At 72.1% G+C, this 220,549-nt stretch carries 209 protein-coding genes, 4 pseudogenes and 1 riboswitch (2 of these 214 only partly in view); of the genes and pseudogenes, 99 read left to right on the forward strand and 114 right to left on the reverse strand.

What is annotated here, in order from left to right:
* Nucleotides 1-941 carry the 5' portion of a cation:proton antiporter gene (locus ACIO9J_RS23045; protein WP_402002539.1) on the reverse strand. 337 nt of this gene lie to the left of the window's left edge, so 941 of the gene's 1,278 nt are visible here — the first part of the coding sequence; it begins with the start codon at nucleotides 939-941; its stop codon lies beyond the left edge, outside the window.
* A gap of 4 nt (nucleotides 942-945) precedes the next feature.
* Nucleotides 946-1,431 carry a cation:proton antiporter regulatory subunit gene (locus ACIO9J_RS23050; RefSeq protein WP_402002542.1) on the reverse strand — a complete coding sequence of 162 codons (486 nt, stop codon included), beginning with the start codon at nucleotides 1,429-1,431 and terminating at the stop codon, nucleotides 946-948.
* Between the two features lie 87 nt (nucleotides 1,432-1,518).
* Between ACIO9J_RS23050 and ACIO9J_RS23055 the strand changes: the two genes are divergently transcribed.
* Nucleotides 1,519-1,947, forward strand: coding sequence for a nuclear transport factor 2 family protein (locus ACIO9J_RS23055; RefSeq protein ID WP_402002545.1), 429 nt, complete (start codon nucleotides 1,519-1,521; stop codon nucleotides 1,945-1,947).
* A 262-nt stretch (nucleotides 1,948-2,209) separates the two neighbouring features.
* Entirely contained in the window at nucleotides 2,210-2,734 is a 525-nt protein-coding gene (locus ACIO9J_RS23060; protein ID WP_402002548.1) for a hypothetical protein, read from the forward strand.
* 4 nt (nucleotides 2,735-2,738) lie between these two features.
* Here the strand turns inward: ACIO9J_RS23060 and ACIO9J_RS23065 are convergent, their stop codons facing one another.
* Nucleotides 2,739-4,109: an AMP-binding protein gene (locus ACIO9J_RS23065; RefSeq protein WP_402002551.1), complete on the reverse strand. Its 1,371-nt coding sequence runs from the start codon at nucleotides 4,107-4,109 to the stop codon at nucleotides 2,739-2,741.
* 196 nt (nucleotides 4,110-4,305) lie between these two features.
* On the opposite strand from ACIO9J_RS23065, the gene ACIO9J_RS23070 reads away from it, so the two are divergent.
* Nucleotides 4,306-4,836 carry a GNAT family N-acetyltransferase gene (locus ACIO9J_RS23070; protein ID WP_402002554.1) on the forward strand — a complete coding sequence of 177 codons (531 nt, stop codon included), beginning with the start codon at nucleotides 4,306-4,308 and terminating at the stop codon, nucleotides 4,834-4,836.
* 25 nt (nucleotides 4,837-4,861) lie between these two features.
* Here ACIO9J_RS23070 and ACIO9J_RS23075 read toward each other — a convergent pair whose 3' ends face one another.
* The gene (locus ACIO9J_RS23075; RefSeq protein ID WP_402002557.1) at nucleotides 4,862-6,478 is read right to left on the reverse strand and encodes a sigma factor; all 1,617 of its coding nucleotides are present in this window, start codon (nucleotides 6,476-6,478) and stop codon (nucleotides 4,862-4,864) included.
* 247 nt (nucleotides 6,479-6,725) lie between these two features.
* Here ACIO9J_RS23075 and ACIO9J_RS23080 point away from each other — a divergent pair, with 247 nt between their 5' ends.
* Both ACIO9J_RS23080 and ACIO9J_RS23085 read left to right on the forward strand, forming a co-directional pair.
* Nucleotides 6,726-7,139, forward strand: coding sequence for an SsgA family sporulation/cell division regulator (locus tag ACIO9J_RS23080; RefSeq protein ID WP_402002560.1), 414 nt, complete (start codon nucleotides 6,726-6,728; stop codon nucleotides 7,137-7,139).
* A gap of 65 nt (nucleotides 7,140-7,204) precedes the next feature.
* Nucleotides 7,205-7,936, forward strand: coding sequence for a siderophore-interacting protein (locus ACIO9J_RS23085; RefSeq protein WP_402002563.1), 732 nt, complete (start codon nucleotides 7,205-7,207; stop codon nucleotides 7,934-7,936).
* 37 nt (nucleotides 7,937-7,973) lie between these two features.
* Here the strand turns inward: ACIO9J_RS23085 and ACIO9J_RS23090 are convergent, their stop codons facing one another.
* The 7 genes from ACIO9J_RS23090 to ACIO9J_RS23120 form a co-directional block, all read right to left on the reverse strand.
* On the reverse strand, nucleotides 7,974-8,987 hold the full coding sequence (locus ACIO9J_RS23090) for a Gfo/Idh/MocA family protein (RefSeq protein WP_402002566.1): 1,014 nt from the start codon (nucleotides 8,985-8,987) through the stop codon (nucleotides 7,974-7,976).
* A 15-nt stretch (nucleotides 8,988-9,002) separates the two neighbouring features.
* A complete protein-coding gene (locus ACIO9J_RS23095) occupies nucleotides 9,003-10,229 on the reverse strand; it encodes a D-alanyl-D-alanine carboxypeptidase family protein (protein ID WP_402002569.1) in 1,227 nt (408 codons plus the stop codon).
* On the reverse strand, nucleotides 10,230-11,375 hold the full coding sequence (locus tag ACIO9J_RS23100) for a DUF998 domain-containing protein (protein WP_402002572.1): 1,146 nt from the start codon (nucleotides 11,373-11,375) through the stop codon (nucleotides 10,230-10,232). It abuts the gene before it with no gap.
* Nucleotides 11,376-11,489: 114 nt separating this feature from the next.
* Complete coding sequence (locus ACIO9J_RS23105) at nucleotides 11,490-11,981, reverse strand: glutathione peroxidase (RefSeq protein WP_402002575.1); 492 nt, start codon at nucleotides 11,979-11,981, stop codon at nucleotides 11,490-11,492.
* A gap of 96 nt (nucleotides 11,982-12,077) precedes the next feature.
* Nucleotides 12,078-12,707: a hypothetical protein gene (locus ACIO9J_RS23110; protein WP_402002578.1), complete on the reverse strand. Its 630-nt coding sequence runs from the start codon at nucleotides 12,705-12,707 to the stop codon at nucleotides 12,078-12,080.
* Nucleotides 12,708-12,759: 52 nt separating this feature from the next.
* Entirely contained in the window at nucleotides 12,760-13,620 is an 861-nt protein-coding gene (locus tag ACIO9J_RS23115) for an ABC transporter permease (protein ID WP_402002581.1), read from the reverse strand.
* Nucleotides 13,617-14,519, reverse strand: a complete 903-nt coding sequence (locus ACIO9J_RS23120) for an ABC transporter ATP-binding protein (protein ID WP_402003576.1) — start codon at nucleotides 14,517-14,519, stop codon at nucleotides 13,617-13,619. The genes ACIO9J_RS23115 and ACIO9J_RS23120 overlap by 4 nt, the downstream gene beginning before the upstream one ends.
* A 186-nt stretch (nucleotides 14,520-14,705) precedes the next feature.
* Between ACIO9J_RS23120 and ACIO9J_RS23125 the strand changes: the two genes are divergently transcribed.
* From ACIO9J_RS23125 to ACIO9J_RS23135, 3 genes are read left to right on the forward strand one after another with little or no spacing between them, the layout of a single operon-like run.
* Nucleotides 14,706-15,707, forward strand: coding sequence for a helix-turn-helix domain-containing protein (locus tag ACIO9J_RS23125; RefSeq protein ID WP_402002584.1), 1,002 nt, complete (start codon nucleotides 14,706-14,708; stop codon nucleotides 15,705-15,707).
* Nucleotides 15,708-15,748: 41 nt separating this feature from the next.
* Nucleotides 15,749-16,009 carry a hypothetical protein gene (locus tag ACIO9J_RS23130; protein WP_402002587.1) on the forward strand — a complete coding sequence of 87 codons (261 nt, stop codon included), beginning with the start codon at nucleotides 15,749-15,751 and terminating at the stop codon, nucleotides 16,007-16,009.
* Nucleotides 16,003-16,200, forward strand: a complete 198-nt coding sequence (locus tag ACIO9J_RS23135; RefSeq protein ID WP_402002590.1) for a hypothetical protein — start codon at nucleotides 16,003-16,005, stop codon at nucleotides 16,198-16,200. Before ACIO9J_RS23130 ends, ACIO9J_RS23135 begins: the two co-directional genes overlap by 7 nt.
* 37 nt (nucleotides 16,201-16,237) lie before the next feature.
* Here the strand turns inward: ACIO9J_RS23135 and ACIO9J_RS23140 are convergent, their stop codons facing one another.
* On the reverse strand, nucleotides 16,238-17,470 hold the full coding sequence (locus tag ACIO9J_RS23140) for an FAD-dependent monooxygenase (protein WP_402002593.1): 1,233 nt from the start codon (nucleotides 17,468-17,470) through the stop codon (nucleotides 16,238-16,240).
* A gap of 132 nt (nucleotides 17,471-17,602) precedes the next feature.
* Here ACIO9J_RS23140 and ACIO9J_RS23145 point away from each other — a divergent pair, with 132 nt between their 5' ends.
* Nucleotides 17,603-18,244 carry a TetR/AcrR family transcriptional regulator gene (locus tag ACIO9J_RS23145; protein WP_402002596.1) on the forward strand — a complete coding sequence of 214 codons (642 nt, stop codon included), beginning with the start codon at nucleotides 17,603-17,605 and terminating at the stop codon, nucleotides 18,242-18,244.
* An 84-nt stretch (nucleotides 18,245-18,328) separates the two neighbouring features.
* Here ACIO9J_RS23145 and ACIO9J_RS23150 read toward each other — a convergent pair whose 3' ends face one another.
* Nucleotides 18,329-19,117: an ABC transporter permease gene (locus tag ACIO9J_RS23150; protein ID WP_402002599.1), complete on the reverse strand. Its 789-nt coding sequence runs from the start codon at nucleotides 19,115-19,117 to the stop codon at nucleotides 18,329-18,331.
* A 150-nt stretch (nucleotides 19,118-19,267) separates the two neighbouring features.
* Between ACIO9J_RS23150 and ACIO9J_RS23155 the strand changes: the two genes are divergently transcribed.
* The 3 genes from ACIO9J_RS23155 (at nucleotide 19,268) to ACIO9J_RS23165 (ending at nucleotide 21,868) form a co-directional block, all read left to right on the forward strand.
* Entirely contained in the window at nucleotides 19,268-20,353 is a 1,086-nt protein-coding gene (locus ACIO9J_RS23155; RefSeq protein ID WP_402002602.1) for an S-(hydroxymethyl)mycothiol dehydrogenase, read from the forward strand.
* Nucleotides 20,353-21,018 (forward strand): MBL fold metallo-hydrolase, encoded by a 666-nt coding sequence (locus tag ACIO9J_RS23160; RefSeq protein ID WP_402002605.1) that lies wholly within the window; start codon nucleotides 20,353-20,355, stop codon nucleotides 21,016-21,018. The genes ACIO9J_RS23155 and ACIO9J_RS23160 overlap by 1 nt, the downstream gene beginning before the upstream one ends.
* Nucleotides 21,019-21,157: 139 nt before the next feature.
* Complete coding sequence (locus ACIO9J_RS23165; protein ID WP_402002608.1) at nucleotides 21,158-21,868, forward strand: DUF2470 domain-containing protein; 711 nt, start codon at nucleotides 21,158-21,160, stop codon at nucleotides 21,866-21,868.
* On the opposite strand, the gene ACIO9J_RS23170 is transcribed toward ACIO9J_RS23165, so the two are convergent.
* The gene (locus ACIO9J_RS23170; RefSeq protein ID WP_402002611.1) at nucleotides 21,833-22,120 is read right to left on the reverse strand and encodes a DUF1232 domain-containing protein; all 288 of its coding nucleotides are present in this window, start codon (nucleotides 22,118-22,120) and stop codon (nucleotides 21,833-21,835) included. The two genes, ACIO9J_RS23165 and ACIO9J_RS23170, sit on opposite strands and share 36 nt — an antisense overlap.
* Before the next feature lie 153 nt (nucleotides 22,121-22,273).
* Between ACIO9J_RS23170 and ACIO9J_RS23175 the strand changes: the two genes are divergently transcribed.
* Entirely contained in the window at nucleotides 22,274-22,510 is a 237-nt protein-coding gene (locus tag ACIO9J_RS23175) for a DUF6479 family protein (RefSeq protein WP_402002613.1), read from the forward strand.
* A gap of 30 nt (nucleotides 22,511-22,540) precedes the next feature.
* Here the strand turns inward: ACIO9J_RS23175 and ACIO9J_RS23180 are convergent, their stop codons facing one another.
* From ACIO9J_RS23180 to ACIO9J_RS23190, 3 genes and pseudogenes are all read right to left on the reverse strand, one after another.
* Entirely contained in the window at nucleotides 22,541-23,119 is a 579-nt protein-coding gene (locus tag ACIO9J_RS23180; RefSeq protein ID WP_402002616.1) for a MepB family protein, read from the reverse strand.
* Between the two features lie 89 nt (nucleotides 23,120-23,208).
* Complete coding sequence (locus ACIO9J_RS23185) at nucleotides 23,209-24,435, reverse strand: lactonase family protein (RefSeq protein ID WP_402002619.1); 1,227 nt, start codon at nucleotides 24,433-24,435, stop codon at nucleotides 23,209-23,211.
* Between the two features lie 96 nt (nucleotides 24,436-24,531).
* A pseudogene (locus ACIO9J_RS23190) lies at nucleotides 24,532-24,972 on the reverse strand (GNAT family N-acetyltransferase).
* A gap of 45 nt (nucleotides 24,973-25,017) precedes the next feature.
* Here ACIO9J_RS23190 and ACIO9J_RS23195 point away from each other — a divergent pair.
* From ACIO9J_RS23195 to ACIO9J_RS23210, 4 genes are all read left to right on the forward strand, one after another.
* A complete protein-coding gene (locus tag ACIO9J_RS23195; protein ID WP_402002622.1) occupies nucleotides 25,018-25,365 on the forward strand; it encodes a hypothetical protein in 348 nt (115 codons plus the stop codon).
* Between the two features lie 167 nt (nucleotides 25,366-25,532).
* Nucleotides 25,533-26,213 (forward strand): TNT domain-containing protein, encoded by a 681-nt coding sequence (locus tag ACIO9J_RS23200; protein ID WP_402003579.1) that lies wholly within the window; start codon nucleotides 25,533-25,535, stop codon nucleotides 26,211-26,213.
* A gap of 22 nt (nucleotides 26,214-26,235) precedes the next feature.
* Nucleotides 26,236-26,469 (forward strand): hypothetical protein, encoded by a 234-nt coding sequence (locus ACIO9J_RS23205; protein WP_402002625.1) that lies wholly within the window; start codon nucleotides 26,236-26,238, stop codon nucleotides 26,467-26,469.
* A gap of 290 nt (nucleotides 26,470-26,759) precedes the next feature.
* A complete protein-coding gene (locus ACIO9J_RS23210; RefSeq protein ID WP_402002628.1) occupies nucleotides 26,760-27,980 on the forward strand; it encodes a glycosyltransferase in 1,221 nt (406 codons plus the stop codon).
* 34 nt (nucleotides 27,981-28,014) lie between these two features.
* Here the strand turns inward: ACIO9J_RS23210 and ACIO9J_RS23215 are convergent, their stop codons facing one another.
* Nucleotides 28,015-29,739, reverse strand: a complete 1,725-nt coding sequence (locus ACIO9J_RS23215; RefSeq protein WP_402002631.1) for an amidohydrolase — start codon at nucleotides 29,737-29,739, stop codon at nucleotides 28,015-28,017.
* Between the two features lie 53 nt (nucleotides 29,740-29,792).
* Nucleotides 29,793-31,250 carry a purine-cytosine permease family protein gene (locus ACIO9J_RS23220; RefSeq protein WP_402002634.1) on the reverse strand — a complete coding sequence of 486 codons (1,458 nt, stop codon included), beginning with the start codon at nucleotides 31,248-31,250 and terminating at the stop codon, nucleotides 29,793-29,795.
* Between the two features lie 234 nt (nucleotides 31,251-31,484).
* On the opposite strand from ACIO9J_RS23220, the gene ACIO9J_RS23225 reads away from it, so the two are divergent.
* The 3 genes from ACIO9J_RS23225 to ACIO9J_RS23235 all read left to right on the forward strand — a co-directional run bounded on the left by ACIO9J_RS23225 (nucleotide 31,485) and on the right by ACIO9J_RS23235 (nucleotide 33,084).
* Nucleotides 31,485-32,042 carry a TetR/AcrR family transcriptional regulator gene (locus ACIO9J_RS23225; protein WP_402003582.1) on the forward strand — a complete coding sequence of 186 codons (558 nt, stop codon included), beginning with the start codon at nucleotides 31,485-31,487 and terminating at the stop codon, nucleotides 32,040-32,042.
* Between the two features lie 56 nt (nucleotides 32,043-32,098).
* Complete coding sequence (locus ACIO9J_RS23230) at nucleotides 32,099-32,344, forward strand: hypothetical protein (RefSeq protein WP_055544170.1); 246 nt, start codon at nucleotides 32,099-32,101, stop codon at nucleotides 32,342-32,344.
* Nucleotides 32,345-32,511: 167 nt separating this feature from the next.
* The gene (locus tag ACIO9J_RS23235) at nucleotides 32,512-33,084 is read left to right on the forward strand and encodes a dihydrofolate reductase family protein (protein ID WP_402002637.1); all 573 of its coding nucleotides are present in this window, start codon (nucleotides 32,512-32,514) and stop codon (nucleotides 33,082-33,084) included.
* A gap of 57 nt (nucleotides 33,085-33,141) precedes the next feature.
* Here ACIO9J_RS23235 and ACIO9J_RS23240 read toward each other — a convergent pair whose 3' ends face one another.
* The 3 genes from ACIO9J_RS23240 to ACIO9J_RS23250 all read right to left on the reverse strand — a co-directional run bounded on the left by ACIO9J_RS23240 (nucleotide 33,142) and on the right by ACIO9J_RS23250 (nucleotide 36,072).
* The gene (locus tag ACIO9J_RS23240) at nucleotides 33,142-34,170 is read right to left on the reverse strand and encodes a glutathione S-transferase family protein (RefSeq protein ID WP_402002640.1); all 1,029 of its coding nucleotides are present in this window, start codon (nucleotides 34,168-34,170) and stop codon (nucleotides 33,142-33,144) included.
* A complete protein-coding gene (locus tag ACIO9J_RS23245) occupies nucleotides 34,167-34,484 on the reverse strand; it encodes a hypothetical protein (protein WP_402002643.1) in 318 nt (105 codons plus the stop codon). Before ACIO9J_RS23245 ends, ACIO9J_RS23240 begins: the two co-directional genes overlap by 4 nt.
* 88 nt (nucleotides 34,485-34,572) lie before the next feature.
* On the reverse strand, nucleotides 34,573-36,072 hold the full coding sequence (locus tag ACIO9J_RS23250) for a cytochrome P450 (protein WP_402002646.1): 1,500 nt from the start codon (nucleotides 36,070-36,072) through the stop codon (nucleotides 34,573-34,575).
* Nucleotides 36,073-36,180: 108 nt separating this feature from the next.
* Between ACIO9J_RS23250 and ACIO9J_RS23255 the strand changes: the two genes are divergently transcribed.
* Complete coding sequence (locus ACIO9J_RS23255; RefSeq protein ID WP_402002649.1) at nucleotides 36,181-36,789, forward strand: TetR/AcrR family transcriptional regulator; 609 nt, start codon at nucleotides 36,181-36,183, stop codon at nucleotides 36,787-36,789.
* On the opposite strand, the gene ACIO9J_RS23260 is transcribed toward ACIO9J_RS23255, so the two are convergent.
* Both ACIO9J_RS23260 and ACIO9J_RS23265 read right to left on the reverse strand, forming a co-directional pair.
* Nucleotides 36,779-37,423, reverse strand: a complete 645-nt coding sequence (locus tag ACIO9J_RS23260; protein ID WP_402002652.1) for an HAD family hydrolase — start codon at nucleotides 37,421-37,423, stop codon at nucleotides 36,779-36,781. The genes ACIO9J_RS23255 and ACIO9J_RS23260 overlap by 11 nt on opposite strands.
* Nucleotides 37,424-37,433: 10 nt before the next feature.
* Nucleotides 37,434-38,192, reverse strand: a complete 759-nt coding sequence (locus ACIO9J_RS23265) for a DeoR/GlpR family DNA-binding transcription regulator (protein ID WP_402002654.1) — start codon at nucleotides 38,190-38,192, stop codon at nucleotides 37,434-37,436.
* 121 nt (nucleotides 38,193-38,313) lie between these two features.
* Here ACIO9J_RS23265 and ACIO9J_RS23270 point away from each other — a divergent pair, with 121 nt between their 5' ends.
* Nucleotides 38,314-39,576 carry an MFS transporter gene (locus ACIO9J_RS23270; protein ID WP_402003585.1) on the forward strand — a complete coding sequence of 421 codons (1,263 nt, stop codon included), beginning with the start codon at nucleotides 38,314-38,316 and terminating at the stop codon, nucleotides 39,574-39,576.
* On the opposite strand, the gene ACIO9J_RS23275 is transcribed toward ACIO9J_RS23270, so the two are convergent.
* Entirely contained in the window at nucleotides 39,554-40,321 is a 768-nt protein-coding gene (locus ACIO9J_RS23275) for a class I SAM-dependent methyltransferase (protein WP_402002657.1), read from the reverse strand. The genes ACIO9J_RS23270 and ACIO9J_RS23275 overlap by 23 nt on opposite strands.
* An 86-nt stretch (nucleotides 40,322-40,407) precedes the next feature.
* Between ACIO9J_RS23275 and murJ the strand changes: the two genes are divergently transcribed.
* Nucleotides 40,408-42,000 (forward strand): murein biosynthesis integral membrane protein MurJ, encoded by a 1,593-nt coding sequence (gene murJ, locus ACIO9J_RS23280; RefSeq protein WP_402002660.1) that lies wholly within the window; start codon nucleotides 40,408-40,410, stop codon nucleotides 41,998-42,000.
* Here murJ and ACIO9J_RS23285 read toward each other — a convergent pair.
* From ACIO9J_RS23285 to ACIO9J_RS23300, 4 genes are all read right to left on the reverse strand, one after another.
* Nucleotides 41,943-43,322 carry a GH1 family beta-glucosidase gene (locus tag ACIO9J_RS23285; RefSeq protein WP_402003588.1) on the reverse strand — a complete coding sequence of 460 codons (1,380 nt, stop codon included), beginning with the start codon at nucleotides 43,320-43,322 and terminating at the stop codon, nucleotides 41,943-41,945. The genes murJ and ACIO9J_RS23285 overlap by 58 nt on opposite strands.
* 80 nt (nucleotides 43,323-43,402) lie before the next feature.
* Nucleotides 43,403-44,242: a carbohydrate ABC transporter permease gene (locus ACIO9J_RS23290; RefSeq protein WP_402003591.1), complete on the reverse strand. Its 840-nt coding sequence runs from the start codon at nucleotides 44,240-44,242 to the stop codon at nucleotides 43,403-43,405.
* A 46-nt stretch (nucleotides 44,243-44,288) separates the two neighbouring features.
* Nucleotides 44,289-45,305, reverse strand: a complete 1,017-nt coding sequence (locus ACIO9J_RS23295) for a carbohydrate ABC transporter permease (protein WP_402002663.1) — start codon at nucleotides 45,303-45,305, stop codon at nucleotides 44,289-44,291.
* Between the two features lie 10 nt (nucleotides 45,306-45,315).
* The gene (locus ACIO9J_RS23300; RefSeq protein ID WP_402002665.1) at nucleotides 45,316-46,635 is read right to left on the reverse strand and encodes an ABC transporter substrate-binding protein; all 1,320 of its coding nucleotides are present in this window, start codon (nucleotides 46,633-46,635) and stop codon (nucleotides 45,316-45,318) included.
* A gap of 187 nt (nucleotides 46,636-46,822) precedes the next feature.
* Here ACIO9J_RS23300 and ACIO9J_RS23305 point away from each other — a divergent pair, with 187 nt between their 5' ends.
* A complete protein-coding gene (locus tag ACIO9J_RS23305; protein ID WP_402002668.1) occupies nucleotides 46,823-48,154 on the forward strand; it encodes an ROK family protein in 1,332 nt (443 codons plus the stop codon).
* A 56-nt stretch (nucleotides 48,155-48,210) separates the two neighbouring features.
* Here ACIO9J_RS23305 and ACIO9J_RS23310 read toward each other — a convergent pair whose 3' ends face one another.
* A complete protein-coding gene (locus tag ACIO9J_RS23310; RefSeq protein ID WP_402002670.1) occupies nucleotides 48,211-50,976 on the reverse strand; it encodes an AAA family ATPase in 2,766 nt (921 codons plus the stop codon).
* 267 nt (nucleotides 50,977-51,243) lie between these two features.
* On the opposite strand from ACIO9J_RS23310, the gene ACIO9J_RS23315 reads away from it, so the two are divergent.
* The 4 genes from ACIO9J_RS23315 to ACIO9J_RS23330 all read left to right on the forward strand — a co-directional run bounded on the left by ACIO9J_RS23315 (nucleotide 51,244) and on the right by ACIO9J_RS23330 (nucleotide 56,947).
* Complete coding sequence (locus ACIO9J_RS23315; protein WP_402002673.1) at nucleotides 51,244-53,211, forward strand: ABC transporter ATP-binding protein; 1,968 nt, start codon at nucleotides 51,244-51,246, stop codon at nucleotides 53,209-53,211.
* A 239-nt stretch (nucleotides 53,212-53,450) separates the two neighbouring features.
* Nucleotides 53,451-54,263: a maleylpyruvate isomerase N-terminal domain-containing protein gene (locus ACIO9J_RS23320; protein WP_402002676.1), complete on the forward strand. Its 813-nt coding sequence runs from the start codon at nucleotides 53,451-53,453 to the stop codon at nucleotides 54,261-54,263.
* A gap of 295 nt (nucleotides 54,264-54,558) precedes the next feature.
* Nucleotides 54,559-55,806: a serine hydrolase domain-containing protein gene (locus tag ACIO9J_RS23325; RefSeq protein ID WP_402002679.1), complete on the forward strand. Its 1,248-nt coding sequence runs from the start codon at nucleotides 54,559-54,561 to the stop codon at nucleotides 55,804-55,806.
* Between the two features lie 277 nt (nucleotides 55,807-56,083).
* On the forward strand, nucleotides 56,084-56,947 hold the full coding sequence (locus tag ACIO9J_RS23330; protein WP_402002682.1) for an ABC transporter substrate-binding protein: 864 nt from the start codon (nucleotides 56,084-56,086) through the stop codon (nucleotides 56,945-56,947).
* Between the two features lie 27 nt (nucleotides 56,948-56,974).
* Here the strand turns inward: ACIO9J_RS23330 and ACIO9J_RS23335 are convergent, their stop codons facing one another.
* Nucleotides 56,975-58,273, reverse strand: coding sequence for an LCP family protein (locus ACIO9J_RS23335; RefSeq protein ID WP_402002685.1), 1,299 nt, complete (start codon nucleotides 58,271-58,273; stop codon nucleotides 56,975-56,977).
* Nucleotides 58,274-58,469: 196 nt separating this feature from the next.
* Here ACIO9J_RS23335 and ACIO9J_RS23340 point away from each other — a divergent pair, with 196 nt between their 5' ends.
* On the forward strand, nucleotides 58,470-59,144 hold the full coding sequence (locus ACIO9J_RS23340; RefSeq protein ID WP_402002688.1) for a M15 family metallopeptidase: 675 nt from the start codon (nucleotides 58,470-58,472) through the stop codon (nucleotides 59,142-59,144).
* Between the two features lie 32 nt (nucleotides 59,145-59,176).
* Here ACIO9J_RS23340 and ACIO9J_RS23345 read toward each other — a convergent pair whose 3' ends face one another.
* The gene (locus ACIO9J_RS23345; protein WP_402002691.1) at nucleotides 59,177-59,635 is read right to left on the reverse strand and encodes a hypothetical protein; all 459 of its coding nucleotides are present in this window, start codon (nucleotides 59,633-59,635) and stop codon (nucleotides 59,177-59,179) included.
* A gap of 312 nt (nucleotides 59,636-59,947) precedes the next feature.
* Between ACIO9J_RS23345 and ACIO9J_RS23350 the strand changes: the two are divergent.
* A pseudogene (locus tag ACIO9J_RS23350) lies at nucleotides 59,948-60,019 on the forward strand (hypothetical protein); the annotation flags it as partial.
* Nucleotides 60,020-60,107: 88 nt separating this feature from the next.
* Nucleotides 60,108-60,578: a serine hydrolase gene (locus ACIO9J_RS23355; RefSeq protein WP_402002694.1), complete on the forward strand. Its 471-nt coding sequence runs from the start codon at nucleotides 60,108-60,110 to the stop codon at nucleotides 60,576-60,578.
* 41 nt (nucleotides 60,579-60,619) lie between these two features.
* Here the strand turns inward: ACIO9J_RS23355 and ACIO9J_RS23360 are convergent, their stop codons facing one another.
* From ACIO9J_RS23360 to ACIO9J_RS23370, 3 genes are all read right to left on the reverse strand, one after another.
* Nucleotides 60,620-61,369, reverse strand: a complete 750-nt coding sequence (locus ACIO9J_RS23360; RefSeq protein ID WP_402002697.1) for a MerR family transcriptional regulator — start codon at nucleotides 61,367-61,369, stop codon at nucleotides 60,620-60,622.
* A 263-nt stretch (nucleotides 61,370-61,632) separates the two neighbouring features.
* Nucleotides 61,633-61,887, reverse strand: a complete 255-nt coding sequence (locus ACIO9J_RS23365; protein ID WP_402002700.1) for a Rho termination factor — start codon at nucleotides 61,885-61,887, stop codon at nucleotides 61,633-61,635.
* Nucleotides 61,888-61,987: 100 nt separating this feature from the next.
* A complete protein-coding gene (locus tag ACIO9J_RS23370) occupies nucleotides 61,988-62,590 on the reverse strand; it encodes a CGNR zinc finger domain-containing protein (RefSeq protein ID WP_402002703.1) in 603 nt (200 codons plus the stop codon).
* 77 nt (nucleotides 62,591-62,667) lie between these two features.
* Here ACIO9J_RS23370 and ACIO9J_RS23375 point away from each other — a divergent pair, with 77 nt between their 5' ends.
* A complete protein-coding gene (locus tag ACIO9J_RS23375) occupies nucleotides 62,668-63,054 on the forward strand; it encodes a PPOX class F420-dependent oxidoreductase (protein ID WP_402002706.1) in 387 nt (128 codons plus the stop codon).
* Here ACIO9J_RS23375 and ACIO9J_RS23380 read toward each other — a convergent pair.
* Both ACIO9J_RS23380 and ACIO9J_RS23385 read right to left on the reverse strand, forming a co-directional pair.
* Nucleotides 63,044-64,072: a tetratricopeptide repeat protein gene (locus ACIO9J_RS23380; RefSeq protein WP_402002709.1), complete on the reverse strand. Its 1,029-nt coding sequence runs from the start codon at nucleotides 64,070-64,072 to the stop codon at nucleotides 63,044-63,046. The genes ACIO9J_RS23375 and ACIO9J_RS23380 overlap by 11 nt on opposite strands.
* 166 nt (nucleotides 64,073-64,238) lie before the next feature.
* Nucleotides 64,239-65,390, reverse strand: a complete 1,152-nt coding sequence (locus ACIO9J_RS23385; RefSeq protein ID WP_402002712.1) for a hypothetical protein — start codon at nucleotides 65,388-65,390, stop codon at nucleotides 64,239-64,241.
* Nucleotides 65,391-65,762: 372 nt separating this feature from the next.
* On the opposite strand from ACIO9J_RS23385, the gene ACIO9J_RS23390 reads away from it, so the two are divergent.
* Entirely contained in the window at nucleotides 65,763-67,712 is a 1,950-nt protein-coding gene (locus tag ACIO9J_RS23390) for a collagenase (protein ID WP_402002715.1), read from the forward strand.
* 5 nt (nucleotides 67,713-67,717) lie between these two features.
* Here ACIO9J_RS23390 and ACIO9J_RS23395 read toward each other — a convergent pair whose 3' ends face one another.
* The 5 genes from ACIO9J_RS23395 to ACIO9J_RS23415 are packed head-to-tail and all read right to left on the reverse strand — an operon-like array spanning nucleotide 67,718 to nucleotide 75,068.
* On the reverse strand, nucleotides 67,718-69,907 hold the full coding sequence (locus ACIO9J_RS23395) for an MGH1-like glycoside hydrolase domain-containing protein (RefSeq protein ID WP_402002718.1): 2,190 nt from the start codon (nucleotides 69,905-69,907) through the stop codon (nucleotides 67,718-67,720).
* A complete protein-coding gene (locus ACIO9J_RS23400; protein ID WP_402002721.1) occupies nucleotides 69,904-71,940 on the reverse strand; it encodes a beta-galactosidase in 2,037 nt (678 codons plus the stop codon). The genes ACIO9J_RS23395 and ACIO9J_RS23400 overlap by 4 nt, the downstream gene beginning before the upstream one ends.
* Nucleotides 71,937-72,770, reverse strand: coding sequence for a carbohydrate ABC transporter permease (locus ACIO9J_RS23405; RefSeq protein ID WP_402002724.1), 834 nt, complete (start codon nucleotides 72,768-72,770; stop codon nucleotides 71,937-71,939). The genes ACIO9J_RS23400 and ACIO9J_RS23405 overlap by 4 nt, the downstream gene beginning before the upstream one ends.
* Nucleotides 72,767-73,699, reverse strand: coding sequence for a carbohydrate ABC transporter permease (locus tag ACIO9J_RS23410; RefSeq protein ID WP_402002727.1), 933 nt, complete (start codon nucleotides 73,697-73,699; stop codon nucleotides 72,767-72,769). Before ACIO9J_RS23410 ends, ACIO9J_RS23405 begins: the two co-directional genes overlap by 4 nt.
* A 4-nt stretch (nucleotides 73,700-73,703) precedes the next feature.
* Complete coding sequence (locus tag ACIO9J_RS23415; RefSeq protein ID WP_402002730.1) at nucleotides 73,704-75,068, reverse strand: ABC transporter substrate-binding protein; 1,365 nt, start codon at nucleotides 75,066-75,068, stop codon at nucleotides 73,704-73,706.
* A 176-nt stretch (nucleotides 75,069-75,244) separates the two neighbouring features.
* On the opposite strand from ACIO9J_RS23415, the gene gcvPA reads away from it, so the two are divergent.
* The 6 genes from gcvPA to ACIO9J_RS23445 all read left to right on the forward strand — a co-directional run bounded on the left by gcvPA (nucleotide 75,245) and on the right by ACIO9J_RS23445 (nucleotide 83,001).
* Nucleotides 75,245-76,630, forward strand: a complete 1,386-nt coding sequence (gene gcvPA / locus ACIO9J_RS23420; RefSeq protein ID WP_402002733.1) for an aminomethyl-transferring glycine dehydrogenase subunit GcvPA — start codon at nucleotides 75,245-75,247, stop codon at nucleotides 76,628-76,630.
* The gene (gcvPB, locus tag ACIO9J_RS23425) at nucleotides 76,627-78,216 is read left to right on the forward strand and encodes an aminomethyl-transferring glycine dehydrogenase subunit GcvPB (RefSeq protein WP_402002735.1); all 1,590 of its coding nucleotides are present in this window, start codon (nucleotides 76,627-76,629) and stop codon (nucleotides 78,214-78,216) included. Before gcvPA ends, gcvPB begins: the two co-directional genes overlap by 4 nt.
* Nucleotides 78,213-79,475: an ATP-NAD kinase family protein gene (locus tag ACIO9J_RS23430; protein WP_402002738.1), complete on the forward strand. Its 1,263-nt coding sequence runs from the start codon at nucleotides 78,213-78,215 to the stop codon at nucleotides 79,473-79,475. The genes gcvPB and ACIO9J_RS23430 overlap by 4 nt, the downstream gene beginning before the upstream one ends.
* Nucleotides 79,476-79,497: 22 nt before the next feature.
* Complete coding sequence (locus tag ACIO9J_RS23435; protein ID WP_402002741.1) at nucleotides 79,498-80,244, forward strand: SDR family NAD(P)-dependent oxidoreductase; 747 nt, start codon at nucleotides 79,498-79,500, stop codon at nucleotides 80,242-80,244.
* 50 nt (nucleotides 80,245-80,294) lie between these two features.
* The gene (locus ACIO9J_RS23440) at nucleotides 80,295-80,936 is read left to right on the forward strand and encodes a GntR family transcriptional regulator (protein ID WP_402002744.1); all 642 of its coding nucleotides are present in this window, start codon (nucleotides 80,295-80,297) and stop codon (nucleotides 80,934-80,936) included.
* Nucleotides 80,937-81,033: 97 nt separating this feature from the next.
* Nucleotides 81,034-83,001, forward strand: coding sequence for a M13 family metallopeptidase (locus tag ACIO9J_RS23445; RefSeq protein WP_402002747.1), 1,968 nt, complete (start codon nucleotides 81,034-81,036; stop codon nucleotides 82,999-83,001).
* A 67-nt stretch (nucleotides 83,002-83,068) separates the two neighbouring features.
* Here the strand turns inward: ACIO9J_RS23445 and ACIO9J_RS23450 are convergent, their stop codons facing one another.
* Nucleotides 83,069-83,932: an RNA polymerase sigma-70 factor gene (locus ACIO9J_RS23450; protein WP_402002750.1), complete on the reverse strand. Its 864-nt coding sequence runs from the start codon at nucleotides 83,930-83,932 to the stop codon at nucleotides 83,069-83,071.
* A gap of 313 nt (nucleotides 83,933-84,245) precedes the next feature.
* Between ACIO9J_RS23450 and ACIO9J_RS23455 the strand changes: the two genes are divergently transcribed.
* Nucleotides 84,246-84,731 carry a carboxymuconolactone decarboxylase family protein gene (locus tag ACIO9J_RS23455; protein WP_402002753.1) on the forward strand — a complete coding sequence of 162 codons (486 nt, stop codon included), beginning with the start codon at nucleotides 84,246-84,248 and terminating at the stop codon, nucleotides 84,729-84,731.
* Between the two features lie 39 nt (nucleotides 84,732-84,770).
* Here ACIO9J_RS23455 and ACIO9J_RS23460 read toward each other — a convergent pair whose 3' ends face one another.
* Nucleotides 84,771-85,235: a cupin domain-containing protein gene (locus tag ACIO9J_RS23460; protein WP_402002756.1), complete on the reverse strand. Its 465-nt coding sequence runs from the start codon at nucleotides 85,233-85,235 to the stop codon at nucleotides 84,771-84,773.
* Nucleotides 85,236-85,302: 67 nt separating this feature from the next.
* Between ACIO9J_RS23460 and ACIO9J_RS23465 the strand changes: the two genes are divergently transcribed.
* On the forward strand, nucleotides 85,303-85,854 hold the full coding sequence (locus ACIO9J_RS23465; protein ID WP_402002759.1) for a TetR/AcrR family transcriptional regulator: 552 nt from the start codon (nucleotides 85,303-85,305) through the stop codon (nucleotides 85,852-85,854).
* Nucleotides 85,855-86,027: 173 nt separating this feature from the next.
* Entirely contained in the window at nucleotides 86,028-87,677 is a 1,650-nt protein-coding gene (locus ACIO9J_RS23470; RefSeq protein ID WP_402002762.1) for a metallophosphoesterase, read from the forward strand.
* 85 nt (nucleotides 87,678-87,762) lie between these two features.
* On the opposite strand, the gene ACIO9J_RS23475 is transcribed toward ACIO9J_RS23470, so the two are convergent.
* A complete protein-coding gene (locus tag ACIO9J_RS23475) occupies nucleotides 87,763-88,350 on the reverse strand; it encodes a TetR/AcrR family transcriptional regulator (RefSeq protein ID WP_402002764.1) in 588 nt (195 codons plus the stop codon).
* A gap of 229 nt (nucleotides 88,351-88,579) precedes the next feature.
* On the opposite strand from ACIO9J_RS23475, the gene ACIO9J_RS23480 reads away from it, so the two are divergent.
* Nucleotides 88,580-89,137, forward strand: a complete 558-nt coding sequence (locus ACIO9J_RS23480; RefSeq protein ID WP_402002766.1) for an AAA family ATPase — start codon at nucleotides 88,580-88,582, stop codon at nucleotides 89,135-89,137.
* Nucleotides 89,138-89,193: 56 nt separating this feature from the next.
* Nucleotides 89,194-89,637: an NUDIX domain-containing protein gene (locus ACIO9J_RS23485; RefSeq protein ID WP_402002768.1), complete on the forward strand. Its 444-nt coding sequence runs from the start codon at nucleotides 89,194-89,196 to the stop codon at nucleotides 89,635-89,637.
* Here ACIO9J_RS23485 and ACIO9J_RS23490 read toward each other — a convergent pair.
* Together ACIO9J_RS23490 and ctaD are read right to left on the reverse strand one after the other, a co-directional pair.
* Nucleotides 89,634-90,002, reverse strand: coding sequence for a hypothetical protein (locus ACIO9J_RS23490; protein ID WP_402002770.1), 369 nt, complete (start codon nucleotides 90,000-90,002; stop codon nucleotides 89,634-89,636). The genes ACIO9J_RS23485 and ACIO9J_RS23490 overlap by 4 nt on opposite strands.
* Nucleotides 89,999-91,609 (reverse strand): annotated as a pseudogene (ctaD, locus tag ACIO9J_RS23495) (cytochrome c oxidase subunit I); the annotation flags it as partial. The pseudogene ctaD and the gene ACIO9J_RS23490, both read right to left, overlap by 4 nt.
* 184 nt (nucleotides 91,610-91,793) lie before the next feature.
* Here ctaD and ACIO9J_RS23500 point away from each other — a divergent pair.
* The 3 genes from ACIO9J_RS23500 to ACIO9J_RS23510 all read left to right on the forward strand — a co-directional run bounded on the left by ACIO9J_RS23500 (nucleotide 91,794) and on the right by ACIO9J_RS23510 (nucleotide 93,950).
* On the forward strand, nucleotides 91,794-92,366 hold the full coding sequence (locus ACIO9J_RS23500; protein WP_402002772.1) for an RNA polymerase sigma factor: 573 nt from the start codon (nucleotides 91,794-91,796) through the stop codon (nucleotides 92,364-92,366).
* A complete protein-coding gene (locus tag ACIO9J_RS23505; RefSeq protein WP_402002774.1) occupies nucleotides 92,356-93,390 on the forward strand; it encodes a CU044_5270 family protein in 1,035 nt (344 codons plus the stop codon). Before ACIO9J_RS23500 ends, ACIO9J_RS23505 begins: the two co-directional genes overlap by 11 nt.
* 65 nt (nucleotides 93,391-93,455) lie before the next feature.
* On the forward strand, nucleotides 93,456-93,950 hold the full coding sequence (locus tag ACIO9J_RS23510) for a hypothetical protein (RefSeq protein WP_402002782.1): 495 nt from the start codon (nucleotides 93,456-93,458) through the stop codon (nucleotides 93,948-93,950).
* A gap of 28 nt (nucleotides 93,951-93,978) precedes the next feature.
* On the opposite strand, the gene ACIO9J_RS23515 is transcribed toward ACIO9J_RS23510, so the two are convergent.
* Nucleotides 93,979-96,246 (reverse strand): FUSC family protein, encoded by a 2,268-nt coding sequence (locus ACIO9J_RS23515; RefSeq protein WP_402002785.1) that lies wholly within the window; start codon nucleotides 96,244-96,246, stop codon nucleotides 93,979-93,981.
* A gap of 262 nt (nucleotides 96,247-96,508) precedes the next feature.
* On the opposite strand from ACIO9J_RS23515, the gene ACIO9J_RS23520 reads away from it, so the two are divergent.
* On the forward strand, nucleotides 96,509-96,979 hold the full coding sequence (locus ACIO9J_RS23520) for a peroxiredoxin (RefSeq protein ID WP_402002788.1): 471 nt from the start codon (nucleotides 96,509-96,511) through the stop codon (nucleotides 96,977-96,979).
* A 48-nt stretch (nucleotides 96,980-97,027) separates the two neighbouring features.
* Here ACIO9J_RS23520 and ACIO9J_RS23525 read toward each other — a convergent pair whose 3' ends face one another.
* From ACIO9J_RS23525 to ACIO9J_RS23535, 3 genes are all read right to left on the reverse strand, one after another.
* Nucleotides 97,028-98,563 carry an aldehyde dehydrogenase family protein gene (locus ACIO9J_RS23525; RefSeq protein WP_402002791.1) on the reverse strand — a complete coding sequence of 512 codons (1,536 nt, stop codon included), beginning with the start codon at nucleotides 98,561-98,563 and terminating at the stop codon, nucleotides 97,028-97,030.
* 39 nt (nucleotides 98,564-98,602) lie between these two features.
* Nucleotides 98,603-100,000, reverse strand: coding sequence for a 2-oxoadipate dioxygenase/decarboxylase family protein (locus tag ACIO9J_RS23530; RefSeq protein ID WP_402002793.1), 1,398 nt, complete (start codon nucleotides 99,998-100,000; stop codon nucleotides 98,603-98,605).
* Between the two features lie 69 nt (nucleotides 100,001-100,069).
* The gene (locus tag ACIO9J_RS23535) at nucleotides 100,070-101,194 is read right to left on the reverse strand and encodes an NAD(P)/FAD-dependent oxidoreductase (RefSeq protein ID WP_402003594.1); all 1,125 of its coding nucleotides are present in this window, start codon (nucleotides 101,192-101,194) and stop codon (nucleotides 100,070-100,072) included.
* A gap of 301 nt (nucleotides 101,195-101,495) precedes the next feature.
* Here ACIO9J_RS23535 and ACIO9J_RS23540 point away from each other — a divergent pair, with 301 nt between their 5' ends.
* Nucleotides 101,496-102,413 carry a LysR substrate-binding domain-containing protein gene (locus ACIO9J_RS23540; RefSeq protein WP_402002796.1) on the forward strand — a complete coding sequence of 306 codons (918 nt, stop codon included), beginning with the start codon at nucleotides 101,496-101,498 and terminating at the stop codon, nucleotides 102,411-102,413.
* Between the two features lie 21 nt (nucleotides 102,414-102,434).
* Here the strand turns inward: ACIO9J_RS23540 and ACIO9J_RS23545 are convergent, their stop codons facing one another.
* Nucleotides 102,435-103,388, reverse strand: a complete 954-nt coding sequence (locus ACIO9J_RS23545; RefSeq protein WP_402002799.1) for a type II CAAX prenyl endopeptidase Rce1 family protein — start codon at nucleotides 103,386-103,388, stop codon at nucleotides 102,435-102,437.
* A gap of 153 nt (nucleotides 103,389-103,541) precedes the next feature.
* Nucleotides 103,542-104,891, reverse strand: coding sequence for a tetratricopeptide repeat protein (locus ACIO9J_RS23550; protein ID WP_402003597.1), 1,350 nt, complete (start codon nucleotides 104,889-104,891; stop codon nucleotides 103,542-103,544).
* A gap of 328 nt (nucleotides 104,892-105,219) precedes the next feature.
* Between ACIO9J_RS23550 and ACIO9J_RS23555 the strand changes: the two genes are divergently transcribed.
* Nucleotides 105,220-106,566: a M64 family metallopeptidase gene (locus tag ACIO9J_RS23555; RefSeq protein WP_402002802.1), complete on the forward strand. Its 1,347-nt coding sequence runs from the start codon at nucleotides 105,220-105,222 to the stop codon at nucleotides 106,564-106,566.
* Between the two features lie 366 nt (nucleotides 106,567-106,932).
* On the opposite strand, the gene ACIO9J_RS23560 is transcribed toward ACIO9J_RS23555, so the two are convergent.
* Nucleotides 106,933-107,985: a LacI family DNA-binding transcriptional regulator gene (locus ACIO9J_RS23560; RefSeq protein WP_402002805.1), complete on the reverse strand. Its 1,053-nt coding sequence runs from the start codon at nucleotides 107,983-107,985 to the stop codon at nucleotides 106,933-106,935.
* Between the two features lie 255 nt (nucleotides 107,986-108,240).
* On the opposite strand from ACIO9J_RS23560, the gene ACIO9J_RS23565 reads away from it, so the two are divergent.
* From ACIO9J_RS23565 to ACIO9J_RS23575, 3 genes are all read left to right on the forward strand, one after another.
* Entirely contained in the window at nucleotides 108,241-109,188 is a 948-nt protein-coding gene (locus ACIO9J_RS23565; RefSeq protein ID WP_402002808.1) for a nucleoside hydrolase, read from the forward strand.
* A complete protein-coding gene (locus ACIO9J_RS23570; protein WP_402002811.1) occupies nucleotides 109,185-110,636 on the forward strand; it encodes an MFS transporter in 1,452 nt (483 codons plus the stop codon). Before ACIO9J_RS23565 ends, ACIO9J_RS23570 begins: the two co-directional genes overlap by 4 nt.
* Nucleotides 110,637-110,885: 249 nt before the next feature.
* On the forward strand, nucleotides 110,886-111,476 hold the full coding sequence (locus ACIO9J_RS23575) for a lytic polysaccharide monooxygenase (RefSeq protein ID WP_402002814.1): 591 nt from the start codon (nucleotides 110,886-110,888) through the stop codon (nucleotides 111,474-111,476).
* A gap of 38 nt (nucleotides 111,477-111,514) precedes the next feature.
* On the opposite strand, the gene ACIO9J_RS23580 is transcribed toward ACIO9J_RS23575, so the two are convergent.
* Entirely contained in the window at nucleotides 111,515-112,441 is a 927-nt protein-coding gene (locus tag ACIO9J_RS23580) for an SMP-30/gluconolactonase/LRE family protein (RefSeq protein WP_402002817.1), read from the reverse strand.
* A gap of 85 nt (nucleotides 112,442-112,526) precedes the next feature.
* Between ACIO9J_RS23580 and ACIO9J_RS23585 the strand changes: the two genes are divergently transcribed.
* Entirely contained in the window at nucleotides 112,527-112,985 is a 459-nt protein-coding gene (locus ACIO9J_RS23585) for an Lrp/AsnC family transcriptional regulator (RefSeq protein ID WP_402003600.1), read from the forward strand.
* Between the two features lie 22 nt (nucleotides 112,986-113,007).
* Here the strand turns inward: ACIO9J_RS23585 and ACIO9J_RS23590 are convergent, their stop codons facing one another.
* The 4 genes from ACIO9J_RS23590 to ACIO9J_RS23605 form a co-directional block, all read right to left on the reverse strand.
* The gene (locus tag ACIO9J_RS23590) at nucleotides 113,008-113,883 is read right to left on the reverse strand and encodes a 4Fe-4S domain-containing protein (protein ID WP_402002820.1); all 876 of its coding nucleotides are present in this window, start codon (nucleotides 113,881-113,883) and stop codon (nucleotides 113,008-113,010) included.
* 231 nt (nucleotides 113,884-114,114) lie between these two features.
* A complete protein-coding gene (gene thrS, locus ACIO9J_RS23595; RefSeq protein ID WP_402003603.1) occupies nucleotides 114,115-115,524 on the reverse strand; it encodes a threonine--tRNA ligase in 1,410 nt (469 codons plus the stop codon).
* A gap of 48 nt (nucleotides 115,525-115,572) precedes the next feature.
* A complete protein-coding gene (locus tag ACIO9J_RS23600) occupies nucleotides 115,573-116,028 on the reverse strand; it encodes a hydrolase (RefSeq protein ID WP_402002823.1) in 456 nt (151 codons plus the stop codon).
* On the reverse strand, nucleotides 116,028-116,570 hold the full coding sequence (locus ACIO9J_RS23605; RefSeq protein ID WP_402002826.1) for an AAA family ATPase: 543 nt from the start codon (nucleotides 116,568-116,570) through the stop codon (nucleotides 116,028-116,030). The genes ACIO9J_RS23600 and ACIO9J_RS23605 overlap by 1 nt, the downstream gene beginning before the upstream one ends.
* Nucleotides 116,571-116,715: 145 nt before the next feature.
* Here ACIO9J_RS23605 and ACIO9J_RS23610 point away from each other — a divergent pair, with 145 nt between their 5' ends.
* The 3 genes from ACIO9J_RS23610 (at nucleotide 116,716) to ACIO9J_RS23620 (ending at nucleotide 118,852) form a co-directional block, all read left to right on the forward strand.
* On the forward strand, nucleotides 116,716-118,212 hold the full coding sequence (locus ACIO9J_RS23610) for an alpha/beta hydrolase (RefSeq protein WP_402002829.1): 1,497 nt from the start codon (nucleotides 116,716-116,718) through the stop codon (nucleotides 118,210-118,212).
* Between the two features lie 169 nt (nucleotides 118,213-118,381).
* Nucleotides 118,382-118,549, forward strand: a complete 168-nt coding sequence (locus ACIO9J_RS23615; protein WP_402002831.1) for a hypothetical protein — start codon at nucleotides 118,382-118,384, stop codon at nucleotides 118,547-118,549.
* 33 nt (nucleotides 118,550-118,582) lie between these two features.
* Nucleotides 118,583-118,852, forward strand: coding sequence for a hypothetical protein (locus ACIO9J_RS23620; RefSeq protein WP_402002834.1), 270 nt, complete (start codon nucleotides 118,583-118,585; stop codon nucleotides 118,850-118,852).
* Here ACIO9J_RS23620 and ACIO9J_RS23625 read toward each other — a convergent pair.
* The 3 genes from ACIO9J_RS23625 to bla form a co-directional block, all read right to left on the reverse strand.
* Complete coding sequence (locus tag ACIO9J_RS23625) at nucleotides 118,812-120,083, reverse strand: MFS transporter (RefSeq protein ID WP_402002837.1); 1,272 nt, start codon at nucleotides 120,081-120,083, stop codon at nucleotides 118,812-118,814. The genes ACIO9J_RS23620 and ACIO9J_RS23625 overlap by 41 nt on opposite strands.
* The gene (locus tag ACIO9J_RS23630) at nucleotides 120,064-121,035 is read right to left on the reverse strand and encodes a MerR family transcriptional regulator (RefSeq protein WP_402002840.1); all 972 of its coding nucleotides are present in this window, start codon (nucleotides 121,033-121,035) and stop codon (nucleotides 120,064-120,066) included. The genes ACIO9J_RS23625 and ACIO9J_RS23630 overlap by 20 nt, the downstream gene beginning before the upstream one ends.
* Before the next feature lie 78 nt (nucleotides 121,036-121,113).
* Nucleotides 121,114-122,058, reverse strand: coding sequence for a class A beta-lactamase (bla, locus tag ACIO9J_RS23635; protein ID WP_402002843.1), 945 nt, complete (start codon nucleotides 122,056-122,058; stop codon nucleotides 121,114-121,116).
* 295 nt (nucleotides 122,059-122,353) lie between these two features.
* Here bla and ACIO9J_RS23640 point away from each other — a divergent pair, with 295 nt between their 5' ends.
* Entirely contained in the window at nucleotides 122,354-123,238 is an 885-nt protein-coding gene (locus ACIO9J_RS23640) for an ABC transporter ATP-binding protein (RefSeq protein WP_402002846.1), read from the forward strand.
* Here ACIO9J_RS23640 and ACIO9J_RS23645 read toward each other — a convergent pair.
* Entirely contained in the window at nucleotides 123,162-123,728 is a 567-nt protein-coding gene (locus ACIO9J_RS23645; RefSeq protein WP_402002848.1) for a LuxR C-terminal-related transcriptional regulator, read from the reverse strand. The two genes, ACIO9J_RS23640 and ACIO9J_RS23645, sit on opposite strands and share 77 nt — an antisense overlap.
* Nucleotides 123,729-124,053: 325 nt before the next feature.
* The gene (gene argG, locus ACIO9J_RS23650) at nucleotides 124,054-125,502 is read right to left on the reverse strand and encodes an argininosuccinate synthase (RefSeq protein WP_402002851.1); all 1,449 of its coding nucleotides are present in this window, start codon (nucleotides 125,500-125,502) and stop codon (nucleotides 124,054-124,056) included.
* Nucleotides 125,503-125,606: 104 nt separating this feature from the next.
* Here argG and ACIO9J_RS23655 point away from each other — a divergent pair, with 104 nt between their 5' ends.
* The 5 genes from ACIO9J_RS23655 (at nucleotide 125,607) to ACIO9J_RS23675 (ending at nucleotide 129,379) form a co-directional block, all read left to right on the forward strand.
* A complete protein-coding gene (locus tag ACIO9J_RS23655) occupies nucleotides 125,607-126,224 on the forward strand; it encodes a TOPRIM nucleotidyl transferase/hydrolase domain-containing protein (protein WP_402002854.1) in 618 nt (205 codons plus the stop codon).
* Between the two features lie 66 nt (nucleotides 126,225-126,290).
* Nucleotides 126,291-127,109 carry a methyltransferase domain-containing protein gene (locus tag ACIO9J_RS23660; RefSeq protein ID WP_402002856.1) on the forward strand — a complete coding sequence of 273 codons (819 nt, stop codon included), beginning with the start codon at nucleotides 126,291-126,293 and terminating at the stop codon, nucleotides 127,107-127,109.
* 62 nt (nucleotides 127,110-127,171) lie between these two features.
* Nucleotides 127,172-127,492: a DUF6191 domain-containing protein gene (locus ACIO9J_RS23665; RefSeq protein ID WP_402002859.1), complete on the forward strand. Its 321-nt coding sequence runs from the start codon at nucleotides 127,172-127,174 to the stop codon at nucleotides 127,490-127,492.
* A gap of 175 nt (nucleotides 127,493-127,667) precedes the next feature.
* A complete protein-coding gene (locus ACIO9J_RS23670) occupies nucleotides 127,668-128,063 on the forward strand; it encodes a Dabb family protein (RefSeq protein WP_402002862.1) in 396 nt (131 codons plus the stop codon).
* Between the two features lie 113 nt (nucleotides 128,064-128,176).
* Nucleotides 128,177-129,379 (forward strand): serine hydrolase domain-containing protein, encoded by a 1,203-nt coding sequence (locus tag ACIO9J_RS23675; protein ID WP_402002865.1) that lies wholly within the window; start codon nucleotides 128,177-128,179, stop codon nucleotides 129,377-129,379.
* 78 nt (nucleotides 129,380-129,457) lie between these two features.
* On the opposite strand, the gene ACIO9J_RS23680 is transcribed toward ACIO9J_RS23675, so the two are convergent.
* Complete coding sequence (locus tag ACIO9J_RS23680) at nucleotides 129,458-129,934, reverse strand: (2Fe-2S)-binding protein (RefSeq protein WP_402002868.1); 477 nt, start codon at nucleotides 129,932-129,934, stop codon at nucleotides 129,458-129,460.
* Nucleotides 129,935-129,949: 15 nt separating this feature from the next.
* Nucleotides 129,950-131,929: a molybdopterin cofactor-binding domain-containing protein gene (locus ACIO9J_RS23685; protein WP_402002871.1), complete on the reverse strand. Its 1,980-nt coding sequence runs from the start codon at nucleotides 131,927-131,929 to the stop codon at nucleotides 129,950-129,952.
* Nucleotides 131,930-132,104: 175 nt separating this feature from the next.
* Between ACIO9J_RS23685 and ACIO9J_RS23690 the strand changes: the two genes are divergently transcribed.
* The gene (locus ACIO9J_RS23690) at nucleotides 132,105-132,578 is read left to right on the forward strand and encodes a pyridoxamine 5'-phosphate oxidase family protein (RefSeq protein WP_402002874.1); all 474 of its coding nucleotides are present in this window, start codon (nucleotides 132,105-132,107) and stop codon (nucleotides 132,576-132,578) included.
* On the opposite strand, the gene ACIO9J_RS23695 is transcribed toward ACIO9J_RS23690, so the two are convergent.
* The 3 genes from ACIO9J_RS23695 to ACIO9J_RS23705 form a co-directional block, all read right to left on the reverse strand.
* The gene (locus ACIO9J_RS23695; RefSeq protein ID WP_402002877.1) at nucleotides 132,538-133,437 is read right to left on the reverse strand and encodes a YihY/virulence factor BrkB family protein; all 900 of its coding nucleotides are present in this window, start codon (nucleotides 133,435-133,437) and stop codon (nucleotides 132,538-132,540) included. The two genes, ACIO9J_RS23690 and ACIO9J_RS23695, sit on opposite strands and share 41 nt — an antisense overlap.
* A 106-nt stretch (nucleotides 133,438-133,543) precedes the next feature.
* Nucleotides 133,544-133,804, reverse strand: a complete 261-nt coding sequence (locus tag ACIO9J_RS23700; protein ID WP_402002880.1) for a hypothetical protein — start codon at nucleotides 133,802-133,804, stop codon at nucleotides 133,544-133,546.
* 61 nt (nucleotides 133,805-133,865) lie between these two features.
* The gene (locus ACIO9J_RS23705; RefSeq protein WP_402002882.1) at nucleotides 133,866-134,519 is read right to left on the reverse strand and encodes a TetR/AcrR family transcriptional regulator; all 654 of its coding nucleotides are present in this window, start codon (nucleotides 134,517-134,519) and stop codon (nucleotides 133,866-133,868) included.
* 128 nt (nucleotides 134,520-134,647) lie between these two features.
* Here ACIO9J_RS23705 and ACIO9J_RS23710 point away from each other — a divergent pair, with 128 nt between their 5' ends.
* Nucleotides 134,648-135,619 (forward strand): alpha/beta hydrolase, encoded by a 972-nt coding sequence (locus ACIO9J_RS23710; RefSeq protein WP_402002885.1) that lies wholly within the window; start codon nucleotides 134,648-134,650, stop codon nucleotides 135,617-135,619.
* Here ACIO9J_RS23710 and ACIO9J_RS23715 read toward each other — a convergent pair.
* Nucleotides 135,588-136,145, reverse strand: coding sequence for a cupin domain-containing protein (locus tag ACIO9J_RS23715; RefSeq protein ID WP_402003606.1), 558 nt, complete (start codon nucleotides 136,143-136,145; stop codon nucleotides 135,588-135,590). The genes ACIO9J_RS23710 and ACIO9J_RS23715 overlap by 32 nt on opposite strands.
* 89 nt (nucleotides 136,146-136,234) lie before the next feature.
* On the opposite strand from ACIO9J_RS23715, the gene ACIO9J_RS23720 reads away from it, so the two are divergent.
* Nucleotides 136,235-137,086, forward strand: coding sequence for a LysR family transcriptional regulator (locus tag ACIO9J_RS23720; RefSeq protein ID WP_402002888.1), 852 nt, complete (start codon nucleotides 136,235-136,237; stop codon nucleotides 137,084-137,086).
* A gap of 54 nt (nucleotides 137,087-137,140) precedes the next feature.
* On the opposite strand, the gene ACIO9J_RS23725 is transcribed toward ACIO9J_RS23720, so the two are convergent.
* Nucleotides 137,141-138,016, reverse strand: a complete 876-nt coding sequence (locus ACIO9J_RS23725; protein WP_402002891.1) for a GAF and ANTAR domain-containing protein — start codon at nucleotides 138,014-138,016, stop codon at nucleotides 137,141-137,143.
* A 307-nt stretch (nucleotides 138,017-138,323) separates the two neighbouring features.
* Here ACIO9J_RS23725 and ACIO9J_RS23730 point away from each other — a divergent pair, with 307 nt between their 5' ends.
* Nucleotides 138,324-138,521 carry a hypothetical protein gene (locus ACIO9J_RS23730; RefSeq protein WP_402002894.1) on the forward strand — a complete coding sequence of 66 codons (198 nt, stop codon included), beginning with the start codon at nucleotides 138,324-138,326 and terminating at the stop codon, nucleotides 138,519-138,521.
* A 102-nt stretch (nucleotides 138,522-138,623) separates the two neighbouring features.
* Here the strand turns inward: ACIO9J_RS23730 and ACIO9J_RS23735 are convergent, their stop codons facing one another.
* Nucleotides 138,624-138,824, reverse strand: a complete 201-nt coding sequence (locus ACIO9J_RS23735; RefSeq protein WP_402003609.1) for a hypothetical protein — start codon at nucleotides 138,822-138,824, stop codon at nucleotides 138,624-138,626.
* A gap of 220 nt (nucleotides 138,825-139,044) precedes the next feature.
* On the opposite strand from ACIO9J_RS23735, the gene ACIO9J_RS23740 reads away from it, so the two are divergent.
* The gene (locus tag ACIO9J_RS23740) at nucleotides 139,045-140,061 is read left to right on the forward strand and encodes a Ppx/GppA family phosphatase (RefSeq protein ID WP_402002897.1); all 1,017 of its coding nucleotides are present in this window, start codon (nucleotides 139,045-139,047) and stop codon (nucleotides 140,059-140,061) included.
* Between the two features lie 71 nt (nucleotides 140,062-140,132).
* On the opposite strand, the gene ACIO9J_RS23745 is transcribed toward ACIO9J_RS23740, so the two are convergent.
* Nucleotides 140,133-143,141, reverse strand: a complete 3,009-nt coding sequence (locus ACIO9J_RS23745) for a CARDB domain-containing protein (protein WP_402002900.1) — start codon at nucleotides 143,139-143,141, stop codon at nucleotides 140,133-140,135.
* A gap of 85 nt (nucleotides 143,142-143,226) precedes the next feature.
* Nucleotides 143,227-145,443 carry a discoidin domain-containing protein gene (locus ACIO9J_RS23750; RefSeq protein ID WP_402003612.1) on the reverse strand — a complete coding sequence of 739 codons (2,217 nt, stop codon included), beginning with the start codon at nucleotides 145,441-145,443 and terminating at the stop codon, nucleotides 143,227-143,229.
* A 365-nt stretch (nucleotides 145,444-145,808) separates the two neighbouring features.
* Between ACIO9J_RS23750 and ACIO9J_RS23755 the strand changes: the two genes are divergently transcribed.
* The 5 genes from ACIO9J_RS23755 to ACIO9J_RS23775 all read left to right on the forward strand — a co-directional run bounded on the left by ACIO9J_RS23755 (nucleotide 145,809) and on the right by ACIO9J_RS23775 (nucleotide 151,863).
* A complete protein-coding gene (locus ACIO9J_RS23755) occupies nucleotides 145,809-147,140 on the forward strand; it encodes an ABC transporter substrate-binding protein (RefSeq protein WP_402002903.1) in 1,332 nt (443 codons plus the stop codon).
* A 39-nt stretch (nucleotides 147,141-147,179) separates the two neighbouring features.
* The gene (locus ACIO9J_RS23760) at nucleotides 147,180-148,139 is read left to right on the forward strand and encodes a carbohydrate ABC transporter permease (protein ID WP_402002905.1); all 960 of its coding nucleotides are present in this window, start codon (nucleotides 147,180-147,182) and stop codon (nucleotides 148,137-148,139) included.
* 4 nt (nucleotides 148,140-148,143) lie between these two features.
* On the forward strand, nucleotides 148,144-149,034 hold the full coding sequence (locus ACIO9J_RS23765; RefSeq protein WP_402002908.1) for a carbohydrate ABC transporter permease: 891 nt from the start codon (nucleotides 148,144-148,146) through the stop codon (nucleotides 149,032-149,034).
* A 98-nt stretch (nucleotides 149,035-149,132) separates the two neighbouring features.
* Nucleotides 149,133-150,737, forward strand: a complete 1,605-nt coding sequence (locus tag ACIO9J_RS23770; RefSeq protein ID WP_402002911.1) for a glycoside hydrolase family 13 protein — start codon at nucleotides 149,133-149,135, stop codon at nucleotides 150,735-150,737.
* Nucleotides 150,738-150,852: 115 nt separating this feature from the next.
* Nucleotides 150,853-151,863, forward strand: a complete 1,011-nt coding sequence (locus ACIO9J_RS23775; RefSeq protein WP_402002914.1) for a LacI family DNA-binding transcriptional regulator — start codon at nucleotides 150,853-150,855, stop codon at nucleotides 151,861-151,863.
* Between the two features lie 18 nt (nucleotides 151,864-151,881).
* Here ACIO9J_RS23775 and ACIO9J_RS23780 read toward each other — a convergent pair whose 3' ends face one another.
* From ACIO9J_RS23780 to ACIO9J_RS23795, 4 genes are all read right to left on the reverse strand, one after another.
* Nucleotides 151,882-152,286 (reverse strand): hypothetical protein, encoded by a 405-nt coding sequence (locus tag ACIO9J_RS23780; RefSeq protein WP_402002916.1) that lies wholly within the window; start codon nucleotides 152,284-152,286, stop codon nucleotides 151,882-151,884.
* A gap of 99 nt (nucleotides 152,287-152,385) precedes the next feature.
* A complete protein-coding gene (locus ACIO9J_RS23785) occupies nucleotides 152,386-153,123 on the reverse strand; it encodes a DJ-1/PfpI family protein (protein ID WP_402002919.1) in 738 nt (245 codons plus the stop codon).
* A gap of 96 nt (nucleotides 153,124-153,219) precedes the next feature.
* Nucleotides 153,220-154,401, reverse strand: a complete 1,182-nt coding sequence (locus ACIO9J_RS23790; protein WP_402002922.1) for a MalY/PatB family protein — start codon at nucleotides 154,399-154,401, stop codon at nucleotides 153,220-153,222.
* A gap of 25 nt (nucleotides 154,402-154,426) precedes the next feature.
* Complete coding sequence (locus tag ACIO9J_RS23795) at nucleotides 154,427-155,410, reverse strand: helix-turn-helix domain-containing protein (RefSeq protein WP_402002924.1); 984 nt, start codon at nucleotides 155,408-155,410, stop codon at nucleotides 154,427-154,429.
* Between the two features lie 150 nt (nucleotides 155,411-155,560).
* Here ACIO9J_RS23795 and ACIO9J_RS23800 point away from each other — a divergent pair, with 150 nt between their 5' ends.
* Nucleotides 155,561-156,973 (forward strand): aminopeptidase P family protein, encoded by a 1,413-nt coding sequence (locus tag ACIO9J_RS23800; RefSeq protein ID WP_402002927.1) that lies wholly within the window; start codon nucleotides 155,561-155,563, stop codon nucleotides 156,971-156,973.
* A gap of 71 nt (nucleotides 156,974-157,044) precedes the next feature.
* Here the strand turns inward: ACIO9J_RS23800 and ACIO9J_RS23805 are convergent, their stop codons facing one another.
* The 11 genes from ACIO9J_RS23805 to ACIO9J_RS23855 all read right to left on the reverse strand — a co-directional run bounded on the left by ACIO9J_RS23805 (nucleotide 157,045) and on the right by ACIO9J_RS23855 (nucleotide 167,008).
* Entirely contained in the window at nucleotides 157,045-157,398 is a 354-nt protein-coding gene (locus ACIO9J_RS23805; protein ID WP_402002930.1) for a hypothetical protein, read from the reverse strand.
* A 39-nt stretch (nucleotides 157,399-157,437) separates the two neighbouring features.
* Nucleotides 157,438-157,965: a hypothetical protein gene (locus tag ACIO9J_RS23810; protein WP_402002932.1), complete on the reverse strand. Its 528-nt coding sequence runs from the start codon at nucleotides 157,963-157,965 to the stop codon at nucleotides 157,438-157,440.
* A 222-nt stretch (nucleotides 157,966-158,187) separates the two neighbouring features.
* Nucleotides 158,188-159,282, reverse strand: a complete 1,095-nt coding sequence (locus ACIO9J_RS23815) for a sensor histidine kinase (protein ID WP_402002935.1) — start codon at nucleotides 159,280-159,282, stop codon at nucleotides 158,188-158,190.
* Nucleotides 159,283-159,284: 2 nt separating this feature from the next.
* Entirely contained in the window at nucleotides 159,285-160,019 is a 735-nt protein-coding gene (locus ACIO9J_RS23820; RefSeq protein WP_402003615.1) for a response regulator, read from the reverse strand.
* Between the two features lie 92 nt (nucleotides 160,020-160,111).
* The gene (locus ACIO9J_RS23825) at nucleotides 160,112-160,351 is read right to left on the reverse strand and encodes a hypothetical protein (RefSeq protein WP_402002938.1); all 240 of its coding nucleotides are present in this window, start codon (nucleotides 160,349-160,351) and stop codon (nucleotides 160,112-160,114) included.
* Between the two features lie 74 nt (nucleotides 160,352-160,425).
* Nucleotides 160,426-161,778, reverse strand: coding sequence for a TRAP transporter large permease subunit (locus tag ACIO9J_RS23830; RefSeq protein WP_402002941.1), 1,353 nt, complete (start codon nucleotides 161,776-161,778; stop codon nucleotides 160,426-160,428).
* A complete protein-coding gene (locus ACIO9J_RS23835) occupies nucleotides 161,775-163,112 on the reverse strand; it encodes a class II aldolase/adducin family protein (protein ID WP_402002944.1) in 1,338 nt (445 codons plus the stop codon). The genes ACIO9J_RS23830 and ACIO9J_RS23835 overlap by 4 nt, the downstream gene beginning before the upstream one ends.
* The gene (gene otnK / locus ACIO9J_RS23840; protein ID WP_402002947.1) at nucleotides 163,109-164,437 is read right to left on the reverse strand and encodes a 3-oxo-tetronate kinase; all 1,329 of its coding nucleotides are present in this window, start codon (nucleotides 164,435-164,437) and stop codon (nucleotides 163,109-163,111) included. Before otnK ends, ACIO9J_RS23835 begins: the two co-directional genes overlap by 4 nt.
* Nucleotides 164,425-165,102 carry a hypothetical protein gene (locus ACIO9J_RS23845; protein ID WP_402002950.1) on the reverse strand — a complete coding sequence of 226 codons (678 nt, stop codon included), beginning with the start codon at nucleotides 165,100-165,102 and terminating at the stop codon, nucleotides 164,425-164,427. The genes otnK and ACIO9J_RS23845 overlap by 13 nt, the downstream gene beginning before the upstream one ends.
* The gene (locus tag ACIO9J_RS23850; protein WP_402002953.1) at nucleotides 165,099-165,986 is read right to left on the reverse strand and encodes a hydroxypyruvate isomerase family protein; all 888 of its coding nucleotides are present in this window, start codon (nucleotides 165,984-165,986) and stop codon (nucleotides 165,099-165,101) included. Before ACIO9J_RS23850 ends, ACIO9J_RS23845 begins: the two co-directional genes overlap by 4 nt.
* The gene (locus ACIO9J_RS23855; protein ID WP_402002956.1) at nucleotides 165,986-167,008 is read right to left on the reverse strand and encodes a phosphoglycerate dehydrogenase; all 1,023 of its coding nucleotides are present in this window, start codon (nucleotides 167,006-167,008) and stop codon (nucleotides 165,986-165,988) included. The genes ACIO9J_RS23850 and ACIO9J_RS23855 overlap by 1 nt, the downstream gene beginning before the upstream one ends.
* Nucleotides 167,009-167,122: 114 nt before the next feature.
* On the opposite strand from ACIO9J_RS23855, the gene ACIO9J_RS23860 reads away from it, so the two are divergent.
* Nucleotides 167,123-167,806 (forward strand): GntR family transcriptional regulator, encoded by a 684-nt coding sequence (locus ACIO9J_RS23860; RefSeq protein ID WP_402002959.1) that lies wholly within the window; start codon nucleotides 167,123-167,125, stop codon nucleotides 167,804-167,806.
* Between the two features lie 16 nt (nucleotides 167,807-167,822).
* Here ACIO9J_RS23860 and ACIO9J_RS23865 read toward each other — a convergent pair whose 3' ends face one another.
* The 3 genes from ACIO9J_RS23865 to ACIO9J_RS23875 all read right to left on the reverse strand — a co-directional run bounded on the left by ACIO9J_RS23865 (nucleotide 167,823) and on the right by ACIO9J_RS23875 (nucleotide 171,096).
* On the reverse strand, nucleotides 167,823-169,235 hold the full coding sequence (locus tag ACIO9J_RS23865; RefSeq protein ID WP_402002962.1) for a DEAD/DEAH box helicase: 1,413 nt from the start codon (nucleotides 169,233-169,235) through the stop codon (nucleotides 167,823-167,825).
* A 177-nt stretch (nucleotides 169,236-169,412) separates the two neighbouring features.
* Nucleotides 169,413-170,351: a hypothetical protein gene (locus tag ACIO9J_RS23870; RefSeq protein ID WP_402002964.1), complete on the reverse strand. Its 939-nt coding sequence runs from the start codon at nucleotides 170,349-170,351 to the stop codon at nucleotides 169,413-169,415.
* Between the two features lie 193 nt (nucleotides 170,352-170,544).
* Entirely contained in the window at nucleotides 170,545-171,096 is a 552-nt protein-coding gene (locus tag ACIO9J_RS23875; RefSeq protein WP_402002967.1) for a tellurite resistance TerB family protein, read from the reverse strand.
* Between the two features lie 556 nt (nucleotides 171,097-171,652).
* Here ACIO9J_RS23875 and ACIO9J_RS23880 point away from each other — a divergent pair.
* On the forward strand, nucleotides 171,653-172,909 hold the full coding sequence (locus ACIO9J_RS23880) for a Bcr/CflA family efflux MFS transporter (RefSeq protein ID WP_402002970.1): 1,257 nt from the start codon (nucleotides 171,653-171,655) through the stop codon (nucleotides 172,907-172,909).
* Between the two features lie 82 nt (nucleotides 172,910-172,991).
* Here the strand turns inward: ACIO9J_RS23880 and cpt are convergent, their stop codons facing one another.
* Nucleotides 172,992-173,513: a chloramphenicol phosphotransferase CPT gene (gene cpt, locus ACIO9J_RS23885; protein ID WP_402003618.1), complete on the reverse strand. Its 522-nt coding sequence runs from the start codon at nucleotides 173,511-173,513 to the stop codon at nucleotides 172,992-172,994.
* Nucleotides 173,514-173,598: 85 nt separating this feature from the next.
* On the opposite strand from cpt, the gene cobF reads away from it, so the two are divergent.
* From cobF to ACIO9J_RS23900, 3 genes are all read left to right on the forward strand, one after another.
* Nucleotides 173,599-174,387 carry a precorrin-6A synthase (deacetylating) gene (cobF, locus tag ACIO9J_RS23890; protein ID WP_402002973.1) on the forward strand — a complete coding sequence of 263 codons (789 nt, stop codon included), beginning with the start codon at nucleotides 173,599-173,601 and terminating at the stop codon, nucleotides 174,385-174,387.
* Nucleotides 174,388-174,473: 86 nt separating this feature from the next.
* A riboswitch (cobalamin riboswitch) is annotated at nucleotides 174,474-174,627 on the forward strand.
* Nucleotides 174,628-174,675: 48 nt separating this feature from the next.
* On the forward strand, nucleotides 174,676-176,463 hold the full coding sequence (locus ACIO9J_RS23895; protein WP_402002975.1) for a ribonucleoside triphosphate reductase: 1,788 nt from the start codon (nucleotides 174,676-174,678) through the stop codon (nucleotides 176,461-176,463).
* A complete protein-coding gene (locus ACIO9J_RS23900; RefSeq protein WP_402002978.1) occupies nucleotides 176,460-177,074 on the forward strand; it encodes an anaerobic ribonucleoside-triphosphate reductase activating protein in 615 nt (204 codons plus the stop codon). Before ACIO9J_RS23895 ends, ACIO9J_RS23900 begins: the two co-directional genes overlap by 4 nt.
* Here ACIO9J_RS23900 and ACIO9J_RS23905 read toward each other — a convergent pair.
* From ACIO9J_RS23905 to ACIO9J_RS23930, 6 genes are all read right to left on the reverse strand, one after another.
* On the reverse strand, nucleotides 177,064-177,561 hold the full coding sequence (locus ACIO9J_RS23905) for a S26 family signal peptidase (RefSeq protein WP_402002979.1): 498 nt from the start codon (nucleotides 177,559-177,561) through the stop codon (nucleotides 177,064-177,066). The genes ACIO9J_RS23900 and ACIO9J_RS23905 overlap by 11 nt on opposite strands.
* 8 nt (nucleotides 177,562-177,569) lie before the next feature.
* On the reverse strand, nucleotides 177,570-179,537 hold the full coding sequence (locus tag ACIO9J_RS23910; protein WP_402002981.1) for an ABC transporter ATP-binding protein: 1,968 nt from the start codon (nucleotides 179,535-179,537) through the stop codon (nucleotides 177,570-177,572).
* On the reverse strand, nucleotides 179,534-180,073 hold the full coding sequence (locus tag ACIO9J_RS23915) for a TlpA family protein disulfide reductase (protein ID WP_402002984.1): 540 nt from the start codon (nucleotides 180,071-180,073) through the stop codon (nucleotides 179,534-179,536). Before ACIO9J_RS23915 ends, ACIO9J_RS23910 begins: the two co-directional genes overlap by 4 nt.
* A gap of 64 nt (nucleotides 180,074-180,137) precedes the next feature.
* Nucleotides 180,138-180,671, reverse strand: a complete 534-nt coding sequence (locus tag ACIO9J_RS23920) for a MauE/DoxX family redox-associated membrane protein (RefSeq protein ID WP_402002987.1) — start codon at nucleotides 180,669-180,671, stop codon at nucleotides 180,138-180,140.
* A 195-nt stretch (nucleotides 180,672-180,866) separates the two neighbouring features.
* Complete coding sequence (locus tag ACIO9J_RS23925) at nucleotides 180,867-181,082, reverse strand: hypothetical protein (protein WP_402002990.1); 216 nt, start codon at nucleotides 181,080-181,082, stop codon at nucleotides 180,867-180,869.
* A 137-nt stretch (nucleotides 181,083-181,219) separates the two neighbouring features.
* Nucleotides 181,220-182,071: a helix-turn-helix domain-containing protein gene (locus tag ACIO9J_RS23930; protein ID WP_402002993.1), complete on the reverse strand. Its 852-nt coding sequence runs from the start codon at nucleotides 182,069-182,071 to the stop codon at nucleotides 181,220-181,222.
* Between the two features lie 788 nt (nucleotides 182,072-182,859).
* Between ACIO9J_RS23930 and ACIO9J_RS23935 the strand changes: the two genes are divergently transcribed.
* Entirely contained in the window at nucleotides 182,860-184,362 is a 1,503-nt protein-coding gene (locus ACIO9J_RS23935) for a SulP family inorganic anion transporter (RefSeq protein ID WP_402002996.1), read from the forward strand.
* Nucleotides 184,363-184,418: 56 nt separating this feature from the next.
* On the opposite strand, the gene ACIO9J_RS23940 is transcribed toward ACIO9J_RS23935, so the two are convergent.
* Together ACIO9J_RS23940 and ACIO9J_RS23945 are read right to left on the reverse strand one after the other, a co-directional pair.
* Complete coding sequence (locus ACIO9J_RS23940) at nucleotides 184,419-186,317, reverse strand: ABC transporter ATP-binding protein (protein WP_402002999.1); 1,899 nt, start codon at nucleotides 186,315-186,317, stop codon at nucleotides 184,419-184,421.
* On the reverse strand, nucleotides 186,314-188,038 hold the full coding sequence (locus tag ACIO9J_RS23945; protein WP_402003002.1) for an ABC transporter ATP-binding protein: 1,725 nt from the start codon (nucleotides 188,036-188,038) through the stop codon (nucleotides 186,314-186,316). Before ACIO9J_RS23945 ends, ACIO9J_RS23940 begins: the two co-directional genes overlap by 4 nt.
* Nucleotides 188,039-188,199: 161 nt before the next feature.
* On the opposite strand from ACIO9J_RS23945, the gene ACIO9J_RS23950 reads away from it, so the two are divergent.
* From ACIO9J_RS23950 to ACIO9J_RS23970, 5 genes are all read left to right on the forward strand, one after another.
* Nucleotides 188,200-189,597 carry an ATP-binding protein gene (locus ACIO9J_RS23950; RefSeq protein ID WP_402003005.1) on the forward strand — a complete coding sequence of 466 codons (1,398 nt, stop codon included), beginning with the start codon at nucleotides 188,200-188,202 and terminating at the stop codon, nucleotides 189,595-189,597.
* Complete coding sequence (locus ACIO9J_RS23955) at nucleotides 189,594-190,715, forward strand: tetratricopeptide repeat protein (protein WP_402003007.1); 1,122 nt, start codon at nucleotides 189,594-189,596, stop codon at nucleotides 190,713-190,715. Before ACIO9J_RS23950 ends, ACIO9J_RS23955 begins: the two co-directional genes overlap by 4 nt.
* Before the next feature lie 104 nt (nucleotides 190,716-190,819).
* Nucleotides 190,820-190,999 (forward strand): hypothetical protein, encoded by a 180-nt coding sequence (locus ACIO9J_RS23960; protein ID WP_402003010.1) that lies wholly within the window; start codon nucleotides 190,820-190,822, stop codon nucleotides 190,997-190,999.
* A gap of 85 nt (nucleotides 191,000-191,084) precedes the next feature.
* Nucleotides 191,085-192,134, forward strand: coding sequence for a protein kinase family protein (locus ACIO9J_RS23965; RefSeq protein WP_402003013.1), 1,050 nt, complete (start codon nucleotides 191,085-191,087; stop codon nucleotides 192,132-192,134).
* Nucleotides 192,131-193,663 (forward strand): FGGY-family carbohydrate kinase, encoded by a 1,533-nt coding sequence (locus tag ACIO9J_RS23970; RefSeq protein ID WP_402003016.1) that lies wholly within the window; start codon nucleotides 192,131-192,133, stop codon nucleotides 193,661-193,663. Before ACIO9J_RS23965 ends, ACIO9J_RS23970 begins: the two co-directional genes overlap by 4 nt.
* 23 nt (nucleotides 193,664-193,686) lie before the next feature.
* On the opposite strand, the gene ACIO9J_RS23975 is transcribed toward ACIO9J_RS23970, so the two are convergent.
* From ACIO9J_RS23975 to ACIO9J_RS23990, 4 genes are all read right to left on the reverse strand, one after another.
* Complete coding sequence (locus ACIO9J_RS23975) at nucleotides 193,687-194,595, reverse strand: family 16 glycosylhydrolase (RefSeq protein WP_402003019.1); 909 nt, start codon at nucleotides 194,593-194,595, stop codon at nucleotides 193,687-193,689.
* A gap of 182 nt (nucleotides 194,596-194,777) precedes the next feature.
* Entirely contained in the window at nucleotides 194,778-195,251 is a 474-nt protein-coding gene (locus tag ACIO9J_RS23980) for a gamma-glutamylcyclotransferase family protein (protein ID WP_402003021.1), read from the reverse strand.
* 162 nt (nucleotides 195,252-195,413) lie between these two features.
* Nucleotides 195,414-195,899 (reverse strand): hypothetical protein, encoded by a 486-nt coding sequence (locus tag ACIO9J_RS23985; RefSeq protein ID WP_402003024.1) that lies wholly within the window; start codon nucleotides 195,897-195,899, stop codon nucleotides 195,414-195,416.
* A 137-nt stretch (nucleotides 195,900-196,036) separates the two neighbouring features.
* Nucleotides 196,037-196,468 (reverse strand): GNAT family N-acetyltransferase, encoded by a 432-nt coding sequence (locus ACIO9J_RS23990; RefSeq protein ID WP_402003027.1) that lies wholly within the window; start codon nucleotides 196,466-196,468, stop codon nucleotides 196,037-196,039.
* 139 nt (nucleotides 196,469-196,607) lie between these two features.
* Between ACIO9J_RS23990 and ACIO9J_RS23995 the strand changes: the two genes are divergently transcribed.
* From ACIO9J_RS23995 to ACIO9J_RS24010, 4 genes are all read left to right on the forward strand, one after another.
* Complete coding sequence (locus ACIO9J_RS23995; RefSeq protein ID WP_402003030.1) at nucleotides 196,608-197,582, forward strand: SMP-30/gluconolactonase/LRE family protein; 975 nt, start codon at nucleotides 196,608-196,610, stop codon at nucleotides 197,580-197,582.
* 81 nt (nucleotides 197,583-197,663) lie between these two features.
* On the forward strand, nucleotides 197,664-198,227 hold the full coding sequence (locus tag ACIO9J_RS24000) for a PadR family transcriptional regulator (RefSeq protein ID WP_402003033.1): 564 nt from the start codon (nucleotides 197,664-197,666) through the stop codon (nucleotides 198,225-198,227).
* An 87-nt stretch (nucleotides 198,228-198,314) separates the two neighbouring features.
* Entirely contained in the window at nucleotides 198,315-200,039 is a 1,725-nt protein-coding gene (locus tag ACIO9J_RS24005) for an acyl-CoA dehydrogenase family protein (protein ID WP_402003036.1), read from the forward strand.
* A gap of 133 nt (nucleotides 200,040-200,172) precedes the next feature.
* Nucleotides 200,173-201,393 carry a glycosyltransferase gene (locus ACIO9J_RS24010; RefSeq protein WP_402003039.1) on the forward strand — a complete coding sequence of 407 codons (1,221 nt, stop codon included), beginning with the start codon at nucleotides 200,173-200,175 and terminating at the stop codon, nucleotides 201,391-201,393.
* Nucleotides 201,394-201,413: 20 nt separating this feature from the next.
* Here the strand turns inward: ACIO9J_RS24010 and ACIO9J_RS24015 are convergent.
* Nucleotides 201,414-202,142, reverse strand: a pseudogene (locus ACIO9J_RS24015) (alpha/beta fold hydrolase); the annotation flags it as partial.
* A gap of 153 nt (nucleotides 202,143-202,295) precedes the next feature.
* On the reverse strand, nucleotides 202,296-203,249 hold the full coding sequence (locus ACIO9J_RS24020) for a LysR family transcriptional regulator (RefSeq protein WP_402003042.1): 954 nt from the start codon (nucleotides 203,247-203,249) through the stop codon (nucleotides 202,296-202,298).
* 176 nt (nucleotides 203,250-203,425) lie between these two features.
* On the opposite strand from ACIO9J_RS24020, the gene ACIO9J_RS24025 reads away from it, so the two are divergent.
* On the forward strand, nucleotides 203,426-204,391 hold the full coding sequence (locus ACIO9J_RS24025; protein WP_402003045.1) for an alcohol dehydrogenase catalytic domain-containing protein: 966 nt from the start codon (nucleotides 203,426-203,428) through the stop codon (nucleotides 204,389-204,391).
* Nucleotides 204,388-205,938, forward strand: coding sequence for a bifunctional 3-(3-hydroxy-phenyl)propionate/3-hydroxycinnamic acid hydroxylase (locus tag ACIO9J_RS24030; RefSeq protein ID WP_402003048.1), 1,551 nt, complete (start codon nucleotides 204,388-204,390; stop codon nucleotides 205,936-205,938). The genes ACIO9J_RS24025 and ACIO9J_RS24030 overlap by 4 nt, the downstream gene beginning before the upstream one ends.
* A gap of 83 nt (nucleotides 205,939-206,021) precedes the next feature.
* Here the strand turns inward: ACIO9J_RS24030 and ACIO9J_RS24035 are convergent, their stop codons facing one another.
* Entirely contained in the window at nucleotides 206,022-206,534 is a 513-nt protein-coding gene (locus ACIO9J_RS24035) for a winged helix-turn-helix transcriptional regulator (protein ID WP_402003051.1), read from the reverse strand.
* Nucleotides 206,535-206,710: 176 nt separating this feature from the next.
* Between ACIO9J_RS24035 and ACIO9J_RS24040 the strand changes: the two genes are divergently transcribed.
* Nucleotides 206,711-207,496 carry a class I SAM-dependent methyltransferase gene (locus tag ACIO9J_RS24040; RefSeq protein WP_402003054.1) on the forward strand — a complete coding sequence of 262 codons (786 nt, stop codon included), beginning with the start codon at nucleotides 206,711-206,713 and terminating at the stop codon, nucleotides 207,494-207,496.
* A gap of 46 nt (nucleotides 207,497-207,542) precedes the next feature.
* Here ACIO9J_RS24040 and ACIO9J_RS24045 read toward each other — a convergent pair whose 3' ends face one another.
* Nucleotides 207,543-208,736 (reverse strand): MFS transporter, encoded by a 1,194-nt coding sequence (locus tag ACIO9J_RS24045; protein WP_402003056.1) that lies wholly within the window; start codon nucleotides 208,734-208,736, stop codon nucleotides 207,543-207,545.
* 100 nt (nucleotides 208,737-208,836) lie between these two features.
* On the opposite strand from ACIO9J_RS24045, the gene ACIO9J_RS24050 reads away from it, so the two are divergent.
* Nucleotides 208,837-209,922 carry a DUF5937 family protein gene (locus tag ACIO9J_RS24050; protein WP_402003059.1) on the forward strand — a complete coding sequence of 362 codons (1,086 nt, stop codon included), beginning with the start codon at nucleotides 208,837-208,839 and terminating at the stop codon, nucleotides 209,920-209,922.
* Nucleotides 209,923-209,931: 9 nt separating this feature from the next.
* Here ACIO9J_RS24050 and ACIO9J_RS24055 read toward each other — a convergent pair whose 3' ends face one another.
* Genes ACIO9J_RS24055 through ACIO9J_RS24065 form a run of 3 tightly spaced genes read right to left on the reverse strand, consistent with a single transcriptional unit; the run spans nucleotide 209,932 to nucleotide 213,787 of the window.
* Entirely contained in the window at nucleotides 209,932-211,752 is a 1,821-nt protein-coding gene (locus tag ACIO9J_RS24055) for a discoidin domain-containing protein (protein ID WP_402003062.1), read from the reverse strand.
* Nucleotides 211,752-212,552, reverse strand: a complete 801-nt coding sequence (locus ACIO9J_RS24060) for a Tat pathway signal sequence domain protein (protein WP_402003065.1) — start codon at nucleotides 212,550-212,552, stop codon at nucleotides 211,752-211,754. Before ACIO9J_RS24060 ends, ACIO9J_RS24055 begins: the two co-directional genes overlap by 1 nt.
* Nucleotides 212,549-213,787 (reverse strand): glycoside hydrolase family 105 protein, encoded by a 1,239-nt coding sequence (locus ACIO9J_RS24065; RefSeq protein WP_402003068.1) that lies wholly within the window; start codon nucleotides 213,785-213,787, stop codon nucleotides 212,549-212,551. Before ACIO9J_RS24065 ends, ACIO9J_RS24060 begins: the two co-directional genes overlap by 4 nt.
* A 497-nt stretch (nucleotides 213,788-214,284) precedes the next feature.
* On the opposite strand from ACIO9J_RS24065, the gene ACIO9J_RS24070 reads away from it, so the two are divergent.
* From ACIO9J_RS24070 to ACIO9J_RS24085, 4 genes are read left to right on the forward strand one after another with little or no spacing between them, the layout of a single operon-like run.
* The gene (locus ACIO9J_RS24070) at nucleotides 214,285-214,695 is read left to right on the forward strand and encodes a VOC family protein (protein WP_402003070.1); all 411 of its coding nucleotides are present in this window, start codon (nucleotides 214,285-214,287) and stop codon (nucleotides 214,693-214,695) included.
* Between the two features lie 58 nt (nucleotides 214,696-214,753).
* Nucleotides 214,754-215,185, forward strand: coding sequence for a helix-turn-helix domain-containing protein (locus tag ACIO9J_RS24075; protein WP_402003072.1), 432 nt, complete (start codon nucleotides 214,754-214,756; stop codon nucleotides 215,183-215,185).
* Nucleotides 215,186-215,195: 10 nt separating this feature from the next.
* Nucleotides 215,196-215,831: a glyoxalase gene (locus ACIO9J_RS24080; RefSeq protein WP_402003075.1), complete on the forward strand. Its 636-nt coding sequence runs from the start codon at nucleotides 215,196-215,198 to the stop codon at nucleotides 215,829-215,831.
* 57 nt (nucleotides 215,832-215,888) lie between these two features.
* Nucleotides 215,889-216,344: a pyridoxamine 5'-phosphate oxidase family protein gene (locus tag ACIO9J_RS24085; protein WP_402003078.1), complete on the forward strand. Its 456-nt coding sequence runs from the start codon at nucleotides 215,889-215,891 to the stop codon at nucleotides 216,342-216,344.
* 24 nt (nucleotides 216,345-216,368) lie between these two features.
* Here ACIO9J_RS24085 and ACIO9J_RS24090 read toward each other — a convergent pair whose 3' ends face one another.
* Entirely contained in the window at nucleotides 216,369-217,142 is a 774-nt protein-coding gene (locus ACIO9J_RS24090; protein WP_402003081.1) for an SDR family NAD(P)-dependent oxidoreductase, read from the reverse strand.
* A gap of 99 nt (nucleotides 217,143-217,241) precedes the next feature.
* On the opposite strand from ACIO9J_RS24090, the gene ACIO9J_RS24095 reads away from it, so the two are divergent.
* Nucleotides 217,242-219,095, forward strand: coding sequence for an SMI1/KNR4 family protein (locus tag ACIO9J_RS24095; RefSeq protein WP_402003084.1), 1,854 nt, complete (start codon nucleotides 217,242-217,244; stop codon nucleotides 219,093-219,095).
* Entirely contained in the window at nucleotides 219,092-219,214 is a 123-nt protein-coding gene (locus tag ACIO9J_RS24100; protein ID WP_402003087.1) for a hypothetical protein, read from the forward strand. The genes ACIO9J_RS24095 and ACIO9J_RS24100 overlap by 4 nt, the downstream gene beginning before the upstream one ends.
* 12 nt (nucleotides 219,215-219,226) lie before the next feature.
* Here ACIO9J_RS24100 and ACIO9J_RS24105 read toward each other — a convergent pair whose 3' ends face one another.
* Nucleotides 219,227-220,549: the 3' portion of a GMC family oxidoreductase gene (locus ACIO9J_RS24105; protein WP_402003090.1), read on the reverse strand. 210 nt of this gene lie beyond the right edge of the window; 1,323 of the gene's 1,533 nt are visible here — the last part of the coding sequence; the start codon falls outside the window, past its right edge; the stop codon is at nucleotides 219,227-219,229.

The raw sequence follows: 220,549 nt of genomic DNA on the forward strand, positions 1-220,549 counted from the left end.
CGGCGGGCCGCCCAGTAACCGGTCGCGATCTTCGTGCAGGCCGTGACGACGGCGAGCGCGAGCGCGGGAAGCAGCACCGGCGGAATGCTCGCCGGATCGGTGTGCAGCCCGAAGAAGACGAAGAACACCGCGGCGAACAGGTCGCGCAGCGGCGAGAGCAGCGAGTGCGCGCCCTCGGCGACCTCTCCGGAGAGCGCGATGCCGACGAGGAACGCGCCGACGGCCGCGGAGACCTGGAGCTGCTGGGCGATGCCCGCGACCAGGATGGTCAGACCAAGTACCACCAGGAGCAGCTTCTCCGGGTCGTCACTGGAGACGAACCGCGAGATGAGCCGCCCGTACCGCACCGCGAGGAACAGCACGAGGCCGGCCGCGCCGAGCGCGATGGCGAGCGTGAGACTGCCCGCGGCCAGACCGACTCCGGCGAGCAGCGCGGTGATGATGGGCAGGTAGATCGCCATCGCCAGGTCCTCGAGGACGAGGATGCTGAGGATGACCGGCGTCTCGCGGTTGCCGACCCGCCCGAGGTCGTTGAGGACCTTGGCGATGACGCCCGACGAGGAGATCCAGGTGACGCCCGCGAGGACGACGGCGGCCACCGGGCCCCAGCCCATGAGCAGCGCGGCGATCGCGCCCGGCAGCGCGTTGAGGGTGCAGTCGACCAGACCGGCCGGGTACTGCGTCTTGAGATTGCTGACGAGGTCGTTGGCCGTGTATTCGAGGCCGAGCATCAACAGCAGCAGGATGACGCCGATCTCGGCGCCGATGGCGACGAACTCCTCGCTCGCGCCGAGCGGGAGGAGACCGCCCTCGCCGAACGCGAGCCCGGCGAGGAGGTAGAGGGGTATCGGCGAGAACTGGAAGCGCCCCGCGAACCGGCCGAGCAGGCCGAGGGCCAGGATGATCGCACCGAACTCGATCAGGAAGACAGCGGAATGCACGCGATCACTCCCGCCCGAGTATCGTCGCGGCCGTCTCCACGCCTTCGCGCGTGCCGATGACGATGAGGGTGTCGCCACCCGCCAGGCGGAAGTCGGGGGCGGGCGACGGGAAGGCGTCGGCCCTGCGCAGTACGGCCACGATCGAGACGCCGGTCTCGGTCCGCATCCTGGTCTCGCCGAGGAGCCGGCCGTTCCAGTGCGAGGTGGCGGAGAGCAGGACCCGCTCGGCGACCAGGCCCAGGTCGGTGGTGTGCAGCAGGTTCGGGCTGTGGTGCGAGGGCATCAACGCGTCGATCAGCGCGTCCGCCTCGCCGGAACTCAGCTTCAAGGACAGCGCGCACTCGTCCGGGTCGTCGGACCGGTAGGCGCTCAGCGTGCGGGCGCCGTCCCGGTGGGCGACCACGGAGAGACGGCGCTGTTCACGGGTCGTCAGGTCGTAACGTATGCCGATGCCTGGGAGCGGCGTACGACTGAGTCGTGATGCGGGCACAGCTTTCCCCTTGTGCAAATAGGTGATCTTTCGGGGAGTCACCCTATCGGGGCCAAGTATTGGCAAAATTCACGCGCGGAGGCCGTCATGCCCAGAACGCCGCAGGAGATCTTCGAGAGTTACGTCCGCGCCGGGACCGTGTCCCACGACGCGGACGCTCTGGCCCGGCAGTTCACCGAGGACGGCGTCTTCGAGGCGCCGCTCCTGCCCGCCGACGCCGCCTTCCCGAAGCGGTTGGTGGGCCGCGAACAGATCCGCGCCGGGATGGCTGAGTACTACGCGCGCCAGGCGAGCAGTGAACGCGGGCCGAACTTCGCGAAGTCCGGCTACGTCCTGCACACCACATCGGACCCCGACGTGTTCATCGCCGAGATCGACACGGTCTTCGACGGGGAGGGCGGCGACGGGGAGGGCGGCGCCGAGGACATCACCGTCTCACTCGTCCAGATCTTCCGCGTCAGGGACGGGAAGATCGCCCGGCTGCGGGACTACTTCGCGCCCGACCTCACGGGCTGAGGCGACGGTGGCGCCAGCCTGGTGCCAGATGTGGTGTCACGTTCTTTTCCGCGCGACGAGAAAGCCCCTGTCCCTCTGGCCAGGGGCTTTCTCGTACCCACCGACTGCTGGTGCCACTCGATGCGAACTCGGTGCCATAAATGGCTCCACAGTGGCGCCATAGATGTGCCATGATGATGCACGTACAGCGCACCCCGGCCGCACCGGCCGAGGTGCGCGTTTCGTGGAGCGGGTCATCACGAGTCATCAAAGGGGCGGGGTCATGGAGACAGCAGAGAGCCAGCGGCAGTCGGCACCCGGCGCCTTCGTCGCGTTCGCGCGCTTCGTGCTCTGCGGCGGCGGTGTCGGTCTCGCCTCCAGCTTCGCCGTGGCGGGTCTCGCCTCCTGGCTTCCCTGGGCCCTGGCCAACGCCCTGATCACCGTGGTCTCCACGCTGCTCGCCACCGAACTGCACGCCCGCTTCACCTTCGGCGCCGGCGGCCGCGCGACCTGGCGCCAGCACACGCAGTCGGGCGGCTCGGCGGCGGCCGCGTACGTGGTCACCTGCGCGGCGATGCTGGTCCTGCAGCAGCTCGTCGCGTCACCCGGAGCGGTCATCGAGCAGGTCGTCTACCTGTCGGCCTCCGCGCTCGCCGGCGTCGCGCGGTTCGCGGCGCTGCGCCTCGTCGTCTTCGCCCGGAACCGTTCGCAGTCCGTCGTCACCGGCCGCGCCGCGCGTCCCGTGACCGCGACCGTGGCCCGCGCCTCGGCCCCGGCCGACCCCGCGCGGCTCTGCCCCGCCGCCTGACCCGTCAGGCGGGGTCGGCGAGGTGGCCGGTCACGACCAGGTCCCCGGCCGGAGTGCGGCGCGCGAGCGCTCCGGTGCGGAAGTAGCCGTCGGGGGTGAAGGTGCGCGCGTCGTGGTCGGGCGCCCGGTAGTGACCGCGCGGGGTGTACGGTCCACGGCCGAGCAGCTCACCGGATGCGCCGTCGGGTACGTCCCTGCCGTCGGAGTCGACCAGGCGGATCTCATCATCCGGCGAAAGCGGGCGGCCCTGCGTGGTGCGTACGGTCTCGTCCGGATCGGTGGGGCGGGTGAACAGGAGCGGCCCCTCGGCCCCGCCGAACACCCGCTGCGGTCGGCAGCCCCACTCGGACCCCATCCGCTCGACGGTCGTACGTGCCAAGGCGCCGCCACCGCTGATCGGGCCGACCTCACTGATCTGTACGAGCCGCAGACTGCTCAAGTCGGCCTGGGCCGTGGGGAGTCCGTCGAGCCAGCGCTCGGCGTCGGCGGGTGTCACGGAGGTGAGAGTGACCTGCTCCCGTTCGACGAGCGGCAGGCAGGCGCCGGGTTCCGCGTTCTCGGCGAGGACGACGGTGCCGCCGACGGAGAGCGTCCCGACGATGCCAGGGCAGCCGAAGGCGAAGGGGGACCCGGCGGGCAGCGCGGCCAGATAGACGTCGTCCGCGGTGAGTGACACCAACTCGGCGGCGGCTCGCGCCTGATGGACGTAGTCGTTGTGCGTGCGCGGCACGAGACGGGGCTCCGTGGTGGGGGCCCCGTCGGCGGGCAGCAGGAACGCCACCTGGTCGGCGCTCTGGGCGACCGCCCGGTCGGGCGGCGCGTCGATGGAGGACAGCGGGAAGTAGTGGCAGCTCGACGCGTCGACCCTCATGCCTCCGAACGGGGACGAGGTGCCCGGCGCCTCGTAGCTGAACACCCGCCGCAGGAAAGGCCCTTCGGCCGCGATGTCCGCGGCCATCGCCGTGTGGTCGAAGCCCTGGTACGTCGAGGGGCCGACGTAGCCGACGGCCTGCGTGAGCCGGACGAGCGGGGACACCTCGGCCGTGCGGTGCGGGAGCGGGCAGAGGACGGGGACCGCGCCGACGCGCATCAGCGCGAAGACGGTGACGACGAACTCGGGCACGTTCGGCAGCTGGACGACGACCCGCTGCCCCGGCCGCAGCCCGCGCAGCCGGAACCCGGCGGCCACCCGGTCCACGCGCCGGTTCAGGTTCGCGTAGGTGAGGCGGGTGTCATCGTGCACGAGCGCGGTCCGCGGCCCGTACTCCAGGGCCCAGCCGCGCAGCAGATTGTCCAGCGTGTTGCCACTCCAGTGCCCGGCCGCCCAGTAGCGGTCGACGAACTCCTCGGGCCAGGGCGTACAGCCGTCGAGCATGAATGTCCTTCGCTTGCCGCGGTGTTGACCTTGGCCACCCAATCCGCCGAGGCCTCCGAACGGCAATGCGCGTTCCGGACCATGAGCGCCGACGCGCATCGGTGGAAACTCCAAGGGGCGTCGTTGACCTGGGGGAAAGCGTGCGCACCGGGGAGCCCGAGGGGGACCACGAGCGGTTGATCACTAGGCTGCTGCCGTGAACGACACCACGCCCCGCGTACGCATCCGTCCCGGCGGCATCGCCGACGCACCTGCCGTCCTCGGCATGCTCGACGCCGCCGTGGTCTGGATGAACGCACGCGGCAACACCGAACAGTGGGGTACGACTCCGTACTCGCGGAAGCCGGGCGGTACGGAGCGCGTCGAGCGGTATCTCACCGAGAACGCCCCGCACATCGCGGAGTCGGACGGCACGCCGGTCGGCGCGCTGGTGCTGGACTCGGGCCCCAGCCCGCAGCTGCCGATCGCGCCCGCCGGGGAACCCGAGCTGTACGTCCGGCTGCTCGTCTCCGACCGGCGCCGCGCGGGCCTCGGGATCGGCGCGGCGCTCCTGGCCCATGCCGAGGAGGAGGCCCGGCGGGCCGGCGTGGCGCTGCTGCGGCTCGACTGCTGGGCGGGTGGCGGTGGCGAACTCGTCGCGTTCTACGAGCGCAACGGGTTCACCCCCGTCGACAGCTTCGTCTCCGGCGACTGGCCTGGCCAGGTTCTCGCCAAGCGGGTCGCCTGACGGGCGGACGTCCGCATCTGCGCCCCTATGGCTGGTGGCAGATGTAGATCGGCCCGATCCAGGGCTCGCAGACCGGGGGCTCGGGTGTGGGTTCGACCGGTGTCGGGTCGACGGGTGTGGGCTCCACCGGCGTGGGGTCGACGGGCGTAGGCGTAGGGGTGGGTGTCGGCACCGTATCCGTGGGGGTGGGCGTGGGTGTAGGCGTCGGCGTCTCGACCGGTGGTGTCGCGGGAGCCTCTGTCGCAGGAGTCTGTGTCGCGGGAGGTCGCGTCGCCGGACCCTGGGTGTGCGGGGGCGGGGCGGGCGCGTCCGGCTTCTCGGCGGGATTCTCCGCCTCGGGGCGTTGCGCGGGCGGCCCCGCGGGCCGCTGTCCGGACGACTGCCCGGAACCCGTCTCGGACTTCGGCGCCGCACCTGGCTTCGGTGCGCTGCCCTGCTTCTGCTCAGGCGCCGCCTTTCCCGGCTCCGGCTCCGCGTCCGTGCCCTTACCCGTGCCCTTCTCCTGCTCTGTCCCCTTCTGCGGCTTCTCCGGCGCCTGCCATGGCGGCGGGGGCGGCTGCGGCACCCCGCTCTCCGCGGTGACGACCCGCTGCTGCGGCAGCGAAGGCTCGTCGGAGCCGGTGAGCACGAGCCCTGCGGCGACGGCCGCCCCGGCCACCGTCGTGGCGACCGCTCCCGCCGCCACGGCGGACATCTTGCCGCCGCCGGTGAGGACGTGCCGCATGCCGTGCAGCAGACCACCGCCGTGGCCCGCCGCGGCGCCCGTCGCCGAGCCCGCGGCGAGCGGCAACAGGAACTTGCCCGAGCCGCCGAGGACGAAGACCAGGAGCGCGGGCCCCGCGAGCGCGGGCAGCCGGGTGTTGGCGCGGGTGAGCAGCGCCAGCCGGGCGCGGCAGTCCGCGCAGTCGTCGAGGTGGTCGAGCAGCCGCTCCGACTGCCGGGGTGACGCCTCGCCACGGATGTGTCCTGGCATCCGGTCCCAGTGCGGCTCGCACGCGGGATTCTCCGGCGTGCCGGGATGTGCGCGCAGGAAGGCCTGGCGCATGCCTTCGCGCGCCCGGTGCAGCAGCACCGCGGTGGCGCCGCGCCCGGCGCCGATCCGGCGCCCGATCGCGTCGAGCGGCTGCCCCTCGGCCTCGGCGAGCCACAACGCCTTGACCCACCGCTCGGGCAGCTGCCCGAGCACCCGCGTCAGGAGATCGACGGAGGAGACACGGGCCGCGGGATCCTGTTCCGCGCTTCCCGTACCCACCGTGCCGAGCGCGCCGAACGGCGAGTCGGTGAGGCCCGAGATCCCGACGGTCTCCGGGGCCTGCGGATCACGCGGCGTCTCGCGCCCCGCGGCGCCCCGCCCCACCGTGGCGGCGAGGTGCCGCACGGTCGTCATCAGATACGCCGGTACGTTCTCGATCTCGTGCCAGCCGGACAGCCGCCGCCACACCCGGAAGTGCGCCTCGGCGACGAGGTCGTCGGCGACCCATGAGTTGCCGGTGAGGGAGCGCGCGTACGCGACGAGACGAGGCTGTTGTTCCTCGAAGACGCGTGTGTAGTCCGCCGTGGCGGGCACACGGGCAGGCGCGACGGCCGGATCGGCGCGTCCGGCGGATATGCCGGAGGGGGCGTCGGCGGGGACGTCGGTCATGACAGGACACACTCCCGTTCCCACTGCGAGGGACTCGGACTGCGGGGGATTCGGACTGCGGGGATTCGGCCGAGTTCGAAACTCTAGGCGACAAATGTCCGAGTCGTGCGAGGGGAGTGGCGCAGGTCACATGGATCTCTTGGCGTGTTGCCGTAATGACCGGGCTGCTCACGGGGTCTGCACAGTACGAGGGTCATGGTCACGGCCGTGACCCCGGGAACCGGAACCGCAGAAGTGGAGCTCGATCATGGCCGTCACCCTCGAACAGCCCGCCCGCGCCCGCCTCATCACGTCCGACGGCCGCGAGCGCGCCCTGCCCGTGGTCCTGCGCTACTCGGCGGCCGATCCGCTCGCCGTCCAGATGACCTTCCCCGCGCAGGCGGCGCTCGACGGCGTGGAGGTCACCTGGATCTTCGCCCGCCAGCTCCTGGGGGAGGGTCTCAGCGCTCCCGTCGGCACCGGGGACGTGCACGTCTGGCCGTGCGGCAGGGCCCGCACGGTCCTGGAGTTCCACGCGCCGCAGGGGCTCGCCCTGGTGCAGTTCGACACGCTCGTGCTGCGCCGCTTCCTGAACCGGTCGTACGCCGTGGTGCCCGCGGGCGGCGAGGTGGCCGACCTCGATCTCGACCTGGGGCTCTCGCGGCTGCTCGGGGGTGTCTGAGCGTATTTTCTTAGGTTAGGCTCCCCTAAGAAGATCACGGGGTTCGCTCAGGGGAGGGGTGTGCGGTGGGGCATGGCTGGGAGGGTGTGGTCCTCAAGCTGCTGCGCGGCAAGGACTTCAAGTTCACGGTGACGAGGACCGACGAGGTCACCGAGCACTACCGCCGCATCCACGTCACGGACGGCGGCATGCTCGCCCTGACCGGCGTGCACCCCACGATGTGGGTGCGCCTCTGGTTCGACGACGCGGGCAAGCCGCACCAGCGCGCGTACACCCTCGTCGACCCGGACCCGGAGACGGGCACCTTCACTCTGGAGTTCGCGCTGCACGACGGCGCCGCCAGCGAGTGGGCGCGCAAGGCCGCGCCCGGCGACACGATCGAGGCGACGGTCCAGGGCACCGGCTTCGAGACGCCGGACCCGGCGCCCGCGCGGCTCTTCGTCGTCGCCGACCCCGCCTCGCTCCCCGCGGTCAAGTCCCTGCTGGGCGCGCTGCCCAAGACGCCCGCGACGATCTGGTTCGAGACGCAGCACGCCACCGACGGCGATCTGGACCGCCTCGGCCTGCGCCTGGACGCCGGCCTGCACGACGTGCGCACCGTCGAACGGCGGACCTCCGGCGGGCACCTCGTCCAGGAGGTGAAGGCCGCGCTGCCCGACCTGCTCGGCGACCCCGAGGACGCCTACGTATGGATCACCTGCGACACGACGACGACCCGCGCCCTGGCCTCGTACGTCCGCAAGGAACTGTCCGTGCCCAGGCACCGCGTGCACGCGCTCGGCTACTGGCGCTCCTGACCCGGCGGCCCCACGAGCGCCACGAGCCCCACGGCTCTCAGCCGTACAGCGCGGGCCGTTCGGCCAGTTCCACCGTGCTGCGCGCGCCCTCGCGCAGCGCGCGGACCCCGGCCTCGGCGACGGCGGCCGCCGCGTAACCGTCCCAGGCGCTCGGCCCGGTGGCCCGTCCCGCGCGGGCCGCGGCCACCCAGGCCCGTACCTCACGGTCGTACGCGTCGGCGAACCGCACCACGTAGTCCTGGGCGACGTCCTGCCCCGCCCGGCCCGCGGAGCGGACGGTCATCGACCGGTCCTCGCCCACCGTCGCGCTGCCGCGCTCGCAGACCGCCTCGCACCGCACCTCGTACCCGAAGCCGCAGTTGACGAAGATCTCCACGTCGACCAGCGCGCCGCCGGACGTCTCGAAGAGCACCAACTGCGGGTCGAGCAGTCCGTACGGGGCGTCGCCGGACGGCGTCGGGCGCAGCACCGTCACCGCGGTGATCTCCTGGCCGAGCAGCCAGCGGGCCGCGTCGATCTCGTGCGAGACGGAGCTGCTGATCAGCATCGACGAGGTGAAGTACGGCGGAGAGGCGACGTTGCGGTGCCGGCAGTGCAGCATCAGGGGCCTGCCGAGGCCGCCGGAGTCGAGCAGTGCCTTCAGGTCGGCGTACTCGGCGTCGTACCGGCGCATGAACCCCACCTGTATCAGGCGGCGCCCCAGCCTCGCCTCCGCCTCCACGATCCTGAGCGAGGAGGCGGCGTCAGGGGTGAGGGGCTTCTCGCAGAGCACCGGGAGGCCGCGCGCGCAGGCCGCGAGCAGGGCCTCCTCGTGCGCGGCCTCCGGCGAGGCCACCAGGACGGCCTCCACACCGGGCGCGGCGAGGGCCGCGAGCGCATCGCCGTGCACGGACACCCCGGAACGGCCCGCCACCGCCGCCTCGGCCCGCGCCGTGTCCGGGTCGGCGACCGCCACCACGCGGGCCCCGCCCACCGTCGTGCCGATCCGCCGCACATGGTCGGCGCCCATGTGTCCCGCGCCGAGCACGGCCACCCCCAGCGGATCGCCCACGTCAGCTACTCCTCGTCAGCCCTCACGGCGGCCATGCGCCTTTTCGAACAGCTTCGCGCGCGCGGCCGCGCGCCGGGCCACCGTAGCCCGTCGCCGCGCGGCCACCACGACGCCCCCGAGCACGGCGAGCGCACCCGCGCCGACCATGAGCACCGCGGGCCAGTCGGAGCCCTCGTCCGGTGTGCCGAGGATGGCCTGGGCGGCGGCGTGCGCCGGGCCCGGTGCCGTGCCCGCCGTCTTGGCCGGCGGCAGCAGCGATCCCACGGGCCGCACGTGCCCGGCCGCCGCGAAGCCCCAGTCGAGCAGCGACCTCGCCTCCTCGTACACGGCGTGCCCGCCGCCCGCCTGAGGGTTCATCACTGTCACGACGAGCGTGCGGCCGTCCCGCCGGGCCGCGCTGATCAGGGTGGAGCCCGCGTTGGTGGTGTAGCCGTTCTTCACACCGAGCAGGCCGGGGTAGGGCGCCACGCCGTCCGCGCCCGTCAGGAGCCGGTTGGTGTTCTGGATCGGGTACGACCAGCCGCCCGCGGGGAACTTGGCCACGCGGGTCGAGCAGTAGCGGGCGAACTCGGGATCCGCGAGCCCGGCCTTGCCGAACACCGCGAGGTCGTACGCCGAGGAGACCTGCCCCGCCGCGTCGTAGCCGTCCGGCGACACCACATGGGTGTCGTTCGCGCCGAGCTCACGGGCCTTGGCGCGCATCTGCCGCACGGTCTTGGGCACGCCGCCGTTGAGCCCGGCGAGCACGTGCACGGCGTCGTTCCCGGAGTTGAGGAACACGCCGCGCCACAGATCGGCGACCCGGTAGCGGCGGCCCGGCGCGACGCCCACCAGGCTGCTGCCCTCGCCGACCTGGTCGAGTTCGTGCGCGCCGACCAGGTGCCGTTCGTCGGCGTCGAGGCGGGGGAGCGCCGTGAGCGCGAAGAGGGACTTGAGCGTGGAGGCGGGCGGCAGCGGGCGGTGCGCGTTCCTCGCGGCGAGCACTTCCCCCGTCTTGGCGTCGGCCACCAGCCACGACAGCGCGGAGACGTCCCCCGGCACCGAGGGCACGCCGGGGGCGGGCCGCACCTGGACGCCCGGCCGGTCGAGGAGTGCGGACGAATACGCGGGAAGCGGCCGCGGCGGCGCGGGTTCGGCGGGAACCTCGGTCGCGGCGACCGGAGTCGACAGGAGGACCAGAGCCCCGACGGTGAGGGCCGCGGTGCGTACGGAGGAGGAGCGCGGAAGGTACCTGATGACCATTCAGCCACCGTAGGAGCGCGGCCCGGACTCCGCAGATCGGCTTGGACCGGCTGGAGGTATCACTCCGTCATCCGGCCCGCCTGGCAGGGCTGGTGGGGTGATCTGCGTCGGGGGCGGGGGTACGGGAGCGGGGGCACCGGGCGGTACGCCTTGGGCTCGCGGCGCGCCGGGCGCGGGGTCCTCACGTGTGGCCGCCCAGGCCCGCTGGAGCACGGCCAGTGCGATGACCGCGCACACCGCGTTGCTCACCAGATCGGCCGTCAGCGAGCCACCGCTCTCCGGGCGTACCGGGAAGGCGGTCCACACGTAGGTGAGCAGCGCCCCCGCGGCGAGCGCGCACACGTGGCGCTGCCCCCAGCCCCGCATGCGCGACCACCGCAGGACGGCCCGCACACCGGCGACCGCCACCACGCACCACACCGCGACGCCGACCCATTCGTAGGCGTCGGAGGTGACGAGGACCGAGGGCCCCCAGTAGAGACCCGTCCCGGCGAATGCCGCGGCGCCGACCAGCCACGGCGCGGGCGCGGAACCGGCGAGCGGTGCCGGCCGCCACGACCGGACGCGGAACGCGAGGACGACGAGGGTGGCGATGACGACGCCCGCGAGGGCCAGTTGGGCGGGCGACGCGAGGAAGTGCTCCTCGGCGTAGTTCCCCCAGAAGACGAGCCCGGCGCCGAGCACGTACACCACGCAGGTGAGGGCGAAGCCGGTACGGCCCAGCCACGGCGTGCGCCCGCGCCCCTTGACCCAGCACTCCACCAGCGCGATCGGCACCAGGATGGACCACACGGTGTGCAGCGCGAGGATCGCCTGCGTCAGCTCGACGCTCATCCCGAGCCCCGGCAGGAACGAGGGACCGTGCAGCAGGTCCTGCCCCGCGTACGAGTCGTTCCACAGGAGCTGGTCGACGGGCCCTTCCTCGATCAGCGCGTACGCGGCGGCGAGCAGGGCCATCGTCGGCCAGCCGCCCCCGTACCGCCGGGCCGCCTCGCGCACGAGGAGCGCGCCGCAGCCGTACAGCGGCGCGAGGACGATCCCGAGCCCGGACTCGGCCACCGTCAGATTGCCCAGCAGGAACTCGCCGACCAACGGGGCCAGCAGGAAGAGCGCGATGACGGGGCCGAACCGCCTGGTGGAAGCCACGCTCCGACGCTAGGCGGCGCGGCCCCGTCGTCGGATCACCCGAAAGTCGACGGCGCGGAATCCAAAGTCGCCGATGCCGCCGAGGTCGGGGCCAGGGGCCTGATCAGGCAGCGGTCAGGCGGGAAGAACCCTCTCGATCGCGGCGATGACCTCGGGGGCGTCGGGCTCGGTCTGCGGAGCGAACCGGGCGACGACCGCGCCGGACCCGTCGACGAGGAACTTCTCGAAGTTCCAGCGAACGTCCCCGGTGTGGCCCTCCGCGTCCGGGGTGTCGACGAGACGCGTGTACAGCGCGTGCCGCCCGTCCCCGTTGACGTCGACCTTCTCGGTCATGGGGAACGTCACGCCGTACGTCGCCGAACAGAACTCGGCGATCTCCTCGGACGTCCCCGGCTCCTGCCCCATGAACTGGTTGCACGGCACCCCGAGCACGCTGAACCCACGTGCCGCGTACTGCTCGTGCAGCCGCTCGAGCCCCGCGTACTGCGGGGTGAGCCCGCACTTCGAGGCGACGTTGACGATGAGGACGGCCTTGCCCAGGTACTGGTCCAGGCCGGCGGAGCCGCCCTGAAGGCGGTCGATCTCTACTGCGTCGTAAACAGACATGGTGCGGAGCGTACGCCGCGCCGCCGTGGTGTGACGCACCCAGCCCTGGTCCGGTGCCGTACTGATCCGGGCAGCGGCATCCCTCTCAGTCTGGAGCTATTGAAACTGCACGCTTCCAACGGATTGCGCCGCGATGATGTGGCAGTCGCCGACCTCTGTATCGGACGGGACGTGCGTCGACCATGCGCCGTTGGACGGGGGAGTCCAGTAGGGCCGGTCGACCGCCACGCCTGTATCCGCCACCTTGCCGCGGATTATGCGACCTGTGGTGAGGTGCACGGCTATGCGGAGCCGCACTTTTTCCTCGTGTGGCCAGCCCAGTTCGACCGAGGGGAGCACGTGCATGTTGCCGCTCTTCACGATGACCGGAAAGCCCACGTCGGCGAAGGACTGGTTCTTGGCGAAGAAGAGCACCACGGGGAGCGGGAAGGACATGGTGCGTCGCGAGCGGAGCAGGCCGAGGCGGCGGATGGTGCGTAAGCGCCACAGTGCCTTTCTGACGTACATGCCTCGGGGCTCGATCCATACGCAATACCCTCGGATGGCCACATCCAGGCGTCCCACGTTGATGGCGGTGGCCCCTACGCGCGAACGTCCATCACTGGGATGCTGACTTGCTGTCAGCTGGATACGCCCGCCCGTCAGGCGGTGACTCCAAACCTGCCACAGCAATCCAGCAGTTCCGGTTACGGCGCCGAAAATGGCGAGTGCGTCAGTCAGCGACATGGCGAGCAAGCGTAGGCCGTTCAGCGGGCGGGTGGACCGACTATGGCCGGGCTCAACCCACCCGCCGCAACGCCCTCTCCCGCCGAGCGGCCACGTTCGACCCCGATTCGCGGCGGGCCGTCCTGCGCAGCACCAGGGGGGCCAGGGCGAAGCCGATCGCGGCCCAGGTGGTCAGCGTCCCGAGCGTTTCCCACTGGCGCCAGGACTCGCCGATCTCGATCGTGACCGCGCTGTCGGGCAGCAGCGCGGCGCGCATGCCGAGGCCGAGCCAGTAGACGGGGAACACCTGCGCGACGGACTGCAGCCACTCGGGGAGCGTGGTGATCGGGTAGAAGATGCCGGAGATCGCGATGAGGCCGAGGACTGGCAGCTGGATGATGCCCTGGGCGCGGGTGCTCGTGAAGACCGAACCCAGCACCGCGCCGAACGGCAGCGTCGCCAGCATGCCGAGCACCAGGACCCAGGACAGCGTGAGCCAGGAGCCGGCGCCGGTGATGGACAGGCCTTCTACGAGGAACAGTGCGGGGACAAGGAAGATCGCGAGGTCGGCGACGAGACCGCAGGACACCGTGATGATCTTGCCGATGAAGTACCCCTGCATGCCGTGCGGCGTCGCCTTGGCCCGCAGCAAGGTGCCGTCCTCGCGTTCGGCGGTGAGGACCTGGCTCATGGTGAGCATGCCCATGGCCGCGTTCATGCCCAGGATGCTCGGCAGCGCCAGTGTGCCGAGCAGCAGCCCTTCGGACCCGAAGGACGAGTCCCGCATGAAGTACATGACGGTCAGCATCAGGACGGGCCACAGGAAGTGGGAGAGCAGGTCCGCGCCGTTGGTGAAGGACTGGATCAGCTCGACACGGCCGCGGGTCCAGCCCGCGCGCAGGGCCGTGGCGGTGAGGCGGGGAGTCCGCGTCATCGGGCCGCCTCCGTGGTCCGGCGCACCCACGCCAGGTAGGTGTCCTCCAACGAGGTCCGGTGGACCTCCAGTTCATGGATCGCGTCGCCGTGCTCGTGGAAGAGCCGGTGCGCGAACCGTGTCGAGTCGGCGGTCATCGCCGCGAAGCGCCGCCCGTCGCGCACCCAGCGCACCTCGTCCTCACCCGCCATCCGGCGTGCGAGATCCTCCGCCGTGCCGTCCGCGACGATCCGGCCCTCAGCGAGAATCACGATGCGGTCGGCGAGTTTCTCCGCCTCGTGGAGGTCGTGCGTGGTCAGCAGGACCGTGGTCGCGTGGACGTCGGCGAGGCGGCGTACCAGGTCGTGGAACTCCTGGCGGGCGGCCGGGTCGAAGCCGGTCGTCGGCTCGTCGAGGAAGAGCAGCTCGGGACGGCCCACGATGCCGATCGCCACGTCCAGCCTGCGCCGTTGGCCGCCCGACAGGTGCTTGATCTTCTTGCCCGCGTGCGCGGTCAGCCCGACCGCCTCGATCAGTTCGCCGGTCTCCCACGGCCTGCGGATCAGTTCCGTGGAGTACGCGGCGTAGTACGCACCGAGGTGCGCGAGCAGTTCCCGCACCCGCCACTTGCCGTGATCGCGCCAGGACTGCAGGACGACGCCGATACGGGCCCGCCACCGTTCGTCACCGTGGGCGGGGTCCGTGCCGAGCACCTGGACACGGCCCGCCGACCTGGTGCGGAAGCCTTCCAGGATCTCGATCGTGGTGGTCTTGCCCGCGCCGTTCGGCCCGAGCAGCGCGACCACTTCCCCGTGGCGGGCCCGGAACGTCACGTCACGCAGCACGTCGTGCGTGCCGTAGCGCATCCGTAGTCCTTCGACATCGAGCGCGGTCGCACCGCGCGCCGTCGTCATCGCCATCGTCGTCATGCCGCTCTACTCCTGTCGCAGCTGTTCAATTCGCGGTGAAAGCTACGTTGCGTTTCAAGGCTCATCAATGCTGGAGAGCGGTAATTCGGCCTGTTGGCGCGGTAATTCGTGGAAATATTGCAATGAATATGGCAGTGAACGCAATTCTGGTCCGGAGGCTGTTGCAATGAACTGTCGATGAACGCAGACTGGGCGTCCCGGCCCGAGCGGGCCGCGTCGGAGCCGGAGGGGAAGGGGTGGGGGCGGATGCCCGGAGGCAGGCTGACCCATGACGAGCGCCGCCGCATCGCGACGGGCCTCGCCGACGGGCTCGGATACGCGGAGATCGCCCGTCACTTGGACCGGCCGACGTCGACCGTCAGTCGCGAGGTCGCCCGTAACGGCGGGCACGGCGGATACCGCGCGGACCACGCCCAGCACGCCACCGGACGCCGGGCCAGGAGGAGCGGGACCGTCGTCCCGCGCGAGGAGCCCGCGGCGTTCGACGAGCACGGCCGTGACGCCGAGGCCGTACGCGCGTACGCCGAGGAGTTCGCGGCGCTGATGGTGGCGACCGGGCTGCCGCGCATGGCGGCCCGCGTCCTGGCCCGCCTCGTCACCACCGATTCCGGCAGCCTGACGGCGTCCGAACTGGTGGCGGGACTACGGGTCAGCCCCGCCTCGGTGTCCAAGGCCGTCGGCTATCTGGAGGGCCTCGACGTGGTGCGGCGCGAGCGGGACGCGGGACGGCGGCGCGAGCGGTACGTCATCGACGACGACGTGTGGCTGCGCTCCTGGCTGACCAGTGCGCGGACGAACGCGATGTGGGCCGAGACCGCGCGCCGCGGCGCCGAGACGCTCGACGCGGCCACGCCCGCGGGGGCCCGGCTCGACCACATGCGCCAGTTCTTCACCGGGCTGAGCGACGACATGGCGGGCGGCACCACCGCGGAGGTCTTCGCCGACGTACTGACCGTCCTCGCCGCGCTCGTCCAGGCGGGGACGCCGCTCGCCGTGGACCCCCTGGCCGCCGCGCTCGGCTGGCCACGAGACCGCGTCGCCGACGCCCTGCGGGACGCCGAGCGGCACCCGGACATCGCGGGCCCCACGGCCCTCGCGCGCCTCGCACCGGACACGTACGCGGTCGTCGCCGCACCCGATCGCCTCACGGCGGAGCAGCGGGCGGCGCTCGGCGCGTAACGGCCGCCCCGAGCGGCGCGGACCCGCATACGCTGACACCCATGCCCGGTCTGGAGCAGGACCCCGCCCTGCACACCACCCCCCACCCCGACCAACACCCCAACATCGGGACCGCCATCCGCTACCACGAGGCCGTGGCGCGCGGTGCCGTCGGTGCCGAGCTGGCCGGGTTCTTCCACGAGGACCTGGTCCAACAGGAGTTCCCCAACGCGCTCTTTCCCGACGGCGTACGGCGTGATCTGGACGCCGTGTTGCGGAGCGGGGGCAGGGGCTGCTCGCCGAGCAGCGGTTCGAGGTGGTGAACGCCGTCGCGGCGGGGGAGCAGGTGGCGTTGGAAGTCACCTGGGCAGGGACGCTCGCCGTGGCGATGGGGGAGTTGCCCGTCGGGCACGTGCTGCGCGCCCGCATCGCCGTCTTCCTCGAATTCCGGGACGGCAGGATCCTCGCGCAGCGCAATTACGACTGTTACGACCCGCTGAACCGCGTGCGGTGAGCCGCGGGGCCGGTCAGACAGCCGGTCGGGAGGCCGGTCAGGTGGCCGTGCTCGGCAGGGGCGCTGCCGCCGGAGTGCCGGTGCGGCCGTGCTCGGATTCGGCGAAGGCCTTGCGGACGAGCGGGCGCGCCGCCTTCGACTGAATCGCGCGCATCGCCAGCGCGTTGACCCGGATGCCCAGCGCGGACTTGGGGGCCATGGACGCGACCCGGCCGGGCAGGAGTTCCTGTGCCGACGCGGCCCTGGGCCGCATCGCCCGCTCGAAGGCGGCCAGCGCGGCGGGCGTCCGCGCGGTGTCGCCGGGCGCGCCGACGTCGCGCAGCGCGGCCGTCAACTCGGCCGCGCCGCGCAGGGCGAGCGCGGTGCCGAGGCCGCTGAGCGGGCTCGCGCACCAGGCGCTGTCGCCGAGCAGGACGATCCGGCCGGTGCTCCACTGCGGCACGTGGATCTGGTCGAAGGTGTCCAGGGCGAAGTCGTCGGCCTGCCGGGCCGCGGCCAGGAATTCGGCGGCGCGCCAGCCGACGTCGGCGAACGTCCTGTCCAGCAGGGCGAGTTGGGCCTCGCGGTCGTGCCGCGGGGGCAGCTTCTCGGCGGCGAAGGTCAGGCCGACCTCCTGCTGTCCGGGGTGGCCGGGGCGGGCCTCGACGGCTCGGCGGCCGGGTGCGTTGTGGGTCAGGAACCAGCCGTCGATGGGCGGCGTGCCGGGCCGCTCGGTGAGGGTGAACCAGGCGTGCGCCAGGCCGAGGGGCTTGCGGTAGTCCTCCTCGGGGCCGAACCGCAGCGCGCGGACCCGTGAGTGCGCGCCGTCGGCGCCGACCACCAGGTCGAACGTCTCCTCCGTACCACTGCGGAAGTGGGCGAGCACTCCGGTCCCGGTGTCCTCAAGCGCCTCCACGGTCTCGCCGAACCGGTGCGTCACGCCCGGCCCCGTCGCCTCGTGGATGATCCGGGCGAGGTCGGTGCGAAGCAGCTCCTCACGGGACACGTAACCGCGCCCGTCGAACGCCTCCACCGGCATCTCGGCGAGACGCCGCTCCCTGGCGTCGATCCAGGCCGCGCCGCGCTGCGGCACCAGGCACTCAAGGGCCTGCGGGAGCAGTCCGGCGCTCTCCAGCACCTCCCGGCTGTCGCCGCGCAGGTCGACGGTCTGGCCGCCGGTGCGCAGGGCCGGCGCGATCTCCGCGACGGTGACCTGCCAGCCGTCCCTCTCCATGAGCAGCGCGAGGGTGTCCCCCGCGATTCCAGCGCCGACGACGAGTACGTGAGCCACGACATCCTCCGTTTTTGCTTCTGCTTCCGCTGCGATCGCAGGAAGCGTCCCGACACCCTCATGCGAATGTTTCGCATTTAGCTTAAGCACCTCGACCGCCCTAATGCAAGAGTTTCGCGATAGAGTGGCGTGGTGACGCAAGCATCAGGAACAGCCCGCCCCGGCGGACGCACCGCCCGCACCCGTGAGGCCGTGCACGCGGCCACCCGCGAGCTGCTGGCCGAATCGGCCGACGGCACCGTCGACATCGCGGAGGTGTCGGCCCGCTCGGGCGTCCACCTCGCCACCGTGTACCGCCGCTGGCGCAGCGCCGACGGCCTGATCATCGACGCGGTGGTGGACGAGCTGGGCAGCCGTTCGCCGCTGCCCGCCACCGGCGATCTGCGGGCCGATCTGTACGCCTGGATCACCAACCTGCTCACCGACCTGACCCGGCCGGGCCATCTGGCCTTCTTCCGCGCCCTGCTCCGGGCCGGCGGCGAGGGACAGGACACGCGGACCTTCGCCGAGCCTCGTATCCAGCAGATCCAGGCCACCCTGGACGCCGCCGGTACGACGGTGCTGACCTGGATGGACATCTTCGAGCTGGTGCTGGCACCGGCCTATGTACGCGCACTGCTGACCCTGCCGATGGACCCGGCGACCGAGGCGGAGCGGCTGGTCGGCAACGTGTTGGCGGTCCGGGCGGCGCGTGAACGCGAGGCGGGGAAGCGCGGAGCGGGGAAGCGCGAGGCGGGGGAGGGCGAGGCGGGGGAGCGCGGGGCGGCGGAGTGAGCGAACACGAGCGCCTTTACGGGCGGTCCGGCTCCTGGTTTTCAGGCTCCTGGTTTTCAGGTACCTGGCTTTCGGGTTCCTGATTCACGGACGGTCCGGTTCCGCCCGATGCAGCCGTCCCCGCGCGACGAGTTCCACCGTCAGCGCCACCGACACCGCCTGCACCGCCATCAGCGCGATGAGCACGAAGAGCTGGACCGCCCCGGCGAGCACGGGGGACGCGCCGCCCAGCAGCATGCCGACGAACGCGCCGGGCAGGGTGACGAGGCCCACCGTGCGGGTCTGGTCGAGGCCGGGCAGCAGGGCGTCGGACGCGGCCGGGCGGACCACTTCGAGACGGGCGTCGCGGTCGAGCAGGCCGAGGGCGAGGCCCGCCTCGAACTCCCCGTTGCGGGTGTGGAGTTCGTCGAGGGCGCGGCGGCCCGCGAGGACCGTCGCGGTGAGCGCGCCGCCGATCAGGATTCCCGTCACCGGCACCATCGCGATGCCCCGTACGGGCAGCAGCCCCGCCAGGGTCAGGCCCGTCACCACCGGTACGACGGGTCCCGCGATCGGCACCGCTGCCCACCACCAGGTGCCGTTCGGCGTGACGCGGCGCCCCGCCGTGCGGGTGGCCACGGCGAACATCAGCAGCAGGAAGGCGTACAGGGCCGCCGTGTGGTGCACCACCCAGCCGATGACCAGCGAGACCGCCGCCAGTTGGGCGGTCGCCCGCACCCCGGCGACGAGGATCTCCTTGGCGCGTCCCCGTGTGCCGTCGGGGGCGAGCCGGCACACGGCCGCGGTCGCCGCGGTGAGGAGCAGCAGGACGAGCAGGGCCACGGCGAGCGCCGTGTTGACCGGCAGGAGCGCCTGAGCGGCTAGATCACGCACGCGCTCACCCTAGGCCGCGCCCTGGCGACGACGTCACGGCGCGCGGCCGCGGGTTGCCGCGCCGCGCGTTCGTGCACCGCTGCGGACACCCGCCGCTCGACCTGTAACGATGGGTCGGGAAAGACGTGGAGAGAAAGAAGGGCTGAAGTCATGGCGCAGCAGGTGCAGGGCGTGATCGCACGCGCGAAGGGCGAGCCGGTACGGATCGAGACGATCACGGTGCCGGACCCGGGCCCGGGAGAAGCCGTGGTGAAGATCCAGGCGTGCGGGGTCTGTCACACCGACCTGCACTACCGGGAGGGCGGGATCAACGACGAGTTCCCGTTCCTGCTCGGGCACGAGGCGGCGGGCGTCGTCGAATCGGTGGGCGACGGCGTCACCGAGGTCGCCCCCGGCGACTATGTGATCCTCAACTGGCGCGCGGTGTGCGGCCAGTGCCGCGCCTGTCTGCGCGGCCGCCCCCAGTACTGCTTCGACACGCACAACGCGAAGCAGAAGATGACCCTCGCCGACGGCACCGAGCTGTCGCCCGCGCTCGGCATCGGCGCCTTCGCCGAGAAGACGCTGGTGGCCGCCGGGCAGTGCACCAAGGTCGACCCGGCCGCGTCGCCCGCCGCGGCGGGCCTCCTCGGCTGCGGCGTGATGGCGGGCATCGGCGCCGCCATCAACACCGGCGAGGTCGGCCGGGGCGACTCGGTCGCCGTCATCGGCTGCGGAGGCGTCGGCAACGCCGCCGTCGTGGGCGCCCGCCTCGCCGGCGCCGCGAAGATCATCGCCGTGGACATCGACGACAAGAAGCTGGCGACGGCGCGGAGCCTCGGCGCCACGCACACCGTCAACTCCCGCTCCGCCGATCCCGTCGAGGCCATCCGCGAGCTGACCGGCGGCAACGGCGCCGATGTCGTCATCGAGGCGGTCGGCCGCCCGGAGACGTACGAACAGGCCTTCTACGCCCGCGATCTGGCCGGCACGGTCGTCCTGGTGGGCGTCCCGACCCCGGAGATGAAGATCGAGCTGCCGCTCCTGGACGTCTTCGGGCGCGGCGGCGCGCTCAAGTCGAGCTGGTACGGGGACTGCCTGCCCTCGCGCGACTTCCCGATGCTCATCGACCTCTACCAGCAGGGCCGCCTGGACCTGGACGCGTTCGTCACCGAGACGATCGCCCTGGAGGACGTGGAGAAGGCCTTCGAGCGGATGCACCACGGCGACGTCCTGCGTTCGGTGGTGATCTTCTGATGGCGGCCGGGACCACCGCGAACGGACCCTCGGGGACCGGCGCCCGCGTCGACCACCTCGTCACGTCGGGGACGTTCTCCCTCGACGGCGGCACCTGGGAGGTCGACAACAACGTGTGGATCGTCGGCGACGACAGCGAGGCGATCGTCATCGACGCCGCGCACGACGCGGACGCCATCGCCGCGGCGGTGGGCGAGCGCCGTCTCGTCGCCATCGTCTGCACGCACGCGCACGACGACCACATCGACGCGGCCCCGGCGCTCGCCGCCCGTACCGGCGCGCCGATCCTGCTGCACCCGGCCGACACCGAGCTGTGGAAGCAGAAGCACCCCGACCGCGCCCCCGACGGCGAGCTCGCCGACGGGCAGGAACTGACCGTCGCGGGCACCACCCTGACGGTGCTGCACACGCCGGGCCACTGCCACGGTGCGGTCAGCCTGCACGCGCCCGCGCTCGGCACGGTCTTCACCGGCGACACGCTCTTCGCGGGCGGTCCCGGCGCGACGGGCCGCTCCTTCAGCGACTTCCCGACGATCGTGGAGTCCATCAAGGAGCGGCTCCTGACGCTGCCGGCCGAGACGGTGGTGCGCACCGGGCACGGCGACAGCACGACGATCGGCGCGGAGGCGCCGCATCTGGAGGAGTGGATCGCCCGGGGCCACTGACCCCGGCGACGGACGCGCAGCGCGTCAACTGACGTATGTGCCACGGCCCCGCGCGGTTCACCGCGCGGGGCTTCGGCGTACTGGCAGTGCCGCACGATCTCCGATAAGTTAGGCAAGGCTTACCTAATGGAGGTTGAGGATGGGTGTCCGTCACAGCAGCACGACCGTGCCCACAGCGGCAGCACGCGCACGATCCATGCTGGCCACCGCATGGTCCTGTGCCGTGACCACGGAGATCGGCAAGGACGAACTCGTCGGCGCGCACAGCGTCACGGACGACGGCAAACTGCGGCTGCACCCGCCCGAGGACAGCACGCTCGCCGCCGCCCTGATCTGCGCACCGCACGGCGAACCGTCCACGCTCATCGAGTTCGCCGACGTCTCGCCGGTGCCGGTCAGGGACCGGATCCGCGCGCGGCTGTGGCTCTCGGGATCGCTGATCCAGCGCGGGGACGAGCTGATCTTCGATACGACCTGTGCCGTGCTGCACGACTCCACCGGACGCGTCGGCGTCGAACTGGACGAACTCGCGCTGACCGTGCCCGACCCGCTGGCCGAGGCGGAGTCGCGCCTGCTCACCCATCTCGCCGACGCCCACCCGGACGCCGTCGAACAGCTCACCCGCCTCATCAGCCCCGACAGCCTCCAGGGCGTCGTGCGCGTACGCCCGCTCGCCATCGACCGGCACGGCATCACGCTGCGCCTCGAACGCACCAGCAGTCAGGCCGACGTGCGCCTCGCGTTCCACCAGACCGTGGAGGACGTCAGTCAGGTCACGGACTGCATGCACGCCCTGCTGACCCGGGCCAGGCTCTCAGCCATCCGGCGCGGACGGCCGGTCGGCGGCTGACCGCAGGGACCGCAGCGCCAGCAGGAGCACCCCGATGTCGTCGAGGAAGACGGGATCGGGCAACAGGTCCGCGGGCAGGACGAGATAGGCGATCGCGCCCCAGAACACCCACTGCCGCTCGACGGGAAGCCCGGCGTCACGCAGGAGGCGGCGGGTGCGGACGAGACGGACGAGCAGCAGCACGGCCGTCGCGAGCGTCGCGACCACGACGACGCCCGCGACGACGAGCAAGGCGGTCATCTCGGTGCTCATGGCGTCACGCCTCCGTTCACATCTCGGTCGTACGGGTCGAGCATCCTCCGAGTGCCCCGTATTTCCCGGTCAGTCCCACGGTTCATCTGGGCCGATCGAGTGGGATGTCGGAGGAAGGGGAGTCAGGACGGGGCTGCGAGGTACACGAGACAGATGACGCGATACTCGATGCCCCTGGCCGCGGGAAGCGCCGCCTCGGCGCTGCTCGTCATCGTCGGCCTCGCCGTGGTGGCCATGCTGCTCCTGCTCTTCTGGCGCGGCAGGCAACGCGTACGGCGGCGCCCCGAACCGCCGCGCCCCGGCCAGCCGCGCGGCGACTCGTGGGACACGCCCGACTCGTCCGATTCCCCGAACCCGCCCGACTCGCCCGGCCCGTCGGACCGGCGGTGACCGGACCCGGGGGCTGACGCGGCGGAATCCTCAGGCCGCTGCCGGTCGGTGGAGCGCCCGCGCCCTGACCGTGTCCACGCCCCCGTCCCCGCGCAGATCCAGGAAGTGTGCCAGCTGCCAGGCCTGCGTGCGGTCGGCCTGGCGGTTGGCGGTGGTCACCCAGGGCGGATAGACGCGGAAGGCGCGCTTCCCGCCGACGCCGTCCGTGGCGACGACCCCGTGGCGGCGGAGCGTGTCCACGGAGAACACGAACTGGCCGAAGCGGCCCTCGTCGCGGCAGCTGATGACGAAGAGATCGACGGGGTCCGAGCTGTCGTACGGCGCGATGGGGCCGCCCGGGGACCTCTTCCACACCGTGACGAACTGGCCGACCTTGGTGGGCGTCGTCCTCGCCGCGCGGAACCGGACGGCCAGGCCGTCCAGCGTGAACGCATGGGCCGCGTACTCGGCGCTCTCCGCCTCGGCGACCGGCTGCGAGCAGACGAAGCCGCAGGGGTCGTAGACGAGCTCCTTCGCCGCGAGCAGCTCGCCGTGCGGCCGGGTGGCGCTCGACCACGGGGTGAGGCCGGTGGGGCGGGGGTCCGCGGAGTCCTGGTGGTTCGTCGTCACCCGTCCACCCTGCCATGAAGCGCACAAGTGATCGAATCCGCTGGCGGGCGGGTGACCGGCGTGCGGGCGGGCCGCAAGGCGACGCGCGGCTAGAGGGGCAGCACGCACACCGCGATCGGCGCCGGGAACGGATCGCCCGCGCGGCGGAGTTCACCGGTGGTCCCGTCGACCTGGAACACGGTCACCGAACTCGACTTCTGGTTCGCGGCGAACAGCAGGCGCCCGGACGGGGAGAAGGCGAGCTGGCGCGGAAAGTCGCCGCCGACGTCCACGGTGTCCAGGAGCCGCAGCCGGGCACCGCCGCCCTCGATCGCGTACCGCGTGATGCTGTTGTGCCCGCGATTGGCGAGGAAGGCGAAGCGCCCCTCGGGCGTCACGAGGATCTGCGCGGGATAGGAGGTGCCTTCGCCGGTGCCCGTCGACTGCGGCTCGCCCGGCGTGAGGCGGCCGGTGGCGGGGTCGTACGCGCAGACGACGACCGTCTTGTCCAGTTCGTCGGCCAGGTACGCGAAGCGTCCTTCGGGGTGGAAGGTGAGGTGGCGCGGCCCGGCGCCGGGCCGCAGCCGAGCCTGCGACACCTCGGAGAGCCTGCCCGCGTCGAGGTCGAGGCGGTAGGTGTAGACGGTGTCGGTGCCGAGGTCGACGGCGAGGACGTGGCGGCCGTCCGGTGCCGTGCTGATCTGGTGGGCGTGCGGCCCGTCCTGGCCGGGGCCCGGCGCCGGGGTGGAGTGCGTGACCAGGTCGGTGCGCTCGCCGAGCGCGCCCGACGGTTCCACGGGGTGGACGCTCACGCTGCCGGAGCCGTAGTTGGCGCTGAGCAGCCAGCGGCCGCCGGGGTGCACGGAGAGGTGGCAGGGGCCTCCGCCGCCGGTCGCGCGGGTGTTGAGGACCTTCGGCGGGCGGCCCCCGTCGGCCGCGAGCGCCACGGCCGTCACCGCGCCCTCCGCCCGTTCGTCGACCGCGTACAGCGTCCGGCCCGAGGGGTGCAACGCCAGATAGGAGGGGTCGGGCACACCGGTCAGCGTCCCCGTGCCGGTGATCCGTCCTGTCACGTCGTCGTACGTCGCCAGGCCGATGCCCTTCCCGCCGCCCGCCTGCGAGGTGTACGTCCCGAGGAACAACTGCCGTGCGCGGCGCGGCCGGTGCGGGGGTGCGGCGGTGCGGCCCGCGGGCGCCACGTCCGGCGCCGCTGCCGTCGTACGGGCGGCCGCCGATGTCGTCGTGGCGCCCGCGGCCACCGCCGCGAGCGCCCCGATGAACCGCCGCCGCCCCAAGCCGCTCCCCGCGTGCCCTGCCGACCGTGCTCCGCTGCTCATACCTGCACCTCGTGTGTCGGTGGTGACGGACGTGGCAGACACGGTGCCGCTACGCGGCCGCGCGGACAAGTGCGGCTACGCCGGGTGCGCGGCTTTTCAGAGGGCCTGGTGCATGATGTGCAGTCCCACATATCCGTGCACCGGGTGGTGGAAGCCCTCGGGGAGGGTCCCGAGCACCGTGAAGCCGAGCGAGCGCCAGAGGGCGACGGCCCGCGTGTTGGTCTCCACGACGGCGTTGAACTGCATGACCCGGAACCCGTCGGCCCGCGCCTGTGCGAGCGCGTGCCGGCCGAGCGCCCGTCCCGCGCCCTGCCCGAAGTGCGCCGGATCGACCATGAAGCTGGCGCTCGCGATGTGGGCGGCGCCGCCTTCATGGTTGCGGACGCTGTTGGCGGTGCCGAGTATCTCGCCGTTGGGGCCGACGGCGACGAACGTGTGCCCCGGTGGCTCGGGAAACCACATCTACCGTGCCTGCTCCTCGGTGGTCGCGCGATCCCGGGAGAAGGTCTCCCCGGCCCGCACGATGCCTTTCACCATCCCCTGGCCCGCCGCGAGTCGTTGTCGCTGGAGGACCTGGCGCGGGTGAGGCTGCTGCGGCTGCCGGCGGGCGCGCCGGAATCCATGCGACGCGACCGCACGCCGGATGAGACCCCGGCCGGGCGCGTGATCGAGCACGGCCCCGAGGCCGCCACGTTCAACGAGGTGCTCACCCTTGTCGGCGCCGGTCAGGGCGGCGTCGTCGTCGGCGCGCAGACCCGGCGCTACTACGCGCGTCCCGATGTCGCCTACGTCCCGTTCAGTGACGCCCCGCCGCTGCTGTGGGCGCTGCACTGGCGCGCGGACGCCGCCACCTCCCGAGTCCAGGCCTTCGGCGCGGCGGCCGCCGCGCTGGTCGGGCACGACCGTACTCAACTCCCCTTCCCTGTCTGACTCGACCGTGCTTCCCGACCTCCGAAATCAGCCAACGGCGGTCCAAAACCGGCGGAGTTGACCACGTAGCGCCACCACTCTTATACGGTGTGCGAGCGAATCTTGCCGACCGCACGCACCAACATGCCCAGCCGTATGAGGAGTTGACGAGGGTGGACCGCAGTCCTGTGATCCGGATACGTACCGTCCTGGCCGCGCTCGGGGTCGCGACCGCCATGGCGGCCGCCCCCGCGGCGAGCGCCACGGCGTCCGCCGAGCCCGCGCCCCTGGCATCGAGCGGGGCACCGCACGAGCCGTGCACGGGCCAGCTCTCCGGCGACGCCAGACTCGGTCCTGCCTGGCTGCCCAAGAAGTGGCAGCGTCCCGTCGGTCCGCTTCTGAAGAACTGGAAGCGGACCGGCAAGCTGTCGCCGAATGCCTTCCTCAAGAAGTACTGGGAGGGGCCGGCGGACACCGGAACCTGGAAGTACCCGCCCAACGACGGCTTCGGCACGGTCAACGGTCAGGTCGACAAGCACCCCGAGCGCCTGGACGAGGGCGAACGGCTCGACCGGTTCGGCTCGGAGTTCGGCTCGTTCCTCGCGCCCGCGGGCGACTCCTACGCCGAGCGCGCGCTGCCGCCGCAGAATCTCAACACCAGGGACGCCGCGTTCCCCTGCGACTACCGCGTCTACGAGGTCAGCAAGCCGTTCTCCGTCTGGCAGGGCAGCATCGCCCCCTGGTTCGAGCAGCCCGGCGGCGGTCAGCAGATCAAACTCGACCCGGTCTTCCTCGACCCGGGCGAGGGCCAGCGCCTCAACGTGAAGTGGCTCATCGACCACGACTACCTCGAACCGGCCAACGGCTAGCGGCGCCGCAGGAGCGCGCCCCGTGGACGTCCGGGAACTGCACACCGCCCTGCGCGCCGCACACGTGGCCGACGGCTACTACTGGATCGAGGGCGTGCACGAACCGGTCCCTACGCCCCCCGATTTCCTCTACCTGCGCGGGAGCGAGCGCGGCGGCTGGGAGATCGGTGTCTTCGAGCGGGGCTCGCACCATCCCGTCGCGCGCCATGTCGATGAGGCGGCCGCCTGCGCGGACCTGCTGGGCCGACTGACCTGACGGCCGGGCGCCGGTCGGCCGCGCGGCGCCGACCCGCCCCGCATGTCGCCGGCTTGACCCTCACGTCACGTCAGGCTCCACGCTGTACGTCGACGAAAGGCGAGGTACATGAGTTGCACCGTCGGTCAGGTCACCGGTTTCGCGGGCGTCACGGTCCGCTCTGAGGGTCAGCGAGAGGAAGAGGCCGACTCCCTCGACTCTCACCCTAGACCTGAGAGTGAGAGTCGCGAGGGTGGCCTCTCCTCGACGGCTCGCGCGGCGGAGTGGATACGAGGGGCAGAGGGAGCGCGATGACCAGGATCCTGATCGCCGCCGCCGGTTCGTACGGGGACGTCGCGCCCTACACCGGTCTGGGCGCCCGGCTGCGCGAGGCCGGGCATGACGTCACCCTCGCCACACACGACACCTTCGCACCCCTCGTCACCGCCGCGGGCCTGAGGTTCCGGCCGCTGGCGGCAGGGCCCGAGCATCGGGGGCGCGCCGCCGGGCAGGGGCGCGGGGAACTCATGCGGACCGCTGCCGACTTCGTACGGAACCTGGGCGACGGCCTCGCCGACGCCGCACAAGAAGGCGCCGACCTCCTGCTCCTCTCTGCCACCACGGCGCCGCTCGGCTGGCAGCTCGCCGAGGCCATGGGCGTACCGGCCGTCGGCGCGTACCTCCAGCCGACGCATCCCACGCGGGACTTCCCGCCCGTCGTCGGCGGCACCCGGTCGCTCGGCGGCCTCGCGAACCGCGCCTTCGGGCGCCTCACCCTGCGCATGGTCGACCGGATCCACGCCGACGCCGTACGCGAGCTGCGTGCGCGCCTCGCGCTGCCCGCCGCGAAGCCGGGCGCGGTGCGGGACCGGCAGGAGCGGGAAGAGCGACCGGTCCTGTACGGCTTCAGCCCGGCCGTGGTGCCCCGGCCCGCTGACTGGAGACCCGGCCTCGACGTCGTCGGCAACTGGTGGCCGCACGTCGACCACGAGCGCCCCCTGCCACCCGAACTGGACGCGTTCCTGCGGGCCGGGCCGCCTCCGGTGTTCATCGGCTTCGGCAGCATGGCCGCCGGGGAGGGCGAGCGCCTGAGCGACATCGCGGTGACGGCGTTGCGCGCGGCGGGTCTGCGCGGAGTGCTTCAGTCCGGCCGTGCGGAGCTGGCCGCTTCCGGAGACGACGTCCTCACCATCGGGGAGGTGCCGCACGCCCGGCTCTTCCCCTGGGTCGAAGCCGTGGTGCACCACGCGGGCGCGGGCACCACGGCGGCGGCGCTGCGCGCGGGCGTCCCGGCCGTGCCGGTGCCGGTCATGGCCGATCAGCCGTTCTGGGCCGCGCGGCTCGCGGCCCTGGGCGCGGCGACCGGGCCCATCCCCTTCAAGGAGCTGACCGCGCCGCGCCTCGCGGACGCGCTCTGCCGCGCGGTCCGCGAGCCCGGCCACGCCGACGCCGCTGCCGGCCTCGCCCGCACGATGGCCGCGGAGGACGGGGCGGGCCAGGTACTGAAGGCGGTCGAGCGGATCGTCGGGTAGCGGCGGCCGGTCTCACACGACGGCCCGGTCGCTCTCACACGGCGGCCCGGCCGGACGCCTCCTCGCCGACGACGCTTTCGTCGCCCACGACGGCCTCCTCGTCCACGACCGTCTCCCCGCCGACCACGACCACCTCGGCGCGCGTCCCCGGGATGTCCTGCGGACGGATCCGCAGGATGTCCCGGGACAGTACGACGAAGTCGGCGAGCTTGCCCACGGTCAGCGAGCCCCGTTCGTCCTCAAGGAAGTTGGCGTACGCCGAGCCCATCGTGTAGCCGTGGACCGCCGTCTCCACGTCGAGGGTCTCGCCGGGCTGCCAGGGTTCGCCGCCGCCGAGCGGGCGCCGGGTGAGCGCCGTGTAGATCCCCGCCATCGGGTCCATCTCGGCGACGTTCCAGTCGCTGGAGAGGGCGAGCACCGCGCCCGCCTCGTGCAGGCTCCGCATGGGCCACGCCTTGTGCCAGCGGCCCGCGCCGACGTTCTCGGCCCAGTCCTTGCCGGGGCCCGCGATCTCGGGCGCGCAGTGCCGGGGCTGCATGCAGGCGACGACGCCGAGTTCGGCGAAGCGGGGCGTGTCGCGCGGGTCGAGGCATTCGACGTGGACGACCTGGTGGCGCGCGTCGCGCGGGCCGTTGACGGAGCGGGCGTGCTCGACCGCGTCGAGGACCGTGCGGATGCCGCGGTCGCCCGTCGCGTGCACGAAGCACTGGAAGCCGCGCCCGTCCAGCTCGGCGAGCAGGTCCGCGAACTCGTCGGCCGGGTAGAAGGTCTCGCCCCTGTGGTGCCCGCAGCCCGCGTACGGCTCCAGGAGCGCGGCCGTGCGCGGCTCCACCACGTCGTCGATGTACAGCTTCAGCGGACCCACGCGCAGCCGGTCGTCGGCGAAGCGCTCCGCGGCCGCGGCGAAGTCGTCCAGATCAGCCTCCGACGTACCGCGCGGGTGGAAGAGCGCCGCGACGATCCGCGACCGCAGCCGTCCCTCCGCCCTCGCCCGCTCGAACAGCGCCAGGTCGTCCAGGGAGTTCTGCGGCTCCACGACGGTGGTGATGCCGTAACCGATCGCGTCGTCCAGGCTCTTGGCCAGGCGTCCGTACTGCCGGTCCGGCGAGGCCCACGGCACACCGAGGTCGCGCAGCGCCCGGTGGCCGTCCCTGGAGAGGCCCTTGACCGCGAAGTCCTTGACGAATCCGGTGGGTTCGCCGGTCTCCGGGTCGGTCTGCGCCTGCCCGAACGGCAGCTCCGTGTGGTCGCGATCGATGCCGAGCCCGCGCAGCGCGGCCGTGTTGAGCCAGGCGGTGTGCACGTCGTAGCTCAGCACGAAGGCGGGGGTGTCGCCGGTGGCCGGGTCGAGGTCGGTGGCGTGCGGCATGCGGCCGCCGGGGATCGCGGAGTAGTCGAACGCCTCGGCCTCGATCCACTCGGCGCCGGGGTGCGCGGCGTGCCAGGCGCGGATCCGGGCGTGGATCTCGTCGAGGGTGCCGGCGCCCGCGAGCTGGACGCAGGCGTCGTCGGAGCCGAGCCGTACGTGATTGTGCGCGTCGATGAAGCCCGGCAGGACGAGCCGCCCGCGCCCGTCGAGCACCCGCGTCCCCTCGCCGGTCCACCGCCCGGCGTCCGCGTCCGCCCCCAGCCACACGATGCGGCCGTCCCGCACCGCGAGCGCCTCGGCGGCGGGCAGCGCGGGGTCGACGGTGTGGATGCGGGCGTCGCGCAGGACGAGGTCGGCGGGTGCGGGGGAGGAGGTGGTGGTGCTGGTCATGAGGGGTGAACTCCTGGGGTGGCGCGGGCGGTTCGGGTCGTACGGGTGGCGGCTCATGGCGTACGGGAGGTCGTCGATGTCGTACGGGACGGGGAAGGGCCCGGGGTGCGGACGGTGCGGCGGGCGAGTGCCCAGTAGGTGAGCGCGGCGACGGCCGAGCCGAGCAGGGTGAGGTCGCCGCCGCCGAGCGGTGCCACGAGCGGTCCCGTCCACAGCTCGGAGTCGCAGGTCAGCGCCGCGAAGACCATGCCGGTGAGGAGGGCGGTGAGGCCCGCGGGGTGGAATCCGGCGCGGTACCAGTACGCGCCGTCGCGCCCGGTCGTGTGCAGCGCTTCGGTGTCGTAGCGGCAGCGGCGCAGCAGCATGTCGGCGAGGAACACCCCGCCCCACGGCGCGAACACGATGATCAGTAGCGAGAGGAAGCCGAGCAGCGACTCGGTGAAGTCCGTCAGGAACAGCGCGCCGAGCGAGCCGAGCGCCGTCACGACGACGCTGATCACGATGGCTTTGGCGCGGCTCCAGGGGATGCCGAGCACCTGGAGGTTGAGGCTGGAGGAGTAGAGCGTGAGGATCGAGTTGGTGACCGAGCCGCCGAGGACGAGCAGCAGGAACACCGGGCGGAACCAGCCGGGCAGGAGTCCCTCGACACCGGCCACCGCGTCGGTCATGTCGGTCTGGCTCGCGGCCGCGACACCGGCGACGCCGAGCGCCACGGAGGAGAGCAGGCCGCCGAGCGCCCCGGAGACGGTGATCGAGCGCAGCGAGGTGTCGCGCGGCAGGTAGCGCGTGTAGTCGGCGGGCATCGGCAGATACGAGAAGGGGCCCGCGAGCATCACGACGAACGCGAGCGTCCAGCCGGAGAAGCCCGCACCGCCGCCCGTGCCGGACCCGCCGAACTCGGTGCCGGGCAGCAGCAGGAGCAGCAGCACGCCGAAGCCCACCGCGAGGACGTACGCGAGCCAGCGTTCGGCGAGCTGCACCGTGGCGTGCCCCCACATGGCGACGGCGAAGGTCATGGCGAGCGTCACCGTGAGCGCCAGGGCCCGTGCCGTGTCCCCGCCGGCCAGGCCGAGATCGGTGAGGAGGGCTTCGAGGGCGAGGGTGCCGACCACCGTGTTGACGATCGTGTAGCCGATGGAGACCACCCAGTTGAGCAGCCCCGCGGGGAAGTTCCCGAGGACACCGAAGGCCGCCCGGGAGATCACCAGCGTCGCCGTGCCCGTCCTGATGCCGCTCAGGCCCGCCGCGCTGATGACGAAGAAGGACAGACCGCCGATCACGACGACGGCCACGGCCTGCCAGAAGGTGAGGCCGAAGGAGACGGCGAGGGCGCCGTTGATGACGTACGTGAAGGTCAGATTGGAGCCGAACCAGAGCCAGAACAGGTCCTTGGCGCTGCCGTGCCGGTCCGCGTCGGGGATCGGGTCGATCCCGTGCGTCTCGACCCGGAAGACCTCGTCGCTGCTGACTCCCGTGCCCCTCCCGCCGGACTCCGGGACCTGTTGCGCCATGCGGGACCTCGCTCTCCGGCATCCAGAGTTTGAATGCCGTTCTATGAATTAGAACGGCATTCAAAGTGCGGCACGCGCCCCCGGGCCGTCAAGACCCCGGGGGAAATCTCCCGGTGGCAGGCGGGGATAGGGTCGACGCGGGACCGGGTGAGGAGCGGCGGCGAGGGTCGGCGCACAGGCGGGAGCGGAGCGGACGTGGCACGACGGCGGGACGGGCAGGTCGCGCGGGACCGGATGCTCGACGAGGCCATGACGGCCATCGCGGAGAACGGCCTCGCCGCGCTCACCATGTCCGCACTCGCCGACCGCCTCGGCACCAGCGGCGGCCACATCCTGTACTACTTCGGCAGCAAGGACCGGCTGCTCCTGGAGGCGCTGCGCTGGAGCGAGGCGGCGCTCACCGAGGAACGCCGTACGCTCCTCGCGGGCCGCACCGCGCCCGCCCGCAAGCTCGACCGCTTCCTCCAGCTGTACCTGCCGAAGGGGCCGCGCGATCCGCGCTGGACGCTGTGGCTCGAACTCTGGGCGCGCGCCGGGTCCAACGAGCCGCTGCGCACCGCCCAGGACGAGCTGGACCAGGGGTGGCGGGAGGACCTGGCGGCGCTGCTGGCCGAGGGGGGCGCGGCGGACGTCTTCGCGGTCGACGACGCCGCGGGCCGCGCCGACGAACTCCTCGCGCTGCTCGACGGGTTGAGCACACGTGTCGTGCTCGGTCAGCGCGGCGCGGACCGCAGGGGCGCGCTCGCCGCCGCGCGGTCGGCGGCCCGGCGTCTCGTGGGTGGTCCCGAGTAGCCCGAGCGGCCGACTGGCGAGGCGGTCTCCCCGGACACCGTGGAAGAGTTCACGACATGACAGAAAGCGCGTACCTGTACATGGCGAACCCCCGGATCACGGTCCTCGGAGTGCAGCCCGGCAGCCCGCCGTTCCGCATCGTGGAGATCGACGGGGAGGTCGTCGGCAAGGCCAAGACCGTCACGGACGTCCTGGACGCGGCCGTCATGGCGGGCATCACGGTGCACGATCTGGACGACCCGGACGCGGTGCGCTGGGTGGGCGGCGACAAGTTCACCTGGGACCTGTCCAGCGCCGTCTAGCCCCGGCCCGCGGCCCCTGCCCCGCACCCTCCTGCCGAGGCACCGATGAGTTTCCGCGGGCCCCGCGGTCTGAGATCCCGGTTGATGCGCGACGGCCGGACGTGTGGTCCAATCGCGCATCGACCGGATCTGCTGAGAGCCGGACACGAGATACCGAGGAACCCCAGATGCGTACGTTGATCAGCACCGCTTTCATGTCCCTCGACGGCGTCGTGGAGGCGCCGGGCGGCGAGCCCGGATACCGGAACTCCGGGTGGACGTTCAAGGACATCGAGTTCCTCCCCGAGGCCTTCGAGATCAAGGGCCGTGAGCAGCAGGAAGCCACGGCGATGATGATGGGCCGCACCAGCTACGAGGCGTTCAGCCCCGTGTGGCCCGACATGGCGGACTTCGCCGACTACAAGGTCATGCCGAAGTACGTCGTCTCCACCACCCTCGGCGAGGGCGACCTCGTGTCGAACTGGGGCGAGACCACGATCCTGCGCTCGCTCGACGAGGTCGCCGCGCTCAAGGAGACCGAGGGCGGCCCGATCATCGTGCACGGCAGCGCCTCCCTGAACCGGGACCTGTCGGACGCCGGCCTGATCGACCGCTACCACCTGCTCGTCTTCCCGCTGCTGCTCGGCGCGGGCAAGCGGCTCTTCAGCGGCACGGACAAGGACACCCAGAAGCTGAAGCTCGTCGAGCACGAGGCCTACGCCAACGGCCTGCAGAAGAACGTCTTCGACGTCATCCGCTGAACCGCCGCCACGTCAGGCGCCCGCCGGACGCGGACGAGAGCGGGGGCGGGGAGCAGGTCAGGGGCGGCCCGTGGCGGGTACCTCCTCGCCCTCGGGCACCGGACCGGGCGGCGTTCCCTCACCGAACGGCCGCCCGCCCAGCTGCTCCCGGTGATGCGGCGTCAGCCAGCCGCCCAGGTCGGGCCCGAGCGGCACGATCCCGGTCGGATTGATCCCCGCGTGCACCTGGTAGTAGTGCCGCTTGATGTGGTCGAAGTCGATGGTGTCGCCGAAGCCCGGCGTCTGGAAGAGGTCCCTGGCGTACGCCCACAGGACCGGGTCCTCGGCGACCTTCCAGCGGTTGCACTTGAAGTGGCCGTGGTAGACGGCGTCGAACCGCACCAGGGTGCAGAACAGGCGGACGTCCGCCTCGGTGATGGTGTCCCCGACGAGGTAGCGGCGCCCCGCGAGGCGCTCCGACGTCAGCTCCAGGCGGCGGAACACCTCGGTGCAGGCGGTCTCGTACTCGCTCTGCCGGGGTGCGAAACCGGCGCGGTACACGCCGTTGTTCACGTCCCGGTAGATGCCGTCCATGACGCCGTCGATCTCGTCGCGCAGCGGCTCGGGGTACAGATCGGGCGCCCCCTCCCGGTGCAGCGCCGTCCACTCGGTGGCGAGGTCGAGCGTGATCTGCTGGAAGTCGTTGGTGACGAGCCTCCCGCTGGGCACGTCCACGATCGCGGGCACGCTGACACCCCCCGGATAGCCGGTCTCCCTGGCCTCGTACGCCTCGCTCAGGAAGCGGATGCCGAGCACCGGATCGCGGTCGCCGGGATCCAGCGTGAAGCGCCAGCTCCGGTCGTCCTGGACGGGGTCGGTGACGGCGAGGGAGAGGGCGCCCTCCAGGCCGAGCAGCCGCCGCGCGATCATCGCCCGGCCCGCCCAGGGGCAGGCGCGGCTCACCACGAGGCGGTAGCGGCCCGCTTCGACCGGCCAGCCGTCCCGCCCGTCGGCGGTGACGCGGTCCGCGAAGTGGCTCTTGGAGCGCTTGAACTCCTTGTGGCCGTACGACTCGTTGCCCTCGGAGCTCTTCTCCGGCGCGCTCATGACGCGCTGCTCTCGCGCGCGCAGGAACGGAACACCTTGGCGGCCTCGCCCCGGGGCCTGCCCACGGTCCGCGGGGCCGGTGCCGGGGGTGGCGGCGGGGAGAGATCGTAGATCCGGTCGATGAGTGCCGCCTCGTTGCCCGCGAGGCCCGCGCGGCGCAGCGCCTCGTCGGCCTCCGCGATGGGCCCCGCGAGCAGCGAGGCGGCCGCCGCGGGGGAGACCGCGTCGGGATCGGACAGCGCGGCGCGCGCGGTGTGCAGGAGGCGCAAGCAGGCCTGGGCGGCGCGCAGTTCCTCGGACGTCGTGCCGGTCATGTCGAGTGACTCCTCTGCGCTGGGTGGCACGGACGGCATCGCACCGATGCCACCTCCACTCTCGCGTACGGGTCTGACATTCGGGCCCCTACGCGTCCCTGGCGCGGCGCCCGAGTCGCAGGGTGAGGCCGTCCGGCATCAGGGTGAGGCGCTCGGTGACCCGCAGCCGGTAGCCGGGATCGGCGTGCAGGTCGTACCTGCGAAGGAGCAGTCCGAGCACCAACGTGGCCTCGTGGAGCGCGAACTGACGGCCGATGCAGGCCCGTGCGCCGGTGCCGAACGGCTTGAAGACGTGCGCGGGCCTGGCCCGTACCGCCGAAGGGGCGAAGCGGTCGGGGTCGAACTCCGCCGCGTTCTCGCCCCACGCCTGCGGGTCGCGGTGCAGCATCGTCGCGAGGACGAGCGCCCACGCGCCCCTGCGCATCGGATGGACGCCGCCGAGCGTGGTGTCCTCGCGAGCCTCGCGGGCGAAGGCCGGTGCGGTGGGCCACAGCCGCAGCGATTCGTCGAGCACCCTGCGCAGGTAGCGCAGCTTGGCCACCTGCTCGTAGGCGGGCTCCCCGTCGGCTCCCCAGACCTCGTCGACCTCGGCACGCGCGCGTGCGAGGACATCGGGATGGCGCGACAAGTAGTGCAGCGCGAACGACAGCGCGCCGGACGTCGTCTCATGGCCCGCCACCAGGAAGGTGATGACCTGGCGGCGGATGTTCTCGGCGGAGAGCCGCTCCCCGGTGTCGGGGTGGGCGACCTCCAGCATCCGGTCGAGCAGGTCGCCCTGGCCTTCGCCGGAGCCCCCGGCGGCGCGGCGGGCCGCGACCACCTCGTCGACGGTGCGGTTGAGGTAGGCCATGTCGGCGTCGTTGCGCCGGTCCGCGTCGCGCAGCAGCAGCGGGCCGAGCAGCGGCGGCACCACGTTGCGGCGCTGGGCGAAGGAGAGCGTGCCGACCATGGCCGTCACGAAGGGGTGCGGGGTGGTCCGCTCGAACGAGCCGAAGTCGTGCCCGAAGCCGGTGCGGGCGATCGTCTCCAGGGTCAGCTTCGTCATGTCGCCCGGCACGTCCACCGCGTCGCCCGCGGCCTCGCGTTCGTCCCAGCGGTCGGTCAACTGCCGCGCGACGTCGAGCATCAGCGGGTGGTAGCCGGCCATCGCGTCCCGGCTGAACCCGGGGGCGAGGATGTCGTGCGCGAGCTGCCAGTTGGGCTCGTGGTTGTACGCGGTGAAGAGCCCGTCGCCCGCCATGGGGCGGAGGTTGGCGACGCCCAGGCCGACGTGCTTGGCGAACCGTGACTCGTCGGCGAGATCGGCGGCGAGCGCGGCCCCCCACACGAAGACGAACTCCTTGCCGAACGCCTTGCGCCGGAAGATCGGGCCGAGCTGGTCCGCGATCCGCATCGAATCCTGCAGCGGGGTGCGGACGTTGACGCCGAGCACGTCGCCGAGCAGCGGGACGCGGCGCGGCGGATGCGGGATGCGGCGCAGCTCGGGCCAGCCGTGCTCCGCGCTGCGGAAGCCCTTCGTATGCCCGGCCGGACGTGCTGGGCTTGCCGGACCCCTCTGGCCTGTCGCGGGCCGCGTCGACTGCGCCATGTGCCCATCTCCCTTGTCCGACGGACCCGTTGGGCCTGTTGTACGTGGATTCAATAGGAGGTTCCAGTCTGGTGCCGTTGTTGAATTCGCGTCAAGTAAGGTGCCTGCATGGCCGCGAACCCGCAGCAGCGCACGCGTCGCAGACTGACCACGCAGGAGCGCCGTGAGCAGCTGCTTTCGGTGGGGTCGCGGCTGTTCGCGCAGAAGCCGTACGACGATGTGTGGATCGAGCGCGTCGCGGAGATCGCCGGGGTGTCGCGCGGTCTCCTGTACCACTACTTCCCGACCAAAAGGGACTTCTTCGCCGCCGTCGTGCAGCGCGAGAGCGAGCGGATGCTGCGCCTGACGGCGGCCGTCCACGGGGTGCCGGTGCGCGAGCAGATCACCACCGGGCTCGACACGTTCCTCGGCTACGTGGAGACGCACGCGCACGGCTTCCGGGCCTTCCACCGGGCCGAGGCCGCGGGCGATCCGCTGGTGCGCGAGGTCTACCGCAGGGGCCTCGCCGCCCAGGAGCGGCAGATCCTCGCGGCCCTCGCCGCCGACCCGGGCGCGGGCGGGATCACCCAGGATCCGCCCGCGCTGCGCCTCGCCGTACGGGGCTGGCTCGCCTTCATGGTGGCCGTCTGCCTGGAGTGGCTCGACGAGCCCGTCCTGACCCGGGAACAGGTGCGCGACCTGTGCGCGAAGGCCCTGCTCGGCGCGATCACACGCTGAGGCCGAGCGCCTTCCGCAGGTCCGCGGGCGAGGTGAAGAGGTGCCCGCGCAGGCCGACCGCCTCGGCGGCCCGGATGTTCTCCTCGCGGTCGTCCACGAACAGGACGCCGCCCGGGGCCGCGTCCAGCGCGTCCAAGCACCAGAGATAGGCGCCGGGCTCGGGCTTGGCGTGGCCGATGCGGCAGGAGAAGGCACGCACCTGGAAGTGCTTGAGCCAGGAATGCCGCTCTTCGTAGTGGGCGGTCAGCTCCTCGGGGATGTTGGACAGGAGCGCGATCGGCCTGCCCGCGGCCGCGAGCTCCTCGATCAGCGCGACCATGGTCTCGTCGACGGCGCTCCAACTGGCGATGTCCGCCTCGACGAGCCGCGCGATCCGCTCCTCGTCGAAGTGCGTGCCGAGGGTCTCGGCCACCCGCCGCCAGTACGCGGCTCCTGCCACGTCCCCGCGGTCGTACGGCTGGCGCAGCCCCCAATAGGCGTCCCAGAAGGCCGTCTCGGGGGCGGCCGCGAGCGCGGCGAGCCGGTCCTTGCCGTCCTGCGACTGGTGGCGCGCGATGACACCGAACATGTCGAAGAGGAGGATCGCGGGCTCGGTGGGGGCGTCCGCGCCGGTGCTGTCGCTGATGTCGTTCATGGGGGTCGGGTCATACCTTTCGTACGGTCACGCCGGCCGTGGCCAGCGCTTCGGTCTCCTCGTCCCGTGCCGCGGTGTCCGTGACGACGGCGTGCAGGGCGGCGGCGGGCGCGACGAAGGCCAGGGCGGTACGGGAGAGCTTGGCCGCCTCCGCGACGGCGACGACCCGGCGGGCCGAGCCGATCGCGGCGCGTTTGACGGCGGCGTCGTCCAGGTCGTAGGCGGTCAGTCCGTCCGCGGCGGTGAGCCCGCAGCAGCCGATGACGGCCGTGTCGAAACGCAGGGCCGCCAGGGACGCCGTGGTCAGCGGCCCCGTCAGGGCGAGCTCGCCGGGCCGGGGCCGGCCGCCGGGTACGAGCAGCGTCAGCTGCGGCGCCCCGGTCAGCGCGTTCACCGCGTGCAGGGACAGCGGCATGACGGTCAGCCTGCGATGGGCCAGCGCGCGGGCGACCTCCAGGCAGGTCGTGCCGCTGTCGACGACGACGGACTCGCCGTCGGCGATCAGCCCCGCGACCTCGGCGGCGATGCGCCGCTTGGTCTCGGTGCCGTCCTGCTCCCGGAGCGCGAAGGGCGGCTCCTCGCCGCGCAGCAGCAGGCTGCGGGCGCCGCCCCGGTAGCGCTCCAGGACACCCTGGTCGGCGAGCGTCTCCAGGTCGCGCCGGATGGTCATCTCCGAGGCGCCGGTGAGCCCGGCGAGCTCCGCGACACCGATCCGGCCCGCCTCGCGCACCGCGTCCATGATCTGCCGAAGTCGATCTGTACTGGCCACTCCCACATGAAACATCAGCCCTGTTCGAAAATCAAACTTCCGCACATGAATGTTGTTCGTTATGTTCGTTCAGGTGAAGCGAGCGGAGAGACGGGCGAAGTCGATGGATCAGCAGGAGACCATGGAACGCGGGGAGAACGGCGTGGGCAGCGCACTGCGGGCGGCCCGGCGGGCCACCTTCGGCTACTTCGCCCTGAACGGCTTCCTCATGGGGATGTGGATCGTCCACATCCCCGCGATCGAGGACCGCGCGGGGATCAGCCACGCCGTGCTCGGTTGGCTCCTGCTGCTGCTCGGGGCGGGTGCGTTCGTGGGGATGCAGATCGTCGGCCCGCTCACGGACCGGATCGGCGCCAGGACCGTCGTACCGGTGAGCGCGGCGCTGTGCAGTGCGGCTCTGGTGCTGCCCGGGATCGCCACGAACGTCTGGGCGCTCGGCGCCGCGCTCCTCGCGCTCGGCCTCGGCAACGGCTGCCTCGACGTCAGCATGAACGCCCACGCCGTCCAGGTCGAGCACGGCTACCGACGGCCCGTCATGTCCGCCTTCCACGCCACGTTCTCCATCGGCGGCGTCCTCGCCGCCCTGGTCGGGGCCCGGACGCTCAGCTGGGGCTGGAGCCCGGCGGCGACCCTCGGCGCGATCGCCGTGGCGGGTCTCGCGGCCGCGGGTCTCGCGGCTCCGGCGCTGCTCCGCGCCGAGCGGGCGGCGGGCGACGACGCGAACCGGGAAGCCGGTGCGAACCGGGATAGCGACGCGAACCTCGAAGGGGAGGCGGACCCGGTGGCCGCGACGGCCAAGCGCCGCACTCCCCGCCGGATCTGGTTCCTCGCCGCCCTCGCGCTGATGCTGATGCTCTGCGAAGGCGTCGCCAACGACTGGAGCGTGCTGCACCTGCGCGACGTCCTCGACGCACCCGCGGCCACCGCGGCGCTCGCCTACGGAGCCTTCGCCACCGCCATGACGGTGGGCCGTTTCCTCGCCGACCGCGTGGCCGCACGCTTCGGCCCGGTCGCCATCCTGCGCTACGGCGCGAGCGTGGCCGCGGTCGGCCTCACCGTGGCGGCGCTCTCCCCGTGGACCCCGCTCGCCCTGACCGGCTGGACCGTGTTCGGCGCGGGCCTCTCCGGCTGCATACCCCAGCTCTTCAGCGCGGCGGGCCACGCCGACAGGGATGCGGCGGGCGTCAACGTCTCGCGCGTCGCGGGGCTCGGCTACCTCGGGATGCTCGCGGGCCCCGCCGTCATCGGACCGCTGACCCACTTCATGCCGCTCAACGTGACGTTCTTCCTGCCGGTGGCCTTCTGCGTGGTCGCCGCCTGCACGGCGGGCGTCCTGCGCCCGAGCCCGGCGCGGGGCGAGGTCAGACCCGCCGCGCGACCGTGACGATCTCGCGGCTGCCCGCGACGACCGGCCCGCGCTCCCAGTCCCCGTACTGGGCCTCGACGGTGAACCCGGCCTCGGCGAGGAAGTCCCCGAGGGCCGGGACGTCCAGGAAGCGCAGCCGCGTGCGGTCGACGCGCAGCACGCCGCCGTCGGCACCGACGTCAGCACCGACGTCGGTGCGGCCGACGGACTCGGTGAACGTCACCACGTCCCCGGCCACTTCCACCACCTCGTGCCACACCCGTACGGCACGCCCCGCCCCGTCCACCAGTTCCCGCGCGTGCGACGGATTCCACTCCTCCCAAGCCCTGGCCCGCGGATGCCGGGTCTCGAAGGCGAAGCGGCCGCCGTCGCGCAGCGCGGCCCGCACGGCGGCGAGCGACGCGCGCAGTTCGTCGTCGCCGACCAGGCACTGGAACGCGTGGCTCGCCATCGTCGCGAGATCGAACTCCCTTTCCCAGCGGGCGTCCTGGGCCGTACCCCGCACCCACTCGATGTCGGTGCGCCGCCGCGCCCGGTCGAGCATGGCGGTGGACGGGTCGAGTCCGACGAGCCGCCCGGCATGCCCACGCGCGCGTGCCGCGTGCAGCATGACTCCGGTCCCGCAGCCGACATCGAGGACGGCGTCCGCCCGCATGACGAGGCCGTTGTAGAAGGCGTCGGAGCGATGACGCGTGCCGTCCCAGGGGTTGAGCAGGTCGTAGAGGGCTGCGGTGTCGGCGTCGGAGTACGTCTCGGAGTACATCGCGGCAGTATCGGCGAGGAACCGGCTCCGGCCCACCGATTTCTTCGGGGGCGAGCAGGCTGACTGTGCATGCCAAGATCAAGTGCATGAAATCCCTTGCCCGTTCCTCCCTCCTCATGGCCTTCGGCACCGTCGTCTCCCGGGCCACCGGGCTGATCAGGCAGGTGCTCCAGGGGGCCGCCCTCGGCACCGGGCTGCTCGCCAGTACGTACAACACGGCCAACACCGTGCCCACCAGCCTCTACACCCTCCTCATCGGTGGGGCGCTGAACGCCGTGCTGGTGCCTCAGTTGGTGCGGGCGCGGGCCAACGACCCCGATGGAGGGCGTGCCTTCGAGCAGCGGCTGATCACGCTCGTCGTGTGCGTGCTCGGCGTCGGCACCGCCCTCGCCGTGTGGGCCGCGCCGCAGATCGTCGGTCTGTACATGCGGGACAGTCCCGCCAACCACGAGGCGTTCCAACTCACCGTCGTCTTCGCCCGGTTCCTGCTGCCTCAGATCTTCTTCTACGGTCTGTTCGGCATGCTCGGCCAAGTCCTCAACGCCCGCGAGAAGTTCGGCGCGATGATGTGGACCCCCGTGCTGAACAACGTCGTGCTCGTCACCATGTTCGGCCTCTACCTGGGCCTGATGACCGTGCCGGAGAGCGTGCACGACATCACCGGCGAGCAGGTCGTACTCCTCGGGGTCGGCACCACCCTGGGCATCGCCGTGCAGGCCCTCGCGCTCGTGCCGTTCGTGCGCGCGGCGGGTGTGCCCTTCCGGCCCCGGTTCGACTGGCGCGGCACCGGTCTCGGCAAGAGCGCGCGGGTCGCCCGCTGGACCCTGCTCCTCGTGTTCGCCAACCAGGTCGCGCTGACCGTCGTCTCGAACTACGCCAACGCCGCCGACCAGCGCCTGCCGCACGCGGGCGCCGGATACACGGCGTACACGTACGCGCAGACCATCTGGCTGCTCCCGCAGTCCATCGTCACCGTCTCCCTGGTGACCGCGCTGCTGCCCCGGATGAGCAAGGCGGCCGCCGAGGGACGCACCGCCGATCTGCGCGGTGAGCTGTCCCGTGCGCTGCGCGTCACCGGCACCGTGATCGTGCCCGCCGGATTCTTCTTCCTCGCCTTCGGACCGCAGACCGCCGAACTCCTCTTCGCCCACGGCGCGTCCGACGCCCAGGCCACCGAACCGCTCGGCCACATGCTCCAGGCGTTCGGACTCGGCCTGATCCCGTTCTCCGCCCAGTACCTCCTCCTGCGCGGCTTCTACGCCTACGAGGACACCCGCACCCCGTTCTGGATGGCGGTGTGGGTGGCGGGCATGAACATAGCCCTGGCCAGCGCCTGTCACTTCCTGCTGCCCACCCGCTGGGCGGTCACCGGGATGGCCGCCGCCTACACCCTCTCGTACGCCGTGGGCCTGCTGCTCACCGCGCGGCTGCTGCGCCGGCGGCTCGGCGGGTATCTGGACGGGCACCGACTCGCCCGCACCTACGGCAAGTTGTTCCTCGCGTCGGCCCTGGCAGGGGCGCTGGGCTGGGCCGCCGCCCGCGCCGGGGCCGAGGTGTCGCTCACCGGTACGGCGGCGACCGGCCTGGCCCTCGCGGCGGGCGGCGTGACCATGGTGGCGGGCTACCTCGTGCTGGCGCGGCTGCTGAGGATAGGGGAGCTCGGACTGCTGCGGCGGTGAGCGCGGATCAGGTCCGCGTAGTGGTGGCCGCTCGCCTTGATCGTGCGGCGCTGGGTGGCGTAGTCGACGTGGACGAGCCCGAAACGCTTGTCGTAGCCGTACGCCCACTCGAAGTTGTCAAGGAGCGACCAGGCGTAGTACCCGGCGAGCGGGGCGCCGCGACCGGTGGCGCGGGCGCACGCCGCCAGGTGTTCGCGCAGGTAGCGGGCGCGCTCCGCGTCGTCGATCGAGCCGTCGGCGCGGACGACGTCCGGGTAGGACGAGCCGTTCTCGGTGACGTACAGCCTGCGCGCCCCGTACTCCTCGGTCAGGCGCATCAGCAGGGTCTCGATGCCGGACGCGTCGATCTCCCAGTCCATGCCGGTGTGCGGGACGTCGGGGCGGTGGATCTGGCGGGCGAAGGGTGCGGGACCCGTCGGGTCGTCGGTGACGACGGCGGGGAAGTAGTAGTTGAGGCCCAGCCAGTCCAGGGGCTGCGCGATGGTCGCCAAGTCGCCAGCGCGCTCCGGGAGTTCCACGCCGTAGACCTCCCGCATGTCGGCGGGGAAGCCCAGACCGTGCAGCGGGTCGAGCCACCAGCGGTTGGTGTGGCCGTCCGCGCGCCGGGCCGCGGCGACGTCCTCGGGGCGGTCGGAGGCGGGCCGCACCGGCGAGAGGTTGTTGACGACGCCGACCTGCGCGCCGGGCGCCGCGGCGCGGATCGCCTGGGCGGCCAGGCCGTGCCCGAGCAGCAGGTGGTAGGAGGCGCGCACGGCGGCGCCCAGGTCGGTGAGGCCCGGCGCCATGCGGCCCTCCAGGTGACCGATCCACGCCGAGCAGAGCGGCTCGTTGAGCGTGGCCCAGTGGTGCACCCGGTCGCCGAGGCGCTCGGCGACCAGCGAGGCGTACGCGGCGAAGTGCTCGGCGGTCTCCCGCTCGGGCCAGCCCCCGCGGTCCTGCAGCGCCTGCGGCAGGTCCCAGTGGTAGGCGGTCGCGTTCGGGGTGATGCCCGCGTCGAGGAGGGCGTCGACAAGCCGGTCGTAGAAGTCGAGACCTGCCGCGTTCACCGCACCCGAGCCGTCGGGGACGATGCGCGGCCAGGCCAGCGAGAAGCGGTAGGAGTCGACGCCGAGCTCCCGCATCAGCGCGATGTCCTCGGGCCAGCGGTGGTAGTGGTCGCAGGCGACGTCGCCGGTGTCGTCGCCGTCGACGCGGCCCGGCGTGTGCGCGTAGGTGTCCCAGATCGAAGGCGCGCGGCCGTCCTCGGCGACGGCTCCCTCGATCTGGTACGCGGAGGTGGCCACGCCCCACACGAAGTCCCGGGGGAGTGCGGAGAGGTCCATGGCGGAGGGGTGGATCACGGAAGTCCTTTCTGGAAGGGGCAGTTGACCGCGTTCGCGCGGTGTTCGACGGCTTCCGCGGGTCACTTGACCGCGCCCGCGGTGAGTCCGGCGACGAGATAGCGCTGGAGGAGCAGGAAGCCGGCGACGACGGGCACGCTGACGACCAGCGATGCGGCCATGACCTGGTTCCAGTACACGTCGTTCTGTGTGGCGTAGCCCTGGAGCCCGACGGCGAGCGTGCGGGTGGTGTCGTTGGTCATGACGGAGGCGAAGAGCACTTCTCCCCACGCGGTCATGAAGGCGTAGACGGCGACCGCGACGATGCCGGGGATCGCGGCGGGCACCACGACGCGGAAGAGCGCGCCGAGCGGCCCGCACCCGTCGACGAGCGCCGCCTCGTCCAGCTCCTTGGGCACCGAGTCGAAGTATCCGATCAGCATCCAGATGGAGAACGGCAGCGAGAAGGTGAGATAGGTGAGGATGAGCCCGGCGCGCGAGCCGAACAGGGCGATGCCCGTGGCGTTGCCGAGGTTGACGTAGATCAGGAAGAGCGGCAGCAGGAACAGGATGCCGGGGAACATCTGCGTGGACAGCACGGTCACCGTGAAGACGCGCTTGCCGCGGAACGCGTAGCGGCTGACCGCGTACGCGGCGAACACCGCGATGACCACCGAGCAGACGGTCGCCGCGCCCGCCACGATGAGCGAGTTCATGAAGTAGTCGGCGAGCGGGACGGTCGTCCAGATGTCGAGGTAGGGGCGGACGGTGAACCCGCTGGGCAGCCAGCGGAACGACCCCGACACATCCTCTAGGGGCTTCAGGGAGCTGCTGATCATCACGTACACCGGGAGCAGTACGAACCCGGTGAGCAGCGTCAGGAAGATCCGCCGCGTCCACAGGAACGAACGCGGCGCCGCCATGGGGGAGCGGCCCGTCACCGGGATGCGCTCGGGCAGGGGCGTGCGGCTAGACATCGGCGGTCCTCCGTCCCCGCGAGGTCACGAGCAGATAGCAGGCGGTCACCAGGAGCAGGAAGAGCAGCAGCAGGACCGACATCGCCGAGCCCGTGCCGAAGTTCCAGGTGACGAACGACGACTGGTAGATGTGGATCGAGATGAGGTCGGCGGCCTCGGGCGCGGACTTGCCGAACAGGACGTACGGCGTGTTGAAGTCGTTGAAGGTCCAGAGGAAGAGGACCAGGACCAGCACCTGGTTGACCGGGCGGAGCGAGGGCAGCGTTATCCGGCGCAGCTGCTGCCAGATCCCCGCGCCGTCGATCGCGGCCGCCTCGTACAGCTCCTTTGGGATGTTCTGCAGACCGGCCATGATGATGAGGAAGGCGAACGGCCAGCCCTTCCACACCGACACGGTCAGGAGTGCGACGAAGCTGTTGTCGCCGATCAGCCAGAACGTCCGGCTGTCGGTCAGACCCAGCTGGTCGTACAGGACGTGGTTGATCAGGCCCGTGTCGCGCTGGAACATGAACGACCAGGTGATCACGGCGGCGTAGACCGGCAGCGCGTACGGCGTGAGGAAGATCGCCCGCAGCAGGCCGCGGCCCCGGAAGTTCTCCTGCATGAACACCGCGGCCGCCGTGCCGATCAGCCAGCACAGGCCCACGGACAGCACCGTGAACACGACGGTCACGACGAACGAGTGCAGCAGCGCCTCGCCGACCGGGGCGTCGAAGTCGACCGCGAGCGCGTAGTTGTCCAGGCCCGTCCACGGCGCGGCGCCCCAGTCGCGGATGAAGAACTGGGTGAGCTCCTTGAAGCTCATGAAGATGCCGACCGCCATCGGCACGAGGTGCACGAGGAGTTCGAGCAGCAGCGCGGGAAGCAGCAGGAGGTAAGGGAGCGAGACGCGGCGCAGCCGGGCGGGGAGACGGTCGCGCAGACCGCGCGCCGCGGTGGGCGGGCCCGCCTTCCCGCCCTCGTGCTGCGTCCCTTCGCGCGGCCCGCGCGGTGAGGTGAGCGTGCTCATCGGGCGGCACTCAGCTCTTCGGCATCTGCTGCTGGGCCTTGGCCAGTTCGGCCTTCACCGCGTCCCTCGTCACGGTCCTGCCCGCCGCCGCGTCGGCGAAGAGCTTCTTGATGGCAGTGCCCACCGACGTCTCGAACTGCGACTCGTCGGGCACCTGCGGCAGCGGCGCCGCGCTCTTGAGGAGCGTGTCCCGCAGTACGGCGGTGTCCGCGCGGTCGAACGCGGCGTTCTTCTGCGCCGACTTGACCGGCGGGATCGAACCGTACGCCTTGTTGAGGTGCGCCTGCTCGGCGTCGCTCGTCATGAACTTCACGAACTTGCGCGCGCCGTCGATGTTGTCGGTGTTCTTGAAGACGGCCAGATTGATGCCCGCCACCATCGAGTTGACCTTCTTGCCCGCGCCGGGCAGGCCGGACGCCACGGGCACGGGCGCCACCCCCCACTCGTCCGGCTTCATCCCCTGCGCCTCGAACGTGGTCGCCGCGGCCTGCCAGAGCACCATCGCCGTCTTGCCCTGCGCGAAGTCCCGAAGCGACTGGTTCTGCGCGTACTCCGCGTTGCCCGGCGCGATGATCTTGTCCTTGGCCATGAAGTCGACGTACTGCTGCACGGCCGCGACGGCGCCGTCGGAGGTGAACGTCGGCTTCCCGTCCGCGTCGAAGAAGTCGGCGCCGTGCTGCTTGCCGAGCGCGAAGGCCTGGTGGATGTTGTTCACGAGGTTCGAACCCTCGGCGCCGAGCGCCCACTTGCCGCCCTTGGACAGCTTCTTGCCGTCGGCGACCAGTTCGTCCCAGGTGGCAGGGGGCCCGTCGATCCCGGCGTCCTTGAACATCGCCTTGTTGTAGTAGAGCGCGTACGACAGGGAGTACAGCGGCACGGCCGCCGGGTCCTTGCCGGTGGCGCCCGTCGAACCCAGCGCGGCGGGCACGAACCGGTCGCGTCCGCCGATCGCCGCGAAGTTCTTCGCGTCCCAGGGCAGCAGGGCGCCGGTCGCCTGGAGCGAGGACGACCAGGTGTTGCCGATGTTGAGGACGTCGGGGCCCTGGCCCGACGTGGTCGCCGCCAGGATCCGGTTGAGCAGGTCGGACCAGGGGATCACCTCCAGCTTGACCTCGATGCCCGTCTGCTCCTCGAACTTCTTCAGCTCGGGCGTCAGGATCTTCTTGTCCGCGGCGATGTTCGGCCCCTGGTTGGACGCCCAGTAGGTGAGCGTCTTGGGCGACGCGTTGCTGCCTGCGCCCCCTGTGCTGCTCCCGCCGCCGCACGCCGCGGCGGTGCCGGTGAGGGCGGTGACGGTGAGGAGCGCGGCCGCGGCTCGGATTCTGCGCATGACGGATCCGTACCTTTCGTGGTGTTCGACTCTTGATGATCGACTTCGGTGATCAACGGGCATGGGGGCGCACCGAGTTAAGCGCCTGAATGAATTCACGGCTTAATTTAGGACGTGAGTTAAAACCTGAGAGATAGTCGCGTCAAGGGGTCGCGCACGGGTATGTTGCGGACCGGAGAGGAGCCACATGGCCGAGCGGAGCAGTCGAACGGTGCGCGACCTGCGCGTGGGCAATCGCGCCACGGTGCTGCGGCGGCTGTACTTCGGCGGGCCGATGAGCCGACAGGCGCTCGGCCCCGCGACCGGGCTCAGTTCGGGATCCGTGAGCAACGTCGTCGCCGAACTCGCCGCGGACGGCCTCCTGGAGGAGGCGGGCATCGTCGAGTCCGACGGCGGCCGCCCGCGCACGCTGCTGCGCGTCGCCCCGTCCAGCGGCCGCCTCATCGGCGTCGACGTGGGGGAGACCCGGGTGCGCGTGGAGGCGTTCGACCTGGCGCTCTCCGAACTGGCCCGTACGGAGCGGCCGTTGACGGACTCGGGCCACGACGTCGAGCTGATCGTGCGTCATGTCCGGGATGGTGTCGCGGAGGTAGTCGAGGGCCTCTCGGGCGGCGGTGGCTCCGCCGGTACCGGTGCCGGTGAGCTGATCGGTGTGGGCGTCGGCGTGCCGGGGATCGTCGACCAAGACGCGTCCGGCGGCACCGTGGTGCACGGCCAGACCATCGGCTGGGACGCCGTCCCGCTGGAGGCGATGCTGCGCGAAGCCGTCGAACTCCCCACCGACACCGCCTACTTCGTCGACAACGGCGCACGGGCGCTAGGCCAGGCCGAGATGTGGTTCGGCGGCGGCCGCGGCGCACGGGACGCGGCGATCGTCCTGTTCGGCTCCGGGGTCGGCGCGTGCGTCGTCACCGACGGGGTCATCCACGGCGGCGTGCGCGGCGGTCCCGCCGAGTGGGGCCACCTCACCGTGAGCGTCCGCGGCCGCAGGTGCCGCTGCGGGGCTCGCGGCTGCCTGGAGGCGTACGCGGGGGCGGAGGCCCTCCTCGAACGGTGGCAGGAAGCCGGCGGTCAACTGCCCCCGGGCGCCGACGAGGAGACCGGAGTCAGTGCGCTGCTCGCCGCCGCGCACCCGCAGGACGGGGGCGCGCCCGACCCGGTCGCGGTGGCCGTCCTCGACGAGACCGCCGAGTACCTCGGCGCGGGCATCTCCGACCTCGTCAACCTCTTCGGCCCCGAACGCGTCCTGGTCGGCGGCTGGGCGGGCCTCCAGCTCGGCCCCCGACTGCTGCCCGCCGTACGGGAGTACGCCGACGCGTACGCCCTGCGCCACCCCGCCGCCCGCGTCACCATCGAGCTGGGCCAACTCGGCCCCGACGCCGTCACGGTGGGCGCCGCGACGCTCCCCCTCGCGGACTTCTTCACCCGCGGCGGGCGCCGTCGTACGACACCGTCCCGTACGGAGTCGGAGACGGCGGCCGCGCCCGACTGGCGGACGGTGCTGGCCCGGCGGGGCTGAGCGCGGCCGGCGGGGGGTGTCCTGTCCGCGCCCGTCGCTCGCGCGTACCCGCCCCGTCAGACGGACGGTGCGGGCCCCGCCTCGATGTCCGCGATCAGCTGATGGATGAGCGCGGCACCTGGCGGCCCCGCCACGGTGGCGATCGCCGGGGCGCCGACGGATCCCGTCGCGCCGGTGGTGCCGTCGCTCCCGCACGCCGTGGTGGTGCGCGCGGCGCCCGCCACCCCGACCGCCCCCGCGAGCGCCTTGTGCGCACGGCGCCAGGCGCGGCTGCGGCGCCCGCGCAGATGGTCGACGACGGCCTGCGCGTACTGCGTCATGGACCGTGTCCACAGATCGTGCCGGGGCTGCGGTTCCGCCGACGCGCGGCGGATGCTGCGCCGGGCGTCGGCGGGCCGCACCCTCGCCTGCGCCACGGCGAGCAGCGCCCAGCTGACGGCGACGGCCGGACCGTGCTCCGCGTGCACGGGAATCGTGTCGGCAGCCTCGCGCAGGTGGGCGATGGCCCGCTCCGTCCTGCCCTCCTCCAGGGCGACCGCGCCCAGCACGTGCGACACGCGACCGATCGTGGCGTCGTCGCCGGCGAGCATGCCCACGCGCCAGGCCTGGCCCAGGAGTTCGGCGGCGTCGGGCGCGTCTACGCATACGGCGAGCCAGCCCGCGAGCCACAGCGCCTGACCGCACAGCCGGCTGTCGACGCGGCCCTGCGGCAGCAGACGCCGCAGATGCTCGCGCCCCTCGGCCGCGTGACCGCAGACCGCCCACCAGAACCACAGGTCCACGGCCACGGTGAGCGCCCCGGCGGCCTCGTCGGCGGACCGGGGCTGCCGGGCCAGCGCGGCGCGCAGGTTGTCCTCCTCCTCGCGGACCAGTGACGTGGCCCTTTCGTGCAGGCCCGTGCTCCACAAGTGGTGGGCGCTGGCCGCGATGTTCGCGTACCAGTACAGGTGACGGCTCACCGCGGCGGCCGTCTCGCCGGCCGACTGGAGCCTTTCGGCGCCGAAGCCGCGGGCGGCCTCCGTCATCCGGTAGCGCGGCGGCAGCACGCCGCCCGGGTCGCGGACCGGGGTCAGGACCGAGGCGAGCACGAGACGGGCCAGACAGACCGGCACCTCCTCCGCGCCGAGTCCGCCGCCGGAGCACACGAACACCGCGGCGTCCTCGTCGAAGTCCCCCGCGAAGACACTGAGCCGCGCCCACGTGGTGCGCTCCGTGGGATCGCAGAGCGCATAGCCCGCCCCCACGGCGGCCCGCAGCGACCGGTGCCTGCGCAACGGCGCGTCCGCCACCCCGAGCCACCCCTGCCCGGCGTCCAGCATCCGCACGATCTGCACCATCGAATACTCGGCCACCTGAGCGGCCGCCAACTCGATGGCCAGCGGGATTCCTTCGAGACGGCGGCAGATGTGGAGGGCGATGCGGAGTTCGTCGTCGGTGGGGGTGGCTGGGGCGGTACTCGTCCTTGCGGCGGGGGCCGTGTCTTCGGACACGGGGAGGCGAGCTTCGGCGCGTACGGGGGGTTGGGTGACTGGTCGTACGTCGGGCTGCGCGTTTGCGGGGGCGGCCGGGTCGCTACTCGCCCGTGCGGCGGGAGCCGTGTCTTCGGGTACGGGGAGTCGAGTCTCCGCGCGTACGGGAGGTTCGGGGTCCGGTCGTACGTCAAGCTCCACGTCCGCGGGTGCGGCCGGGTCCGTACTCGCCCCCGCGGCGAGGGCCGCGTCCTCGGGCGCGGGGAGACGCGCCTCCGTGACGGCGGGTCGTACGTCAGGCTCCAGGGACGTTCGCACGGCTGGGTCCGCGCTTGTTCCGGGCGCCGGGTCGCTGTCCGTTCGCACGGCTGGATCCGCACTCGTTCCCGCCGCCGTGTCCCCGCCCGCCCGCACGACCCACTCCGCCTCGCCGCCGCAGGGAGGCTCGACGTCACAGGAGACCGGCGAGGGCATCGTGTCGTCCCCGGTGAGACGTCCCGTGCCGCCGCTCACCGGCGCGTCCGCGTCACCCTCCGCCGGACCCGGCCCACCCACCGTCGCCGCGTCCTCGTCACCCGCGGACGCGCCCCGCACGCGCCGGTTCGCGATCACCCACGCGGCGCGTCCCCGGCGCGCCCGCGCCACCGCGCCCCGGAGTCGTCGTACGCCCGCGCCGCCATCGTTGTCGGCGGTGCCGGCGGGGCCGTCGGTCGGCTCCGGGGCACAGGGCTGTCGACCGGTCGCGGCGACGCGGCGTCGCGCGGCCCGTACCCGGTCGAGGAACAGGGCGACAGCGGGGCCGTGGTCCGTGGGTTCGGGGCCGGGCGCCGTGACGGCGAGTGGGCCCAGGCGCAGGACCGCCTCGTCGCCGAGGCCGAGCGGATGGCGGCCCGCGGCCAGGACCCGGACGCCCGGAGCGCCTTCGAGGAGCGCGTGGACCAGGTGGACGCAGTCGACGCGCACCGGATCGAAGTCGTCGAGCACCACCAGCATCCGGCGCGACCGCAGCCGCGCCACCACCTCGTCGACGCCGACCGCCGTGCCGGTGCCTTCGGCCTCGGCGTCCAGCGCCTCCGCGACCGCCTGCGCGACGGTCCGCCGTCGCGTGGCCCCGCCGTCCCACCACCGCACGCGCACCACGCCGTCGGCCAGCGAGCCGCCGACCGCGGCGGCCGCATGCGCGGCGAGGAGGCTCTTGCCGACGCCCGCGCCGCCCACCACGGTGACGAGGCGGCGCTGTGCGAGGAGGCGGCGCAGCACCCCCAGTTCCTCGGCCCTGCCGACCAGACCGCCGGCCCCCGGACCGCGCCGCTCGGGCCGGGCACCTCCGGCCCCGTTTCCCCGTACTCGCACGTCGCTCCACTCTCACTCGCGTCCTTCGCCGCCGCGAGCCGCTGCCCGCCCCGTGCCGCCGTCGCCGTTACCGTGCGGAAACTGCTGTGCAGAATCGTCACTGCACCGGTTTCGGCAGACCGTCTAACTCTCCGTCGACGTCCGGGGTAGTGAAACGTCGAGCCGAATCATGCGGGACAGCTAATCGTCGTAACCCTGTACGAGCGCGGTCATGAGACGCGAGCCGGACGAGTCAGGTGGATCATCGGCCAGCGCGTCCTGCCAGATGTGACCGACGCAGCCCCGGACTCCGCGAGAGCCGACACCGATCCCGAGACCCGCACGCCCCGACCCGCCGAACGCCTGCCCGCGAGGGAGACCTGGCGGGCGCTGTACCGCCATTTCCGGCCGCACCGCGCGGCCGTCGCCCTGGGCGCGCTCTTCACGCTGATCGGCGCGGCGTCCGGGCTCGCCCAGCCGCTGGCGGCCAAGTCGCTGGTGGAGCGGCTCGGCACCGACGAGTCGATCACCGGCATCCTGCTGCTCCTCACCGGGCTCGTGCTCGTGGGCACCGCGATCGAGTCCGTCGGTGCGTACGTCCTGGAACGCACCGCCGAGTCCGTGGTGCTCGCGGCCCGGCGCACCCTCATCGGGCGGCTGCTGCGGCTGCGGCTCGGCGAGGTGGAGCGCACTCAGCCGGGCGACCTGATGTCCCGGGTCACCTCGGACACGACGCTGCTGCGCGCGGTGACCACCCAGTCCGTGGTGTCCGCGGCCTCCGGCGGCCTCACGTTCATCGCGACCATCGTGATGGTGGCGCTGATGGATCCGGTCCTGCTCGGCGTCACGCTGGGCGTGATCGTGCTCATCGGCGGCATGACCGCCCTGGTCATGCCGAAGATCGCGCAGGCGACCCAGCGCGCCCAGGAGTCGGTCGGCACGATCTCGACCGCTCTGGAGCGGGCGTTCGGCGCCTTCCGCACCCTCAAGGCCTCCGGCGCCGAACGCCGCGAGGCCGCCGCCGTGGAGGAGGCCGCCCAGGAGGCGTGGCGGCACGGCGTCAGGTCGGCCAAGTGGCAGTCGGTGGCGTGGAGTTCGGTAGGTCTCGCCGTGCAGGTGTCGTTCCTCGCGGTGCTCGGCATCGGCGGCGCGCGGGTCGCGTCCGGCGCCATATCCGTGGCGACGCTGGTGGCCTTCCTGCTCTTCCTCTTCTACCTGATCGACCCGGTCTCGCGCCTGGTCGAGGCGGCATCGCAGTACCAGGTCGGCTCGGCGGCCGTCGCCCGGATCGTGCAGGCGGAGCGGCTCGAGACGGAGGACGTGGACGGTCCCGAGGACGTGGACGCTCCCGAGGGGGGCATGGAGGGCGGGGGTGCCGTGGACGTCCCGCTGGAGTCGGCACCGTCCGCGTCGCGCGCCGCCGCCTCCGTCGTCTTCGACGAGGTCCGTTTCCGCTACCGCGACGACCTGCCGTACGTCCATCACGGCGTGAGCTTCGAGGTGCCTGGCCCCGGCATGACCGCGTTCGTCGGCCCTTCCGGCGCGGGCAAGACCACCGTGTTCGGGCTGATCGAACGGTTCTACGACGCGTCGGGCGGCCGCGTCCTGGTCGACGGCAGGGACGTCCAGGAGTGGTCGCTCGCCGAACTCAGGTCGGCCATCGGATACGTCGAGCAGGACGCGCCCGTCCTCGCGGGCACGCTGCGCGAGAACCTGCTCTTCGGGGCGCCCGGTGCCACCGACGCCGAGATCGACGACGTGCTCGTACGCGCCCGTCTCGACGGCGTGGTCGAGCGGCTGCCGGACGGCCTGGAGACGGTCGTCGGGCACCGTGGCTCCAAGCTGTCGGGCGGCGAGCGGCAGCGGGTGGCGATCGCCAGGGCCCTGCTCAGGAAACCGCGGCTGCTCCTGCTCGACGAGGCGACCTCGCAGTTGGACGCGGTCAACGAACTGGCCCTGCGCGACGTCGTGGCCGAGGTGGCCCGCGAGGTGACGGTCCTGGTGGTGGCGCACCGGCTGTCGACGGTGACGCTGGCCGACCGGATCGTGGTGATGGACGGGGGACGGGTCCGCGCGACGGGCACGCACGCGGAACTCGTGGCGGCGGATCCGCTGTACGGGGAGCTGGCGGCGACCCAGTTCCTGGCGACGTCGGCGGGAGCGGTGGCATCACCGGCGGCGCCGGAATCACCGGAGTCAGAAGCATCAGGGGCATCAGAGACTTCAGCGGCATCTACGGGAGCGGTGGCGCCATGAGCTTTCCGGCACGTCGGTTCACGGGCCCCGACGATGAATCGGGATCAGGATCAGGACCGGGTCTGGGCGAGGGTCGGGACCCGGGCCCGGCGCCGGATCCGATGCGGTCACCCGGCCGGACACCGAGACGGGAACCGGGGCGGACACCGGGACGGGAGTCGGCGCGGGCCCTCTCCGCCGTCCTCAACAGCCCCTGGTTCGTGCCCAGTAGCCTGCAATCCGTGGTTTATCGTGACGCCATGACGCGTCCGACACCGAGTCCGGTCCATGACCTCTACGCCGCCCGCATCCTCGACCAGACCGCCCTGCTGACCTCCGCGGTGGCAGGCGCCGACCGTGCCGCGCCCGTGCCGGGGTGTCCCGGCTGGACCCTCGCCCATCTGCTGCGCCACGTCGGCGGCGCGCACCGCTGGGCCGAGACGATCGTGCGGACCAAGGCCACCGCGCCCGTCTCGGACGAGCAGGTCAACGACGTGACTCCCGACGAGGACGACGATCTCGCCACCCTGGCCGACTGGCTGAACGAGGGGGCCCAGCGCTTCGCGCAGACGCTGCGGGCCACCGACGAGGACGTCCCCGTCTGGACCGTGGCGCCGGGCGGGACACCCCGGTTCTGGGCGCGCCGCATGACGTTCGAGACGGTCGTGCACCGCTTCGACGCGACGGCCGCCGTCGGCGCGAAGTACACCCTCGACGCGGACGTCGCCATCGACGGGCTCGACGAGTGGATCGAGTTCAGCACCCTGCCGCAGGCCTACGAGTCGGCGGACGTGCGGCGAGCGTTGACCGGGTCCGGCAAGGGCCTGCACGTCCACGCCACCGACGCGCCCGAGGGCACGGGGGAGTGGCTGATCGACCTCTCGGGCGAACCGTTCACCTGGCGGCACGCGCACGAGAAGACGACCACCGCCGTACGCGGCCCGCTCACGGATCTGCTGCTCCTGCTCTACCAGCGCCGTTCGCCGGTCCCCGCCGACGGCATCGAAGTCCTCGGCGACGAGGCGCTGTTCGCCGACTGGCTGACCGGCGCGGGGCACTGGCTGCGCAAGTGAGCCACGCGCACCCGGCGCGCCGACGAAGTGCCGCTCGTCCCGGGCGGCACTCCTGCCGGCACTCCTGCCGGTAGGGCGTACTCCTGCTCGTACTGCCGAACGCACCCCCATGAGGGTGGTGTTATCCATACCCCCTGGCCGGGGGGTCTCGTCATGGCTTCGCGGTGCCCTTCCATGAGGCAATTGATCTTGGAAGGCCGCACCGCGCGGCCCGCCCGTCCGATGGAGCAACTCCCTGTACCAATAGGTGAGTTGCGCTCGGTCGGGCGTCCGACGAGCGAGATGAGACCCCCTCGTGACACACATACGAAACGCCGCCCCCGCCGCCCGCCGCAGCGCCTCCCCGGTACGCCGCAGAGTCGCCTTCGGCGCGGTCGCCGCCGCCACCCTCGCCGCGAGCCTGGCGATGCCGCTCTCCACGGCCTGGGCGGCCCAGCAGGACACCGCGGCGGCGAGTTCGGGGCGGGCCGCGGACTCCCGGAAGGCCGCTCTGCAGCGGAACCTGGACGACGTCGTCCGCAAGGACGGCGTCGTCGGTGCGCAGGCCGCGCTCGTCGACGGCAAGCACCGCGTCTCCGTACGCAGCGGCACTGCCGAACTCGGCACCGACAAGGCCGTCCCGCACAACGGCTACTTCAGGATGGGCAGCAACACCAAGACCTTCGTCGCCACCGTGCTGCTCCAGTTGGAGTCCGAGGGCCGGCTGCGCCTGAGTGACACCGTCGACCACTGGCTGCCCGGTCTGATCGAGGGGAACGGCAACGACGGGAAGCGCATCACCGTAAGGCAGTTGCTGCAACACACCAGCGGGCTGCCCGACTACGCGGCGCGGCTGCCCGGCATCTCCGACGAGAAGAAGTTCCAGAAGCACCGCTTCGACAGCTACCAGCCGCGCGACCTGGTCGAGCTCGCCCTGCGGGACGAGCCCACGTTCGAGCCCGGCAAGGGCTGGAGCTACTCCAACACCGGTTACGTCGTCGCCGGGATGATCATCGAGAAGGCCACGGGCCGGACGTGGAGCGACGAGGTCAGGTCCAGGATCATCGAGCCGCTCGGCCTCAAGCACACCTTCGCCGCGGGTGACGAGCGCCTCGGCCTGCCCGAGCCGCATGCCAAGAGCTATATGCAGTTCAAGGCCGGCGGCCCGCTGGTCGAGAGCACCGAGGTCAACATGACCTGGGGCGACGCGGCCGGCTCGCTCGTCACCACTTCCAAGGACCTCACGCGCTTCTGGCAGAAGCTGCTCGGCGGCCAGTTGCTCGGGCCGAAGCAGCTGAAGCAGATGCGGACGACGGTGCCGATCGTCGTGGACGGGCAGGACACGGGGGAGCGGGCCGGGCTCGGCGTCCTGTGGCGGCCGTTGAGCTGCGGCGGTGGCTACTGGGGGCATGGCGGGACCACCCTCGGCCACCTCAACGCCAACGGCTTCGTCGGCAAGGGTGAGCGGGGCGTGATCGCCATGCGCTCCACCAACCTCGCCGCGGAGGACCGCGACGTACGCACGGACAAGCTCGTCGACGACGCTCTGTGCAGGCGGAAGTGACGGAGACTCAGGCCGACTAGCAGGACGACCAGGACGACCAGGACGACCAGGACGACCAGGCGGCACCCGGGCCCGCCGCCCGGCCGACCCGCGTGCCCGGCTCGGAGGACGCGCTCGACGGCGCGTTCCGGCCGAACCGGGCACGGTTCGGGTCCAACGCGCCGTGGCGTGCCCGGTCTCGTGTACCGGGGCGCGCGCCAGGGCAGGTAGCACCGGTACGGCCACGGCGGGGCAGGCCGCGGCGCGGGAGCAGCGGGAGCAGGAGGAGTCGGACACCATGGCACACGACACGGCCCGGTACTGGGAGTTCACCGACGACCGGGATCACCTGGTGAGGGCCGCGGCACGACCGGTCAGGCCGGTCGCCTACCTACCCACGGGCGCGGCCCTGTACGACCACGGCATACGCCCGGCGGGCGTCTTCGGCTCCGCGCACGACGACCCCGCCGTACCGGATCCCGCCAAGGCGGGCGACCTTCCGCTGGACGGCCTCGGCTACTTCGGCGCCGGTTCCGCACTGGATCTGGACGCCCTGCTCGCCGCGGGGCCCGACCTCGTCGTCGCCGTCACCTACGGCGGCGGACAGGTCTACGGCATCGACCCGGACGCCGCCAAGCACCTGGAGGAGCAGCTGCCGGTCGTCGTGTTCGACATCGGGCACGGCCGCAGCCTCGCCGGGATCAGGGAGCGCCTCACGGCCCTCGCGCGGAGCCTGGGTGCCGCCGAGCGGCCCGAGGCGGACGCCGAACTCGCCACGGCAGAGAGCCGGTTGACCGAGGCGGCGAGCGGACCCGTACGGCCGAGGGTGCTCGCGCTCTCCCCCGCGGGCCCCGACTCCGTCCACCTGGCGCGGCCGCACGCCTGGCCCGACCTGGCCGCGCTCGCCGGACTGGGCGTCGGACTCGTCGACCCCCCGCCCGGACAGGGCGCCAACTGGTCCACGACCACCTGGGCCGAGGCGGCCGCCCTCGAAGCCGACCTGGTCCTGACCGATGTGCGCTCCAACGCCACACCGCTCGGCGACGCCCTGGGGCAGGGCGTGCGGACGCTGCCGTGGAACCCCGAACTGCCGCCCAGCGCACGGCAGCACGCCCGCTTCGCCACCTCGCTCGCCGAGGCGCTCGAAGGCACCGGCCCCTGAGCTCCGTACGCGCCGGGCGGGACGGGGTCAGCCGCAGCGCAGCCGGTCGCCGGTGACGGGCGCGCCCTCCACCATGCTCCGGTCGTAGATCACCTTCGCCACACGCTGCTCGGCCGCGCCCACCGTGACCCGGAAGACCGGTCCTTGACCGGCGACCGGGCGCAGCTGGGCGCCGGGCAGCGCGGCCGCCAGCGTGTCGACGTAGCGGGCCCGGCTCGGGTCGTAGGTGATGACCGTCGGGCCCGCGGCCCGGCCTCCTGCGGGCGGCTCGGCCGCGGTCACGTCGAAGCCGTTCGCCCGCAGCGCCTCCGTGGTCACCGGATCGTCCACGCGCACCTGGACGGTCTCCGGCCGCATGCCCACGGGCACGCCCTGCGCCGTGCGGCCCTCGACCAGCGACCGGTCCTCGCGCACGGCGTCGAACAGGGCCTTCGCGCGCGGCTCGTCCCACAGCAGCGTCGAACCCCAGTCGGGCACCCGGTGGTCGAAGTCGGACATCGGGACGGTCGCGAACTCGGTGTGCGCGAGGTCGAGATGGCGAAGCGAGCGGGCCAGCTCGTACAGCGTGCGCGCCGAGGTGTGCGCGTCGGTGCGCACGCTCCGCGCGAGTGCGTAGGCCGCGCGGCCGGTGGCCAGCGGATCGGTGAACGCGCCCGCCTCGGAGAGCCGGGCCAGCATGCCGAGGACGAGGCGCTGCTGGCGGCGGACCCGGCCGAGGTCGCCGGGCGGCGGAACGTGGCGGGCCCGCACGTAGCGCAGCGCCTGCGCCCCGTCGACGGCGTGCCTGCCGGAGGGCAGCTCCAGGCCGGAGTTGATGTCCTTGAGCGGTGTCGCCGTGCACACCTCGGCGCCGCCGAGCCGGTCGACGGCCTCGACGAAGCCGGGGAAGTCGGCCTCCAGATAGTGGTCGACGTGGACGCCGGTGGCCTTCTCGACCGTCCGTACGGCGAGGTCGGGGCCGCCCTCAGCGAAGGCGCCGTTGATCTTCCCGCTGTGTGCCTCATGACCCTCGTGCGCCGCGAACGGCACGTACGAATCACGGGGAATGGACACGACGCCGAGGCGCCGCCCGCCCGGGGAGATGTGGACCAGCATCATCACGTCGGTGCAGTCGCACTCCTTGCCGCCGACGTGCAGCCGCTGGATCTCGGCACGGGACATGCCGGATCTGCGGTCGATGCCGACGACGAGCAGGTTGGTGCCGCCCCGCTCCGCCGACGGGCCGGGTGCCGTCGGGCGCGGGGCGGGGGACGGCGCGGCGGAGACGAGCGACGCGGTGAGCAGGGCCGTGAGCGCGAGGCGGCGCAGCACGCGGCTGGACGGCAAGAATGCCTCCCTTGAGCAGGTGACCTCCCTGGGGCAGGTGAGATCCATGGCCGCAGGCTAGGCCGCCGCCGGGCGCATTCCCCGCGTTGACCACGCACGTTGGGCAGGGTGGGTGAGAAGGGAGGGCGATTCCCGGGGAGTTGCCCCTGCGCGGGCCGCCGCGCGGGCTCCTTCCCGCCGAGGGGATGATCTCTCCATGAGCACGCACACGAACGACATCGTCCTGATGGCGGACCCGAGGGTCGCCGCCGTCCCCGTACGGGAGTGCGGGGAGCGCCTCGTCGACGTACGCACGCAGAGCTCGCTGCTGGTCGACGCGCGCCAACAGGCGGGCCCCGATGCCGCCTTCGCGTTCCTGCGGGAGGGCGTGGTGCGGCGCCTCGAACACGCGGGGACGCTGCTCCCCGACGGCCTGCGGCTGCTGTTCGTGGAGGGCTACCGGCCGCCGTCGCTGCAACGCGCGTACTTCGAGGAGTACGCGGATCAGTTGCGGGCCCTCCACCCCGACCTGCCCGCCGCGCGGATCCACGAGGCGGCCAGCCGTTACGTCTCCCCGCCCGACATCGCCCCGCACAGCGCGGGCTCGGCCGTGGACCTGACGCTCGCCGACGCCGAAGGCCGCGAACTGGACCTGGGCACCAGGATGAACGCCGACCCGGAGGAAAGCGCGGGCGCCTGCTACACGGCCGCGCACAACATCGGCCCCGAGGCACGCGCCCACCGAGACATCCTCGGCGCCGCGCTGACCGGGGCGGGCCTGGTCAACTACCCCACCGAGTGGTGGCACTGGTCGTACGGCGACCGCTACTGGGCGCTCTCGTCGGGCGCCGAGTGCGCGCTGTACGGGCCGCGTGAACTGGACCGGGGGTAGGAACGGCCTGGTCGGAGCCGCTGGGCCGGACGTCAGGGCTGCGTCTGCGCGGACCCCACCGCCTGCTCCTCCTCCACGGTGGACGTGGCGAGCGTCGCCGCGCCCGCGCCGACGAGGAGCGCGCAGGCCGCCGCGATGCCGACGACCGCGAGCCGCAGGCGCGGCAGACGCCGTCGAGGGGGCCGCGCCCGCTCCACGGCAGGAGGTGCCGCTGCGCCCACCGCGAGTTCCCTGCGGACGGACACCCACCGCCGGGTGTCGTCGGCGCCGAGGCCGCACGCGACGACGAACGCCACGAGCAGGGCCTCGCGCGGCAGCCGGTCCCGGCCGAGCATGGTCGCCGCCGTCGAGTACGGCAGCACCTCGCCCGCCGCTGTCGCCGCGCGCTCCAACTCCCGGTAGCTCAGGCCCGACCAGGCCTTGAGGCGGCGCAGCTCGGCCATGAACGCGGCCTCTCCGGCGGTGGGGGTCGGTGTGGGCGGTGGTGTCATGTGGGTTCCTCCGGTTCGCGCGTACCCCCGCCGACCTGGGCATACGGAAACTCGCACAAGCTCGAACAACTCATCCGTTGAGCGAGCCAGGGCGTTGCGGTCAGCCTCGGCGACACATCTGTCGTCTGCCCTAGGGAGGCCCGCGTGGTCCGCCTCGGTTCCCTCGCGCTGCTGCTCGCGCTCACCCTCGCCACCGCCGGCTGCTCGGACGCCCACGTCATGTCAGGGGCGGGGGCAAAGGGCCCGGCGAGCGTCGCGGCGTCGGCGCGCCACGACCCCGTCGACCCGGCGGTCGACCGCTACCTCGACACGATGCGGGCCCGGCTGCGGTCGGCGCCCGGCGAGGAGTTCCACTACTCGAACGTCGGCTACAGCGTCCTCGCCGCGATCGTCGAGAAGGTCGCGGGCCGGAGCTATGAACACTTCCTGGCGGAGCGGCTGTTCGGGCCCGCGGGGATGACCAACCGGCTATGTGCTGCCGTCCTGGAACCGTGCGCGGGTCGCCGTCGAGCACGACAGGCACGGCCGCGCCCAGGGACGGCCGATGGACCACCCCTGGGCGTCCGACGGGCCCTCCTGGAACCTGCGCGGCAACGGCGGGCTGCTCTCCACCGCCCGCGACATGTTCCGCTGGCACCGCGCCCTCGTCGGCGACACCGTCCTGTCCGAAGCCGCCAAGCGGAAGCTGTTCGCCCCGCAGGTGCGGGTGCCCGAGCTCGACGGGTCCTACGGCTACGGCTGGGTCGTCGTCGACTCGGACGACGGCCGGATCGCCTGGCACGACGGGGGAAACGACTGGTCACTGGCGACGGTCGCGGAGTTCCGCCGCGACGACATCATGGTGTTCTGGGTGAGCAACCACGCCTATCAGAAGGGCAAGTGGAACCTTGAGGACGATCAGCTGGAGCTGACCCGGGGAGTGGGCGCGCGGCTCGCGCGGTAGCCCCGAGGCCGCTCGCCCGGTAGCCCCGAGGCCGCCCGGCCCTATTCCGCGACGTCCGCTTCGGTGTCGGTGACGTACCGGTGCAGCCGCCCCGCTCCCTCCAGCATCGCCAGCGTGCGCTGGTCAAGGGCCTCCGCGCGGCGCGCCACGGCCGTGCGCAGCGCCTCGACGCCGCCGCTCTGGCGCAGGTCGTCGAGGACCGCGCGGATCTGGGGGAGCGGGTAGTGGCTCTGCCGGAGCATGGTGATCACGCGCGCGTCGCGGACGTCGGCCGGCAGGTACGAGCGGTAGTGCGTGACCGGATCGCGGGTCGGCGTCAGGAGCCCCGCCGCCTCCCACACGCGCAGCGCCGAGGTGCGCAGCCCCAAGTGCGCGGCGACCTCTCCGATGCGCATGCGGGAGCGCGGCGGGGCCGGTGCGCCGGGATCCTCGTCGGCGAGTGCTTCCAGGGCCTCGCCGGTGGTCCGCAGGGCGACGCGCTGCGCGTGCAGCTCGGCGTGGCAGGTGTCGACGAGGGCGAGCGCCCGCGGCACCTCCGCCGCGTGCACGGCCCGCATGATCCCCTGCGCAGGCCCCGGGCCGAAGCCGCGGATCAGCGCCCGGTAGGTGAGCAGGGCCTGCCGGTGCCGGGCGTCGAACCTGCGGTATCCGGCGGGGGAGCGGGGCGTGGGCGGCAGGATGCCCGCGTCGGCGTAGTTGCGGATCTGCTGGGTCGAGATGCCCGCGGCCCGCGCGAGATCGACCGGGCGCAGACCGGGGGACCCCTCGACGCGGCTGTCCTGACGGCTCATCGGCGGCCCCTCCGGAGGCATGGCGGGGAAAGGCCCCCACAGGTACTTCAAGGAAACACTTGAAGGTACCGATGCGGTCGGAGGAAAGCACCGAGGGCGGGCGGCTCACCCGGGGCGCGGGGCAGCGGCCACCTGATCGAACGCGAGCCGCCCGCAGGCCGCACGCGAAGCTTGCGCCGCAGTCTCCGGCCGCCCGTGAACCGTCCGCCGCGCTCTCCGGCCGCCCGTGAACCGTCCGCCGCGGTTCTCCGGTCGCCCGCCGGTCAGTGGTGGCGCAGCGCGTCGATCAGCTGGGGCTTGGTCATCTTGGAGCGGCCCTCGATGCCGACCTTCTTGGCCTCGCGGTACAGGTCCTGCTTGGAGCGGTCCTCGTACGCGCCCGCCTTGCCGCCCTTGCGGCCGGTCGCGGCGGCCGAGCCGCCGGAGTCGTTGGCGATGCGGGCCGCCTTCTCCTTGCTCGCGCCCTCGCGGCGCAGCGCCTGGTAGGTCTTCTCGTTCTTGATCTGTGCCCTGGGCACGGGGATCACCTGATTCCGTCGGGAGATCGGCCTTCCCCTCATGCGTACCCCGGACAGCGGAACCATGCCAGACGAGCCGCCCGGAGCGGGCGGCGGGCGCTCACCCCGTCTCGGAGCGTCGGGCGCGCAGCGTGCGCACCTTGTGGAGGTTGCCGCAGTGCTCCATCGAGCACCAGCGGCGGCGGCCGGGGCGCGAGGTGTCGACGTACAGCAGCGCGCAGTTGTCGGACGCGCACATGCGGATCCGGTGCGCGTAGGGGCCCGTCAGCAGGTCCACGGCGTCATGGGCGACGGTGGCGAGGAGCCGGGTGCCGTCGGCGGTCCCGGCCCAGCGGCGTTCGTCGCCGGGGCCGATGAGGGGTGCCAGCGGCGGATGCGCGGCCGCCTCGTTGAGGACGGCGACGTCCTCGGGGGGCTTGGCCTCGGCGAGGACGTGGGCGGTGGTCACCCGGAACAGCGCGTCCCGCAGCCGCCGCGCGTCGGCCACCTCGGCCTCGGTGACCCGCAGCTCGGGCGTCGGCGTCAGGCGCGAGCGGCCCGCCCAGGCCACCAGGTCGGCGGGCGCGTGCAGCGTCTCGAACCGCCGGAACTCGCCGGGACCCCCGGTGGTCAGGAGCTCCAGGCTGAGGGCCCCCGGGTCGAACCGGTAGGTGGATCCGCTGAAGGAGCGCATCGGGATGCCGGGGGACGCGGACGGTTCCATGTAACTAATATAAGCGGTTACGTAGAGGGTGCGGGCGGCGGGCGGATGCCGGGGAGCCCGCGGCCTAGACTCCCCGCATGGACGACGAAGTGGTGACCCGGCTCAGCTCGGGAAAGTACCTGCTGGTCAGCAGCTACCGGAAGGACGGCACCCTGGTGCCGAGCCCGGTCTGGGTCGTCAAGGACGGTGACGCGCTCGGCATCTGGACGGTCGCGGACTCGTGGAAGGTCAAGAGGATCAGGCGCCGCGCCGACGTCATGGTGGGCCCGTGCGACCTGCGGGGAAATCCGACGGGGGAGCAGATTCCCGCCACCGCCGAGATCGTCACGCCGGACGTGACCGCGCGCTACCGCACGCTCATCACCCGCAAGTACAACGTCGTCGGCTTCTTCACGCTGCTCGGCAGCAGGATCCGCCGCGGTCTCGACGGCACGGTGGGCATCCGCATCACGCTCACGCGCTGAGGGCCGGCTCCGTCGTCTCGGCACGGAAGGCGACCACCATGTCGCGGGCGTGCCGCAGCCCCATGCGGGCGAAGTCGTCCTCCAGGACGGCCAGTTCGGCGAGGATGGCCGCCCGGTCGCGGCCGAGCCGCGCGCGGCACTTGGCGAGCCCGAGCCGGGACAGGGCGGCGCCGCGCGGCTCGCGCATCTCCGTGAACTCGTCGAGGGCCACGGCGTACATCTCGCGGGCCGCCGCCCAACGCCCGTCGCGGTAGAGGACGTTGCCGCGCATCTTGTGGTTGTAGGCGAGCGCGCTCGCCAGGTCCATGGCGCGGCAGACCTGCTCGGCCTCGGAGAGCAGCTCAAGGGCCCGGTCCGGTTCGCCGCGCAGGGAGCGGACGTCGGCCACGCCGCGCAGCGACCAGGCGCGGCCGCGCGCGTCGTCCGCGTCGGTGGCGATCCGCACGGACTCCTCGAACAGTTCGAGGGCCTTGGCGTGGTCGCCGGTGTTGCGGTGCATCTGCGCGATGCCGGTCATCGCCCAGACCATGTGCCTGGCCTCACCGTGCGCACGCCCCTGGGCCAGCAACTCCTCGTGGAGGGCCGCGACGGCGGCGTAGTCGCCCTGGATGCGGCCGGTCTCCGCGAGACCCGCGAGCGCGTAGCCGTGCGCGAGCCGGTCGCCGCTGCCCGCGGCGAGGTCCACGGAGCGGGCGAGCAGCCGCCGGGCGAGCGGCAGCGCGCCGCACTGGCGTGCCAGCGTGCCGCCGCTCCACAGGGCCCAGGCCATGGCCCCCGAGTCCCCGGCGCTCCGTGCGCTGCGGTAGCTCTGCCGCCAGGCGGCGCCCGCGTCGTCCACCCGGCCGAGGCGCCGGTTCGCCTCGGCCACCGCGAGGGCGGCGCGGGCCCGTTCGGCCGCGCCGCCCGCACGGTCGAGTGCGCGGCCCGCCGTAGCGAGGACGTCCTCGTAGGAGGAGTTCACACTCAGCTCCGAGCCCAACTCGCCCTGGTACTCGGGTGCGAATGCCTTCACGTACATAGCGCGGCAGCCTCTCGATCGTTCTGTCAGATGACGTGATCAAGAAGCTATGAGCTGGACCCGGGTGGACGAATCCGTCCCGATAGTGGTCATCGCGTACGACTCGAGTGCTACGGACGGGGCCGTGGTCAACCTAGGGACGTACGGGGTGACGCGGGGGAGAGGCTCAGGAAGAGCCGTCCCAAGTGTTCTCCTCCAGCTCGGCGTTCGCCTCCGGCGCGGGCGACACGGGCGGCGTGGGCGACGCGGGCGGGACCGCCCCGGGAGCCGTCGCCGTCTGGAGCGCCGTGATGCACGCGCCGATCGCCTGCTGGAGGTCTTCGAGGCGCTTGACCATGTCGTCCTCGTAGATGTCGTCGATGTCGTCGACGTCGTCGAAGGTCAGCTCCTCGAAGACCTTCGTCGCCTTCTGGAGGCTGCTGTAGAACTTCGCGCGGCGCTCCTGCACCCGCAGCTGCGGGTCGCTCTGCACGGTCTGGGCGACCAGGTCGCGCACCGTGTCGTACGCCTCGCGGGCCCACTCGCCCGACTCCTCGCCGTCGTCGAGCTCGTCGATGAGCGACAGGTGCCGCTCGGCCTCCTCGCGCAGCTCGGGCGATGCGTCGATCATCTGCCCCGCGGGCGTCTTGACCTGACCCTTCTCCACGATCTGGCGGACGTAGTCGACGCGGTCGCCCGCCTTCGCCTCGGCGCTCACGGCCTTCTTGAGGTCGTCGGTGCGCACGATGTCGCGGACCAGCTCCGTGCGGAGCGCGGGGTCCTCCTCGATGCGGTCCATCAGCGCCTTGCGGGCGGCCTCGGCGGTGCCGGGGTCGGCGAGGATCGCGGCACGCAGCGCGGTCGGGTTCTCGGCGACCTCCAGGGCCTTGGTGGGGCGGATGCCCTCGGCCTCGGCGGCCTCCGTGATCGCCTCGCCGCGCGAGGTGAGTGCGCTGGAGCGCGAGGCGTAGTACGACAACCAGACGTCGGCGTCCGGGAGTTCGATGTCCTGACCGGGCTCAAGTACCTCGAAGTGCGGCACGAGACCGTCGTCGGCGGCCTTGTCCCAGGCCTTGTAGTAGCGCATGACGCGGTCGGCCGAGCAGCCCGCGAGCTCGCTGAACTCCTTGGCCGAGACCTTCGGCGTCTCGCCGGAGCCCTGCCCGCCGGGGCGCACGCTGCGCGCCACCTTGAGGGCGAAGGTCCAGCCGCCGGTCCGCGCGTAGGCCCCGAAGACGCGGGCGTCCTCGGCCACCAGGTCCGCCACGTCGGCGGCCGGGGCGACGGCCTCCTCGGCGGGGGCGGTGACTTCCTCGGTCGGGGCGATGGCTACGGTCACAGATGTTCTCCTGGGTGTCGCGGGGGGACGAGGGTTGACGCGATACTTTATCGCTCTTATCGGGGCGTTTCGCACGTACGTCGACCGCGCGCCTCCGCGCCGTCCCGCCGCCGGTCATCCGCGGCCCGCCGTCGCCCGTCCCTGTCCCGTTCCCGGCCTTCGTCGGCCCGTGGGCTCGTCGGGCCCTTCGTCCGGTGAATCTCAACTGCCTTGATTCCGGAGCCTGTTCAAGCCATGTGACGTGTGCAATGGTACATGTCACACATCGAACGTGTGCATGACATGGGTGGTGTCCGCCGCCCATCCGCCATGGCCCGTTACATCCCCCCACTGCCGTGCCCGCGCACGGCAGCGACCGGCCTGGAGGCCGCCTTGAAACCAAGATCCTCCGCACTGAGAGAGCGCGCACGCATCCTCATAGCCGCCCTGATCGCCTGCCTCGGCATGGCGCTGATCGCCCCCGCGAGCCCCGCGGGCGCCGCCACCGGCGCGCGGCCCGAGCGAACCGCGCCCGGCAGCTCCGCCCCGGCACCCGACCCCGCCCCGCTGCCCGCCACGCCCAGCCGGGCCACCGCCGAGGCGCAGCGCGCCGACGAGCCGGCCGAGGACGTGGCCAACCGCCCGCCGATGCAGGCCGCCCCGGACAAGAGCCGCCTCGGCAAGGGCAGGATCAAGGCCGCCGAGTGCCGCGTCTCCGACTTCACGTCGAAGACCGGCGCCGCCCTGGTCCAGCAGATCAAGTCGGTGGACGTCACCTGCGTGAACACGCTGTTCTCCGTGACGGGTCCCGACGCCAGGGCCCTGTTCCGTGAGGCGCAGATGGTCACGGTGGCCGACGCGCTGCGCGACACGGCCGCCGGCTACCCCGGTGACAACAGCACCTCGGCCGAACAGGTCGTCCTCTACCTGCGCGCCGGGTACTACGTGCAGTGGGGCGACCCGGACGGCGTCGGCGCGTACGGCCCCGCCCTCAAGAGCGCGATCCAGGGCGGCCTCGACGCCTTCTACGCCTCGTCCCACGCCTTCGACGTCACCGAGGCCAACGGCAACACCCTGAACGAGGCGGTCATCCTGATCGACAGCGCCCAGGAGAACGACCGCTACCTCAACGTCACCAAGCGCCTGCTGACCGACTACGACGCCTCCTACGACGAGTTCTGGGGCATGGTCGCGGCCGTCAACAGCACCTTCACCGTCTACTTCCGCGGCCACCAGGTCCCGGCGTTCCTCGCCGCGGTCAAGGCCGACCGGAGCCACCTGACGGTCTTGCGCGACTTCGCCGTCCAGCACGACGACCTGCTCGGCACCGACCGGTCCTACCTCGTCTACAACGCGGGCCGCGAACTCGGCCGCTTCCTCCAGTACGCCGATCTCAAGAACGTCGTCCGGCCGTTGGCCAAGGAGCTCCTGGACCGCAGCCAGATGACGGGCCGCACCGCGCGCCTGTGGGTCGGCGTGGCCGAGATGACGGACGCGTACGACAAGGACAACTGCTCCCAGTACGGCACCTGCGACCTGGCGAACCGCGTGCGCGACGCCGTGCTCACCGTCAAGCACACCTGCGGCGACACCCTCAGGATCGTCGCCCAGCAGATGACCGCGGCCGAACTCGCCTCCTCCTGCGAGAGCCTGCGCGAGCAGGACGACTTCTTCCACGGGGTGGCCAAGGACCAGGGACCGGTCGCCGACGACCACAACACCACCCTCGAAGTGGTCGCCTTCGACTCCAGCACCGACTACCAGACCTACGCGGGGGTCGTCTTCGGCATCGACACCAACAACGGCGGCATGTACCTGGAGGGCGACCCGGCACAGCAGGGGAACCTGCCGCGCTTCATCGCCTACGAGGCCGAATGGGTGCGCCCCGAGTTCCAGATCTGGAACCTCAACCACGAGTACACGCACTACCTCGACGGCCGCTTCAACATGTACGGCGACTTCGCGGCCGGACAGAGCACGCCGACCGTGATGTGGGTGGAGGGCTTCGCCGAGTACATCTCCTACTCGTACCTGGACATCCCCTACGAGCAGGCGATCGAGGAGGCGGGGAAGAAGACGTACAAGCTCAGCACGCTCTTCGACACCACCTACGAGAACACCGACCAGACCCGCACCTACCAGTGGGGCTACCTGGCGGTCCGCTATCTGCTCCAGTCCCACCCGCAGGACGTGGCCGCACTGCTCGGCCACTACCGCGCGGGCGACTGGGACGCCGCCCGCACCCTGCTCACCAGCACCATCGGCAACCGCTACGACGCCGACTTCGACGCCTGGCTCGACCGGTGCGCCGCGGGCGACTGCGGCACACCGGCCAAGCGGTGAACGGCTCATAGCCCGCCGAGCATCGGCAGCAGCAACGCCGCCGACCAGCTGAAGTTCGGCGAGTTGAGGGGGGCTCCGGTCAGGGGGTTGTAGTTCTCCATGACCGGGGTCTTCCCCGACAGGCCCGACGCCCGGTCGACGAGACGGTCCGTGAGGGCGTCCGCGTCCCGGTCGTAGCCGTAGCGGCGCAGGCCTTCGAGGGAGAAGTACGCCTGGTCGAGCCAGACCGGGCCGCGCCAGTACCGGGTCGCGGAGAAGTACGGGGACGACTTGGCGACGGTCGGGAAGGGCACCTGCGTCGCGAACTCGCCCGGATCGGTGAGCCTGGCCCGCACCGCCCGCGCCTGCTCGCGCGACGCGGTGCCGGTCCACAGCGGCACCGCGCCCTCGATGCCGCGGCCGCGTGCGGTGAGCCGGGCGCCGGTGGCGAGGTCGACGTCGTGGAACCAGCCGTCGCCCGGGTCGTACATCTTCGCCCGTACGGCCGCGTGGGTGGCATCGGCCTTCCGCTGCCAGCGCGCCGCCTCTCCGTGCTTGCCGAGCGCTCGCGCGATGCGGGCCAAGTAGGCCTGGTCCTGGGCGAGATAGGCGTTCAGGTCGACCGACTCCTGAGTGAGGGAGTAGCCGACGAGGGTGCCGTCGGGCGCGTGGTTGGCGACCACCGACGTGCCGAGGTCGGCGTCAAAGCGGGGTGCGTTGTCCATGCCGCTCTCCCAGGCGGCGGCCAGACGGCGCTGCTCGGCGGAGTCGTTGGCCGGATCGACGGTGGCGCCGTACTCGGCGAGTCCGTCACGGTCGTGGTCGCGATTGCGGTACCACCAGGCCTGATAGGCGGCGAGCTTCGGGTACATCTCGCGCAGGAAGCCCCGGTCGCCACTCTTGCGGTACACCTCCCACACCGACCAACTCGCCAGCGGTGGCTTGGAGTTGCGCTCGTTCCAGTTGCCGCCGCCGCGCTCCGGGTCGTTGTAGAAGAGAGCGTCGGGGATCATCCCCGCGTCCTGCGGCCGGGTCGTGGAGTCCGCGGTGATCTGCCGGTCGAACATCGACCTGATCTGCGTCTGGGCGAGCCGCGGGTCGAACCGGGCGGTGCCCACGGCCTGCTTCCAGGTGTCCCACGACCACAGACCGCCGGCGAACCACTTGTACGAGATGGACGGCGTGATGCCGTCGTGCTTCAACTGACCCGCTGCGGAGCGCCAGTTGGTGACCAGGGTCGCCAGGGACTTGACGGCGGTCCTGCGCCGCTCGGCGGGCACGCCGCGCGTCACCCCCGCCACATAGCCGCGCCAGCGGTCGTCAGTGGCCGACGCGGACGCCGCGGGACGGTCGAGGACCGCGCGGACCCGCCGTTCCTCACGGGCGCGCTCGGCCTCGGTGAAGGTGTACGACTCGGTCCAGTCGTAGTGGTGCGTGGCGCCCGGCGCGAGGGAGACGGGCGCGGTGGTCCGCGTGCGGTAGGAGTCGCCGTCGACCTCGGTGCGCACCGGCCCCTTGTGGGTGATCTCGAAGCGCTCGGTGCCGTCGGTGAGGTAGTCCCAGGTCTCGCGGACCTTCGCGAAGTCGACGCCGACGCCGGAGCCGGTGGCCTTGAGCTTCGGCGCGTCCCGCATCGGCGCGTCGGCGGGCCGCAGCAGGCTGCCCGTCCAGTCCGCGCCCAGCGAGCGGCGCGCCTTCCCCGTGTTGTGGACCTCGGCACGCACCAGCGCGCTGCGGTTCGTGGCGAAGCGCAGCGTCAGGGTGAGGCGCAGGCCGCGCCCCAGGTCGTAGGACTGGACGAGCCTGCCGGGGTGCGAGGTGAGGCGCGGGGCGCCGCCGGCGGCGAGGCCGAGGGCGCGGCCGCCCTCGGTGAGCCGGATGCGGCTGAACGACTTGCTCAGCCACCAGGGGTACTCCTGGGCCATGTAGAGGGGTCCGCTGAATCCGCCGTAGGCGGCCTTGTCTCCGGCTTCGGGGAGCGCGTACGCGTGCCAGGCGCCCCGGTCGGCGAAGACGTTGACGCGGTTGACGTCGTCGGCGTCACCCGGCAGCGCGGCGGCGGGGGTGCCGTGCAGGTCGAGGACGTCGGCGTAGTCGGCGGGCCGGTCCCTGCCGGGTGCGGGGGCGGCGCCCGCCTGGGGCGCCGCGAGGGTCGCGCTGCCCGCGAGCAGCAGGGCAGCGAGCAGCGCGGCGCGGGAGGTACGGGGTCGGGTCACGGGCGCTTGTCTCCAAGGGGATCGGGGGAGCCGGGGGAGTGGGGCGTGCGGAGGACGGCCGCGCCGAGCGGCGCGAGCCGGACGGCGCCGCGCACCGGGGCGCCGGTGAGCAGATCGCTGCCGTCGGCGTCGACCGAGACGGGCCCGTCCGTGTGGTTGAGGAGGAAGAGGTAGGAGGCGTCGGCGCCGTGGCGGACGGTGGCCTCGACGCCCTCGGGGACCGGTGCGCACGGGGTGACGCCCGCCTCGTCGAGCGCCGGGCCGAGCACGTCCCCGATGTCGTCGGGCAGGTGGCAGCTCACGTACCGTGCGACGCCCGCGCCGTGGACGTGGCGCGTCACGGCGGGCTGCCCGGCGAGCGGCCCCGCGGCATACGTGTCGACCGTCTCGGCGCCCGCCGTCTCGACCCACTCGCTCCACACCGTGGCCGTGGCGCCGGAGGCGAGCGGCACCCCGGCGCCGTCCGGCACCGGCCAGAACTCGTCGACGGACACCCCGAGCACCTCCCTGAGCGGGCCGGGCGCGCCCCCGTCTTGCAGGTGGTCGTGCGCGTCGACGACGCCGCTGAACGGGCCGATGACGAGATGGCCGCCCTCGTGTACGTATGCCGTGAGGCGCCGGGCGTCGGCCGTGCGCAGCAGGTGCAGATTGGGCGCGAGTACGGCCCGGTAGGCGGTGAGGCCGGCGTGCGGGGGCACGAAGTCGGCGGTGATGCCGCGCGCGTGCAGCGCCGCGTACCAGGGGCGCAGCAGATCGGGCCAGCGCATCCGGGCCGACGGATGGTCGGCGCCTTCGAGGGCCCACCAGGAGTCCCAGTCCAGCACGATCGCCACGGACGCGGTGACGCGGCTGCCCGCGACCTCGGCGAGCCGCGCGATCTCGGCACCGAAGCGGACGGTCTCGCGCCAGCCGCGCGACGCGGTGCCCCGGTGCGGGAGCAGGGCGCTGTGGTACTTCTCGGCGCCGGCCCGCGAGGCACGCCACTGGAAGTACATGACGCCGTCGGCGCCCCTGGCCACCGCCTGGAGCGACCAGAGGCGTTGCAGCCCCGGCTTCTTGGGGACGTTGACCGGACGCCAGCTCACGGCGGAGGGCGCCTGTTCCATGAGCAGCCAGGGCCTGCCGCCCTTGAGGGAGCGCATCAGGTCATAGTTCAGCGAGGCGTTGACGTGGGCGCGCGGGTCGGCGGGGTCGGGGTAGGCGTCGTCGGAGACCAGGTCCTCGTGCTCGGCCCACCGCCAGTAGTCGAGTTCCCTCATCATCGACATGAAGTTGGTGGTGGCGGGGACGTCCGGGCTCGCCTCCCGGAGGACCTCCCGCTCGGCGCGGTGCAGGGCGAGCAGGGCGTCGGAGCAGAAGCGCCGCCAGTCCAGGAGCTGGGTCGGGTTGACCGGGCCCGGTGCGGTGCGCGGCGGCTCGATCTCGTCGTACGTGCCGTAGCGCTGGGACCAGAAGGCCGTGCCCCAGGCGTGGTTGAGGGCGTCGACGGTGTCGTACCGCTCGCGCAGCCAGGAGCGGAAGTGCTCCGCCGAGCGCGGGCAGAAGCACTCGGTGACGTGGTCGCCGTACTCGTTGTGGATGTGCCACAGGGCGAGCGCCGGATGGCTGGCGTAGCGCTCGGCGAGCGCGCGGGTCAGGCGCAGCGCCGCCTGCCGGTACGTCTCGGACGAGGGGCAGTAGTGCTGCCGAGAGCCGAATTCCAGGCGCACGCCGTCGGCGGTGACCGGCAGGATCTCCGGGTGGGCGCGCACCAGCCAGGCGGGCGGTGACGCGGTGGCGGTCGCCAGGTCGACGGCGACGCCGTGCGCGTGCAGCAGGTCCATCAGCCGGTCCAGCCAGCCGAAGTCCCAGGTGTCGGGGCCGGGTTGGAGTCCCGCCCAGGAGAAGACGCCGACGGTGACCATGGTGACCCCGGCCTCCCGCATCAGCTTCACGTCCTCGGCCCAGACCTCCTCGGGCCACTGCTCGGGGTTGTAGTCCCCGCCGTAGAGCAGTCCGGGCACGGACGTCAGGTGTGCGTGCCGCGCGCTCATCCCTTCACCGCCCCGCCGAGCAGCCCGGCCACGAACTGCCGCTGGAACAGGAGGAAGAGCGCCATCAGCGGCAGCGTCGCGAGCAGCGAGCCGAGCATCAGGCCGGAGTAGTCGACGCGGGAGAGTCCGGTGAGGGTGTTGAGGGCGACGGGTACGGTGTATTTGTCCTCGGTGTTGAGCATCAGAAGGGGCCAGATGAAGCTGTTCCAGGCCGCCATGAACGTGAAGATCACCAGCGCGCCGAGCTGGGGGCGCACACACGGCAGCACGACGCGGTAGAAGGTGCGCAGCTCGCCGCAGCCGTCCATGCGGGCCGACTCGATGAGTTCGTCGGGGAAGCCGACGAAGCTCTGGCGCATCAGCAGGATGCCGAAGGAGTTCGCGAGGAACGGCAGGATCACCGCCTGGTAGGAGTCGATCCAGCCGATGCTTGCCATCATCTGGAAGAGCGGCACCAGCAGCACCTGGAAGGGGATCATCATCGTCGCGAGCACGGCGGCGAGCACGAGACCACGGCCCCGGAAGCGGTACTTGGCCAGGCCGTAGCCGCACATCGCCGAGACGAGCGAGCTGAGCACGGTCTGTACGACGGCGATGCCGACGCTGTTGAGCATGACCCGGCCGAAGCCGATGGTCTCCTGGAGCCGTGAGAGGTTGTCGAGCAGCCGTCCGCCGGGCAGGAACGGCGGCGGCGAGTGGAACAGGTCGGCCGAGGAGTGGGTGGCGGCGATCGCCATCCACAGGAACGGCACGAGGCTCACGATCCCGCCGGCCACGAGCACGGCGCGTACGACGAGCCGGCCGACGAAGGATGCCGGGCTGCGGCTCATCGGCGGCGCTCCCGTCCGAAGGCGAGGTACTGGACCGCGGAGATCACGGCGATCAGGGCGACGACCACCCAGGCGATGGCGGCGGCGTAGCCGAAGTCGAACTGCTGGAAGCCGACTTTGTAGAGGTAGACGACCGGGGTGAGGGTCGCGTCGTCCGGGCCGCCCCGGGTCAGCACGTAGTTCTCGTCGAAGAGCTGGAGCGTGCCGATCGTGGAGGTGATGACGCAGAACAGGACCACGGGCCGCAGCTGCGGAAGGATCACCCGGGTGTACGTGGTGAAGGTGGACGCGCCGTCCAGCGCGGCGGCCTCGTACTGCTCCTTGCCGATGGACTGGAGTCCGGCGAGCAGGATGACGGCGTTGTAGCCGGTCCAGCGCCAGGTCAGCGTGAGGATCAGGGAGACGCGCGCCCAGGTCGGGTCGTTGAGCCAGTCGATCGGGCCCATGCCGACGGTGCCGAGCAGCTGGTTGACGAGTCCGTTGTCGGTCTTGAGGAGCACTTGGAACACCACGGCGTAGGCGACGAGCGTGGTCACCGCGGGCAGGAAGTGCACGGCGCGCCAGGTGCCGCGGAACCGCAGCCACGACTGGTTGAGCAGGGCCGCGAGGAGCAGCGCGAGACCGACCATCACCGGGACCTGCACGACGAGGATCAGCCCCGTGTTGACCAGCGCGTCGGCGAACGCCGGGTCGTGCAGCAGGCGTTGGTACTGGTCGAGGCCCACCCAGCGCAGCGCGCCCGCGTCCTCCGCGGTGAACGACTGCAGCAGGCTGGCGCCGAGCGGATAGGCGAAGAAGAGGGCGAAGAGCGCGGTGGCGGGGCCCGCGAAGACCCAGCCCGCTCCCCGACGGCGCCGCGGGCGGCGGCGTGCCGCGCCGGGCGGACGGGCGGGTACGGCGGTGTGTTTCCCGGAGTCCAGGGCGACCATGGGGTTACGCCACTCTCTCTCGTCCGGTCGCGTCGGCGAGCCGCTGGGCGGCCGACGCGAGAGCGGCGCGCGGGTCCTTGCCGCGCAGGAGCACGCTGTTGACGGCGGAGACCGTGATGTCCCTCTCCTTGGCGTCGTCCTTCGTGTACTCGATGGGCGGGATGGTGCGGGCGAGTCGCGCGAACACGGCGTTGGTGCGCTGCCCGCCGAAGTACTCCTGACGCACGCTCAGATACGGGTCGTCGAGCGCGGGCAGATAGGCGGGGAAGAGCCCCTCGCGCTTGAGCATGGCGACCTGGTTGCCCGCGTCGGTCAGGACGAAGCGGATGAACTCCCAGGCCGCTTCGGCGTCTTTGCTCTGCGCGGGGACGCAGAGCGTGGAGCCGCCGATGTTGGACGTGCGCACCCCGTCGGCGGTGAACCCGGGCAGCGGCACCACACCGAACTTGCCCTTCAGCTCCGGCATTTCACCGGTGAGCGTGCCCGTCCACCAGGCCGCGACCGGGTGGGTGGCGACCTTGCCGTCCTTGTGGGCGGTGACCAGACCGTCCCAGTTCTTCTCGTAGGCGAGCAGGCCGTGGTCGGCCAGGCGCTTCATCAGCGTGAGGGCCCGCACGGCCGCCGGGGTCTCCAGGGCGATGCGGCCGCCGATGAACGAGGACTGGCCCTGCTGCTGGAGCAGCATCGGGAACATCCCCGACGAGGTCGGATCGTGGACCAGCAGCTTGTGTCCTGTGGCCTCCTTGACGCGGACACCGGCGCGCACGTAGTCGGCCCAGGTCCGCAGGGACTTCGGGTCGACGTCCGCGGCGCGCAGCTGGTCGGCGCGGTAGTAGAGCGCACACGGGCCGATGTCCCACGGGAGCCCGAACACCTTCCGGTGGCCCGCGCCACCGGTGACCGTGCGCCACGCGGCCCGGTCGAAGTCACCGCCGAAACGGCCGCCGCGCCGCGCCACGTCGTAGAAGCCGGTGGGGAAGTTGGCGGTGTAGCGGGGCAGGTAGCTGCCCTCCATGGTGAGGACGTCGGGGAGTCCCGTGCCGCCGCGCAGACCCACCGTGATCTTGTCGTACGCGTTGTCGTAGCCGATGTCGACGACGTCGACGGTGACGCCGGGATGGCGTTCCTCGAAAGGGCCGCGGAGCCGCTTCAGCGCGACGGCCGCCACGTCCCACGACCAGACGGTGATCTTCCCGGTGAGCTTCGCGGCCCGCTGTCCCGCCGAGCCGTCCGCCGCCTCGCCGCCCAGCTCGTGCGGGCCGCCGCCCGCACCGCCCGCGCCTCCCATGGCGCAGGAGCCGAGCAGTAAGGACGCCGATGCGGCGAGTCCGGCGGCCACAACGCGCCGCCGGGATGGTCGTGTTGACACTCTTGCCTCCCGAGGAGTGAATGCCTAATGCTGTATTCAGAACACTGAATGACAGGACCGGACGTCAAGGGTCCTGCACACATAGACCTCTGACCTCGGGGCCCACCCAGGGGTCCCGCTTCCTCGTGCCCCGTCCCCCGCAAACTCGTGCCCTCTGCTCACGCGAAAGGTGCGGCATGACGTCGTCCCAGGCCCAGCCCGCTGCCCACCCCTACATCCCGAACACGGTGCCCGCCGTCCGGCAGGCGATGCTCGACGAGATCGGCGCGGCGAGCGTCGAGGAGTTCTACGCCGACATCCCCGACGCGATCCGCCTGCACCGCCCCCTGAACCTCCCGGACCCGCTGCGCTCCGAGGCCGAACTCGCCCGGCACATGGAGGAGTTGCTCGCCAGCAACACCAGCACCCGGGAGGCCCTGAGCTTCCTCGGCTCCGGCTGCTACCAGCACCACGTCCCCGCCGTGGTCGACGAGATCGTCAACCGCGGCGAGTTCCTCACCGCGTACGCGGGTGAGCCCTACGAGGACCACGGGCGCTTCCAGGCGCTGTGGGAGTACCAGTCGATGATGGCCGAACTGCTCGACGTCGAGGTCGTCAACGTCCCCGTCTACGACGGCTTCCAGGCCGCGGGCACCGCACTGCGCATGGCGGGCCGGATCACCGGGCGCCGAAGGCTCGTGGTGGCGACGGCGACCGACGCGGACAAGCTCTCGCGCATCCGCGACTACGTGCGGCCCGACCACGACGTGACCGTCGTCCCTGTGGACCGTACGACCGGCCGCGCCGACCTCGACGCGGTGCGCGAGGCGCTCGCCGCGGGCGACACGGCCGCCGTGTACGCGGAGTCCCCCTCGGCCGCTGGGCTCGTGGACGAGAGCCTGCCGGAACTCGCCGAACTCGCCCACGCGGCAGGCGCGTTGTACGTGGTCGGCTGTAATGCGCTCACCCTCGGCGTGCTCGCGCCCCCGTCCTCGTACGGCGCGGACATCGCCTGCGGTGACATCCAGCCGCTCGGCATCCACCAGAGCTTCGGCGGCGGCAACGCGGGATTCATCGCCACCCGCGACGAGGAACGGCTCGTCGCCGAGTTCCCCTCGCGGCTGTTCGGCCTGGTGCCCACCACCGTCGACGGCGAGTACGGCTTCGGCGACGTCGCCTTCGAGCGCACCTCCTTCGCGCGGCGCGAGGAGGGCAAGGAATGGGTCGGCACCGCGTCCGCGCTGCACGGCATCGGCGCCGGGGTGTATCTGGCGCTGATGGGCCCGCAGGGCATGCGCGAGATCGGCGAGACCATCCTCGCGCTCACCGCCTACGCGCGCCGGCGCCTCGCCCAAGTCCCCGGCGTGGACGTGCCGTTCGGCGACGCGCTGCACTTCGCCGACTTCACCGTGCGCTACTCGGGCGCCCGCACGGCCGCCGAGATCGGCGCCGCGCTCAAGGAACGGGGCATCTTCGGCGGCGTGCCCGTCGGGGAGCGCGAGGCCGTCTACTGCGTCACCGAAGTCCACACCAAGGCCGACATCGACCGGCTCGCCACGACCCTGGAGGAGATCGTCAAGTGAGCGACCACCACATGCCCGTGTCGGTGACCGCGGAGGAAGCGCGCATCGCGCCGAAGCCCCGGCTGCGCCGGTTCCACCAGGCGTCCTGGGACGAGAAGCTCCTCTTCGAGCTGGGCACGCCGGGGGAGCGGGGCGTGTCCGTACCCGCCCCCGACCCCTCGCTCGACGTCCCGGAGATCCCCGAAGGCCTGCGCCGCGCGGCGCCGCCCGCACTGCCCGAACTCTCCCAACAGCAGGTTCTGCGCCACTACATGAGGCTCTCCCAGGAGAACCTGGGCGCCGACCTGAACATCGACGTCGGCCAGGGCACCTGCACCATGAAGTACAGCCCGAAGATCAACGACCAGTTCGTGCGCGACCCGCGCATCGCCGCGCTCCACCCGCTCCAGGACGACGACACCGTCCAGGGCGTACTGCGTGTCATCCACGACCTGGAGCAGCTCCTGAAGGAGATCTCCGGCATGGACCGGGTCTCGCTCCAGCCCGCCGCGGGCTCCGCCGCGATCTACACCAACGTCGCCATGATCCGCGCCTACTTCACGGCCCGCGGCGAACTGGACACGCGCGACGAGGTCATCACCACGGTCTTCTCGCACCCCTCGAACGCGGCCTGCGCCAAGACCGCGGGCTTCAAGGTCATCACGCTGCACCCGGACGCGGACGGCTACCCCGACATCGAGGCCCTGAAGGCGGCGGTCGGGCCGCGCACCGCGGCCCTCCTGATCACCAACCCGGAGGACACCGGGATCTACAACCCGCGCATCGAGGAGTTCGTGCGGATCGTGCACGACGCGGGCGGCCTGTGCTCCTACGACCAGGCCAACGCCAACGGCATCCTCGGCATCACCCGCGCCCGCGACGCGGGCTTCGACCTGTGCCACTTCAATCTGCACAAGACGTTCTCCACACCGCACGCGTGCGGCGGCCCGGCGGCGGGCGCGTGCGCGGTCACCGCCGATCTCGCTCCCTATCTCCCTTACCCCACGGTCGAGTTCGACGGAACCCGGCACTTCCTCGACCACGACAGGCCCGAGTCGGTCGGGAAGATGCGCCCGTTCCACGGCGTCGTGCCGAACCTCGTGCGCGCCTACGCCTGGATCATGTCGCTCGGCGCCGAAGGGCTGCGGGCGGCGGCCGAGACGGCGGTCCTCAACAACAACTACCTGCTGCACAAGGTCCGGCAGATCCCCGGCGTCTCCGTCCCCTACGCCGAGGGGCGGCCGCGCGTCGAACAGGTCCGCTACAGCTGGCAGAAGCTGTACGAGGACACCGGCGTGCACTCCGAGGACATCGGCCTGCGCGCCGCCGACTTCGGCACCCACTACTGGACCAGCCACCACCCGTACCTGGTGCCCGAACCGATGACCCTGGAGCCGACCGAGTCCTACTCCCGTGCGGACCTCGACGAGTACGCGGAGATCCTCGCGGAGGTGGCGAGGGAGGCGTACGAGGACCCGGAGACCGTCCGCACGGCACCGCACCGCTCCACCATCCACCGGGTACGGCCCGAGGCGCTCGACGACCCGAAGACCTGGGCCGTGTCCTGGCGCGCCTACCGCCGCAAGATCCTGGGCGAGTCCGTATGACCTCCGGGCGGCGCCCCCGCGTGGGCCTGGTCGTCAACCCTGTCGCCGGCCTCGGCGGCCGGGTCGGCCTGGGCGGCACGGACGGGCCCGAACGGGTCCGGCGCGCCTTGGAGTTGGGGGCACGCCCGCTGGCCGGGGAACGCGCGGCGCAGGCGCTGCGGGCGCTGCGCGACCGGGTTCCCGCACCGGGCCCGGTGGTGGTGACCGTGCCCGGGGCGATGGGGGAGGACGCGGTGCGGGCGGCGGGGCTGCTGCCGGAGGTGGTGTCGGTACGGGTACCGGTGCCGGTGCTCATGGGAGGGGCGTCTGTGGGAGGGGCGTCTGTGGTGAGTGGGGTGTCAGGGGGTACGGGGGAGTGGGGCAGGCCCACCGACCCCACCAGCCCCGCCGACACCCTCTCCGCCGTACAGGCCCTAGTCACCGCCGGCGTCGACCTCCTCCTCTTCGCCGGAGGCGACGGCACCGCCCGTGACGTGCTCCGGTCCCTGTCGGACCACGGCGCGCCCGACGGCGACCCGTGTCCCGTCCTCGGCATCCCGACCGGCGTCAAGATGCACTCCGCCGTCTTCGCCGTCGGCCCCGGCGCGGCGGGCGAGGTCGCGGCCGCCTGGCTGGCGGGCGGCGGTGGCGTACGGCTGCGGGACGCGGAGGTCATGGACCGTGACGAGGGCGCGCTGCGGGACGGGCGGGTGGCCTCGCGCCTCTTCGGGTGGCTGCCCGTGCCGGACGTGCCCGCGCGGGTTCAGCAGCGCAAGACCGGCAGCACGGCCACCACGGGCGACGCGGCAATCGGCATCGCGGCGGAAGTCGCGGGGCGCGTCGGCGAAGGACGGCTCGTGCTGGGCCCCGGCACCACCACCCGCGCCGTGGCCAGGGCCCTCGGCGCCGACTCCTCCCTCGCGGGCGTCGACGTGCTCGCCCTGCGCGCGGGGCGGGCCGAGGCCGTGGCACGCGACACAGGCGAGGCGGAGCTGCTCGCCGGGATCGGCGACGGCCCCTGCTGGATCGGGCTCTCCCCGATCGGCGGCCAGGGCTTCCTGCTCGGCCGGGGCAACCAGCAGATCTCACCGCGCGTCCTGCGTGCCGCGGGCGGTCGCGCACGGCTGCTCGTGCTCTGCCCGGAACACAAGCTGGCCGCGCTCGGCGGGCGCCCGCTGCTCCTGGACACCGGCGACCCGGAGCTGGACGCCGAGTTGAGCGGATACTTGCCCGTGCTCACCGGACACCGGCGCATCTCCCTCTACCCCGCCACCCATTGAGCCACCGAACAAGGAGTCCACGATGATCTCTCTCGACGGCAAGCGCGCGATCGTCACCGGCGCGGCCGCGGGCATCGGCCGCGCGACCGCACAGGTCCTCGCCGAACTCGGGGCCCGCGTCGTGCTCGCCGACATCGACGCCGAACGGGGCGAGCAGGCCGCGAAGGACACCGGCGGCACCTTCGTACGCTGCGACGTCGCGCGGCGCGAGGACTGCGAGGCGGTGGCGGCCGCCGCGCGGGACCGGTTCGGCGGCGTCGACGTCCTCTTCAACAACGCGGGCATCATCCGCCGCTCCACGGTCTGCGACATCACCGAGGACGACTGGGACCTGGTGATGGCGGTGAACGTCCGCTCCGTGCTGCTGCTCAGCCGGCTCGTCATCCCCGGCATGGCGGCCCAGGGCGGCGGCTCGATCGTCAACACCGGGTCAGGATGGGGGATATCGGGCGGCGCCCGCGCGGTGTCGTACTGCGCGTCGAAGGGCGCCGTCGTCAACATGACCCGCGCGATGGCCATCGACCACGGTCCCGACAACATCCGCGTCAACTGCGTGTGCCCCGGTGACACCGCCACCGGCATGCTCGCCGAGGAGGCCCGGCAGCTGGGCGAGAGCGCGGACGGGTTCTACGCCGACGCCGCCGACCGGCCGCTCGGCAGGATCGGGCAGCCCCGCGACATCGCGCAGACCGTGGCGTTCCTGGCATCCGACGCATCCGCGTTCATCAGTGGAGCGATCATCCCCGTCGACGGCGCAGGTACCGCGTGACCAGCCCGTAACGGATAATCGAGCAGACCTAAGGGGAGGGCCGTCGCCAGATGCCAATCGAGAACCGTCCGCTGCGCGAGCAGGTGAAGGAGGAGCTGCTCAGGCGCCTCGGCAGCGGCACGATCGCGACGAGCGAGACCATCAACGAGGTGCAGCTCGCCACCGAACTCGGCGTCAGCCGCACCCCGTTGCGCGAGGCGCTCATCACGCTGGAGCGCGAGGGCGTCATCACCAGCGAGCGGGGCAGGGGTTTCCGCTTCACCCCCCTGAGCGCGCGGGAGTTCCGCGACCTGACGGCGATCGTCGCGACGCTGGAAGCGCTCGCCCTGCGGTCCAGCAGCCCCGAGCACCTCGCGGAGATCGCCCCGCGCCTGCTTGAGGAGGCACACGCCTTCGCCGTGCCGCAGGCCCCGCACGAGGTGATAGAGCGGTACGACGACGCCTGGCACGACCTGCTCCTCTCGGGCTGTACCAACGACCGCCTGATGAAGCTGATCACCTCCCTGAAGGTCACGATGCACCGCTACGAACGGGTGGCCCTCGGCGACCAGGACGTCCTGGAGCGTTCGGCGGCGGAGCACGAGCGGATCGCGCTGTGCCTGCGGCGCGGTGATCTGGACGCGGCGGTCGCCGCGCTCGAGGAGAACTGGACCAGCGGCATGGACCGCATCCTGGAGCGCTTCACCGACTGACGCGGCGGGCCGCCCGCGGAAGGTTCCGCGGGTCTGTCCGCCCTCGGCGGACAGCGGGTCCGTCGTGCCGGCCTGATCGCTCGCATAGGCTGCTTGGATGAGCATTCTGGATGACGCCCGCGCGGGCATGAACCCCGATATCCGACCGCAGGACGACCTCTTCGGACATGTGAACGGCCGCTGGCTGGACACCGAGAAGATCCCCGAGGACCGCTCCAGCTGGGGCCCCTTCGTGCAGCTGGCCGACACCGCCGAGCAGCAGGTCAAGACGATCATCCAGGAGCTGGCCGAGCGGGCGGACGCAGAGGGGGGCACGGCCTCCGAGGACGCCCGCAAGATCGCCGCGCTGTACGCGTCCTTCATGGACGAGGAGGCCATCGCCGCGCGCGGTCTCGCCCCTGCGCAACCGCTGCTCGACGAGGCGGCGGGCCTGCGCGGCACGCAGGAGCTCGCCGGGTTCCTCGGCCGGTTCGAGCGGATCGGCGGCTCCGGTCTCTTCGGTTCGTACATCGACTCCGACGACCGCGACTCCGACCGCTACCTCTTCAACATCCTCCAGGGCGGCCTCGGCCTGCCCGACGAGTCGTACTACCGCGAGGAGAAGTTCGCCGAGGTCCGCGACAAGTACGTCGCCCACCTCACCGAGCTGCTCACCCTCGGCAAGCACGCCGACCCCGAGGCCGCCGCGCGCACCGTCCTCGCCCTGGAGACCAAGCTCGCCGCGGGTCACTGGGAGCGGGCCGAGACCCGTGACGTCCTCAAGACGTACAACCTCACCACTCTGGACGAACTCACCGCGCTCGCCCCGGAGTTCGACTGGCGCGCCTTCGCCGAGGGGATCGGCGGCTCGGACGCCACGATCGCCGAGACCTGCGTCCGCCAGCCCTCCTACCTCGCGCACCTGTCCGCGGTCCTCGCCGAGGTGCCGGTCGAGCAGTGGCGCGACTGGGCGATGACGCGGGTCCTGCGCGCCTGCTCGCCGTACCTCTCGGACGAGTTCGTCCGGAACAACTTCGAGTTCTACGGCCGCACCCTCAACGGCACCCCGGAGCTGCGTGCCCGCTGGAAGCGCGCCGTCTCGCTCGTCGAGGGAGCCATGGGCGAGGCCGTCGGCAAGGAGTACGTCGCGCGGCACTTCCCGCCGTCCTCCAAGGCGATGATGGACGAACTGGTCGCCAACCTCCTGGAGGCCTACCGCCAGTCGATCGCCCGCCTGGACTGGATGACCGACGAGACGAAGGAACGGGCGTACGAGAAGCTCGCCACGTTCCGGCCCAAGATCGGCTACCCGGACACCTTCCGCGACTACTCGGCGCTCCAGGTCACCCCCGACGACCTGCTCGGCAACGCGCAGGCGGCCGCCGCGTTCGAGACCGACCGCGAGTTGCGCAAGATCGGCTCGCCGGTCGACCGCGACGAGTGGTTCATGCTGCCGCAGACCGTCAACGCGTACTACAACCCGGGCACCAACGAGATCTGCTTCCCCGCGGGCATCCTGCAGAAGCCGTTCTTCTCGCCCGAGGCCGACGCCGCGGAGAACTACGGCGGCATCGGCGCGGTCATCGGCCACGAGATCGGCCACGGCTTCGACGACCAGGGCGCGCAGTACGACGGCGCGGGCAACCTCAACGACTGGTGGACCGCCGACGACAAGACGGCGTTCGAGGCCAAGTCGAAGGCGCTCGTCAAGCAGTACGACGGGTTCTCGCCGCGCAACCTGCCCGGCGAGTTCGTCAACGGTTCGCTGACCGTCGGCGAGAACATCGGCGACCTGGGCGGCCTCACCATCGGCCACACGGCGTACCTGATCGCGCTCGGCGGCGCGGAGCTCCCCGAGGCGGACGGCCTCACCGGGACCCAGCGGCTCTTCATGAACTGGTCGTACTGCTGGCGGACCAAGCGCCGCACGGAGCAGGAGCAGCAGTACCTGACCATCGACCCGCACTCGCCCCCGGAGTTCCGGGCCAACATCGTGCGCAACCTCGACGAGTTCCACCAGGCGTTCGCCACGGCGGAGGGCGACGGCCTCTGGCTGGACCCGGCGGAGCGCGTGCGCATCTGGTGACGTGAGCGCGCGGACCGGGCGAGGGCCGAGCCGCCTTCGCCCGGACCGCGCGCCGTGCGTCCGGGGCTCACCGGCTCACGAGGGTCTCCCGCCCGATGCGCACGAGCTTCTCGGGGTTGCGCACGGCGTAGAGGCCGCAGATCAGGCCGTCGTCGAGGTGCACGGCCATGACGGTGTCGACCTTGCCCGCGCGCCGGACGAGCAGCGCCGGATAGCCGTTGACCTGGGCCGCCTCCAGGACCACGCCGTCGAGCCTGCCCAGGACGTCGGCCACCTGACGGGCGCCCACGACGGGCGTGAGCGCCGCTTGGACGACTCCGCCGCCGTCCGTCAGGAGCACCACGTCCGGCGCGATCAGGTCGAGCAGGCGTCGCAGGTCGCCCGTCTCCACCGCCTGCCGGAACGCGGCGAGCGCGCCCCGGGTCTGGGCCGGCGAGACCACCTCGCGGGGCCGCCGCGCCGCCACGTGGGCCCGTGCCCGGTGGGCGATCTGGCGGACCGCGGCCGGGCTCTTGCCGACGGCGTCCGCGATCTCGGCGTACTCCAGACCGAACACCTCGCGCAGCACGAACACCGCGCGCTCGGTCGGCGCGAGCGTCTCCAGGACCAGCAGCATCGCCATCGAGACGCTGTCGGCCAGTTCGACGTCCTCGGCCACGTCCGGCGCGGTCAGCAGGGGCTCGGGCAGCCACGGCCCGACGTACGACTCCTTGCGGCGCCGGAGCGTCCGCAGCCGGGTCAGCGCCTGGCGCGTGGTCATCCTGACCAGGAAGGCGCGCGGGTCCCGCACCGTGCCGAGGTCGACGCCCGCCCAGCGCAGCCACGTCTCCTGAAGGACGTCCTCGGCGTCCGCCGCGGAACCGAGCATCTCGTAGGCGACGGTGAAGAGCAGGTTCCGGTGGGTGAGGAACGCGTCGGTCGCGGTGTCCAACCGGCCGTCCCTGTGGTCATTGAGGTGTTCATTCCCCTGGCCGCCCGCGTGGTCGCGTCCCGTCGTCCCCGCCGGTCGTCCGCCGTTCTCGTCCACAACCCGCTCCCGCCTCTCCCCGTCCGACCGTGTCACGCACAAGACGCCGGTCGCTGCCGCCCTGTGACAGCCGGACCGGGTGGTCCACGTCACATCGCCGTGCCGTCACAGGAGGGGGCCCGGCGGCATCTCGTGTTCGTCAAGTCGCCGCGTGGGCCGGGCAATCGGATGCCGGACCACGCGGCGCGTCACGCACGACGTCACGAAGGACATAGCCATGGAACCCCGTATGAACCTGTTCGACCACGAGATCGGCGCCAGGATCGGCAAGCGGATCTACGCAGTCAGCCAGGTGATCCAGGAGTCGCCGCTGCCCAAGGAGACCCAGGAACTGGTACAGCTGCGGGCCAGCCAGATCAACGGCTGCGGTTTCTGCGCCGACATCCACGCGAAGGACGCCGCCGCGGCGGGGGAGTCCCCGGCCCGGCTCGCGCTGGTCGCCGCCTGGCGCCACTCCACGGTCTTCACCGATGCCGAGCGCGCCGCACTGGCCCTCGTCGAGGAGGGCACCCGCGTCGCCGACGCGTCGCCGGGGGTCTGCGACGAGACCTGGGCCCGGGTGCGCGAACACTTCGACGAGGGGCAGGCCATCGCGCTGGTCTCGCTGATCGCCATGATCAACGCGACTAACCGGATCGGCGTGATCCTGAACAACCAGGGTGGCTCCTACGAGCCGGGCAACCTCGCAACCGTCGCGGGGTGACGCCCCGCGAGTCGCCGCCGCCCCGTACGTCCCGGCCGCTCAGGCGGATTCCTCGTACGTGATGTCGTACTTGGCCGCTATCCGGTTGAGCGCCACGGGGTCCAGCTGACCCTGTCGGCTGATCCCCGCACGGCTCTCGATCATGTCCTCCAGGAAGCACTCCCAGCCGCCGGGCGAGGAGGCCTGGAGGACGCGGGGCGGCGGCGTCGACGCGGGGCGCAGCGCGTGCGGGACGCCGTGCGGAAGCAGCACGAACTGGCCCGCGCCGACCGTCCGCACCCGGTCGTCGAACTCCACGGTGAGGTCGCCGTCGAGCACGTAGACGCACTCGTCGGCGACGTGATGGACGTGCCGGGGGATGGTCTGCGCGACGACGACCTCCATCAGCGAGAACCGGCCCTCGGTGTCGTCGGTCCCGGCCTTGACGGTCATAGAGGGCGGCAGCGGAACCCGGGTCGGGCGTGAAGCGCCTGCTTCCAGCAGGATGAAACGGTCCTCGGGCATGGGCTATCCTTCCTTAACGGATGCGGAATCCGATTCCGTTTAAGAGCTCAGCAGAGGACGCAGCCAGATGTCAAGACCGTCAAGGGCCGACGCGGAGCGCAATCGGCTCCGGGTGCTCGACGTCGCCGAGGAGCAGTTCGCCGAGCGCGGGGACGCGGTGCAGATGGCGGAGGTGGCTCGCGCGGCCGGGGTCGGGGTCGGGACCGTCTACCGGCACTTTCCCAACCGGCAGGCGCTGGTCGAGGCCATCACCGAGCGGCGGTTCGCGCGCATCCTCACGTTCGTCGAGGAGCGGTGCCTGCCCCAGCCGGACACCCGCGGGGCACTGCTCTGCTTCCTGACCCACGTGGGCGAGGTGCACGAACAGGGGCGCGGTCTCTCCGGAGTGATCGAGGCGACCTTCGGCTCCACCGCTCCCCGGGGCGAGGTCGGCGCCGCCCTGCTGGCCGTCGGCGAGACGCTGGTGAGCCGGGGCAGGGCGGACGGGGCCCTGCGCGACGACGTGACCGTCGCCGACCTCTACATGACCGTCGGCGCGGTCGCGATCCTCAGCCGGGACTCCATCGGTGACTGGCGCCGGTTCGTCGACATCACCCTGGACGGGCTGCGGCCCCGGTAGCGCGAACGGCACAGTGGGGCGCGCCCGTTCGCCGCGGCGCCTGGCATTCATGATCAAGTCACCGTGAGGTAACTGGTATCGCCTCGTTACCTCACCAACGCGGCCTAGCCTCACGCGGGTTCACGCCGGGCGACATGCTCCGACGGCCCGGCCAGAGGCAAGGAACCTCCCCCGTGCGACACGTACCGTTCGCCCTCGGCGCCGTTTGTCTGGCGCTGCTCCTCCCGATCTCCGCCCACGCGGTGGCCGTCCCCGCGACCCCGCCGGCCGCCGCGCCGGACGCGGCCCCCGCCACCCCCGCCGCCCCGGCCTTCAGCAGACCGGGCGGACGCTACGAGCGTCCGGTCTCCCTGGCACTGCGCGCCGGACGCGGGACCACGGTCCACTACACGCTGGACGGCACGACGCCCACCCGCGCGAGCCGCGCCTACGTCCCGGGCCGGCCGCTGCGCATCACCAAGGACACCAACGTCACCGCGGTCGCCTTCCGCGGCGCCCGCGCGAGCCTGCCGGTGTCCGCCGGATACCTGGTCAAGACGGCGGAGAAGCCGCTGGCGCGCCTCGTCGTGATGTCCGACGTGCACATCGGCGACCACAAGAACAACGACAAGAAGTACGAGAGCTTCTTCGACACCATCGGATCGGTCTTCCCGAAGCCCGACGCGATCCTGTCGAACGGCGACATGATCAATGACAACGGCGACGGCCGGGGCGCCGACCACCGGATCGTCTCCGAGATCTTCCAGGCCAACCTGAAGCGCAAGAAGATGGACGGCACCCAGGTCCTGCTCTCCAACGGCAACCACGACGCGAGCCTCGCCGACATCCGTGCGCACTACCCGCGCGGCTGGTTCCCCGACTCGGGCGGCGGCTACTACGAGTCGAAGGTCAAGGGCCTGCACGTTTTCACCGTGAACACGGAGACCTACAACTCCGACACCGCCCAGCGCACCTGGCTGAAGAAGCGGCTCGCCGAGCTCACCGCGGACCCGGCGGCCGCGCGCACCCCCATCCTCGTCCAGGGCCACCGGCCCGCGCCCGGCACGGCGATGGACGGACAGCAGGCGTCCAACCCCCTCCTCACCGCTGACCTCGGAGCCTTCCCGCAGGTCATGTACTTCTCCGGCCACTCCCACCTGAACATCAACGACGAACGCTCCGTCCACCAGCGGGACTTCACGGCCGTCAACGACGGTTCGATGTCGTACGTCGAGATGGACCACGGCTATCAGGCCGTCACCGAGAAGGGCCTCGCCGACCGCTTCGAGGCACCGACGGCGCAGGCGCTCTTCGTCGAGGTCTACCGCGACCGTACGGAGATCGCGCGCGTCAACATGGCCGCGGACAAGCACGACATCTACACCGGCGGCCAGTGGTCGGCCAACTGGCAGCCCCCGTACGCCAGCGCGGGCACGCTCAGCGGGCCGACCTGGACGGTCCGGCTGAAGGGCAGGACCCCGCAGGAGATCAAGGACGGCTTCACCTACACCGACGCGCGGCGCAACACCACGGCGCCGAGGTTCACGTCCGCCCGCCCGCTGACCCTCGTCGGCCGGGGCAAGGAGGCGCGGACCCTGCGGATCCGCCAGGCGAGCGACGACCAGATGGTGCATCACTACCGCGTCGACATCCGAGACAAGGCAACCGGCGCCGGACTGCTGTCCTCGAAGGTGCTCGCCGAGTACTACTTCATGCCCCGGCCCCGCGCCCTGGACATCCCGGTGCCCGTCACCAGGAAGGGCACGCGCTACGTCGCACGCGTGAGCGCGGTGGACGCGTACGGGAACGCGTCGCGCGAGGCGAAGGTCGAGTTCACCGGCTGACCGGCTGACCGGCTGACCGGCTGACCGGACGGCAGGATCGCCCGTTCCGTATCCCCGTTGCCCATCCCCGTTCCCCGTTCCCCGGTCAGGCGGGACCGGCGAGCACCGCGCGGGCGAGCGCGGCCACCCCGTCGTGGATCTCCTCGGGCGGGGTGGCGTTCGCGCAGAGGTGTTCGACGAGGTCGCCGCGCACGGCGGCCAGCAGGGCGTGCGCGAGGAAATCGGCGTTGCGGGCACCGCGGGTCTCGGTGAGCAGGGCGGTCAGCTCGGCGTGCCAGAGCGCGTAGGTGTCGTTCTGATACGGGCTGCCGCTGCCCGCGCTCTCCAGGGCGAGCATGAGCGGGCGCGTGTCCAGCTTCAGCCGCAGCATGGCGTCGAGCAGCGCGAGCGCGCGTTCGTCGGCGGGGGCGCCGGGGCCCAGCGGCGGCGGTCCTGAGACCACATCGGCCCGCAACTGCTCGGTGCGCCGCTCGACGAGCTCCTTGATCAGACCGACGCGGTCGCCGAAGCGGCGGAACAGCGTCCCCTTGCCGACCCCGGCGGCCGCCGCGATGTCGTCCATCGAGACCCGGTCGGGCTCGCCCCGCTCGGCGAAGAGCCGCTCGGCGGCGGCCAGTACGGCCTCGCGGTTGCGCTGTGCGTCGGCCCGCACCTTGCGCGGGGGTGCTGTCACGGTGCCTCCGGCGGAAGAACGGACCCGTGGCCCGTACGGTCGATGCGGACTGTCGGTCCGCATTCTAGCGCGGGCCGCGCCCGGCCGGGGGAGGCCAGGCGCGGCACCGGGCGAGCACGGCGGGTCTGGCAGGTCTGGCAGGTCAGGCGGGTCCGGCGGAAAACGGGATGCGCGGCCGCCGCCACCTCCGCGACACTGCCTGCCCTACGGGCGACCGAAGGGGTACGACGTGAGCGGTACGAGTCGGCGGGATCCGGGATGTCTGATCATCACGGGCGTACCGGCCGCGGGTAAGTCGACCGTCTCGCACCTCGTGTCCCTGAACCACCCACGCGCCGCCCGCATCGACGGCGACGTGCTGTCCTACATGGTCACCAGCGGCAGGGCGGGCCCCGTCAGCAGCCCCGGACCCGAGGCCGACCGGCAGGCACGGCTCTGTGCCAGGAACATCTGCGCCCTCGCGGGCAACTTCGCAGACGAGGGCTTCGTGCCGGTCGTCGACACCGTCGTCGCGGACCGGGAGACGCTGGACTTCTTCGTCGCGCAGCTGCGCCCCAGGCCCGTCCTGCTCGTGGTCCTCGCCCCGCCGCTCGACGTCTGCCACCGCCGCGACGCGGCGCGCGGCGAGCGGGAACGGGTCGGCATCGACCTCGGCCCGCTGCGCCGCGCGATGCTCGACGAACTGGGCGACGCCGGCTGGTGGTTGGACAACGCCGACCTCACCCCGGAGGAGACCGCGGCCGCCATCACGTCGCACGCGTACGACAAGGCGGTCGTCGCGGGCTGAACGGCACTGCCGTACGGCGCGCGGGCCGTGATCAGGAGGCTGCGAGAATCGCGTGCATGCAGCACGAGAACGTACCGATGTCCCCACGCGAGCCGCTGGTCGTCGTGGCGGCCGCGATCGTCCAGGAGGGCCGCCTCCTTGTCGTCAGCAAGAAGGCGGCGCCCGAGGTCTTCTACCTGCCCGGCGGCAAGCCCGACGCGGGTGAGGGCCCGATGGAGGCTCTCACCCGGGAGCTGGACGAGGAGCTGGGGGTGGCGCCCCTGGAGCCGCGGTTCCTCGCCGAGGTCGAGGCGGTGGCGGCCCTGGAGGGCGTCCCCATGCGGATGACGGTCTTCGAGGCCGGGCTCGGCCGGACGCCCGTGCCCTCGGCCGAACTGGCGGCGCTGCGCTGGACGTCCGGGCGCGAGGACGGTCTGACGCTCGCGCCCGCCGTGCGGGACCAGGTACTGCCCCTGCTGCGCGAGCGCGGCGCACTCGCCTCCCGGCCCCCTGTTTCCTAGCGGGCCGCCAGCCCGAGCATCAGGGCTACCGCCAGCAGACAGCCGAAGGCGACCTGGCACCGGACGAGGAGGCGCCGCCGCAGCAGCCGGAACGTCTCCTCGTACTCGGCGCCCAGCTGCCGGGTCCGCCGGGCGATGTGCTGCCAGCCGCGCCGGGTGAGCTCCAGGTGCTCCTCGGCGTAGCACCGCTCCACCTCCACGCGTTGAGCCTCCGTCAGCCAGGGGAGGTGTCCCGTGAACCGCTCGGCCGCGGTGCGGCCCTCGGCGCGGGCCGCCTCGACGAGGAGATGCCCCTCGACCTCGTTGACCAGGGCGCGCGCGTCCACCGCGCACGCGTCCAGCGCGCCGTCGCCGGCCGCCGTCACCGCAGGGCCTCGCGCTCGGCCGCCGCGATCTCGGGGTGGTGCAGGTCGAACGCCGGGGATTCGCTGCGAATGCGCGGCAGGGTGCGGTAGTTGTGCCGAGGCGGCGGACAGGACGTCGTCCACTCCAGCGAACGGCCCCATCCCCAGGGGTCGTCGACCTCGATCTTCTTGCCGTACTTGGCGGTCTTCCAGACGTTGTAGATGAACGGCAGGAACGAGAGGCCGAGCAGGAAGGAGAAGATGGTCGAGACCGTGTTGAGGGTCGTCAGTCCCTCCGCGGCCAGATAGTCGGGCACCCGGCGCAGCATTCCGTTGGTGCCCAGCCAGTGCTGCACCAGGAACGTGCCGTGGAAGCCCACGAACAGCGTCCAGAACGTGATCTTTCCGAGCCGCTCGTCCAGCATCTTGCCGGTGAACTTCGGCCACCAGAAGTGGAATCCGGAGAACATCGCGAACACCACGGTGCCGAAGATGACGTAGTGGAAGTGCGCGACCACGAAGTACGACTCGGAGACGTGGAAGTCCATCGGCGGCGCGGCCAGGATGACACCGGTCAGACCGCCGAAAAGGAACGTGATGAGAAAGCCGACGGCCCAGAGCATCGGGGTCTCGAAGCTGAGCGACCCCTGCCACATCGTGCCGACCCAGTTGAAGAACTTCACGCCGGTCGGCACCGCGATCAGAAACGTCATGAAGGAGAAGAACGGCAGGAGCACACCGCCTGTGACGTACATGTGGTGGGCCCACACCGTGACGGAAAGACCCGCGATGGCGATGGTCGCGCCCACCAGACCCATGTAGCCGAACATCGGCTTTCGGGAGAAGACCGGAATGACCTCGGAAATGATGCCGAAGAACGGCAACGCGATGATGTACACCTCTGGATGGCCGAAGAACCAGAAGAGGTGTTGCCACAGCAGCGAGCCGCCGTTGGACGCATCGAAGATGTGCGCACCGAATTTGCGGTCCGCCTCCAGGGCGAACAGCGCGGCGGCGAGCACCGGGAAGGCCAGCAGCACCAGGACACCGGTGAGCAGCACGTTCCACACGAAGATCGGCATGCGGAACATGGTCATGCCCGGTGCGCGCATGCAGATGATCGTGGTGATGAAGTTGACCGAGCCGAGGATCGTGCCGAAGCCGGAGAAGGCCAGACCCATGATCCACATGTCGGCGCCGACGCCCGGCGACCGCACCGCGTCCGTCAGCGGACTGTTGGCGAACCAGCCGAAGTCGGCCGCGCCGTTCGGCGTGAGGAAACCGCCGACCGCGATCAGCGAGCCGAACAGGTACAGCCAGTAGGCGAACATGTTCAGCCGCGGGAAGGCGACGTCGGGCGCGCCGATCTGCAGCGGCATGATCCAGTTCGCGAAGCCCGCGAACAGCGGCGTCGCGAACATCAGCAGCATGATCGTGCCGTGCATCGTGAACGCCTGGTTGAACTGCTCGTTCGACATGATCTGCGTGCCGGGGCGGGCGAGCTCGGCGCGCATGAAGAGCGCCATCACACCGCCGATGCAGAAGAACGCGAACGACGTGACCAGATAGAGCGTGCCGATCGTCTTGTGGTCAGTGGTGGTGAACCACTTGATGACGGCCCGTCCGGGAGCGGAACCGGTGCCCGCTCCCGGAACGGCTTCCGCGGTGGTCGCGGGCGGTGATGGGTTGACGGTGATGCTGTCCATGCCCCGCCTGTGTCCGGCGAACGCGCTTCTGTGACAGGCGGCGAGAGCGACATGGATCACACCCGTGGGTGTGACGACCGGGGCCGTGCCGGACACTTACTGAACTGTGAGCGACGACGAAAACTTCGCCGCTGCCTATCGCGAGCACTACTGGGCGGTCAGCCGCTACGTGGCACGACGGCACGGCGGCCCGACGAGTGACACCGAGGAGGTGGTGGCCGACGTGTTCGCCGTGGCCTGGCGCCGCCGCGCCGACCTGCCGTCGTTCGCCCTGCCCTGGCTGTACGGGGTGGCACGGCACTGCCTGGCCAACGCCGTACGCGGCTACGGCCGTCGCAGGCGCCTGGTCGAACGGCTCGGCAACGACGAGGCCAGGCACCGCAGGGACGTCGTGGCGGGACCCGAGGCCGACCGTCCCGGCGACTGGGTGCACGAGGCCCTGAACCTCCTCTCCGCCGCCGACCAGGAAGTCCTGCGCCTGACCGCCTGGGAGGAACTGGACACCGAGGAGCTCGCGGTCGCGCTCGGCTGCGGCAACCGGGCCGCCGCGATGCGCCTGCACCGCGCCCGCCGACGGCTGAGAACCGAGATAGACCGCATGCGGCCCGCACCTGCCCGAAGGCCCGCCCCCGAAGAGACCCGCGCCACCGTCCCGGAGGATCACGGCCATGGCACCTGACGACGAACTCGCCCTGCTGCGCGGCGCCAACCCGGTGCCCCACGACGACCCCCGCCTCCACGACAGGCCCGACGGGACCCTGCCCCCGCACGCCGAACGGCAGTTGAACCTGCTCCTGCACAGCGCCCGCACCTCGCGCGGCCGGGCGGCGCGCCCGCGCCCGGTGCGTCAGGTGCGCCGCCTCGTCTGGGGCATCGAGATGGCGGGTGCCGCCGCCGCGGTCGCCCTCGCGCTCGTCCTCGCCGGGCCCACCAGCGCACCGGCCGTCGCGGCCCCCCACCCCCTGAGCCTGCGCGCGGGGTCCACGCCGCTGCCGCTGGAACGTCTCGCCGACCGGGCGGCCGACGCCGCCGCGGCCGACGACGCGCCCCGGCTGCGCCGCGGCACCCACGTCCAGACGTGGAACCTGGCCCTGGAGTCGAAGCCCGGCGCCGCCCGGCCCATCACCCTGCCCGAGGAGCGCGTCACCCGCTGGAAGGCCGACGGCAGCCACACCGAACTGGTCGTGGCCTCCGACCCGCGCCACCCCGGCGAGTCCGTCGTCGCCGACGGGGACGGCGGCCTGCGCAGCGTCTCCGACGGCAAGGTGCTCAGCGACCGCACCTACCCGCCGAGCTGGGGGAGCGCCCCTCCGCAGTCCCGGCCCCCGCACACGCCCGAGGCCCTGCGCGCTTACCTCGCGGAACTCGGCCACCCCGACGGCACCCCGCTCTCCGGCACCGGCGAACTCCTGGACGCGGTGGCCGCGTTCCTCGGCCACTGGACTCCGGGCGCGCCCGAGTCCGCCGCCCTCGCCCGGATCCTCGCCGACGCCCAAGACCTCCGCCCGGCCGGCGCGATCACCGACCGCCTCGGCCGCCAGGGCCAGGCGTACGTGTACCAGGCCGACGGCCTGCGCCGCATGCTGATCCTGGACCCTGCCACCGGCTCTGTCCTGGGCCTTGAGGACACCTACACCAAGGACGACCCGGAGTACGGGGTGCGGGCGGGGGACGTCATGTCGTACAGCGCGTGGGTGAGATGAGCGCGGAGAGCGATTGAGCGCGGGTGCCCGACGCTTTCCGCGCAGTGATCGTTAACATGTGCCAGATGGGCGTAAACAATAGGGAATCGGACGAACGGGTCGAAGTGTCCGTGGAGCAGGTCGCCGAGGCCAAGGCGCGGGCGGCCCGGCTGCTGCTCGCCTTCCGGCACGGCAATCAACTCGCGTACGACGCCCTGGTCGAGGAGTTCGGCGCCGGCGAACAGAGCACCGATCTGGTGTCCGCGCTGTGCTGGATCGCCAACGAAGGCGTACGCAAGGCGTATCTGCCCGAGGCCGGGGACCAGGTGCTGCGGCACATGGCGCGCAGGGCCGACTTCGGCGACCGGTCCGTGCTCACCGAGGAGGGCGCGGGGCCGGACGTCGGCGACCTCATCGAGGCCGTCGCGGCCGAGGACGTGAACACCGTGCAGGACATCGTCCGCAGGACGCCGGACACCACGTTCCTGCTCGGCCGCTTCGTGCTGGCCTTCGCGATGCTGCTGCCGGACATTCCCCGTCCCGTGCTGCGCGAGGTGCTGGCGGAGCTGCGCGGCGAGTGACGGGCGCCGCCGGGCGCCGCGCCCGCGCTCAGTCCTTGGCCAGGCCCGCCGCCTTCTCCTCGCGCACCGGGAGCGGCACTCCCAGCGGCCGGGCGAGACCCACGATCCCCTCGTCGAGCCGCTGGAGATGCCGCAGCACGCGGCCCGCCACCGAACCGGTCCGCAGCACCTCGTGACGGCCGCTGTCCAGCATGGAGGCGATGCTGGCGCCGGACTCGATGGTGCCCTCGGACTCCTCCTCGCGCACGTGCGCGGCGATCAGATCGATGTTGTGCGTGATGCGCCGCCCCGCGAGCGCGAGCCGGGCGTCGGCGGCGACGCTCTTGCTGGACGGCACCAGCTCCGCGGTCGCCGCCAGGGACCGCGCGTGATAGGCGCACGTCTCCAGGAGCGCCACCACGTAGCGGGCGGTCTGCCTACGGGCCCGCAGCGGGGCGATCGGATGCGTCAACGGCTTGGTGGAGCTGCGCAGATCGTCCAGGGCGGTGTCCAGGTCCCGCGCCAGATCGACGAGATCGACCGCGGGCCCGCCACTGAGCTGGGCGACCGCCGCGGACACGACGTCGCGCAGCCGGGCCAGGACGGTGCCGAGTTCCTCGTCGGTGCGGTGCGAGGTGCGCACCGGCAGGACGAGGACCGCGGCGATGATCCCGCAGGCCGCGCCGAGCGCCGTCTCCTCGATGCGCAGCACGAGCACGTCGAGGCTGTAGGTGTTCAGGAGGGTGTAGAGCAGGCCCAGCATGGCCGTGACGAAGAACGACATCATCGCGTACGACAACGGGGCCGTGAAGAACATCCCGAAGACGCAGAGCAGCACCAGCGCGAACGCGATCCAGGTGTGGTTCCCGACGGCGCCCGCGAGCGCCACCCCCGCCACCACGCCGAGCACCGTGCCCACCAGGCGCCGGTAGCCCTTGACCACGATCTCGCCGGTGGACGCGGTGTTGAGGAAGACCACCCAGCAGGTCAGGACCGCCCAGTACCAGCGCTGCGTGGACAGGAACTCGCCGCCGACGATGGCCAGCGCCGAACCCACCGAGACCTGCACGGCCGCCCTGGTCGTGGGCCGCCGCAGGCCGGTCCGCTCCTCCTCGTCGGCCCCCGCCGCCTCACCGGCGATGGAGATCTCCTCCGCCGCGAACTCCTCGCGGGAACGGGCGGCTTCCGGGGTGTCGTACTCCTCGTCCTTCGATCCGTCGACGGCCAGGCGCAGCCCCAGGATGGCGCGGGCCGCCTCGCCGACCGCGCGGAAGCAGTCCTGGATGGCGGGCGAGCCCTGCGGCAGGCCGCGTTCCTCGCGGTAGCCGAGCAGCCTGTTGCGCACGTAGGGCAGCGCGGTGCCGCGGTCGTCGGGCACCAGGCGCACCACGAGGAGGTGCAGCGCGTTGAGGTCCCTGCGCAGCGCGGTGCCCGCGTCGTCGGCGATCTTGGCGCGGGGCGGCATGGGCGTGGCCGCGTTCGGCAGATGCAGCGTGAGGGTTTCCACGCGCTCCGCACTGCGGGCGTTGAGCAGCAGGACGCCGAGGCGCTCCGCGGCGATCTCCGCGTCGGCGACCCTGCGTTGCAGGAGCGCGGCCGCCGCGGCGTCCCGGGTGCCCTCCTCAAGTCGGCCCTGGATCATCAGGGCCGCCTCGTGCAGCCGGGCGGTGCTGCGCCGCAGATCGTCAAGGACGCCGTCCACGGCGTCGGCGTCGGCGTCGAGCAGTTCGATCTGGTGCGCGACGAGCTGGGCGAGCCGCGCCCGGAACGCCTCGCGCAGCCGCTGGAGCGTGCGCTCGGGCGTCTCGGGGACCACCGCGAACCGGACCACCGCGCTGCACGCGAAGGCGACGGCGAGCGTCAGGAAGAGGCCGGGCAGCGTCGAGACCTCGGCGCTGACGAAGAGCGAGACGAAGTAGACCTGGAAGCCGATCAGGCCGAGCGCGGTGCCGCGGTCGCCGAACCTGCGCGAGTAGACCGCGCCGAAGATCAGCAGGACGAAGAACACGTCCCCCGCGATGACGAGGGAGTTGAGCAGCGCGCCCAGGGATATCGCCGCGAACGCCACGGGGACGCCGAGCAGTAGCGTGATCGCCTGGCCGCGCACCTCCTTCTCCTGGATCGCGAAGGTGGCGACCATGGCGGTCATCGCCCCTGCGACCAGATGGTTCACCGAGGTGCCGAACAGGGCCAGTACGGCCAGGGCGAGGAGGATGGCCCCGACCGTGCGCAGCCCCGCCATGAGACGCAGGAGTCCCGGGTCGGACGCCGAGAAACGGTCCCAGACGCCCTTCGCTGTCCTTCGTGCCGCTGCCATCGCGATGCCGTTCTCTCCCTCGCCGTTCCGCCCGGACGCCGTCCGGGGCCGCGCGCGACCACCGCCTTCGGTCGCACGCGTGCCCCAGCATCGCATGAGGGTGCATCCGATATCAGGCCTGGTCGGGACGGGAATCGTGGCCGGCGGCGAGACCCGCCAACGGCCCGCGCCTACCATCGAGTAGGGTTTCGCTCCCGCGATCCGACCCCCCATGAGGAGGCACCGTGCAGCGCTCCGACCGTACGTCGCAGGAGAGCAGGACATGACGGCGCGCGTGGCGGTCGGTGACACCGTCGAGGACTTCACGCTGCCCGACGAGACCGGCACCCCGAGGCAGCTGAGCACGCTCCTCGCGGACGGCCCGGTGGTGCTCTTCTTCTACCCGGCGGCCCTCACCCCCGGCTGTACGGCGGAGGCGTGCCACTTCCGCGATCTGGCGGCCGAGTTCGCGGCGGCGGGCGCGCGTCCCGTCGGCGTCAGCGGTGACGAGGTCGAGCGGCAGCGCGAGTTCGTGGGCAAGCACACCCTGGGCTTCCCCCTCCTCTCCGACCCCGAGGGCACGGTCCGCGGCCGGTTCGGCGTGACGCGCGGCTTCTCGCTCGCGCCGACCAAGCGCGTCACGTACGTCATCGCCCAGGACCGCACCGTCGCCGAAGTGGTCCGCAGCGAACTGCGGATGAGCGCCCACGCCGACCGCGCCCTCGAAGCCGTGCGCCGTCTCGCCACGAAGTGACGGGACGGGCCCGGCATCGTCGGATCGGAACCAGCGGAACCAGGCGAATCAGAGGAAGCTGACGTTCTGCGCGAGCGTCAGCTGCCCCGAGTAGTTGACGGTGTTGGTGGCCGCCCGCATGTAGGCGCGCCAGGCGTCGGAGCCGGACTCGCGGCCGCCACCCGTCTCCTTCTCGCCGCCGAAGGCACCGCCGATCTCCGCCCCGGAGGTGCCGATGTTGACGTTGGCGATGCCGCAGTCGGAGCCTTCCGCGGACAGGAACAGTTCGGCCTCGCGCTGGTCGCGCGTGAAGATGCTGGACGACAGGCCCTGCGGGACGTCGTTGTGCAGGGCGATCGCCTCGTCGAGGGTGTCGTACGTCATGACGTACAGGAGCGGCGCGAACGTCTCCTCGCGTACGACGTCGGTCTGCCCGGTCATGCGGACGACGGCGGGTTCCACGTAGGCGGCGCGCGGCGCCGATGATCCCGCGGGACGCCGCTCGCCGCCCACGACCAGCTCGCCGCCCTCGTCGCGTGACCGGTCGAGCGCGGTCCGCATGCCGTCGAGCGCCGTCGTGGAGATGAGCGGGCCGACGAGCGTGGACCGGTCGAACGGGTCGCCGATGGGCAGCTTCTGGTAGGCGGCGGCCAGCCGGTCCACCAGCGGTTCCGCGATGTCGCGGTGCACGATGAGGCGCCGCAGCGTCGTACAGCGCTGCCCTGCCGTGCCCACCGCGGCGAACACGATGCCCCGCACGGCGAGCTCGGGGTCGGCGGACGGCGCGACGACGGCGGCGTTGTTCCCGCCGAGTTCCAGCAGGCTGCGGCCGAAGCGGGCGGCGACACGGGGACCGACCTCGCGGCCCATGCGGGTGGAGCCCGTGGCGCTGACGAGCGCCACCCGCGGATCGTCCACGAGCCGTTCCCCGACGGCGCGGTCGCCGAGCAGCAGCCGGTGCACGTCGCGCGGCGCCCCCACGTCGTCGGCGGCCCGCGCGAGCAGCCGGTCGCAGGCCAGTGAGATCAGCGGGGTCAGCTCGGACGGCTTCCATACGACGGTGTCGCCGCAGGCCAGGGCGACGGCGGTGTTCCACGACCACACGGCGGCGGGGAAGTTGAACGCCGAGATCACGCCGACGACGCCGAGCGGATGCCAGCTCTCCGAAAGGCGGTGCCCCGGGCGCTCCGACGCGATGGTGCGACCGTAGAGCTGACGGGACAGGCCCACGGCGAAGTCGCAGACGTCGATCATCTCCTGGACCTCGCCGAGCGCCTCCGAGCGGATCTTGCCCGCCTCGATGGTGATGAGGTCGGCGAGGTCCTCCTGGTGCTCGCGCAGCACCTCGCCCAGCCGCCTGACCAGTTCACCGCGGCGCGGCGCGGGGGTGGTGCGCCACTCCAGGAACGCCGCGCGGGCCGCGGCGATCGCCTCCTCGGTGTCGTCCGCACCGGCCGCCGCCACGGCGAACAGGTCGTCGCCGGTGATGGGGGTACGGGCCCGCAGGCCGGTGGCGAGGTCAGGGACGGCGACACCGACGCGCCCGAGTGCGGCACGGGCGCGGGCGCGCAGGTCGTCGGTGGAGGGGAGAGCGATGCCGTTCATGAAGCTCCCTGGGAGAGGCGGACGTGACGGAAGGAGAATTCAGCCGGGTGATGGCGTGGTGGCCAGGCCCAGCGCGTCGGCGACCTGGGCGAGGGACCGGTCACGCGGCCCCTCGTACAGGGCGAACGGATCAAGCACGTCGCGGTCCACCGCACCGGCCAGCCAGTCGGCGTCGTACGAACCGCTGTGCGGCCCGCTGTTCCGCGACCCGCTGTCGCCGAGGTTGGACTGGAAGATGCCCGCCGCCGAGCGGGGCAGGAAGTCCTCGTACACGAGAGGCTCGGCCCGCACCCACCCCCGGCTCAGGAGCGTGCCGATGTCGGCGGGCGGGGTGCTGCCGTCCCCCGGCCTGTCGGGCACCGCGTGATAGGTGAAGAACCCGAGCCCCTGGGCGGCGAGTTCGCGCTCGGTGGCGGGCAGGTGAGCCGCCCACAGGGCGCGCGCGACGTCCTCGCGTTCGGCGGGCGGACGCTGGGCGGCGCCCTCGTCGGCGAGGGCGAGGACCCGGTCGTAGCGCGCCCGGCCCTCGCGGGTCAGCGCGATGCCCCGCGCCTCGACCTCGCCGAAGCGGACCCGCAGCGAGCCGCGGGTCACGCTGCCGTCGGGGGCGCGCATCGCGCGCGGTTCGGCGAGGGCGCGGAACGAGGTCTGCCGCAGCAGCACGTCGGCGCCGGGGCGGTGCGGCGGCCCCTGAATGGTGTCGATCATCTCGATGCCGCGCGCGGTCATGCGCCGGTACAGCTCGTCGATGTCCAGGACGCGCGGGGTGAGGTGATTGATGTGCGTACTGCGCACACCGCCGATGTCGGCGGCGACGGCGGAGACCCGCGCCAGCGTCTCGTACCAGGCCCGGTCGACGGGCTCGGCGGACAGCTCGAAGGCGGCCACGGCCAGCTGGAGGAAGCGCTCGGCCAGCTCGTCGGGCAGCTCACGCTCGGCCTCGGCGCGGTCCGCGAGGGCGAGCAGCTCGGGCGGGAACAGCGAGCGCCCCGCGAGGAATTCGGTGAGGCGGGAGCGCAGGTCCGCGTTGAAGAAGCGGGGGTCATCGACGGTGAGCACGGAGGTGAAGACGCGGAACGGATTGCGGGCGAGCTCGTCCTCGGTGACCGGCCGGAACGCCGTCGATACGACGGGCAGCGCGCTCCCCGCCGTGTCGCGCAGGTCGTAGTGGCCCACCGGACGCATGCCGAGGGAGCCGAAGACGCGGGCGACCTGCCGCAGTTCGCCCGGCGTGCCGACCCGGATGGCGCCGTGCCGTTCCGCGGTGACCCTGCCGATGGAGCCCAGGCGTTCGGCGTCGGCGCCGCGTGCGCGCAGGACGTCCTCGTTGACCTCGCGGGAGACGTCCACGAGCGTCGTGTAGGCGGGGACCTCGCGTCCGTACATCTCCGAGAGCCGCGCGGCGAACGCGGCACGCAGCTGCCACTGCCGGATCATCGGCACGTCGTCCTTTCGATCGGTCGGGAAGGTCCGGCCCCGGTCAACAGGGCCGGGCAGTAGAGGTGTTCAGACCACATGGGCTTCGGGGCGGCTCGCGGCGGCCCCCGTGCCGAAGCGGTCGGCGCCGAGGGGTGTGACGTCGACGAAGGGCCTGCGTCCCAGATGCAGATCGCGGACGATCTCTCCGACGGCGGGGGCCTGGAGGAAGCCGTGGCCGGAGAACCCGGTGGCGTAGAGGAAGTTGGGGACGGCGTCGGAGCGGCCGATGAGCGCGTTGTGGTCCGGCGTGACCTCGTACAGGCCCGCCCAGCCGCCCACCGTCCGCAGGTCCGCGAGCGCGGGCGCCCGCTGCCGTGCGACCTCGCGGAACAGGTCGAGCCACTCCGGCGTCCACGTCGTGTCGAACCCGTCGGCCTGCGCCGGGTCGGCGAGGCCGAGCAGCAACCCGTCGTCGCTGTTGTGGAAGTACGCCGACGAAGCGAAGTCGATGGTGAAGGGGATGCGGGGCGCGGCGGGCACCAGCGGTTCGGTGAAGGCGAGTTGACGCCGTACGGGCCGCACCGGCAGCTCGACCCCCACCATGGCGCCGACCCGCGCGGACCAGGCCCCCGCGGCGCACACCACCGCCCCGCAGGTGAGCGAGCCGCGGTCGGTGTGCACGACGCCGATCCGGTCACCGACGGTGTCCATGCCGAGCACCGTGGTGTGGGTCGCGAGGACGACACCGGCACGGGCGGCGGCGCTCGCATAGCCGCGGACGACGAGAGAGGGGCGGGCGTGGCCGTCGGCGGGGGAGTAGCAGGCGGCGACGAGGCCCTCCGTACGGAGGTAGGGGCACAGGTCCCGGGCCTCGCGGGCACCGATCATGCGGCTGGGGACGCCCAGTCCGTTCTGGGTGCGCACGGCGGCCTCGAAGTCCGCGGCCTGCTCCTGGCCGGTCAGCAGGAACAGATAGCCGACCGTGTCGAGGCCGATGCCCGCTCCCGGGCGGCGCGGAAAGTCCTCGTAGGCGCGCAGACTGCGCAGGCCGAGCTCGATGTTGAGCGGATCGGAGAACTGCGCGCGGACCCCGCCGATCGGCTTGCCCGAACTGCCCTGCCCCAGCTCGTCGCGCTCGACGACGACGATGTCGCGCACCCCCGCCTCGGCCAGATGGAAGGCGATGCTGGTGCCCATCACCCCGCCCCCGATGACGACGACGTCGGCGGCGGACGGGAGGTCGGGCGAGAGTGAGGGTGAGGGCGAGGCGGAGGACGAGGGTGAGGGCGATGATCCGGGCCAGGGGGACGAGGAGGCCAAGGGGCCGCTCCCTTCCAGGGGCCGTCACCCGAGGCGCGTCGCGAGCCGCGAAGGGCCGCTGTCCGCAAGGGTGTTGGCCGGGCTGTCATGGCGTGGCGCGAAACGCTGAACAGCTTGCTGCCCGTCATGGTGCAGCACCGCGGCCTTCGCCGTCCATGAACACTTCGTGCGGTCGATCGATTACGATCGCCATATGTTCGGGGCGAGCGCCCAGTTGAGATCCCTGGTGGAACTGACCAGGCGGGGAACCATCACGGCCGTCGCCGACGCCCTGGGCTACACACCGGGTGGCATCTCGCAGCAACTCGCCGCGCTGGAGCGGACCACGGGCGTGCGGCTGCTGCGACGCGTGGGCCGCAGGGTCGAGCTGACCGACGAGGGCCTGACCCTGGCGCGGTACGCCGAGCGGATCCTCAGCACCGAGGCGGAGGCACTGGAAGCACTCGCGCACGGCGGCGGGGACGTCAGCGGCGAGCTGCGCGTCGGCCTCTTCGCCACGGTGGCCGCCGAGATACTCCCGCTCGCCCTGCGCAGGACCGGCGAGTCGCTGCCGGGCCTCAGGGTGCGCAGCCGCGACATGGACGTCGACGAGGTGTACGACGCGGTCTCCTCCGGCGGCGTCGACCTGGCCATCGGCCTCGACTACCCCGACGTACCCATCCCGCGCGACCCCGAGCTGCGGATGCTGCGCCTGTACCGCGAACGGTTCGCGCTCGCGGTGCCCACGGGCTCGATGGCGGGCCGTGACGCCGTCTCGCTCGCGGAGACGGCGGACCTCGGATGGATCCTGCCGCCCGGCGACAGCTACTACGGCCGCGCCGTGCGCACCGCCTGCCGCCGTGCGGGCGTCGAGCCGCTCGTGGAACACGAGGTGACGGACACCGCGGCCACGCTCGCCCTGGTCGAGGCGGGGGTCGGGGTGAGCACGGTGACGGGTCTGATGCTGCGCCTGCGCCGCTCCCGCTTCGACGTGGTGGCGCTGCGCGAGACGGTGGAGCGGCACGTCGTGGTGGTGTACCGCACGCGGGCCGAGCACCGGCCGACGGTGGCGGCGCTGGTGGAGATCCTGCGGGCGGTGGCCTCCCCTCCGGGAGAAGGGGAGGCGGAGTAGGTCACCGGCCCGCAAGGACGGTCAGTGCGGCGCCGAGGCCCGCACGGCGGCCGGTTCACGCTCACCGCTCGTGGTCGCCGCGGTCCCGCGCGAGCTCACTTTCCGCCACACCGCGAACCCGGCCATGGCGACCAACAGGTAGATCGGCACGAGGAGTTCGGCGCCCGGGTCCAGGAGTTCGGCGTGCCATCCGGCGTCGCGCTTCTCGCCCTCGAACGTGACGCGGTTGACGGTCAGGAAGGTCAGATGGGTGCCGATGGCCGCGTACAGCGGGGCTTCGCGCACCGCCGTACGGGCCGCCACGAGCGTCAGTCCGAAGACCGTCAGGAGGATCAGGTAGTCGGCGGCGTTCTGGCCGCCCGGCGCCCATCCCACGGGGCCCGGGTCACCGCCGACGAGCCGCGCGGTCCAGGACGCCACCACCGTCGAGAAGCCCGGCACGACCAGGAACACGGCCGTGGTGCCGAACGCCGTGACCAGGCCGCCGAACCGGCCGCGCAGCGCGGTCCAGGTGTAACCGCGCAGCGTCGTCTCCTCGGGCAGCGCCTCCAGGAGCAGGGCGACCACGCCGTTCGTCACGAGGAACGCGGCGAGCGCGAGCGGATCGGGACGCGACCAGCTGAGCATGCCCCCGGCCGTGCCCGCCCCGAGGACGAGTGCGGCGGCCGCCGCCGTCACGCCCGCACCGATGAGCAGCGCACGCAGACCGGCCTTCGGGGTGCCGAGCCCGACGGACCCGAGCGAGCGCCCCCTGCGCCGCAGCGCCGCCCCGACGAGCGGCACGGCCACCGCGCTGACTATCAGGGCGGGGACGAGCCTGGCCGCGAACCCGGAGAGCCCGAGCGCGTCGGCGGCCTCCGGCCCCGCCGCCGTGCCCACGCCGAGGGCCACGCCCATGACGAGACCGCCGCCCACGGCCCTGACCAGCGTGCCGACCAAGGAAGGTACGGGTGGGACGGTCGTCGGTTCGGTCATGTGCCTCTCCTCGTGCGCCTGTCGCAGGTGGTGATCACCATCCTGGGCGCCCTCGCGGGCACGGGAGTCGTAGCCCCGGAGGAATTCGCACTACATCCTTTGATGCAGTCGGCGGGCGGGAGTGATGCAGTCGGCGGGCGCGGGCGGGAGACGTCACATCGGCGGTGCGGCCGGCGCGGGACCCAGCGTCGTCGTGCCGGGCGCGGCCCGGTGCCCGAGCCCCGTGCGGTACGCGTCCATCGCGGCCTCCACCCGTCCGGAGCGGCGCAGCAGATCGCCCAGGAGACGGCACAGATCCGCCAGGTCCCCCGCCGCGCTGGACCGTTCGAGCAACGAGAGGGCCGCGCAGTAGTGCTCCTCTGCGCGTTCGGTGTCGCCCCGCTCCTCGGCGATGAGCCCGAGCAGCCGGTGCGCGCCGCCCGCGTGCACGGCGCCCCGGCCCGCCCCGAGCGACCCCGGCTCGTCCTCGGGGGCATCGGCACCGGACATCAGGAGCGGCCGCAGCAGCGCCTCCGCCTCCTCGGCCCTGCCGCGCCGCCGCAGCACGTCGGCCAGCTCCACCTCGACCTGCTCGGTGAAGAGCGCGGCGCGCTTGGAGGAGAGGATGGCGCGGGCCGTGCGCAGTTCGCTCTCCGCGTGCTCCAGATCGCCGTCCTGGGCGTGGACGTAGCCGCGCATCCAGTGGCAGTGGGCGAGTTCGGTGCGGATGTGCAGTTGCCGGTAGAGCTCCTGGGCCTTGGCGAGCGAGGCGTCGGCCTCGGCGATGCGTCCCTCCGCGATGAGCGTGCGGGCCACCCCGCGGTGCATGCCGGCGACCAGCGCGGGATCGCCGACGCCGGGGGCGAGCGCGAGCGCCAGTTCGGCGGCGTGCGCGGCCCTGGCGTGCGCGCCCATGTCCATGTAGGGCGCGATGGACGCCGTATAGAGGAGAAGCAGCGCCTCCGGGTCGTGCAGACCGCCCGCGTTGAGCTCGTCGAGGGTGCTCTCCAGGAGGTAACAGGCGTACCGCAGCTCGCCGGTGAGGAGATGGGCGGTGGCGCGGCCCCGGATCGCGGGGACGCGGCGGGGCAGCGGATCGTCGGCGAGGAGGTGTTCTGCGGCGGCGAAGCAGTCGCGGGCGTCGGTGAGTTCACCGGACTCCAGCAGGCAGTCGCCGAGCCCGAGGAGCGCGTCGGCCTGCTCCGGGGCGAGTCCGTGCGTGACGGCCTCTTCGTGCAGGGCGCGGAAGAGGACGGCGGCGTCGCCCGGCGCGCCGGTGGCCAGGGCGCGCCGCGCGTCGGTGAGCCGCAGGCGCAGCCCCGCGGCGAGCCGGGCGGGGCGGCCGGTGGAGAGCTCCTCGTAGCTGACGCCGAGGCGCTCGGCGAGGTGCCGCAGGGCCGCCTCGGAGGGCCGCACCTTGCCCGCCTCCAGCGTGGAGACGTACGCGGGAGTGTAGGCGGGCTCGGCCAACTGGCGCTGGGTGAGCCCGAGTTCACCGCGCAGCCGCTGTACGCGCCGCCCGATCTCGGCCGGTTCGTCGGCCCGCGCGCCCTCGCCGGGTGCGCCCGCACCCCGTACGCCGTCGGAAGTGTTCCGCTCCACCGCTGCCTCTCCGTATGCCGCCTCGCCCGCACCGCGTGGGTCGCCTCGCGTGCGGCGCCTCTCGCCCGGCCTGCGGACCGTGCGTGCCGCACGCATTGTCACCCGCCGGGCCGTGGGCGGCGTGAACTAGTGCAACCCATGGGTGACTTGAGGCACAGCCATTGCCTGACGTCCCACGAGCCTCTACGTTGAGCCGCGCCTTAACCCCGCTTAACCCGCCATTTATATCGCGGACTTCGAGAGGACGCCCATGCCCCCCACGGGACGAATACCGGCCGGGACCCCCGGCCATGCCAGACGCGCGCCCCTGCGCATCGCCCTCGCCACCGGCATCGCGCTCGCCGCGGGCCTCGCCGCCACCGGACCCGCGGGCACGGCCACGGCGGCGGGACCGGACCCGGCCGCCCAACAGGCCCAGCGCGTCGAGTACTTCACGTCACCCGGCGGCCACCCCCGGCACGCCGAGGTGCCCGCGCCCGACGCGCTCTCCTCGAAGGAGCGCGCGGAGATCAAGGGCGACGGCGACGTCGTTCCCATCGTGCAGGCCGGTCCGACCGCGTCCAAGCTCGACGTCGTCTTCATCGGCGACGGCTACACCGCCGCGCAGCAGGAGGACTTCCACGCCGACGTGCGCACCAAGTGGGCGAAGATCTCCGCCGTCGAGCCGTACGCCTCGTACAAGGGCCTCTTCAACGTCTGGGCCGTGGACGCGGTGTCCCGGCAGTCCGGCGTCTCCGGCGATCCGACCACCGGCACCGTCAAGGACACCGCGCTCGGCTCGGCCTTCTTCTGCGACGGCATCGAGCGCCTGCTCTGCGTGGACACCAACAAGGTCGAGTCGTACGCCAAGAAGGCCGCCGACCCCGACCTCGTCATCGTCCTCGCCAACTCCACCAAGTACGGCGGCGCGGGCTACAACGACATCACCTCGCCGTCCGGCTACGACGGCATCGCCACCGCGTCCTCGGACAACGCCCAGTCCGACCAGGTCGCCGTCCACGAGACCGGCCACTCGCTGGGCAAGCTCGCCGACGAGTACTGGTACGACGAGTACGGCACCTACACGGGCGCCGAGCCCTGGGAAGCCAACACCAGCAAGCTCACGGCCGCGCAGCTGACCGCCCAGAAGAAGAAGTGGTACCGGTGGATCGGCCAGACCTCGCCGGACGGCGGCAAGGTCGGCGCGTACGAGGGCGGCGGCTACTACCCGCGCGGCCTGTACCGCCCCACCAGCGACTCGATCATGCGCACGCTCGGCCGCGAGTTCAACCTGCCGGGGAACGAGGCCATGATCGCGGGCTTCCACCGGCACGCGTCCGTCGTCACGGCGGTCACGGGCACCGACCGCGCGGTACGGCGAGACGCCAAGGTCCGGGTGAGCGCGGCGGAGGGCGTGCGGCTGCGCTGGAGCGTGGACGGACGTGAGGTCCGCTCGGCGCGGGGCGACGCCGTCGTGTCGCCGCGCGCCCTCGGGGTCCCGGCCGACGGACGCGCCCACACCCTGTCGGTGCGCGCCACGGACCCGACGAAGTCGGTCCGCGACCCGGCCCTGCGCGGCCTCCTGACGAACACGCTCACCTGGCGGGTGACGCGCTGACCGCCTGAGCGGCCGCGCCCCTTAGGGGCGCGGGGAACTGCGCGGCCAGCCACGACGAACCGTCAGATGTCCGACGGCATGGCGCGGCACGTCCAGCGGAGTGCTCAGGCGCGAGCTACGCGCCGAGCCCTCCGCTCCCGCGCCCCTTAGGGGCGCGGGGAACTGCGCGACCAGCCACGACGAACCGTCAGATGTCCGACGGCATGGCGCGGCACGTCCAGCGGGGCGCTCAGGCGCGAGCTACGCGCCGAGCCCTCCGCTCCCGCGCCCCTTAGGGGCGCGGGGAACTGCGCGACCAGCCACGACGAACCAGCAGACGCCCGACAGCATGGCGCAGCACATCCAGCGGGGCGCTCAGCACGCGGGCTACGCGCCGAGCCCCCCGCCCCCGCTCCCGCCCGGCGCGCAGCCGCCCGCGCAGCCGCTCACGCTGGACTCGCGTACGACAAGGCCCGGCGCGAGCCGTATCGCCCGCTGCGGTCCTTCGCCGCCGCCGGAGAGGCGCCGTTCGAGCAGGCGCGCCGCCTCCGCGGCCAGTTCGGCGACGGGCTGGCGGACCGTGGTGACGCCGGGGGCGGACAGTGCCGCCATCGGGATGTCGTCGAAGCCGGTCACGGCGACCTCGCCGGGGACGTCGGCGCCGAGCTGCTGGAGGCGCTGGAGCGCGCCGATCGCGATGAGGTCGTTGGCGCAGACCAGGGCGTCGGGCCTGGTGTCCCACACCTCGTCGACGGCGGCCCTGCCCCACTCCACGGAGAAATCGCCGAGGGCGACCCGCTCCGGTGCGCCGGGATCGAGGGCGCCCGCCTCCGCCGCGTAGGCCTGGCGCCGCTCGATGGCGGTCGACGCCGTCCCCGCCGCGCCCAGGAAGCAGACGCGGCGGCGGCCCGTGGCCGCCAGGTGATCGAGCACGAGCGCCATGCCCGCGGTGTTGTCGACCGCGACGGAGTCGGCGATCGCGGGCCCGCAGCCCCGGTCCATCAGGACCAGCGGAACCCGGGCGGCCGCCGCGGCCACCGCCTCCCTGCTGTGGTCCTCGTGCGCGGGGATCACGAGCAGGGCGTCGACCTGCCGGCTCAGCAGGTCCCCGATCCGCTCCGCCTCGGCCACCGGGTCGTCGTCGCAGTCGGCGAGGAGCACGGCCCGCCCGTCCGCGTGCAGCGCATGGGTCAACTCCCGCACCAGGGCCGGGTAGAAGGGGTTCGTGATCTGCGGCAGGACGAGGCCGACCGTGCCGGTGCTGCGGCTGCGCAGGGCGCGGGCCGCGTGATTGGGCCGGTAGCCGAGGGCTTCGGCGGCCTCGCGGACCCGGCGAGCGGTCTCGGCCCCGACCGGGCGGGTGCCCGCGAGGACCCGGGAGACCGTGGCGACGGAGCAGCCGGAGACCCGGGCCACGTCTCGCAGTGTCACGTCAGCCACGCCCCGCCCGCCTCTCGCTGAGTTTCGGCAAACGTTATCAGCGGGTTTCCGGGGCGACCAGAGCCAATTTTCCGGCCGGCTTGGCCGGTTTAAGGTGTTTCTGTCCCGGACTGAACTGTGTCCGATCCGGGCGAGTTTGCCGGGGTGTGTCGTCGGCCATTGACATAATTCGCACCTGTGCACAGAGTCTTGGGAGAACGTTTTCCCGAGCTGCCGCCCCCCAGCGGCAACTCAGCCGAACAAAGAGGTTCCGCGATGCCCCGAAAGATCATCCTGGACTGCGACCCCGGACATGACGACGCGATCGCCATGCTCCTGGCGCACGGCAACCCGGATGTGGATCTTGTCGCCGTCACCACCGTGGTGGGCAACCAGACCCTGGAGAAGGTCACCCGTAACGCCCTGTCGGTGGCCCGCATCGCGAACATCACCGGCGTCCCCTTCGCCGCGGGCTGCCCCCGCCCCCTCGTCCGCGAGGTCGAGACCGCCCCTGACATCCACGGCGAGAGCGGCATCGACGGCCCGGTCATGCCCGAGCCGACGCTGACGCTCGACGAGCGGCACGCCGTCGACCTCATCATCGACACGGTCATGGCGCACGAGCCCGGCGAGATCACCATCGTCCCCACCGCGGGCCTGACCAACATCGCGCTGGCCGCGCGCAAGGAGCCCCGCATCGTCGAGCGGGTCCGCGAGGTCGTCCTGATGGGCGGCGGCTACCACACGGGCAACTGGAGCCCGGTCGCCGAGTTCAACATCAAGATCGACCCCGAGGCCGCGCACATCGTCTTCAACGAGAGCTGGCCGGTCACCATGGTCGGTCTCGACCTGACCCACCAGGCCCTCGCCACCCCCGAGGTCGTCGAGCGCATCGCGAAGGTCGGCACCGAGCCCGCCGTCTTCGTCAACGAGCTGCTCGACTTCTTCGGCGCCATGTACCTGGAGGCCCAGGGCTTCGACGCGCCGCCGGTCCACGATCCGTGCGCCGTCGCGTACGTCATCGACCCCGACGTCATGACGGTCCGCAAGGCCCCGGTCGACATCGAGCTCACCGGCACCCTCACGCTCGGCATGACCGTCACGGACTTCCGCGCGCCCGCCCCCGACGACTGCCACACCCAGGTCGCCGTCGACCTGGACCACGCGCGGTTCTGGGACCTGATCGTGGACGCCCTCGAGCGGATCGGTGACGTCCGCGCATGAACGCCTCCTCCACCGCGCCCGCCGCCGTGCCCGGCGGCGCCAAGGGTTCCCGCCCGGTGCGCGTCGGCGTCCTGGTCGCCGCGCTCCTCGCGGCCTGCTTCGCCTTCCAGCTCAACGCGAGCATGCTCAGCCCCGCCCTGAAGAACATCGAGGACTCCCTCGGCGCGACCTCGGCGGAGATCGGCCTCACTCAGACCGCGTTCTTCACCTCGGCCGCGCTCTTCTCCCTCTTCCTGCCGCGCCTCGGCGACCTCGTCGGCCGCCGCAAGGTGCTCGCCGGAATGCTGACGCTCATGGTCGTCGGCTGTGTGGTCGCCGCGCTCGCCGAGAGCGTGCCGATGCTCTTCGCGGGCCGGGTCATCCAGGGCGTCTCGGGCCCCACCGTGCCGCTCTGCCTGATCATGCTGCGCCACGAGGTCCACGAGCCGAAGAAGTACGGCACGCTGCTCGGCGTCATCACCGCGGTCAACGGCGGCATCGCGGGCGTCGACTCCCTGGCGGGCGGCTACCTCGCCGATCACCACGGGTTCCAGTCGGTGTTCTGGGCGATGGCCGTCGTGGCCGCGCTCGCCGCGCTCCTGGTCGCCACCCTCACCCCGGAGTCCAAGGCCACAGACACCACCGACAGCCGCATGGACTGGCCCGGCGTCACCCTCCTGGTCATCTCCGTCGGCGCGGCCCTCATCGCCCTGAACGAGGCGGGCAAGCTCGGCGACGCCAATTGGCCGCTCGTCGCGGGCCTCTTCGTGGTCACCGGCATCGCCTTCGCACTGTTCTGGCGCACCGAGGACCGCAGCAGCCACCCCCTGGTCGCCACCCGGCATCTGCGCCAGCGCTCCACCTGGGCGCTGCTGCTCACCACGGTGCTCACCATGACCGGCGTCTTCGCCGTCATGAACGGCATGATCCCCGCCTTCGCCCAGGACGCGCAGGCCGGTTTCGGCATGAGCGCGGAGCAATCGGCCTGGTGGACCCTGACGCCGTACGCCCTCGCGGGCCTGGCCATGGGCCCGCTCGCGGGCCGGCTCGCCGCCACGTACGGCTACGGCCGCATCCTGCGCCTCGGCCTGATCGGCTCGGCGGTGACGGTCGCCCTGATGCTGTTCACGCTGCACGCCGACTCGCGGCTGCTGCTCCTGCTCGCGTCGGTCCTGATCGGCGTCACCTACGCGGGCGTGGGCAACATCGTGCTCAACGGGCTCGGCATCGTGCTGTCCCCGAAGGAGAACCCGGGCTTCCTGCCCGGTCTGAACGCGGGCGCCTTCAACCTCGGCGCCGGGCTCAGCTTCGCCGTCCTGTACGCCGTGCAGACCGCGGCGGCACCGGCCGACAAGACGTCCGCCGCCGGATACACGGCGGGCATGATCGCCGGAGTCGCCCTCATCGCGGCGGCGCTCGCGACGTCCTTCCTCATCCCCAAGCCGGTGGAGGCGGAAGCCACGCAGTGATGACCTGCCACCCGGCAGATCGTCCGGCGGCGAGGGGTCGGCCGGCCCCTCGCCGCCGCGTTCCGGCGGATCTCCATTGGTATGGACATGCCCAAGTCCCGGGGCTAGTCTCAGTCTTGGTCTAGACCGCGTCGGACGTGTGCCCTCCGGTTGTTCCCGTGCTGCCGTCTTGCTGCTCGCCGTTCGATTCGGCAGTGCGTCAGGGGTGTACGTCCGTCCCACCCGCACCTCGGACCACGGGAGCACACCATGCGGAAGAAGCTCACCTCGTTACTCCTGGGCCTCGGTCTCGCCGGGTCGGCCATGCTGGCCACCAGCGGCGCCGCCCAGGCCCACGGCTACACCGACTCACCCGTCAGCCGCCAGCAGCTCTGCGGCAACGGCACCGTACGGAACTGCGGCCAGATCCAGTGGGAGCCGCCGAGCGTGGAGGGGCCCAAGGGGTTCCCGGCGCGGGGGCCCGTCGACGGGCACATCTGCTCCGGCGGCATCGGGCGCTTCTCCGAGCTGGACGACCCGCGCGGCGGGAACTGGCCGGCCACCCAGCTGACCGCGGGCGCGAGCCACACCTTCGTCTGGCGCATCACCGCCCGCCACGCCACCACGGACTTCCGCTACTACATCACCAAGGACGGCTGGGACCCCACCAAGCCGCTGACCAGGGCCGACCTGGAGCTACAGCCGTTCCTCGCGGTGCCCTTCGGCGGCCGTCAGCCCGGCTCCACGGTCACCCACGCCGGCGTGCTGCCCCAGAAGACGGGGCGGCACATCATCCTCGGCGTCTGGACCATCGCGGACACCGGCAACGCCTTCTACGCCTGCTCCGACGTGCGTTTCTGACGCGTCACCTTCCCCGGGGCGGCCGTGGGTCCAGCAGCTCAGCGGAGCACGCGCGGCAGCCCGGTGACGGCCATGACCAGTGAGTACAGCGAACTGGTCGCGGTGATGAAGAGCCGGTTGTTCTTCGGCCCGCCGAAGGCGATGTTGGACACCGGCTCCGGCACCCGCAGGCGCCCGATGAGGGTGCCGTCGGGGTCGTAGCAGTGCACCCCGCCCTCGATGGCGGCCGCCCACAGGTGGCCGCCGTCGTCGAAGCGGAGGTTGTCGAACCGGCTGAGGTCGTCCTTCGCCTCGGCGAACACCCGGCCCGCCGAGAGCGTGCCGTCCTCGCGTACGTCGAAGACCCGGATGCAGCCGCCCCGGGTGTCGGAGACGTACAACTGCCGCTCGTCGGGCGAGAAGACGAGGCCGTTCGGCGCCCCGAAACAGTCCGCGACAAGGTGCACCTCGCCGCTGGCCGGGTCGATCCGGTAGACGTGGCAGCCGTCGATCTCGGGCTCGGCGCGGAACCCCTCGTAGTCGCTGGTGATGCCGAAGTCCGGGTCCGAGAACCACACCGAGCCGTCGGAGCGCACCACCGCGTCGTTGGGGCTGTTGAGCCGCTTGCCCGCGTACCGGTCGGCGAGCACGGTGATCCGGCCGTCGGGCTCGGTGCGGGTGACGCGGCGGTTGCCCTGCTCGCAGCTGATGAGCCGGCCCTCGCGGTCCAGGGTGTTGCCGTTGACGTGCCCGGCGGGGGAGCGGAAGACGGAGACGGCGCCGGTGGTCTCGTCCCAGCGCAGCAGCCGGTCGTTGGGGATGTCGCTCCAGACGAGCTGGCGCCAGGCCGGCAGGTAGAGCGGCCCTTCGGCCCAGCGGCAGCCGTCGTACAGCGTCTCCAGGCGGTTGTCCCCGTTGGCGCACCTGCCGGTACGGAACCGCTCGTCCAGGATCTCGTACACCGAGGTGTTGTCGGTGGTGGACATCATTACCCCTTAGCGCTACGCAACTGAATGCTGTTCGGTGGATCGAGACTATGCCAGAACGAGATATGGTTGCGCCATGGTGACTGTGGATGACGTGGACCGGCGGCTGATCGCTCTCCTCCAGGAGGACGCGACGACCTCGTACGCGGTGCTCGGCAAGGAGGTCGGCCTCTCCGCCGGCGCCGCCCATGAGCGCGTGCGCAAGCTGCGCGAGCGCGGCGTCATCCGGCGCACGACCGTCGAGGTGGACCCCGCGGCCCTGGACCGCGGGGTGCTCGCCTTCGTGATGGTCGAATCGACGGCGTGGATGGGGGAGTCGGCGGCCGCGTTCGCGGCGATCCCCGAGATCCAGGAGGCGCACGTCATCGCGGGCAGCGCGTCGGTCCTGGTGAAGGTCCGCACGGCGACGACCGCTCAACTACAGGACGTGCTGCGCAGGTTGTACGCGATCGAGGGCGTGAGCGGGACCCAGGCGACGGTCTCCCTGGAGACGTTCTTCGAGCGGCCGGTGGGCCCGCTGCCCGCGCTGCCCGCGGACGGCTGACGCGCGCCTAGGCGGCCCTCGCTCACCAGCGGACGGCGGTGAAGTCGATGGGGCGCGGTCGCAGCGCGCGGGTGCGGGCCGTCAACTCCCGCATGCGCGCGGCCATCTCGTCGGCCGGGAGCTGCTTGCGGTCGCCGTGCCCCGGCAGCAGCCACTCGAAGCGGAGGTCTCCGGCGGTGCGGGCCAGCGAGGCCGCGAGCTCCTCGACCGAGTACCAGGTGACGCTGTCGGCCACCTCGATGTCCTGCGTCGTACGCGACCAGTAGAAGCTGTCCCCGCTGAAGCAGTACCGCTCGTCGGCGACGTACAACACGCTCCCCTCGGTGTGGCCCGGCAGCGGATGGGCGAGCACGCCGTCGGCGATCTCGATGCTGCCGGTGCCGCGCAGCACGCAGTCCGCGTCGGGCGCGGCGGCGAGGTCGCCCTCGTGGACCCAGAGCCTGGCCTGGAAACGGTCGGCGTACCTGCGGCCGTGCGCGGCGTGGTCGCGGTGGGTCAGGAGCACGTCGGTGACCGGCCCGAGCGTCTCGAACCGGGCGGCGAGCGGCTCGCTCCAGCGGGGCGTGTCCACCATCAGCAGATTCCCCGAAGGGCGCCGCAGCAGATAGGAGTTGGCGGCCGCGGTCTGCTGGGAGTTGTGGCCGCAGAATAAGACGGTGTCGTCGAGGGGGATGGGGTAGAGGTCGCGCTCCGGGTCGATCCGGCCGGAGGAGGGCCGGATCGAGCGGGTGTGGCAGGCGAAGGCCGCGGCGTACATCAGGTCCTCCTCCGCCGTGTCGAGCGGCTGGCGCAGGATCTCGGAGCGGCCGTTCGCCTCGACGATCAGATCCGGCGCGAGCTGCCGGGCGACGTCGCAGTTCGTGCAGCGTTCGTCCACGTACCAACCGGAGTCGTTCACGGTGTGACTCACTTCCTGCGGGGGTTCGCTGTCACCTCAGGGGTATCGCGGCGGCGGACGGAAGTGGAAGGGGGTCTCACTCTTGTTTCTCCTGGTGAGGGCGTATCTCGCGAGGGCTTGTGGCGTGTGGTGCGCATGACAAGACGTGTGTGCGTGACGGTGACGGCCAGGGGGGGGCGGCGCTGGTCGTCGAGGCGCTCCGAGGCGGGCGCCGCCCCCTCTCCTGGCTCGCTACTCGGCGGAGTCCGCGTCCCACAGGGCGGTGCCGTGCGCCGAGACCAGCGCCTCGACGCGGGCGAGCACCTCGGCCGCGGGCAGGGCGTCGATGCGGCGCCCGTCGCGCAGCCGCAGCGCGACCCGGTCGTCGACGGCCTCCTTCGCCCCGATCACCGCCTGGTAAGGCACGAGGCGGGCCGCCCGGACGCGTGCCCCGAGGCTGCCCTGTTCGGGACCGGCGAGCTCGGCCCGCAGCCCCCGCTCGACGCACCGCCGCACGAACGCGTCGGCGCCGGGCACCTCGGCGTCGGAGACCGGCATGACCACCACCTGGACCGGGGCGAGCCAGGCGGGAAACGCGCCGCCGTGCTCCTCGATGAGGTGGGCGACGGCCCGCTCCACGCTGCCGATGATGCTGCGGTGGACCATCACGGGGCGGTGCCGCGCGCCGTCGGGGCCCACGTAGCGCAGGTCGAACCGCTCGGGCTGGTGGAAGTCGACCTGCACGGTGGAGAGGGTGGACTCGCGGCCCGCCGCGTCGGCGACCTGGACGTCGATCTTCGGACCGTAGAACGCGGCCTCGCCCTCCGCGGCCTCGTACGGCAGCCCCGAGCGGTCCAGCACGTCGGTCAGTACGGCGACGGCCCGGCGCCAGTGCTCGGGCGCGGCCACGTACTTGCCGCCCGGCGCGGGCAGGGAGAGCCGGAAGCGGGCCGCGCGGATGCCGAGCGCGGCGTACGCGCGGCGGATCATCGCCAGGGCCGCGCTCGCCTCGTCGGCGACCTGGTCCAGGGTGCAGAAAATGTGCGCGTCGTTCAGCTGGATGGCCCGCACCCGGTTCAACCCGCCGACCACGCCCGAGAGTTCGGCCCGGTACATGCCGCCGAGCTCGGCCATCCGCAGCGGCAGTTCACGGTAACTGCGTGCGCGGGAACGGAAGATCAGCGCGTGGTGCGGACAGAGGCTCGGCCGCAGGACGACCTCCTCGCCGCCCATCTCCATCGGCGGGAACATGTCGTCGCGGTAGTGCGACCAGTGCCCGGAGATCTCGTACAGCTCGCGCTTGCCGAGCACCGGCGAGTACACGTGCCGGTAGCCCGCGAGCCGTTCGGCGTCGCGGATGTACTCCTCCAGGGCGTGGCGCACGGCGGCACCGTCGGGCAGCCAGTAGGGCAGCCCCGCGCCGATCAGCGGATCGGTGCCGAACAGGCCGAGATCGCGGCCGAGTCTGCGGTGGTCGTACATGGCGGTCTCCTCGCGTACATGAGGCGAGTGACCAGCGCGAAGCCCCGGGGCACTCGCCCCGGGGCTTCGGACTCGAACATCGGTCAGCGCGCCGGGACACTCTCCGGCGTCGTCGTCATCTCGGCGCGCTTCATGCGGCGAACGTAGCAGCGGTCGCGATCGCCGGGCGACCGGATTAATCGGTGGCGGGTGGGGAGCGCGGGCCCGGTCGGGGCCGGCGTCAGGCGGTCAGGTCGCCCGCGGTGCGGGCCCGGCGCGCTTGATGCCGACCAGGACCCGGTACCGCGCCCGCGCCGCGAAGTCCGCGAGTCCCCATACGGCGGGGCGGCCGGCCTCCGCGCAGAGGTGCAGCACCGCGTCGTCGGCCATCCATACGCCGACATGCGCGCCGTACGCGTCGGCGGTCGCGTTGAACAGGAGGATATCGAGCGGGCGGGCGTCGCCGATGTCGTCGACGCGGTGCGTGGCGTCCGTGTCGGCCCACAGGTCGCTGGAGCGCAGGGCGGGCAGGCGGGCCGCGCCGAAGTGGGCGAGGACTTCGTACGCGAACACCTGGCAGTTGCCGCCCGCCGCGAGATCGGGGCGCTCGGCCACGGCGGCGGAGCCGGGGAAGCGGGCCGCGACGTACGGCACCTGCCAGAAGACGGCGGGGAGCCGGGGGAGCAGCGGTCCGCGTCCTGTCATCAGCCGCTGGCCGGGCGGCCGGTGGACTCGACCGCGGTGGCGATCCGCTGTGCCACGAGGGCGGGCGGGAGTTCCGTCGTATCGATCACCCGGGCCGCCTCGCGGAGCCAGGGGAGGGCCTCCTCGTACAGGGTGAGGTGGTCGCGGCGCCACCTCCGTGCCGGGATGCTGTCGGGCTTCATGTCGGTGGCGATGCGGCGGGCGAGCGTGGCGCGATCGGCGTGGAGCACGAAGTGGTGGACCGGGATGCCCGCGGCCAGGAGGCCCTCGTGGATCTCCTGCCAGTAGGGGTGCAGCAGCACCGTCTGCGGGACGACGAGCGTCCCGCCGAGATGGTCGAGGAGCTGGGACGCGGTGGCCACGACCAGGCCGCGCCACGGCTTGAGGTCCTGGAAGTCGCCCTGGGCGAGACCGGGCACGTGCCGCAGCATGTACCCGACCTGTTCGGCGTCGAAGATCCGTGACTCCGGCAGCAGCGCGGTGAGTTCGTGCGCGGTGGTCGTCTTGCCCGCGCCGAAGGTTCCGTTCAGCCAGATGATCATGGCGGCCGAGCATACCCGTTCGTGGGGAGGCGTCGGGCGGATACGGCGGATGACTCCCCCTAGGTGGTCCGTGAGGGTAAACCCCCATCAGCTGTTGCCAGTTGGGACGATGCGGGAGGAGGGGGCGCGCGGTGAGGCTGAGCGCATGACGAAGACCAAGCGCAACCCGGCCCTGCTCGCCGCCGCCACGGCGGTCCTCGCGCTCACCGCTCCGCTCACCGCGACGGCGTCGGCCACCGCCGCGCCCGCCGCCGGTCCCGCGCCCCTCGACTGGAAGAAGTGCGAGGGGCCCGTCGCCGACCCCCGTCAGCGGTGCGCGACCCTCGACGTGCCGATGGACTACGCCGACCCGCGGGGTGCGCGGACCGAGATCGCCGTCTCCCGCATCCCCGCCGAGAAGCGCTCGGCCCGGCGCGGCGCCCTCTTCCTCATCCCCGGCGGACCGGGCGGCTCCGGCCTGGACAGCCCCTCGACCAAGGGCCAGCGGCTGCCCCAGGAGGTGCGGGACGCCTACGACCTGATCGGCTTCGATCCCCGCGGGCTAGGCGCCTCGACCCAGGTCAGCTGCGGCCTCGAACACGGCGACCTCGCCACCTCGAAGCTGCGGCCCTGGCCCGGCCCCGACGGCTCCGTCACGGAGAACATGGCGACGGCCCGGCGCACGTCGGACGCCTGCGCGCGCAACGGCGGCGAACTGATCCGCCACCTCAGCACCGCCAACGGGGCCCGCGACATCGACCGCGTCCGGGCGGCACTCGGTGAGCGCAGGATCTCCGCCTGGGGCGTCTCGTACGGGACGTACGTCGGCGCCGTCTACAGCCAGCTGTTCTCGGGGCGCACCGACCGGATCGTCCTGGACAGCGTCGACAACCCCGACCCCACCCGTGTCTCCCGCGCCTGGATCGCCGGGCACGAGACCGGTGTGGAGGACACCTTCCCCGAATTCGCCAAGTGGGCCTCCGCGCCCGGCAATCCGGACCGCGTGGCGCGGAGTGCGGCAGAGGTCCGCCCGCTCTTCCTGCGGCTCGCGAAGCGGCTCGACCGCGAGCCGATCCCCTGGCCCGGCGCCAACCCCGAGGAACTGAACGGCAACGTGCTGCGCCAGTCCATGCTCGACGCGTTCTACGACCCCGACCGCTTCGCGGGCCTCGCCCAGCTGATCAAGGCCGCCGAACGGGGCGAGGTCCCGGCCGTGCCCGAGGCGCCGCCGGAGGAGATGCTCCAGAACGTCACCGCGGTCGGCGCGGGCACGCTCTGCAACGACGTCGCGTGGCCCACGACGGCCGCCGCGTACGAGAAGGACGTCGCCCGGAGCCGCGCCGCCCACCCGCTCACGGCTGGCATGCCCCGCAACGCGATGCTCTGCGCCGCCTGGCCCTTCGCGCCCCGGGAGGCGCCGGTGCGGATCACCGACAAGGGCCCGTCCGACATCCTGCTCGTCCAGAACGAGCGCGACGTGGCGACCCCGCTGAAGGGCGCACTCAAGATGCGCGAGGCACTCGGCGGCCGGGCCACGATGGTGACCGTCAACTCCACGGGCCACGATGCCTACCTCGCCAACGGGAACGAGTGCGGCGACCGGACGGTTTCCCGTTTCCTGGCGACCGGGGAACGCCCCGACCAGGACACCTACTGCGCCTGACCTTCCGGCCCCGTGACCTCTGTGACCTCGTTCACAGAGGTCACGCGGTCGTACGGGCATGATCGGGGCCGGGTGTGGAGCACGTGCCGGATTCGCGTAAGGTCGCGGATCGGCCGACTGCGGCCGACCTGATGAACACATGATGTCCCCGAACAAGGAGCCGCTGGTCATGCCGGCCAATGACGCCACCCAGGCGCCGATCTACCACACCCTGGTCCAGGAACACGGCGACGTACTCGCCACCGCGCGCCGCGCGGCTGAGGAGACCAAGCAGACCGCCGAGGACGTACTGGACTTCAGCCTGCCGACCCGGACGGTCGCCGCCGACCCGGCTTAGCGTCGGCGGCGGTGCATCGGCCAGGATGGCGGGATGGACTACGAGTTCTGGAAAGACATCCACGCCCGCGGCGGCATCCCCGCGGTGCAGAGCGCCCTCGCGGCCCTGCCCGACGACATGAACGAGGACGAGGCGGGCGCCGCGGCCGAGGTGGCCCTCAAGGTCATCGAGGAGGACATCGCCCGCATCAACGCCCGCGCCGACCGCGCCGAGGCCCGCGCCCGCGAGCTGGCCGAACAGACCCGCGAGGTGAACGATCAGCTCACGGAGCATGCGGCGGGGCGGTCGAGGGACGGGGAGTAGCGCTGGAGTGCTTGCTCCGGGCGCCGACGCGTCCGCCGAGGAGCGCGACGGGGGTGACCACCGCGGGCACGAACAGCAGGGTCGTCCTGCTGCCCTCGGCATCCGCGAGGTACGCGAACAGCGCGGCTCCCGCCGCGCCTCCGGCCAGGTCGAGGCTGCTGAGCCACGACATGGTCTCGGTCACGCGTCCCCGCGGGGCGAGATCGCCCGCGATGGTGCGCAGCGCCCCGAACGCGGAGCCGATCGCGAGTCCGGCGACGGGACACACCAGAAGAACGACTGTCGGCGACACCCAACAGGCCACGGCCAGCGCCCCGGCCCCCGCCGCGAACACCCCGAGCAGAGCCCCGAGCCCGGGACCGCCGGACCGCCCCGAAGGCAGCGCACCCAGGGCGAGACTGCCCAGCACACTGCCGATCGACAGGGCGCCCAGGTAAAGCCCCGCGTACGCGGCCGCGCCGTACTCCTGGGCGTAGACCGGCAGCAGCACATCGATGCCGGTCACCGAAGCCACGAACAGCGCGTCCACGGCCAGCAGACGACGCAAGGACGCGCAGGTGAGCGGCCCCAGGAGGCGTCCGGCTCCGGCCGGGCGCGGCGGTACGCACGGCGGGCCGACCACGCCGACCAGGAGCGCGACGGCACCGGATATCAGCAGCGCCACGGCGACGAACGGTGCCACGGGCGAGACCGACAGACTCAGCCAACTCGCCAGCAGCGGACCGGTGATGAGCGCGGTGCCCGTCATGGCGGAGTCGAGAGCCATCGCCGTACCCGCCGTACGGGGACCGGCGGCGCCGTGCCAGGCCGAGCGCATCATCACGGCAACGGGCGGCGTGGTGACGCCCAGCGCGACGGCGAGGACGAGCAGGACCGCGACGGACGCGTGGCCGCGCGCGACCGTCACCAGCGCGGTGACGGTCGCGAGGTGGGCGGCCAGCGAACCGAGCAGGACCGGGCGTGGCGCGCACCGGTCGACGAGACGGCCGCGCAGGGGCGCGGTGAGCGCCTGCCCGAGGGCCGAACCGCTCACGGCGAGGCCCGCCGTGCCGTACCCGTGGTCGCGGCCGACCAGGAGCAGCAGCCCCAGTCCCACCATGCCCGCGGGCAGCTTCGACGCCAGACCCACCGAGGCGAGCCGCCCGAAGGACGGTGAGGCCAGCAGGTCCCGGTAGCCGTCGAGCCGCCGACGCGGTGGTGCCCCGACCGGTTCAGTGGGTGTGCCGGGCATGGCGCGCGTGTCGCTCGCGGGGCAGGCGGGAGTGCAGGGCGCGGACCGACCACTGGAGCGGCCGGGAGAGGTCCTCCGGGGCGGGCCAGGCGTTGATCACCGCGAGGAGGCGCAGGTACTGGTCCCTGCGGGGGTCGTCCATGCTGTGCAGGCGGGCCGCGAGGAGGGTGCGGAGTTCGATGTCGTCGGGGCGGTCGAGGATCCGTGCGTAGTGGGCGGTGATCGCGGTGACGGCGGGCTCGGCCTGGGGCGAGGCGGGGTCGATGCCCGCCGCGAGAGCGGGGACGACCTGGGCGCGGACCGTCTCGGCGAGGACGCGGGGAAGCGCCGAGGCGCTCTCGGGGGTCCGGTCTTCGGCCAGCTGCCCGGCCATCCGCCGCATGGTCGCCCGGAAGTCCTCGTCCTGGAAGAGCTCGGCCAGTTCCACCCATGCCTCGACCTGTTCGGGGTCGGGGTCGTCGGGCAGTTGGGGAGTCATCGAGCGTACGACCGCGGCGAAGGCGGGATGGGTGCGCAGTCCGTCGAAGACGGTGCCGAGGAAGTCGTCGATCAGACGTCGGCGTTCGTCGGCGGAGAGCTTGGCGAGCTTGTGCATGAGGTCCAACTCCTCAGGGGTGGAGCCGCGTCTGGCCACCGCCGTCAGCACCGCGCGCCGCAGCCGCAGCACGCGGATCTGCACGTCGAGCGCCTCGGCGTGCGCCGCGGCGACCTCGGGGAGCGGGACCTCGCGGTCGACGACCCTGCGGATCGTGGGGAGGTCGAGTCCCAGTTCGCGCAGCGTCCGCACGAGATCGAGGCGGGCGACGGCCGCGGTGCCGTACAGGCGGTAGCCGGCCGGGGTGCGGTCGGTGGGTGGCACGATCCCCGCGTCGGAGTAGAACCTGACGGTCTTGACCGTCAGGCCGGTCCGCCGCGCCAGATCACCGATCGAGAAGAGCGTGTCGCCGTTCATGTCCCCACCCTCACGTCTCCCCCTGCTGGAGACTCAAGCCCTGAGCCGAGGCCCCGAAGGACCCCGGATTCCGGACCGTCAGGTTAGGGCGGTGACGATCTCCTCCGTGGCCTCGGCGATCAGCGCGTCCACGGGACGGGCGTCCCGCTCGGGGCGGTCGGACATGACGGCCAGGACGAGGGGCGCGCCCGTCTTCGGCCAGATGATGCCGACGTCGTTGGCCCTGCCGTAGCGCCCGGTGCCCGTCTTCTCCGCCACGGTCCACCCCTTGGGCACGCCTGCCCGGATCCGCTGGTCCCCGGTGGTGCTGCGGACCAGCCAGTCCTTGAGCAGGGCGCGCTTCTCGGCGGGCAGCGCGTCGCCCAGCACGGTCTTTCGGTAGTCGGCGGCGATGGCCCTCGGCGTGGTGGTGTCGCGCGGGTCACCGGGCCGGGCCCTGTTGAGTTCGGGCTCGTACTGGTCCATGCGGCTCACGGTGTCCCCGAGGCCGCGGAGATAGTCGGTCAAGTGGTCCGGGCCGCCGAGGTCGCGCATCAGGAGGTTGCCCGCGGTGCCGTCGCTGTAGCGGACGGCGGCGTCGCAGAGCTGCTTGATGGTCATGCCGGTCGCGACGTGGTCCTCGGTGACCGGCGAGATGGAATTGACCTGGTCCCGCGTGTACGTCACGCGCGTGCCCAGGTGGCCGAGCGGATTGCGGTCCAGGACCGCCGCCGCGGCAAGCGCCTTGAACGTCGAGCAGAACGCGAAGCGCTCGTCGGCGCGGTGGGCGAGCGTCGCGCCGGTCCCGGTCGCGACGGCGTACACGCCGAGCCGGGCGTCGTGCTTGCGCTCCAGGGCCTTGAGCCGCGACGGGTCCAACGGGGAAGGGGCGGGGCTCGACCCAGGGCTCGCGGACCGGTCGGCGTCTCCTGTGGGGTCCGTGCCGGAGGACGATCCCGCACTCGCGCCGCAGCCCGCCAGGGGCACGGCGGTCGCCGCCAGGAGGAAGAGGCGACGGGAGGGGCCCGTCCGCTCGGAGGACATGCGGTACCTGCTTTCACTCACCGAGGGCCCATGGGCGGGGACCGGACCGTGACCGGCGGCACCGTGGCCGACGCCGCCACGTTCCAGGACTCCGGAAGTCCGGTCCACCACGATCATCGTCGATGAAGATCGCAGCGGCTGACAACTGTCGCCGCTTTCATGACGGAGGTCATCCGCGGCACGACCAGGCCCTGGATCGCGGCAGGGCCGACCTAACGTCGTGCGTGCCCGGCGGCTCCCGCGCGGGCCCCGGCGTCGCGGGGTGCGCGGCGGTCAGGATCATGGAGCGAGCCCGGTGACAGCGGTGACGGCGGAGCGCCTGCGCAAGAGGTACGGACGGCAGGAGGCGCTGCGCGGCGTCGACTTCACGGTCGCCGAGGGGGAGATCTTCGCTCTGCTCGGGCCGAACGGCGCGGGCAAGACGACCACGCTGGAGATACTGGAGGGCTTCCGCGGCCGGGACGGCGGCCGGGTCGACGTACTCGGCCTCGACCCCTCGGACCGCAGGGATGCCCGCCTCCTGCGGGAACAAATCGGCCTGGTCCTCCAGGACATCGCGGTCGAGCCCTACCTCACGGTCCGCGAGACGCTGCGACGCAACGCCGGGTACTACCCCGCTCCCCGGGGCGTCGACGAGGTCATCGACCTGGTCGGCCTCGCGGAGAAGCGGACCGCCCGGGTCAAGGACCTCTCCGGCGGCCAGAAGCGGCGCCTCGACCTCGCACTCGGCGTGATCGGCGACCCCCGGCTGCTCTTCCTCGACGAGCCCACCACGGGATTCGACCCCAGTGCCCGGCGCGGCGCCTGGGACGTGGTGCGCGACCTGCGTGACACCGGCACCACCGTCGTACTGACCACCCACTACATGGACGAGGTGCAGGCACTCGCCGACTCGGTCGCCGTGATCGCGGGCGGCAGGATCGTCGACTCGGGCACGCCCGCGACGCTGGGCGGCCGCGACAGCGCGTACACCCGCATCCGGTTCCTGCTGCCCGAGGGCCGCACGCCGGGCGACGTGCCCTGGCCCGGCGCGACCGTCGACGACACGCGCCGCGTGACGGTCGAGGCGACGGCCGGCGAGACGACCGCGGCCCTGCACCGGCTCACCGGCTGGGCGCTCGACCTGGGCGCGGAGCTGAGCGGCCTGCGTCGTACCTGTTCCGCGCCTCCAGCTTCTTGATCGCGGCCGAGGCCAGATTGCGGATGGTCCCCGCCGACAGGAACAGGTTCTGGGACATCTCCTTCACCGAGGCGCCCGAAGCGGTCAGTCGCAGGACGTCCGCCTCCCGTTCGGTCAACGGCCCGCCGGGGCCGCCCGCGAGCAGTCGCGGATCCATGATCACGTGTCCTGCCGCGGCCGCCCGCACCGATTCCACGAGCGTCCGCAGGCCCGCCGACTTCGGCACGATGCTCAGCACGCCGGCCTTGAGCGCCCGGTCGACGAAGACCCGGGTCGGCATGTCAACGGTCAAGGCCACACCGCACGTTGGGCGTACGCGGCGTACCTCGGCGGCCAGCGCGACGGCGTCCTCGTCGAGTCTCTCGGTGTCCACGAGGGCGAGTGCGGGCGCCCGGTCCGCGACGGCGCTGATGAAGTCGTCGTGACCGCCCACCACGGGCAGCACGCTCAACCCGGCCGCATGCCGCAGGGACTCGGCAAGTGTCTCCACGGTCAACTGACACCGACCGGTGATGACGACCTGACTGTCCACTGTGCTGCCCCCGTTGAACTGTGGTGAGTATGAGCCGTCGTGCGTGCCTGGGGCTTATGAAGCCCCGAATGGTTACGCACGCAAATACACCTTATGTCGCAAAGGAGCGACCCCCGGTGGCCAAAATTCTACAACAGTGTAGATTTTGCGAACATCGGTCGGGGTCAATGGTGTTGAAAACGAAACGACCCCGTGCCCGATGTGCGGGCACGGGGTCGTCGCCGTGGGGACGGGACGGTGGGGCCGATCCTGAAGGATGTGCTTCTGGTCGGTCCGCTGCTGGTCAGTCCGTTCCGGACTCCATCGCGGCGCGGTCGAGGAGTTCGTCGTCGCCGGAGACCTCGCCGCGCGAGGCGATCGCCTCGGCGCCGCCCTCGGGCATCGTGCCGATCAGGCCGGTCGCCGCGGCCTGGGCGGCGCCGATCAGTTCGGGGTGGTTCGTGCCGACGATGCCGAGCCCGGCGTACTGCTCCAGGCGGGCGCGCGAGTCGGCGATGTCGAGGTTGCGCATGGTGAGCTGGCCGATCCGGTCCACCGGGCCGAACGCCGAGTCCTCGGTGCGCTCCATCGACAGCTTGTCCGGGTGGTAGCTGAACGCGGGGCCCGTGGTGTCGAGGAGTGAGTAGTCCTCGCCGCGCCGCAGCCGCAGCGTCACCTCGCCGGTGACCGCCGAGCCGACCCACCGCTGGATCGACTCGCGGACCATCAGCGCCTGCGGGTCCAGCCAGCGGCCCTCGTACATCAGCCGGCCGAGACGCCGGCCCTCGTTGTGGTACTGGGCGAGCGTGTCCTCGTTGTGGATCGCGTTGACCAGCCGCTCGTACGCGGCGTGCAGCAGCGCCATGCCGGGCGCCTCGTAGATGCCGCGGCTCTTCGCCTCGATGATCCGGTTCTCGATCTGGTCCGACATGCCGAGGCCGTGCCGGCCGCCGATCGCGTTCGCCTCCATCACCAGGTCGACCGCGGTGGCGAACTTCGCGCCGTTGATCGTCACCGGGCGGCCCTGCTCGAAGCCGATGGTGACGTCCTCGGTGGCGATCTCCACCGACGGGTCCCAGAACCGCACGCCCATGATCGGGTTCACGGTCTCCACGCCGGTGTCCAGGTGCTCCAGCGTCTTGGCCTCGTGCGTGGCGCCCCAGATGTTGGCGTCGGTGGAGTACGCCTTCTCGGTGCTGTCCCGGTAGGGCAGGTCATGCGCGACCAGCCACTCCGACATCTCCTTGCGCCCGCCGAGCTCGGTCACGAAGTCGGCGTCCAGCCACGGCTTGTAGATCCGCAGCTGAGGGTTGGCGAGCAGCCCGTAGCGGTAGAACCGCTCGATGTCGTTGCCCTTGAAGGTCGAGCCGTCGCCCCAGATCTGGACGTCGTCCTCGAGCATCGCCCGGACCAGCAGGGTGCCGGTGACGGCGCGGCCCAGGGGAGTGGTGTTGAAGTAGGCACGGCCGCCCGAGCGGATGTGGAACGCGCCGCAGGACAGTGCGGCAAGGCCCTCCTCGACCAGCGCCGCCCGGCAGTCGACCAGGCGCGCGACCTCGGCGCCGTAGGACTTGGCACGGCCGGGCACCGACGCGATGTCGGGCTCGTCGTACTGGCCGATGTCGGCGGTGTAGGTGCACGGAACGGCACCCTTGTCGCGCATCCACGCGACCGCGACGGAAGTGTCGAGGCCTCCGGAGAAGGCGATGCCGACGCGCTCGCCGGTGGGCAGTGAGGTGAGAACCTTTGACATAGGAAGAGTATGTATCGAAACGCATGATTATGCAAAACCCCTGGCGGGACGGTGGTGCCGAAAAGCCCGTGACCCGCATGTCGGGAGCGGTGCAGACTCGCCCCATGGCGGACATGGGCGCGTTCAGGGACGAGATCACCGACTGGGCGGCGGGTGGTGCGGGCGGGCAGGCACGCGAACTGGCCGAGCGGCTCGGCGTACGCACGGCGGTGCTGCTGGAAGGTCCCAGCGACCTCGCGGCCGTCGAGACGCTCGCCGCCCGGCGCGGCCGTGACCTGGCGGCCGAGGGCGTGTGCGTGATCTCGATGGGCGGCGCGATGAGCGTCGGCCGCTTCGCCGGACTCCTGGGATCGACCGGCCTCGGGCTGCGCCTCACGGGTCTGTGCGACGTCCGCGAGCAGCCCTTCTACGACCGGGGCTTCGAGCGGGCGGAGGCGCCGCGCCAGGACATCTACGTCTGCGCGGCGGACCTGGAGGACGAGCTGATCCGCGCCCTCGGCGTGGCGCGGGTCGAGGACGTCGTCGCCGGCGAGGGCGATCTGCGGGCCTGGCAGACGCTGCTGCACCAGCCCGCGCACCAGGGCCGCACCAGGGAGCGGCTGATGCGGCGTTTCCTCGGTACGAAGAAGGGGCGCAAGATCCGCTACGGCCACCTCCTCGTCGAGGCGCTGGAGCCCGAGCAGGTCCCGGGGCCTCTCGACGACCTCTTCGCCTGTCTGTGAGTCTCGCCCGTCTGTGAGCCTCGCCTGCCCGTGAGCCGGGTCTGGCCCGTGCGGCACAATCGCCCCATGGGCGAGCACGGCACGGACCACGGCGCGGATCACGGATACCTGTTGGACAACCGGCAGTCGGAGGCCGGGGTACGGTTCGACGCCCTGAGCGAGCTGTTCGACCCCGTGACGTTCCGGCACGTCGACCGGCTCGGGATCCTCCCGGGCATGCGGTGCTGGGAGATCGGCGCCGGCGGCCCCTCCGTGCCGCTCGGACTCGCCGAACGCGTCGGCCCCAACGGGACGGTGGTCGCCACCGACATCGACGTCTCCTGGACCCGGGGCGTCGCCGGTGGCGTGATCGAGGTGCTGCGCCACGACGTGGCCGCCGATCCCGCGCCGCCCGGCGGCTTCGACCTCGTCCACGCCCGGCTCGTCCTGGTGCACGTCGCCGAGCGGGCCGAGGCGCTGCGCCGCATGGTCGGGGCGCTGCGGCCCGGCGGGTGGCTGCTCCTGGAGGACGCCGACCCGGGCCTGCAACCGCTGCTGTGCCCCGACGAGTCGGGTCCCGAACAGCGGCTCGCCAACCGGTTGCGGTCCGGCTTCCGTGCGCTGATGGCGGAACGGGGCGCGGACCTCACGTACGGGCGGACCCTGCCGAGGGCGCTGCGCGAAGCGGGCCTCGACGACGTCCAGGCCGACGCGTACTTCCCGATCACCTCGCCCGCGTGCTCCGTGCTCGAAGCCGCGACCGTACGGCAGATCCGCGCCCGCCTCGTCGCGGAGGGGCTCGCCACCGACGAGGAGATCGACCGCCACCTGGGCAACGTCGCGACCGGCCGTCTCGACCTGGCCACCGCCCCGCTGATCTCGGCGTGGGGGCGCAGGGCGGCGTAACGCCCTCGGTGAACTCGACGGCGACTCTGGATCGTTCCCGCCCTGGCGCGGACACTGAGGCCATGGAATTCGCCGTCTTCGCGACCCTGCCGGGGCTCGTCATCCTGCTGACCGGGATCGCCTTCGTCGACCAACTGCTGCTGCGCGCGGGGCGGGCCGGGCTGTTGCCGTGGCGGAACAGCGCCCGGCAGGGGCAGATATCGGCGACCGGTTTCGAACAGCTGCACGCGAGCTTCTCGCCGGGTAAGCAGAACGAGCTGAAGGAGCGCCAGTCCGCGCTGGTCCTGCGCGACGACGAGGAGGACGGCGCGCCACCGAACCGGACCTCCGTCGACCTCGACGGGGGCGTCGCGGTCGTCCGGCTGCCGCAGAACGACGACTGACGAGCGCCCTGCCCAAGGGTGAGCGCCCCGCCCAAGGGTGACCGACCAGTACCGCTGTATCGAGCCCTGGGTTTTGCTTGACGTTTTTGAACTGGCTGGTTCATTCTGAACTACCGAGCTGGCAATTGATATGAACCAGCCAGCTCAACGTATACATGCAAGGGAACGGAAACCCGTGATCGTTCACACGCTGAGGTTCGCCTTCAAGGACGGGACGACCGAGCAGCAGAAGGACCGTGTGCTCGCCGTGATGCGGCGTACGGCGGCCCTCGAATCGGCCTCGTTCGCCACGGTCGGGCAGAGCCTGTCCGGCCCGGCCGACGGCTTCACCCACGCCTACTGCGTGGGCATCGAGGACATGGCGGCCCTGGAGCGGTACATGTACGACCCGGTGCACCTGGCGGGCGACCCCGAGATCCTGCCGCACCTGGCCAGGATGGCCATCGGTCCCGACCTCGCCGACGACATGGACCCGACGCTCGCCGACCGGGTCATGGCGCTGCACGAGGAGAAGGCCGCGCGCTACCCGGAGTGGGCGGCGCAGATCGAACCGCTGCTCGTGGCCGGATAACGGCAGCCCGCATCCGCTCTCAACCACTCCGTCCCCTTTCGCGGTCCTGGTACACATACGGCCTCCCCGGCCGTATGGGACCACGGTCGTAGGGCTACGCAGAGGAGTACGGAATGGTGTTACGCAAGAGAGCGAAGGCCGGCGTCGTCGGGATCGCGGCGGCCGCACTCGCGGCCGCCGCGTTCACGGTGCCCGCCCAGGCGGAACCGGGCACGGACGCACCGGCCACCCAGACACCGGACGCACGCGGTCCGGCCGAGCGGCCCGCCGCCTCGGACCACCGGGCCACCCAGCGCGCGATGGACGCGGCCGTGCGGGCCGGTGTCCCCGGCATCACCGCCCAGGCGCGGGACCGCCACGGCGTCTGGAAGGCGTCGTCGGGCGTGGGCGACCTGAAGTCCGGTGCGCCGCGCGGCAAGAACGACAAGTTCCGCGTCGGCAGCATCACCAAGACCTTCGTGTCGACAGTCCTGCTCCAGATGGAGGCGGAGGGCAGGCTCGACCTCGACGACACCGTGGAGACCCATCTGCCGGGCCTGGTGCGGGGCAACGGCAACGACGGCAACGCGATAACCGTCCGTCAACTCCTCGGCCACACCAGCGGCCTCTTCGACTACCTGGCCGACGAGGACTACGTCAGGAAGTACCTGCGGGACGGCTACCTCAAGCACCGCTACGACACCCTGCCGCCCCAGAAGCACGTCAAGGTGGCCCTCTCGCACGCGCCCCTCTTCGAGCCCGGCAGCAAGTTCTCGTACTCCAACACGAATTACATCCTCGCGGGGCTGATCGTCGAGAAGGTGGGCGGGCGGACGTACGAGGCCGAGGTCCGCGACCGGATCATCAAGCCGCTCGGCCTCAGGAACACCACCAACCCCGGCAACAGCGTCCACCTGCCGAGGCCCAGCAGCCGCGGCTACTCCAAGCTCTTCGAATCCGCCCCCGACCGGATCGACGACATCACCGAGATGAACGGTTCGCAGGGCTGGGCCGACGGCGACGTCATCTCCACCGCGGGCGACCTGACCCGGTTCTACGGCGCCCTCCTGGGCGGCAAGCTGCTGCCGCCGCAGCAGTTGAAGGCGATGAAGACGATGGGCGCCCCCGGCTCCGACGTGGTCTACGGGCTCGGCCTCCAGCGGTTCGAGACGAGCTGCGGCACCACGCTGTGGGGCCACGGCGGCGGCATGGTCGGCTGGCTCTCCCTGGCCGTGACCACCGAGGACGGCCGCCACCGACTCGCCTTCAACCTCAACGAGGACTGGGACGGGTCCGGCATAGGGAAGATCATCGACGCCGAGTACTGCGGCGCGTGACCGAGTACCGCGGGGACCGGCACCGCCGAGTGCCGCCCGCCTGACGAGGCGGGCGCGGGGACGGCCGTGACGGACGCGTCACATCTTCTCCGCGCCCGCCCTGATCGCCTCCCGGATGCGGAAGTACGTGCCGCAGCGGCAGATGTTGCGGATGCCGTCGAGGTCCTCATCGGTGACCTTGCGGCCGTCCTCGGCGACGCGGCGCACCAGCGCGACGGCGGCCATGATCTGGCCGGGCTGGCAGTAGCCGCACTGGGCGACGTCCTGCTCCAGCCACGCCTCCTGCATCGGGTGCAGGTCCGCGCCGACGGTTGCGGGGAGCCCTTCGATGGTGGTGATCTCGTCGGTGGGCTTCAGGTCCTTGACCGGGATCGCGCAGGGGTTGGCGGCCCTGCCGTTGAGGTGGCTGGTGCAGGCCTTGCAGACGTTGATGCCGCAGCCGTACTTGGGTCCTGTCACGCCGAGGATGTCGCGCAGGACCCACAGCAGGCGCTCGTCGTCCGCCGCGTCCACGGTGACCTGTTCGCCGTTGAGTCGGAAGGTGTGCTCGGGCACGGGTGCTCCAGGAGGTCAGCGGACGTGGTCCAGGCCGTCGGTGGGGGACGGCGGGACGGGCGGGACGGTCGGCTTGGGCTCGAAGGAGAGCGTGCCGTGGTTGATGGGAAAGGTGGTCGGCATGGTGCCGGTGGCCCGGCCGTAGGCGCAGGCGACCGCGGCCAGGGACGCGGCGACACCGAGCTCTCCGGCCCCGCCGGGCTTCCCCGTGGTGGTCGGCATGACGATGATCCGCAGCTCGGGCGGCGAGTTCCACTGCCGGGTGCAGAAGTAGTTGTCCCAGCTCGCTTCGAGGAAGTGGCCGTCCCGCAGGTGCAGGCTGGAGGTCAGGGCCAGCGCGATGCCGTCCATGACACAGCCCATCATCTGGGCCTCCAGACCGCGCGGATTGACGGCGAGCCCCACGTCAACGGCGAAGACGGCCTTGGTGACGCGAGGCCCCGCGACGCCGTCGCGGATGGGCCTTTCGACCGTCTCGGGACGGCAGTCGATCTCCACGAGCACCGCGCTGACCGCGCTGTACTCGGAGTGGAAGGCGATGCCCTGCGCGGTGCCCGCGGGCATGGCCCTGCCCCAGTCCCCGGCCTCGGCGACCTTGTCGAGCACCGCGCGGGAACGGTCGTCGCGCAGGGATTCGCGCCGGAAGCGGTACGGCTCCTTGCCCATCTTCCCGGCGAGCCGGTCGACGATCAGCTCACGGGCGCAGGTGACGTCGGGGGAGTACACGTTGCGCATGCTGCCGGTGTTGAAGCCCTTGTCGGTCTCGCTGAGCAGCCGGCTGTGCAGGCCGAAGGCGTACGGCATCGACTGGGTGAGGTGGAAGAACGTCTGCGAGAACCCGACGTCGCCCACCGGCAGCTTCGCCGCGAGGGCGGTGAACACCTCGCCGAGCCCGTGGCTGAAGTCGGTGGCGACGCTGGTGTGCCGCTGCTTGTAGGCGAGCACGGAGCCGCCCACGTAGTCGGCGCGCACCCGTGAGGTGGCCATGGGGTGCGCGCGGCCCTGCCGGGAGTCGTCGGCGCGGTGCCACATGAGCTTCACGGGCTTGCCGATCTTCTGCGAGATCTCGGCGGCCTCCAGGGCGGCGTCGAAGAACAGCTTGCGCCCGAACGAGCCGCCGCCCTCCACGACATGGACCTTGACGGCGCTCTGCGGCAGGCCGAGCCGCGCGGCGATGGTCTGCTGGGCGACGATCGGCGCCTTGAGGCCGCTCCAGATCTCCGCCCGGTCGGGACGCACGTCGGCGATCGCGCAGTTGGGCTCCAGCGCGCTGTTGCTGCGGAAGTGGAAGGTGAACCGCGCCTCCACCGACGGGGTCACCGCGGGCAGCCCGAGCGGCAGTTCGGCCTTGCGCAGCTCCGCCAGTACGGACGCGTCGTCCTTGCCCTCCGCGCTGCCGCCCCGCCACGACACGTCGAGGGCGCGTACGGCGTCGATGCACAGGCCGAAGGTCCGCGCGCGCACCGCGACGCCGGTGGACATCACCACGACGTCGGTGACCCCGGGCATGCCGCGCACCTGGTCGAGATTGGCGACCGACCCCACCGTGCCGTTGATGGTCGGCAGGGCGTCGGGGACCGCGAGGTCCATGGCGAACTTCTTGCGTCCGGTGACGGCGGCGCGGGCGTCGACGCGGTTCTGCGGCGTCCCGATGACGGTGAACCGCTCGCGGTCCTTGAGCTCGACGGAGACCCGCAGCGCCGTGCCGCTCGCGGCCTTCTCGGCGAGCGCGCCGATGCCGACGGCGCGGCCCGCGCGGTCGGTGACGACCCCGGCCTCGAGGGTCAGATCGCGGACCGCGGAGCCGAGTTCGACGGCCGCGGCCTCCAGGAGGCGACCCCGTGCGACGGCGGCGGCCACCCGGATCGGCGTGTACGTCGAGATGGTCGTGTTCGAGGCGCCGGTGAGCTGGTTGAACGCCAGCTCCGGGCGGGCGTCGGCCAGGGTGACGCGCACCCGGTCGAGCGGCACGTCCAGCTCCTCGGCGATGAGCATGGCCGTCGACGGAGAGTCTGTCGCCTCGGGAGTCGCCCGGTCGACCAGAAACCAAGATCACCTTACCGGTATGGGCCATGCTCACGTCACGCCCGGTGATCAGCCACCGACAGGTCCGGGGACGTAGGACCCGAGCCCCATGCGCGAGCGGCACGTCCCGGCTAGATTCGCGATCATGCAGAACACGGAAACCGCAGGTCGCGACGGATTCGAGCGCAGGCGCGACACCCTGGAACGCCTCGCGGAGGAACGGGACATCTGGGTGTCCACGGCTCACCCGGACCACGGCCCGCACCAGGTGCCGCTCTGGTTCGTGTGGCACGAGGACGCGCTGTGGATGTGTACGTCCGCGGCCTCCGCGACCGTCCGCAACGTCCGCGCCGAACCGCGGGTGCGCCTGGCGCTGCCCGACACCGCCGATGTGGTGCTCCTCCAGGGCGAGGCCCGGTGCTTCCCCGCCGACGAGGTGCCCGCGGCCGCGGCGGACGCCTTCGCCGCCAAGTTCGGCTGGGATCCGCGCGAGGAGGAAGGCCCCTACGCGTACGTGTGCGTGGTGCCGAGGACCGTGCGCGCCTGGCGCGGCGAGGCGGAGCTGCGGGGCAGGGTCGTCATGCGGGAGGGCAGCTGGGTGCCGGGGCCTGCGGCGTGAGGGTCCGGGTGGCCCGCACGCGGTCCAGTTCCACGGTGTACTGCGCCCCGGCGAGCAGCGCCAGGTTCGACACCCACAGCCATACCAGGAAGACGACGACACCCGCGAGCGAGCCGTACAGCTTGCCGTACGTCCCGAACCCGGAGGCGTACAGCGTGAAGAGGCCCGAGGAGAGCAGCCAGAGCAGCGCGGCCACCAGGCCGCCCGGCAGGATCTTGCGCCAACTGCGCTCGGCGGGCGGCGCGTTGCGGAACAGTACGAGGACCAGCAGCCCGACCAGACAGACCAGGGCGGGCCACTTCAGGATCGACCAGGCGGTCTGCCCCGCGTCACCGAAGCCGAGGCTGCGGCCCACGGTCTCGGCGAGCGAACCGCTGATGACCAGCAGGAGCGCGCTGGCGACGAGCAGCGCGAGCAGCATCAGCGCGGTCATCAGCACCCGGTGCGCCTTGCGCCAGACGGGCCGTGAGTCCTCCACCCCGTGCATCGCGTGCAGCGCCCGCCGGAAGACGGCCGAGTAGCTGGACGCCGACCACAGCGCGCTGACCCCGCCGGCGATCACCACGGTGAGCGCCGCGGACTTGGCGTCCGCCATCTCGCTGAGCGCGGCGTGCAGCGAACGGCCCGACTCGGCGGGCGCCCAGTCCGTCACCTCGGTGATCAGCGACTGCGTCGTACCGGGGCTCACCAGGCTGATCAGGCTCACCGTGACCAGCATGGCCGGGAGCAGGGCGAGTATCGCGTAGTACGTCAGGGCCGCCGCCCAGTCCGAGATGTCGTCGTTCCACATCGACACGGGTGTGCGGCGCAGCGCGGTGAGCCGCGCGGATCCGTGCGCGGCGGGTGGTGAACTGACCATGGGCTGTTGCTCCTTCTCGCACTGCGCGGCACACCGGGCCGCCCTCTCGTCCCCCTCCTTGGACACACGGCGTACGGATCCGTGACGCGTGTGCCCCGGCGACCGGCTACTCGTGCTGCTCGGCCTCGTTGCGGTTGAGGCCGTGGGCGAGGGCCTGGAGCACCTCGTGCTGGGTCTTGCCGGTCATCTCGGCGATCTGGAGGAGCAGCGCGGCACACAGCGCCGTCGCGCCGTCGGCGACGTGGTCGAGGTTGCCGTCCTCGGCACGCCTGCGCGCCACGTACTCGTCCATCGCCGGTTCCCCGGACACGTATGCCGTCATGGCCTCGATACCGGCGCGCACCCGGTCGTAGTCGTTGGTCGTCATGTCCCCAGACTTTCATGCCGGACGAACGGCTCCTACCAGGGCATAGTCGCGCTCCGCGGCTTCAGGGGAGCCGGGTCCCGATCTCCGCGAGGTGGGTGGCGAGGATCTCCACGAACGCGGCGCGCCGGTCCGCTCCCAGCGGACGGACCTCGCGCGCGAAGTGGGCCAGGGCGGGGAAGCGCTCGGGGTCGGCGCCGAGCACCGCGACCCGGAAGTGCTCCAGGCCCTGCTCGTACTCCTCTGCCGTGATGCTGCCGATCCCGGCCTCGGCGGAGATCAGCGCGGCGACGAGGATCACGATGCGGTGGTAGCGCACCGGGATCTCCTCATCGGGCAGGCCGGAGGCGCGCAGTGCCTGGAGCAACTCCTCCATGACCAGCCGGGACCCGGTGCCGCCGGACGCGTAGCGCCCCCAGACCGCGGCGAGTTGCGGGTGCTCGCCGAAGGCCTCGCGCAGGCGCAGGGCCAGGGCGGTGACGCGCTGCTTCCAGTCGCCCTCGGGGCGGTGGTCCGCCATGGCGGACAGCAGGATCCGGTCGGCCACCGCGCGCAGCAGCTCGGTCTTGTTGCGGAAGTGCCGGTAGAGGCTGGAGGAGTCGGTCCCGAGCGCCGCAGCGAGCTTGCGCACGCTGAACGACTCGGCGTCGCCCGTGCGCAGCAGTTCCGCGGCCGTGTCGAGGATCTCCTCGGTCGACCATCGCCTTCGGCCCGTCATCTCGCCCCTCTCGTCAGGGCTCACCCTACCGATGCACTTGCTGTTGCACGCACCGCGTGCATAATCGGTGCAACGCATGGACGGCCACGACGCAGGCCCGGCATCCGGCCGGGAGGGGAGAGGGGCACATGAGCGGGACCAGTACCGTGGAGCGGCCGCAGGAACCGGACTTCTCGGTGATCACGAGCGAGGAACTGCGCGTCTACCGCGAGGCGGAGAACCGCTTCCGGGCCTCCGCCCCGGCGCGGGCGGTCCTCGGCGAACCGCACCCCGGTACCGCGATCGACTGGCAGGAGCTGGCGCTGCCCGGCCGCGATCTGCCGGTGCGCGTCTACCGGCCGGCCCCGGGCGGGGACGTGGGACACGAGGGAGCTGCGGACCGGACCGGCCTGCCGCTCGTCGTCCACGTCCACGGCGGCGGGTTCGTCGGCACGGCGGTGCAGTGCGACTGGACCAGCAGCCACGTCGCCGCCCTGCTGCCCGCCGTCGTCGTCTCGGTCGAGCACCGCCTCCTCGCCTTCGACAGCCCACTGGCGTACGCAGCCGACGACGGCTGGGACGTGCTCGACCACGTGGTGCGCGACGCCGCGCGGTGGGGCGTCGACCCGGCGCGCACGGCCGTCTTCGGCGAGAGCTGCGGCGGGCTGATCAGTGCGCTGACGGCGATCCGGGCCCGCGAGGCCGGGCTCGAACTCAGGGCGCAGGTGCTGGTCAACCCGGCGGTCGACGTGACCGGGACCATGTTCGACCACGCCTCGATGGCCGAGTACGCCGAGAGCCCGAGCCGCGCCGAACCGCAACTACGCCTCGTCCAGCGGCTCGCCGTCCCGCCGGGCGCGGACGCCCGCGCGGTCTCGCCGTTGTACGCGGAGGACCTGGGCGGCCTCGCCCCCGCGCTCGTGGTGGTGCCCACCCAGGACGCCCTCGCCGACCACGGCCGCCGCTACGCCGAGCGGCTGCGCGCGGCGGGCACACCGGTCCGGCTCACCGAATACCCGGGCGCCAAGCACGCGTTCCTCACCCTGCCGGCGCTGGAACCGCAGGCCGAGGCTGCCCAGGCGGAGATCGTCAGCTTCCTCCGCGCGGCCCTGACGGAGTGACCTCCTGCCCGGCGGGCTCGGTCGCGTACCGGCGCATCGTGTCCAAGGTGCCCTGAGGCGTCATCGGCCCGCCGTCCGCGAAGGTGTCCCGCAGATCGCGGAAGTACTGCACGTACAGGTCGGGCGTGAACGTGCTGAGCATGACGGCCGGTTGGTCGGTCGTGTTGGCGAAGGTGTGCGGGGCGCCGGGCGGGACCAGGAGGAACGTGCCCGCGGACACGTCGTGGTCCGTGTCGCCGACCGTGAACCGCACCGTGCCGGAGAGCACGTAGAAACCCTCGTCGTGCCGGGAGTGACGGTGCTGTGGCGGGCCCGGCGTGTGCGGCGCGAGGACGGACTCGGTCATTCCGAGCCGGTGTCCGGTGTTGCTGCCGTCCTCCAGGACACGCATACGTGTGGTGCCGAGGACGATCGTCTCGCCCTCACCGGGGCGGACCACCGACACGGTGGGAGAGGCGGCGGGCGCGACGTCCGACGAGGTGTGTGCGGCGGTGTGCGCGGAGATGTTCGCGCTGTTCTCGGTCATGTCTGTCATGCCTCGATTGCACCGCCGAGGACCCATGAGCGTCCAAGACCCGTCCCGTGACACCGATACCCCCCGGGTATCGTCGCAGAATGGAGCTACGTACGCTGCGCTATTTCGTGGCGGTCGCCGAAGAACTCCACTTCGGCCGGGCCGCCACGCGGCTGCACATGAGCCAGCCGCCGCTGAGCCGGGCGATCAAGCAACTGGAGACGGAGATCGGCGCCGCCCTCCTCGACCGGACACCCTCCGGCGTCCGGCTCACCCCGGTGGGCGCTGTGCTCTTCGACGAGGCGCGCGAACTGCTCGGGCGGGCCGAGCGGATGAGGGAACGGGTGGCCGCGGCGGCCGGTGCCGCGGTCCTCACCGTCGGCATCCTGGGCGACAGCACCGACGCGGACGCGACCCGGCTCGCCGCCGCCTACCGACGACGGCACCCGCACGTCGAGATCCGTGTCCGCGAGACCGATCTGACCGATCCCACCTGCGGGTTGCACGCCGGACTGGTCGATGTCGCCCTGACCAGGGGGCCGTTCGACGGGACCGGCCTGACCGTGCGCGAGCTGCGCGCCGACCCGGTGGGCGCGCTGCTGCGCGACGACGATCCGCTGGCGGACCGCGAAACCCTGCGCCTGCCCGACCTGTCGGGCCGCCGCTGGTTCGTCTTCCCCGCGGGCACCGACCCCGCCTGGCAGTCGTACTGGAACGGCGGCGAGCCCCGGGAGGGCCCGGTGGTGCGCGCCGTCCAGGAGTGCAGGCAGGCAGTGGTCTGGAACGGCACGATCGGCATGATGCCCCTGGGACACGAGGCGGGCGAAGGGCTGACGGCGGTGCCGCTGCTCGACATGGCACCGAGCCCGGTGGTGGTGGCGTGGCACGGGGGCGACACGAATCCGCTGATCCGTTCGTTCGTGAGGATCGCGACGGCCGTCTACCGGAGCTGACCGCGTCACCGCGTCACCGTGGCCCAGGGGCCCGGCGCGTACGGCGCGGTACGCCTAGCCGTCGGAGTCGAGCGCAAGGCGGTGGAGGTCTTCCAGGGCGTCGAGGATGACGGTCTCCTGATGCCACTTGATCCAGCCGCCGATGGTCCTGCTGGTCTGGTGCAGCTCCCTCAACTGGGCCTGGGTGAAGCCGATCAGGGGCCTGGCGTGGTGCGAGGAGATCACGCCGTGGACGTTGTTCCCCTCGTCGACGAGGGGAACGCTGTGGCAGCCGCGGCTGCCGGCCGTGAGGATCACGCGCCGCGACTCGTCGTCGAACCCGGCCGACGACGCCACGTCCTTCACGGTGACCTGACGGCTCGCGGTGGCGGCGCGCGAGCACGAGGTGGAGCCCGACACGAACGCGAAGTGGTCGGTGAACTGCCGGGGGAGTCCCGCGTGTTTGGCCATGCGCAGGACGCCGTCCTCCAGGAGCTGCACATTGCCCATGTCCGTGCCGGTCAGGGTCAGTACGTGGCGCAGCGCCGCGCCGAGCACCTCCCCCTGGTTGGTCGGGTCGAGCGGGCCGGCTTCGAGCGGCTCCAGGTCGAGGACCGGCTGGGGGGTGCGGCCAGGGAACCACAGGCCGGTGCCGGGCGCCGGTCCCGGCGTGCGCACCACGGCGGCGGCGAGCTGGTGCAGTTTGACGTTGGCCCGCTGGGACGCCTGGCGCAACAGGTCGAACGCGTCCTGCCGGTCGCCCAGTTGGTACCGCTCGACGAGGATGCCCTCGGCCAGCGCGACCCTGGGCCGCGCCTGGACCTGTACCGCCAGATCGGAGACCTGCTCACGCAGGCGCGCCGCGGCGGCTCTGAGCCGCTCCGCCTCCTCCTCGGGAGAGAGCGGGGTCGGCGAGGAGGATTCCTCCTCCGGCGGGGGTGTTGGCTGCATGTCCGTCATCGTGTCTCCCCACGCTCCGCGGCCCGACTCGCCGGGCGGGGCATATTCCCCGAGCACGGTGGTGACCGTACCCCGAGGGACCCGGCGCCGCCATGAATACCCGCGATCAGGCCCCTTCCCACCAGGAAGAACGGCGGATCGTTACCTCAACCACGTACGGGTGATAAGGGGCGTACCGGCCGAGGCGGGCGGGCAGCCACGGAATGGTTCGAACCGGCCACCGAGTCGACAAGTCCACCGTCGACGAATTCGCTTACGTGAAAGTCGACGAACTCGCTCACACAAAAGGAGAGAACACATGCGCCGCTCCGCCGTACTCGCCCTCATGGCCGTCTCGCTGCTGGGGGCCCTCGCGGCTCCGGCCGCCGCGGTTCCCGACCCGGTCGGGACCGTCGACTGCCTGGCGCAGTCCGCCGGTGACGTCACCTCACTCGTCGACCCCACGAGCCCCGAGGTACCGAGCGAGGTCCCGGGAGCGTCCTGCCTCGCCCCGTGAAACGCATCGCCGTGCCGCCAACGCCCATGACGTGCACGGTCTGACGTGACCACCCCGTCGCTCCCCGCGAACGCGCGGGAAGCGACGGGGCGTTCGGCGCCGTCACTCCCACCGGTAGCCGTCCCCGAAGTTCAGGGTGTGCTCCAGGACGTCCTCCAGCGGGTCGTCGATCTGGCCGGTGCTGATCAGGCTGACGTTGGGACCGTTGTGCGAGTCGGTGTGCGTCTCGTCGGCGTGCGCGGTGCCGGAGCACAGGGCGGCGGGCAGCACCGCCACCGCCGTGACCAGCATCCAACGGGACATGGTGGGTACCCAACTGCCGTTCACTGCAGCCTCCTTGAAGCCGTGCGGCGACGGGCCGTCCGGTGCGGCCCGCTCCCCGTGTGTAACCGCACCCTGATCAAGAGGTCACCGACGATCATACGAACGGGTCGTCCGACGCCGTTGACTAGTGCTCGGGGTACGAGCGAGGGTCGGTCGATCACCTGGGGTGACAGGACGAACACCGGGCCGGGAGGGACCTATGAGACTGAGCGTGCTGGACATCGGATCGAGAACGGTGCGTCTGGTGGTGGCCGACGCCGAGGGAGGCGTGCCGCTGCCGGTGCACACGGCCAAGTGGAAGCTGCGCCTCTCCGACCAGCTGCACCCGTGCGGCCGGATCGGCCCCGAGTCCGTCGACCAGCTGGCAGAGGCGGTCGCGCAGGCACGGCGGGAGGCGCGCCGCAGAGGCGCCGAGGAGCCGCTCGCCTTCGCCACCGCCGTGGTCAGGGACGCGGCGAACCGGGACGAGGTCCTGGCGAGGGTGTACGAGAAGACCGGCGTGCGGCCGCGCATCATGTCGGGGGAGACCGAGGCGGAGCTGACGTTCCTCGGCGCCCGGCGGTGGATGGGCTGGCAGGCGGGCCCGCTCGCCCTCCTCGACATCGGCGGCGGTTCGCTGGAGGTCGCCTTCGGCCGTGGCCGCCTGCCGAGCTTCGTCATGTCGCTGCCGCTCGGCGCAGGCCGCCTCACGCGTGAGTTCGGCACCGGGCACACCGAGCCGCCGACCAGGGGCCAGGTCAAGTTGCTGCGCAGGGCCGTACGGCATCACCTGCGGGACGTGGCCGCCCGGATCCGCTGGGAGGGTCCCCGCACGGTCGTCGCCACCTCCCGTACGTTCCAGCAGCTGGGGCGGCTGTGCGGGGCGCTGCCCGGACGCCACGGCCCGTTCGTGACGAGGACGCTGCGCCGCTCCGACCTGCGCGTCGCCCAGCGGCGCCTGGCCGAACTGCCCAGGGCCGACCGGGCCCAGCTGCCCGGGATCTCCGCGCCGCGCGCCGCGCAGAGCCTGGCGGGGGCGGTGGTCGGCCACACCGCGATGAAGCTGATGGACCTGGACGCCGTCACGATCTGCCCGTGGGCGATCCGCGAGGGCATCCTGCTGCGCCGCATCGAGGACGGCCCCGGCTGGTGGGCCGCGGTCGGCGAGCACGAGGGCGCCGACGGTGAAGTGCCGGACAACGCCGTGCCGTTGCGGGTCGCGGGCCTGACGGGCTGAGGCCGCCCGGACCCGGCACCCGGATCCGGGCGGCCCGCCGCACGGGGTGTTCCCCGCCGCGGCTCGCGCCGCTACAGCCCCTGCCGGGTGCCCGGCACTCCGGTGGCGGCCCGCGCGACCCCACCGTTGATCACGAACTGCGAGCCCGGCTCGACGAGGATGTCCCCGTCCCGCGAGCCGGTCACCTTCACGTTCGTGAGCGTCGCACTGCCGCGCGCGCCGCCCATGGCGAGGATGCCGGAGCCGTTGTTGGACTTGGAGATCGTCACATCACTGATGCGCACGCCCGGCATGGCCCCGCCGCCGGTCTTGAACTGGATGCCGTCGTACGTCGAGTCGTGGATGTCGGTGTCGCGGATCGTGACACCGGGGATGTCGGGCCCCTGTGCGAACAGCGTGATGGCGCCGAACTCCTGGTCCTCGTTCCAGAACGCGCCGCCCGTGCGGTAGAGGCCGTTGTTCGCGATCAGCGTCTGCCCGCTGAAGGGGATCGGGTCGTGGTCGGTCGCGAGCATGATGCCGGGGTAGTTCATCGTGTCGTACACGAGATTGTTCTCGATCTTGTTGCCGTAACCGCCGTACACAGCGATGCCGTTGGCCCGCCAGGGCAGCTGCACGGTGTTGTTCCGGAACACGTTGTCGTGGCCGACGTCGACCGACGTGTCCTTCACGTACTTGCTGGCCCACACGGCGAGCGCGTCGTCGCCGGTGTTGCGGAACGAGGAGTTGAAGACGGTGGAGTTGCGGGTGCCGTTGGTGAAGTTGATCCCGTCCGCGTAGGTGTTGCGGATCCGCATGCCGTTGAACGCCAGGCCGTCGCCGGGGCCCCACAGTTCGGGGATGTTGCTGTAGTCCCTGCCGACCCAGGTGCCGACGTTGGCGTGCTCGATCCAGACGTTGTCGATCTTGGTGTTCTTGCCGAAGCGGCCGTTCAGCCCGACGCCGCCCTCCGCGTTGCCGTCGCCGCCCCGGATGGTGCCCGAGCCGAAGATGGCCAGGTCGGAGATCTTCGTGTTGTCGTCGATGTCGAAGCCGAAGTTGCCCTCGTGCGGATGGTTGATGCCGCCCGCGTCCTGCGGCGGGGTCAGCGTGTACAGCTGGGAGTGCCACATGCCGGCGCCCCGGACGGTGACGTCACGGATGCCGACCTGGTTGTACTGGCCGCGGTCGAGCGGGTCGTCGGTGAGGATCTTCTGCTCCTGGCGCCACTGTCCGGCGGGGATCCAGACGCAGTCGATGTCGCCCTTCTGGTCGGCGGTCACGGCCCGCTGGATCGCCGCCGTGTCGTCGACGCCGTCGTTGGGGACCGCGCCGTACTCGGTGATCGAGGTGCACGCGGCGGGCTTGCTCGTGGGCGGTGCCACCTGCTCCAGGTCGATCAGGTCGACGATGTAGTACGCGGCGTCGTCACCCGCGTCGCGTTGCAGCCGGAACCTCGTGCCCTGCGGATAGGTCTTCGCGAGCAGGGCGTGCGACTCGTCGAACAGGCGCCGTGCGTCGCCGCCGGGCCGGTTGGTGAGGCCCTCGGGCTGGTCGGTGGTGCCGTACAGCCAGCTGTGTTTGGACGACAGGGTCAGCTTCTGGGCGAACTTCCCGTCGGCGTACAGGCTCAGCGTCTTCTCCTGACCGCCGCCGCCCGCCGCGTCGGGCAGGGAGTTGCGTACGACGATCGAGTTGGTCGCACTCGTCGAGGTGAACTCCACATACTGTCCTGTCGAGTTGAGGCGGACCGACTTGCGGCCCGACGACTCGGTGGCGAAGTCGGTGTGCCCGAAGGTGCGCTCGGCGTCCGCCGTGAGCAGCGTGCCGTCGTACGTGCCGTCCTCCGCCTCGTACTCCACGTACGGCAGCGCCGCGCCGCGGCCGACCACGATGGACCGCGCGAAGACGTTGTTGTCCTCATTGGTCTCGCTCACCACACCGGTGGCGTCGGCCGTCGCGGTGAGCGTGGCGCCGCCGCTGGTGGCGGTCCAGCTGCCGGAGAGGGCGACCGTGGCGCTCTCCCCGGCCGCGACGGCCTGCGCGGTGCCGTTGAGGGTCTTGTCGCCCACGGTCAGCCGGGCCACCGAGCCCGCGCTGACCGCGCTGGTGCCGCGGTTGCGCAGCTGCACGGTGAACGTGACGTTCGCGCCGACCGCGGGGCTCGCCGGGTTCGACGTGATACCGGTGACCTCCAGATCGGGGCCCGGACTCTGGCCGACGGTGAGCTTGCTGTCGGCCGTACGGCTGTTGTTGTCGTTGTCCTGCTCGACGACCGTGTCGCGCGGATCCACCACCGCTGACACCGTGTAACTGCCCTGCGCCCGCTTGCCGATGTCGACGGGAACCGTGGCCGACTCACCCGCGCCGAGCGCGCCCACCGCCGCGCTGCCCGCGACCGTGCCGCCCAGGCTGACCTCGACGGTGGTCGCGCCCGAGGCCGCCGAACCCGTGTTGCGGACCGTGGCGTTGACCTTGACGCGGTCGCTCTCGCTGGGCTTGGCGGGCTCCCAGCTGAGCTGGGACACGGTCAGGTCGGGGTTGGGCGCGGGCACGCCGTTGACCTGGAACTCGGCGACCTGACCGCCGTAACCGGAGCTGTTGGAGTAGATCTTCAGCCGGACGTCGGCGTAGCGTCCGGAGACCGGGATGGTCACGGTGTTCTGCTGGGCGCCGGGATCGAAGGCGTAGTCCGCCCGCGCCGTCACCGAGCTGAACTCGGTGGCCGACTGCTTGCGCCCGAGCACCTCGATGTTCTGCGTACGCCGTGACCAGGCGGCGTCCGGGTTCAGCTTGACCACGACCGAGTCCAGGTCGGCGTCGGCGCCGAGCTTCACCGTGAGCGTCGAGGGGTGCCCGTTCGACTCCCAATAGGTGCTGGTGCTCCCGTCGTTGGCGTTCGTGGCGACGTAGTTCTGCGTCGTCGACGAGGCCTCGATCGGCTTCTTGAGCGCCAGATTCGTAGCCGCCACGGACGCCGGTGGGGGTGGGGCCGGTCGCGTCGGGGCCGCGTGCGCGGCGGCGGGCAGCAGCCCGACGGCGGCCAGCGCGGCGGCGAGACAGGCCGCGAGGATCCCGCGACTCCGTTGTCTCCCTCTCATGGTGTTCCTCTCCAGATCCGGGGCATGCGGGTCCTGCGCCTGCGGTCCTTCACCTCAGACACGTCCTTCGCTTCGGGCAGGTGCTTCACTTCAGATACGCCTCGACCTCGCTGAACTGGGCCGCCGGCCAGCCCGTGTTGGCGGTCACGAGCACCCGCAGGTGGCGCGCCTTGGCGGCAGATTCGGGCAGGGCGAAGGTGACGGTGTTGCCGGTCGCCGGGTCGAAGCGGTAGTCCTTCGCGGCGAGCAGCGTGCCGAACGACGAACCGTCGGTGCTGCCCTGGAGCGCGAGCGTCTGCGTCCTCGCCTGCCAGGCGGCGGCGGGCGGCAGCTTCAGGACCACGCGCCTGACGGGCTGCGCCGAGCCGAGGTCCACGGTGATCGACTGCGGGAAGGCGTGGTTCGTGGACTCCCAGTACGTGTTCGCGTCGCCGTCGACCGCCTTGCCGGGTGCGTACACGTCGGCGGTGCCGGTCGCCGTCGCGGGACGGCCCTTGGCGAGATTCCGGTTCGGGTCAGGATCCGGGTTGCCGCCACCGGGCTGCGGCCAGGTCGAGCAGTCGCCCCAGACACTGTCGAAGCCGGAGTTGCCGCCGCCGTCGGTGAGCGTGAAGGCGCCCGAGCCCGCCGGGTAGGGGCAGTTGTAGACGCCCGCGGCGCCCACCCCGGTGGCCTTGACGCCGGTCACCCGCACGGCACCCGGCGTCTCCGCCTGGACGACGACGGTGCCGACCTTGTCCACGGTCGACCCGTTCACCGTGACGTTCTTGACGGCCTTCCCGGTGCCGCCGCCCGACACGAACTCGTAGGCGCTGTACGGGCTGTCTTTGATGGTGGTGCCCGTGATGTCGACGTTGGCCTCGATCGCGCTGTCGTACGCGTCCACGCGCAGGGCGCCCATCGGGTGGTTCCAGTTGGGGTTCATGGCGCCGGTGCGCACCAGGGTGTTGCCGGAGACCGTGACGGTTCCGGCGAGCGGGAAGAACGGGTCGAGGAACTTCTGGTTGGAGATGGCGATGCCGCTGCCCAGGGCGTTGGTGTCCTGGACCAGGTTGTCCTTGACGGTGATGTCGCGGCCGCCGTAGATCGCGATGCCGTTGGCCAGGTTGGGCTGCGAGACGGTGTTGTTCGCGAAGGTGTCGTCGCTGTTGGTGGCGTTGAGCGCCCACATGGCAAGGGCGTCGTCGCCCTGGTTGCGCAGGAAGTTGTCGCGCACCTGGACGCCGCGCGCGTTCCCGTTGAGGTTCAGGCCGTCCGCGGTGGTGTCGAGCACGCGGTTGTTCTCGACGACGAGATCGTCGTTGTTGCCGGTCAGCCAGAGGCCGACCTTCAGGTGCTGGAGCCACATCCCGCTGACGCTCGAACCGGGGCCGAGGGAGCCGTTGACGAAGTTGTCCGGGTTGCCGTCGACGCGCTCGGTGACCTCGCCGATGACCGCGAAGTCCTTGAGGTGGACCCTGCCGGCCGAGTTGCTCTGGTTGATGAACCGCGAGGAGCGCACCACCGAGTGCCAGCCGCCCGCGCCCTGGACGGTGACGTTCTCGACGCCGCTCAGCTCGGAGCCCACCTTGAACTCGCCCGGCGGGATCCACACGGTGCCGCCGCTGCCCTTGGCCGCCGCGATCGCGTCGCGGAAGGCCGCGGTGGAGTCCCGCTGGCCGCTCGGGTCGGCGCCCTTGTCGACGACGGAGACCGCTCCGGACGGCTTCGCCGCTGGCGCACCGACCTGCTCGAAGTCGGCCACGTCCACGGTGACTTGGGTCGATACGGCCGTCAGTTTCACCTTGTCGCCGGCCTGGAGGTTGCGGCCCAGGAGGAGGCGCGCGTTGTCGAAGAAGTGATGCGCCTTGGCGCCCGCGATCCACGGGGTGTCGATGTAGCTGTACTTGGAGGTGACGGGGAGGGACGTGTCGAGCTTGGTGCCGTTGACGTACACGGCGAGCGAACCACTCTGTCCGTCGGGCACGTTGGCGGAGACGTTCACGGCGTTGGCCGCCGCGCCGAGGGTGAACTCGACGCTCTGGCCGACTCCCAGGCGTACGGCCTGGCGGCCCGATGCCTCGGAGGCGAGGGTGCCCTGGGTGTGGTCGGGGCCGATCTTCTGACCGTCGGTCGCGGCGGTTTCCGCTTCGGTGGAGGTGAAGGGCAGGTCGGCGCCCGCGGCGGCGGACCGGGGTACGGGGGCGGGCCGGGCGGCGGCCGGGCCCGAGAGGCCCACGACGGATCCGACGAGAGTGACCGCGAGGGCCAGGACGGAGGCGCTGCGCACGGTTCTTCGTGCGCACCTGTGTGACGCGTGCATGACATACGGGTTCATCTGCGGTGCACCTTTCTGGTGGGGGTGAGGGGGAGGGGCGGGGTGGCAGTGGTCACCGTGGCGTCGTCGTCACTGAAGCACCACGGTCAGGTGAGCACAAGATGTCAGCCATGCATTGCAATTAATTGACAGGCGCACGAAATAGTCGTTGGTCGCGGCGAGTTGGGGCATGCCGATGTGCGTGAACATCCGAACTGAGCCCAGTGCAGGGCTTTATGTGCACGCAGGACCGTCGTGATGCAGTCGTAATCTTGCGTATCTGGATACGAATCTTGCGTGCATCTGTTGGCCGCCCTATCGTGACGGCACCCATCAGGGCAGCGCTCGGGCGCCACTCCAGAGGAGCCGTAATGAAGCCCCGTAACCTCGCGATCCTTCTGACGACAGGTCTCGCACTCACCGCCACGGCCTGCGGCGGTGACGCGTCGGGCTCCGGCGGGGGAGGCGTCTCGATCACCGTGGCGTGCCAGCCGGCGAAGACCGCGCCGAAGCTGCGCAAGGCGTGGGACGCGGACGTCGCCGCGTTCGAGAAGGCCCACCCGGGCGTCTCGGTCAAGAGCACCGACCAACAGCCCTGCTTCGACCCGAAGACGTTCGCCGCGAAGCTGGCGGGCGGTCAGATGGAGACGGTGTTCGTGGTGCCCGTCACCAACTACGCCGACGTGATCGCCAAGAAGCAGGCGAAGGACATCACCGCGTCGACCGGCGTGGTGAAGAACTTCGACGACATCCGGCAGGACGTCAGGGGCATGGTCACCAAGGGAGGCAAGGTCTACGGCGTCCCCAACGTCAGCTACAGCGTCGGACTCGTCTACAACCGGGCGCTGTTCACCAAGGCGGGCCTCGACCCCGACGCGCCGCCCAAGACGTGGGACGAGGTCCGCGCCGCCGCGAAGAAGATCGCCGCGCTGGGCGACGGATACGTCGGGTACGGCGAGTACGGCGGCGGCAACACCGGCGGCTGGCACTTCGCGCAGGCCCTGTTCAGCCGCGGCGGCGAGATGGTCACCGACGGCAAGGCCGCCTTCAACAGCCCCGAGGGCAAAGCGGTGTTGGAGAACCTGCACGACATGCGCTGGAAGGACGACAGCGTCGGCAGCCGGGTGCTGATCGGCTGGGAGTCGCTGATGCAGCAGATGGCGGCGGGCAAGACCGGCATGATGCTCGGGGCACCCGACGTGATCACCGACGTGACCCAGAAGTTCCAGGGCAAGGCCGCGAACTACGGCATCACGGGCGTGCCGGGCGGCAAGGCGTCGCTGGCCGGCGGCGAGGCGTACATGATCAACCCGAAGGCGAGCCCGGCCCAGACCAAGGCCGCGTTGCAGTGGATCGACTTCCAGTTCAACACGCCCGGCAAGGGACGCTTCGACTTCGCGCGCGGCAAGGCCAACGGCGAGGCCGTGGGCGTGCCCAACAACGACTACATGGGCGAATCGCCGACCGGCAAGACCATCGCCGAGCAGCGCAAGGCCAACGCCGTCATGCCGGTGAAGAACTACGAGCCCTACGTCGACGCCGCCGCGGGAATCACGCCCAAGCTGGAGCCGGAGAAGGCCCAGGAGATCTACGCGGTGCTCGACGTGGCCATGTCCGCGGTGCTCACCAGGGAGGGCGCCGACGTCGACAAGCTCCTCGCGGACGCCGAGTCCAAGGCGAACTCGATCCTGGCCAGGCGCTGATCGGGCGTCGCGGCGCGAGCCGGGAAACGGGAGACCACGATGGAGACACTCACCAGGGCGCCGAAACCGGAGCCGACGTCACGGCCGGGACGGCGGACCACCGCACCCCGGCGCCGGCCGCCCTCCAAACGCGGCCGGGCGGCGCGGCGGAACCTGACCGCCTACGGATTCCTCTGCGCCGCGCTCTTCTGCTTCGCGCTGTTCGCCTGGTGGCCGATCGTCAGGGAGGTCGTCCTCAGCTTCCAGCAGACCAACCTCGTCGACGAGCCGTCCTGGGTGGGCCTGGACAACTTCCGTACGGTGGTGGCCGATCCGGCGTTCGGGCAGGCCTGGCGGAACACCTTCGTCTTCACCCTCCTCGCGCTGCTCTGCGGCTATGTCGTGCCCTTCGCCGTCGCGATCGTGCTCAACGAACTGCGGCACGCCAGGGCGTACCTCCGGTTCGTGGTCTATCTGCCCGTGATGCTGCCGCCGATCGTCTCGGTGCTGCTGTTCCGCTGGTTCTACGATCCGGGACCCGGCCTGTTCAACCAGGCGCTCGACGCCGTCGGACTGCCGACGCTGTCCTGGCTCGACTCCACCAGCACCGCCCTGATCTCCCTGGTCATCGTCTCCACCTGGATGAACCTGGGGTCCGGGGTGCTGATCTACCTGGCGGCGCTCCAGAACATCTCCGGGGACCTGTACGAAGCGGCGGAGCTCGACGGCGCCGGCATCCTCAAGCGGATCTGGCACGTCACGATCCCCCAGACGCGGCTGATCCTGATGCTGATGTTGATGCTCCAGATCGTCGCCACGATGCAGGTGTTCATCGAGCCGTACATGCTCACGGGCGGCGGCCCGGAGAACGCGACGGTCACCGTCGCCTACCTGATGTACCAGTACGCCTTCGTGTACGGCGGCAACTACGGGGCGGGCAGCGCCCTCGGCCTGATGCTCATGCTCGTCCTGCTCGCGGTCGCCGCGGTGCAGCTCCGGCTCACCCGAGAGGAGAAGTAGGCCCGTGCGGAACACCGAAGGTCACACCAGGACCATCGTCTCGCCGCTGGAACTGAGGTCCCGCAGGGGCAGGACGGTCTACTGGGCGCTGCTGACCACCGTCGTGGTCGTCTTCACCCTGGTGTTCGTCTTCCCGCTCTACTGGATGGTCACCGGGGCGATGAAGACGGGCGAGGAGATCGCCCAGATGCCGCCCACCTTCTTCCCCGAGTCGCCGGACTTCTCGGTGTTCGCGGACGCCTGGGAACTCTTCGACATCGGGACGCTGCTGAAGAACACGCTGTTCTACGCCGTCGGAGCCTGGCTCTTCGCGCTCGCGGTGGACGTCTCCGCGGCCTACGCGCTCTCCAAGCTCCGCCCGATGTTCGGCAACGTGATCCTCGCAGGGATGCTGGTCACGCTGATGATCCCGCCGATCGTGGTGATGATCCCGGCGTACATCACCGTGACCGACGTGCCGCTGTTCGGCTGGCACCTGCTCAACTCGCCCTGGGCGATCTGGTTCCCGGTCGCCGCCAACGGCTTCAACATCTTCCTGCTGAAGCGCTTCTTCGACTCGATACCGAACGAGCTGCTCGAAGCGGCCGAGATCGACGGCGTGCCGCCGTGGCGCGTGCTGTGGTCGATCATCCTGCCGATCTCCCGGCCGATCCTCGGCGTGGTCTCCATCTTCACCGTCGTGCTCGTCTTCAAGGACTTCGTCTGGCCGCTGCTCGTCCTTCCCGACAGCGAGAAGATGACGCTCAGCGTGGGCCTTTCGCAGACCGCGGGAGCGGTGCCGCAGAACCAGATCATGGCCGGTCTCGTGATCGCGAGCGTGCCGATGATCGTCGTGTTCTTCCTCTTCCAGCGCAGCATCATGGCGGGCCTCACCGCCGGCAGCCTCAAGGGCTGACCGGACGGCCGGACACCGTACTCCGCCGCCGTCATCACCATCGCCACCGCCGCCGCTCGCTCCGGCGTCTCCTCCCACCTGCCCGAAAGGACCCTCACGTGGCAGCTGTTCCCGCGTCCCGCACCGATGCCTGGTGGCGCGACGCCGTCATCTACCAGGTGTACCCCCGAAGCTTCGCGGACGGAGACGGCGACGGCACGGGGGACCTGGCGGGCGTCCGCGCCAACCTGCCCTACCTCGCCGAACTCGGCGTCGACGCCGTGTGGTTCACCCCCTGGTACCTCTCGCCGCTGGTCGACGGCGGCTACGACGTCGCCGACTACCGCACCATCGACCCGGCCTTCGGCACCATCGACGAGGCCGAGAAGCTCATCTCGGAGGCCGCCGACTTCGGCATCAAGGTCATCGTCGACATCGTCCCCAACCACGTGTCGCACCAGCACGTCTGGTTCCAGGCGGCACTGAGCGCGGGCCCCGGCAGCCCCGAACGGGAGCTGTTCCACTTCAGGGCGGGCCGCGGCGAGCACGGTGAACTCCCGCCCAACAACTGGCCTTCCCAGTTCTCCGGAGCCACCTGGACCCGGGTTCCCGACGGCGAGTGGTACCTCCACCTGTTCACGCCGGAACAGCCCGACCTCAACTGGGCGCACCCCGAGGTCCGCGAGGAGCACGAGGACGTCCTGCGGTTCTGGTTCGAGCGCGGGGTCGCGGGCGTCCGCATCGACTCCGCCGCCCTGCCCGCCAAGCACCCGGACCTGCCCGACTTCACCGAGGGCGTCGACCCGCACCCGTACATCGACCAGGACGAACTCCACGACATCTACCGGTCCTGGCGGGCGATCGCCGACGAGTACGGCGGCGTGTTCGTCGGCGAGGTCTGGCTCCCCGACGCCGAACGCTTCGCCCGCTACCTGCGCCCCGACGAGCTGCACACCGCCTTCAACTTCAACTTCCTCGCCTGCCCCTGGGACGCCGCCCGGCTGCGCCGCACCATCGACGACACCCTCGCCGAGCACGCGCCCGTCAACGCCCCGGCCACCTGGGTCCTGTGCAACCACGACGTGACCCGCACGGTCACCCGGTACGGACGGGCCGACACCGGATTCGACTTCGCGGCCAAGGAGTTCGGGACGCCCAGCGACCTGGCCGTGGGAACGCGACGTGCCAGGGCCGCGGCCCTGCTCACGCTCGCCCTGCCCGGTTCCGTCTACCTCTACCAGGGCGAGGAACTGGGCCTGCCCGAGGCGGACATCCCGCGCGGCCGCATCCAGGACCCCATGCACTTCCGCTCCGGCGGCACCGACCCGGGACGCGACGGCTGCCGGGTGCCGCTGCCCTGGGCGGCCGGGGCGCCGCACTGCGGCTTCGGCTCGCGCGCCGAGCCCTGGCTGCCGCAGCCCGCCGACTGGGCGCGGTACGCGGTGGACCGCCAGGGCGGCGACCCGGACTCGATGCTCACCCTCTACCGCACGGCCCTTCGCCTGCGCCGCTCCGGTGCCGGTTTCGGCGACGGTCCGATGACGTGGCTGCCCGCGCGGGACGGCGTGCTGGCCTTCGTCCGCGGCCACGGCCTGCGCTGCGTGGTGAACCTCTCGGGCGGGCCCGTCGACCTCCCGCCGTACGAGGAGTTGATCCTCGCGAGCGGACCGCTGGACGAGCAGGGGCGGCTGCCGGACGATACGGCGGTGTGGCTGCGAGCCTGACACCGCTACAACGGGCCTCCCCATGCAACAGGCCCTCATTCACACGCAGTTACACGATGAAATCCAGCAAGTATCCGACGCTGAAGCAGCACATTCCTGCGCTATTCTTGCGCGCATGACGCGACGACTTGCACAGGTTGCCAAGAAGGTAGGGGTCAGCGAGGCGACGGTCAGCCGTGTCCTCAACGGGCGGCCCGGCGTCTCGGAGGCGACCCGGCAGTCCGTGCTGACGGCTCTCGACGTCCTCGGGTACGAGCGTCCGACGCAGCTGCGCGGCGAGCGCGCGCGGCTGGTCGGCCTGGTGATACCGGAGCTTCAGAACCCGATCTTCCCCGCGTTCGCCGAGGTCATCGGGGGCGCGCTGGCCCAGCGGGGGCTCACGCCCGTGCTGTGCACACAGACCAAGGGCGGCGCGGCGGAGGCGGACTACGTGGACCTGCTGCTCCAGCAGCAGGTCTCCGGCGTGGTCTTCGCGGGCGGCCTGTTCGCCGAGGCCAACGCGCCGCACGAGCACTACCACCTGCTCGCGGAGCGCAACATCCCGGTCGTCCTCATCAACGCGGCGGTCGAGGGACTCGACTTCCCGTGCGTCGCCTGCGACGACACCGTCGCCGTCGAACAGGCCTGGCGGCACCTGGCCTCGCTCGGCCACCAGCGGATCGGCCTGGTGATCGGTCCCGCCGACCACGAGCCGTCGCGCCGCAAACTGGCGGCCGCGCGGATCGCGGCGGGGGCGGCGGGCGCGAAGCTGACCGACGATCTCGTCGAGCGCTCGATCTTCTCCCTGGAGGGCGGCCAGGCGGCCGCCGGACGCCTGCTCGACCAGGGCGTCACCGGCATCGTGTGCGGCAGCGACCCGCTGGCCCTCGGCGCGATCAGGGCGGCCCGCCGCCGAGGACTCTCCGTCCCCGGCGACCTGTCGGTCGTCGGCTTCGACGACTCGTCCTTCATGACCTGCACCGAGCCGCCCCTGTCGACGGTGCGGCAGCCCATCGAGGCGATGGGCCGCGCGGCGGTCGACCTGCTCTGCGCACAGATCCAGGGCGGCCAGCACAACCCGGGCGAGCTGCTCTTCGAACCGGAACTCGTCGTACGAGGCTCGACGGCTCAGCCGTCGGGCGGCTGATGCCGGGGGCTGCCGCCTTCAGGCGCGACGGGCCTCGATCGCGCGCGTGAGGGACGCCGCGTCCACGGAGTTCGCGAGGATGCGGATGTCGCCGTCAGCGGTTCGGAAGTGGAGCACCGTGTTGCCCGGACGCCAGCTCTCCTCGGTCTGCAGCGTTCCTTCGCGGGGCAGCGGAAGAGGTGCGTGGAACCTTCGTGCGAACCGCAGGGGCTCGTTCGCCTCGACGTGGATCTTCCCGTACACGGAGGACTTCCGGCCCGTCCCGGACTTCCAGGAGACCCGGCAGGGGAACGCGGCGGCTGCCTGGCCCGAGGAGTGAGCCTCGGCACGGCCAGCCGCCCTCTTCCTGATGGCGGCGGTCACGATCCGCGTGGTGAGGGCCGCCACGATGGCCAGGAAGGCGAATCCGAGCAACGTGTCCAAAGGGTCCCCTCCACACTGCGGCTGCTGTGAGTGGTTCCGTGATCCACCCGGCGCAGGCTACCCGGTGCGGCACACCCCCCGGAGTGCCGCACCGGCCCCCTACCCGCCCGCTGTCCGCAACACCGTCCCCCTCCGCTCGAACTCCATCAACTCCTCCACGCTCGACACCACTTGAGAACCGAGTTCGCGTTCCAGGAGCCACAGGGATCCGTCGATGCCGGAGCTGACGCCGCCCGCGCAGACGAGGTTGCGGTCGTCGACGACGCGGGTGGTGCGGACGTCCGCTCCCTGGTCCTTGAGGTAGTCCTGGGCGCGGTGGTGCGTCGTGCAGGGGCGGCCGTCGAGCAGGCCGGCCGCGTGCAGGATGATCACCCCCGTGCAGACGCCGAACAGGGTGAGGGAGGGGCGTTCGGCGCGGCGCAACTCGCGCGTCAGGACACCCTTCTTGATCTCGGACCAGACGCCCGGCCGGTCCCTGTCACGGAAGCCGCCGCCGGGGACGACGATCACGTCCGCCGCCGAGGGGTCCCACGCGCCCGGCACCGCGATGTCCGTGCCGAAGCTCGCCGTGAATCTGCCAGGGCGCCCGCTCGTGACGAGCAGCGGCTCCACCGGATGTCCCATCGAGGCCGCGGCGCCGAAGACCTCCAGCGGGCCGAACACGTCCAGTTCCTCCGCGCCGTCGAACGCGACGATGTGCACGCGCAGCGGGCGGCGGGCCGTCCGCGCCCGCCGCTCCGACGCCGACGCCGTGCCGGCCGTCGCACCCCAGGACGCGGCCGCCGCCCCCACACCCACCGCCGACATCAACGCGCTCCGCCGCTTCATTCCCGCCATGTCGTACGACTCCGTCCACCGGTTCCGCGCCGCCGAACGTCGGCGGCCTCACGAGGAGTTGGTCGGGCGGAGGCGGTGTGGAGTTCCCGCCGGAACTCACACGGCCGAAGCCATCCTGCGGACGGCCTCGGTCAGGATCTCCGGGGACGTGGCCAGATTCATGCGGACGAAGCCCTCGCCGCCCGTGCCGAAGTCCGTGCCGGGGTTCAGGGCGACCCGCCCGTGTTTGAGGAACGCGGCCGCCGGGTCGTCGCCCAGGCCCAGTTCGCGGCAGTCCAGCCAGGCGAGGAAGGTGGCTCCGGCGGGCCGGTAGCGGACGGACGGCAGGTGCTCGTGGAGCAGGCCGGCGACGAGGCGGCGGTTTTCGTCCAGGCCGGTCAGGAGCGCGTCGAGCCACGCGCCGCCCTGCCGCAGCGCCGCCGTGTGCGCGATGATGCCGAGGTGGCTCGGCCCGTGGCTGACCTCCTCGGGGAGCCGGGCCAGCTCGTCGGCGGCTTCGGGGCCCGCGACGGCGATGGCGGCCTTGAGCCCGGCCAGGTTCCAGGCCTTGGAGGCCGACATCAGCGAGAGGCCGTTCCCGCCGCCCGGCACGCTCAGGTAGGGGATGAAGCGGGCGCCGTCGGCCACGATCGGCGCGTGGATCTCGTCGACCACGACCCGTACGCCGTACCGCCGCGCGAGCCGCGCCACCTCGGACAGCTCGTCGGCCGTGTGCACCGTCCCGGTCGGATTGTGCGGGCTGCACAGGAGGTGCACGGGGCGCGCGCCGCGCCCGGCCGCGTCCTGGTACGCGGCGGCCAGCGCCGCGAAGTCGATCCGGCCCCCCGCGTCGAGCGGCGCCTCGACGACCGGCCGGCGGTCGCTGCGTACGAACTGGTAGAAGGGCGGGTAGACCGGGCAGTTGACGACGACGGGGTCGCCCGGGTCCGAGACCAGCTTGAGCATTTCCACGATGCCCAGCATCACGTCGGGGACGATCGCGGTGCGCTCGACGGCGAGCCCGTCCCAGCCCCAGCGCAGGGCCGCGAAGTCCGCGAACGCCGCCGCGTAGGCGGTGCCCGCCGGATACCCCGTGTCGCCGCGGTCCACCGCCTCGTGCAGGGCGCGCGCCACCGGCTCGGCGAGCGGCACGTCCATCTCGGCCACCCAGAGGGGCAGTACATCGGCCGGGTGGGTGCGCCACTTCATGCTCGTGCGTGCGCGCAACTGATCGAGGGACAGCTGCCGCAGCGGGTTGGAGACCAGGGACACGGCGAGTTCGTTCGACGCATGATCCATGCGTCGATGGTAGGCAGCACGCCGCTCAGAGCCACCCCGAGCGCTGCGCCCGCAACGCCATCTGGAACCGGTTCGCGGCGCCGAGTTGGGCCATCAGGATCTGGAGCCGGCGGTAGAGGGTGCGGCGGCTGATGCCCAGTTCGCGGGCGATCACGTCGTCGTCCGCGCCGCCCGCGAGCAGCCAGAGCAGCCGCCGGTCGGCGGGCGGCAGACCGCCGGGACGCGTGGTGCTGCCGTGGAAGGGCAGGGCGTCGCGCCAGGACTGTTCGAACAGGGCGATCAGCGCGGAGAGCAGCCCGCACGGCTGCACGACCAGCATGGTGTTGTGCACGTCGGCCTCCCTGATCGACAGGGACACCAGCGCGTACGCCTCGTCGATGATCACGAGCTTGACCGGCACGGACGACAGCACCCTGGCCTGCTCACCGGCGTTGACGCAGGGCTCGATGACCTCCTTGAGATGGCCGGGATGCGCCAGCGACTCCCGCGAGTAGACGACGCGCTGCGTGACCCCGCGGGCGAGCGTGGCGAGCGCGTCGCCGGTGGCACCGGGCAGCGGGAAGTACGGCGGCGACTCGAACTGCCTGATCTGCTCGCGGGCGCTCGCCCAGGCCTGCCGGATCCGGGGCCCGATGGCCTCGCCGGTGACGACCTCGACGAGATCGTCGTTGTAGGCGGCGAGCCGCTGGCGCCGGAACGACTCGAACGCGCCGCCGACGGCGATGCGCGACTCCTCGACCTCGGCCGCCCGGTGCCGGGCGAGGATCTCCAGTCCCGCGGTGGGCGGCACCGGCGCCACCACGTCGCCGCCCGCCGCCGCGGCGCTGGCCAGACCGGCGTCGACCAGCGCGCCGTACGCCGCGACGAGCTCCGCGCCGTCGAGACCCGCCGCCCGGCCCACCGAGCCGAGCGGGGCGGGTGCCAGATCGATGAGCGCCAGATAGACCCGGGCCGCCGCGGGGTCGAGCCCCAGTCGCCGCAGGGCGTCGCCGAGCTTCTCGTTGGTCATGATCCGCATTATCGACGACCGACGTGGACCGCGATGGCCGATCTGTGCCAGTGGCACTCATCGGCACTCGGCGCGCGCGGTGCGCGATACCTTCCGGCCAGGCGCTCGACGGCGCCCACCAGCAGCACTCACCAGAGGAAGGTGTCCGACGTGGCGAAGGGCCGGAAGAACCGTCTCTACCCAGGGATCTCCGACGAACTGTCCGCGCTGATGCGCACCGGCTGGGCGGACACCGAGCGGCACGACCTGCGCCCCGACGCGCAGGCCCCGCACGCGGCCCGCCGCCGCGCCGCGCTCTCCGCCCGCTTCCCCGGCGAGCGGCTCGTGATCCCCTCGGGGAACCTCAAGGTCCGCTCGAACGACGACACCTACCCGTTCCGCGCCCACTCCGGCTATGTGCACATGACCGGGGACCAGGCCCGCGACGGCGCGCTCGTCCTCGAACCCCGCGCGGGCGGCGGCCACGAGGCGTACTGCTACCAGCTGCCCCGCGACAGCAGGGACGACGACGAGTTCTGGACGGGACCCACGGCCGAGCTCTGGATGGGCAGGCGCCGCTCGCTCGCCGAGTCGCAGGTCGTGCTCGGCCTCGCCTGTCGCGACGTCCGCACGGCCGCCGAGGACCTGGCGGCGGGCGGCGACGCCCCCACCCGCATCGTCCGGGGCGTCGACCCGGCCCTCGAAGCGGCCGTCAGCACCGACGAGGCGCGCGACGAGGAACTCGAAGAGGCCCTCAGCGATCTCCGTCTGGTCAAGGACGCCTGGGAGATAGGGGAGATGCGCAAGGCCGTGGACTCCACGGTGCGCGGCTTCACCGACGTGGTCGGCGAGCTCTCGGGCGCGGTCGCCTCCTCCGAGCGCTGGATCGAGGGCACGTTCTTCCGCCGCGCCCGCCTGGAGGGCAACGCCGTCGGCTACGGCTCGATCTGCGCCGCCGGCGAGCACGCCACGATCATGCACTGGACGGACAACGACGGCCCGGTGCGCCCCGGTGACCTGCTCCTTCTCGACGCGGGCGTGGAGACCCGCACCCTCTACACCGCCGACGTCACGCGCACGCTGCCGATCAGCGGCACCTTCACGCCCTTGCAGCGCAAGGTGTACGACGCGGTGTACGAGGCACAGGAGGCAGGCATGGCCACCGTGAAGCCGGGCGCCGCCTACCGCGACTTCCACGAGGCGTCCCAGCGCCACCTGACGGCCCTCCTCGTCGAGTGGGGCTTCATCGAGGGGCCGGCCGACCGTGCGTACGAACTGGGGCTCCAGCGCCGCTTCACCATGGCGGGCACGGGCCACATGCTGGGCCTCGACGTGCACGACTGCGCGCAGGCGAGGAACGAGGAGTACGTGGACGCCGTCCTTGAGCCGGGCATGGTCCTCACCGTCGAGCCCGGTCTGTACTTCCAGCCGGACGACCTCACCGTGCCCGAGGAGTGGCGCGGCATCGGCGTACGCATCGAGGACGACCTGCTGGTGACCGCCGACGGTCACGAGAACCTGTCGGCGGGCCTGCCGCGGTCGGCGGACGAGGTCGAGGCGTGGATGGCGCGGTTCGCGGGCTGAGTCCCTGCCGCACCACGCGACGCGTCCCCGGACCGGCCCGTATCAAGAGGGCCGGTCCGGGGACGCGGGCGTCAGCGCGCCAGGTGCTTGATCTTCTCGAACGGGTAGCCGGCGACGACCACGACGATCAGACCGTAGGCGGCGAAGGCCAGCAGGCCGCCGGTGCCGATGGCGCGGTCCCCGTCGGAGAACAGGACGTTGCCGACGGGGATCAGCGGGGCGAGGCTGAGGATCGCCGCGCCCGTGCACCAGTGCGCGACGAGCCGGTTGGCCCGCTCGCGCAGCGCGGGATCGCGCTTGACCTCGTCCGGCACCTCGTAGCCGACGCCACGGTCACAGACCTTCCCGCGGTGGCCGACGCGGGCGGCCAGCAGCGTGACCAGCGCGAGCACGATGAAGCAGCAGAGGATGAAGACGTACGCCATGAGTGTGCGGATCCCGATGCCTGATGGATGGACGAGGGGCTAGCGGATGTACTTGATGATGAAGGCGGCCACCATGGACACGGCCTTGTTCTTGACCCAGCCGGGCAGGAACTTCCAGACCACGCCGCCGATCTCGCCGCCGAGGCAGCCGATGATGGCGTTCTTGACGTAGGTGCCCTTGCCGGAGAACTTGCCGTCGGCGACATCGCTGAGCACCGAGGTGGGGATGCTCGCGACGGCGCCCTTGGCACACCAGGCGGCGGCGCCGATGGCCACGGCGGCTATGGGGAAGGCGCGCGGGCGGATCTCGCCGTCGTCGCCGCCCTGGCTGATGGCTCTGTTCAGCTCGGCCATCGCCTCGGGACCCATGCCGTCCTCGATGAACCGGAGCTGCTCCGCCGTCAGCTCCGGCATCTCCTGCGTGGCGGACACGGAGGCCGCGCGGGTCTCCGCGGCGTGTGCGGCGAGCGCCGGGGCGGCACCGGCGAACAGGGCGCCGGCGGTGAGCGCGGCCACGCCCACCAGCGAGGCACGGCGGATCATGGGGCGCTGCTGTGTCGACATCATGTGGGTTCTTCTCCCCCTGCCGCACCGTCGTACGGGCGGCGTCATCTGGGCTTTCGCGGCGGTCCTGTCCTGGACCGCCGCCCGGTGGTGGCCGGACGCCGCAGGTCATGGGCGTGCCGGCCGGGGACCATGCTGGCCCCGGCGCCCGGTCGGCCGGAACCGTCCACCGGCCCCCTCCACTTGGAGGGGGCGGTGCCGGACGCGGGGCGGACGGAAGCCGGCTCACAGCGGCAGCTCGGCCCGTACGGTGAAGCCGCCGTCGGCGGTGGGCCGGGCGACGACGTGCCCGCCGACGAGCGCCGCGCGCTCGCGGAGCCCGGCGAGGCCGTGGCCACCGGCAGGCAGCCCTGACCCGCCCCCTTCCGCGCCGGGCGGCCCGTTGCTGACCTCCACCACCAGCGCGTCATGCCCGTCCGGCGTCAGGACGGACACCTGCACCGGCGCCCCCGGCGCGTGTTTGCGCACGTTGTTCAGCGCCTCCTGCACGATGCGGAAGGCGACCGCCTCCAGCGCGGGATCCCAACTGGTGCCGGGCGCCACGCCGATGTGCACACCGACGTCGAGGAGGCTCTCGGCCGTCAGACCCGGTAGATCCGCGAGGCGCGTCCTGCCCACGGCGGCCGCCGCCCCCGCGTCCGTGCCGCGCAGCACGCCTACCATGTCGCGCAGTTCCTCCAGGGCGCGCACGCTGTGCTCGCGGACCACCTCGATGTCCGCGCGGCGGGCGCCGTCCCGCTCGGTGGCGCTGAGCACGCCGGACTGCACGGCGATGATGCCGACGTGGTGCGAGACGGTGTCGTGCATGTCCCTGGCGAGGCGGGCCCGCTCCCGGGTCACCGCGCGCTGCGACTCCAGCCACCGTTCGCGGTCCTGGGTGGCGGCGAGGTCCGCGAGGCGGTGCCTGAGCTCGTCGCGGGTCCTGACGAGCAGGCCGAGCACGATCGGTCCGAGACTGAGCAGCCCGGCGCCCTCGACCATCGTCAGGACCTCGGGCCTGGAGTGGTCGAGGAGGGCGGCGGGCGGCCAGGGGACCAGCGCGGCGGCGAACAGCAGTACCCCGCAGCCACCGATCACCCGGGGCGACGCCCGGCAGGCCACCACGAACATCGCGAGCATGGCGGGCAGCCACAGATACTCGGTGACGGTCGCGGGCAGCGCCACGGCCAGGGTGCCGAGCGGCCAGCGGTGACGCAGCGGCAGTACGGCGAGTGCCAGTGAGCAGACGAGCAGGCCGAGCGGGTCGAAGGTGCCCGCGACGGTGAGCAGTTCGGCGCAGGCCAGCAACGCGACCCCGCGCTCGGCGGTGCGGCGGTCCACCCTCATCGTCTCGCGGCGCCGCCGACGACGGGGTCCGCGGGGACCAGGCCCAGCCGGTGCGCGTGCACGGCGGCCTGGACCCGGTTGGCGACCCCGAACTTCACCAGGAGCGCGCTGACGTGGTCCTTGACCGTCGTCGTACCGATGAAGAGACGCTGCCCGATCTCGGTGTTGGACAGGCCCTCGGCGACCAGCGCGAGGACGTCACGCTCCCGGTCGGTGAGGTCGGGGGAGGCCGGGGCCCGTCGGCCGGTGAAGGCCCCCGGATCCGGGGCCCCGGTCCCGGCTACGCCCCAGGAGTCCCCGACGCCCCCGGCATCCGTCGTCTCCACCGAGTGCGCGTAATGCCGGACGACCGTGCGCGCCAGGCGCGGTGCGAGCACGCTGCCGCCTCGCGCCAACTCCTTGACCGCGTACTCCAGTTGGGCCGGTGGCGTGTCCTTGAGCAGAAAGCCGAGAGCGCCCCCGCGCAGCGCCGCGTCCAGATGCTCGTCGGCGTCGAACGTGGTGAGCAGGGCGACGGCGGGCGGCACGGGCAGCGCCCGCAGATCGGCGAGGACCGTCAGACCGTCCCGGTCGGGCATCCGCAGATCGAGCAGGACCACGTCGGGCCGGTGCCGTACGGCCTGCTCGGCGGCGGCCGTCCCGGAGCACACCGCGACCACGTCGAGACCGTCGAACGTCTCCAGGATCCGCCGCAGCCCCTCCCGCACCAGGATCTCGTCGTCCACCACCATCACCCGCACGCCAGATCGGCTCACTTCGGTCGGCCCCCCCCATCGAATCCGGACAAGAAGCCCCAGCATAACCGCCCGTTTTTACGTGGATTTTAGGCTGGGGGGCCGTCCGGTTCCCGTACGTAGAGTGCGAGGAACGAGCACAGTCCCGCGGCGCCCGCGACGATGCACACCACATCGGTGACGTCGGTGCCGAACAGCTCCATCAGGTGCCGGTCGCCCGTGGCGACGGCCGCGATCTGGCCCGCCACCACGGCGCAGCCGCCGAGGAGGAAGGCGACGAGCAGGACACGGGTCGCGCCCGAGAGGAACGTACGGCAGAAGGTGCGCATGGAGGTTCTCCTTGTCTCGTCGTGGTGCTTTCCGTCCCCGGTACCGTCGTGCCGCCCTCCGTCCCCGGCGCGGCTCAGCCCCCCGGTATCCACAGCACCCCCACCGCGATCAGCACGCCGAACAGATAGGACGGCACCAGGTAGTAGAGGGCGACCGGCATGAAGATGCGGGCCGGATTGATGTCCGCGATGCCCGCGGCCACATAGAGGGGCGCGGCGCCCGGTGGTGAACAGCCCTCGGACGAGGCCCACACGATGACCGCGGCGAACGCCACGTACGGAGGGATCCCGGACGCGGTGAGCGCGGCGAAGGCGACCGGGCCGACGGCCGCGAGCGTGGACGTGGTGTTGAGGGGGCCCGCGACGATGACGATGACCAGGCCCACCACGAGCGCGGCCACCCACGGGGACACGCCCTGGAGGTCCTTGAGGTAGGGGGCCAACTGCTCGCCCAGACCGAGCCGGTCCAGGACCTCCGACGCCGCGAACGCGGACACCATGGTCACGCCGACGAGCCCCAGCTTCGGGCCGATCTCGCCGAGCGTCCGCCACCAGTCGCGGGAACCGCCCGGCAGCGACCGCCGTTCCACCAGGAGCCCGGCGATCAGCATCATCACCGGCAGCCACACCAGGAGCGGCACGGCCTCCGCGGCATCCAGCCCGTCGAGCCGGTCCGTCGCCCAGTCGCTGCCCGGCGACGTCGTGAGGAGGACGGGCACCGCGACGGCGGCCAGGACCAGGAGCGAGGTCCAGCCCGCGGCGAACGACTGGCGCAGCGGCCGGATGTCCTCCGGCGCCATGGTCCCGACGCCGCGCCGCCGGACGATGACGTACGCGATGAGGAGCCGCATCGCGACCATCCACGCCCCGGTGACGAACAGCGTGGCGACCACGTCGCGCGAGGAGAGCACCGGCAGCACGGTCGGCGCGGCGAGCAGGACGAAGAACGCGCCGCTGAACGGGAAGGTCGCGCCGACGCCCGCGTTGCCCGAGAGGACCAGCGCGGCCGTCTCGCCGCTGGCCCGCGACCGCTTCATCCACGGGATGGCCAGCGAGCCGACGGTGGCGACGATCGCCGCGCCGTTGTGCGCGACGGCGCCGAACAGCCCGGAGGCGACCGTCGCGGCGTACGCGGAGCCGCCCTTGCGGCGGCCGAGCAGCGAGCTGAGGATGTCGATCATCCGGTGCACGAGCCCGGTGCGGGTGAGCAGTTCGCTCACGAAGACGAACGCGAGGGCCGCGAAGGTGATCTCGGACTTGAGGCCCTCGACGAGGCATTCCCAGGCCACCCGCGGCGCGTCCGTGCCGCCGAACGCCGCGCTCGCGAGGAACCCCAGGATCATGGCCTCGCCGATGTTCCGCTTGAACGCCACGTTCCACACGATGATGACCCCGATGAACGCCACCAGGGCGAGGATCGCGTTCACCGGTGTGGCTCTTCCAGGCCGGCCGCGCGGTACGCGTCCCGTGCGGGCGTGGCGGTGAGGTGCCGCAGCAGGGCGGCGGCCTCGGGCCGGTGCGCGGCGGCCGCGCCGAGCGCGACCGACAGGTCCGTGTAGTGCTGGACCTCGCCGGGCAGCGGCCCGACGACGTGTGCGTCCGGCACGAAGCGCAGTTCGCTCAGCTGCTGCACGGCCAGATCGGCCCGTCCGTCCGTGACCGCGAGGGCCGTGAACCCCTTCTGGACCACCGTGGCACGGGAGTTGACCTCCTCCGCGATGCCGAGCCGGTCCAGGAGCGTGGCGAACGCGACGCCGCTCGCCCCCGTGCGGGAGTACGCCACCGAACGGGCCGACGTCAGGGCCCGTACGAGCGCGTCGGTACTGGACACGTCCACGGCGGGCGCGCCGGGCGGCACGGCGACGCCGATCCCGACGCGGGCGAGCGGCCGCAGCGAGGAGGCGTCGAGCACTCCGGCGGCGGCCAGTTTCTCCAGCGCGCCCGTCACGCCGACCAGCACGTCGGGGCGGGCCCCGGCCTCGATCTGGTCGAGCAGTACGTTGGTGGGCTCGTAGACGCCGTCGACGCCGATGCCGGTGGTGCTGGTGAACGCCTCCAGGAGGGTGTCGTCCAGGGCCTTCTTGATGGCGAGAGCGCTGAACAGGCTTACAGGGGACGGAGTCTGAGGGGTGGTCAGTTCAGCGCGTTGCTCCTCGGTGAGGTGCGAATGGTCCGTGCCGCGCAGCAACAGGTGGATCCGCGCCGTCTGTTCCAGCTCGTCGGCGGCTTCGAGGGCCGCGTCGAGTCCGGGTGCCGCGACGAGAGGGCCGTGGTGGCGCAGCAGCAGTGCGGCGTGCGTGCGGGCCTTCTCCTCGGCGTACCCGGCGAGCCGTACGTCGCCGGGCGCGCAGTAGGGGAGCAGCGCGAGCCGGCCGACGCGCAGGGCGTAGTACGCGGTGAGCGGCGGCAGCGCGTCGTCCGGGTCGAGGCCGTCGAGGCACGACACGGCGGCGGCGTGCGGCGAGTGCGTGTGCACGACGGCGCGGGCCTCGGGGCGCGCCCGCAACACCGCCGCGTGCAGGAACGCCTCCTTCGACGGCGGCGGTCCTTCGAGGTGGGCTCCCTCCGCGTCGATGACGGACAGGTCCGCGGGGAGCACGGTCGTGAGGTCGGCGCCGGTCGGGGTGACGAGGATCGTGCCGTCGTCGACGCGCAGCGAGACGTTGCCGGTGCGGCCGTGCACGAGCGAACGGGCGGCCAGCGCGCGGGCGGTGGCGACGAGTGCCGCGCGCCCGGCGGGGTGGGCGAGGGGAGTGGTCATCGACGGGCTCCTTGGTGTGGTCCGTGCGGGGCGGGGGAGCGGTCCTCCGGTGGCGTGACGGCCGGAGGCGGGGCGGAAGCGACGGCGAGCAAGTCGGGGCCGCCGAAGTTCCCCGACTTGAGCAGCAGCGCGGCCGGAGTGCCGGACGTCGGGCGGATCCAGGGCACGCCCGGCGCGGCGGCCCTGCCGATCCAGCCGCCGGTGACGCCGAGGGCCGCCACCACGGCGCCCGATGTCTCGCCGCCCGCCGCGATCACACGCCTTACCCCGCGCGCCACGAGGCCGACGGCGATGAGACCGGTGGCCTCCTCCAGCACGGCGGCGGCTCGATCGGAGCCCAATGCCTCCTGAATCACGCGTAGTTGCGCGGGTGGAACGGACGAGTGGAAGACGGGCGCCCCACGGGCCGGGTCGGTCGGCAGCGCGTCGTGCCAGGCGAGTGAGTGCTCCGCCAGCGCCGCGGGGTCCGGTTCGGCGACGGGGTCGAGCCGGAGCAGCGGACGCCCCAGAGCGCGCAGGGCGTCGAGCTGCTCCAGGGTGCGCGCCGAGCAACTGCCGCACAGGACCGCCGCGGGCCAGTCGGCCAGCGGATCGTCGTCCTCGTACGCCTCCGGGGCGTCGCCCGCGACGGCCCGCGCGAGCCCTCCGGCGAGACCGGCCGCCCCCGCCGCCAACGGCGCCCGCGCGGCGACCCGGCCGAGCGTGCGCAGATCCTCCTCGGTGAGCGCGTCGGCCAGCAGATGGCGGTCCCCGCGCCCGGCGGCCGCGGCGACTTCCGCGCGTACGGCATCGGTGCCCGCGCGCACGGTGTCCCACCGCAGGAGCCCGACCCGCCGATCGGTCTGCGCCCGCAGCAGCCGGGGCAGCGACGAGTCCGTCATCGGTGTCACGGGGTGGTCCCGCATCGGCGACTCCGCCAACGGCACGCCGTTCACGAAGAGTTGGCCCTCGTACTGGGTGCGGCCGTGCTGCGGTGAACTGGGCGTCAGGAGCACCGTCGGCGCGTCCAGGGCATCGGCGAGCGCGTCGATGACGGGCCCGATGTTCCCCCGCGCCGTGGAGTCGAAGGTCGAGCAGAACTTGAAGTAGACCTGCTCCACGCCGTGTTCGCGCAGTCGCCGCAGGGCCGCGAGGGACTCCGCGACGGCCTCCCCGGGCGGCGCCATCCGGCTCTTGAGCGCGACGACGACCGCCTCGTGCCCGCCGGGCGGCGCCACGCCCGCGTCCGGCACGCCGAAGTACAGGACGGTCCGCAGCCCGCTCTCGCGCAGCGCGAGGGCCACGTCGCTGGCGCCCGTGACATCGTCCGCGATCACTCCGAGCACGGCACACCTCCCAGCTCGACCCGTGCGCGCAGGGCCTGGGCGGCCGCGTGCGGTCCCGTGTGGACTGGCAGCCCGAGTGCGGCCGACAGCTCGTCGGCCCTGGGCGCGAGCGAGTACTGGGCGAGCAGCACGGCGTCCGCGCCCGCCGAATCCGGGAGTTGACCCGGGGCGACGACCTGCCCGACGGCCTCGGTGGGGCGGTGCGCCGCAGCGACGGCGGCGCGGAAGCGCGTAAGCGAATCGTCGAGGGCCGCCTCGAACGAGGCCACGACGAGCACCCGGCGGTGACCGCCCGCGAGCGCCGCGGCGAAGGCCGCCCCGTCCGCCGACAGCACCGGGACGCCCGCATCGGCACCCTCCGCCACGGGCCCGTACAGCGAACACGTCAGGAGCACGCCCCGCGCACCGCCCGCCACGGCGTACGCGATGAGCCGCCGCATCCGGTCCGCGAGGGCCGGGGTCAGCCCGCCCTGCGCCGTGGCGTCGGCGAGGAGCGCGTCGTCGAGCAGATTCCACGGCTCGGCCGCGGGGAAGGCGTCGGCGAGCCCGGCGACCGCCGGTCCCGTCGCCGCGGGAGTGGCGCTGATCAGCGCGATGCGCGGACGGAACGCGCTGTCCGGCGACGGGGAATCGGGGCGGACATGGGGTGTGGTGGTGCCGCTCATGCCGTCACCTCCGCGACCCAGCCGAGCCCGGCCGCGGTGTCGCGCGCGGGCCGGTACTCGCAGCCGAGCCAGCCCTCGTAGCCGCCCTCGCGCAGCGCCTCGAAGACGCGCGGCCAGCGGATCTCGCCGGTGCCCGGCTCGGTGCGGTCGGGCGGATCGGCGATCTGCAGGTGCGCGGTGTACGGCAGGCAGGCGCGCACGGTCCGTACGAGATCTCCCTCGGTGACCTGGGCGTGGTACAGGTCGAGCAGCAGCCCCGCCCGGTCGGTGCCGACGGCCTCCACGACGGCCCTGGCCCGCGCCTGGGTGCGCAGGAAGTACCCGGGCGCGTCACGCTCGTTCTGCGCCTCGACGACGAGTCGTACGCCGGTGCCGTGGGCGCGGTCGGCGGCCCAGGCGAGATTGGTGACATAGGTGGCGAAGGCCCGCTCGGCGCTCACGTCCTGCGGCACGATCCCGGCCAGGACGTGCAGCAGGCCCGAGCCGAGCTCGGTCGCGTACTCCAGGCCGCGCTCGATGCCCGCCCGGAAGTCCGCGGCACGTCCCGGATGGCAGGCCAGCCCGGAACGATCCGGTGAATCGGGCTCTCCGGCAGGGGAGTTGATGAGCACCTGCCGGAGTCCCGCCTCGCCCAGCAGTGTGCGCAGGCGCGCGGCCGGATACGGATAGGGGTCGGCGTACTCGACCCCGGCGAAGCCCGCGTCGGCCGCCGCGTCGAAGCGTCGCTCGAAGGGCAGCTCGGTGAAGAGCCACTTGAGGTTGGCGGCGAGCCGTGGGCCGCCGGGTATGCGCAAGGCAGGGGTGCGCTCCTCGGCCGGCACTGTGGCGCCGGCGGCGGGGGAGTGCGGCTCGGGCCGCCGCGCGGGTATCCGTCCGGTCCCCATCACCGCACCCCCGCCCGCGCCGCCACGGTCCCCGGATCGACGAGATGCTCCGGCGTCCGTCCGGCGATTACGTCGAGCACCTGCCGGGCGGCCATGAGGCTGGAACGCGACCTGGCCTCGGCCGTGGCGCCCGCGATGTGCCCGGTGACCAGGACGTTGTCGAACGCCCGCAGCGGCGAGTCCGAGGGCAGCGGTTCCTGCTCCGTCACATCCAGCGCGGCGCCCGCGAGCCGGCCTTCGGCGAGCGCGTCGGCGAGGGCCTGTTCGTCGACGATGCCGCCCCGCGCCGTGTTGATCAGGTAGGCACCAGGTCGCATCCGGCGCAGCGCCGCGGCGTCGATCAGATGCCGCGTCGACGTGTCGAGCGCGAGGTGCAGCGTCACGAAGTCGGCCTCGCCCAGCACCTCTTCGAGAGGGAGCGCGGTCACGCCGGTCTCCGCGAGGAACGCCTCGTCAGGGAAGGGGTCATGGCCCACCACGCGCATGCCGATGGCGAGTCCGAGCCGTGCGACGGTCCGCCCGATCGAGCCGAGTCCCACGACGCCGAGCGTCGCGCCCGCCAACTCCCGCCCGCTGGGCTGCGACCAGCCACCCGCCCGTACGTCGGCGACGCTCTGCGGGATGCCCCGCGCGCAGCCGACGAGGAGGCCGAGCACATGCTCGGCGACCGCGATCCGGTTGGCGCCGGGGGAGTGGGTCACGGCGATGCCGAGCCGGGCGGCGGCGGCCACGTCCACGTTGTCGTACCCGGCACCGCAGCGTCCGACGACCCGGAGGCCGGGGGACGCCCCGAGCACCTCGGACGTGAACGGGTCGGTGCCCGCGACGACACCGACGGCACCCGCGCGGGCGAAGGCGTCGCGCAGGGACTGCTCGTCGGTTCCGTGCCGGTCGGCGGGCCGGGCGAAGACGGTGCGGCATCCGGCGTCGCGCAGCAACTGGTCGACCTCGCCGCCGGGTTGGAGATACGCCGTGGTCACCAGCACACACGGGGCGTCGTCAGGCATGTCGTCAGCACGCACAGGGATCCTCCTTGATCCATCGCTATACTATAGCGATAGGAAAATAATATACGATCGAGTCGCGATCAAGAGGGGTGAAGGGCTGCGCTAAGGTCGGGCCTCGAAGGAGGCACGATGGCTACGACCCGCCCGTCCGCCCGGCAACCCCTGGCCGACAAGATGTACGAGGTGCTGCTCGGGCAGTTCATGGACGGACTCTGGTCGCCAGGACAGTCCCTCAACATCGGGGCCCTCACGCGCGAGTTGAACGTGAGCCAGACCCCGCTGCGGGAGGCGCTCGCGCGTCTCGAACACACGGGCCTGGTGCGGCGCGAGGCGCTCAAGGGCTACCGCGTGGCACCGCTCTTCACCGAGCGCGAGCTGATCAAGCTGATGGACGCGCGCCTCGTCCTGGAACCCGCGATGGTCCACGAGGCCGCGCGACGCACCACGCCGGAGTTCCTCGACGAACTCAAGGCGAGCATCGACGAGCTCAAGCACTGCGCGGACGCGCCGCGTTCGGCCTCGGTGCGCGCCTACTGGGCCGCCGACGAGCGCTTCCACCTGCGCATCGCCGCCCAGTGCGACAACCCGTTCCTGGAGAGCGCCTACCGTTCGCTCGGCGGCCATGTGCAGCGCTTCCGGCTCTTCACGGAGCTGGGTTCGTCGGAGGCCGAGTCACCCGCCCGCGAGCACACCGCCGTCTACGAGGCGATGGCGGCGGGCGACCCGGAAGGCGCGGCGAAGAAGATGCGCCGGCACATCGAGAACGCCAAGGCGCGCGCCCTCACCGACCGCCAAGCGGTGGACGAGGACTGACGAGGCCCGGCGGGCGTCAGCCGCCGCGGCGCACCCGGGCCGCCCTGCGCGCCTCGGCGAGCTTGCGGGCCTCGCCCGACTTGCGGGACTTCCCGCCGCTGCCGCCCGAGGCGTCCTTGCTGGTGCCGATGCCGCGGAAGGGCGCGTTGTGGTTCTTGGCCTTGGCCCCGGCGGGCCCGCCGTCGAGCGGCACGCCCGACGGCTTCCTGGCCCCGGTGATCCGGCTCAGCTGCGCCTCGCCCGAACGCACCTTGGTGACCGTCGGCTCGATGCCCGCGTCGGCCGTCACCTTGCTCAGCTCGCGGCGCTGGCCCGAGAGCACCAGCGTGACGACGCGGCCCTTCTCACCGGCCCGCGCGGTGCGGCCCGCGCGGTGCAGATAGTCCTTGGGGTCGGTCGGCGGATCGACGTTGACCACCAGGTCGAGGTCGTCGACGTGCAGACCGCGGGCCGCGACGTTCGTCGCCACCAGGACGGTGAGCCTGCTGTCCTTGAACTGCGCGAGGGTCTTGGTGCGCTGCGGCTGGGACTTGCCGCTGTGCAGCGCGGCGGCGTCCACGCCGCTGGCCCGCAGGTGCTTGGTGAGCTGGTCGACGGAGTGCTTGGTGTCCAGGAACAGCAGGACGCGGCCTTCGCGGGCCGCGATCTCCGTGACGACGGCGTACCGGTCGGGGCTGTGCACGACGAGCACGTGGTGGTCCATCGTCGTGACCGCGCCCGCGGACGGGTCGACCTCGTGGACGACGGGGTCGTGGAGGTAGTCGCGGACCAGTCCGTCGACGTCGCGGTCCAGGGTCGCCGAGAACAGCAGGCGCTGCCCGTCCGCCGCCACCTGGTCGAGCGCCTCGGTGACCTGCGGCAGGAAGCCCATGTCGCACATCTGGTCGGCCTCGTCCAGGACGGTGATCCGGACCCGGTTCAGGCGGCAGGCCTTGCGGTCGATCAGGTCGTGCAGCCGGCCGGGCGTGGCCACGACGACCTCGGCCCCGTCGCGCAGCGCGGCCGCCTGCCTGCCGATGGACATGCCGCCGACGACCGTCGCCATCCGCAGCCGGAGCGCATCGGCGTACGGGGTGAGCGCCTCGGTGACCTGCTGGGCGAGCTCCCGCGTCGGCACCAGGATCAGCGCGAGCGGCTGCTTGGGCTCCGCGCGGCGCCCCGCTGTACGGGCGAGCAGGGGCAGGCCGAAGGCGAGCGTCTTGCCGGAGCCGGTGCGGCCGCGGCCGAGCACGTCCCGGCCCGCGAGGGCGTTGGGCAGCGTGGCCGCCTGGATCGGGAAGGGCTCGCGCACCTCCTGCTCGGCGAGCGTGCGGAGCAGCGCGGCGGGCAGGTCGAGGTCGGCGAAGGAGGCGGCGGGGGGCGGCGCCGGGGTGGCGGTCACCGGCTCGGCGTCGTCGTGCGAGGGGGTGGTGCGGTCCGCGTCGGTCATGACGAGCCTTCCGTAGGCGTACGTACCGAGGAAGGCACGGCAGGAACGAGGGGCCGACGCGGGCGGGTGCCGGGCGGGCGGAGTCACCGGGCGTCGACGCTGCAAACGTCTGAGGCTAACATGGAGTGACGGACCGCACCGGTGCGATGTCGAGCGACGGCTCGGCACCGTGCGGTGTCAGACACCGTCCTTGTGACCGTTGGCGGCCATCAGCTGTTCCATGCTCTCGCGGGCGGGATCGGCCTGGGTGTTGCCCTCTTCGTGGAACATCCGGAGGTACTGGAAGAGGACGCCGACGCATGTGTCGCGGCCGTCGTACTCCGCGTTGTCGACGAGCCGGAAGTCCCGCGAGATCTCCCGGGTCTGCCCGTCGGAAGACGTGTAGAGGGGATGCCAGACCAGCTTCACGTCCGGTTTGAGCCGCTGGACGAGGCGCAGGTGCGGGACCTCCAGCCTGATGAGGATGCTGTCCGGGGTGTAGGCGCGCAGGAAGATGTGCACGGGGCCCGTCGCCTGGTCCACGAAGGCCTTGGACACGACGCTCCACATCGGACCCGTCAGCTTCCAGTTCGGGTGCAGCTCCAGGACGTTGAGCACGCTGCCGATCCTGGTCCGCGCCAGCGGGGTGTGCCCCTTGGAGTAGGCATACTCGCTGGTCTCGTAGCCGCCCGCCCACAGCGCCATGGTGGGGGTGTCGATCTGGAGGTACTGGGCCATGAGCCTCGCGAACTCCTGGTACCAGGAGTTCGTCGCACGGATCTCACGCTGCTCCTGGCGGTCGCTCGTCTTCGCCGTGGCCTCGTCGTTCAGCGCGCCCTGCGAGTCGACGCCGCCGAGCAGCAGTTGCCAGGCGGCGTCCGCCTCGGCCTGGGGGATGCCCGCCGCCTGCGTCAGCTTCTGGTAGGGCTCCCACTCGGGGTGCTCGGTGGGCTTCGTGGCGTAGTGCCCGCTCTTGTCGTCCTGCTGGCGCTGCACCCAGTGCGTCACCGCGGCGTTCCCCGCGCGGCTCTGGAGCGCGGCCAATCCCGTGGGGCGCGTCGCACGCCCGGTGGCGGGCCGCGCCGCCGACTGCCGCGCCGCCGACTGCCGCTCCGCGGCCTTCTGTATCTCGCGCACCCTCGCCCCGATCCGGTCTTTCGTCGCTCCCGCCGACCTTAAGGGCGGTGCGGGGAGCCGGGAGAAGGTACGAGAGGGCAGACCCCGGGGCAGACCCGTCAACTGGCCTGCCGGGCAAGGCCTTTGGCGATGGCCCGGGGCGTGGCAGGCCGGGCCCGCACCGTGCGGTGCGGACCCGGGGCGCCTCGTCGGCTCAGAGGCCGAACTCCTGCGGGGACACGTTGAGCGCGGCACACGCCTCACGCAGGACCTGCTCCTCGGCCGGGGCGATGTACCCGTCCGCGCCCGCGACGACGAAGCCGGTCTGGACGACCGCCTTCGCCTCCACCGGCTTCTTCGCGGCCTTGGCGATCTCCTGCATTGCCTCCGTCTTGCCGTGCTGGAAGTTGGCCGTCAACTGGTCGACGTGCTTGTTGAAACGCTGGCGCAGCTGCTCCGGCGGGAAGTTCTGCAACACGTCGTTCTGCACGATCAGGGACTCCACGTGCTGGCGCTCGGCCGGGTCGACCGATCCGTCGGCGGCCGCCACCAGGGCGCACATCGCCATGCTCGCGTCGCGGTAGGCACCGCTCTTGAGCTCCGTCTTCAGGGAGGTGAGCTGGGACTTGAGCATGCCCACGAGCTGGGTTTTCGATCCGCCGCCCGACCCCGAACCGCGCGTCGTGCCGTGCCCGCCGGAGCTCCGTCCCCCCTGCGACTGCTGAAGACCCTTGGCCTGGTCCTTGAGCTTGTCCCACATCGCCATCCGTGCCACCTCGGCTACCCGTGTCGTACCTGCGTCCGCGCGGCGATCCGCGCGTCTTCTTGGCAACGCCTTTACCTGCCGCGAAGTTCCAGGGCGGCGGGGGTTGTTGGAGGCCGGTGTCCGCGTGACGGTCAGGGCTGGGTGGCGGCCGGGTGCGGGGCGGGCGCGAGGGGCGTCGCCGAAGCCGAGAAAGCGCCTCCTGCGTGCCGGGAAGCGAGAAGCTACCTCGTGCGTGCCGAGAAGCCACCTCCTGCGTACCGGCAAGCGGAGAAGCCACCTCCTGCGTACCGGCAAGCGGAGAAGCCACCTCCTGCGTACCGGCAAGCCGAGAAGTCACCTTCTGGGTGCCGGAAAAGTGCCCCTCAAGAGCTCCTGGTGGGCCCCCTGCGTGCCTACGGGCCGTTCGCCAGGGTGGCCTGCCGGGCCCGGTCCCGCGGTCGCCGCAGCGCTCGTCCCGGCGCTTCCCGTATCCCTTCGCATGCCCTCTGACCTGCGGGTTCAGGAGTAGCTTCCTCTCCGAACCCACCCCTCTTCCCCCTTCCCTCTGGAGTGATCCTTGTCCAGCCCTGCCCGAAACACGGCCGGCGTCCAGGCCCCGAAGGCTCCGCCCCGCGCGCGGGGGACCCTGTTCGTCTTCCTCGTCCTCGCGGGCCTCACCGCGCTGCCGTCCCTCTCCTCCGACGTGTATCTGCCCGCGCTGCCCGACGTCGCGGGCACCTTCGACACCACCGCCGTCGTCGTGCAGCTCACGCTCACCTCGTGCCTGGTCGGCATGGCGCTCGGGCAGCTCGTCGTCGGCCCCCTCAGCGACCGCCTTGGCCGGCGCCGCCCGCTGCTCACCGGCATGACCCTCTATGCCGTCGCCTCCGCCGCCTGCGCCCTCGCCCCGCGCGCCGACCTCCTGATCGGCCTGCGGTTCGTGCAGGGCGCGGCGGGCGCCGCCGGTGTGGTCGTCGCCCGCGCCGTGGTCCGCGATCTGTACGAGGGAGTGGAGATCGCCCGGGTCTTCTCCTCACTCATGCTGATCTCCGGCGTCGCGCCCGCCGTCGCCCCGCTCTTCGGGGCCCAACTGCTGCACGTCACCGACTGGCGCGGCGTCTTCGTCGCCCTCGCCGTCCTCGGGCTGCTCCTCGTCCTCCTGGTCGCCCGCGGCCTGCCCGAGACCCTGGCGCCCGCGGCACGCCGCCGTCGAGGGCTCGGCCTCGCCGAGATGGGCGCGCTCACCAGGGACCGCGTGTTCCTGGGCTGTCTGCTCGCCGCGGGCGGGGCGTTCGCCGCGTTCTTCGCCTACCTCGCCGCATCGCCGTTCGTCCTCCAGGAGCTCTACGGGGCATCGCCGCGGACGTACGCCCTGCTGTTCGGCCTCAACGCCGTGGGCATGGTCGGCGTCGGCCAGCTCAACGGCCGGGTCCTGGTCCGCAGGTTCCCCGTGCACGCCGTCGTCACCGCCGGGCTCGCACTGCTGGTCATCGCCGGTGCGAGTTTGCTGGCGCTGGGCGCGGGCTGGTTCGGCGACACCGGTCTCGTGCCGGTCTGCGCGGTCCTGTTCGTCTCCGTCGCCGGCCTCGGACTGCTCATCGGCAACGCCAACGCGCTCGCCATGAACCGCACCGCGCACGCGGCGGGCGCGGCGTCGGCCCTCCTCGGCGCGTCCTCGTTCCTCGTCGGCGCCCTGGTGTCGCCGCTCGCGGGGGTCGCCTCCGGCGCGGTTCCCCTGGCGGTCATCCAGACGGTCGCCTCGGCCGCCGCTCTCGTCGGCTTCGTGATGCTGGCCCGTGGTCGTCCGGCGGCGGGGGACAAGAGGGCCGACTGACGTACGAGGCCGGGCGGGGCCCGCTCCGCCGGTGTGGCGGTCGGCCGGGGCGGGCGATTCCGCTCCTGACGGGCCGAGGCCGTCAGGCCACCCGCGCCGCGATGGTCCGAGCGCAGGTCAGGGACTCGGTGCGGGTCGTGTCCACCTCCAGGTCGTAGGCCACGCCCTCGTGCGCGAGCCGCGCCTGCGACGCGGCCATCCCCTTGGTGCGGTCGCCCCGCGCGACCTCACGGGCCGCGGCGACCTCGCTGTCGCACCGGACGCCCACCCACAGGACGTCGGTGTCACCGACGGCGTCGCGCCACCGCTGCTGGCTCGCCGCGCCGCTCAGGAAGACGTCGTCGACGATGATCCGCGCACCGGACCCGGCCATCGCCACGAGCCCCGCCATCCAGGCCGCCTCCAGCGCACGGAAGTCGGTCCCGACGCTCACCCCGCCGTCCGCGCCGAACTCGATGCCGTCCTCCGACGCCTGTGTCTTCGCGGGCAGCGCCTCGATGAGCGAGTCGATACCGAAGGCCAGCCACGGATCGGGGAGCACGTCCTGCAGGCAGCGCACGATCCCGGTCTTCCCCGAGCTGGAACCGCCGTTGAGGATGATCATCTGAGTCGTCACCGCGCCACAGTAGGGCGGTGACCGGCCGGGGCGAAGAGATTTTCGTCGTGCCGCACCTGCCAGACTTCGGCCCATGACCACAGAACGACGCCAGATCCTCGTCATAGGCATCGGTGCGGGCGACCCCGACCAGCTGACCCTGGGCGCGGTGAAGGCCATCCGCAGGACCGACGTCTTCTTCATCGTCGGCAAGGGGCAGGACAAGTCCTCGCTGACCGACCTGCGGCACAGCATGCTTCAGGAGCACGGGCAGCAGCCCTACCGGGTGGTGGAGGTGACGGACCCGAGCAGGGACCGGCGCCCCATGGACCGCTCCGACTACACCTCCGCCGTCCAGGACTGGCGGACCCGTCGCGCGGACCTCTTCGAGCGGCTGATGCGCGAGGAGATGAGCGCGGGGGAGACCGGCGCCTTCCTCGTATGGGGCGACCCCTCGCTGTACGACAGCACGCTCGGGATCCTCAACGACATCGAGGCGCGCGGCTCGGTGTCCGCGAGCGTCGAGGTCGTGCCCGGGATCACCAGCGTCTCGACGCTCGCCGCCCGGCACCGCATCCCGCTGAATCAGGTGGGCCGACCGCTGCACATCACCCCCGCCCGCCGCCTCTCCGACGTGGGCCAGAACGACGACGGGGACATCGTCGTCATGCTCGACGCGCACGAGTCGTTCACCCAGGTCGAGGGGGACGACGTGTGGATCTACTGGGGCGCCTACCTCGGCACGCCCGACGAACTGCTCGTCGCGGGCCGGCTCGCGGAAGTGGCGGACCGCATCCGGCGGTTGCGGTCCGAGGCGCGGGCCAGGCACGGCTGGATCATGGACACGTATCTGCTGCGCATCGTGGCGCCGACGGACGCCTGAGCGGGTCACGCGAGGACCAAAGTCATTCCCACGCCGGACCAACGTCACCCAACATCTTCGGTCGGCATGTCGGACATAACACTAGATGTAGTGTGACGGACGTCGGTTCGGCGACAGCGGCGCTTCAGCGTCCGCGGCCGGGACAACAGGGAATCCGGTGCGAATCCGGAGCTGCCCCGCAACGGTATGGGCCCTCTCGGGGGCCCGAGCCCGATACCTGCCGACGGCCGCCGCGCGGACCGCGCGGCGGCCCCGCACACATTCCGGACGCCTCGTGGGAGGGCTGACGTGACGCAGATCGACGCCGTGGACTCGGTGACCGAGTACCTGGACCGCAGTGACTGGCGGGTCAACGCCAACGCCAATCAGGGCTATTCGCTCGGTGGACTCATCCTGAACACGGCCGGCAAGGTCGTCGCCAACTACTGGCTCGACCAGGTCTACCCGGACGCCGTGGGCCGCGCCCACCGCGAGGGCGACCTCCACATACACGACCTGGACATGCTCTCCGGCTACTGCGCGGGCTGGTCCCTGCGCACGCTCCTCGCCGAGGGCTTCAACGGGGTGCCGGGGCAGATCGACTCCGCCCCGCCGCGCCACTTCTCCTCCGCCGTCGGACAGATCGTCAACTTCCTCGGCACGCTGCAGAACGAATGGGCCGGGGCGCAGGCGTTCAGCTCCTTCGACACCTACATGGCGCCGTTCGTCCGCGTCGACTCCATGACGTACGAGCAGGTCCACCAGTGCATGCAGGAGATGGTGCACAACCTCAACGTGCCGTCGCGCTGGGGCACCCAGACGCCGTTCACCAACCTCACCTTCGACTGGACCTGCCCCGAGGACCTGCGCGAGCAGGTGCCGGTGATCGGCGGCGTGGAGGCGGACTTCGGCTACGGCGAGCTCCAGCACGAGATGGACCTGATCAACCGCGCGTACATCGACGTCATGACGGCGGGCGACGCCACGGGGCGGGTCTTCACCTTCCCGATCCCGACCTACAACATCACCGACGACTTCCCCTGGGAGAGCGACAACGCCCGGCGGCTCTTCGAGATGACCGCGAAGTACGGGCTCCCGTACTTCCAGAACTTCATCAACTCCGGCCTGAACCCCGGCATGATCCGCTCCATGTGCTGCCGCCTCCAACTGGACCTCACCGAACTGCTCAAGCGCGGCAACGGATTGTTCGGCAGCGCGGAGCAGACCGGGTCCCTCGGCGTCGTCACGGTCAACTGCGCGCGCCTGGGCCACCTGCACGCGGGCGACGAACAGGGCCTGTACGACGCGCTCGACCGGCTGCTCGGCCTCGCCCGCGACAGCCTGGAGATCAAGCGCGTCACCGTGCAGGACCTGATCGACGGCGGACTCTTCCCGCACACCAAGCGCTACCTGGGTACCCTGCGCAACCACTTCTCCACCATCGGCGTGAACGGCGTCAACGAGATGATCCGCAACTTCACGCACGACGCCCACGACATCACCACGCCCGAGGGGCACGCGCTCGCCGTCCGCCTCCTCGACCACGTCCGGGCGCGCATGGTCGAGTTCCAGGAGCGGACCGGCCACCTGTACAACCTGGAGGCCACCCCCGCCGAAGGCACCACCTACCGCTTCGCGAAGGAGGACCACCGACGCTTCCCCGACATCCTCCAGGCGGGCACCGACACCAACCCGTACTACACGAACTCCTCACAGCTGCCGGTCGGTTGGACCGACGACCCCTTCGAGGCGCTGGAGCGGCAGGACGAACTCCAGACCAAGTACACCGGCGGCACCGTCCTCCACCTGTACATGTCCGAGCGCGTCTCGACCGCCGAGGCGTGCCGCACCCTCGTGCGCCGCTCTCTGGAGCGGTTCTCGCTGCCCTATCTGACGGTGACGCCCACCTTCTCCATCTGCCCCGAGCACGGCTACCTCGCCGGTGAGCGCGCCAACTGCCCGTCCTGCGGCGGCGACTGCGAGGTCTGGACCCGCGTCATGGGCTACCACCGCCCGGTCTCCTCCTTCAACATCGGCAAGAAGGGCGAGCACGCCGAGCGCACCCACTTCCAGGAGCGCACGGTGGTCCCGGCGTGATCCGCGTCGGCGGCTGGGCCCGGCTCTCCACCTGCGACTGGCCGGGCAAGCTGGTCACCACCGTCTTCTGCCAGGGCTGCCCGTGGCGGTGCGGCTACTGCCACAACCCGGAGCTGCTCGACGCGCGGGCGCGCCCGCCCTTCGAGGTCCCGTGGCCGACGGTGACCGCCCATCTGGGCCGCCGCCGCAGCCTGTTGGACGGGATCGTCTTCTCGGGCGGGGAGCCGCTGCTGCAACCGGGCCTGGCCGACGCGGCACGGCAGGCGCGCGAGCTCGGCCACGCGGTGGGGCTGCACACCGGCGGCGCCTACCCGCGCCGGTTCGGCGCGCTGCTCGCCGAAGGGCTCGTCGACTGGGTCGGCTTCGACGCCAAGGCGCACCCGGACGCGTACGACAGGGTCACCGGCGTCCGCAACAGCGCGACACCCGCCGAGCGCAGCCTGCGCCTGCTGCTCGACTCGGGCGTCCCCCACCAGATCCGCACCACCGTGGACCCCGCGCTCCTCGACGAGGGGGACGTGACCGCGCTGCGGGACTGGCTGGCCGGTTACGGGGTCACGAAGCACGTGCGGCAGGAGGTCCGGCACGGCCCCGTCGGCCTCAGCGCCTGACCCGAAGCGGGATCCAGGGGCGGGCGCGGAGCACCACTCCCAGCACACGGTCCATGGGGAAGTAGCCCAACTGCCGTGAATCGACGCTGTGATGGGGGTTGTCTCCGAGCAGGAGGAGACGGCCCGGCGGCACGGGGCCGGTGCGGGGGAGTGGTGGGCCGGTCGGGTCTCCCGGGACGGCGCCCACGCGTTTGATCATCCACTGGCGGTCGGCCACCGCGGCGGCCCGCGCGTCCGGGTCCAGCGGCGGCCCAGGCCAGCGGTGGCCCGCGCCAGGCCGCTCCACGACGATGACCCGGCCTGCGGCGAGGGCCCGGACGTGCGGGCGCAGCACCAGGACGCGGTCGCCGTCGTGGTAGGCGGGCTCCATGCTCCGGCCGCGCACGGTGACGGAGACCAGCGCACGACGCGCGAGCGCGGTGGTGGCGAGTGCCGTACCGAGAGCGGCGATCGCGCCGAGCGCCCGGCCTGTCCTTGTACGTCTCACGAGTCCTCTCATGGGTCGATCGCCCCCACCGCGGTCGGTTCCGTCTCCTCGCGGTAGCCCGACGCCTGGAGGGTGAACAGCCGGGCGTAGCGCCCGTCCGATGCCAACAGGGCCGTGTGGTCGCCCTGTTCGACGACTCTTCCGTCGCTCAGGACCGCGATCGAGTCGGCGTCCCTGAGTGTGCCGAGGCGATGCGAGATGAGCAGGCTCGTGCGCGCCCCGCGGTGTTCCCGCAGGGAGGCGTGGATCTCGTGCTCCGCGGCGGCGTCCAGGCCCGCCGAGGGTTCGTCGAGGATCATCAGGTCGCAGCGGTGGCGCAGGAAGGCGCGGGCCAGCGCGAGGCGCTGCCGCTGTCCGCCCGAGAGCGTCACGCCTTCCTCGGGACCGTTCTCGCTGTCCGACGTCATGAAGAAGGTCCGGGACAGCAACGTCCGGTAGCCGTGCGGGAGTTCGCAGAGCGTCTCGTGGATGCCGGAGCGGTGCGCGGCGGCCCGCAGCCGCGGCTCGTCGTCGAGGGCGGCCAGGTCACCGAGCGCGATGTTCTCGGCGGCCGTCATGTCGTAGTGCATGAAGTCCTGGAACACCGCGCCGATACGCCGTCGCAGCTCCACGGGATCGACGTCGCGGAGGTCCGTCCCGTCCCACAGGATGGCGCCGCGCGTCGGATCGTAGAACCGGCACAGGAGCTTCACCAGGGTCGACTTCCCCGCGCCGTTCAGACCGACAAGCGCGAGCGAACCGCCGTACGGAACGTGCAGCGTGACCCCGCGCAGGACCCACGCGTGCGCGGGCGAGTACCGGAACCACACGTCCTGGAGCGTGATGCCCTCGCGCAGCGCGGGGAGCGGGCGGGGCGCGGGGGAGAGCGGCAGGTCGGGGCGGGCCCGCGTGACGGCGAGGTAGTGGCCGAAGAGTTCGAGCGCCTGGTGGGACTGGGCGATCTCGCTCGCGACGGTGGCGAGCGCGCCCTGCATCCCGGCGATCGCGGCGATGAAGATCGTGATGTCGCCGACCGACAGCGCGCCGCGCTGGGCCGCCGCGGCGGCCCAGACGAGACCCGTCCCCGACACCAGCGCGGCGAGCGCCGCCAGACCGGCCTGGACCGTGACGTCCCTGCGGTCCATGGCCCGTCTGGCGGCGTTGGCGGTACGGCGCTCCGCGAGCATCCGCCCGCGCAGGAAGGTGCCGATGCCGTACAGCCGTATCTCCTTGGCCGCCGCCACGCTCGACAGCAGGTCGTTGTAGAAGAACTCCCGCCGCTCGACCGGCCCGATCTCCCAGATCATCCGGGCCCTGCGCCGCGACAGCTGGATCTCCGCGACGAGCATGGGGGCACCGGAGAGCAGGAGCAGCGCGGCCATGACAGGACCGAGCAGGAAGAGCGAGCCCAGGAAGCCGCTCAGAGTGAGCGCGGACCGGGCGACGTTGAGGAATCCGCACACCACGTTGTTCGGGTTCATGCCCGCGTTGGGCTGGGCCAGCCGCAGCCGGTCGAGGAACCGCGGATCCTCGAACCGGGCCAGGCCCACCTGCCGGTCCGTCGCCGTGAACAGCCGCTCCTGCGTGAGCAGTCCGACTCGTCGGTCGAGCTCCGCCCGCAGGTATTGCAGGAGTTGGGGCAGCAGCGCCGCGACCAGACCCACGGCGCCGAGCCCGGTGGTGAGCGCGATGAGCGTGGGGCGCGGCCCGTGGTGGACCAGGTTGTCGATGACCAGTTTCATCAGCCAGGCCGACGCCACAGGGGCCGCGCTGGTGAGGAGCGTCAGCAGGGTGTGCGCCGCGAAGGCGGTGGGCGCGGCGCGGGCGCTGAGGGCGACGGCGGCGACGACGCGACGGGAGGGGCGCGGCGATGCGGCCTCGGCCGGGTCGGCGTCGCCTGCGGGCTGAGGTTCCGTCGTTGCCTCTGCCGTCGTGCCCTCTTGGCAGGCATTCCTCTTCCTCGTACCGTCCTCTTTCCTCGTACCGTCTTCGCTCATGCCGCTGAGGACGGCAGGCGTTCCAGGTCGACCCGGGCGTCCGCGACGACCGGGTCGCCCGTGCCCCGCACCGACACCTTCAGGACCGAAGGGAACGCGGCGATGGCGAACGCAGAGCCGACGGCGCCGTTCTGGCCCTCGGCCACCACCTGGGCGACCGGTTCGAGCCGGGCCACGATGTCGGCGGTGCGCTGCGGGTCGCCCACGACGGTGGCGAGTACACGGGCGCGGCCTCCCGGCACTGCCTTCGCGAACTCCACGAACTTGGGGAGCTGTTCGGCGCACGCGGGACAGCCGGGCGAGAAGAACCCGACCAGGGTGTCGTCCGCCAGGTCGCGCCGGTTGACCTCGGCGCCGTCCACCGTGACGGCGGTGAAGTCGCCGACGGTCTCGCCGACCCCGAGGGAGGCGCGCCCGTTGAGCGCGCCGAGCAGCTCCGTGTGCTCACGCAGCCGTTTGATCACGCCCAGGCTGAGGATCAGATCCAGGGTGCAGAGCAGGCCGACGAACACGACGGCGACGATCAGGAAGGGCATGGTTTCTCCAATGTCATGGGCGGGCGCCGGCTGTCATGGGCGGGCGTCCGCTGTCAGGAGGGCTTCAGCGGACGGGCGCCCGTACGGGACGGAACAGGTCGATGAGGTCGTCGAGCAGGACGACGAGGCCCGCGCAACAGGCCCCGGCGAACAGGGCGGCGGATCCGGCTGCCCCACCGGCCCCGGCGCTTTCGGACAGCAGCACTCCGGCCTCGCCGGTCAACGTGCAGCAGGTCAGCAGCGCGTTCCGCACCACGTGCGCGCGCCCCAGCGGCCGCGCGCTCGCACCGAAGCACCGGCACGGGACCGCCGCGCCGCGCCGCAGCGTGCCCGCGATGCCCGCGGTGAAGGCGACGAGCAGTCCGCAGGCCAGCGCGAACCCGAGGGACGGGGCGGACACGAGGAGCAGCGGTACGGCGCACTCGGTCCCGACCACCAGCCGCGCCGCCAGTGGGACCCGGCGCGCGGGGAGGACACCCATGGCGTCGACCGACGCCCGGAACGCGGCGAAGCGCCCACGACCGGCGACCTTGCTCGACGCCGAGACCAAGAACACGACGCCGACGAGGCATCGCAGTGCCAGGGTCACGTACGGCACGCGGATTCCCCTTTGCCTGAATGGGAGTTCTTACCCGAGCGGGAGGTCTCACCTGAACGGGAGTTCTTGTCGGAGCCGGAGCCGGAGCCGGAGCCGGCCGGTGCGCGTGCCGGGGCGGGGGCGCAACCGCTGCCCCGCCCCGGCCGCTCACTGGTCCTTCGGCGTCACCCGGTGCCCTCGCGGGCCCGGTTCACCTCACGGGCACTGGTTGCAGCTACAGCTGTAGCGGTCGCCGCCCACGGCACAGCACGGTGCGTTGCAGCTGCACTTGCCGTCGGCGTGGCCGTACAGCTTGTTGCACTGCCAGCAGGCGCCCCAGCACTTCTGGATGTCACCCGAGGCCGCCGCGTCCACGGAGGGGACGATCAGGCCGAGCAGCCTGCTGCCCATCGACTCGATTGATGCGAGCATGTGCACCTCCTTATTCTGTTCGTGAATGAGTGGAACTCGGAACTGCGCGTCCCACACTGCGCGTCGGCGCCCCTGAGGGTCTTGAACAAATTCGCACCGCGCGGCCACGCGGTCCCGTCGGCGCGCCGCGGGCGGCGTCAGCCGTACGCGGCCACCAGCTGCCCCGGCGTACGGCCCGTCATCGTCTTCACCTCGCGGCTGAGGTGCGCCTGGTCGCTGAAGCCGCAGCGTGCGGCGGTGTCGGCGAGAGCGTCGCCCCGGGTGAGCAGGACGAGGACCCGCCGCAGCCGGACGACGCGGGCCGCCGCCTTCGGGGCGAGCCCGATCTGCTGCCGGAAGCGGTACTCCAGCCGTCGCCAGCACCAGCCGGACTGCTGGGCCAGGCGCCGGATGGGCACGGTGCCGCCGGTGCGCCGCACGGTCAGCCAGGCCCGCACCAGCTCCGGCGAGCTGGCCTGCCCGGCCGTGCTCCAGCCGGTGAGGGCGCGGTCGAGTACGGCGAAGCGCTCGGGCCACGAGGACACGGCGGCGAGCGCGTCGTGCAGCGGGCGGATGCGGGAGTCCAGCGCGGTCACCGGGGCGACCACGGAATGGGTGATCGTGTGCATGGCCGTGCCGAACAGAGTGAAGGCCGCCCAGGGTTCGAGCAGGACCTCCAGGGCGCAGGACCCGGCAGGGTGCAGCACGGCCCTGGCGTGGGTGGAGAGCCCGGCGGCGAAGGAGGTCAACTCCCGCCCTCCTGAAGGGGGTTCGTGCTCGCCCCGGCTGTCCCACACCCGCACCGGGTGGTCGAAGCCGAGGTGGAGGGTGACCACGTCGGGCCGGAGCTCGGCGACGGAGGCCGGCCCGACGGGCGTCGTGCGGCCGCTGTCGCGCCGGCCCTGATGGCCGTCGTATCCCCGATAGCAGAGCACCCCCGGTCGTAACCGGGGGTGGATGTCCTCCTGCGCGGCATGCCGGGTGCGGGTCGTGCGTTGCGCGTACGTCATGGACCGTCCCTGTCTCCTCCGTGACGGCGATGGCACGGCTCGGCGCACGGTCCGGAGGCTGCTGGTCTCGGCGACGCCTTCATGGCACGGAACGGGTGGCACGGTGGGCCGGCTGTCGGCAGGCGTCGGCGGTGTTCACGTCACCACGAGGGAAAAAGCTACGCACGGCGGGGAAGGAGGGCGTCAACTCCCGGTTGGAGATGGGCAGTAAACCTCTGAGGTAGGTGGGTAAACCCAGGCCGGAGTGCGGCTCGACGCGAGCGGCGGAACGATTCGTTTCGGGCGGAGACACCCGCCGAGGCAGTGGGCCGCCGACGCCGGTGTGCCGGTGAGCGTGGTGTCCACCCGGCGGTGGCCCCGCGCGGTGCTGCGCGGCGTGGGTCTGGACGCGGTCCCCAGCGGCCGATCCCCGTACGACCGGCGGGACCGGCGGGACCGTCGGGAGCCCGGGGTAAAGTACGTGTTCGGTTCGGGTCGGCTCCGTGTCGTGACCGAGCCGCCACCGCAGTCCCGCAGATCCGAGGAGAGAGCGTGCGCATGCACCGTGTGCCGAGCGCCGCCGCCTCTCCGCCGTGATTCCGCTCCTTCGCCGACCCAGCGCCCCGCACCGATTCCCGGTGCCTTCCCGCACACCGTCGTGCCCCGCGCCTCGGTCGGCCCGTCGCTGACTTCCCACCCCCTTCGTACGGGGGTTCCGCCTGCCGGAAACCGCGGAGTCCCTGAACTTTCCTGCCCCATTCCCGCACGCCCCCGATGCCGGGTGTGCCCGAGCACGACAGGTATCCGTCTTGTCTACGTCCGCACCGTCCCCGGCCGCACGGCTGCGTGGTCTGCGCCCCGACTGGCTGTCCGACCCGAAGGTCTGGCGCACCGAGATCCTGGCCGGGCTCGTGGTCGCCCTCGCGCTGATTCCCGAGGCGATCTCGTTCTCCGTGATCGCGGGGGTCGACCCGGCGATCGGTCTCTTCGCCTCGTTCACGATGGCCGTCACGCTCTCGATCGTCGGCGGGCGCCGCGCGATGATCTCCGCGGCGACCGGCGCCGTCGCCCTGGTCATCGCCCCGCTCAACCGTGAGCACGGCCTCGGCTATCTGATCTCCGCCGTCATCCTGGCCGGTGTCTTCCAGATCGTCCTCGGCGCGCTCGGCGTCGCCAAGCTGATGCGCTTCGTGCCGCGCAGCGTGATGGTCGGCTTCGTCAACGCCCTCGCGATCCTCGTCTTCATGGCGCAGGTCCCCGAGATGCACGACGTGCCCTGGCCCGTCTATCCGCTCCTTGCCGGGGGCATCGCGCTCATGGTCTTCCTGCCGAAGGTCACCACCGTGGTCCCCGCGCCCCTGGTGTCCATCGTCGCGCTCACCGCGATCACCGTCGCCGCCGGGATCGCGGTGCCCACCGTCGGCGACAAGGGCGATCTGCCGTCCTCACTGCCGGTCCCGGGCCTGCCCGACGTGCCCTTCACCCTGGACACCCTGACGACCATCGCGCCCTACGCACTCGCCATGGCGCTGGTCGGCCTCATGGAGTCGCTGATGACGGCCAAGCTCGTCGACGACATCACCGACACCCGCTCCTCCAAGACCCGCGAGTCCATCGGCCAGGGCATCGCCAACATCGTCACCGGTTTCCTCGGCGGCATGGGCGGCTGCGCCGTGATCGGCCAGACGATGATCAACGTGAAGGTCTCCGGGGCCCGCACCCGTCTGTCCACCTTCCTGGCGGGGACGTTCCTGATGGTGCTCTGCATCGCCTTCGGACCCGTCGTCTCCGACATCCCGATGGCCGCCCTGGTCGCGGTGATGGTGATGGTCTCGTGCGCGACGTTCGACTGGCACTCCATCGCCCCGAAGACCCTGAAGCGGATGCCGGCCGGTGAGATCGCCGTCATGCTCGTCACCGTGGTCTGTGTGGTCACTACCGGCAACCTCGCCGTCGGTGTCGTCGTCGGCTCGGTCACCGCGATGGTCATCTTCGCCAAGCGCGTGGCCCACCTGGCGAACGTCACCTCGGTCACCGACCCCGACGGGGGCAGCGTGGTCTACGCGGTCACCGGAGAGCTCTTCTTCGCGTCGTCCAACGACCTCGTCGGCCAGTTCGACTACGCGGGGGACCCCGACAAGGTCGTCGTCGACCTGACCGACGCCCACATCTGGGACGCCTCGTCGGTCGCCGCGCTCGACGCCATCGAGACCAAGTACGCCCAGCGCGGCAAGGCCGTGGAGATCGTCGGCCTGAACGGGCCGAGCGCCCGGATCCACGGGAAGCTCAGCGGCGAACTCACCGGCGGCTGAACGCCCGGGGACGCGGGCCCGGCCGGCGGCGTGCGCCGCCCGGACCCGCGCGCCGGTCAGTCGTGGGCCGGCGCGGCGTCCCGCTTGCCCGACCAGGCGGCCCACAGCGTGGCGTAGGGGCCGCCCGCGTCCTTGAGTCGCTCGTGCGGGCCGCTCTCGACGACCCGGCCGTGTTCGAGGACGACGACGCGGTCGGCCGTGGCGGCCTGGGTCAGCCGGTGGGCGACGATCAGCGCGGTGCGCCCGTCGAGCGCCGCACGCGCGGACCGCTCGAGGAGGCGCGCGCCCGCACTGCCCGCCTCCGCCGTCGCCTCGTCCAGTACGGCGACGAGCGGATCGGCGAGCACCAGCCTGGCCAGGGCGAGTTGCTGCGCCTTGGCCGCGTCGAGGCCCTGGGCCCCTTCGCCGACGACGGTCTCCAGACCCTCCGGCAGTGCTTCCGCCCAGGCCAGCGCGTCGACGGTGGCGAGCGCCGCGCGCAGTTCGTCGTCCGTCGCGCCGGGCCGTGCCAGGCGCAGGTCCTCGGCGAGTGTTCCCGCGAAGACGTGCAGTTCCTGCGAGACGAGCACGGCCGCGGGCCTGCTGTCGGCGCGGTCCGCCGCGCGCACGTCGCCGCGCGTGGGCGGCTGCACCCCGGCGAGGATCCGCGCGAGGGTGCTCTTGCCCGCGCCGCTGGTGCCCACGAGCGCCACGTGCTCGCCCTCGCGCAGGGCGAGGTCGACGTCGTGCAGGACGGGCGAGCTGGTCCCGTAGGAGTGGCTGATGCCGTGCACGGAGACGAAGGCGGCGTCCGGGTCCCCGGCCGATCCGGCGGCGGACCGGCCGTCGGTCTCCGTCTCGTCGGGCAGATCCGTGACGCCCACGAGCCGGGCCAGGCCCGCGGTCGCCGACTGGGCGTCGTCGAGCAGGACGAGGGCCGCGTTGATCGGCCCGAACAGGTTGTGGAAGTAGAGCGCGGCAGCCGTCGCCGTACCCACCGACACGGCGTCCTCGCGGACCAGGACGAGACCGGCGAAGAGCACGGCGACCAGGCCTATGTACTCGCCGATGTGCAGCCGCCCGTAGAAACCGAGCACCAGGCGTACGCCGCGCAGCCGCAGGCGGACCGCCTCGTGGGAACGGTCGGCGACGCGCTCGGTGTGCTCGTCCTCCAGGAGGTGGGCGCGCACGGTGTCGGCCCCGCCGACCGTCTCCAGGAGTTGCTGCTGCTGCGCGCCGTTCGCGATGCGCTGGCGCGAATAGAGGGGGATGGCCTTGCGCACGTACCAACGCGCGGTCCACGCCTGCACCGGCACGGCGAGCAGCGCCGCGAGCAGGAAGCGCCAGTCGAGGACGGCGAGGGCGACCAGGGTCAGCACGATCGTCAGGGACGAGCGGGCCAGCTCGGGCAGCGCCGAACGCACCGCCTCCGACATGCGGGCCACGTCCGAGGTGACGCGCGCGGTGAGGTCTCCGGCGCCCGCGCGTTCGATGCGGTCGGCGGGCAGGGTCAGGGCGCGCTCGACGAACCGCTCGCGCACCCGGGCGAGGACGGACTCGCCCAGCTTGGCGACCATGCTCATGCCCAGCGAGGTCGCTGCGCCCTGCACGAGGGCGACGACGGCGAGCAGCACGACGGGCAGCGTCAGGACACCGGGCGACACGTCGCGCGTGCCCCTGGCGGCGTCGGCGACGAGGTCCACGATCCGGCCGAGCAGCGGCTGCGTGAGCAGCCCGACGGCGGTCGCGGCGACAAGGACGAGCCCGGACCGTACGGCCAGAGCCCGGTCGGGACGCAGCAGTTCGCGCGCGGCGGCGCGGGTGCGGCGGCCGGTGGCGGTGGGCAGCAGATCCGTCGCGGGCTCGGGCGTCGCGCGCCGTACGGCACGGTCCTTGGTCCCGAGGCCGTCGTCCTGCGCGACGGCCTCGGTCGGCTCGACGGGCTCGGTGTCCTGGATGTCGGGTGTCGTGCTCATGCGAGGACCGCCGTCCGGTAGAGGGAGCTGCGCCGCACCAGTTCCTCGTGGGGCGCTTCGTCGGCGAGCCTGCCGCCGTCGATGAGGGCGACCCGGTCGGCGACGGCGAGCAGTGCGGGGCTGCTGGTGACGAGGACGGTGGTGCGGCCGCGCCGGAGTTCCCGGATGCCGGTGGCGATGCGGGACTCGGTCGCGGCGTCGATGGCCGTGGTCGGGTCGTGCACGACGAGGACGTCGCGGTCGGCGGCGAGTGCGCGGGCCAGTGCCACGCGCTGGCGCTGGCCGCCCGACAGGGACCTGCCGCGCTCGCCGACCGGGGCGTCGAGTCCGCCGGGCAGCGAAGCGGCGACCTCGTCGGCGCCCGCGGCCTCGGCGGCCGGGTGGGTGTTATCGCCGATGGCCGTGATGTTGTCCCTGAGCGATCCGGCGAACAGTTCGGCGCCGTGCTCGGCGACGAGGACCCGGGAGCGCAGGCTGCGCGGCGCGAGCTCGGTGAACGGCACGCCGTCCAGTTCCAGGCGGCCCGCATCGGGGTCCACGCGGCGCGCGAGGCAGCGGACGAGGGTGTCCGCGTGGGCGGACTCGGTGACGACGACGCCGACGAACTCGCCGGGCGCGACCGTGAGATCGACGCCGTCGAGCCCTTCGTGGACGAGCCCCGACAGGCGCAGCGAGCCGCGCGGGGCGTCGTCGGCCGGGCTGGCGGCGACGGTGCCGTCGGGGCGGGGAGCACGGTCGGCCGTCGCCGAGACGTCCCCCGGCGTGGAGAGCACATCGGCGACGCGGCCTGCCGAGGCGCGGGAGCGGGCGAGCTCCGCGGCCATCCACGACATCACCTGCAGGGGCCCGGGAATGAACAGGGCAAGACCCACGGCCGCCACCAGCTCGCCCAGCCCGATGCTGCCCGACAGCACGAGCCGCCCGCCCACCAGTGCGACCAGCGCGATGAACACGCCGGTCAGCGCCTGCATCAGGCCGGTCTGTACCGCCTCGGCGCGCGCCGCCCGCACCGTCGCGTCGAGCGAGGCGCGGCTGGTGAGCCGGTAGCGGTCCGACGCGGCGCGCTGCGCGCCGAGCCCCTGGAGCACGCGCACCCCTGCGACCAGGTCGGCGGCGACGCCCGAGGCGTGCGCCGCGCGCTCCTGCTCGGCGTGGCTGCGGTGTTCGAGCGGCCGGGCGAGCAGCTGACCGAGGCCCATGAGCACGGGTGTGCCGAGCAGGATCAGCAGGCCCAGAGGGACCGAGGCGCGCAGCAGCAGCACCGCGCCCGCCGCGAGGCCCACGGTGGCGGAGAAGCCGAGCGGCAGCACGAAGGCGACCGAACCCGCCCGCCGGGCGTCCTCGGTGGCCACGCTGACCAGGGCGCCGGGCGGCCGTCCGGTGGAGGCGCCGCCGCGCGGGTCGAGGACCCGGCGCATCAGACGCATCCGCAGGCCGTGCGCCGCGTACTCCTTGGCGTACTCCCCAGCGCGCGAGCCGAGTTGGAAGCCGCCGGAGAGGAAGACGTAGACGACGGCGAGGACCAGGGCCCAGCGCGCGAAGGAGGCCACGTCGGGATGGACGATCGCGCGGTCGACGATGACGCCGATGAGGACGGGGATGAGCGCCTCGCCGATCTGGTGCGAGGCGCCGAGCACACAGCCCGCCGCGACGCGCCGCCGCTCACCCGCCACCACGCCCCGCAGGACATCACGCCCGCTCCGGCGTGTGTCGTCGTGCATTGTGCTCTCGCTTTCCCCGGCCCCGCTCAAAAAAGTCAGGTAAGGCTAACCTGGTGATCCTGAAGTGGGGAGAGCTGGGGGGACAGCGGGCGGGAGGGCCAGGGCGAGGGCGGCGCGGGCCCGGCGGACGGCCAAGATCAGCCGGTAAATAAAGTAGCCGCATGCCCGACGACTCCCCGCTGATACAGAGCTTGCGCACGGCCGTCGAGGCGGCCCCCGGCGACGTACCCCTGCGCCTGCACCTGGCCGAGCTGTTGCTGGCCGCCGGGCGGCAGGACGCCGCCGTCGCGGAAGCGGCCGTCGCGTTGCAGCACGCGCCCGGGGATGAGCAGGTCCGGGCGCTGATGATGCGGGCCATGAGCGGGCCCGCGGCTGCCGTGACTCCTGCCGCTGCGGTGGGTTCGGCGGCTCCCGTGGCCCCCGCGACCCCGGTGGGTTCGGCCGCACCCGTGGATCAGGCCGCTCCCGCAGCTCCCGCCCCTCCCGCTGGTCCCGCCGCTCCCGCCGTCGCGGGGGAGCAGCCGCCCGCCACGGCGTCGGCCCCCGACCCCCGCCCCGGCTTCGACTGGCGGGCCGCCGCCGATCAGGTCGGCGACGTGATCCCGCCCCGCTTCGTCGAGCCGCCGCTGACCGCCGACGGCAGCGGCGATCCCGGCGACGCCGACGCCTGGGACGTCAGCGCACCCGATGCCCCCGGCACGATCCGCCTCGCCGACGTCGGCGGCATGCAGGAGGTCAAGGAGCGCCTGGAGGCCGCCTTCCTCGCGCCCATGCGCAACCCCGAGCTGCGCAAGCTGTACGGCAAGAGCCTGCGCGGCGGACTCCTCCTGTACGGGCCGCCCGGCTGCGGCAAGACCTTCATCGCGCGGGCGATCGCCGGTGAACTCGGCGCGGGATTCCTGTCCGTCTCGGTCAACGACGTGCTCGACATGTGGATCGGCAACTCCGAGCGCAACATGCACGACATCTTCCGCACCGCCCGCCAGAAGGCCCCCTGCGTGGTCTTCCTCGACGAGCTGGACGCGCTCGGCGCCAAGCGCAGCCGCACCCAGCACAGCGGGCTGCGCAACACCGTCAACCAGCTCCTCACCGAGCTGGACGGCATCGACTCCGCGGCCAACGAGGGCGTGTTCGTGCTCGCCGCCACCAACGTCCCCTGGGACGTGGACATCGCGTTGCGCAGGCCGGGCCGCCTGGACCGCACCCTGCTCGTCCTGCCGCCCGACGCCCCGGCCCGCGAGACGATCCTCCGCTACCACCTGAAGGAACGCCCCGTAGAGAACGTCGACCTGGGCAAGCTCGTCAAGGCCACCGAAGGCCTCTCGGGCGCCGACCTCGCCCATCTGTGCGAGACGGCGGCCGAGACCGCGCTGCTCGACTCGGCGCGCACCGGCACCATCCGCATGATCGGCATGAAGGACCTGCTGGGGGCGGCGAAGCAGACCGCGCCGTCCTCCGAACCGTGGTTCGCCACCGCCCGCAACGTCGCCATGTACGCGAACGACGGCGGCACGTACGACGACCTGATCACCTACCTGAAGAAGAAGCGGAAGCTGTGAGCACGCTGCACCCCACCGTCGAGCAGGCCAGGGCGCTGCTCGAACTCGAACGCTACGACCAGGCAGGAGCGCTGCTCGGCCGGCGCATAGCCGAGGACCCGACCGACATACGGGCCTGGGTCAGCATCGGCTACTGCCACCTCAACACGCAGCGCGTGGCGGAGGCCGGGGAGGCGGCGGCCGAGGCGCTCAAGTTGGACCCCGAGGACTACGGCGCGCTCCGGCTGAGCGCCCAGGCGATGGTGCGCGACAACGGCTGGCTGCACGTCCAGCCCGTCCTGCGCGACCTGATACGGATCGCGCCCGAGGACCCGTTCGCGTACGCCATGCTCGCCGACGCCGTCTGGCGCGCGGCCCTGGTCACGTACGCCAAGGAGTCCGGCGCCCGGCAGATCAGCGCCCAGGACATCGACCGGATCTCCGGCGAGGCGGCCGAACTGGCGATGGAGGCACTGCGACTCGGCCCCGAGGACGTCTACGTCCACGAGATCGCCCACCGCATCGCCAGCTCGGCGGGCAACAGCACGGTCGCGGACCAGCTCGACGCGGCCATCCTCCGCATCGACCCCACGCACGGCGAGGCGCTGGCCCGCCGGACCAAGAAGGCCGCGGAGGCGCCGGGAGTGGGCGCGGGCCAGGCCGCCGACCTGTACGCCGACGCACTCGCCGCGGACCCCGGCTCCCCGGCCATGCGCCAGCAGCTCGACCACGCCACCTACCGCCTGCTGCGCGGCACGCGCTGGCTCGCGGTGATCTGCGTGCTCGCGGCGGGCGCCATGGTCAACCTCTTCCCCTCCGCCGAGGACCCCGGCCCGGAGCTGCCCATTCCGTTGGGCCAGCGCCTCTGGGTCCTCTTCGTCATGGCCGCGATCTGGGCCTTCGGCGCCGTACGCCGTTACCGGCGACTGCGCGCGGGCGTCCAGCTCAACGTCCGCTCCGTGATCCGCCGCGGCCGCTGGGCCCGCGTCGTCCTGGCCCAGGCGGCCTGGGCGATGCTCTGCGCCCTGCTGATCGCGGAGATCCCGTGGACCGACCGCGCCGTGCCCCAGCTCGTCTTCTGGGCGGGACTCGCGCCGACGGCGGCCACGATCTGGTTCGACAGGAAGAAGAGCGGCTAGGACCCGGCACCCCGGTCGTGCGCCGCGGTCCTGGCACCTGCCGTACGCCGGAGGTTCGTCCCGCGGTCGACGCCGGGTCGCCGAAGGACCGCACGCTGACCGGTATGAGATACGTCGGTCTGGTGATCGCCCTCGTGACCACCGGCTTCACCGCCACGGTCCTCGTGCTCGCCGCCATGAGCCGTGAACCGGAGCCCGTCATCGGCTACTTGGCGCTCGCCGCGCTCACCGGGTCAGGTGCCGTCGGCACGTGGTGGCGCCTGCTCGGGCGGACCACGTCGTAACCGGACGGCGTCGCGGGCGGGCCGCGTAAGGTCGGTTCCGTCCACATGATCACCGAAGCCCGGTCCCGGGCGCCGGGAGCCGTCGATGACCGAGCGCGATCCGCTGCGAGCCGCACGCCTGGCCCGCCACGGAGAAGTCAGCACCCGGCTCGCCCTGCTGAGCGACCACCGCCTCGGCGAGGCCGTGGCGGCCGCCGCCCCGCTCGGCGCGGGCATCGGCGGCAGGTCGGCGGAGCTGGACGTCGCGGGGACCCGGGTGTTCGTCAAGCGCGTCCCGCTGACGGACGTCGAGTCGCGGCCGGAGAACGTGCGCTCTACGGCGAACGTCTTCGGGCTGCCGACGTTCTACCAGTACGGGGTGGGATCGGCCGGGTTCGGCGCCTGGCGGGAGCTCGCCGTGCACACGATGACCACCGACTGGGTGCTCGGCGGCGCCCACGCCGGCTTCCCGCTGACGTACCACTGGCGGATCCTGCCCGACACGCCTCCCGAAGGCTTCACCGACGAGTTCGGGGGCCTGGCAGGCGCCGTCGCGCACTGGGAGGGATCACCGGCCGTCCGCGAGCGCCTGGAGGCCATCGGCCGGGCCTCGTCCAGCCTGGTGCTCTTCCTGGAACACCTGCCGCACACCCTCGCCGACTGGCTGGACGACCACGGCGGTACAGGGGGCGGCGACGGCCCGCCCCACTGGATCGAGGAGCAACTCGCGGACGGCGCCGCCTTCATGAGCTCCCGTGGACTCGTCCACTTCGACGCCCACTTCGCCAACGTGCTTACCGACGGGCGGCTGCTCTACTTCGCCGACTTCGGACTCGCCCTGAGCTCCGGCTTCGACCTGTCGCCGGAAGAGATCCGCTTCCACGCGGACCACCTCGCGTACGACCACCATTACACCGCAGCCTTCCTGCTCAACCACTATGTGCTCGACGAGGTGCGCGGCGGCGCGGACCGAGACACCTTCCTGCGCGACTGGAGCGCGGGCCGACGACCCGACGGCATCCCGTCCGGCACCGCCGCCCTCATCGAACGGCACGTCCGTCCCACCCTCGTGCTCAACTCCTTCCACCGCCGCCTGCTCACCGAGAGCAAGTGCACACCGTTCCCGGCGTCCGAGATCGAACGGAGTTCCCCGTGACCACGACCCCGGCCACCGCTCCCGGCCTGCTGCTCGGCATCGACATCGGCACGTCCTCGTCCAAGGGCGTCCTCACCAGGACGGACGGCACGCTCGTCGCCCAGGCCCAGCGGGAGCACGGCACGGCGACACCGCGGCCCGGCTGGTTCGAGCACGACGCGGACGGCGTGTGGTGGGACGACTTCCGTTCCCTGGCACGGGAGTTGACGCGCCAGGTGCCCGCGGGGGAGGCGCTCGCCGCGGTCGGAGTCAGCGGCATCGGGCCCTGTGTGCTCCCTGCGGACGAGCGCGGCAGGCCGGTGCGCGCGGCCATTCTGTACGGCGTGGACACGCGGGCCGTCGAGGAGATCGCCGAGCAGACCGAGCGCTACGGCGCCGAGGAGATCATCCGCCGCTGCGGTTCGCCCCTGACCAGCCAGGCGATCGGGCCCAAACTGGCGTGGCTGCGCCGCCACGATCCTGCGGTGTACGAGGTCACGAGCCGCTGGTACATGGCCAGTTCGTACCTCGTGCACCGGCTCACCGGGCGCTACGTCCTCGACCACCACTCGGCGAGCCAGTGCACGCCGCTCTACGACCTGGCGGCCCGCACCTGGATCGAGGAGCGCTGCGACGAGATCGCGCCGGGCCTCCAGTGGCCCGAACTGGTCTGGCCCGCCGAGGTGGTGGGCGGCGTGACCCGTGAGGCCGAGGCCCTCACCGGCATTCCCGCGGGCACTTCCGTCGTCGCGGGAACCGTCGACGCCTGGGCGGAGGCGGCGGGCGTCGGGGTGGCCGCGCCGGGTGACCTCATGCTGATGTACGGCACGACCATGTTCGTGGTCGGCATCCTCGCGCAGCCGCTGACCAGCCCGCGCCTCTGGGGCACGGCGGGCGTCTTCGAGGGTACGTACTGCCTCGCGGCGGGCATGGCGACGTCCGGCGCGGTCACCGGGTGGCTGCGGGATCTGACCGGCTCGTCGTACGAGCAACTCACGTCAGAGGCCGCTGAGTTGCCGCCAGGCGCCGAGGGGCTGGTGATGCTGCCGTACTTCGCGGGGGAGCGCACTCCGCTCTTCGACCCCGACGCCCGAGGGCTCGTGCACGGACTGACGCTGCGGCACGGCCGGGGGCATCTGTACCGGGCGGCCCTGGAGGCCACCGCGTACGGCGTGCGGCACAATCTCGCCGCCATGGCCGACGCGGGTGCCCGCGCCGAACGCCTGGTCGCGGTCGGCGGCGGCGCCCGCGCGCTGTGGACGCGGATCGTCTCCGACGTCACCGGGCGGGCGCAGCACCTGCCGCGGTACACCGTCGGCGCCGCGTACGGAGACGCCTTCCTCGCGGCCGTCGGCGCCGGTCTCGCCGCTCCAGGCGACATCGCGGAGTGGAATCCGACCGTGGAGGTCGTCGCCCCGGACCCCGCCGCCTCGGCCGTCTACGACGAGCTGTACGGGCTCTATCTGGACCTGTATCCGGCGACCCGCGAGGCCGCCCACGTGCTGGCGTCCCGGCAGCGCGCGGACGACGCGCGCCGCCGGGACGCCTGAGCGGGTGCGGTTCGGCCCTCGGGTCAACTCTTGGGCGCCGCCGCGTTGTTGGTGGTCACGTGGACGTAGTCGACGACGAGTTGCTGCGGGAACGTCGTGCTGCCGTCCGGGTCGCCGGGCCAGTAGCCGCCCACGGCGAGGTTGAGGATCAGGAAGAACGGCTTGTCGAAGACCCAGCGGTTGCCGTTGAGGTCGGCGGGGGTGCGGGTCTGGTAGACCTTGCCGTCGACGGACCAGGTCACCTTGTTCGGCGACCAGTCCACCGCGAAGGTGTGGAACTTGTCCGCGAACGCCTCGCCGCCGGGCAGGGTGTAGCCCGCGCCGATGCCGCCCGAGCCGGAGTAGCCGGGGCCGTGCAGCGTGCCGTGCACGGTGCCGGGCTCGAAGCCGACGTTCTCCATCACGTCGAGCTCACCGCTGTTGGGCCAGCCGACGTCGCCGATGTCGGCGCCGAGCATCCAGAACGCCGGCCACATGCCCTGGCCCCGCGGCACCTTCATCCGGGCCTCGACGTGGCCGTAGGTCTGGGTGAACTTGCCCGCGGTGTTCAGCCGTGCCGAGGTGTACTCGCACCTGCCGTACCAGCACTGGTAGTTGCCGGGGTTCTCCTTGCGGGCGGTGATGACCAGATTGCCCTGGCCGTCGAGGGCGGCGTTGTTGTTGCCCGCGGTGTAGTACTGCCGCTCGTGGTTGTTGACGTTGTCGCCGGTCTCGATCTGCCACTTCGCGCCGTCGACCGCGGCCCCTGCGGGGCCGTTGAAGTCGTCGGTGAACGTCGCGGCCTTGGCGGCGGGCCGGGGCGCGGACTCGGCGGAGGCTCCGGTGGGGAGCGCGGCGATGCCGAGGACGCCGCAGGCCACGGCGAGGGCGCCGATCCTGGTACGGCGACGGCGACTTGAGGGGGCGGAGGCGGGGGAGGGGTGCACTGTCATCACATCGCTTCGCGTGGGGGGGGCGGTGACGGTAATGCCATTAGGGCATGCACATGACAAGACGATGTCGAGAACTGAACGCGGCGGGTGATCCGTAGCGGCGCTTTGTTCAGTACTTGATTTAAGGCAGCCCTCGATGCCCCGTCAAGGAGTTGGTGCGGACCAACCTCCTCCGGTATCGCTCACCGGCCACCGTCGGCGGACGCGAGACAGTCGACGTGCCGGGCGGCGCACCAGGCACGAAGCCGCTGTCCGCGCTTCCCTTCGGGCTCGCTCGGATCCACCACGACGACGCACGACGCCGGGCGCAGCGGGTTCGCGTCCAGGTACGCCCACGCGGTCTCGCCGGAGGAGAGGACCACCCGGCGGCGTACGTAGTCGTCGACCTCGTACGCGTCGGCGGCGGCGAGGTCCTCGTCGGTGAGCCGGAGCACGGCGCCCCGGACCTCGGCGCCGAGCCTGCGCTCCAGGGTGAGGTGCACGTCCAGACCGCTGGTGGCGATCACCTCGGGATCCGTGATCGGCAACGGCCTGGTGGTGTGCCCGGCCAGCGAGGCCGGCGCGCTGGGCACGGGCTCGCCGAAGAGGGACTTCTGGACGCGCTCGTCGAGCAGCGTGCCGAAGGAGAACAGAGCATGGGGGCGGTGCGCGGACACGGTGAGCTGTGCGGCCTTTCCAAGGGTACGGATCCGGGGGTACGGAGGAGTCGTCCCTGGTCGGGAGCGACGTGAAGCCCCTAACGGAGGCGGCCGGTACGGCCCGAGGGTGGTGACCTGCGGGTCGGGCCCGCGCCGACCGGTTCGGCAGCCGGTCCGCGATCAGTTCAGGAGCGGGTCCGCGAGCAGCACCACGGAGTCCGTCGCGGGGTCGAAACCCAGCACGGGCTGCCCGTAGTTGCCCTCGGCGGTCATCATCACCGGCTTGTCTAGGCGGCGGCCGACCGCTGCGAGGAAGGCGCACAGGAGGTCGACCCCGTGCTGGCCCTGGAGTTCGCGGAGGTCGATGTCGAAGTCGACCTCGTCGGGGGACGTGGGACGGAAGATCATGAGGACCTCGGGGGCGGGCCAGACCCGCAGCACGACCGTCTCGGCATCGGCGGGCCTGGCGAGGACCTCGGCGGCGGGCGGCAGACGTCCGGCGATGCCGCCCTCCAGGTACTCCCACGGCCAGCCGCTCGTCCGGACCAGATCGAACACGGCCTGCCAGTCCGCCACCGACGCTCCTGCCACGGACACGTCGGGCAGGGCCCCCATCACGTCGGGGTCGAAGAAGTCCCTGACGTCGTCCCACACGAGATCCGGCATGGCGCCATGCTGCCTGCCGAATCCTTCCGGCGCAGCCGGATTCCGCCGACGAGCGGCTGATACGGGCACGGTTGGCTTGTCTCGCACGCCCCGTCCCGGCCATCCGCGCCGATTCGACGGCCCTTTGGACCTCCGCGTCAACGCGTCCGCATCAAGCGGTACATGCCCACCGAATCGTGGGTGGCGGTGTCGGCGAACCCGAACTTCTCGTAGAGGTGGCGCGCGGGTCCGTCCGCGATCAGCGAGACGTACGCGGTGTCGGGCGCCCGGCGTTCGAGCTCGTCGGTCAGCGCGGCCATGATCCGCCGGCCGAGCCCGCGGCCCTGGTGCGCGGGGTGCACACAGATGTCGACGATCTGGAAGGCGGTCCCGCCGTCGCCGACGATCCGGCCCATGCCGATGGGCTCGCCCTCGTGCTGGAGCACCACGCCGAACCAGGTGTTCGGCAGCGCGAGCGCCACGGCTTCGGGGGCCTTGTCGGAGAGGCCCGCGTCAGTACGCAGTCGGCGGAAGACCTCGACGGGCGGCACCCCGACATGGAGTTCGTAAGAGTCACTTTCGGTCTGCATGCCTTACATGCTAGCGGGTGGCCAGGCGTTCGGTGTGACGGGATCGTCAGTGCGGACCGTGGAGTTGTCATGGCGCGGTCCGGGCGCGGCGCCGATACTTCGCCGGGCAGGCCGATCACCCGACGACGGAGGGCAATCGATGAAGTTGAAGGCGAGCACGAGGCCGCGCACCGCTCCACGCCGCCCGCGACGTGGCATCGCACCCGGACTCGCCCTGGCCGTCGCGGCGGCCGCGGGCGTCCTCGCGCCGGCTCCCGCACACGCGGCACCGGCCTGCGCGGCCACCGGATCGGCTCCGCCGAAGCGGGTGGCGCACCTGCCCGACTGGGTCGAGTCGATCGCCGTCGACGCGCACGGCCGGATGTTCGCCACCGCGTACTTCACCGGCCGCGTCTACCGCATCGACGCCCCGGGCCGTACTCCTGTGCCGCTCACCGGGAACGTGGGCGCGAACGGCGGGATCGTCGTACGGGACGACGGCAAGCTCCTCGTCGGCACCGGCAACGACCTCGCGCACTCGCTCACCGGCGACGCCTTCCCCACGTCGAAGCTGCTGCTGGTGGACCCGGAATCCGGTGAGGTCACCACGTACGCGTCCGGACTCGGCGGCATCGACGGCGTCGCCCTCGCGGCCGACGGAACCGTGTACACCACGACCTTGGGCGGCCGGAACATCGGCCGTGTGACACCGGACGGGAAGGTCGACCCCGCCTGGTCCAAGGTGCCGCAGCCCAACGGGATCGCCGTCTCCCCGGACGGGACACAGGTCTACGTCGTCCAGACCACCGTCGCCCCGGGCCTGTACCGCATTCCCGTCGACGACCCGGCGCACCCGCGGCGCTGGATCTCGACCTCGCCCGCCGACGTCCTCTCCCTGCCCGACGGGCTCACGCTCGACAGCGCCGGGCGCCCGCTCGTCGCCACGCACGGGGCGGGCCAGATCTGGCGCGTCGAGGACGGGGCCCTGTGCGCCGTCGAGTCGGGGCTGCACCTGTCCACGCAGATCACCTACGGACACGGCGACCGCGGCTTCTCGGCGGGCAAGCTCTACCGGTCGGGCGTCGACGGCACGATCTATGAAGTCCCCGCGGGCGCGGACCCGAACGCCCGGTAACAGGGCGGCTTCCAGGTGAGCCATGTCTCACCTGCCCGGCGCCGCTTGTCTATGCAACAAGTTGCATAGAAGGATTCGGGCATGGCGCTCGAGCACGCGATTCTTGTCTCCCTGCTGGAGAAGCCGGGCTCCGGCTATGAGCTGGCCCGGCGGTTCGACCGGTCCATCGGGTACTTCTGGGCCGCCACCCACCAGCAGATCTACCGCGTGCTCAAGCGCATGGAGAACGACGGCTGGATCGCCGTGCGCGAGGTCGCGCAGCAGGACAGGCCGGACAAGAAGGAGTACTCCGTAGCCGTCCTCGGCAGGAGCGCGCTCTCCGAGTGGCTGCACGAGCCGATCGAGCCCGAGAGCGTACGGCACGAACTCGCCGTGAAGATCCGTGGCGCGGCCTTCGACGACCCGGCCGCGCTCATCCGCGAGGTGGAGCGCTACAGACAGGCGCACGCCGACCGGCTCGCGGGCTATCTGGCGGGGGAGCGGCGCGACTTCACGGGCCCCGACGCCCCCGTCCCCGACGCACCCGACGCCGGGCGGGAGCTCCAGCACGTCGTGCTGCGCGGCGGCATCGCGTACGAACGGATGACCGTGGACTGGCTCGACGACGTGCTCGCCACGCTCCAGCGGCTCGCGTCAGGACACTGAACCGAGCGCCCGCCCGCACCTCCCGCGACACCTGCCCCCACAGCATCACCCCTCCCTCAACCTCCCGACCCGGAAAGGCGAATGACCGTGGCCGACCAGCTGCTGTTCAACCCCCACACCTACGACCCGACGCACTTCGACCCCGAGACCCGCAGGCTGCTGCGCGCGACCGTCGACTGGTTCGAGGCGCGCGGCAAGCGCAGGCTGATCGAGGACTACCGTTCGCGCGCCTGGCTGGGGGACTTCCTGGAGTTCTCCGCCAAGGAGGGTCTCTTCGCGACCTTCCTGACCCCGGCCTCCGCCGCCGACGAGGGGCAGGGGGACAAGCGCTGGGACACCGCACGGATCGCCGCCCTCAACGAGATCTTCGGCTTCTACGGCCTCGACTACTGGTACGCCTGGCAGGTCACGATCCTCGGGCTCGGCCCGGTCTGGCAGAGCGACAACGCCGAGGCGCGCACCCGCGCGGCCGAACTCCTCTCCCAGGGCGAGGTGTTCGCCTTCGGCCTCTCCGAGAAGTCGCACGGCGCCGACATCTACAGCACCGACATGCTCCTGGAGCCCGACGGCGACGGCGGCTTCCGGGCCAGTGGCTCCAAGTACTACATCGGCAACGGCAACAAGGCCGGACTCGTCTCCGTCTTCGGCCGCCGCACCGACATCGAGGGCCCCGACGGCTATGTCTTCTTCGCCGCCGACAGCCGCCACGAGGCGTACCACCTGGTCAAGAACGTCGTCGACTCCTCGAAGTACGTCAGCGAGTTCCGGCTGGAGAACTACCCGGTCGCCGCCGCCGACGTCCTGCACACCGGCCGCGCCGCCTTCGACGCCGCCCTGAACACCGTCAACGTCGGCAAGTTCAACCTCTGCACCGCCTCGATCGGCATCTGCGAGCACGCGATGTACGAGGCCGTCACCCACGCGAGCAACCGCGTCCTCTACGGCCGCCCCGTCACCGCGTTCCCGCACGTGCGCCGCGAGCTGACCGACGCGTACGTCCGCCTGGTCGGGATGAAGCTGTTCAGCGACCGCGCCGTGGACTACTTCCGCTCGGCGGGCCCCGACGACCGCCGCTACCTCCTCTTCAACCCCATGACGAAGATGAAGGTGACCACCGAGGGCGAGAAGGTCATCGACCTCATGTGGGACGTCATCGCGGCCAAGGGCTTCGAGAAGGACAACTACTTCGCGCAGGCGGCCGTCGAGATCCGCGGCCTGCCCAAGCTGGAGGGCACGGTCCACGTCAACCTCGCCCTGATCCTCAAGTTCATGGGCAACCACCTGCTGAAGCCCGCCGCGTACGAGCCCGTGCCCACCCGTCTGGACGCGGCCGACGACGGCTTCCTCTTCCGGCAGGGTCCGGCCCGTGGCCTCGGCGCCATCCGCTTCCACGACTGGCGCACCGCCTACGACGCGTACGCCGACGTCCCCAACGTCGCCCGCCTCCGCGAACAGGCCGACGAGCTCTGCGAGTTCGTCACCACCGCCGCGCCCGACGAGGAGCAGAGCCGCGACCTCGACCTGCTGCTCGCCGTCGGCCAGCTCTTCGCACTCGTCGTGCACGGCCAGCTGATCCTGGAGCAGGCGCGCCTGACCGGCCTGGAGCAGGACGTCCTGGACGAGCTCTTCGCCGTCCTGGTCCGCGACTTCTCCGCGCACGCGGTCGAACTGCACGGCAAGGACTCCGCGACTCAGGCGCAGCAGGACTGGGCGCTGGGGGCCGTCCGGCGGCCGGTCGTCGACGAGGCCCGCTCGGCGCGGGTCTGGGAGCGCGTCGAGGCCCTGGCGGGGACGTACGAGATGGCGCCGTAGCCGCACGTGACGGGTCAGGGTGCGTCGGTCGGCTCCGCGTCCGGCCGACGACCCCGACCACCCCGAGCTCCGTCGTCCGGCAGAAGCGGCAGAATCATCGGCCTGAGCCGGAACTTGAGCAAGGGGAGTACGAATGCGCGTGCTGTTGTCCGCTTATGACTCGCGCGGGGGCGTCGAACCGCTGGTGGGACTCGCGGTGCGGCTGCGGGAACTGGGCGCGGAGGTACGCGTGTGCGCGCCGCCGGACGAGGAGTTCGCGAAGCGCCTGGCCGGGGTCGGCGTGGAAATGGTGCCGACCGGTGGGTTCGTGCGCGATCTGGTGACGGGCAAGACGCCACCGGCGCCGGGCGGCCTGCCCCGGCGCGCGGCCGAACTGACCGCTGCCTTCTACGACAACGTCACCGCGGCGGGACAGGGGTGCGACGCGCTGGTGGCGACGGGCATCCTGCCCGCCGCCGCCGGGGTGCGGGCGGCGGCCGAGACGCTGGGCGTCCGCTATGTGTACGCGAGCTATCAGCCGGTCAGCCTGCCCTCGCCGCACCACCCGCCGATCCCGCGTCCGGGCCGCCCGCTGCCGCCGGACGTGACGGACCACCAGGTCCTGTGGGAGCGCGACGCCCGGGACGCCCAGGACGTGTTCGGCGAGGTGGTCAACGCCCACCGGGCGTCGGTCGGCCTGCCCCCGTCGGCCGCACTCCGCGACCACGTCTTCACCGACCGGCCGTGGCTGGCCGCGGATCCGACGCTCGCGCCCTGGCGGCAGCCCGCGGACCTGGACGTCGTGCAGACCGGGGCCTGGGTCCTGCCGGACGAACGCCCGCTCCCCGCGGACCTGGAGAAGTTCCTGGACGCCGGGGAGGCTCCGGTCTACGTCGGCTTCGGCAGCATTCCGATGCCCGACCCGGGGGACGTCGCCCGGGCGACCGTGGAGGCGATCCGTGGACAGGGCCGCCGCGTGGTCCTCTCCCGGGGTTGGGCCGATCTGGCTCTTGTCGACGACCAGGACGACTGCTTCGTCGTCGGCGAGGCCAATCACCAGGCGCTGTTCCGCAGGGTGGCCGCCGTCGTCCACCACGGAGGCGCGGGCACCACGACGACGGCCACCTGGGCGGGCGCACCCCAGGTGGTGGTCCCCCAGGGAGGCGACCAGCCGTACTTCGCCTCCAGAGTCACGGAGTTGGGCATCGGCGCGGCCCACGACGGCCCCACCCCGGCCGTCGCATCCCTGTCGGCCGCCCTCACGACGGCCCTCGCTCCCGAGACCCGGGCGCGGGCGACCGCCGTGTCCGAGGCATTCCGCACGGACGGCGCGGCGGTGGCCTCACGGCTGCTGGTGGAGCCGGACGGGGTGTGAAGGAGCGGCCGGTGAGGGGCCTATGGCGGTCCCGCCTCGGCCCCCTCCAGGAAGTCGGAGAGGAGACGGCTCGCCCCGGTCGGCATGGCGTGCGGAAGCGCGTGATGTGACACATCGGGCACCACGGTCGTCGCGACGCGGGGGAGCAACTCCCCGGCACGGGCGGCCACGTTAGAGGGGTCATGAGTCCTGCCGCTGCCGGCGAGGAGCAGCAGGACCGGCAGGTCCAGGCCGCGCAGGTCTTCCGGTGCCGGGCGCGGCCCGGTCACGGGCCGGAGAGCGGGGAAACCGGCGGCCGCCTCTTGGAGGGCGATCCAGTCGGGATCGAGTGCGGAGCCGCCGGTCTCCCACTCCAGGAAGGCGCGGACCCGGCGCGGTGCGTTCCGCAGCAGCATGGGCAGTGCGTGCAGCAGGTAGGCCGGGCTGAACCCGGCGAAGCACCGGGTCGGGTCCAGAAGGGCCAGGCGGCGTATCCGGTCGGGTGCGCGCAGGGCGTGATGCAGGGCGATCCAGGCGCCGAACGAGTGCCCCGCCAGATCGGTCTCGGCCACTCCGAGGCCGTCGAGCAGCGCGTCCAGCCAGGCCGACAGGTCGGCGACGGTGCGGATGCGGCGGTCGACGTCGGGCGTGCTGCGTCCGGGGGAGCCGATCAGGTCGACGGCGAACACCCGGTGGGTGCGGGCGAGTTGGGCGGTCTGCGCGTACCAGGAAGCGGAGGTCGCGCCCCCTCCGCCGGGCAGGAGGACGAGCGAGAGCCTGGCGGCAGCGCTCGGATCCGGCCGGGTGATGGACCCCGCTCTCGCCCGGTTGGACGGGCAGTCCCTGCCGATGAGGGCGGCGCGGTCGGAGTGACCCGTCCATTGCCCGCCACGGACCAGGCGCAGCTTTCGAGCCGGACGTAACTACCCTTCGCTCACGTCCGGTTGAGCGACGCCACCGCCCAGCGTGGCGACGAGCGGCCGGACGGCTTCGCGTACGTGTTGGCGGAGCCACTGCGACGCGGGATCGTCGTCGAGCCGTCGGTGCCAGCGGAGTTGGATGTCGACCGAGGGCAGTTCCAGGGGAACCTTGTGCCAGCGGAGCGGCACCTGACGTTGGACCAGGTGCTCCGCCACCAACTGCGGGCCGAGGCAGATGACATCCCCCTCCAGGGCCATCAGCGCCGCCACGGCGAAGGAGGGGACGACGGCGACGACGCGGCGGGAGCGGCCCAGGCGGGCCAGCGCCTCGTCGAGCGGACCCTGCGCCAGGCCGCGGCGGGACGCGGAGATGTGCGGATGGGCGCACAGGTCGTCCACGGTCAGGTGTGCCGCCCTGCCCAGGTCGGAGTGTGCGGACATGACCGCGACGAAGGTGTCGGAGAACAGCGTCCGCGTGCGCAGGTCGGGCGGCGGCGGGTCGGCGATGCCGATGTCGAGGTCGAGCGAGCCGTCGCGCAACTGGTCGGGTTCCTTGGAGTCCTGGGGGACGAACCGCAGCCGGACGTCCGGTGCCTCGGCGGCGATCCGGTGGGTCAGCCGGGGCGCGAGGACGGGGCTGAGCCCGTCGTTCACACGGATGGCGAAGGTGCGGCGCCAGGAGCGCGGGTCGCTGCCCGCGGGATCCACCCGCAGCTCGGCCGCGGCGTCGAGCAGCGCCTTGACCTTGACGGCCGACCGCTGGGCGAACGGGGTGGGCACGAGGCCCCGGCCCGCGCGCACCATGATCTGGTCGTTCATCGCCCGTCGCAGCCGGCCGAGGGCCCTGCTGGTAGCCGGGGTGGAGAGATGCAGACGGGCCGCGGCCGCCGAGACGCTGCCGGTGTCCATCAACGCGTCGAACACCCGCAGCAGGTTGAGATCCAACTGGTCGGGCACGGACACCCCTTCACTTGCGTCTGACGCAAACTCTCTATGCAGAAGATGCATTAGACATCATGCCAGGGGCGTTCGAGACTGAGAGAGGAACCTGCGGGAGGAACTCCCCCGTCCGGCAGGGCGGTCCACCTCTCGTAGCAAGGCAGCCCACCCCTCGTACTGGAGCGTGCACACCCATGGCCAGAATCGTGCGACCGACCGCGTACGGCACCCCCGACGTGCTCGGCATCTTCGAACTGCGGATCCCGCGACCGGCCGCCGGCGAAGTCGTCGTCGGTGTTCGCGCCGCGGGCGTCAACCCCATCGACTGGAAGCTCTACAGCGGTGCATTCCACACCGTGGACGACGAGCACAAGGAGTCCGCAGGGGTTGCCGCCGAGGCCCTGCCCGCGCTCGGCCTGGAGTGCGCGGGCGTGGTCACGGCGGTCGGCGTCGGCGTGACCGGCGTGGAGCTCGGCGACGAAGTGATCGCCCACCCCGTCACGGCCGCCTACGCCGACTACGTCGTCGCCCCCGTGACCGCGCTGGTCCGCAAACCGGCCACGCTGTCCTGGGAAGCGGCCGGCACGCTGATGCTCTCGGGCACCACCGCGGCCCACACCGTGCACGCCGTCGGCCTCGGCCGAGGTGACACCGTGCTCGTGCACGGTGGTTCCGGAGGCACGGGCCTGATGGCCGTGCAGCTGGCGACCGCACGGGGCGCGACGGTGCTCGCCACCGGCGCGGAGCGCAACCACCACCTGTTGCGCGAACTGGGCGCGGTCCCGCTCGCCTACGGTCCCGGCCTGCTCGACCGCGTACGCGCCGCCGCCCCGGACGGGGTCACCGCCGCCGTGGACTGCGCGGGCACCGACGAGGCGCTCGACGTCTCTGTGGCACTGGTCGCCGACCGCACGCGCATCGCCTCCATCGTCGGCACCGACCGACGCGCCGCCGTCGGCGTGAAGACGCTCGGCTACGGACCGGGCCAGGACGCGGGAACCGAGGTCAGGCTCGCCGCGCGCGCGGACCTCGCGGCGCGCGCGGGCGCGGGTGAGCTGCGCGTCCTCGTCCACGGCAGCTACCCGCTGTACGAGGCGGCCCGGGCGCACAAGGTCGGAATCGCCGGACACGCACCCGGGAAGCTGGTGCTGGTGCCGTGAAGGGCGACGGACGCGCGGCCTTAGAAACAGATGCGGATGCGGATGCAGAGGCAGATGTCGACGTCGCCGTCGTCGGGGCCGGTCCTGTCGGTATGACGCTCGCGGCGCTGCTGGGCAGGGCCGGGCACTCGGTCGTGGTGTGTGAGCGCTACCCGGGTCTGTACGGGCTGCCCCGCGCCGCCAGTCTCGACGGCGAGGTCATGCGCGCGTTGCAAGGGCTCGGCCTGGCAGCCGAGTTGGCGCCCCTGCTGCGCGCACAGGAGGCGTACGAGTGGCGCAACGGAGCGGGCGAGCTCCTGAGCCGTCAGGTGTTCCGGGACGTCGGCGCCAGTGGCTGGGCCGACCACTACATGTTCCATCAGCCGGACCTGGAGGACGCGCTGTACGGGGTGTGCGCGGCGCTGCCGAACGTCGACATGCGATTCGGCACGACGGTCACAGGCCTGACCCAGGACCGTGACCGGGTCACCCTCGGCACGGCGGACGGTGCCACCCTCACGGCGCGCCACGCGGTCGGCTGCGACGGCGGCAACAGCTTCGTGCGGCACGCCCTCGGCATCGAGCAGGACGACCTGGGCTTCTCCGAACCCTGGCTGGTCTGCGACCTCGAACTCCGGCGCCCCGCAGTCGAATTGGGGCTCCCGCCGATGCTCCAGATCGGCGACCCAGAGGGTCCGACCACCATCATCACCACCGCGGCGGAACGTCAGCGTTTCGCCTTCATGCTCGACGAGGGCGACGACTTGGAGCGGGAACGCGCGGCGGACCGCGTGTGGGCCCGGGTGTCGCGCCATCTTTCCCGCGACGACGCCGACATCGCCCGCGCCGCCACCTACACCTTCCAGTCCCTGGTCGCGCGGCGGTGGCGGGCGGGCCGCGTACTGCTCGCGGGCGACGCCGCACACCAGATGCCGCCCTTCCTGGGGCAGGGCATGTGCGCGGGGGTGCGCGACGCGCTGAACATCGCCTTCAAGCTGTCTCTCGTACGCAGGGGTGTCCAGGACACCGAGGTGCTCGACACGTATCAGAGCGAGCGGGAACCACATGTGCGGGGTGTGACGGCGATGAGCGTGGAGCTCGGCCGTGAGCACACGCTGCGGGATCCGGTACTCGCCCGGGAGCGCGACACCGCGTTGAAGGCCCGTCAGGCCACGCTCACGGAGCCGGAACGGATCCGGCTGCCGGACCCCGGCCCAGGTCTGTTCGCCTCCGGCGGCGGCCTGCTCTCGGTCCAGGGACGGGTGAGCGACGGCCGCGCGACGGGGCTGCTCGACGAGATCGTCGGCGGGGGCTTCCGTCTGCTCGTCCTTGCGGAGTCACTTCCGCTGCCGGACGCCGCAGCGCTCACCGACCTCGGGGTCACGGTCGTCGGCTTCGGCGACACCGCCGGGGGCCCCGTCGTCGCCGATCTCGACGGCACCCACCGACGCTGGCTGACCGGCCTCGGCGCCACCGCGGCCGCCGTGCGCCCCGACCACTACGTGTACGCGGCGGGCCCGGACGCGGGCGAGGTGGCGCACCGGCTGCGCATGCTCCTCACTGGCTGAGAGGCAGACGGCGACCGGCCCATGGTGAAGGGTGAGCGGCGCCCGTGCGACGAAGGACCCCTTCAGCACACGCGTCCCTGACGTCAGTCCGCCGTCGAGCCCCGCGCCGCGATCAACGGTCCCAGGAGCCGCGTGCCCTGCCCCACCCGCCCACCGGGGCCCGGAAGTTGTGTCGTGTCGGCCACCGTGAGCGGCTCGCGGCAGGCTTCGCAGGCCACGACCGGTGTGGTGACGTGTCCACAGGCGTCGTGGCGGATCCGGGCGGGCGGGCCCGCGGGCTCCGCGTACCACTTGTCGCCCCAGGCCATCAGCGCGAGCAGGACGGGGTAGAGCTCGCGGCCCTTCTCCGTGGCCACGTACTCCTCGCGCGGCGGGCTCTCCTGGTAACGCTCGCGCGTCAGCACGCCCTCCTCGACGAGCCGGGTGAGGCGCGAGGCGAGGATCTTGCGGGACAGGCCGAGATCCTCAGCGAGCTCGTCGAAGCGGCGGATGCCGACGAGGACGTCGCGCATGATCAGGGTCGTCCAGGCGTCGCCGAACAGATCGGTCGCGCGGGCGATCGAGCACGCGACGCCGGAGAGGGGGGTGCGGGTCACGTCCGCATCGTACCGCTGTCGGGTTCCCTCAGGGAACTCGCCAATGCTAGGTTTCCTCAGGGAACCCGGCCGGGTCGGACCAGGCCCGCGCCACGTCGACCCGACCCGTACCTGCCCCGCACCGACCCGTACCGAATCGCCCCGCACCGCGCCCACCCGGATCGAGGGAGCTCGCCATGGCCGCCGCGCCCCACGCCCCCGCCACCCCGCACATCGCCGTCGACTCGACCGGGCCCGCGACTGTCGACGGCCGCTACATCCGGGCGCTGACCTTCCAGTCCGTACGTCTCGACTATCTCCGCCGCGTCCTCGCGGAGCTGTCCCTCGCGCCGGTCGGCAGCCGGGCGCTCGTCGTCGGCAGTGGGCGTGGTCTGCCCGCCCGGGGGCTCGCCCGGCTCGGCTTCGAAGTCGTCGCCGCTGATCCCTCGCCCGCCGCCACGGCCCTGGCCCGGGACGCGGACGACGGGCTCGGACTGACGTATCTGACGACCCCCGCGGAGCAACTGGCCCTGCCGGAACGCTCCTTCGATCTCGTGTACTGCGCCGACACCCTGGAGATCACCGAACGGCCCGGCGCGGTCCTCGCGGAGGCGGCACGGGTGCTGCGCCCCGGCGGTGTCTTCGTCTACGACACGGTGAACCGCACCTCCGTATCGCGCCTCATCTACCTGGGCGCCTTCCAGATGTTCCCTGGGACGCGGATCATGCCCCGCGGCCGCTACGCCGCCCGTCGGCTGCGCCGGCCCGCGGAGGTCGCGGCGGCCCTGCGCCGGGCCGGTCTCTCCCCGCGCGATGTCTCGGCGTTCAAGCCGCGCGACGTACGCGCTCTGGTGCGTGCGACGCGCGGGCGCAGGCGCGGCACGGTGAGCGACGGGCAACTGCCCGCTCTGGTCGACATGGTGCTCGAACCGGAGGGCAGTCCGGTGGTCACGTATCTGGGGTACGCGGTCCGCCGGACCTGATGGCTGCCCCTCACGTACCGCGCCTCCAACCAGCCGTGGATACACCTCAGTTGGCGACGACCGCGGCAGACAGGAGCGTCGCGGCGGCGAGGCTGCCCCAGAGGGCGGTCGGCCCGTGCGGTGCGAGAGCGGTGATGGCCGCGGGGGAGACGGCGAGACCGAAGCCGGTGGAGAGTTCGAAGCGGGCCAGGGTGCGTCCCAGGGCGTGTGGCGGGGCGAGATGGGTGACCAGCGCGGTGGCGCTGCCCGCGTAGACGATCTCGCCGATGGTGCACAGGACCGACACCGCGGCGACGGCGGGCGCGCCCCAGCCGTGGCCCAGCGAGGTGGCCGCGAGGAACCCCAGGTAGGACGCGGTGAGTAGCAGTCCTGCCAGCGCGAGCACGGTCCGGCGCGGATAGCGGGACAGCGCGACGGTCACCGGGACCTGGAGGGTGACCACCAGCACCGTGTTCGCCACGAAGACGGCCGCCGACCACACCGGGGACGCGTCCAGCTGTGTCACCAGGATCAGCGGGAGCGCGATCTCGGGGACGTTGAGGCAGAAGACGTAGACCACGTTGGCGGCGAGCAGCGCGCGCATCCGGGGCGCGGGCCCCTCGCCACCGCCCTGGGCGTGCGATGCCGGGGGCACCGCCGGATCCGCGTACAGGTGTACCGACCAGGCGAGCGCCGCCGCGGCGAGATAGGCGAGCCCGGTGACGGCGGCCAGCGCCTGCAACGCGGCGGAGCCACCGGCGAGGGCCGCGGTCGCGATGAGCGCGCCGACGCCGAGACCCGCGTTGCGCAGGGCGCGGCCGCCCGCGAGCGCGGCGTCGCGCTCCCGGCCGTGGGCGACCGTCGACACCAGCGCCGCGTGGGCGGCGGGCCACGCCTGGTTGCCGATGCCGAGGAACAGCGCCGCCGTCCCGAACAGCCAGGCGCTCCCCGTCGGCGTGGCGAGGAGCAGCGCCACGCCGAGGACGCGCACCAGCATCGACGCCGCCACGACCGTGCTGCGCGCGCCCCGGTCGAGCCACCACCCCACCGCCGGCATGCAGACCAGACCCGCGACGATGCCGGCCGTCATGGCGATGCCGGTGGCCGGTGCGGACAGCTTCAGGACCGTCACTCCGTAGAGCAGCAGGAAGGGCCGCAGCAGGCCGGTGCCCAGTGCGTCCACGGCCAGGGCGACGGCGTAGCGGGGGCCTCCGGAGGCGCGGACCAGGGCGTTGGGCCGGATCTTGGTGGTGGTTGCCATGGCGACCACGGTGTGGTCGGCAGCCGGTATCGCCGCCTCGGTTGACGGTCTCCGTCAACCGAGGTGCGGAGTCGTCAACGCCGTCGGTGATGATGAGCGGATGACGTTGAGGATCGACATCGGCGGGCTGTTGTCGGAGCGGCTGCGGTTCGCCGCTTCGCCGCTGGCCGAACTGACCGCGATGCTGCACGTGCTCGCCGAGCCCGGACACCATCCGCGGCACGCCGACTGGGCGGGCGAGGTCTGGGCCGGACTGGGCGACGACCTGGCCGAGCGGCTGCGCGAGTCGGAGTTCCTCTGGCGCTCCTCGCAGGCCGACTTCCTGATCCCCGCCCGGCCCCGGCCGACCCTCGCCGAAGAGCTCGACGACGTGGACCGGATCGACGACGAGGCCTATGTGACCGCGGCCCTCGTCACCACCTGCGGCGGTGACCGGGGACCCTTCACCGCCGGGTCGCCGCTCACCGACGCGGCCGCGCGCGAGCGCGCCCTCGATCTGGCGCAGGCCCGCGGCGCACGGCAGGAGGCCTTCGCGGAACGGCTGCTCGCGGACCCGGCCGCCGTACGGACCCGGGTCCGCCGCACCCTCGAACAGTGCGCCGACGCCTTCTTCGACGCCGCCTGGGCGGACGTCGCCGTGGAGCTTGCCACCGATCTGCGCCTCAAGAACGACCTGCTGAAGCGGCAGGGCGTCGCAGCGGCGCTGACGGCCGTCTCCAGCGCGATCACGCTGGCACCGGACGGCGACTGCATCGTCGTGGACAAGCTCCAGGACAAGGCGACCGCCGCCCGCGCCGGCGCGGGCACCTTCATCCCCAGCGTCTTCGGCCGACCGCACCTGCTGGCCGTCCACGCACCCGGCTGGCACCCGGTGATCCAGTACCCGGTGGCCGAGCCGGGCCCCGCGGAGCCGGTGTCCCTGGAGACGGTCACGCTGCGGCTCGAGGCGCTCGCCCATCCCGTACGGCTGCGGCTGCTGCGCACCCTGGCCCGCGGCCCGCACACCACCGGCGAACTCGCCCACGTGTGGCAGCTCTCCCTGCCGGAGGTCTCCCGCCACCTGTCCGTCCTGCGCCGCGCGGGCCTGCTCGCACCCCGGCAACCGGGCCGCTACGTCCGGCACACCCTCAGCCTGCCGGACGTCACGTCGCTGGGCACGGACCTGCTGGCGGCGGTGCTGCGCTGAGCCGGGCGCCTAACGCGACCCCCGGCCCGCGTGCGGCACGTCCGCCCGCGCGCCGTTCGCGTACGCCCCGCCGAGCCACGCCTCGTCCACCCTGAGCCGCTCGTACCGGTCCGGGTCCGTCGCGGCCGCATGGGTGTCGAGCACCTCCAGTCGTACGTGGCGTGCCGTCGTCGCCGGGATGTCGATCATCGCCACCCCGCGGTGGCTCGGCAGGGTGCCGGTTTTCACCGGGTCGCCCCAGTGGGTGCCGTCCGCGCTGACGTAGACGCGGTAGCCCCGGATGCGGGCCGACTGTTCGGTGTCGGATCGTGCGTAACTCACCGAATCCTCGCGCTGGTTGATCCCGATGTACCGCACGCGCCTTGCCGTGCCGAGGCCGAAGCTCAGGGACACCGGGGTCTTCCGGTCGCTGTCCCAGTAGGTGGCGTAGTCGCCGTCCGCCGCTGCCGCCGCGCCGTGACCGCTCGCCGACGCGCTCGCGCTCATCGTGTACGAGGTGGCGGGAATGATGCCCTGACGGCCCGCGGTGGTGACCTTGAGGACGGTGTCGTACGGATCCCAGTCACGCAGGCCCGTCAGGGTCAGGGTGCCGCCGGACTGACGGTACGAAATGGCTTTCCCCGTACGGAGGTTGGTGACCGAAGCGACCCGGTAGCCGTTGTCACGCACCTTCATGGTGGTGGTGGACGGTGGGGTGAGGACGTGCAGATAGTGGCGGTCGGGGTCGTTCCTGGCGATGGTCGTCACGCCGTGCGCGCCGTCGTTCCAGAAGCCGGGCTTCAGGCCGCCGTGCAGATAGCCGCCGCCCTCGACGCCGTACAAGGACTCGCCGATGCGGTCCAGATAGCCGGCGGCGAAGTCGTTGAACTCCTGCTGTCGGGACGGGAATCTGCCGTTCAGTATCGCCGTCTCGGCCATGAGCGCCTTCACCGACGAGCCCGCGTTGGTGACGAGCCGCCCGAGCGTGAGCTTGCGGTCCACCTCCGGATCGGAACCCGTGTACCACCAGGAGCCGGTGGAGGGCAGCTTGAAGTCCGCCTCCACGAGCCGGGGCGCGGCGGTGTACACGGCCTGCGGGTAGTCGTAGGGCGGGGACATGCCGGTCTTCTGTTCGTTGCTGACCATGTCCATGATCGGGGTGTCCTCGTTGTTGTTGCTCAGCGTGTAGTCGGGTCGCTCCTCGTAGATCTTCCGGTAGAGGTCGTGCTGCTCCCAGTACGCGTTGTCGTTGTCGATCCAGAAACCTCCGAGGTCCGGATAGCGGTCCATGACCTCGAAGAACTGGTCGTACGAGAACTCCCCGAATCCTTCGCGCGTGCTCAGGTCGACCTCGCGGCCCTTGTGGGCGGAGTAGGCCGCGGAGTCCAGCCACTCGTGGCCGCCCTCGTCGTGCCACTTCGGGTCGTCGGTCATGTAGAGGATCGTCTTGAGGCCCTTGGCCCCGGCGGCCGCGATCAGTTCGCCGAGGAAGTCGCGCTTCGTCGCGCAACTGCCGGGGATCCTGGAGGGCCATGGCCTCGCGTAGCCGAGCCTGCTGTGGAACGTGGCGAGCACGAGGTACTGCGCGTGCAGCTTCTGCGCCTCGCGCACCCAGTGGTCGGCGCTCCATCCGCCCTCGGTGACGTCCCGCTCCCACGCCTCGCAACTGGTGTGGGACGGCGCGGTGCGCAGCCCCCAGTGCAGGAAGAGCCCCGCGGTGGAGGCGCGCAGGAAGTCCTGGCGCGGGTGGACCACGTCGGCCCCCGCGGGTGCCGGCAGCGCGAGGGCGCCGAGCAGTAGCGCGAGCACGGTCGTCAGAACCGCCGGTGGGCGGCGTCGCTGGGCGCGCATCAGGCGAGTTGGTAGGCGCGCGGATCGGTCAGGAGCATGTGGCAGTCCTGGAGGGAGCCCGAACTGTCGCCCAGGGAACGGTAGATGCCCCACTTGGGCCGCACCCGGTCCGCGAGGAAGGTGTCGATGCCGGTCCGCGACGTGTCGACGAGCGTCGTGCCGCCGCTCTTGAGGATCCAGCGGATCGACCCCGACGAGCCGTTGCCGATCTTCATCTGGAAGTCGACGTCCGTCCAGGCGTCGTGCAGCGGCGCCAGCGCGGTACGCCCGATGACCAGGCCCGAGGTGAACAGCTGCAACTCGATGGTCTGCACGCCGTCGACCCGCCGCAGCGACTGCACCACGATCGGCGAGCTGCCCTGACCCGGCTGCTTCATCTGCATGATGTGCGTGAAGGAGGTGGTGGCCTTCAAGGAGCTCGGCAGGAACATCTTGTACGTCAGCCGCCACGTCTGGCCCGGCAGCCAGCGCAGATACGAGTCGCCCTTGCGGCAGCCCGTGACCTCCTGGCGCTGCCGGTCGGTCGAGGTGTCCCGGTCCACCATGTGCATGTTGAAGCGCCAGTTGGCGCCCTCGGTGCGGATGTGCGGCTGCCCCGCGGTGTGCGAGTCGGCCCGGTCGTCCTCGACCGTCTCCCAGGCCCGCATCCCGTCGCCGCCCGCCGTCGGGGACCAGCGCAACTGCCAGCTCGCGGCGGGCGCGGCCGCACCCGCCGACGCGGCGAGCGCGCTCCCCGGCAGCGCCGCGGCGGCCGCACCGCCGAGCGCGGCTCCCAGCACGGTCCTCCTGGACGTGTTCATCTGCCCCTGCCTTCCGCCGAGTTGGTGGCCCTGAGCTGCTCGTTCATGATCAGAAAGGCGCCGAGGCCGTGGAAGTCGTTGGTCGCTCGTTCGCGGCCGGTGTAGTACGCGTAGTCCCCGACGTTGGTCCCGACGGAGATCTCCGCGAGGTTCGTGCGCCCGTCGTCGCCGAGCGAGATGCGGTCGAGCACACCCGCGTATCCCCGCCGGGCCACGTCCGCGTAATGGGCGTCGACGTAGCCCTGTTGGGCGCCGCGTGAGAGGGCGTAGGTGAACATGCTGGAGCAGGACGTCTCGGTCCAGTTGCCGGGGCGCGTCCCCTTGTCGATCACCTGGAACCAGCGCCCGGTGGCCGGGTCCTGATACCGCTCCAGGGCGGCGGCGAGGCGCGTCAGGACGGTCCGCAGCCGGGCCCGCCGTGGGTGGTCGGCCGGGATCGCGTCGAGCACGTTCACCAGCGCCATCGAGTACCAGCCGACGGCCCGGCACCAGGACTCGGGCGCCCGCCCGGTGTCCTTGTCGGCCCAGCTCGACGCCCGCGACTCGTCGTAGGCGTGCCGCAGGAGCCCGCCGGGAACCTGCAAATGGGTTCCGTAGACGTCCAGTTGCCCGGCGGCCTCGTCCTGCGTGTACGTGGTGTCGCCGAACTCCTCGCCGTACTCGACGAGGAACGGATTGACCATGTAGACGCCGTCGGCCCACAGTTGACGGGCGCGGGAGGCCGACGTGGCGTGCCAGAATCCGCCGTCGGCCGTGCGGGGATAGGTCTTCAGACGGTCGCGGATCTTGCGGGCCGCGATCCGGTAGCGGTCCTGCCCGGTCTCGTGGTGCAGGATCGTCAGGAGCCGGCCCGCCTGCATGCTGTCCAGGTTGTTGAAGCTCTGCCCGATGGACCCGTCAGCGCCGACGAAGCGGTCCACGTACTCCTTGATGAACGTCAAGTACCGCTTTTCGTGCGTGCGTTGATAGGTGAGGTACTGGCCGTAGAGGTAGAGCCCGACCGGGTACGACCAGCCGCCGATGCTGGTGGGTGTGTGGCGGGCGAGGGTCGAATCGGCCATGGCGGTGGACCAGTCCGTGGCGCTGTTGTTCAGAGATGCGGACACGGGCTCGGTCCACACGTCAGGGGCGCGGCCCGCGGGCGGGTTCCCGGCCGCGGCACCGTACAGCAGGGTGCCGACCAGTGCGCCGGTCGTGAACAGCGCGGATGTCCTCCGCGCTTTCCAGAGGTGCATGAGCTGATACCTGCCTTCGTGGGGGCGAGGGGGTCAGGCGTCGCGTGACGGAATCCGGGCACGGGGGAGAAGCGCGGTGGACTTCCTGCGTCGTTCAGATCCGTGTCCTGGATTCAGTGACGTGCATAAGAGTTGCGCCATGACGGGACACGGTCAACGGCCTCGACGGAAAACGTCGGAGCACTATCCCGCCAATCTGCGAGCACCGGATCCACGAGGGCTTCGCGGGACCCGTTACGGGCGAGCCGGCCCGCCGATCTCCCTACTTCCTGATCCCGCCCGATTCGAGAAGCCGCGGCAGGGGGCCGCGTCTAGGGCTTGTCCGATGGGTCGGCGCGGCGGCGCGGCGTCGCGGCGTCTGGCACGCACGCTCGCCGCGTTGCCGAAATGTCCTAGTAGCTCCGCTACGAGAACATCCCGGCGCCTTGCGATCGCACGCACCAGACGCCGCTCCTTGCTCCACGCCGACCCATCGGACAGGCTCTAGCATCATCGGCATGGACATCACCATTCACACGACCGCCCTGCCGCACGACGACCCGGACGCCTCCCTGGCGTTCTACCGGGACGTACTCGGCTTCGAGGTCCGCAGCGACGTCGGCCAGGGCAGGATGCGCTGGATCACGGTCGGCCCCGCCGGGCAGCCCGGCACGTCCATCCTCCTCGCGCCACCGGCCGCCGACCCGGGCATCACCGAGGACGAGCGCCGCACCATCGCCGAGATGATGGCCAAGGGCACCTACGGCTGGATCCTGCTGGCCACCCACGACCTCGACGGCGTCTTCCAGAAGGTCAGGGCGGGCGACACCGAGGTCGTCCAGGAGCCCACCGACCAGCCGTACGGCATCCGCGACTGTGCCCTCCGCGACCCGGCGGGCAACATGGTCCGCATCCAGGAAGTGAGCTGAGCCGTCCGAGCGACGGTACGGAGCCGTCCGACCGACGGCAGGGGGAAGGGGCTCTTCCATGTGTCAACCCTCGTGGGGACGCGCACGCGTCGAGGCGCAGCACCTCGGCGATCTCGCGCGGCTGCGCCGCGTGCGGGACCGGATCGACCGTGAGTACCGGCGGCCGCTGGACATCGGGGCGCTCGCCCGTGCGGCCGGCCTGCCCGCCGGGCACCTGGGCCGTCAGTTCCGGCTGGCGTACGGCCTGGCGCCGCACACGTATCTGATGACGCGCCGCATCGAACACGCGACGGAGCTGCTGCGCCGGGGAGAGCTGAGCGTGACCGAGGTCTGCGCCGCCGTCGGCGCCCCGTCCCTCGACACGTTCAGCGCCTGCTTCACCGAGTTGGTCGGCGTGCCGCCCGGCGACTACCGGCAGCGCGTGACGGCCGCCGCGGCCGAACCCCATCGGTCAGGAATGGAGAAGCACCCCTCAGGGGCCCGCGCCTAGCGTGAGGGACATGGCAACCATCGCATCCATCACCCTTGACGTGGCCGACCGCACGGCCGCCGACCGCTTCCACGCCGAGGCCTTCGGCCTGGACTCACGGATCCGCACGCGGGCCTCGCAGGACCCCACGAGCGGCTTCCGCGGGTTCATGCTGGCGCTCACGGTGTCCCAGCCGTCCACGGTCGACAGCCTCATCGACAGCGCCCTGACCGCCGGTGCCACGACCCTGAAGCCCGCGTCGAAGTCGCTCTGGGGCTACGGCGGTGTGGTGCGGGCCCCGGACGGAGCCGTCTGGAAGGTCGCGACGTCGGCGAAGAAGAACACCGGACCCGCCACCCGGCGGATCGACGAGTTCGTGCTCCTGCTCGGCGTGGCGGACGTGGCCGCGAGCAAGCGGTTCTACGTCGGGCGCGGCCTCACCGTGGCGAAGAGCTACGGGCGTACGTACGCGGAGTTCGACGCCGGGACCGGACCCGTGAAGCTGGCGCTGTACCGGCGCCGCGCCCTGGCCAAGGACGTCGGGGTCGCACCCGACGGCACGGGATCGCCCCGCTTCGCGATCGACGGCGACACCGGCGCCTTCACCGACCCGGACGGATTCTCCTGGCAGAGCGCGGCGTCGCTGCCGCTGACGCCCTCGTCCTGACCCGAACTCGCTCCCGCTCCAGTTCTCCATCACCGACCGACCGGAGGAAACAGCACCATGACGGACGCAGCGCCACGCGGCCTCGACGAACGGCTGCGGGACACCCGCGCGCGACTGGAGAGCGACATCGACCTCTGGGTCGCGACGACGGGCTCCCCGGGCGGTGCCCACCTCGTCCCGCTCTCGTACCTCTGGGACGGCACCGCGCTTCTCGTCTCGACGCCGCGCGCCTCCGTCACCGGCCGCAATCTCCTCGCGGACGGCCGGGTGCGGCTCAGCCTCGGGCCGACCCGCGACGTCGTCATCGTCGACGGCGTCGCGGAGCCGGTGGACATCGCCGCACTCGGCGACGGGACGGGCGACGAGTTCGCGAGCAGGACCGGATTCGACCCTCGTGAACTCGACGAGCCCTACCAGTACTTCAGGATCACGCCGCGACGCGTCCAGGCCTGGCGGGAGGCGGACGAACTGCGCGGGCGCGACCTCATGCGCGACGGCCGCTGGCTCGGCTGACCCGCGCCGCCGCCCGGCCTCGGGTCAGAACATGCGCGGCTGACCGCTGGACGCGCGCAGGCCGCCGTCCACCGGAATGTGGGCGCCGTTGACGAAACTCGCGTCCTCGCTGGCCAAGAAGGCGATGACGGACGCGACCTCGGACGGTTCGGCGGCGCGCCCCATGGCGATCCGCTCCTCGAACGCGCCGAGCATCTCCGCGTTGTCGGTGACGAAAGAGGCCACCGAGGTGCGCGTCAGGCTCGGGTGCACGGCGTTGACCCGTACGCCGTCGCGGGCATGGTCGAGGGCCATGGCATTGGTCAGATTGACCACGGCACCCTTGGCGCTGTTGTAGGCGGCCATGCCCCAGTCCGCGCCGAGCCCGGACACCGAGCCGACGTTGACTATGCAGCCGCCGACCCGGCGCAGATGGGGGAGAGCGGCGCGCGAGGCGAAGAAGACACCGTCGACATCGGCGTCGAAGACCTGGCGCCAGGACGCCGTGTCGAGCTGCTCGACGGTGCCGGGAACCGCGATGGCGGCATTGTTGACCAGCACGTCGAGGCGGCCGAAATCCTCGACGACCGAGGCGATCAGCGCGTTGACCGCGGCCTCGTCGGAGACGTCGGTGACGCGCGGCACGACGGTCGACCCGGCGGCCGCTTCGGCGGCGGCCCGCTTCAGTTTGTCCTCGGAGCGCCCGACGGAGATCACCGTCGCCCCTTCCCGCCCGAACCGGTCCACGGTCGCCGCTCCGATGCCGGAACCGCCGCCGGTGACCACGACGACGCGGTCGGTGAATCGGCTCTCACTCATGTCAACTCCCCAGTGTCGTAAGCGATTCCGCAAGGATCGCAGCAAGAGCCTCCGTCGGGGTCGCGATCGAATGTCAGTGCCGGATGTCACGATGGCGCCATGACGATCTTCGAGTGGGGGCCGCTCCTGAAGCGGTGGAGCGAGGAGTGGCTGGAAGCGCTGGCCGCGGAGGATCCCGAGGAGTTCGACGAACTCGACGAGGACATGGTCCGCGACCGCTGGCTGGGCTTCGCCCCGGCCGATCCGGCAGACATCGCGGCTCTGGAGGAACGGCTCGGGCAAGAGGGGACGCCGGAGCCGTTGCCGCCGTCCCTGCGCTCCTTCCTCCAGACATCGGACGGCTGGCGCCACGCGGGCGGCTTCGTCTACCTGTTGGCAGGAGCGGGCGACATCGGGCGGTACGGAGATCCGTACGACTTCGGGCGGTCCTACGAAGCCGCCCTGGGCGCGGAGCCGACCGAGGAGGAGGTGCGCCGGGCCGGCATGTGGCGCAGGGCGGTGCAGCTGTCGGTCGATTCGGACATGACGGATGTGCTCCTCGACCCGGGCGACGTGGACGCGGACGGGGAGTGGGCGGTGTACGTCTACCACGGCTGGAGCGGCGAACCGCCAGACCGGTACGCATCGTTCCGCGCCTTCATGGAGGACATGTACAAGCAGTTCTACAGCCTGGGCGGCGGTCACGAAGGCTTCGAGAACGCGGTGACGCGTGACCTGGACGCCAAGGTGGAGGAGGCCAGGATCGCCTGCCTCGGCGGCGAATTGGACCAGGCGCTCGCCGTCCTCGGTGAGGCGGGGGAGCTCGGCAGGCCGCGTGCGGGTCTGCTGTCGGCGCAGCTGCGGGCCCTGCTCGAAGGCGGCGGCTGGGTCCCGGTGGACCCGCGCATGGACGATCCCTTGTACGCGGGCGAGGTCCTGCCCCTGAAGGTGCGCGACCACCTGCGCCATCGCAGCTGGGACGACTCCTCCGTGCTCGGCCCGACCAACGAGGACTACGCGAAGGACCGTGAACGCGCCAGGACCGTCCTGGAACAGATCAGAGAGCGCACCTACGCGTACGCCGCGCCCGGCCCCTTCGGCGACGCGGTCAAGGAGGCCAGGGAGCTGGCCCGTTGGGGCGACACGGACGGCGCCTGGCGGGTGCTGATGGCGGCGGTGCCGCGGTGGGAGCCGTACGAGGAGGACCACGTGGCGCCGTTCGGGCTGCTCGGGGATCCGCTGCTCGGTCCGCTGGTCACGCCGGAACGTGGCCGACAGCTGCTGATGACGCCCCGGGCCGGCCAGGTCAAGTCGGCGTCCACGCTCATGGCCGCCAGCGTCATCGAGGAGGAGGCGGCACGGGACGGACTCGGGTGGCTGGCCCACCGGGACCCCAAGGGAGAGGCGCGCAGGAACGCCTACCGGTTCGTCCTCGTGGAAGGCGTACGGCCCGAAGAACTGGCGGAGCGGTTCGGCACGGGGCCGCTGGAGCCCCCGGCGGGCGAGAGCGAGCTCTGGAGCCTTCAGTTCGCCGGCCAGCAGAAGCGCTACGGCCCCACGGCCCGCATCGGCGCCTGCGACGGCTGGAGCTTCGCCTTCGACTCGACACACCGGCCACGCTTCGACGTGGCGGCCCCGCCGGCGAACCCCGGCGCGGAGCTGTCGCGCGGCACCCGCGCCCTGACCGTGCGGTGGGCACCTGGCCTGTTCCACTTCGCCTGCGCCGAGGGCGGTGCGCGGCGGTACGCCTTCACGGTCCACGAGGCCGAGCGCCACCGCACAGGCACAATCCCCGACGCGCTCGACCCCGACCGCCTGTTCCCGGACCCGTTGGGCCCCACCGTCGACCGCACGGACGAGAGAGCCGCGCTGGACGCGATAGCGGCGGCCTTCGACGTCTCCCTGCCCCGCTTCGCCCTGGACCACGGCAGGCTCCCGACGCTCCCGACGCGGCCCTGGACCACGACCGCGTGAATGAGCGGGGCACCGCGTACGGCTCCCGCGGCTTCGTGATCGGCGCGCTGACCGGCGAGGTCGTACGCCGCGCGACGGGGCGCTCGACCCCGCCTCCTCCGGCCTGGCCACCGGCATAGAGGAAGATAGACCTACGAGCCCCCGCGCGCCGAGCGGATCAGGTCCACGGCCTTCTCCGCGATCATGACGGTGGCGGCGTTCGTGTTGACCGAGACGATCGTCGGCATCACCGACGCGTCCACCACCCGCAGGCCCTGGACCCCGTGCACGGTCAGGTCGGGTGCGACCACCGCATCGGGGCCCGTGCCCATGGCGCAGGTGCCGACGGCGTGGAAGTACGGGCCGACGGCCGCGGCGACGTAGGCGCGCAGCGCGGCCTCGTCGGTGACGTCGGCGCCGGGCAGCACCTCGTGTGCGCCCCACGGGGCGAAGGGAGGCGTCGCCGTGAGTTCCCTGGCCATCGCGATGCCCTGGAGCAGGCGGCGCATGTCGGCTTCCTCGCCCAGGTAGCCGGGGTCGATCAGCGCCGGGTCGTCGGGGTGCGGCCCGCTCAGCCGCACCGAGCCCCGGCTCTCGGGGACGGTGGCCACCGCGAGCGTGAATCCGTTGTCCGGCGGCGGCATCGTCGGCGGGTGGTACGGGACGTGGATGCAGAGGAGTTGTAGATCGGGGCTCTGCGCGGCGGCTTCGGCGCGCCACAGCAGGGACGTCTCGGCGAGGCTGGTCTGCGCGGGCGGCAGGGGACGGTCGGCGGCGAAGACCACGGGGCACAGCGGGTGGTCGTGCAGATTGCGTCCGACGCCGGGCAGTTCGTGCCGTACCCGTATGCCATGGCGCCGCAGCTCGTCGGTGGGGCCGATGCCGGAGAGCAGCAGCAGCCGGGGCGAGTCGACGGCCCCGCAGCTGACGATCACCTCGGCCGCCGCGCGGATCGTGCGTACGGCGCCGTCCTGCTCCAACTCCACGCCCGTGCACCGGCTGTCGTCATCGACGAGCAGCCGCAGCGCACGCGACGCGGTCGCCACGGTGAGGTGGGGCCTGCTGTCCCTGACCGGGTGCAGATAGGCGTGCGCGGTGCTCTGCCGGGCGCCGTCGACGATGTTCAAGTCGTGCCAGCCCGCGCCCTCTTGATCGCGGCCGTTGAAGTCGTCGGTGAGCGCGTGCCCGACCGCGGCCGCCGCGTCGAGGAACGCCTGGGACAACGGATGGCCGCTCTCCCGGGCGGTCGCGGGTCGCAAAGGTCCCTCCGTTCCGCGGAACTTCGGGTCCTCGCCCTCGACGCTCTCCATCCGCTGGAAGTACGGCAGCACGCCCTCGAACCCCCACCCCGTGCAGCCCCGCTCCTCCCAGCGGTCGAAGTCGGCGCGGTGGCCGCGCAGATGGATGAGCCCGTTGATGGCGCCCGATCCGCCCAGCGTCCGCCCCCTGGGGAAGGCCCTCGCCGCCCCGTCGGC

Origin of the sequence: Streptomyces sp. NPDC087300, assembly GCF_044744425.1 — a bacterium.
Taxonomy (GTDB): Bacteria; Actinomycetota; Actinomycetes; order Streptomycetales; family Streptomycetaceae; genus Streptomyces.

Excerpts from the sequence above, each read along its gene's own strand:
- ACIO9J_RS23375 (WP_402002706.1), top strand. The coding sequence starts at position 62,668 with ATGGACGACGAAGTGGTGACCCGGCTCAGCTCGGGAAAGTACCTGCTG.
- ACIO9J_RS23810 (WP_402002932.1), bottom strand. The coding sequence starts at position 157,965 with ATGATGTCGACACAGCAGCGCCCCATGATCCGCCGTGCCTCGCTGGTG.
- ACIO9J_RS23710 (WP_402002885.1), top strand. The coding sequence starts at position 134,648 with ATGAGCGGGACCAGTACCGTGGAGCGGCCGCAGGAACCGGACTTCTCG.
- ACIO9J_RS23760 (WP_402002905.1), top strand. The coding sequence starts at position 147,180 with ATGGAGACACTCACCAGGGCGCCGAAACCGGAGCCGACGTCACGGCCG.
- ACIO9J_RS23510 (WP_402002782.1), top strand. The coding sequence starts at position 93,456 with ATGGGCGTAAACAATAGGGAATCGGACGAACGGGTCGAAGTGTCCGTG.
- ACIO9J_RS23295 (WP_402002663.1), bottom strand. The coding sequence starts at position 45,305 with ATGAGCACGCTCACCTCACCGCGCGGGCCGCGCGAAGGGACGCAGCAC.
- ACIO9J_RS23850 (WP_402002953.1), bottom strand. The coding sequence starts at position 165,986 with ATGGGGACCGGACGGATACCCGCGCGGCGGCCCGAGCCGCACTCCCCC.
- bla (WP_402002843.1), bottom strand. The coding sequence starts at position 122,058 with ATGTCCTCCGAGCGGACGGGCCCCTCCCGTCGCCTCTTCCTCCTGGCG.
- ACIO9J_RS23235 (WP_402002637.1), top strand. The coding sequence starts at position 32,512 with ATGCGTACGTTGATCAGCACCGCTTTCATGTCCCTCGACGGCGTCGTG.
- ACIO9J_RS23380 (WP_402002709.1), bottom strand. The coding sequence starts at position 64,072 with ATGTACGTGAAGGCATTCGCACCCGAGTACCAGGGCGAGTTGGGCTCG.
- ACIO9J_RS23165 (WP_402002608.1), top strand. The coding sequence starts at position 21,158 with ATGGGTGTCCGTCACAGCAGCACGACCGTGCCCACAGCGGCAGCACGC.
- ACIO9J_RS23950 (WP_402003005.1), top strand. The coding sequence starts at position 188,200 with ATGCCCGACGACTCCCCGCTGATACAGAGCTTGCGCACGGCCGTCGAG.
- ACIO9J_RS24095 (WP_402003084.1), top strand. The coding sequence starts at position 217,242 with ATGACGATCTTCGAGTGGGGGCCGCTCCTGAAGCGGTGGAGCGAGGAG.
- ACIO9J_RS23790 (WP_402002922.1), bottom strand. The coding sequence starts at position 154,401 with ATGGATCATGCGTCGAACGAACTCGCCGTGTCCCTGGTCTCCAACCCG.
- ACIO9J_RS24045 (WP_402003056.1), bottom strand. The coding sequence starts at position 208,736 with ATGGCAACCACCACCAAGATCCGGCCCAACGCCCTGGTCCGCGCCTCC.
- ACIO9J_RS23995 (WP_402003030.1), top strand. The coding sequence starts at position 196,608 with ATGAAGTTGAAGGCGAGCACGAGGCCGCGCACCGCTCCACGCCGCCCG.
- ACIO9J_RS23125 (WP_402002584.1), top strand. The coding sequence starts at position 14,706 with ATGAACGCAGACTGGGCGTCCCGGCCCGAGCGGGCCGCGTCGGAGCCG.
- ACIO9J_RS23210 (WP_402002628.1), top strand. The coding sequence starts at position 26,760 with ATGACCAGGATCCTGATCGCCGCCGCCGGTTCGTACGGGGACGTCGCG.
- ACIO9J_RS23865 (WP_402002962.1), bottom strand. The coding sequence starts at position 169,235 with ATGACCGACGCGGACCGCACCACCCCCTCGCACGACGACGCCGAGCCG.
- ACIO9J_RS24065 (WP_402003068.1), bottom strand. The coding sequence starts at position 213,787 with ATGCACCTCTGGAAAGCGCGGAGGACATCCGCGCTGTTCACGACCGGC.
- ACIO9J_RS24070 (WP_402003070.1), top strand. The coding sequence starts at position 214,285 with ATGGACATCACCATTCACACGACCGCCCTGCCGCACGACGACCCGGAC.
- ACIO9J_RS23820 (WP_402003615.1), bottom strand. The coding sequence starts at position 160,019 with ATGGTGGTGGACGACGAGATCCTGGTGCGGGAGGGGCTGCGGCGGATC.
- ACIO9J_RS23245 (WP_402002643.1), bottom strand. The coding sequence starts at position 34,484 with ATGACCGGCACGACGTCCGAGGAACTGCGCGCCGCCCAGGCCTGCTTG.
- cobF (WP_402002973.1), top strand. The coding sequence starts at position 173,599 with ATGACCACAGAACGACGCCAGATCCTCGTCATAGGCATCGGTGCGGGC.
- ACIO9J_RS23735 (WP_402003609.1), bottom strand. The coding sequence starts at position 138,824 with ATGTCCCGTTGGATGCTGGTCACGGCGGTGGCGGTGCTGCCCGCCGCC.
- ACIO9J_RS23575 (WP_402002814.1), top strand. The coding sequence starts at position 110,886 with ATGCGGAAGAAGCTCACCTCGTTACTCCTGGGCCTCGGTCTCGCCGGG.
- ACIO9J_RS23860 (WP_402002959.1), top strand. The coding sequence starts at position 167,123 with ATGGCTACGACCCGCCCGTCCGCCCGGCAACCCCTGGCCGACAAGATG.
- ACIO9J_RS23155 (WP_402002602.1), top strand. The coding sequence starts at position 19,268 with ATGGCGCAGCAGGTGCAGGGCGTGATCGCACGCGCGAAGGGCGAGCCG.
- ACIO9J_RS24080 (WP_402003075.1), top strand. The coding sequence starts at position 215,196 with ATGGCAACCATCGCATCCATCACCCTTGACGTGGCCGACCGCACGGCC.
- ACIO9J_RS24055 (WP_402003062.1), bottom strand. The coding sequence starts at position 211,752 with ATGCGCGCCCAGCGACGCCGCCCACCGGCGGTTCTGACGACCGTGCTC.
- ACIO9J_RS23910 (WP_402002981.1), bottom strand. The coding sequence starts at position 179,537 with ATGAGCGAAGACGGTACGAGGAAAGAGGACGGTACGAGGAAGAGGAAT.
- ACIO9J_RS23080 (WP_402002560.1), top strand. The coding sequence starts at position 6,726 with ATGGCCGTCACCCTCGAACAGCCCGCCCGCGCCCGCCTCATCACGTCC.
- gcvPA (WP_402002733.1), top strand. The coding sequence starts at position 75,245 with ATGACGTCGTCCCAGGCCCAGCCCGCTGCCCACCCCTACATCCCGAAC.
- ACIO9J_RS23925 (WP_402002990.1), bottom strand. The coding sequence starts at position 181,082 with ATGCTCGCATCAATCGAGTCGATGGGCAGCAGGCTGCTCGGCCTGATC.
- ACIO9J_RS23795 (WP_402002924.1), bottom strand. The coding sequence starts at position 155,410 with ATGACCAACGAGAAGCTCGGCGACGCCCTGCGGCGACTGGGGCTCGAC.
- ACIO9J_RS23430 (WP_402002738.1), top strand. The coding sequence starts at position 78,213 with ATGACCTCCGGGCGGCGCCCCCGCGTGGGCCTGGTCGTCAACCCTGTC.
- ACIO9J_RS23505 (WP_402002774.1), top strand. The coding sequence starts at position 92,356 with ATGGCACCTGACGACGAACTCGCCCTGCTGCGCGGCGCCAACCCGGTG.
- ACIO9J_RS23685 (WP_402002871.1), bottom strand. The coding sequence starts at position 131,929 with ATGCTCATCGCCGAGGAGCTGGACGTGCCGCTCGACCGGGTGCGCGTC.
- ACIO9J_RS23745 (WP_402002900.1), bottom strand. The coding sequence starts at position 143,141 with ATGAGAGGGAGACAACGGAGTCGCGGGATCCTCGCGGCCTGTCTCGCC.
- ACIO9J_RS23930 (WP_402002993.1), bottom strand. The coding sequence starts at position 182,071 with ATGACGTACGCGCAACGCACGACCCGCACCCGGCATGCCGCGCAGGAG.
- ACIO9J_RS23715 (WP_402003606.1), bottom strand. The coding sequence starts at position 136,145 with ATGACCGAGAACAGCGCGAACATCTCCGCGCACACCGCCGCACACACC.
- ACIO9J_RS23875 (WP_402002967.1), bottom strand. The coding sequence starts at position 171,096 with ATGGCGATGTGGGACAAGCTCAAGGACCAGGCCAAGGGTCTTCAGCAG.
- ACIO9J_RS23960 (WP_402003010.1), top strand. The coding sequence starts at position 190,820 with ATGAGATACGTCGGTCTGGTGATCGCCCTCGTGACCACCGGCTTCACC.
- ACIO9J_RS23785 (WP_402002919.1), bottom strand. The coding sequence starts at position 153,123 with ATGGCGGGAATGAAGCGGCGGAGCGCGTTGATGTCGGCGGTGGGTGTG.
- ACIO9J_RS24075 (WP_402003072.1), top strand. The coding sequence starts at position 214,754 with ATGTGTCAACCCTCGTGGGGACGCGCACGCGTCGAGGCGCAGCACCTC.
- ACIO9J_RS23110 (WP_402002578.1), bottom strand. The coding sequence starts at position 12,707 with ATGTCGCTGACTGACGCACTCGCCATTTTCGGCGCCGTAACCGGAACT.
- ACIO9J_RS23360 (WP_402002697.1), bottom strand. The coding sequence starts at position 61,369 with ATGAGCCGTCAGGACAGCCGCGTCGAGGGGTCCCCCGGTCTGCGCCCG.
- ACIO9J_RS23660 (WP_402002856.1), top strand. The coding sequence starts at position 126,291 with ATGGGCGAGCACGGCACGGACCACGGCGCGGATCACGGATACCTGTTG.
- ACIO9J_RS23755 (WP_402002903.1), top strand. The coding sequence starts at position 145,809 with ATGAAGCCCCGTAACCTCGCGATCCTTCTGACGACAGGTCTCGCACTC.
- ACIO9J_RS23255 (WP_402002649.1), top strand. The coding sequence starts at position 36,181 with ATGGCCGCGAACCCGCAGCAGCGCACGCGTCGCAGACTGACCACGCAG.
- ACIO9J_RS23750 (WP_402003612.1), bottom strand. The coding sequence starts at position 145,443 with ATGCACGCGTCACACAGGTGCGCACGAAGAACCGTGCGCAGCGCCTCC.
- ACIO9J_RS23565 (WP_402002808.1), top strand. The coding sequence starts at position 108,241 with ATGCCCCGAAAGATCATCCTGGACTGCGACCCCGGACATGACGACGCG.
- ACIO9J_RS23300 (WP_402002665.1), bottom strand. The coding sequence starts at position 46,635 with ATGCGCAGAATCCGAGCCGCGGCCGCGCTCCTCACCGTCACCGCCCTC.
- cpt (WP_402003618.1), bottom strand. The coding sequence starts at position 173,513 with ATGATCATCCTCAACGGCGGTTCCAGCTCGGGGAAGACCGGGATCGTG.
- ACIO9J_RS23805 (WP_402002930.1), bottom strand. The coding sequence starts at position 157,398 with ATGGCGTACGTCTTCATCCTCTGCTGCTTCATCGTGCTCGCGCTGGTC.
- ACIO9J_RS23700 (WP_402002880.1), bottom strand. The coding sequence starts at position 133,804 with ATGACGACCAACGACTACGACCGGGTGCGCGCCGGTATCGAGGCCATG.
- ACIO9J_RS23345 (WP_402002691.1), bottom strand. The coding sequence starts at position 59,635 with ATGACACCACCGCCCACACCGACCCCCACCGCCGGAGAGGCCGCGTTC.
- ACIO9J_RS23665 (WP_402002859.1), top strand. The coding sequence starts at position 127,172 with ATGGAATTCGCCGTCTTCGCGACCCTGCCGGGGCTCGTCATCCTGCTG.
- ACIO9J_RS23455 (WP_402002753.1), top strand. The coding sequence starts at position 84,246 with ATGGAACCCCGTATGAACCTGTTCGACCACGAGATCGGCGCCAGGATC.
- ACIO9J_RS23620 (WP_402002834.1), top strand. The coding sequence starts at position 118,583 with ATGGACTACGAGTTCTGGAAAGACATCCACGCCCGCGGCGGCATCCCC.
- ACIO9J_RS23540 (WP_402002796.1), top strand. The coding sequence starts at position 101,496 with ATGTTCGGGGCGAGCGCCCAGTTGAGATCCCTGGTGGAACTGACCAGG.
- ACIO9J_RS23705 (WP_402002882.1), bottom strand. The coding sequence starts at position 134,519 with ATGACGGGCCGAAGGCGATGGTCGACCGAGGAGATCCTCGACACGGCC.
- ACIO9J_RS23545 (WP_402002799.1), bottom strand. The coding sequence starts at position 103,388 with ATGACCGAACCGACGACCGTCCCACCCGTACCTTCCTTGGTCGGCACG.
- ACIO9J_RS23975 (WP_402003019.1), bottom strand. The coding sequence starts at position 194,595 with ATGACAGTGCACCCCTCCCCCGCCTCCGCCCCCTCAAGTCGCCGTCGC.
- ACIO9J_RS23370 (WP_402002703.1), bottom strand. The coding sequence starts at position 62,590 with ATGGAACCGTCCGCGTCCCCCGGCATCCCGATGCGCTCCTTCAGCGGA.
- ACIO9J_RS23340 (WP_402002688.1), top strand. The coding sequence starts at position 58,470 with ATGAGCACGCACACGAACGACATCGTCCTGATGGCGGACCCGAGGGTC.
- ACIO9J_RS23055 (WP_402002545.1), top strand. The coding sequence starts at position 1,519 with ATGCCCAGAACGCCGCAGGAGATCTTCGAGAGTTACGTCCGCGCCGGG.
- ACIO9J_RS23720 (WP_402002888.1), top strand. The coding sequence starts at position 136,235 with ATGGAGCTACGTACGCTGCGCTATTTCGTGGCGGTCGCCGAAGAACTC.
- ACIO9J_RS23105 (WP_402002575.1), bottom strand. The coding sequence starts at position 11,981 with ATGTCTGTTTACGACGCAGTAGAGATCGACCGCCTTCAGGGCGGCTCC.
- ACIO9J_RS24025 (WP_402003045.1), top strand. The coding sequence starts at position 203,426 with ATGGCCAGAATCGTGCGACCGACCGCGTACGGCACCCCCGACGTGCTC.
- ACIO9J_RS23260 (WP_402002652.1), bottom strand. The coding sequence starts at position 37,423 with ATGAACGACATCAGCGACAGCACCGGCGCGGACGCCCCCACCGAGCCC.
- ACIO9J_RS23555 (WP_402002802.1), top strand. The coding sequence starts at position 105,220 with ATGCCCCCCACGGGACGAATACCGGCCGGGACCCCCGGCCATGCCAGA.
- ACIO9J_RS23215 (WP_402002631.1), bottom strand. The coding sequence starts at position 29,739 with ATGACCAGCACCACCACCTCCTCCCCCGCACCCGCCGACCTCGTCCTG.
- ACIO9J_RS23460 (WP_402002756.1), bottom strand. The coding sequence starts at position 85,235 with ATGCCCGAGGACCGTTTCATCCTGCTGGAAGCAGGCGCTTCACGCCCG.
- ACIO9J_RS23630 (WP_402002840.1), bottom strand. The coding sequence starts at position 121,035 with ATGAACGGCGACACGCTCTTCTCGATCGGTGATCTGGCGCGGCGGACC.
- ACIO9J_RS23330 (WP_402002682.1), top strand. The coding sequence starts at position 56,084 with ATGGCACACGACACGGCCCGGTACTGGGAGTTCACCGACGACCGGGAT.
- ACIO9J_RS23320 (WP_402002676.1), top strand. The coding sequence starts at position 53,451 with ATGACGCGTCCGACACCGAGTCCGGTCCATGACCTCTACGCCGCCCGC.
- ACIO9J_RS23170 (WP_402002611.1), bottom strand. The coding sequence starts at position 22,120 with ATGAGCACCGAGATGACCGCCTTGCTCGTCGTCGCGGGCGTCGTCGTG.
- argG (WP_402002851.1), bottom strand. The coding sequence starts at position 125,502 with ATGTCAAAGGTTCTCACCTCACTGCCCACCGGCGAGCGCGTCGGCATC.
- ACIO9J_RS24010 (WP_402003039.1), top strand. The coding sequence starts at position 200,173 with ATGCGCGTGCTGTTGTCCGCTTATGACTCGCGCGGGGGCGTCGAACCG.
- ACIO9J_RS23240 (WP_402002640.1), bottom strand. The coding sequence starts at position 34,170 with ATGAGCGCGCCGGAGAAGAGCTCCGAGGGCAACGAGTCGTACGGCCAC.
- ACIO9J_RS23610 (WP_402002829.1), top strand. The coding sequence starts at position 116,716 with ATGACGAAGACCAAGCGCAACCCGGCCCTGCTCGCCGCCGCCACGGCG.
- ACIO9J_RS23570 (WP_402002811.1), top strand. The coding sequence starts at position 109,185 with ATGAACGCCTCCTCCACCGCGCCCGCCGCCGTGCCCGGCGGCGCCAAG.
- ACIO9J_RS24090 (WP_402003081.1), bottom strand. The coding sequence starts at position 217,142 with ATGAGTGAGAGCCGATTCACCGACCGCGTCGTCGTGGTCACCGGCGGC.
- ACIO9J_RS23440 (WP_402002744.1), top strand. The coding sequence starts at position 80,295 with ATGCCAATCGAGAACCGTCCGCTGCGCGAGCAGGTGAAGGAGGAGCTG.
- ACIO9J_RS23600 (WP_402002823.1), bottom strand. The coding sequence starts at position 116,028 with ATGACAGGACGCGGACCGCTGCTCCCCCGGCTCCCCGCCGTCTTCTGG.
- ACIO9J_RS23985 (WP_402003024.1), bottom strand. The coding sequence starts at position 195,899 with ATGCCGGATCTCGTGTGGGACGACGTCAGGGACTTCTTCGACCCCGAC.
- ACIO9J_RS23405 (WP_402002724.1), bottom strand. The coding sequence starts at position 72,770 with ATGAGCCGCAGCCCGGCATCCTTCGTCGGCCGGCTCGTCGTACGCGCC.
- ACIO9J_RS23625 (WP_402002837.1), bottom strand. The coding sequence starts at position 120,083 with ATGCCCGGCACACCCACTGAACCGGTCGGGGCACCACCGCGTCGGCGG.
- ACIO9J_RS23525 (WP_402002791.1), bottom strand. The coding sequence starts at position 98,563 with ATGAACGGCATCGCTCTCCCCTCCACCGACGACCTGCGCGCCCGCGCC.
- ACIO9J_RS23225 (WP_402003582.1), top strand. The coding sequence starts at position 31,485 with ATGCTCGACGAGGCCATGACGGCCATCGCGGAGAACGGCCTCGCCGCG.
- ACIO9J_RS23130 (WP_402002587.1), top strand. The coding sequence starts at position 15,749 with ATGCCCGGTCTGGAGCAGGACCCCGCCCTGCACACCACCCCCCACCCC.
- ACIO9J_RS23695 (WP_402002877.1), bottom strand. The coding sequence starts at position 133,437 with ATGGTCAGTTCACCACCCGCCGCGCACGGATCCGCGCGGCTCACCGCG.
- ACIO9J_RS23845 (WP_402002950.1), bottom strand. The coding sequence starts at position 165,102 with ATGAGCGGCACCACCACACCCCATGTCCGCCCCGATTCCCCGTCGCCG.
- ACIO9J_RS23465 (WP_402002759.1), top strand. The coding sequence starts at position 85,303 with ATGTCAAGACCGTCAAGGGCCGACGCGGAGCGCAATCGGCTCCGGGTG.
- ACIO9J_RS23160 (WP_402002605.1), top strand. The coding sequence starts at position 20,353 with ATGGCGGCCGGGACCACCGCGAACGGACCCTCGGGGACCGGCGCCCGC.
- ACIO9J_RS23445 (WP_402002747.1), top strand. The coding sequence starts at position 81,034 with ATGAGCATTCTGGATGACGCCCGCGCGGGCATGAACCCCGATATCCGA.
- ACIO9J_RS23060 (WP_402002548.1), top strand. The coding sequence starts at position 2,210 with ATGGAGACAGCAGAGAGCCAGCGGCAGTCGGCACCCGGCGCCTTCGTC.
- ACIO9J_RS23990 (WP_402003027.1), bottom strand. The coding sequence starts at position 196,468 with ATGCAGACCGAAAGTGACTCTTACGAACTCCATGTCGGGGTGCCGCCC.
- ACIO9J_RS23730 (WP_402002894.1), top strand. The coding sequence starts at position 138,324 with ATGCGCCGCTCCGCCGTACTCGCCCTCATGGCCGTCTCGCTGCTGGGG.
- ACIO9J_RS23290 (WP_402003591.1), bottom strand. The coding sequence starts at position 44,242 with ATGGCGGCGCCGCGTTCGTTCCTGTGGACGCGGCGGATCTTCCTGACG.
- ACIO9J_RS23915 (WP_402002984.1), bottom strand. The coding sequence starts at position 180,073 with ATGCCCTTCCTGATCGTCGCCGTCGTGTTCGTCGGCCTGCTCTGCACC.
- ACIO9J_RS23515 (WP_402002785.1), bottom strand. The coding sequence starts at position 96,246 with ATGGCAGCGGCACGAAGGACAGCGAAGGGCGTCTGGGACCGTTTCTCG.
- ACIO9J_RS23250 (WP_402002646.1), bottom strand. The coding sequence starts at position 36,072 with ATGGCGCAGTCGACGCGGCCCGCGACAGGCCAGAGGGGTCCGGCAAGC.
- ACIO9J_RS23435 (WP_402002741.1), top strand. The coding sequence starts at position 79,498 with ATGATCTCTCTCGACGGCAAGCGCGCGATCGTCACCGGCGCGGCCGCG.
- ACIO9J_RS23185 (WP_402002619.1), bottom strand. The coding sequence starts at position 24,435 with ATGAGCAGCGGAGCACGGTCGGCAGGGCACGCGGGGAGCGGCTTGGGG.
- ACIO9J_RS23690 (WP_402002874.1), top strand. The coding sequence starts at position 132,105 with ATGCAGAACACGGAAACCGCAGGTCGCGACGGATTCGAGCGCAGGCGC.
- ACIO9J_RS23400 (WP_402002721.1), bottom strand. The coding sequence starts at position 71,940 with ATGAGCGCGCGGCACGCACACCTGACGTCCGTGCCCGGACTGCTCTAC.
- ACIO9J_RS23580 (WP_402002817.1), bottom strand. The coding sequence starts at position 112,441 with ATGTCCACCACCGACAACACCTCGGTGTACGAGATCCTGGACGAGCGG.
- ACIO9J_RS23520 (WP_402002788.1), top strand. The coding sequence starts at position 96,509 with ATGACGGCGCGCGTGGCGGTCGGTGACACCGTCGAGGACTTCACGCTG.
- ACIO9J_RS23270 (WP_402003585.1), top strand. The coding sequence starts at position 38,314 with ATGGAACGCGGGGAGAACGGCGTGGGCAGCGCACTGCGGGCGGCCCGG.
- ACIO9J_RS24000 (WP_402003033.1), top strand. The coding sequence starts at position 197,664 with ATGGCGCTCGAGCACGCGATTCTTGTCTCCCTGCTGGAGAAGCCGGGC.
- ACIO9J_RS24060 (WP_402003065.1), bottom strand. The coding sequence starts at position 212,552 with ATGAACACGTCCAGGAGGACCGTGCTGGGAGCCGCGCTCGGCGGTGCG.
- ACIO9J_RS23115 (WP_402002581.1), bottom strand. The coding sequence starts at position 13,620 with ATGACGCGGACTCCCCGCCTCACCGCCACGGCCCTGCGCGCGGGCTGG.
- ACIO9J_RS24085 (WP_402003078.1), top strand. The coding sequence starts at position 215,889 with ATGACGGACGCAGCGCCACGCGGCCTCGACGAACGGCTGCGGGACACC.
- ACIO9J_RS23275 (WP_402002657.1), bottom strand. The coding sequence starts at position 40,321 with ATGTACTCCGAGACGTACTCCGACGCCGACACCGCAGCCCTCTACGAC.
- ACIO9J_RS23075 (WP_402002557.1), bottom strand. The coding sequence starts at position 6,478 with ATGACCGACGTCCCCGCCGACGCCCCCTCCGGCATATCCGCCGGACGC.
- ACIO9J_RS23835 (WP_402002944.1), bottom strand. The coding sequence starts at position 163,112 with ATGACCACTCCCCTCGCCCACCCCGCCGGGCGCGCGGCACTCGTCGCC.
- ACIO9J_RS23120 (WP_402003576.1), bottom strand. The coding sequence starts at position 14,519 with ATGGCGATGACGACGGCGCGCGGTGCGACCGCGCTCGATGTCGAAGGA.
- ACIO9J_RS23065 (WP_402002551.1), bottom strand. The coding sequence starts at position 4,109 with ATGCTCGACGGCTGTACGCCCTGGCCCGAGGAGTTCGTCGACCGCTAC.
- ACIO9J_RS23655 (WP_402002854.1), top strand. The coding sequence starts at position 125,607 with ATGGCGGACATGGGCGCGTTCAGGGACGAGATCACCGACTGGGCGGCG.
- ACIO9J_RS23945 (WP_402003002.1), bottom strand. The coding sequence starts at position 188,038 with ATGCACGACGACACACGCCGGAGCGGGCGTGATGTCCTGCGGGGCGTG.
- ACIO9J_RS23605 (WP_402002826.1), bottom strand. The coding sequence starts at position 116,570 with ATGATCATCTGGCTGAACGGAACCTTCGGCGCGGGCAAGACGACCACC.
- ACIO9J_RS23230 (WP_055544170.1), top strand. The coding sequence starts at position 32,099 with ATGACAGAAAGCGCGTACCTGTACATGGCGAACCCCCGGATCACGGTC.
- ACIO9J_RS24050 (WP_402003059.1), top strand. The coding sequence starts at position 208,837 with ATGACGTTGAGGATCGACATCGGCGGGCTGTTGTCGGAGCGGCTGCGG.
- ACIO9J_RS23485 (WP_402002768.1), top strand. The coding sequence starts at position 89,194 with ATGCAGCACGAGAACGTACCGATGTCCCCACGCGAGCCGCTGGTCGTC.
- ACIO9J_RS23965 (WP_402003013.1), top strand. The coding sequence starts at position 191,085 with ATGACCGAGCGCGATCCGCTGCGAGCCGCACGCCTGGCCCGCCACGGA.
- ACIO9J_RS23615 (WP_402002831.1), top strand. The coding sequence starts at position 118,382 with ATGCCGGCCAATGACGCCACCCAGGCGCCGATCTACCACACCCTGGTC.
- murJ (WP_402002660.1), top strand. The coding sequence starts at position 40,408 with ATGAAATCCCTTGCCCGTTCCTCCCTCCTCATGGCCTTCGGCACCGTC.
- ACIO9J_RS23825 (WP_402002938.1), bottom strand. The coding sequence starts at position 160,351 with ATGCGCACCTTCTGCCGTACGTTCCTCTCGGGCGCGACCCGTGTCCTG.
- ACIO9J_RS23530 (WP_402002793.1), bottom strand. The coding sequence starts at position 100,000 with ATGATCCGGCAGTGGCAGCTGCGTGCCGCGTTCGCCGCGCGGCTCTCG.
- ACIO9J_RS23220 (WP_402002634.1), bottom strand. The coding sequence starts at position 31,250 with ATGGCGCAACAGGTCCCGGAGTCCGGCGGGAGGGGCACGGGAGTCAGC.
- ACIO9J_RS23740 (WP_402002897.1), top strand. The coding sequence starts at position 139,045 with ATGAGACTGAGCGTGCTGGACATCGGATCGAGAACGGTGCGTCTGGTG.
- ACIO9J_RS23410 (WP_402002727.1), bottom strand. The coding sequence starts at position 73,699 with ATGGTCGCCCTGGACTCCGGGAAACACACCGCCGTACCCGCCCGTCCG.
- ACIO9J_RS23725 (WP_402002891.1), bottom strand. The coding sequence starts at position 138,016 with ATGCAGCCAACACCCCCGCCGGAGGAGGAATCCTCCTCGCCGACCCCG.
- ACIO9J_RS23175 (WP_402002613.1), top strand. The coding sequence starts at position 22,274 with ATGACGCGATACTCGATGCCCCTGGCCGCGGGAAGCGCCGCCTCGGCG.
- ACIO9J_RS23940 (WP_402002999.1), bottom strand. The coding sequence starts at position 186,317 with ATGAGCACGACACCCGACATCCAGGACACCGAGCCCGTCGAGCCGACC.
- ACIO9J_RS23285 (WP_402003588.1), bottom strand. The coding sequence starts at position 43,322 with ATGGACCTCTCCGCACTCCCCCGGGACTTCGTGTGGGGCGTGGCCACC.
- ACIO9J_RS23305 (WP_402002668.1), top strand. The coding sequence starts at position 46,823 with ATGGCCGAGCGGAGCAGTCGAACGGTGCGCGACCTGCGCGTGGGCAAT.
- ACIO9J_RS23095 (WP_402002569.1), bottom strand. The coding sequence starts at position 10,229 with ATGGTCATCAGGTACCTTCCGCGCTCCTCCTCCGTACGCACCGCGGCC.
- ACIO9J_RS23775 (WP_402002914.1), top strand. The coding sequence starts at position 150,853 with ATGACGCGACGACTTGCACAGGTTGCCAAGAAGGTAGGGGTCAGCGAG.
- ACIO9J_RS23675 (WP_402002865.1), top strand. The coding sequence starts at position 128,177 with ATGGTGTTACGCAAGAGAGCGAAGGCCGGCGTCGTCGGGATCGCGGCG.
- ACIO9J_RS24040 (WP_402003054.1), top strand. The coding sequence starts at position 206,711 with ATGGCCGCCGCGCCCCACGCCCCCGCCACCCCGCACATCGCCGTCGAC.